Source organism: Bradyrhizobium sp. USDA 336, from assembly GCF_044908355.1.
GTDB lineage: Bacteria > Pseudomonadota > Alphaproteobacteria > Rhizobiales > Xanthobacteraceae > Bradyrhizobium > Bradyrhizobium yuanmingense.
Genome location: NZ_JBIYDC010000002.1, coordinates 4,569,707 through 4,793,059, shown reverse-complemented (window position 1 = coordinate 4,793,059; position 223,353 = coordinate 4,569,707). Strand labels below are relative to the sequence as shown.

The 223,353-nt window shown below is 64.5% G+C and carries 217 protein-coding genes, 2 tRNA genes, 5 pseudogenes and 1 riboswitch (2 of these 225 only partly in view); of the genes and pseudogenes, 115 read left to right on the top strand and 109 right to left on the bottom strand.

Annotated elements, in window-relative coordinates:
- From ABIA45_RS23425 to ABIA45_RS23405, 5 genes are all read left to right on the top strand, one after another.
- Positions 1 to 18: the final stretch of a DUF1488 family protein gene (locus tag ABIA45_RS23425; RefSeq protein ID WP_271539108.1), read on the top strand. It extends 252 nt beyond the left edge of the window; the window shows 18 of its 270 coding nt (coding positions 253–270); the start codon falls outside the window, past its left edge; it ends in the stop codon at positions 16 to 18.
- A 134-nt stretch (positions 19 to 152) separates the two neighbouring features.
- A complete protein-coding gene (locus ABIA45_RS23420; RefSeq protein ID WP_271539107.1) occupies positions 153 to 374 on the top strand; it encodes a hypothetical protein in 222 nt (73 codons plus the stop codon).
- A complete protein-coding gene (locus ABIA45_RS23415) occupies positions 358 to 528 on the top strand; it encodes a hypothetical protein (RefSeq protein ID WP_271539106.1) in 171 nt (56 codons plus the stop codon). Before ABIA45_RS23420 ends, ABIA45_RS23415 begins: the two co-directional genes overlap by 17 nt.
- Before the next feature lie 1,237 nt (positions 529 to 1,765).
- On the top strand, positions 1,766 to 1,912 hold the full coding sequence (locus tag ABIA45_RS23410) for a hypothetical protein (RefSeq protein ID WP_271539103.1): 147 nt from the start codon (positions 1,766 to 1,768) through the stop codon (positions 1,910 to 1,912).
- Between the two features lie 294 nt (positions 1,913 to 2,206).
- Positions 2,207 to 2,395, top strand: coding sequence for a hypothetical protein (locus ABIA45_RS23405; protein WP_128264838.1), 189 nt, complete (start codon positions 2,207 to 2,209; stop codon positions 2,393 to 2,395).
- A gap of 235 nt (positions 2,396 to 2,630) precedes the next feature.
- On the opposite strand, the gene ABIA45_RS23400 is transcribed toward ABIA45_RS23405, so the two are convergent.
- Positions 2,631 to 3,398, bottom strand: coding sequence for an IclR family transcriptional regulator (locus tag ABIA45_RS23400; protein WP_404653835.1), 768 nt, complete (start codon positions 3,396 to 3,398; stop codon positions 2,631 to 2,633).
- Positions 3,399 to 3,601: 203 nt separating this feature from the next.
- Between ABIA45_RS23400 and ABIA45_RS23395 the strand changes: the two genes are divergently transcribed.
- On the top strand, positions 3,602 to 3,901 hold the full coding sequence (locus tag ABIA45_RS23395; protein WP_404653833.1) for a winged helix-turn-helix domain-containing protein: 300 nt from the start codon (positions 3,602 to 3,604) through the stop codon (positions 3,899 to 3,901).
- A 118-nt stretch (positions 3,902 to 4,019) separates the two neighbouring features.
- Here the strand turns inward: ABIA45_RS23395 and ABIA45_RS23390 are convergent, their stop codons facing one another.
- Entirely contained in the window at positions 4,020 to 5,099 is a 1,080-nt protein-coding gene (locus ABIA45_RS23390) for a DUF2806 domain-containing protein (RefSeq protein ID WP_404653831.1), read from the bottom strand.
- A gap of 307 nt (positions 5,100 to 5,406) precedes the next feature.
- Between ABIA45_RS23390 and ABIA45_RS23385 the strand changes: the two genes are divergently transcribed.
- The 6 genes from ABIA45_RS23385 to ABIA45_RS23360 all read left to right on the top strand — a co-directional run bounded on the left by ABIA45_RS23385 (position 5,407) and on the right by ABIA45_RS23360 (position 10,464).
- A complete protein-coding gene (locus tag ABIA45_RS23385; protein WP_404653829.1) occupies positions 5,407 to 5,931 on the top strand; it encodes a DUF3990 domain-containing protein in 525 nt (174 codons plus the stop codon).
- Positions 5,928 to 6,593 carry a hypothetical protein gene (locus ABIA45_RS23380; RefSeq protein WP_404653828.1) on the top strand — a complete coding sequence of 222 codons (666 nt, stop codon included), beginning with the start codon at positions 5,928 to 5,930 and terminating at the stop codon, positions 6,591 to 6,593. Before ABIA45_RS23385 ends, ABIA45_RS23380 begins: the two co-directional genes overlap by 4 nt.
- A gap of 230 nt (positions 6,594 to 6,823) precedes the next feature.
- Positions 6,824 to 7,213 (top strand): hypothetical protein, encoded by a 390-nt coding sequence (locus ABIA45_RS23375; RefSeq protein WP_404653826.1) that lies wholly within the window; start codon positions 6,824 to 6,826, stop codon positions 7,211 to 7,213.
- Positions 7,210 to 7,731, top strand: coding sequence for a hypothetical protein (locus tag ABIA45_RS23370; RefSeq protein ID WP_404653824.1), 522 nt, complete (start codon positions 7,210 to 7,212; stop codon positions 7,729 to 7,731). Before ABIA45_RS23375 ends, ABIA45_RS23370 begins: the two co-directional genes overlap by 4 nt.
- A gap of 340 nt (positions 7,732 to 8,071) precedes the next feature.
- A complete protein-coding gene (gene purD / locus ABIA45_RS23365; protein ID WP_404653822.1) occupies positions 8,072 to 9,355 on the top strand; it encodes a phosphoribosylamine--glycine ligase in 1,284 nt (427 codons plus the stop codon).
- Between the two features lie 206 nt (positions 9,356 to 9,561).
- Positions 9,562 to 10,464 (top strand): alpha/beta fold hydrolase, encoded by a 903-nt coding sequence (locus ABIA45_RS23360; RefSeq protein ID WP_404653821.1) that lies wholly within the window; start codon positions 9,562 to 9,564, stop codon positions 10,462 to 10,464.
- A gap of 101 nt (positions 10,465 to 10,565) precedes the next feature.
- Here the strand turns inward: ABIA45_RS23360 and ABIA45_RS23355 are convergent, their stop codons facing one another.
- Positions 10,566 to 11,024, bottom strand: a complete 459-nt coding sequence (locus ABIA45_RS23355; RefSeq protein ID WP_404653820.1) for a nucleoside deaminase — start codon at positions 11,022 to 11,024, stop codon at positions 10,566 to 10,568.
- A 117-nt stretch (positions 11,025 to 11,141) separates the two neighbouring features.
- Here ABIA45_RS23355 and ABIA45_RS23350 point away from each other — a divergent pair, with 117 nt between their 5' ends.
- On the top strand, positions 11,142 to 13,157 hold the full coding sequence (locus tag ABIA45_RS23350; RefSeq protein ID WP_404653819.1) for a pseudouridine synthase: 2,016 nt from the start codon (positions 11,142 to 11,144) through the stop codon (positions 13,155 to 13,157).
- Positions 13,158 to 13,159: 2 nt separating this feature from the next.
- Complete coding sequence (gene rsmD / locus ABIA45_RS23345) at positions 13,160 to 13,714, top strand: 16S rRNA (guanine(966)-N(2))-methyltransferase RsmD (RefSeq protein WP_404653818.1); 555 nt, start codon at positions 13,160 to 13,162, stop codon at positions 13,712 to 13,714.
- Positions 13,715 to 13,830: 116 nt separating this feature from the next.
- On the opposite strand, the gene mutL is transcribed toward rsmD, so the two are convergent.
- Positions 13,831 to 15,645: a DNA mismatch repair endonuclease MutL gene (mutL, locus tag ABIA45_RS23340; protein WP_404653816.1), complete on the bottom strand. Its 1,815-nt coding sequence runs from the start codon at positions 15,643 to 15,645 to the stop codon at positions 13,831 to 13,833.
- A gap of 317 nt (positions 15,646 to 15,962) precedes the next feature.
- Here mutL and ABIA45_RS23335 point away from each other — a divergent pair, with 317 nt between their 5' ends.
- Positions 15,963 to 16,271 (top strand): hypothetical protein, encoded by a 309-nt coding sequence (locus ABIA45_RS23335; protein ID WP_036027161.1) that lies wholly within the window; start codon positions 15,963 to 15,965, stop codon positions 16,269 to 16,271.
- Positions 16,272 to 16,329: 58 nt separating this feature from the next.
- Here ABIA45_RS23335 and arfB read toward each other — a convergent pair whose 3' ends face one another.
- The 7 genes from arfB to ABIA45_RS23300 form a co-directional block, all read right to left on the bottom strand.
- Entirely contained in the window at positions 16,330 to 16,746 is a 417-nt protein-coding gene (gene arfB / locus ABIA45_RS23330) for an alternative ribosome rescue aminoacyl-tRNA hydrolase ArfB (protein ID WP_036009333.1), read from the bottom strand.
- 119 nt (positions 16,747 to 16,865) lie between these two features.
- Positions 16,866 to 18,230 carry a M16 family metallopeptidase gene (locus ABIA45_RS23325; protein ID WP_404653813.1) on the bottom strand — a complete coding sequence of 455 codons (1,365 nt, stop codon included), beginning with the start codon at positions 18,228 to 18,230 and terminating at the stop codon, positions 16,866 to 16,868.
- Positions 18,227 to 19,621 (bottom strand): M16 family metallopeptidase, encoded by a 1,395-nt coding sequence (locus ABIA45_RS23320; RefSeq protein WP_404653811.1) that lies wholly within the window; start codon positions 19,619 to 19,621, stop codon positions 18,227 to 18,229. Before ABIA45_RS23320 ends, ABIA45_RS23325 begins: the two co-directional genes overlap by 4 nt.
- Before the next feature lie 204 nt (positions 19,622 to 19,825).
- Positions 19,826 to 20,551, bottom strand: coding sequence for a hypothetical protein (locus tag ABIA45_RS23315; RefSeq protein ID WP_404546359.1), 726 nt, complete (start codon positions 20,549 to 20,551; stop codon positions 19,826 to 19,828).
- A 96-nt stretch (positions 20,552 to 20,647) separates the two neighbouring features.
- Entirely contained in the window at positions 20,648 to 21,142 is a 495-nt protein-coding gene (lspA, locus tag ABIA45_RS23310) for a signal peptidase II (protein WP_404544034.1), read from the bottom strand.
- A gap of 10 nt (positions 21,143 to 21,152) precedes the next feature.
- Complete coding sequence (ileS, locus tag ABIA45_RS23305; protein WP_404653810.1) at positions 21,153 to 24,161, bottom strand: isoleucine--tRNA ligase; 3,009 nt, start codon at positions 24,159 to 24,161, stop codon at positions 21,153 to 21,155.
- Positions 24,162 to 24,364: 203 nt separating this feature from the next.
- Entirely contained in the window at positions 24,365 to 25,348 is a 984-nt protein-coding gene (locus ABIA45_RS23300) for a bifunctional riboflavin kinase/FAD synthetase (protein WP_404544029.1), read from the bottom strand.
- 229 nt (positions 25,349 to 25,577) lie between these two features.
- Between ABIA45_RS23300 and ABIA45_RS23295 the strand changes: the two genes are divergently transcribed.
- Positions 25,578 to 25,973 (top strand): response regulator, encoded by a 396-nt coding sequence (locus ABIA45_RS23295; protein ID WP_008567674.1) that lies wholly within the window; start codon positions 25,578 to 25,580, stop codon positions 25,971 to 25,973.
- 211 nt (positions 25,974 to 26,184) lie between these two features.
- Here ABIA45_RS23295 and ABIA45_RS23290 read toward each other — a convergent pair whose 3' ends face one another.
- Together ABIA45_RS23290 and ABIA45_RS23285 are read right to left on the bottom strand one after the other, a co-directional pair.
- A complete protein-coding gene (locus tag ABIA45_RS23290) occupies positions 26,185 to 27,039 on the bottom strand; it encodes a TIGR01459 family HAD-type hydrolase (RefSeq protein ID WP_271539071.1) in 855 nt (284 codons plus the stop codon).
- 15 nt (positions 27,040 to 27,054) lie between these two features.
- On the bottom strand, positions 27,055 to 28,533 hold the full coding sequence (locus ABIA45_RS23285) for an EAL domain-containing protein (RefSeq protein ID WP_404653808.1): 1,479 nt from the start codon (positions 28,531 to 28,533) through the stop codon (positions 27,055 to 27,057).
- 312 nt (positions 28,534 to 28,845) lie between these two features.
- Here ABIA45_RS23285 and ABIA45_RS23280 point away from each other — a divergent pair, with 312 nt between their 5' ends.
- The gene (locus ABIA45_RS23280) at positions 28,846 to 29,685 is read left to right on the top strand and encodes a class I SAM-dependent methyltransferase (RefSeq protein ID WP_404653807.1); all 840 of its coding nucleotides are present in this window, start codon (positions 28,846 to 28,848) and stop codon (positions 29,683 to 29,685) included.
- Between the two features lie 47 nt (positions 29,686 to 29,732).
- On the opposite strand, the gene ABIA45_RS23275 is transcribed toward ABIA45_RS23280, so the two are convergent.
- The 7 genes from ABIA45_RS23275 to uvrC all read right to left on the bottom strand — a co-directional run bounded on the left by ABIA45_RS23275 (position 29,733) and on the right by uvrC (position 35,993).
- A complete protein-coding gene (locus ABIA45_RS23275) occupies positions 29,733 to 30,863 on the bottom strand; it encodes a YihY/virulence factor BrkB family protein (RefSeq protein WP_157286517.1) in 1,131 nt (376 codons plus the stop codon).
- Positions 30,863 to 31,447, bottom strand: coding sequence for a phage holin family protein (locus tag ABIA45_RS23270; RefSeq protein ID WP_057027666.1), 585 nt, complete (start codon positions 31,445 to 31,447; stop codon positions 30,863 to 30,865). Before ABIA45_RS23270 ends, ABIA45_RS23275 begins: the two co-directional genes overlap by 1 nt.
- A gap of 91 nt (positions 31,448 to 31,538) precedes the next feature.
- On the bottom strand, positions 31,539 to 32,498 hold the full coding sequence (prmB, locus tag ABIA45_RS23265; RefSeq protein WP_404653804.1) for a 50S ribosomal protein L3 N(5)-glutamine methyltransferase: 960 nt from the start codon (positions 32,496 to 32,498) through the stop codon (positions 31,539 to 31,541).
- Positions 32,498 to 32,965: a molybdenum cofactor biosynthesis protein MoaE gene (locus ABIA45_RS23260; protein ID WP_404653803.1), complete on the bottom strand. Its 468-nt coding sequence runs from the start codon at positions 32,963 to 32,965 to the stop codon at positions 32,498 to 32,500. Before ABIA45_RS23260 ends, prmB begins: the two co-directional genes overlap by 1 nt.
- Positions 32,966 to 32,969: 4 nt before the next feature.
- Positions 32,970 to 33,221: a molybdopterin converting factor subunit 1 gene (gene moaD / locus ABIA45_RS23255; RefSeq protein WP_271539059.1), complete on the bottom strand. Its 252-nt coding sequence runs from the start codon at positions 33,219 to 33,221 to the stop codon at positions 32,970 to 32,972.
- Entirely contained in the window at positions 33,218 to 33,835 is a 618-nt protein-coding gene (pgsA, locus tag ABIA45_RS23250; RefSeq protein ID WP_128264816.1) for a CDP-diacylglycerol--glycerol-3-phosphate 3-phosphatidyltransferase, read from the bottom strand. The genes moaD and pgsA overlap by 4 nt, the downstream gene beginning before the upstream one ends.
- Before the next feature lie 97 nt (positions 33,836 to 33,932).
- Positions 33,933 to 35,993 (bottom strand): excinuclease ABC subunit UvrC, encoded by a 2,061-nt coding sequence (gene uvrC, locus ABIA45_RS23245; protein WP_404653802.1) that lies wholly within the window; start codon positions 35,991 to 35,993, stop codon positions 33,933 to 33,935.
- 250 nt (positions 35,994 to 36,243) lie between these two features.
- On the opposite strand from uvrC, the gene ABIA45_RS23240 reads away from it, so the two are divergent.
- Complete coding sequence (locus tag ABIA45_RS23240) at positions 36,244 to 36,867, top strand: outer membrane protein (protein WP_225186194.1); 624 nt, start codon at positions 36,244 to 36,246, stop codon at positions 36,865 to 36,867.
- 68 nt (positions 36,868 to 36,935) lie between these two features.
- Here the strand turns inward: ABIA45_RS23240 and ABIA45_RS23235 are convergent, their stop codons facing one another.
- The 4 genes and pseudogenes from ABIA45_RS23235 to ABIA45_RS23220 all read right to left on the bottom strand — a co-directional run bounded on the left by ABIA45_RS23235 (position 36,936) and on the right by ABIA45_RS23220 (position 39,715).
- On the bottom strand, positions 36,936 to 37,151 hold the full coding sequence (locus tag ABIA45_RS23235; RefSeq protein WP_008544396.1) for a cold-shock protein: 216 nt from the start codon (positions 37,149 to 37,151) through the stop codon (positions 36,936 to 36,938).
- Between the two features lie 291 nt (positions 37,152 to 37,442).
- On the bottom strand, positions 37,443 to 38,303 hold the full coding sequence (locus ABIA45_RS23230) for a 23S rRNA (adenine(2030)-N(6))-methyltransferase RlmJ (protein ID WP_036040013.1): 861 nt from the start codon (positions 38,301 to 38,303) through the stop codon (positions 37,443 to 37,445).
- Between the two features lie 186 nt (positions 38,304 to 38,489).
- Positions 38,490 to 39,183 (bottom strand): annotated as a pseudogene (locus tag ABIA45_RS23225) (ribonuclease T).
- A gap of 121 nt (positions 39,184 to 39,304) precedes the next feature.
- Positions 39,305 to 39,715: a hypothetical protein gene (locus tag ABIA45_RS23220; protein WP_246732434.1), complete on the bottom strand. Its 411-nt coding sequence runs from the start codon at positions 39,713 to 39,715 to the stop codon at positions 39,305 to 39,307.
- A gap of 235 nt (positions 39,716 to 39,950) precedes the next feature.
- Between ABIA45_RS23220 and ABIA45_RS23215 the strand changes: the two genes are divergently transcribed.
- Together ABIA45_RS23215 and ABIA45_RS23210 are read left to right on the top strand one after the other, a co-directional pair.
- A complete protein-coding gene (locus ABIA45_RS23215) occupies positions 39,951 to 40,250 on the top strand; it encodes a hypothetical protein (RefSeq protein WP_404653799.1) in 300 nt (99 codons plus the stop codon).
- A gap of 44 nt (positions 40,251 to 40,294) precedes the next feature.
- Positions 40,295 to 40,825, top strand: coding sequence for a DUF3617 family protein (locus tag ABIA45_RS23210; protein WP_271539048.1), 531 nt, complete (start codon positions 40,295 to 40,297; stop codon positions 40,823 to 40,825).
- A gap of 170 nt (positions 40,826 to 40,995) precedes the next feature.
- Here the strand turns inward: ABIA45_RS23210 and ABIA45_RS23205 are convergent, their stop codons facing one another.
- The 3 genes from ABIA45_RS23205 to ABIA45_RS23195 are packed head-to-tail and all read right to left on the bottom strand — an operon-like array spanning position 40,996 to position 43,675.
- Positions 40,996 to 42,384, bottom strand: a complete 1,389-nt coding sequence (locus ABIA45_RS23205; protein WP_025033840.1) for an ATP-binding protein — start codon at positions 42,382 to 42,384, stop codon at positions 40,996 to 40,998.
- A 20-nt stretch (positions 42,385 to 42,404) separates the two neighbouring features.
- Positions 42,405 to 43,136, bottom strand: coding sequence for a response regulator (locus ABIA45_RS23200; RefSeq protein ID WP_271539045.1), 732 nt, complete (start codon positions 43,134 to 43,136; stop codon positions 42,405 to 42,407).
- Positions 43,133 to 43,675, bottom strand: a complete 543-nt coding sequence (locus ABIA45_RS23195) for a MarR family winged helix-turn-helix transcriptional regulator (RefSeq protein WP_057027673.1) — start codon at positions 43,673 to 43,675, stop codon at positions 43,133 to 43,135. The genes ABIA45_RS23200 and ABIA45_RS23195 overlap by 4 nt, the downstream gene beginning before the upstream one ends.
- A 337-nt stretch (positions 43,676 to 44,012) precedes the next feature.
- On the opposite strand from ABIA45_RS23195, the gene ABIA45_RS23190 reads away from it, so the two are divergent.
- The 5 genes from ABIA45_RS23190 to ABIA45_RS23170 all read left to right on the top strand — a co-directional run bounded on the left by ABIA45_RS23190 (position 44,013) and on the right by ABIA45_RS23170 (position 48,218).
- Positions 44,013 to 45,095 carry a branched-chain amino acid aminotransferase gene (locus tag ABIA45_RS23190; protein ID WP_271539042.1) on the top strand — a complete coding sequence of 361 codons (1,083 nt, stop codon included), beginning with the start codon at positions 44,013 to 44,015 and terminating at the stop codon, positions 45,093 to 45,095.
- Positions 45,096 to 45,210: 115 nt separating this feature from the next.
- Positions 45,211 to 45,735: a YegJ family protein gene (locus ABIA45_RS23185; RefSeq protein ID WP_404653797.1), complete on the top strand. Its 525-nt coding sequence runs from the start codon at positions 45,211 to 45,213 to the stop codon at positions 45,733 to 45,735.
- A 40-nt stretch (positions 45,736 to 45,775) separates the two neighbouring features.
- Positions 45,776 to 47,296, top strand: a complete 1,521-nt coding sequence (hisS, locus tag ABIA45_RS23180) for a histidine--tRNA ligase (protein WP_404653796.1) — start codon at positions 45,776 to 45,778, stop codon at positions 47,294 to 47,296.
- 67 nt (positions 47,297 to 47,363) lie between these two features.
- Positions 47,364 to 47,618 (top strand): tautomerase family protein, encoded by a 255-nt coding sequence (locus ABIA45_RS23175; protein WP_275498569.1) that lies wholly within the window; start codon positions 47,364 to 47,366, stop codon positions 47,616 to 47,618.
- Between the two features lie 195 nt (positions 47,619 to 47,813).
- A complete protein-coding gene (locus ABIA45_RS23170) occupies positions 47,814 to 48,218 on the top strand; it encodes a thioesterase family protein (protein WP_404653795.1) in 405 nt (134 codons plus the stop codon).
- A 97-nt stretch (positions 48,219 to 48,315) separates the two neighbouring features.
- On the opposite strand, the gene proC is transcribed toward ABIA45_RS23170, so the two are convergent.
- Together proC and ABIA45_RS23160 are read right to left on the bottom strand one after the other, a co-directional pair.
- The gene (gene proC / locus ABIA45_RS23165; RefSeq protein WP_275498572.1) at positions 48,316 to 49,140 is read right to left on the bottom strand and encodes a pyrroline-5-carboxylate reductase; all 825 of its coding nucleotides are present in this window, start codon (positions 49,138 to 49,140) and stop codon (positions 48,316 to 48,318) included.
- A 203-nt stretch (positions 49,141 to 49,343) separates the two neighbouring features.
- Complete coding sequence (locus ABIA45_RS23160; RefSeq protein ID WP_025033850.1) at positions 49,344 to 49,844, bottom strand: YbjN domain-containing protein; 501 nt, start codon at positions 49,842 to 49,844, stop codon at positions 49,344 to 49,346.
- Positions 49,845 to 50,276: 432 nt separating this feature from the next.
- Positions 50,277 to 50,436: riboswitch (FMN riboswitch) on the top strand.
- A 78-nt stretch (positions 50,437 to 50,514) separates the two neighbouring features.
- Here ABIA45_RS23160 and ABIA45_RS23155 point away from each other — a divergent pair.
- Positions 50,515 to 51,072 (top strand): 6,7-dimethyl-8-ribityllumazine synthase, encoded by a 558-nt coding sequence (locus tag ABIA45_RS23155; RefSeq protein WP_036027167.1) that lies wholly within the window; start codon positions 50,515 to 50,517, stop codon positions 51,070 to 51,072.
- Between the two features lie 124 nt (positions 51,073 to 51,196).
- Here the strand turns inward: ABIA45_RS23155 and ABIA45_RS23150 are convergent, their stop codons facing one another.
- The 5 genes from ABIA45_RS23150 to lgt form a co-directional block, all read right to left on the bottom strand.
- On the bottom strand, positions 51,197 to 52,150 hold the full coding sequence (locus ABIA45_RS23150) for a ribose-phosphate pyrophosphokinase (protein WP_036009398.1): 954 nt from the start codon (positions 52,148 to 52,150) through the stop codon (positions 51,197 to 51,199).
- Between the two features lie 194 nt (positions 52,151 to 52,344).
- Positions 52,345 to 52,956, bottom strand: a complete 612-nt coding sequence (locus ABIA45_RS23145; protein ID WP_404653792.1) for a hypothetical protein — start codon at positions 52,954 to 52,956, stop codon at positions 52,345 to 52,347.
- 322 nt (positions 52,957 to 53,278) lie between these two features.
- On the bottom strand, positions 53,279 to 54,046 hold the full coding sequence (gene pgeF, locus ABIA45_RS23140; RefSeq protein WP_271539025.1) for a peptidoglycan editing factor PgeF: 768 nt from the start codon (positions 54,044 to 54,046) through the stop codon (positions 53,279 to 53,281).
- Positions 54,043 to 55,161, bottom strand: a complete 1,119-nt coding sequence (locus ABIA45_RS23135; RefSeq protein ID WP_172788749.1) for a class I SAM-dependent methyltransferase — start codon at positions 55,159 to 55,161, stop codon at positions 54,043 to 54,045. The genes pgeF and ABIA45_RS23135 overlap by 4 nt, the downstream gene beginning before the upstream one ends.
- A gap of 20 nt (positions 55,162 to 55,181) precedes the next feature.
- Entirely contained in the window at positions 55,182 to 56,027 is an 846-nt protein-coding gene (gene lgt / locus ABIA45_RS23130) for a prolipoprotein diacylglyceryl transferase (protein WP_404653790.1), read from the bottom strand.
- Positions 56,028 to 56,226: 199 nt separating this feature from the next.
- On the opposite strand from lgt, the gene ABIA45_RS23125 reads away from it, so the two are divergent.
- The 4 genes from ABIA45_RS23125 (at position 56,227) to ychF (ending at position 59,283) form a co-directional block, all read left to right on the top strand.
- Positions 56,227 to 56,490: an accessory factor UbiK family protein gene (locus ABIA45_RS23125; RefSeq protein ID WP_157286535.1), complete on the top strand. Its 264-nt coding sequence runs from the start codon at positions 56,227 to 56,229 to the stop codon at positions 56,488 to 56,490.
- A gap of 191 nt (positions 56,491 to 56,681) precedes the next feature.
- Positions 56,682 to 57,398, top strand: coding sequence for a 50S ribosomal protein L25/general stress protein Ctc (locus ABIA45_RS23120; protein WP_057027685.1), 717 nt, complete (start codon positions 56,682 to 56,684; stop codon positions 57,396 to 57,398).
- Positions 57,399 to 57,456: 58 nt separating this feature from the next.
- Positions 57,457 to 58,062 carry an aminoacyl-tRNA hydrolase gene (gene pth / locus ABIA45_RS23115; protein WP_404653787.1) on the top strand — a complete coding sequence of 202 codons (606 nt, stop codon included), beginning with the start codon at positions 57,457 to 57,459 and terminating at the stop codon, positions 58,060 to 58,062.
- A 123-nt stretch (positions 58,063 to 58,185) separates the two neighbouring features.
- Positions 58,186 to 59,283 (top strand): redox-regulated ATPase YchF, encoded by a 1,098-nt coding sequence (gene ychF, locus ABIA45_RS23110; protein WP_404543991.1) that lies wholly within the window; start codon positions 58,186 to 58,188, stop codon positions 59,281 to 59,283.
- 114 nt (positions 59,284 to 59,397) lie between these two features.
- Here the strand turns inward: ychF and ABIA45_RS23105 are convergent, their stop codons facing one another.
- Positions 59,398 to 59,694, bottom strand: a complete 297-nt coding sequence (locus ABIA45_RS23105; protein ID WP_028134403.1) for a DUF4282 domain-containing protein — start codon at positions 59,692 to 59,694, stop codon at positions 59,398 to 59,400.
- A 166-nt stretch (positions 59,695 to 59,860) separates the two neighbouring features.
- Between ABIA45_RS23105 and ABIA45_RS23100 the strand changes: the two genes are divergently transcribed.
- The 3 genes from ABIA45_RS23100 (at position 59,861) to ABIA45_RS23090 (ending at position 61,136) form a co-directional block, all read left to right on the top strand.
- Positions 59,861 to 60,313, top strand: coding sequence for a MaoC family dehydratase (locus ABIA45_RS23100; RefSeq protein WP_036027191.1), 453 nt, complete (start codon positions 59,861 to 59,863; stop codon positions 60,311 to 60,313).
- Entirely contained in the window at positions 60,313 to 60,792 is a 480-nt protein-coding gene (locus tag ABIA45_RS23095; RefSeq protein WP_157286537.1) for a MaoC family dehydratase, read from the top strand. The genes ABIA45_RS23100 and ABIA45_RS23095 overlap by 1 nt, the downstream gene beginning before the upstream one ends.
- 197 nt (positions 60,793 to 60,989) lie before the next feature.
- The gene (locus ABIA45_RS23090) at positions 60,990 to 61,136 is read left to right on the top strand and encodes a hypothetical protein (RefSeq protein WP_198399945.1); all 147 of its coding nucleotides are present in this window, start codon (positions 60,990 to 60,992) and stop codon (positions 61,134 to 61,136) included.
- A gap of 37 nt (positions 61,137 to 61,173) precedes the next feature.
- Here the strand turns inward: ABIA45_RS23090 and ABIA45_RS23085 are convergent, their stop codons facing one another.
- The 5 genes from ABIA45_RS23085 to ABIA45_RS23065 all read right to left on the bottom strand — a co-directional run bounded on the left by ABIA45_RS23085 (position 61,174) and on the right by ABIA45_RS23065 (position 64,746).
- Entirely contained in the window at positions 61,174 to 61,311 is a 138-nt protein-coding gene (locus ABIA45_RS23085; protein ID WP_007614812.1) for a hypothetical protein, read from the bottom strand.
- 296 nt (positions 61,312 to 61,607) lie between these two features.
- Complete coding sequence (locus ABIA45_RS23080) at positions 61,608 to 62,030, bottom strand: hypothetical protein (RefSeq protein ID WP_036009414.1); 423 nt, start codon at positions 62,028 to 62,030, stop codon at positions 61,608 to 61,610.
- 355 nt (positions 62,031 to 62,385) lie between these two features.
- On the bottom strand, positions 62,386 to 63,294 hold the full coding sequence (locus ABIA45_RS23075) for a hypothetical protein (protein ID WP_128264794.1): 909 nt from the start codon (positions 63,292 to 63,294) through the stop codon (positions 62,386 to 62,388).
- Between the two features lie 372 nt (positions 63,295 to 63,666).
- On the bottom strand, positions 63,667 to 64,107 hold the full coding sequence (locus tag ABIA45_RS23070) for a nuclear transport factor 2 family protein (RefSeq protein WP_271539006.1): 441 nt from the start codon (positions 64,105 to 64,107) through the stop codon (positions 63,667 to 63,669).
- Positions 64,108 to 64,305: 198 nt separating this feature from the next.
- Positions 64,306 to 64,746, bottom strand: coding sequence for a nuclear transport factor 2 family protein (locus ABIA45_RS23065; protein ID WP_275498585.1), 441 nt, complete (start codon positions 64,744 to 64,746; stop codon positions 64,306 to 64,308).
- 508 nt (positions 64,747 to 65,254) lie between these two features.
- Between ABIA45_RS23065 and ABIA45_RS23060 the strand changes: the two genes are divergently transcribed.
- On the top strand, positions 65,255 to 65,641 hold the full coding sequence (locus tag ABIA45_RS23060) for a hypothetical protein (protein WP_404653784.1): 387 nt from the start codon (positions 65,255 to 65,257) through the stop codon (positions 65,639 to 65,641).
- Between the two features lie 38 nt (positions 65,642 to 65,679).
- Here the strand turns inward: ABIA45_RS23060 and uvrB are convergent, their stop codons facing one another.
- The 4 genes from uvrB to ABIA45_RS23040 form a co-directional block, all read right to left on the bottom strand.
- On the bottom strand, positions 65,680 to 68,652 hold the full coding sequence (gene uvrB, locus ABIA45_RS23055; RefSeq protein ID WP_404653782.1) for an excinuclease ABC subunit UvrB: 2,973 nt from the start codon (positions 68,650 to 68,652) through the stop codon (positions 65,680 to 65,682).
- Between the two features lie 93 nt (positions 68,653 to 68,745).
- Positions 68,746 to 68,973 carry a hypothetical protein gene (locus tag ABIA45_RS23050; RefSeq protein ID WP_275508034.1) on the bottom strand — a complete coding sequence of 76 codons (228 nt, stop codon included), beginning with the start codon at positions 68,971 to 68,973 and terminating at the stop codon, positions 68,746 to 68,748.
- Between the two features lie 52 nt (positions 68,974 to 69,025).
- The gene (locus ABIA45_RS23045; RefSeq protein ID WP_260372654.1) at positions 69,026 to 69,250 is read right to left on the bottom strand and encodes a hypothetical protein; all 225 of its coding nucleotides are present in this window, start codon (positions 69,248 to 69,250) and stop codon (positions 69,026 to 69,028) included.
- A gap of 100 nt (positions 69,251 to 69,350) precedes the next feature.
- Positions 69,351 to 70,265 (bottom strand): LysR substrate-binding domain-containing protein, encoded by a 915-nt coding sequence (locus tag ABIA45_RS23040; RefSeq protein WP_275498589.1) that lies wholly within the window; start codon positions 70,263 to 70,265, stop codon positions 69,351 to 69,353.
- 152 nt (positions 70,266 to 70,417) lie between these two features.
- Here ABIA45_RS23040 and ABIA45_RS23035 point away from each other — a divergent pair, with 152 nt between their 5' ends.
- The 3 genes from ABIA45_RS23035 (at position 70,418) to ABIA45_RS23025 (ending at position 72,389) form a co-directional block, all read left to right on the top strand.
- Positions 70,418 to 71,197 carry a sulfite exporter TauE/SafE family protein gene (locus tag ABIA45_RS23035; protein ID WP_271538998.1) on the top strand — a complete coding sequence of 260 codons (780 nt, stop codon included), beginning with the start codon at positions 70,418 to 70,420 and terminating at the stop codon, positions 71,195 to 71,197.
- A complete protein-coding gene (locus ABIA45_RS23030; protein ID WP_128264786.1) occupies positions 71,194 to 71,424 on the top strand; it encodes a hypothetical protein in 231 nt (76 codons plus the stop codon). Before ABIA45_RS23035 ends, ABIA45_RS23030 begins: the two co-directional genes overlap by 4 nt.
- Before the next feature lie 266 nt (positions 71,425 to 71,690).
- Positions 71,691 to 72,389: a glutathione S-transferase family protein gene (locus ABIA45_RS23025; protein WP_271538994.1), complete on the top strand. Its 699-nt coding sequence runs from the start codon at positions 71,691 to 71,693 to the stop codon at positions 72,387 to 72,389.
- Positions 72,390 to 72,492: 103 nt separating this feature from the next.
- Here ABIA45_RS23025 and ABIA45_RS23020 read toward each other — a convergent pair whose 3' ends face one another.
- Positions 72,493 to 72,696: a cysteine-rich CWC family protein gene (locus tag ABIA45_RS23020; RefSeq protein WP_271538992.1), complete on the bottom strand. Its 204-nt coding sequence runs from the start codon at positions 72,694 to 72,696 to the stop codon at positions 72,493 to 72,495.
- Between the two features lie 117 nt (positions 72,697 to 72,813).
- Between ABIA45_RS23020 and ABIA45_RS23015 the strand changes: the two genes are divergently transcribed.
- The 4 genes from ABIA45_RS23015 (at position 72,814) to ABIA45_RS23000 (ending at position 76,792) form a co-directional block, all read left to right on the top strand.
- Positions 72,814 to 74,364, top strand: a complete 1,551-nt coding sequence (locus ABIA45_RS23015; protein WP_404653779.1) for a DUF1800 domain-containing protein — start codon at positions 72,814 to 72,816, stop codon at positions 74,362 to 74,364.
- A gap of 2 nt (positions 74,365 to 74,366) precedes the next feature.
- Entirely contained in the window at positions 74,367 to 75,584 is a 1,218-nt protein-coding gene (locus ABIA45_RS23010) for a DUF1501 domain-containing protein (RefSeq protein WP_404653778.1), read from the top strand.
- Between the two features lie 259 nt (positions 75,585 to 75,843).
- Positions 75,844 to 76,203, top strand: a complete 360-nt coding sequence (locus ABIA45_RS23005) for an endonuclease domain-containing protein (protein WP_404653776.1) — start codon at positions 75,844 to 75,846, stop codon at positions 76,201 to 76,203.
- Positions 76,204 to 76,468: 265 nt separating this feature from the next.
- Complete coding sequence (locus tag ABIA45_RS23000) at positions 76,469 to 76,792, top strand: antibiotic biosynthesis monooxygenase family protein (protein WP_404653775.1); 324 nt, start codon at positions 76,469 to 76,471, stop codon at positions 76,790 to 76,792.
- 190 nt (positions 76,793 to 76,982) lie between these two features.
- Here ABIA45_RS23000 and ABIA45_RS22995 read toward each other — a convergent pair whose 3' ends face one another.
- The 5 genes from ABIA45_RS22995 to ABIA45_RS22975 all read right to left on the bottom strand — a co-directional run bounded on the left by ABIA45_RS22995 (position 76,983) and on the right by ABIA45_RS22975 (position 79,877).
- On the bottom strand, positions 76,983 to 77,438 hold the full coding sequence (locus tag ABIA45_RS22995) for a GNAT family N-acetyltransferase (RefSeq protein ID WP_404653773.1): 456 nt from the start codon (positions 77,436 to 77,438) through the stop codon (positions 76,983 to 76,985).
- Between the two features lie 293 nt (positions 77,439 to 77,731).
- On the bottom strand, positions 77,732 to 78,544 hold the full coding sequence (locus ABIA45_RS22990) for a PAS-domain containing protein (protein WP_404653772.1): 813 nt from the start codon (positions 78,542 to 78,544) through the stop codon (positions 77,732 to 77,734).
- A 128-nt stretch (positions 78,545 to 78,672) separates the two neighbouring features.
- Positions 78,673 to 78,810, bottom strand: coding sequence for a hypothetical protein (locus ABIA45_RS22985; protein ID WP_404655855.1), 138 nt, complete (start codon positions 78,808 to 78,810; stop codon positions 78,673 to 78,675).
- A gap of 85 nt (positions 78,811 to 78,895) precedes the next feature.
- A complete protein-coding gene (locus ABIA45_RS22980) occupies positions 78,896 to 79,072 on the bottom strand; it encodes a hypothetical protein (protein WP_162832045.1) in 177 nt (58 codons plus the stop codon).
- Positions 79,073 to 79,226: 154 nt separating this feature from the next.
- On the bottom strand, positions 79,227 to 79,877 hold the full coding sequence (locus ABIA45_RS22975) for a glutathione S-transferase family protein (RefSeq protein WP_157286552.1): 651 nt from the start codon (positions 79,875 to 79,877) through the stop codon (positions 79,227 to 79,229).
- Positions 79,878 to 80,465: 588 nt separating this feature from the next.
- On the opposite strand from ABIA45_RS22975, the gene ABIA45_RS22970 reads away from it, so the two are divergent.
- From ABIA45_RS22970 to ABIA45_RS22940, 7 genes are all read left to right on the top strand, one after another.
- Positions 80,466 to 81,668: a pyridoxal phosphate-dependent aminotransferase gene (locus ABIA45_RS22970; RefSeq protein ID WP_036009490.1), complete on the top strand. Its 1,203-nt coding sequence runs from the start codon at positions 80,466 to 80,468 to the stop codon at positions 81,666 to 81,668.
- 376 nt (positions 81,669 to 82,044) lie between these two features.
- A complete protein-coding gene (locus tag ABIA45_RS22965) occupies positions 82,045 to 82,524 on the top strand; it encodes a DUF992 domain-containing protein (RefSeq protein ID WP_157286553.1) in 480 nt (159 codons plus the stop codon).
- Positions 82,525 to 82,679: 155 nt separating this feature from the next.
- Positions 82,680 to 84,728 carry an elongation factor G gene (locus tag ABIA45_RS22960; protein ID WP_404653771.1) on the top strand — a complete coding sequence of 683 codons (2,049 nt, stop codon included), beginning with the start codon at positions 82,680 to 82,682 and terminating at the stop codon, positions 84,726 to 84,728.
- Positions 84,729 to 85,093: 365 nt separating this feature from the next.
- Entirely contained in the window at positions 85,094 to 85,366 is a 273-nt protein-coding gene (locus tag ABIA45_RS22955; RefSeq protein WP_008566993.1) for a helix-turn-helix domain-containing protein, read from the top strand.
- Positions 85,367 to 85,471: 105 nt separating this feature from the next.
- A complete protein-coding gene (locus tag ABIA45_RS22950; RefSeq protein ID WP_404653770.1) occupies positions 85,472 to 87,214 on the top strand; it encodes a SulP family inorganic anion transporter in 1,743 nt (580 codons plus the stop codon).
- 66 nt (positions 87,215 to 87,280) lie between these two features.
- Positions 87,281 to 88,120, top strand: coding sequence for a shikimate dehydrogenase (locus ABIA45_RS22945; RefSeq protein ID WP_404653769.1), 840 nt, complete (start codon positions 87,281 to 87,283; stop codon positions 88,118 to 88,120).
- A gap of 56 nt (positions 88,121 to 88,176) precedes the next feature.
- Complete coding sequence (locus ABIA45_RS22940) at positions 88,177 to 88,803, top strand: hypothetical protein (RefSeq protein ID WP_271538969.1); 627 nt, start codon at positions 88,177 to 88,179, stop codon at positions 88,801 to 88,803.
- 228 nt (positions 88,804 to 89,031) lie between these two features.
- Here ABIA45_RS22940 and ABIA45_RS22935 read toward each other — a convergent pair whose 3' ends face one another.
- Complete coding sequence (locus ABIA45_RS22935; protein ID WP_157286557.1) at positions 89,032 to 90,168, bottom strand: alpha-hydroxy acid oxidase; 1,137 nt, start codon at positions 90,166 to 90,168, stop codon at positions 89,032 to 89,034.
- A gap of 129 nt (positions 90,169 to 90,297) precedes the next feature.
- Between ABIA45_RS22935 and ABIA45_RS22930 the strand changes: the two genes are divergently transcribed.
- The 11 genes from ABIA45_RS22930 to ABIA45_RS22880 all read left to right on the top strand — a co-directional run bounded on the left by ABIA45_RS22930 (position 90,298) and on the right by ABIA45_RS22880 (position 101,771).
- Positions 90,298 to 90,465, top strand: coding sequence for a hypothetical protein (locus ABIA45_RS22930; RefSeq protein ID WP_167361667.1), 168 nt, complete (start codon positions 90,298 to 90,300; stop codon positions 90,463 to 90,465).
- A 221-nt stretch (positions 90,466 to 90,686) separates the two neighbouring features.
- Positions 90,687 to 92,030, top strand: coding sequence for a phosphoglucosamine mutase (gene glmM, locus ABIA45_RS22925; protein ID WP_157286558.1), 1,344 nt, complete (start codon positions 90,687 to 90,689; stop codon positions 92,028 to 92,030).
- 314 nt (positions 92,031 to 92,344) lie between these two features.
- Positions 92,345 to 93,589, top strand: coding sequence for an MFS transporter (locus ABIA45_RS22920; RefSeq protein WP_404653766.1), 1,245 nt, complete (start codon positions 92,345 to 92,347; stop codon positions 93,587 to 93,589).
- A 237-nt stretch (positions 93,590 to 93,826) separates the two neighbouring features.
- Entirely contained in the window at positions 93,827 to 94,657 is an 831-nt protein-coding gene (locus tag ABIA45_RS22915; protein WP_157286559.1) for an outer membrane protein, read from the top strand.
- Between the two features lie 166 nt (positions 94,658 to 94,823).
- On the top strand, positions 94,824 to 95,711 hold the full coding sequence (locus tag ABIA45_RS22910) for an outer membrane protein (RefSeq protein WP_271538963.1): 888 nt from the start codon (positions 94,824 to 94,826) through the stop codon (positions 95,709 to 95,711).
- A 70-nt stretch (positions 95,712 to 95,781) separates the two neighbouring features.
- Positions 95,782 to 96,372 carry a glutathione S-transferase family protein gene (locus tag ABIA45_RS22905; RefSeq protein WP_404653764.1) on the top strand — a complete coding sequence of 197 codons (591 nt, stop codon included), beginning with the start codon at positions 95,782 to 95,784 and terminating at the stop codon, positions 96,370 to 96,372.
- 18 nt (positions 96,373 to 96,390) lie between these two features.
- Positions 96,391 to 96,855: a GNAT family N-acetyltransferase gene (locus ABIA45_RS22900; RefSeq protein ID WP_271538959.1), complete on the top strand. Its 465-nt coding sequence runs from the start codon at positions 96,391 to 96,393 to the stop codon at positions 96,853 to 96,855.
- 160 nt (positions 96,856 to 97,015) lie between these two features.
- Positions 97,016 to 97,222: a hypothetical protein gene (locus ABIA45_RS22895; RefSeq protein WP_271538957.1), complete on the top strand. Its 207-nt coding sequence runs from the start codon at positions 97,016 to 97,018 to the stop codon at positions 97,220 to 97,222.
- A 79-nt stretch (positions 97,223 to 97,301) separates the two neighbouring features.
- Complete coding sequence (locus ABIA45_RS22890; RefSeq protein WP_157286564.1) at positions 97,302 to 98,474, top strand: phosphoserine transaminase; 1,173 nt, start codon at positions 97,302 to 97,304, stop codon at positions 98,472 to 98,474.
- Positions 98,475 to 98,694: 220 nt separating this feature from the next.
- Complete coding sequence (gene serA, locus ABIA45_RS22885) at positions 98,695 to 100,284, top strand: phosphoglycerate dehydrogenase (RefSeq protein ID WP_404653763.1); 1,590 nt, start codon at positions 98,695 to 98,697, stop codon at positions 100,282 to 100,284.
- Between the two features lie 314 nt (positions 100,285 to 100,598).
- Entirely contained in the window at positions 100,599 to 101,771 is a 1,173-nt protein-coding gene (locus ABIA45_RS22880) for an acetyl-CoA C-acyltransferase (RefSeq protein ID WP_275508050.1), read from the top strand.
- Positions 101,772 to 101,863: 92 nt separating this feature from the next.
- Here the strand turns inward: ABIA45_RS22880 and ABIA45_RS22875 are convergent, their stop codons facing one another.
- The gene (locus ABIA45_RS22875) at positions 101,864 to 102,907 is read right to left on the bottom strand and encodes an AI-2E family transporter (protein WP_246732555.1); all 1,044 of its coding nucleotides are present in this window, start codon (positions 102,905 to 102,907) and stop codon (positions 101,864 to 101,866) included.
- Positions 102,908 to 103,406: 499 nt separating this feature from the next.
- Between ABIA45_RS22875 and ABIA45_RS22870 the strand changes: the two genes are divergently transcribed.
- On the top strand, positions 103,407 to 105,380 hold the full coding sequence (locus tag ABIA45_RS22870) for a methyl-accepting chemotaxis protein (protein WP_271538949.1): 1,974 nt from the start codon (positions 103,407 to 103,409) through the stop codon (positions 105,378 to 105,380).
- Positions 105,381 to 105,554: 174 nt separating this feature from the next.
- Here ABIA45_RS22870 and ABIA45_RS22865 read toward each other — a convergent pair whose 3' ends face one another.
- Complete coding sequence (locus ABIA45_RS22865; RefSeq protein WP_404653760.1) at positions 105,555 to 108,881, bottom strand: PAS domain S-box protein; 3,327 nt, start codon at positions 108,879 to 108,881, stop codon at positions 105,555 to 105,557.
- Between the two features lie 675 nt (positions 108,882 to 109,556).
- Here ABIA45_RS22865 and ABIA45_RS22860 point away from each other — a divergent pair.
- Positions 109,557 to 109,991 carry a phasin gene (locus tag ABIA45_RS22860; RefSeq protein ID WP_157287940.1) on the top strand — a complete coding sequence of 145 codons (435 nt, stop codon included), beginning with the start codon at positions 109,557 to 109,559 and terminating at the stop codon, positions 109,989 to 109,991.
- Between the two features lie 276 nt (positions 109,992 to 110,267).
- A tRNA-His gene (locus ABIA45_RS22855) sits at positions 110,268 to 110,344 on the top strand.
- Positions 110,345 to 110,476: 132 nt separating this feature from the next.
- Here the strand turns inward: ABIA45_RS22855 and ABIA45_RS22850 are convergent.
- Positions 110,477 to 111,268 carry a hypothetical protein gene (locus ABIA45_RS22850; RefSeq protein ID WP_404653757.1) on the bottom strand — a complete coding sequence of 264 codons (792 nt, stop codon included), beginning with the start codon at positions 111,266 to 111,268 and terminating at the stop codon, positions 110,477 to 110,479.
- 238 nt (positions 111,269 to 111,506) lie between these two features.
- Between ABIA45_RS22850 and ABIA45_RS22845 the strand changes: the two genes are divergently transcribed.
- On the top strand, positions 111,507 to 111,965 hold the full coding sequence (locus ABIA45_RS22845; RefSeq protein ID WP_404653755.1) for a hypothetical protein: 459 nt from the start codon (positions 111,507 to 111,509) through the stop codon (positions 111,963 to 111,965).
- 38 nt (positions 111,966 to 112,003) lie between these two features.
- Here the strand turns inward: ABIA45_RS22845 and ABIA45_RS22840 are convergent, their stop codons facing one another.
- The 11 genes from ABIA45_RS22840 to ABIA45_RS22790 all read right to left on the bottom strand — a co-directional run bounded on the left by ABIA45_RS22840 (position 112,004) and on the right by ABIA45_RS22790 (position 122,593).
- Positions 112,004 to 114,127 (bottom strand): hypothetical protein, encoded by a 2,124-nt coding sequence (locus ABIA45_RS22840; RefSeq protein WP_404653753.1) that lies wholly within the window; start codon positions 114,125 to 114,127, stop codon positions 112,004 to 112,006.
- Positions 114,128 to 114,234: 107 nt separating this feature from the next.
- Positions 114,235 to 114,609 carry a hypothetical protein gene (locus ABIA45_RS22835; RefSeq protein WP_404653751.1) on the bottom strand — a complete coding sequence of 125 codons (375 nt, stop codon included), beginning with the start codon at positions 114,607 to 114,609 and terminating at the stop codon, positions 114,235 to 114,237.
- A 95-nt stretch (positions 114,610 to 114,704) separates the two neighbouring features.
- Positions 114,705 to 115,022 (bottom strand): hypothetical protein, encoded by a 318-nt coding sequence (locus ABIA45_RS22830; protein WP_404653749.1) that lies wholly within the window; start codon positions 115,020 to 115,022, stop codon positions 114,705 to 114,707.
- A gap of 275 nt (positions 115,023 to 115,297) precedes the next feature.
- Positions 115,298 to 116,134 (bottom strand): hypothetical protein, encoded by an 837-nt coding sequence (locus ABIA45_RS22825; protein WP_404653748.1) that lies wholly within the window; start codon positions 116,132 to 116,134, stop codon positions 115,298 to 115,300.
- 4 nt (positions 116,135 to 116,138) lie between these two features.
- Positions 116,139 to 116,492: a hypothetical protein gene (locus ABIA45_RS22820; RefSeq protein ID WP_404653746.1), complete on the bottom strand. Its 354-nt coding sequence runs from the start codon at positions 116,490 to 116,492 to the stop codon at positions 116,139 to 116,141.
- Positions 116,489 to 118,042, bottom strand: coding sequence for a hypothetical protein (locus tag ABIA45_RS22815; RefSeq protein WP_404653745.1), 1,554 nt, complete (start codon positions 118,040 to 118,042; stop codon positions 116,489 to 116,491). Before ABIA45_RS22815 ends, ABIA45_RS22820 begins: the two co-directional genes overlap by 4 nt.
- Entirely contained in the window at positions 118,039 to 118,491 is a 453-nt protein-coding gene (locus ABIA45_RS22810; RefSeq protein WP_404653744.1) for a hypothetical protein, read from the bottom strand. Before ABIA45_RS22810 ends, ABIA45_RS22815 begins: the two co-directional genes overlap by 4 nt.
- A 233-nt stretch (positions 118,492 to 118,724) precedes the next feature.
- On the bottom strand, positions 118,725 to 119,588 hold the full coding sequence (locus ABIA45_RS22805; RefSeq protein ID WP_404653742.1) for a hypothetical protein: 864 nt from the start codon (positions 119,586 to 119,588) through the stop codon (positions 118,725 to 118,727).
- A 19-nt stretch (positions 119,589 to 119,607) separates the two neighbouring features.
- Positions 119,608 to 120,669, bottom strand: a complete 1,062-nt coding sequence (locus ABIA45_RS22800; protein WP_404653740.1) for a hypothetical protein — start codon at positions 120,667 to 120,669, stop codon at positions 119,608 to 119,610.
- Between the two features lie 108 nt (positions 120,670 to 120,777).
- Complete coding sequence (locus tag ABIA45_RS22795; protein ID WP_404653739.1) at positions 120,778 to 121,005, bottom strand: helix-turn-helix transcriptional regulator; 228 nt, start codon at positions 121,003 to 121,005, stop codon at positions 120,778 to 120,780.
- Positions 121,006 to 121,321: 316 nt separating this feature from the next.
- Entirely contained in the window at positions 121,322 to 122,593 is a 1,272-nt protein-coding gene (locus tag ABIA45_RS22790; RefSeq protein ID WP_404653737.1) for a tyrosine-type recombinase/integrase, read from the bottom strand.
- 685 nt (positions 122,594 to 123,278) lie between these two features.
- Here ABIA45_RS22790 and ABIA45_RS22785 point away from each other — a divergent pair.
- The 3 genes and pseudogenes from ABIA45_RS22785 to ABIA45_RS22775 all read left to right on the top strand — a co-directional run bounded on the left by ABIA45_RS22785 (position 123,279) and on the right by ABIA45_RS22775 (position 124,806).
- Positions 123,279 to 123,743, top strand: a complete 465-nt coding sequence (locus tag ABIA45_RS22785; protein WP_404653735.1) for an antitoxin Xre/MbcA/ParS toxin-binding domain-containing protein — start codon at positions 123,279 to 123,281, stop codon at positions 123,741 to 123,743.
- Positions 123,744 to 123,752: 9 nt separating this feature from the next.
- The gene (locus tag ABIA45_RS22780) at positions 123,753 to 124,229 is read left to right on the top strand and encodes an RES family NAD+ phosphorylase (RefSeq protein WP_404653733.1); all 477 of its coding nucleotides are present in this window, start codon (positions 123,753 to 123,755) and stop codon (positions 124,227 to 124,229) included.
- 80 nt (positions 124,230 to 124,309) lie between these two features.
- Positions 124,310 to 124,806 (top strand): annotated as a pseudogene (locus tag ABIA45_RS22775) (DinB family protein).
- A gap of 32 nt (positions 124,807 to 124,838) precedes the next feature.
- Here the strand turns inward: ABIA45_RS22775 and ABIA45_RS22770 are convergent.
- Together ABIA45_RS22770 and ABIA45_RS22765 are read right to left on the bottom strand one after the other, a co-directional pair.
- Positions 124,839 to 125,243 carry a nuclear transport factor 2 family protein gene (locus ABIA45_RS22770; protein ID WP_157285056.1) on the bottom strand — a complete coding sequence of 135 codons (405 nt, stop codon included), beginning with the start codon at positions 125,241 to 125,243 and terminating at the stop codon, positions 124,839 to 124,841.
- A gap of 524 nt (positions 125,244 to 125,767) precedes the next feature.
- Positions 125,768 to 126,184, bottom strand: coding sequence for a hypothetical protein (locus ABIA45_RS22765; protein WP_404653731.1), 417 nt, complete (start codon positions 126,182 to 126,184; stop codon positions 125,768 to 125,770).
- A gap of 188 nt (positions 126,185 to 126,372) precedes the next feature.
- Between ABIA45_RS22765 and ABIA45_RS22760 the strand changes: the two genes are divergently transcribed.
- On the top strand, positions 126,373 to 127,623 hold the full coding sequence (locus ABIA45_RS22760) for a vanadium-dependent haloperoxidase (protein ID WP_404653730.1): 1,251 nt from the start codon (positions 126,373 to 126,375) through the stop codon (positions 127,621 to 127,623).
- Positions 127,624 to 127,802: 179 nt separating this feature from the next.
- Here the strand turns inward: ABIA45_RS22760 and ABIA45_RS22755 are convergent, their stop codons facing one another.
- Together ABIA45_RS22755 and ABIA45_RS22750 are read right to left on the bottom strand one after the other, a co-directional pair.
- Complete coding sequence (locus ABIA45_RS22755) at positions 127,803 to 128,207, bottom strand: nuclear transport factor 2 family protein (protein WP_157285054.1); 405 nt, start codon at positions 128,205 to 128,207, stop codon at positions 127,803 to 127,805.
- Positions 128,208 to 128,543: 336 nt separating this feature from the next.
- Positions 128,544 to 128,843 carry an AEC family transporter gene (locus tag ABIA45_RS22750; protein ID WP_275502508.1) on the bottom strand — a complete coding sequence of 100 codons (300 nt, stop codon included), beginning with the start codon at positions 128,841 to 128,843 and terminating at the stop codon, positions 128,544 to 128,546.
- A gap of 145 nt (positions 128,844 to 128,988) precedes the next feature.
- Here ABIA45_RS22750 and tenA point away from each other — a divergent pair, with 145 nt between their 5' ends.
- Complete coding sequence (gene tenA, locus ABIA45_RS22745; RefSeq protein ID WP_404653728.1) at positions 128,989 to 129,663, top strand: thiaminase II; 675 nt, start codon at positions 128,989 to 128,991, stop codon at positions 129,661 to 129,663.
- 13 nt (positions 129,664 to 129,676) lie between these two features.
- On the opposite strand, the gene ABIA45_RS22740 is transcribed toward tenA, so the two are convergent.
- The 3 genes from ABIA45_RS22740 to ABIA45_RS22730 are packed head-to-tail and all read right to left on the bottom strand — an operon-like array spanning position 129,677 to position 132,720.
- Positions 129,677 to 130,621 carry an AEC family transporter gene (locus ABIA45_RS22740; protein WP_271538930.1) on the bottom strand — a complete coding sequence of 315 codons (945 nt, stop codon included), beginning with the start codon at positions 130,619 to 130,621 and terminating at the stop codon, positions 129,677 to 129,679.
- Between the two features lie 6 nt (positions 130,622 to 130,627).
- Positions 130,628 to 131,551 (bottom strand): HpcH/HpaI aldolase/citrate lyase family protein, encoded by a 924-nt coding sequence (locus tag ABIA45_RS22735; RefSeq protein ID WP_404653726.1) that lies wholly within the window; start codon positions 131,549 to 131,551, stop codon positions 130,628 to 130,630.
- Between the two features lie 2 nt (positions 131,552 to 131,553).
- Positions 131,554 to 132,720, bottom strand: coding sequence for a CaiB/BaiF CoA transferase family protein (locus ABIA45_RS22730; RefSeq protein ID WP_404653724.1), 1,167 nt, complete (start codon positions 132,718 to 132,720; stop codon positions 131,554 to 131,556).
- A 449-nt stretch (positions 132,721 to 133,169) separates the two neighbouring features.
- Between ABIA45_RS22730 and ABIA45_RS22725 the strand changes: the two genes are divergently transcribed.
- Positions 133,170 to 133,520, top strand: coding sequence for a hypothetical protein (locus ABIA45_RS22725; protein ID WP_036009533.1), 351 nt, complete (start codon positions 133,170 to 133,172; stop codon positions 133,518 to 133,520).
- A gap of 456 nt (positions 133,521 to 133,976) precedes the next feature.
- Positions 133,977 to 134,654: a ParA family protein gene (locus tag ABIA45_RS22720; RefSeq protein WP_025032179.1), complete on the top strand. Its 678-nt coding sequence runs from the start codon at positions 133,977 to 133,979 to the stop codon at positions 134,652 to 134,654.
- Positions 134,655 to 134,726: 72 nt separating this feature from the next.
- On the opposite strand, the gene ABIA45_RS22715 is transcribed toward ABIA45_RS22720, so the two are convergent.
- From ABIA45_RS22715 to trxB, 5 genes are all read right to left on the bottom strand, one after another.
- Entirely contained in the window at positions 134,727 to 134,855 is a 129-nt protein-coding gene (locus tag ABIA45_RS22715) for a hypothetical protein (protein WP_260345777.1), read from the bottom strand.
- Between the two features lie 145 nt (positions 134,856 to 135,000).
- A complete protein-coding gene (locus tag ABIA45_RS22710; RefSeq protein ID WP_167361666.1) occupies positions 135,001 to 135,150 on the bottom strand; it encodes a hypothetical protein in 150 nt (49 codons plus the stop codon).
- Between the two features lie 281 nt (positions 135,151 to 135,431).
- A complete protein-coding gene (locus ABIA45_RS22705) occupies positions 135,432 to 136,340 on the bottom strand; it encodes a 4-hydroxy-tetrahydrodipicolinate synthase family protein (protein WP_404653721.1) in 909 nt (302 codons plus the stop codon).
- A gap of 461 nt (positions 136,341 to 136,801) precedes the next feature.
- Positions 136,802 to 137,725 carry a LysR family transcriptional regulator gene (locus tag ABIA45_RS22700; protein WP_025032176.1) on the bottom strand — a complete coding sequence of 308 codons (924 nt, stop codon included), beginning with the start codon at positions 137,723 to 137,725 and terminating at the stop codon, positions 136,802 to 136,804.
- A gap of 4 nt (positions 137,726 to 137,729) precedes the next feature.
- Positions 137,730 to 138,695, bottom strand: coding sequence for a thioredoxin-disulfide reductase (trxB, locus tag ABIA45_RS22695; RefSeq protein WP_036009535.1), 966 nt, complete (start codon positions 138,693 to 138,695; stop codon positions 137,730 to 137,732).
- Positions 138,696 to 138,961: 266 nt separating this feature from the next.
- On the opposite strand from trxB, the gene ABIA45_RS22690 reads away from it, so the two are divergent.
- Positions 138,962 to 139,441: an Lrp/AsnC family transcriptional regulator gene (locus tag ABIA45_RS22690; protein ID WP_271538919.1), complete on the top strand. Its 480-nt coding sequence runs from the start codon at positions 138,962 to 138,964 to the stop codon at positions 139,439 to 139,441.
- Between the two features lie 214 nt (positions 139,442 to 139,655).
- Here the strand turns inward: ABIA45_RS22690 and greA are convergent, their stop codons facing one another.
- The 3 genes from greA to ABIA45_RS22675 form a co-directional block, all read right to left on the bottom strand.
- Complete coding sequence (gene greA, locus ABIA45_RS22685) at positions 139,656 to 140,129, bottom strand: transcription elongation factor GreA (RefSeq protein ID WP_036009537.1); 474 nt, start codon at positions 140,127 to 140,129, stop codon at positions 139,656 to 139,658.
- Positions 140,130 to 140,341: 212 nt separating this feature from the next.
- Positions 140,342 to 143,806 (bottom strand): carbamoyl-phosphate synthase large subunit, encoded by a 3,465-nt coding sequence (gene carB, locus ABIA45_RS22680; protein ID WP_157285045.1) that lies wholly within the window; start codon positions 143,804 to 143,806, stop codon positions 140,342 to 140,344.
- 399 nt (positions 143,807 to 144,205) lie between these two features.
- Entirely contained in the window at positions 144,206 to 144,907 is a 702-nt protein-coding gene (locus ABIA45_RS22675) for a class I SAM-dependent methyltransferase (protein ID WP_404653717.1), read from the bottom strand.
- A 105-nt stretch (positions 144,908 to 145,012) separates the two neighbouring features.
- Between ABIA45_RS22675 and ABIA45_RS22670 the strand changes: the two genes are divergently transcribed.
- On the top strand, positions 145,013 to 145,537 hold the full coding sequence (locus tag ABIA45_RS22670; RefSeq protein WP_057027720.1) for a Dps family protein: 525 nt from the start codon (positions 145,013 to 145,015) through the stop codon (positions 145,535 to 145,537).
- A gap of 120 nt (positions 145,538 to 145,657) precedes the next feature.
- Here the strand turns inward: ABIA45_RS22670 and ABIA45_RS22665 are convergent, their stop codons facing one another.
- Both ABIA45_RS22665 and carA read right to left on the bottom strand, forming a co-directional pair.
- A complete protein-coding gene (locus ABIA45_RS22665) occupies positions 145,658 to 146,179 on the bottom strand; it encodes a hypothetical protein (RefSeq protein WP_404653715.1) in 522 nt (173 codons plus the stop codon).
- A gap of 244 nt (positions 146,180 to 146,423) precedes the next feature.
- Positions 146,424 to 147,614 carry a glutamine-hydrolyzing carbamoyl-phosphate synthase small subunit gene (gene carA / locus ABIA45_RS22660; RefSeq protein ID WP_404653713.1) on the bottom strand — a complete coding sequence of 397 codons (1,191 nt, stop codon included), beginning with the start codon at positions 147,612 to 147,614 and terminating at the stop codon, positions 146,424 to 146,426.
- A gap of 146 nt (positions 147,615 to 147,760) precedes the next feature.
- On the opposite strand from carA, the gene ABIA45_RS22655 reads away from it, so the two are divergent.
- The 7 genes from ABIA45_RS22655 (at position 147,761) to ABIA45_RS22625 (ending at position 153,412) form a co-directional block, all read left to right on the top strand.
- A complete protein-coding gene (locus tag ABIA45_RS22655; RefSeq protein ID WP_404543889.1) occupies positions 147,761 to 148,471 on the top strand; it encodes an alpha/beta fold hydrolase in 711 nt (236 codons plus the stop codon).
- A gap of 51 nt (positions 148,472 to 148,522) precedes the next feature.
- A complete protein-coding gene (locus tag ABIA45_RS22650; RefSeq protein ID WP_225174196.1) occupies positions 148,523 to 148,978 on the top strand; it encodes a GatB/YqeY domain-containing protein in 456 nt (151 codons plus the stop codon).
- 126 nt (positions 148,979 to 149,104) lie between these two features.
- The gene (locus ABIA45_RS22645; protein ID WP_271538901.1) at positions 149,105 to 150,241 is read left to right on the top strand and encodes an epoxide hydrolase family protein; all 1,137 of its coding nucleotides are present in this window, start codon (positions 149,105 to 149,107) and stop codon (positions 150,239 to 150,241) included.
- 186 nt (positions 150,242 to 150,427) lie between these two features.
- Positions 150,428 to 152,038 (top strand): AMP-binding protein, encoded by a 1,611-nt coding sequence (locus tag ABIA45_RS22640; protein ID WP_404653709.1) that lies wholly within the window; start codon positions 150,428 to 150,430, stop codon positions 152,036 to 152,038.
- 9 nt (positions 152,039 to 152,047) lie between these two features.
- Complete coding sequence (locus ABIA45_RS22635) at positions 152,048 to 152,515, top strand: MarR family winged helix-turn-helix transcriptional regulator (protein ID WP_404653707.1); 468 nt, start codon at positions 152,048 to 152,050, stop codon at positions 152,513 to 152,515.
- A gap of 97 nt (positions 152,516 to 152,612) precedes the next feature.
- A complete protein-coding gene (locus tag ABIA45_RS22630; RefSeq protein WP_036009556.1) occupies positions 152,613 to 152,966 on the top strand; it encodes a nuclear transport factor 2 family protein in 354 nt (117 codons plus the stop codon).
- 2 nt (positions 152,967 to 152,968) lie between these two features.
- Positions 152,969 to 153,412, top strand: coding sequence for a hypothetical protein (locus ABIA45_RS22625; RefSeq protein WP_404653705.1), 444 nt, complete (start codon positions 152,969 to 152,971; stop codon positions 153,410 to 153,412).
- Positions 153,413 to 153,514: 102 nt separating this feature from the next.
- Here the strand turns inward: ABIA45_RS22625 and ABIA45_RS22620 are convergent, their stop codons facing one another.
- On the bottom strand, positions 153,515 to 155,743 hold the full coding sequence (locus ABIA45_RS22620) for an ATP-binding protein (RefSeq protein ID WP_404653703.1): 2,229 nt from the start codon (positions 155,741 to 155,743) through the stop codon (positions 153,515 to 153,517).
- A gap of 239 nt (positions 155,744 to 155,982) precedes the next feature.
- Between ABIA45_RS22620 and ABIA45_RS22615 the strand changes: the two are divergent.
- A pseudogene (locus tag ABIA45_RS22615) lies at positions 155,983 to 156,752 on the top strand (DUF2189 domain-containing protein).
- A 155-nt stretch (positions 156,753 to 156,907) separates the two neighbouring features.
- Here ABIA45_RS22615 and ABIA45_RS22610 read toward each other — a convergent pair.
- Both ABIA45_RS22610 and ABIA45_RS22605 read right to left on the bottom strand, forming a co-directional pair.
- A complete protein-coding gene (locus ABIA45_RS22610) occupies positions 156,908 to 157,420 on the bottom strand; it encodes an SRPBCC family protein (RefSeq protein WP_271538889.1) in 513 nt (170 codons plus the stop codon).
- A 28-nt stretch (positions 157,421 to 157,448) separates the two neighbouring features.
- A complete protein-coding gene (locus ABIA45_RS22605; RefSeq protein WP_404655732.1) occupies positions 157,449 to 157,763 on the bottom strand; it encodes an ArsR/SmtB family transcription factor in 315 nt (104 codons plus the stop codon).
- A 112-nt stretch (positions 157,764 to 157,875) separates the two neighbouring features.
- On the opposite strand from ABIA45_RS22605, the gene ABIA45_RS22600 reads away from it, so the two are divergent.
- Entirely contained in the window at positions 157,876 to 158,496 is a 621-nt protein-coding gene (locus ABIA45_RS22600) for a LysE family translocator (RefSeq protein ID WP_081494564.1), read from the top strand.
- A gap of 4 nt (positions 158,497 to 158,500) precedes the next feature.
- On the opposite strand, the gene ABIA45_RS22595 is transcribed toward ABIA45_RS22600, so the two are convergent.
- Positions 158,501 to 159,304, bottom strand: a complete 804-nt coding sequence (locus ABIA45_RS22595) for an N-formylglutamate amidohydrolase (RefSeq protein ID WP_404653701.1) — start codon at positions 159,302 to 159,304, stop codon at positions 158,501 to 158,503.
- A gap of 76 nt (positions 159,305 to 159,380) precedes the next feature.
- Here ABIA45_RS22595 and ABIA45_RS22590 point away from each other — a divergent pair, with 76 nt between their 5' ends.
- Positions 159,381 to 159,779, top strand: a complete 399-nt coding sequence (locus ABIA45_RS22590; RefSeq protein ID WP_271538887.1) for a gamma-glutamylcyclotransferase — start codon at positions 159,381 to 159,383, stop codon at positions 159,777 to 159,779.
- Between the two features lie 209 nt (positions 159,780 to 159,988).
- Here the strand turns inward: ABIA45_RS22590 and ABIA45_RS22585 are convergent, their stop codons facing one another.
- Complete coding sequence (locus ABIA45_RS22585) at positions 159,989 to 160,552, bottom strand: chlorite dismutase family protein (protein ID WP_157285031.1); 564 nt, start codon at positions 160,550 to 160,552, stop codon at positions 159,989 to 159,991.
- Between the two features lie 250 nt (positions 160,553 to 160,802).
- Between ABIA45_RS22585 and dnaG the strand changes: the two genes are divergently transcribed.
- The 4 genes and pseudogenes from dnaG to ABIA45_RS22565 form a co-directional block, all read left to right on the top strand.
- Positions 160,803 to 162,800: a DNA primase gene (dnaG, locus tag ABIA45_RS22580; RefSeq protein WP_404653698.1), complete on the top strand. Its 1,998-nt coding sequence runs from the start codon at positions 160,803 to 160,805 to the stop codon at positions 162,798 to 162,800.
- Positions 162,801 to 163,178: 378 nt separating this feature from the next.
- Positions 163,179 to 165,314, top strand: a complete 2,136-nt coding sequence (gene rpoD, locus ABIA45_RS22575; RefSeq protein ID WP_404653696.1) for an RNA polymerase sigma factor RpoD — start codon at positions 163,179 to 163,181, stop codon at positions 165,312 to 165,314.
- A gap of 246 nt (positions 165,315 to 165,560) precedes the next feature.
- Positions 165,561 to 168,353 carry a hypothetical protein gene (locus tag ABIA45_RS22570; RefSeq protein ID WP_404653694.1) on the top strand — a complete coding sequence of 931 codons (2,793 nt, stop codon included), beginning with the start codon at positions 165,561 to 165,563 and terminating at the stop codon, positions 168,351 to 168,353.
- Between the two features lie 40 nt (positions 168,354 to 168,393).
- Positions 168,394 to 168,751: pseudogene (locus ABIA45_RS22565) on the top strand (DUF393 domain-containing protein); the annotation flags it as partial.
- Positions 168,752 to 168,771: 20 nt separating this feature from the next.
- Here the strand turns inward: ABIA45_RS22565 and ABIA45_RS22560 are convergent.
- On the bottom strand, positions 168,772 to 169,008 hold the full coding sequence (locus ABIA45_RS22560) for a hypothetical protein (protein WP_128264061.1): 237 nt from the start codon (positions 169,006 to 169,008) through the stop codon (positions 168,772 to 168,774).
- A gap of 16 nt (positions 169,009 to 169,024) precedes the next feature.
- Complete coding sequence (locus tag ABIA45_RS22555) at positions 169,025 to 169,432, bottom strand: hypothetical protein (RefSeq protein ID WP_404653691.1); 408 nt, start codon at positions 169,430 to 169,432, stop codon at positions 169,025 to 169,027.
- Between the two features lie 160 nt (positions 169,433 to 169,592).
- Here ABIA45_RS22555 and ABIA45_RS22550 point away from each other — a divergent pair, with 160 nt between their 5' ends.
- Positions 169,593 to 170,399, top strand: coding sequence for a lytic murein transglycosylase (locus ABIA45_RS22550; protein ID WP_404653689.1), 807 nt, complete (start codon positions 169,593 to 169,595; stop codon positions 170,397 to 170,399).
- 136 nt (positions 170,400 to 170,535) lie between these two features.
- On the opposite strand, the gene ABIA45_RS22545 is transcribed toward ABIA45_RS22550, so the two are convergent.
- Positions 170,536 to 171,366, bottom strand: a complete 831-nt coding sequence (locus ABIA45_RS22545) for an SDR family NAD(P)-dependent oxidoreductase (protein ID WP_404653687.1) — start codon at positions 171,364 to 171,366, stop codon at positions 170,536 to 170,538.
- Positions 171,367 to 171,487: 121 nt separating this feature from the next.
- On the opposite strand from ABIA45_RS22545, the gene ABIA45_RS22540 reads away from it, so the two are divergent.
- From ABIA45_RS22540 to ABIA45_RS22525, 4 genes are all read left to right on the top strand, one after another.
- Positions 171,488 to 171,862: a response regulator gene (locus ABIA45_RS22540; protein ID WP_404653685.1), complete on the top strand. Its 375-nt coding sequence runs from the start codon at positions 171,488 to 171,490 to the stop codon at positions 171,860 to 171,862.
- A gap of 44 nt (positions 171,863 to 171,906) precedes the next feature.
- Positions 171,907 to 172,518 carry a LysE family translocator gene (locus ABIA45_RS22535; RefSeq protein WP_404543856.1) on the top strand — a complete coding sequence of 204 codons (612 nt, stop codon included), beginning with the start codon at positions 171,907 to 171,909 and terminating at the stop codon, positions 172,516 to 172,518.
- 584 nt (positions 172,519 to 173,102) lie between these two features.
- Complete coding sequence (locus ABIA45_RS22530; RefSeq protein WP_404543853.1) at positions 173,103 to 174,302, top strand: GGDEF domain-containing protein; 1,200 nt, start codon at positions 173,103 to 173,105, stop codon at positions 174,300 to 174,302.
- 34 nt (positions 174,303 to 174,336) lie between these two features.
- On the top strand, positions 174,337 to 174,963 hold the full coding sequence (locus ABIA45_RS22525; RefSeq protein ID WP_157285014.1) for an N-acetylmuramoyl-L-alanine amidase: 627 nt from the start codon (positions 174,337 to 174,339) through the stop codon (positions 174,961 to 174,963).
- A 121-nt stretch (positions 174,964 to 175,084) separates the two neighbouring features.
- Here ABIA45_RS22525 and rpoH read toward each other — a convergent pair whose 3' ends face one another.
- Entirely contained in the window at positions 175,085 to 175,984 is a 900-nt protein-coding gene (gene rpoH / locus ABIA45_RS22520) for an RNA polymerase sigma factor RpoH (RefSeq protein ID WP_157285013.1), read from the bottom strand.
- Between the two features lie 218 nt (positions 175,985 to 176,202).
- Positions 176,203 to 177,210: an RluA family pseudouridine synthase gene (locus ABIA45_RS22515; RefSeq protein ID WP_271538871.1), complete on the bottom strand. Its 1,008-nt coding sequence runs from the start codon at positions 177,208 to 177,210 to the stop codon at positions 176,203 to 176,205.
- On the opposite strand from ABIA45_RS22515, the gene ABIA45_RS22510 reads away from it, so the two are divergent.
- The 3 genes from ABIA45_RS22510 (at position 177,209) to ABIA45_RS22500 (ending at position 179,620) form a co-directional block, all read left to right on the top strand.
- Positions 177,209 to 177,553: a hypothetical protein gene (locus ABIA45_RS22510; RefSeq protein WP_404543849.1), complete on the top strand. Its 345-nt coding sequence runs from the start codon at positions 177,209 to 177,211 to the stop codon at positions 177,551 to 177,553. The two genes, ABIA45_RS22515 and ABIA45_RS22510, sit on opposite strands and share 2 nt — an antisense overlap.
- Before the next feature lie 57 nt (positions 177,554 to 177,610).
- Positions 177,611 to 177,685, top strand: a tRNA-Glu gene (locus ABIA45_RS22505).
- Between the two features lie 117 nt (positions 177,686 to 177,802).
- Positions 177,803 to 179,620 (top strand): DEAD/DEAH box helicase, encoded by a 1,818-nt coding sequence (locus ABIA45_RS22500; RefSeq protein ID WP_404653681.1) that lies wholly within the window; start codon positions 177,803 to 177,805, stop codon positions 179,618 to 179,620.
- 318 nt (positions 179,621 to 179,938) lie between these two features.
- Here ABIA45_RS22500 and ABIA45_RS22495 read toward each other — a convergent pair whose 3' ends face one another.
- From ABIA45_RS22495 to ABIA45_RS22480, 4 genes are all read right to left on the bottom strand, one after another.
- The gene (locus ABIA45_RS22495; RefSeq protein WP_275509187.1) at positions 179,939 to 180,358 is read right to left on the bottom strand and encodes a CBS domain-containing protein; all 420 of its coding nucleotides are present in this window, start codon (positions 180,356 to 180,358) and stop codon (positions 179,939 to 179,941) included.
- 186 nt (positions 180,359 to 180,544) lie between these two features.
- Entirely contained in the window at positions 180,545 to 181,015 is a 471-nt protein-coding gene (locus ABIA45_RS22490; RefSeq protein ID WP_157285009.1) for an aminoacyl-tRNA deacylase, read from the bottom strand.
- 195 nt (positions 181,016 to 181,210) lie between these two features.
- The gene (locus tag ABIA45_RS22485) at positions 181,211 to 182,194 is read right to left on the bottom strand and encodes an alpha/beta hydrolase (protein WP_404653678.1); all 984 of its coding nucleotides are present in this window, start codon (positions 182,192 to 182,194) and stop codon (positions 181,211 to 181,213) included.
- Between the two features lie 152 nt (positions 182,195 to 182,346).
- Complete coding sequence (locus tag ABIA45_RS22480; protein ID WP_404653677.1) at positions 182,347 to 182,781, bottom strand: hypothetical protein; 435 nt, start codon at positions 182,779 to 182,781, stop codon at positions 182,347 to 182,349.
- 338 nt (positions 182,782 to 183,119) lie between these two features.
- Between ABIA45_RS22480 and ABIA45_RS22475 the strand changes: the two genes are divergently transcribed.
- The 3 genes from ABIA45_RS22475 (at position 183,120) to ABIA45_RS22465 (ending at position 186,489) form a co-directional block, all read left to right on the top strand.
- Complete coding sequence (locus ABIA45_RS22475) at positions 183,120 to 184,610, top strand: amidohydrolase family protein (protein WP_404653676.1); 1,491 nt, start codon at positions 183,120 to 183,122, stop codon at positions 184,608 to 184,610.
- A 3-nt stretch (positions 184,611 to 184,613) separates the two neighbouring features.
- Positions 184,614 to 185,543 (top strand): CobW family GTP-binding protein, encoded by a 930-nt coding sequence (locus ABIA45_RS22470; protein ID WP_404653674.1) that lies wholly within the window; start codon positions 184,614 to 184,616, stop codon positions 185,541 to 185,543.
- 76 nt (positions 185,544 to 185,619) lie between these two features.
- A complete protein-coding gene (locus ABIA45_RS22465) occupies positions 185,620 to 186,489 on the top strand; it encodes an urea carboxylase-associated family protein (RefSeq protein ID WP_404653672.1) in 870 nt (289 codons plus the stop codon).
- A gap of 37 nt (positions 186,490 to 186,526) precedes the next feature.
- On the opposite strand, the gene ABIA45_RS22460 is transcribed toward ABIA45_RS22465, so the two are convergent.
- Entirely contained in the window at positions 186,527 to 186,904 is a 378-nt protein-coding gene (locus ABIA45_RS22460) for a tautomerase family protein (protein WP_404653670.1), read from the bottom strand.
- A 159-nt stretch (positions 186,905 to 187,063) separates the two neighbouring features.
- On the opposite strand from ABIA45_RS22460, the gene ABIA45_RS22455 reads away from it, so the two are divergent.
- Positions 187,064 to 187,663, top strand: coding sequence for a TetR/AcrR family transcriptional regulator (locus ABIA45_RS22455; RefSeq protein ID WP_404543814.1), 600 nt, complete (start codon positions 187,064 to 187,066; stop codon positions 187,661 to 187,663).
- Between the two features lie 3 nt (positions 187,664 to 187,666).
- Here the strand turns inward: ABIA45_RS22455 and ABIA45_RS22450 are convergent, their stop codons facing one another.
- Together ABIA45_RS22450 and ABIA45_RS22445 are read right to left on the bottom strand one after the other, a co-directional pair.
- A complete protein-coding gene (locus ABIA45_RS22450) occupies positions 187,667 to 188,134 on the bottom strand; it encodes a hypothetical protein (protein WP_271541371.1) in 468 nt (155 codons plus the stop codon).
- 14 nt (positions 188,135 to 188,148) lie between these two features.
- The gene (locus ABIA45_RS22445; protein WP_157285002.1) at positions 188,149 to 188,649 is read right to left on the bottom strand and encodes a hypothetical protein; all 501 of its coding nucleotides are present in this window, start codon (positions 188,647 to 188,649) and stop codon (positions 188,149 to 188,151) included.
- Positions 188,650 to 188,940: 291 nt separating this feature from the next.
- Between ABIA45_RS22445 and ABIA45_RS22440 the strand changes: the two genes are divergently transcribed.
- The 5 genes from ABIA45_RS22440 (at position 188,941) to ABIA45_RS22420 (ending at position 198,578) form a co-directional block, all read left to right on the top strand.
- Positions 188,941 to 190,623 (top strand): methyl-accepting chemotaxis protein, encoded by a 1,683-nt coding sequence (locus ABIA45_RS22440; protein WP_404653667.1) that lies wholly within the window; start codon positions 188,941 to 188,943, stop codon positions 190,621 to 190,623.
- Between the two features lie 12 nt (positions 190,624 to 190,635).
- A complete protein-coding gene (locus ABIA45_RS22435; RefSeq protein ID WP_404653666.1) occupies positions 190,636 to 191,307 on the top strand; it encodes an aspartate/glutamate racemase family protein in 672 nt (223 codons plus the stop codon).
- Between the two features lie 147 nt (positions 191,308 to 191,454).
- Entirely contained in the window at positions 191,455 to 193,176 is a 1,722-nt protein-coding gene (locus ABIA45_RS22430; RefSeq protein ID WP_404653665.1) for an AMP-binding protein, read from the top strand.
- A gap of 8 nt (positions 193,177 to 193,184) precedes the next feature.
- Entirely contained in the window at positions 193,185 to 196,490 is a 3,306-nt protein-coding gene (locus ABIA45_RS22425) for a carboxyl transferase domain-containing protein (protein WP_404653664.1), read from the top strand.
- Positions 196,491 to 196,724: 234 nt separating this feature from the next.
- On the top strand, positions 196,725 to 198,578 hold the full coding sequence (locus tag ABIA45_RS22420) for a sigma-54-dependent Fis family transcriptional regulator (protein WP_404653663.1): 1,854 nt from the start codon (positions 196,725 to 196,727) through the stop codon (positions 198,576 to 198,578).
- Positions 198,579 to 198,743: 165 nt separating this feature from the next.
- On the opposite strand, the gene ABIA45_RS22415 is transcribed toward ABIA45_RS22420, so the two are convergent.
- Positions 198,744 to 199,298 (bottom strand): flavin reductase family protein, encoded by a 555-nt coding sequence (locus ABIA45_RS22415; RefSeq protein WP_271541382.1) that lies wholly within the window; start codon positions 199,296 to 199,298, stop codon positions 198,744 to 198,746.
- 58 nt (positions 199,299 to 199,356) lie between these two features.
- Entirely contained in the window at positions 199,357 to 200,454 is a 1,098-nt protein-coding gene (locus ABIA45_RS22410) for an LLM class flavin-dependent oxidoreductase (RefSeq protein WP_271541384.1), read from the bottom strand.
- Between the two features lie 235 nt (positions 200,455 to 200,689).
- Here ABIA45_RS22410 and ABIA45_RS22405 point away from each other — a divergent pair, with 235 nt between their 5' ends.
- From ABIA45_RS22405 to poxB, 3 genes are all read left to right on the top strand, one after another.
- Complete coding sequence (locus ABIA45_RS22405; RefSeq protein WP_271541387.1) at positions 200,690 to 201,604, top strand: 2-dehydro-3-deoxygalactonokinase; 915 nt, start codon at positions 200,690 to 200,692, stop codon at positions 201,602 to 201,604.
- Positions 201,605 to 201,618: 14 nt separating this feature from the next.
- Positions 201,619 to 202,251 (top strand): 2-dehydro-3-deoxy-6-phosphogalactonate aldolase, encoded by a 633-nt coding sequence (locus ABIA45_RS22400; protein ID WP_271541388.1) that lies wholly within the window; start codon positions 201,619 to 201,621, stop codon positions 202,249 to 202,251.
- Between the two features lie 109 nt (positions 202,252 to 202,360).
- Positions 202,361 to 204,097 carry a ubiquinone-dependent pyruvate dehydrogenase gene (gene poxB, locus ABIA45_RS22395; RefSeq protein WP_271541390.1) on the top strand — a complete coding sequence of 579 codons (1,737 nt, stop codon included), beginning with the start codon at positions 202,361 to 202,363 and terminating at the stop codon, positions 204,095 to 204,097.
- Positions 204,098 to 204,099: 2 nt separating this feature from the next.
- Here the strand turns inward: poxB and ABIA45_RS22390 are convergent, their stop codons facing one another.
- Positions 204,100 to 204,459, bottom strand: a complete 360-nt coding sequence (locus ABIA45_RS22390) for a hypothetical protein (RefSeq protein ID WP_198399827.1) — start codon at positions 204,457 to 204,459, stop codon at positions 204,100 to 204,102.
- A 68-nt stretch (positions 204,460 to 204,527) separates the two neighbouring features.
- A complete protein-coding gene (locus ABIA45_RS22385; protein ID WP_271541392.1) occupies positions 204,528 to 205,436 on the bottom strand; it encodes a PaaI family thioesterase in 909 nt (302 codons plus the stop codon).
- Between the two features lie 136 nt (positions 205,437 to 205,572).
- Here ABIA45_RS22385 and ABIA45_RS22380 point away from each other — a divergent pair, with 136 nt between their 5' ends.
- A complete protein-coding gene (locus ABIA45_RS22380; protein WP_025032108.1) occupies positions 205,573 to 205,893 on the top strand; it encodes a hypothetical protein in 321 nt (106 codons plus the stop codon).
- 76 nt (positions 205,894 to 205,969) lie between these two features.
- Here ABIA45_RS22380 and ABIA45_RS22375 read toward each other — a convergent pair.
- Positions 205,970 to 207,446, bottom strand: a pseudogene (locus ABIA45_RS22375) (amidase).
- Positions 207,447 to 207,562: 116 nt separating this feature from the next.
- Complete coding sequence (locus ABIA45_RS22370) at positions 207,563 to 208,672, bottom strand: ring-opening amidohydrolase (protein ID WP_271541397.1); 1,110 nt, start codon at positions 208,670 to 208,672, stop codon at positions 207,563 to 207,565.
- Positions 208,673 to 208,914: 242 nt separating this feature from the next.
- Between ABIA45_RS22370 and ABIA45_RS22365 the strand changes: the two genes are divergently transcribed.
- The 4 genes from ABIA45_RS22365 to ABIA45_RS22350 all read left to right on the top strand — a co-directional run bounded on the left by ABIA45_RS22365 (position 208,915) and on the right by ABIA45_RS22350 (position 213,801).
- Complete coding sequence (locus ABIA45_RS22365; RefSeq protein WP_271541399.1) at positions 208,915 to 211,251, top strand: Tex family protein; 2,337 nt, start codon at positions 208,915 to 208,917, stop codon at positions 211,249 to 211,251.
- Positions 211,252 to 211,534: 283 nt separating this feature from the next.
- Entirely contained in the window at positions 211,535 to 211,948 is a 414-nt protein-coding gene (locus ABIA45_RS22360) for a hypothetical protein (protein WP_404653661.1), read from the top strand.
- Positions 211,949 to 212,045: 97 nt separating this feature from the next.
- The gene (locus ABIA45_RS22355; protein WP_404543796.1) at positions 212,046 to 212,738 is read left to right on the top strand and encodes a response regulator transcription factor; all 693 of its coding nucleotides are present in this window, start codon (positions 212,046 to 212,048) and stop codon (positions 212,736 to 212,738) included.
- Positions 212,725 to 213,801: a sensor histidine kinase gene (locus ABIA45_RS22350; protein ID WP_404653658.1), complete on the top strand. Its 1,077-nt coding sequence runs from the start codon at positions 212,725 to 212,727 to the stop codon at positions 213,799 to 213,801. Before ABIA45_RS22355 ends, ABIA45_RS22350 begins: the two co-directional genes overlap by 14 nt.
- A 12-nt stretch (positions 213,802 to 213,813) precedes the next feature.
- Here the strand turns inward: ABIA45_RS22350 and ABIA45_RS22345 are convergent, their stop codons facing one another.
- Both ABIA45_RS22345 and ABIA45_RS22340 read right to left on the bottom strand, forming a co-directional pair.
- Positions 213,814 to 214,185 (bottom strand): response regulator transcription factor, encoded by a 372-nt coding sequence (locus tag ABIA45_RS22345; RefSeq protein ID WP_404653657.1) that lies wholly within the window; start codon positions 214,183 to 214,185, stop codon positions 213,814 to 213,816.
- Positions 214,182 to 215,048 (bottom strand): S1C family serine protease, encoded by an 867-nt coding sequence (locus ABIA45_RS22340; protein WP_404653655.1) that lies wholly within the window; start codon positions 215,046 to 215,048, stop codon positions 214,182 to 214,184. The genes ABIA45_RS22345 and ABIA45_RS22340 overlap by 4 nt, the downstream gene beginning before the upstream one ends.
- A 192-nt stretch (positions 215,049 to 215,240) precedes the next feature.
- Here ABIA45_RS22340 and ABIA45_RS22335 point away from each other — a divergent pair, with 192 nt between their 5' ends.
- The 4 genes from ABIA45_RS22335 (at position 215,241) to ABIA45_RS22320 (ending at position 220,885) form a co-directional block, all read left to right on the top strand.
- A complete protein-coding gene (locus ABIA45_RS22335; RefSeq protein ID WP_404653653.1) occupies positions 215,241 to 216,206 on the top strand; it encodes a VOC family protein in 966 nt (321 codons plus the stop codon).
- Positions 216,207 to 216,269: 63 nt separating this feature from the next.
- Complete coding sequence (locus ABIA45_RS22330; protein ID WP_404653652.1) at positions 216,270 to 217,145, top strand: dihydrodipicolinate synthase family protein; 876 nt, start codon at positions 216,270 to 216,272, stop codon at positions 217,143 to 217,145.
- Positions 217,146 to 217,315: 170 nt separating this feature from the next.
- A complete protein-coding gene (locus ABIA45_RS22325; RefSeq protein ID WP_404653651.1) occupies positions 217,316 to 218,434 on the top strand; it encodes a S1C family serine protease in 1,119 nt (372 codons plus the stop codon).
- 126 nt (positions 218,435 to 218,560) lie between these two features.
- Positions 218,561 to 220,885, top strand: coding sequence for a xanthine dehydrogenase family protein molybdopterin-binding subunit (locus ABIA45_RS22320; protein ID WP_271541415.1), 2,325 nt, complete (start codon positions 218,561 to 218,563; stop codon positions 220,883 to 220,885).
- Positions 220,886 to 221,127: 242 nt separating this feature from the next.
- Here ABIA45_RS22320 and ABIA45_RS22315 read toward each other — a convergent pair whose 3' ends face one another.
- Together ABIA45_RS22315 and ABIA45_RS22310 are read right to left on the bottom strand one after the other, a co-directional pair.
- Positions 221,128 to 222,324, bottom strand: coding sequence for an acyl-CoA dehydrogenase family protein (locus ABIA45_RS22315; protein ID WP_271541417.1), 1,197 nt, complete (start codon positions 222,322 to 222,324; stop codon positions 221,128 to 221,130).
- A gap of 13 nt (positions 222,325 to 222,337) precedes the next feature.
- Positions 222,338 to 223,353, bottom strand: partial view of an acyl-CoA dehydrogenase family protein gene (locus ABIA45_RS22310; protein ID WP_404653650.1) — the 3' portion only. 133 nt of this gene lie beyond the right edge of the window; the window shows 1,016 of its 1,149 coding nt (coding positions 134–1,149); the start codon falls outside the window, past its right edge — the gene reads right to left on this strand; its stop codon occupies positions 222,338 to 222,340.

Genomic DNA, 223,353 nt, shown 5'->3' with positions numbered 1-223,353 from the left:
ACCCCGCCGCAGCCGTGAGGGGAGTGGATCGAGTAGCCGGAGGCGAGCACAACATTGTTCCGTGCAGGAACCGAGTGATAGTGACCCCGGAACTGTTCACTTTGTAACACAAGTGAAAGACCCTAACCGCGGTTGCCAATCATACTGGCCGGATGGATTACCTACCCAACTATTCCTATCGCTCGCTTGAAGTGCTGTGCCGGCGGCAGGCGTCTCAAACCGGCAATCCCGAAGCCAAGCGGGAGCTTGAGACGATGGCACGCGAGTACATGCAACTGGCCGAGCTTGCAGAGCGCACACGGCGCGAGAATGAGCAAAGCCGGCCGATGGCAGACCTTAACCGGATCGGAGACGGCGATGGAAAACGTGGCTGAACCTATTTCGACGGCCGAGCCAAAAATCGTGGAGCGTTATATGCGCGCCGCGCGCGAAGAATTGGATGGCCCCAAGCTCCTCCAGTTGCTCAAAGAAATCGAGGACGAGATAAGAAGACGGACCACTGTGGTCTTTAAGGTCCTGCAATCCTGAAGGACTCAGACCCGGGGTTTAACGGGACACATGGACTTTTGATTTAGATCAAACAGCCTCTCGACCCACGTAGTTGCCTACGTTGAGCTGCACCGGAGGCGCAGGGAATGTTCAGTAATCGTCCTACGTGGATGATGATGCTATTGGCTGGGGCAATAGCCGCCATCGGTCTCCTCACGATCCTTTCGATGGCGCTAGGGCTCTCCTGAGGGGAGTAAACAACCTCGGACGCAACTTTGCCCGCTCGTATGAACTTCTTCGGAAGCCGGTACCGATCGTCTGGCACCCCGAACGACCGGTCGACGATCCACTGCCTTGAAGGGAGCGGACGATAGCAATAGCCCAAGCCCTATGGTGCTGTTGCCGCTCGCAAGCGGCAACATCTGTACAGACAATACCTTAGTGCCGTGCTAGCGTTTCGGCATCACCGCAAGGCCAGTAGCATATATCGGTGACTGAGAGCGGATATACGCTGTATGGCCCACAAAATTCCCGCGAGGCGCATGCTTGAGGTGAGGCTGGACGCTCTTCTGCCGCAGAAGTGGGAGTGGCAGGTTTGGGAAGACGACGCCCTGCTGATGAGCGGCCATGAGACTTCGCGCGAAACGGCCCAGATCGAGGGAAATAGCGCCCTATTTTACCTACTTCGTACAGCGAATTGACAATTCGAAGCGCCCCGACCGAATTTGGTCGACTCCCTGCCGAATAGGGTGTCTAGTCGCTTCATCACCGCTCGGCCCACGGCTTCTATCGGTGACTGAGAGTATTGTGCTCCCGCCCAACCGGACAGGGAGCAGCACTATGCAATCTCGGATTTTGACACTTTCAGAACGGCTTTCCCAATTTGCGCAACGCGGGCGCGATCAGGCCGAAAGACTGCGGCCTGGCAAGGACAGGGACGACTTGCTGCAGAGGGTTCGTCAGGCCGAAGTGGCTATTCACATCAACCAGTGGGTTTCGTCGCCGGGTCTGCGGGCTCCGACATGATGGGACACCTTCAATCCCGTGCACGCAATCGCGTGAAGAGAATAATCGACTTTCGAACGAGAGTGGCGAACAAGAGCGACTGGGCTATCAACGCCGTCCTGAACCACTTCCGGAGCAAGCTAAATCCAAGCACGCCTCCCATCCAGAAGAACAGGGACAGGCCCCGTCACTAGCCCCAGGGACGAAGCAGGAGCATCTCGGCTCTCGGTCACGCGATTGAAGCCACGAACTTACGGAAAGGGAGACGGCGATGGAAAGCGGGGCTGGACCTTCTTCGAAGGCTGAGCTGACGATCGTTGAGCGCTTTAAGCGCGCCGCGCTTGACGACATGGATGGTCCCGAAATCCTCAAGGTGCTCAAAGAAATCGAGGACGAGATCAGAAGACGGGGCGTCTGAAGTCCTGAAGAGAGTGAACGTCTGCTTTTGATGTGTAGCTGACCTTGTCGCTTAATCCGGCGACGCCGGCCTTGACCCAAGGCAGACATTCGAGCGCTGTTGGGCCCGTCGAAGCGTGCTGAGCACATCGATGCCGGCCTGGGCTGTTCGGCTGGCATGTGCCGCGGCTCGACTGACAGCCTCACCGGACAGCAGGAACAATGTCTCGCCGATCTGCTTGGAACGTTGGTACGCCCAATCCGGGATCAACCAGCGAGCTTCCTGGGAGGCGTCTTTATCAGGGAGGAGCCACCAATGGATGACGAACGAAAATCATCAAAGGCGGGGAAACAGGCCGCCGAAGGCTTGCGTGAAGCAACGTCCAAGGAAGAAGCGAAAAACGAGAGCAAGATGGGGCACGATCTGCCTAAGGGGGCGGATCGTTTCGAAGAGCGCTCTAAAAGCTCCGACGGAAAAAGCGCAGAACAGAAACAAAAAGGGTGAAAGCAGCCGACCCGTTTGCTGCGGGCTCGGTGCAACCTCTCCCGCTCTTGTCCGCCGAAGCCCACCTTCTGGCGAAGGCGGATGCGGGAGAGGTCGCGCCGAAGGCGCGGGTGAGGGCTATCTCCTCTAGGGGGCCATCCCATTGCGGAAACACCCTCTCCCCAGCCCTCTCCCGCAAGCGGGAGAGGGAGTGCACCACCATCGTTGCAGCAATGGAGCCTGCTCCCAGCATGCGTCAGGAAACGCCGCCGATCTTCTCGGAGACGATCCTGGCCGCGTTGCGCAGCTCGGCGGCGATGGCGCTGGCTTCCGCAGCGGGAATTTGATCCTGCCGCACCAGCGGGACGGTCATCGCGGCCACCGCGCGGCCGGAGACCTCGATGATCGGGCAGCTATAGGCGAGGATGCGCGTATAGCCGTCGTCATTGGAGAAGTTTCCTCCCTCCGCTGAAATGCGGTCGAGCGCCGCAAGTGCCTTCTTGATGCTGATCCGGTCGTTGGTCGCGATGACCTGCGCCAGCTCCTGGCGCCGGCCCTCGAGCTGAAAGGCCGCCAAAACCTTCGCCGACGCATACTGCTGGGTGAGCGGAAACACCGCGCCGACCTTGACCGACCAGCCCATCAGCCATTCCGGCTCGATCCGGGCGATCACCATGAACTGCTCGCCGTGCAGCACCGTGAGGTGACAGGATAGCTGCACGCGCGAGGCGAGCTGCTCCATCACCGGCAGCGCCGCCTTCAGCAGCCGCTCGGTCGGCGGGAATTGCGAGGCGATCCGGAACAGTTTTAGCGTCAACGTGTATTCGCCGGTTGCTGGGTCGCGCGCGACATAGCCCCGCCGCTCCAGCGCCACCAGCATCCGGAAGATCTCGCTGACCGAGCGCCCGACGCGTTCGGCGAGCTGCTTCTGGCTCATGCCGCGTGCCGCGCCCGCCAGCGCCTCCAGAAGGTCCAGCCCCTTTTCCAGGGCGGGCGCGCCCGGCTGCGGCTTTTCAGGGTTCATTCATCAGGCCTTTAAGGGTTCGCTCCTGCGGGCGTATCTCGGTTTCGTGTATCCGATCGCCAGCGCTGCGAAAAGCGTCCGCGCAGGCCCGGTACGTACGCGGTCGGCTTCTTCACCATCGGCGAAGCCTTCCCGCTCTGGATGGCATTCGTCAACGGCGGCGGCCTGATCCTCGGCGGCCTCTGGATGCGGCGGAGCTAGCAATGGCCGAGCTCGACGACGTCATCCATCAGCCGCTGCGCCTGAAGATCATGGCCGCGCTGAACGCGCTGCCTGCGGAGGTGGGGCTCGAATTCGTCCGCCTGAAAAAGCTCACCGGCGCCACCGACGGCAATCTCGGCGCGCATATCGAGACGCTGGCGAAGGCGGGGTATGTGTCCGTGGAGAAAGCGTTTGTGGGCAAGAAGCCGCAGACGACGGTGACGGCGACATCGGCGGGCCGCGGCGCCTTCGCGCGGCATGTGGCGACATTGCAGGAGATTATTGCGGGGAGGCAGGTGTAGCTCCTCCATCATAGTACCCGGTGCTCCCTCTCTCTTCGCCGTTCCTGGCGTCGCGAAGCGACGAGCTCGGAATCCATTCCGCCACCAACGCCGCCGCTCGATGGATTCCGGATTCGCGCTACGCGCGCCCCGAAATGACGGGGGGTTCAGTGCCCTCCGGTATTGATGTTGAAGGATCATCGGCGCCTATCGTTGCTCCAGCTACCGCATGGAAGCTTCCATCCGATTGCTGCTCATACTCAACGATCTGGATGCCGGGCATCGTTTCCCGTAGTTTTTCAACGTAGCGCCGCGGTGCATCGTTTGGCGGGAAGATCGACGTTAGCGCTTGTCCAACTTCCGTTAGCAGATAGGCTGGGATAGCGGCACCTGATTTATGTGGCTGGATCGGACCCGCAAAATCTGGCGATGGAAAAATACCGAGCTGCGTCTCAGCCGGAACAGAAACCGACCGCCCGTTACCAAAATCAAGTGTCAAGACGTTCTTACCACTGGATGTCACAATAAGATCAAAAGTCATGATGTGGCCAATTGCACCTGGATCGATGATCAAACCCGCCAACACAAGCTGCTTCTGCTGAACGAAAGGCAAGTTGCCGGTTAAACACTTCGGGAGAATACCCCGAAACGCATGCGCGCAAAGGGTCTCGAACAGGCGAGCAGTCTCGGCGTCCAACTCATCTACGATCCGCAACGCTTTCGCAGAAAAGGTGCCCGGCTGCTTGACCTCTGCGGAAAGCACTCGACCCCATTTTTGTCGGACCTGCTCTGATGACGCTCCTTCAGCGTAATGCTCCAGTCGATCGAGAAATTCTTCATCGAGAGGGCCAGAATTGATCGCTCCTTCGCTCCTTTCGTGCCGAAGGTCTTCAAGAGCCTCCCGTAGAACCGCATCCTTGTTCTGCTGTTTCTCGAACACGCGCGTGAAGTGGCGTTCTGCAACGCGCTGAGCGAAATCAGGATCACTTTGCAGCTTTTCAATACCGAACTTTGTGAGGGCGGCTATCATTTCGGCCTCGCTGGATGCGACAGCCCGTTGACGAGCTATCCGGCGCTCCATCGGCGCGTTCACAAGCTCCACAAGATTACCGCCGAAGCGATCGACTGCAGCCACAAATCGGCTTTGCGCCTTCGCCTCAACGCCAGCTTCAGTGAGGTCAGCCGATACAGATATTTCTCGGTCTAAGTGGTCGCTCATGTACCTATCCGCGTGCTTGGGTGCACTTAATTTTAAGGCCGTTTGCTTTGTCTTCAGGAGTGGGGGATCATGGTGACAATGCACTAATCAGTGCCAATTGATGCCTTGGCTTCGGAGTTTAGAGCACTGTCACCGTAATTCCTGGTGCTGCCGCCAGGGTGCTGATCCGTGCATTGGGGAGCCGCACCGGCTGCGCGCGATCAAGCAGCAAAGCCAACCCGGAGCTTGCACTGCTCCAACCCGCAATTCTAGGATGTTCTCGGCAGAATGAAAGGGGGCGGCGGCCTTGGGCTGGATAAATGATGACATGGTGCTGTACCATGGATGCAGTGACCAATCGCTTTTCCCGGTCAATCAGAAAGGAATTGTTGTCGGCGGCGGACCGCACAACATTTCGCACACAGCGGGGGCATTGCGACCCGATTTCGGACCTGGCTTCTATACGACAACTTGGCTCGATCAGGCCAAGAATTGGGCCAACCTCCGCGTTTTAAAAACGCGCGGGCGGTTTCCCGACGTAAAGGCCGTGGTTTTGAGCTTGCGCCTCGCGCGGAACCGCTTCGCAAACCTGCAATCGCTTATTTTCCCGAGCGATCGCGACAACTTCTACTCCTTTGTTGCATACTGTCGCGACGGCGGAGACCCGCATGCCCATCTTGCATATCGCAGTGGCCCTTACGATGTAGTGGCAGGTCCCGTGACGGTGGCGAGGCAGACCCTAGTCATTGGTCAAGCCGACCAAGTATCGTTTCACACCGCCGCTGGCACAGGAGCTATTTCAGACGTAAAAGTTCTTGCGGTCGGCAATCCAACTTTTGACGTGTCACGATGAAGGCGCTCGATCCAAATAGGGCAGAAGAACTCGCAGCCTTTGAAGCGCGTTATTGGCCTGTTCTACAAATAACACTGAGGCGTGTTTTCGATGCCGATCCTAGTATGGCGGAACACTATCGGCTCGGGTTGATGGCGGGGACGCCGTTGCAGCGCGCGCTCGCGCTTCACGACGATCCGCTCGACGTCGCGGCCACGCTCTCGGGTAAATCTCTGACGGCCGATCGTGTTGCTTTGTACGACAATCTGATTTCTTCGTTGGCTGAAGTAAGGCGCGCTCCGGAGCCTCCCGCGCTCAAGGTCACGGGACCCGGAGATATTCTCTCGTCCACTCGCCGCGATGATAGGGCCCCCTTAGTCGCCGTGATCACCCTGAACAAATTTCTAGGAGAACTCGGGTATCATCGGCTCACCGTACGCAGCGGTGTTGCGTATTTTTTGCTTGAAAGGAAGTCTTGGAAGCGGCCCCTACCCAAACGGCTGGACATGGAGACGCTTCCCGGGCTGACCGCGGATAGACAAGAAGTCTATGGCCTCGACCGAGCTCTAAATGTCTTGAATGGATTGCAAGAGTTCGCGCGACGACGGAAGCCAGGCAGTAGCATCATTGAGCGCATCGAGAAAATGAAGGCACGCCTGCTACGGACACTTGGGGCGCCTTGATAAGCGCCGGGCCTGCCGCGATAAGCGTTTGTCCGATCCGAATGGAAATGAAATCGGAATGCACGATTGCAAATACATCTAAGGGGAGCGGTCGCGTGATCCCCGCACATGTGGCGCGACCCAAAGGACGCTGACGACTATTGTGGAGGGCTGCTTGGCCTCGTAAGTCGCTTTCCTTAACAGCTCAAGCGAGACATTATACAACCCATTTGTTGCGGGGTGCTGGAACAATGGCTGGGGCGATTTTGCAGATCTTAGTGGGTGGTGCTACGCTTACGGTGCTCTTGGCACTGCTTGCGTCAGCGGGAGCTAAATACTTCGCGCGCACGTTACCATACTCGGCTGCATTCCTGATCTCGTTGGCGGCGTTCGCAGCCGTCACGATATTGTATCTGCTCTACTTCATCGTCCAGTCGGCGGCGGCTTTGCCAAACTCTATTGACGGACTGTTCGGACTAGTCGCCGTTTCGATAGCAGGCACAATCATTACGAAACTCGCCCGGAATCACGGCGTCGAAAAGACTGGATGGCTAGGCGTCGGCGCTAAGTCCATCCTAGTGGTCATCGGCCTGTCGTGGGTCCTAACCCTGATAGTGTTTCTGGGGATGCAACTGCGATGATCCTCAACAGAAAGGACCTCGGAGAAGCGGTACTCGCCGCCATTGGCGGGGCTTTCATGATCGCAACGGCATTTTGGTTTCGCGATCAGATCGAATTATTCATAGGTCAAACGGCCACAACGTGGTTACTGAACGCTGTTTTGTTTCTCTACCTGCTTTCGCTGATACCTGTTGTAGGCGGTTGGGTGGACATCGCGAGCTGGGAGCGCGGCGAACGTAAACGGAAGCAGGAAGACGAGCGCGAGCTCGCGCAACTGGAGTTCAAGGAAAAGCAGGAGCAGGCCGAGTATGATGCTTTTCGGAAGTGGGCAAAACTGAACCCAAAGACGGTCGAACAGCTACTGTCCATCGTCGAGCATGAGCAGATTGACGATCCGGAGTACTTGAGCTGGTTGAGAGAGCGCCGCGAGACAGAAGGTCCCAATCCTTTAACAGACCTTCCTCGCTTGTTTGATTGGCTCAAGGCCCGCCGCGAACTCACTAAGTTCGGTATCGATCCGCCGTTGCCTCGGCTTTAGACAGCTGAGTTTGGCCAGCCTGTATTCTTCAGGAAGGTGGATTGCGTTCCCTACGAACGTGAGGCCCGATGGAAGGCCACGCGTTGGCCTTCCACCGCGCCCTTGGCGACTTGTCAAAAATGCACATTGGAGACACAAGCTGGAACAGCAGGCGCGGCCATTTTCTTATAGACGTTGAAGAATTTTCGGGCAGCTTCACTGAAATTCTCCACAAGAGGAGATGGACAGCAGTGTTTCGGCGCGCCCCAGAATGACTGGGAGTTCGAGGCCCATCCCCCTTGAGCCCCACCCCGATTCATGCGACCTCCGCCCCAGCAAAACCCCTCATCCTGAGCCCTATATGCACATTCTCCTGCTCGGTTCCGGCGGCCGCGAACATGCTCTGGCGTGGAAGATCGCGGCCTCCCCCCTGGTGACCAAATTCTGGTGCGCGCCCGGCAATGCCGGCATCGCCAGGGAGGCGGAATGCGTGGCGCTCGATGTCGCCGACCACGCCGCGGTGATCGATTTCTGCAAGAAAAACGCGGTCGAGCTCGTGGTGGTCGGGCCGGAGACGCCGCTGGCGGCCGGCATCGTCGATGATCTCACAGCTAGCGGCATCAAGGCGTTCGGGCCGAGCAAGGCGGCGGCCCAGCTCGAAAGCTCCAAGGGCTTCACCAAGGCACTGTGCACCGAGTTCGGCATTCCGACCGGCGCCTACAAGCGCTTCACCAACGCCGATGATGCGCGCGCCTATGTGCAGAGCCAGGGCGCGCCGATCGTGGTCAAGGCCGACGGCCTCGCCGCCGGCAAGGGCGTCGTCGTCGCGAAGACCGTGCGCGAGGCCGAGGACGCCATCGCCATGATGTTCGAGGGCGCCTTCGGCGAGGCCGGCGCTGAGGTCGTGATCGAGGAGTTTCTGCCCGGCCGCGAGATCAGCTTCTTCGCCCTGTGCGACGGCGAGACGGCGATTCCGCTCGCCTCCGCACAGGACCACAAGCGCGTGTTCGACCACGATGTCGGCCCGAACACCGGCGGCATGGGCGCCTATTCGCCGACGCCTCTGGTCACGCCCGCCATCCACGATGCGATCATGGCCAAAATCATCCTGCCGACGGTCGCAGGCATGAAGCAGCGCGGCACGCCGTTCCGCGGCGTGCTCTATGCCGGCATCATGCTGACGACGCAGGGCCCAAAACTGTTCGAGTTCAACGTCCGCTTCGGCGATCCTGAATGCCAGGTCTTGATGCTGCGCATGATGAGCGACATCGTGCCGGCGCTGCTCGCCGCCTGCGACGGGGAGCTGAAGCATTTCGATCTGCGCTGGTATCCGGAATCCGCCATCACCGTGGTCATGGCCGCGAAGGGCTATCCCGGCGACTACCAGAAGGGCACGCGCATTGGCGGGCTCGAGGAGGCTGCCAAGGTCGACAATGTCGAGATCTTCCACGCCGGCACGGTGGCGAAGGACGGTGCGATCCTCGCCAATGGCGGCCGCGTGCTCAATGTCTGCGCGCTGGGGGCGACCGTGACGGAAGCGCAGGCGCGCGCCTATCAGGCCGTCGATCGCATCGACTGGCCGGACGGCTTCTGCCGCCGCGACATCGGCTGGCAGGCGGTGGAGGCTGAAAAGGCCAAAAATTAGCGTCGTCACTGCGGAGGGCGCGCCAACGCGCCGATCCGGAAATCTCGACATTGGCGTCACCGCGCCGCCACATCTGCACTCCAGAATGTGCAATCAGCAGTTGGGGTTAGTTGCCCCGATGATAATACCGGTACTGTGCATGGGGTTGTTTTCGACACTTGTTGTCGAGGCCGGCTCCCGGGACCGACCAACAAGGATGCAACAAGATGTCCGATCTCGCCGACCTCTATCCGGGCTTTGCCGCCGAGTGGATCGATACCTCGTTCGGCCGCATCTTCGCCCGCGTCGGCGGCAAGGGCCCGCCGCTGTTGCTGCTGCACGGCTTCTCCGAGACCCACGTGATGTGGCACCAGGTGGCGCCTGATCTGGCCGAGCACTTCACGCTGATCATCGCCGACTTGCCGGGCTACGGTTGGTCCGACATGCCCGCCAGCGATGCGCTGCACATCCCCTACTCTAAGCGCGCCATGGCCAAGGCCATGGTCGAGGTCATGGAGCGCCTCGGCCACGTGCATTTCGCGCTCGCCGGCCACGACCGCGGCGGGCGGGTGTCTTATCGGTTGGCCCTTGACCATCCGGGCCGGCTATCAAAACTCGCCGTGCTCGATATCCTGCCGACCTATAATTACTGGGAGCGGATGAACCGCGCCTACGCCTTGAAGATCTATCATTGGACCTTCCTGGCGCAGCCCTATCCGCTGCCGGAGACGCTGATCGCAGGCCAAGGCGAGTTCTTCCTGCGCTTCAAGATGGCGAGCCAGACCAGGTCGAAGACGCTGGATGCGATCGACCCGCGCGCGCTTGAGCACTACCTCGCCCCGTTCCGCGATCCCGCCCGCATCCACGCGATGTGCGAGGACTACCGCGCCGGCGCCTATTTCGACTACGACCTCGACAAGGCGGACTTTGGGGCCGGCAAGAAGATCACCATTCCGATGCTGGCGCTGTGGGGCAACGCCGGCATCGCCCAGGCCGCCGCGACGCCGCTCGACACCTGGAAGCAATGGGCCACGAACGTGGACGGCATGCCGGTGGATTCCGGCCATTTCCTCACCGAGGAGAATCCGGATGTCACCGCGAGGGCGCTGCGCGAGTTCTTCTCGGCTTGATCAACCTCGTCATTGCGAGGAGCCCTTGCGACGAAGCAATCCAGACTGCCACCGCGGAAAGAGTCTGGATTGCTTCGCTGCGCTCGCAATGACGGAGGCACCTACCGCCGCTCGCGAAAGAACTCCTTGAGCAGCCGCGCCGCCTCGCTCTCGCCGACGCCGGAATAGACGTCCGGCGCGTGGTGACAGGTCGGCGAGGCAAAGAACCGCACGCCCGAGTCCACCGCGCCGCCCTTCGGGTCGGCCGCGCCGTAATAGAGCCGCCTTACCCTTGCAAACGAGATCGCGCCCGCACACATGGTGCAGGGCTCCAGCGTCACGTAGAGGTCGCAGTCGACCAGCCGCTCGCTGCCGATCTTCGCCGCGGCCGCGCGCAGCGCGATGATCTCGGCATGGCCCGTCGGGTCGTGGTCGGTCAGCGTCCGGTTGGCCGCGGTGGCGATCACCTCGTAGTTGCGGACCACCACGCAGCCAACAGGAACTTCGCCCGCTTTTCCGGCATTTTCGGCCGCCAGAAGCGCCAAATCCATGAAAGAAGGGGCTTTCATGCCTCGTATCATCGCCAGAAACCTGCTACTAGCTCCGCCTTCAGCAAGAGTGGATACCGATTTTGCCTGAGCATGCGGCTCGCAGCGAGCGCGCACAATGCTCGCGCCACCCCTTAAGTGAGATTAGTCATGCCTCGCGACAGCGACAAAGACAACGATTCCCGCGGCCGGCGAGGCCCGGCCAAAGGCCGTAGCGGCAAGCCGCGCGGGCCAGAGAAGAAATTCGCCAAGCGCGGCTTCGAGGGCAAGGGTGGGGGTAAGCGCGAGCGCGACAGAAGCCCGCCCCGTGGCGACCGCGACAGCCGTCCATTCCGCCGCCGCGAGGAAGGCGACGCACCGCGCCGCGATTTCAGTGACCGTCCCCGCTTCAAGCGCGACGACCGCGGCAGTGAAGGCCGCGGTGAGCGCAGCTTCAAGCCGCGCGGCGATCGCCCGTCATTCGGCCGTGACGATCGTCCGCCCCGCAGGGATCGCGACGATGCACGCTCGGCCGGCCGCTCCAGCGACAGGAAGTTCGGCGACAAGAAGCCCTACGCGCCGCGCGGCGACCGCCCGGAGCGCAAGTTCGACGGCGAACGGAAATTTTCGCGGGGCGGGCCGGATCGCGGACGCGACCGTGGGGATCGCCAGCGCGACCGTGGGGATCGCGGACCGCGCGAGGATCGCGGCGAACGCAGCTTCAAGCCGCGCGGAGACCGCCCGAATTTCGATCGCGGTGATCGCGCGCCGCGCGGCGACCGCCCCCGCAAGAGCTTCGACAAGGATTTCGGCGGCCGCGATCGCGGCGACGAGAAGCCCTGGCGTCAGCGCGACGATCGCCGTGAGGGCGGTCGCGGCGAGGAACGTCCGCGTTTCTCTCGTTCGCGCGACGACCGCGCATCGGGTGACCGCCCGTTCCGCGAGCGGCCGAAATTCGATCGGCCCCGTGACCGCGACAGCGAACGCGGTGACCGTCCGAAGTTCGATCGCCCACGCCAGCGCCCCGAAGGCCGCATGGACTGGCAGGAGCATCCGCGCAACGAGGGTCGCTTCCGCGATCGTCCGCGCCGTGAGAATGAGGACGAGAGCAGGATTTTCGAGAAGCGTCCCGCCTTCGGGGGCCGCGGCGCCTATCGCGAGCGCGATCGTGATTTCGAGGGCCGGCCGCGCCGCGACGACGCGCCGAAGCCGAAGAAGGCCGGCGAGCGCATCGCCAAGGTGCTGGCCCGCGCCGGGCTTGCCTCGCGCCGCGACGCCGAGGAGATGGTCACGCAGGGCCGCGTCACCGTCAACGGCCGCGTCATCAATTCGCCGGCGCTCGACGTCACCAAGAACGACGTTGTCATGGTCGACGGCAAGCCGTTGCCGGAGCGCGAGCGCACGCGGCTGTTCCTCTACCACAAGCCGCGCGGGCTGATGACGACGCATGACGACCCCGAGGGCCGTCCGACCGTGTTCGACAATCTGCCCGAAGGCCTGCCGCGGCTGATCAGCGTCGGCCGGCTCGACTTCAACACCGAGGGCTTGCTGCTGCTCACCAACGACGGCGGCCTCGCGCGCACGCTCGAGCTGCCCGACACCGGCTGGCTGCGCCGCTACCGCGTCCGCGCCCATGGCGACGTCACCCAGGCACAGCTCGACGAGCTCAAGAACGGCATCGAGATCGAGGGCGTCAAGTACGGTCCGATCGAGGCCACGCTGGAGCGCGACCAGGGCGCCAATGTCTGGCTGGTGTTCGCGATTCGCGAAGGCAAGAACCGCGAGGTGCGCAATGTCTGCGCCCATCTCGGCCTCGAGGTGAACCGGCTGATCCGCGTCTCCTACGGACCGTTCCAGCTCGGCGAGATTCCGGAAGGCCAGGTCGAGGAGATCCGCGCGCGCGTGCTGCGCGAGCAGCTCGGCGATAAGGTGATCGAGAAGTCGGGCGCGCAGTTCGACGCGCCCTCGAAATCGTCCTCGCGCGGCGACGACGCAGCGAGCGAGAAGAAGCCCGCCAGCAAGCGCGCGGTGATCAACGACCGCAAGGGCCGCCGCGTGCTGGTGCAGCGCACCGGCAGCGAGGAGGCACGTGAGCGCAACGAGATGGAGGCGAGCGGCTACGGCCCGCCGCGCCGTCCCAAGCGCGGCTATCACGGCAAGCGCGACCTGACGCCGCGGGAGGATTGACGTTGCGCGTCGTCGGCGGTCGTTTGAAGGGGCGCAATCTTGCCTCACCGTCCTCGCGCGACATCCGGCCGACGGCGGACCGGTTGCGCGAGTCCGTGTTCAACATCCTCGTGCACGCCTATGACGATCCGATCCAGGACGCGCGCGTCCTCGATCTCTTCGCCGGCACCGGCGCGCTCGGCATCGAGGCGGCCTCGCGCGGCGCCAAGTTCACGCTGTTCGTCGACAATGGCGCGGAGGCGCGTGCGCTGTTGCGCAACAATGTGGAATCGCTCGGCCTCGGCGGGGTGACAAAAGTCTATCGCCGCGATGCGACCGATCTCGGCCCCGCGCATCCCGTCGAGCCGTTCTCGCTGGTGTTCCTCGATCCGCCCTATGGCAAGGGCTTTGCCGAGAAGGCGCTCGCGAGCCTGCGCGACGGCGGCTGGCTCACCCCGGGCGCGCTGCTGGTGGTGGAGGAGGCGAAGGCCGCGCAGTTCGTGACGCCGGAAGGATACGAGGAATTGGAGCGGCGAGCGTATGACGATACGGAGTTCGTGTTTCTGAAAGGGCCGTAGCGCCGCTGCCGTAGGGTGGGCAAAGCGAAGCGTGCCCACCACATTTCTTGCGACATTGGAAGATGGTGGGCACGGCGCGAAGTGCGCGCCTTTGCCCACCCTACGAGAGCATCGGATCACCTCCGCCCGAACAGCTTCTCCACGTCGCTCAGCTTCAGCTCGACATAGGTCGGCCGGCCGTGATTGCACTGGCCGGAGTTCGGGGTGTCCTCCATCTCGCGGAGCAGGGCGTTCATCTCCTCCGGCCGCAGCCGGCGGCCGGCGCGCACCGAGCCGTGGCAGGCCATGGTCGCCGCGACGTGCATCAGGCGGCGTTCGAGCGGCAGCGCCTCATCCCATTCGGCCATGTGCTCGGAAAGATCGCGTAAGAGGCCGCCGGCATTGGTCTTGCCGAGCAGCGACGGCGTCTCGCGCACCGCGACCGCGCCGGGGCCGAAGGATTCAATGGCAAGGCCGAACGACGCCAGCTCCTCGCTGCGCTCCAGCAGGCGCTCCACCGTCGCCTCGTCCATCTCGACGATCTCAGGGATCAGCAGGATCTGCCGCTGCACGCCGTTGGCAGCGAGCGAGGCCTTCAGCCGCTCGTAGACGATGCGCTCATGCGCGGCGTGCTGGTCGACGATGATCAGGCCGTCGCGGGTCTGCGAGACGATGTAGGTCTCGTGGATCTGCGTGCGCGCCGCGCCGAGCGGGCGATCGACGAGATCGCCGGCGGGTTGGCTCTCGATCCGAACGTCCGCGCTGGGCGCGCCGACGTCGAACGCAGCCTGCGCACGCTCGGCGAAGGCGGGCGCGGCGGCGCCTTCGAACGACGGCATCGGCGCCACCGGGGCGGCTGGCGAGGCGCGCCAGTCCCAGCTTGCCGGACGTGGCGGCATGAAGGCGGGCCGGAACGAGGACAGCGCGCTCTCGCCGCTATTGGCGGCGGTGCGGCGGCCCTCGCGCGCCAGCGCTTCCTTCAAGCCATGCACGATCAGCGCGCGGACGAGGCCGGCATTGCGGAAGCGCACCTCGGTCTTGGCCGGATGCACATTGGCATCGACCTCGCGCGGATTGAGCGTGACGAACAGCGCCAGCACGGGATGGCGGTCGCGCGGCAGATAGTCGGAATAGGCCGCGCGCACGGCGCCGAGAATGAGCTTGTCGCGCACCGGCCGGCCGTTGACGAAGAGATATTGGCCGAGCGCGTTGGCCTTTGTGAGCGCCGGCGCGGCGGCATAGCCGGCGACCACGACCCCCTCGCGCTCGGCATGGACCTCGATGGCGTGGCTGCGGAACTCGGCGCCGAGGATGTCGCCGAGCCGGGTCAGCCGTCCGGCCGCGCCGGGCAGCGCCGCGGTCCAGGTCACCGGTGCGCGCTCCTCGCCGGCGAGCGTGAAGGCGATGTCGGGCCGCGCCATCGCGAGGCGCCGTACCACTTCGCGGATCGCCTCCGCTTCGGTGCGGTCAGTTTTCAGAAACTTGAGCCGCGCCGGCGTCGCATAGAAGAGGTCGCCAACCTCGACGCGGGTGCCATGCGCCAACGCCGCCGGCATGATCCCGGACTTCTCGCCGCCCTCGACCGACAGCGCCCAGGCGTGCGGCTCGCTCGCGTGCCGCGTGGTGATGGAGAGGCGCGCCACCGAGCCGATCGAGGGCAGGGCCTCGCCGCGAAACCCGAGGGTGCGGATCTGCAGCAGGTCCTCGTCGTCGAGCTTGGAGGTGGCATGGCGCTCGACGGCGAGCGCAAGGTCTTTTGCGGTCATGCCGCTGCCGTCGTCGGTGATGCCGATCCGCCGCCGCCCGCCGCCGTCGGTGAAGACGTCGATGCGGCTCGCGCCGGCGTCGATCGCGTTCTCGACCAGCTCCTTGACCACGCTTGCCGGACGTTCGACCACCTCGCCGGCGGCGATGCGGTTGACGACCTGTTCTGGCAGCTGGCGGACGGGCATGAGACTCACTCGGCGAATATTCTCAAGTCTAATGCCGCGCAGCGACAAATGCATGGGTCAGGTCGAGCTTCCCACACCCGAAATGGGGGACATTTTCGACTCGCGTCGTCCGTCGGGAATGCGTGGCATGTTCCGCGCCGCCGCATATGAGGAGCACAATTCCGCGAAAGCGCCGCGAAAACCCTAAACGATCACCACACGACGCGGCTTGCATCACACCGCACCGTTCGAACTTTCAGCGCGATGAGCCGATCCGGTGCAGGCGAACGGTGCAGAAGGCAGCCGAACGGTTCATCGCGACATTCCAGGAGAAATGGATGAAGTTGGTGAAGACCTCTGCGATCGCTTGCGCTCTCGCGGCCCTCGTTGCAACGCCCGTTCTCGCCCAAGGCACCTCGTCTGGGACGAGGCCTGGCGGCACCGTACAAAGCAAGCCCATGCAAGGCGGCGCGTCAGGCAGCGAGGATGAGGATCTCGGTGCACAGCAGGGCGCAGCCGGCGAGAAGGTCGGCATGAAGTCGGGCAAAGGCACGAAGGGGTCCGTCGGAACCACCGGCAGCGCGACGCGCAAGGGCACCGCAGACGATGCGGCGACCGGCGGTGCTGCGGCCGGCAAGCGCTACTGACGCCAGCTCGCGAACGGCAAACCTCCGGTCGCTCGCGCGACCGGAGGTTTTTTTCGCATCAATCGTCGAAGCTCCGGCCGCGGCCGGCCTTGATGTCGCTGCGGCGTTTCTTGCCCTCGAGCCGCCGCTGCTTGGAGGCGAAGGTCGGCCGCGTCGCGCGGCGAGGTGTCGGCCGGACCATGGCCTCCTTGAGCATCTCGACGAGGCGATCGATGGCATCCTGGCGGTTGCGCTCCTGGGTGCGGAAGCGCTGGGCGTGGATCACGATCACGCCGTCCTTGGTCATGCGCTGGCCGGCAATGCGGGCAAGGCGCAGCGCCGCGTCCTCGGGCAAGGTCAGCTTGCGCGTGTCGAAGCGCAGCTGCGCGGAGGTCGCGACCTTGTTGACGTTCTGCCCGCCCGGGCCGGAGGCGCGGACAAAGCCGATCTCGATGTCGTCCTCGTCGATGACGAGATCGCGGGATATCCGCAGCATGCTGGCACCATTCGTGATGTCAGGACATACCGCGGACATCCGTCGTCAGCAATGGCGCTGCCGTGAAATGCAAATGGCCGGGATGGCCCCGGCCATTCAGGAAACGTCGAGAAAAGAGATCAGTTCGACTTCGGTGTGGCAGCCGCCGGTTGCGCGGCGGCCTGCGGCGCCCGGCCGACGACAACGGTCAGCAGCCCCTGGCCCCAGAGCCGCTTGGCGGCCGCCTTGGCATCGTCCAGCGTCACGGCGTCGACGATGGCGTTGCGCTTCTCGATATAGTCGATCGGCAGCTTGTCCTGCTGATATTGCAGCAGCGCCTGTGCCAGCTTGGACGAGGTGTCGAGCGCCAGCATCTGCGAGCCCTTGAGGTAGGACTTGGCCTCATCGAGCTCCTTCTGCGTCGGACCCTCCTCGGCGATGCGGCGCACCTCCTGTTCGATGGCCTCGATGGTGTCGCCGGCACGGTCTGCGCGGGTGCCGGTGTTGCCGATGAAGATCGCCGAGTGCTGCATCCAGAGCAGCGACTCGTACACCGAATAGGCGAGCCCGCGCTTTTCGCGCACCTCGCGATAGAGCCGGGATGACAAGCCGCCGCCGCCGAGGATGTGATTGACCACATAGGCCGCCATGAAGCTGGGGTCACTCCGCCTCACGCCGGGTCCGCCGAAGGTGATCACCGTCTGCGGCACGTCGAGGGTCACGAAGGCGCGTTGCGGCGGCTTTGCAGCCTCGACGTCGGGGACTGGCGTCAGATTAGCCTTGGCCGGGAGGCTTCCGAAGGTGTGGTCGAGCAGCTTTCCGAGCGTAGCCGGATCGACGTCGCCGACGACCGCAATCTTGAGGCCATCCCTGGCGAGGACACGGCCAACATAATTCCTCAGGTCGGCAATTGTGATGGTCGGCACGCTGTCGAGGTTGCCGTTGCTCTGCCGGCTGTAGGGGTGATCGCCGAACGCGAGCTCCAGAAACTTGCGGCTCGCCAGCGAGGTCGGATTGGTGGTCTCGCGGCGCAGGCTCGAGATGACCTGCGAGCGGATGCGTTCGACGTCGGCCGCGTCGAAATGCGGCGAGGTCAGCGCCATCCTGAGCAGGTCGAAGGCCTCGTCCTTGTTGTCGCGCAGCATGCGAAGGCTGCCCCGGAGGGTGTCGCGGGTGGCGTTGAAGGACAGCTCGATGGCGCGGCGGTCGAGCCGTTCATGGAACGTCTTGGAATCGAGATCGCCTGAGCCTTCGTCGAGGAGAGAGCCGACCAGATTGGCAACGCCCGGCTTGTCCTTGGGGTCCTCCGCCGAGCCCCCGGCGAAGGAATATTCCATGGCAATCAGCGGCACGGTTGCGTCCTGCACGAACCAGGCTTCGATGCCGCCCGGCGAGATCAGGTGCTGGATCTTTGCGGCGGCCTGCGAAGGCGAGGCCGCAGAGAATGCGAGGACCGCGCCGGCGGCAACGGAGAATGCAACGCGTCGAAGGAAGGAATAGGTCACGAGCGCTTCTCCTCGCGCTTGGCGGTTGCAGTGTCCTTGATCAGGTAGCCCGTCACCGAGCGCTTCTTCTCGAGCCATTTCTGGGCGACGGCGCGGACCTGTTCGGCGGTGACGGCGCGGATGCGATCGGGCCAGCTCCTGATGTCCTCGATCGACAGGCCGGTGGTCAGCGCGCCGCCGTACCAGCGCGCCAGCACAGCCTGGTTGTCCTGGGCGTAGATCGCCTCGGCAATGAGCTGGGTCTTGACCCGTTCCAGGTCCTCGGCGCGGATCGGGTTCTGCGCGACGTTGGCAAGGACCCCGTCGACCGCCTGCTCGAGCTCTGAAAAACTGACGCCGGGCTTCGGTGCAGCCGAGATCGCGAACTGGGTCGGATCGAGCGAGATGCTCGAATAGCTGGCGCTGGCGGAGACCGCGAGCGGCTTGTCGACCACGAGGGCACGGTAGAGATAGGAATTGCTGCCGCTGCCGATCAGCTGCGCCAGCACGTCGAGGGCCGCGCTCTCGCCGGCCGCGGCCGTGGTCGCGGAGGGCACGAGATAATAGCGCCGCATGTTCGGCTGCTCGACGCGCGGGTCGGCCAGCGTGACGGTGCGCGGGGCGGCGGGCTCCGGCTCCTGCGGACGAACGCGCCGCGCCGGGATCGCGGGCTGCGCGGGGATCGACCCGAAATTGCGCTCGACCAGCGGGCGGATTTCGGCGGCGTCGACGTCGCCGGCGATCACCAGGATGGCGTTGTTCGGCGCGTAGAAGCGGCGATAGAAGGCAAGCGCATCCTCGCGATCGAGCTTCTCGATCTCCTGATGCCAGCCGATCACCGGCCGCCCGTAGGGATGGTTGAGATAGAGCGCGGCCATGATCTGCTCGTTCAACCGCGCATCCGGATTGTTGGCGACGCGCATGTTGTACTCTTCGAGCACGACGTCGCGCTCGGGCAGCACGTTCTCGTCCTTGAGAACGAGGCCCGTCATGCGGTCGGCCTCGAACTCCATCATGGTCGGCAGCTGCTCTTTCGGCACGCGCTGATAATAGTTGGTGTAGTCGACCGAGGTCGAAGCGTTCTCGTTGCCGCCGACGCGCAGCACAGTCTGGGAGAATTCGCCAGCCGGATGCTTCGCGGTGCCCTTGAACATCAGGTGCTCGAGGAAATGGGCGAGGCCGGACTTGCCGGGCGTCTCGTCGGCCGAGCCGACCTTGTACCAGATCATCTCGGTGACGACGGGGGTGCGGCGGTCCGGGATCACCACGACCTGCATGCCATTGGAAAGCGTGAAGCTGGCGGGCGGAGCCGATGTCACCGTGGTCTGGGCAAGGGCGGCGCCGGCCGAAAGGACACTCGTCGAAAGCAGCGCGGCAAGGAGGCAGGCAGCCGATCGGTAAGAGGACATCATGATCCCTGGTTGTGAGGTGCCGAGCCCGGATCTCCGGCTCGGAGGGCACGGCATGCTACTCCGTGCGGCTGAGGCTTCGCGTCACGAAGCAGAGAACTCAACGCTTAGGCAAGTTACTGATAAGCAATTTTGAACGAGGTGGGCGGACATGCACCGCCGACCCTCGCTTCGCGTGGGTCAGAATGTCGCGACAGGACAGGAACGCTATTGCTCCTTCTCCTTGCCGGATCGGACGTCGAAATAGGTCCGCTTCGAATTATCCGGGCCCGCGCCGTAGGCGTAGTTCGGCGACGGCGTCTGATATCCCGGCGGCGGCTCCACCAGTGATTGGCGTGGCGGCTCCGACGTAAACTGCTTCGACTCAGGCCCGTTCCCTTTGAACAGTTTCCACAGCCCGCCGGTATATCCGAGTTCGGCAGGGCTCATCGTCGGATTGGCCACGTTGGTGCCTGGCTGGACCGGCTCATTGCTCGTCCTGTCGGCGGCGGCCGTCCGATGGGCGTTCAACTCGGCGGGCGACAGCGGCTGGGCGTTCTTCCAGTACTCCGTTGCCTTGTTGCCGGACTTCTTCCGCTGGGCGATGGCTTCCTTGCGGCGCTTCTCGTCGGGGTCCTTCGGCCAGTTCGGCGCAGCCGCGGCTTCGGCGGCGGCCGGCGGCGGCAGGTCGAGCTTAGGGGGCACGACCAGCGGCGAACGCTCGCGGTATTCGATGCCGGGTTTTTCCATGCTCCTGGCGCCAAGGCCCGTCATCAGGTTGTCGATGAGCTTCTCTTCGAAGGTCATGTCGTCGTCGTCATCATCGGCAGCACGGGCGGCGCCGGTCGACATGACAAGGCCGATGCCGAGCGCGACGGCGGCCAATTTCAGTGCCCGCCAGCCCCCGGATTGGGAGCCCCGAACCATCGAACCGCTGGTCTTCGAGCTGCGCATCACCGTACCTGTTTCATATTGTAGCAGATTGCCGCCCACACGCGGCTTGACCCTTGCAAAAGCCGGGTTCCAGCTGCCGGTCCGTATCGGCCGGGATCAGGGCGCTTTTGCGGCGGGTACCCCCAGGAAGGAATCATACAATAGCGCTGCCACCCCAGCAACGATGGCCACGTCCGCGAGGTTAAACACATACCAATTATAGGTACTTCCGGCGATCTCGATGTGGAACAGGGCGAAATCCACCACCGCGCCATAGGCCAGGCGGTCGATGCCGTTACCGATGGCGCCGCCGATGATCAGGCCGAGCGCGACGGTCGCAAGCATGGTGTGCGAGCGGGCCATCCAGATCGCCAGCGCGATCACCGCGACCGCTTTGACGGCCATCAGCGCGAGCTGCGCGGCCTGGCTGTCGTTCTGAAGCCAGCCGAAGCTGATGCCGATATTCCAGGCCAGCACCAGGTCGAAGAACGGCGTTACCCGCACCACGCCACGACGGGCAAGCTCGAACACGTTCAACAGCCAGAGCTTCGAGGCCTGGTCGGCCACGAGCGTGACCATGGCCGCGAGGATGCCGGCGCGGAGCGGAGTCATGGCCGACCGATCAGACGCTCACCCCGAGCGCCTTCCATTCGCGCAGTGCCTTGGCATCGCGCGGGGTGACGTCGGGGTATTCAGGGTCCTCGCCGACCATCGGCGAGATCTTCCAGGAGCGGGCGCATTTGGTGCCGATCGCCTTCTCCACCACGACCGCGACGCCGGGGACGGCATCGAGGCGGAACGCCGAGGCCGGCGCCTCGCCCTCCCGCACCTCGTAGTTCGAGGTGATGCAGACTTCAGCCAGATCGATGTCGAACAAGGTCGCCAGCATGCCGCGATCGGCGACATAGATCACCGGCGATGCCTCGAGCGAGGAGCCGATGTTCTTGGCGGCGCGTTCCAGCTCGAGCGCGCCGGTAACGACGCGACGCACGTTGCGGATCGTCTCCCATTTCGCGGCGAGCCTGTCGTCGCGCAAGGCTTCGAGATCGGTCGGGAACAGCGTCAGGTGCACGGACGGTTCGGCGTCGGGCCGGTACATGCGCCACGCCTCTTCCGCAGTGAAGCTGAGGATCGGGGCCAGCCATTTCAGGATCGAAGCGCACAACAGGTCGATGGTCGTCAGCGCCGCCTTGCGCGTCAGTGACGAGGGCGGATCGCAATACAGCGTATCCTTGCGGATGTCGAAGTAGAATGCGGAGAGCTCGCTGTTAAGGAAGGCCGACAGGATCGCGACCACGGTCTTGTAGTCGAACTCCCGATAGGCCTTGCCGATCGCGGCGGCGCGACCTGAGAGCTCGTGCAGCATCAAGCGCTCGAGCTCGGGCATCTCGGCCGGCGCGATTGCGTCGGCCGGCTTGTAATGATGCAGCGTGCCCAGCATCCAGCGCACCGTGTTGCGCAGCTTGCGGTAGGTCTCGACGGTGTTCTTCAGGATCTCGGGGCCGATGCGCTGGTCGTCGGTATAGTCGCTCGACGCGACCCAGAGCCTTAAGATGTCGGCGCCGGATTCCTTGATGACGGCCTGCGGCTCGATCGTGTTTCCGAGCGACTTCGACATCTTGCGGCCGTCCTCGGCCTGCGTGAAGCCGTGGGTCAGCACGATATCGTAAGGCGCGCGGCCGCGCGTGCCGCAGCTTTCCAGCAGCGAGGAATGGAACCAGCCGCGATGCTGGTCCGAGCCTTCCAGATACATCACCGTGTCGGCGCCGCCGTCGACCTTGCGCTTGATGCCGGCGAGCCCGGGAAACTGCACGGGATCTTCGAGCACGAAAGCGTGGGTCGAGCCGGAATCGAACCAGACGTCGAGAATGTCGTCGACCTTCTGCCAGTTTTCGTTCGCGCGGGGCCCGAGGAAGCGCTCGCGCGCGCCCGTCGCATACCAGGCGTCGGCGCCTTCCTTCTCGAAGGCTTCACCGATGCGCGCATTGACGGCCTCGTCCTGGAGAATCTCGGCGGAGCCGTCACCCTTCTCGCGCACGAAAACGGCGATCGGCACGCCCCAGGCGCGCTGGCGCGAGATCACCCAGTCCGGGCGCGCCTCGATCATGCCGTTGATGCGGTTTTCGCCCGACGGCGGCACCCATTGCGTCACTGAGATCGCGTGCAGCGCGCGGGCGCGCAGCGTGTCGCCGGCCTTGGTCTTGCCAGCCGTCGCGATATCCTTGTCCATCGCGATGAACCATTGCGGCGTGTTGCGGAAGATCACCGGCTTCTTGGAGCGCCAGGAATGCGGATATTGGTGCTTGAGCCGGCCGCGGGCGAGCAGCATGCCTTTCTCGACGAGCGCCTTGATCACGGCCTCGTTGGCATCGCCCTTCTCGCCCTTGTCGGTGATGACGCGCTTGCCGGCAAAGCCCGGCGCATGATCGGTGTAGGCGCCGTTCTCGTCGACGGTATAGGGGATGGCGGTGTTGATGCCGCGCGCGTCGAGATCGCGCGCCTCTGCCATCCAGACATCGAAGTCCTCGCGGCCGTGGCCGGGCGCCGTGTGCACGAAGCCGGTGCCGGTGTCGTCGGTGACATGGTCGCCAGGCAGCAGCGGCACGATGAAGTCGTAGCCACCGCCGATGCCCTTGAGCGGATGGGCACACTCGATCGCGTCCATGGTGTCGCCGGGGACGTCGCGGACCTTCTCATAAGCCGTCACGCGCGCCTGCTTGAAGACGTCTTGGGCGAGCGCATCGGCGAGGATGAGGAGGTCGCCATTTCTGGCCCAATTGTCGGCGGGGGCGTCCGTCACCTTGTAGAGGCCATAGGCGATCTTCGGCGAGAACGAGATGGCGCGGTTGCCCGGCAGCGTCCAGGGCGTGGTGGTCCAGATCACGACGCTCGCCGAGGCGAGGGCACCGTGCGCGGGCGAGGTCACCGGGAATTTCACCCAGACCGTATCGGACGTGTGGTCCTCGTATTCCACCTCGGCTTCGGCCAGCGCGGTCTTCTCGACCACGCTCCACATCACCGGCTTGGAGCCGCGATAGAGCGTGCCGTTGGCGGCAAACTTCATCAGCTCGCGCGCGATCTGGGCTTCGGCCGGATAGCTCATAGTGGCGTAGGGATGGTCCCAATCGCCGATCACGCCGAGGCGCTTGAACTCCTCGCGCTGCACGCCGAGCCAGTGCGTGGCATAGGCGCGGCACTCCTTGCGGAAATCGATCATTGCGGCGCTGTCGCGGAAGTCGGGCTTCTGCTTGCCCTTCTTGCGATAATGCTCCTCCTCGACCTTCCACTCGATCGGCAGGCCGTGGCAGTCCCAGCCCGGCACGTAGTTGGAATCGAAGCCGAGCATCTGCTGGCTCTTGGTGACGAGATCCTTCAGGATCTTGTTCAGCGCCGTGCCGATATGGATGTTGCCGTTGGCGTAGGGCGGGCCGTCATGCAACACGAACTTGGCGCGGCCGTTCGCACTCTGGCGCAGCTTCTCGTAGAGGCCGATCTCGTACCAGCGCTTGAGGATCTCCGGCTCGCGCTGTGGCAGGCCGGCGCGCATCGGGAATTCGGTCTGCGGCAGGAACAGGGTCTTCGAATAGTCCTTGGCTTCAGACTTTTGGGACTTTTGCGGCTTTTCGGACATGAGGCTGACTGGCTCGGAAGGGCGCGGGAACGGATGGCGATGCGGAATCGCGGGTGAAACGACGAAATCCCGGTCTTGCGCCGAGCCTTCAGGCTCAGGCGGAAGCCGGGCCGCTAATCCCTATGATGCGCCGCGCAAACATGGGCTCTCCATAGCAGGGGGGCGGAGGAAGCGCAAAGGTCCGGGTGGCCCGGTTTCGCCTCTCAATCGATCACGCCTAGCCGCGGAAACGCGTCCGGGGCGGCGGCGAGCAAGGCGCGGGCGCGTGCGGAATCGTCGTCCATCTGGCGGATCAGGGCCTCGATGCCCTCGAACTTCACCTCCTCGCGGATGAAGCCGATGAAGGCGCAGTCGAGCGCCTGCCCGTAGAGGTCGCCCTTGAAGTCGAACAGGAAGATTTCGAGGAGCGGGGCGCCATTGTCGAAGGTCGGGCGGCGGCCGAAGCTGGCCACGCCATCCAGACGCACTTGAGCCTTTCCCTGGCCGCGCCCGACCCGGACCGCGTAGATGCCGTGCTTGAGGCCGCAATTGGCGTCCAGGCGGATGTTGGCGGTGGGATAGCCGAGGTCGCGGCCGCGCTTTTCGCCGTGGATGACCTCGCCGGTGATGAACCAGGGCGCGCCCAGCATGGTCGTGGCCTCGTCGAGCTGGCCCTCGGCGAGGGCGATCCGGATCGCGCTGGAGGAGACCGGCCGCTCGTCGATATCGACATGCGGCTGGACGTCGACCTCGATGCCGAGCCGGGGCGCCTCGTTGACCAGGAGGCCGGGCGAGCCGACCCGTCCCTTGCCGAAATGGAAGTCGTAGCCGACCGCGATGCCGCTGACGCCGAGACGCCCGATCAGGTCATGGTGAATGAAATCTTGCGCGCTGGTTCCGGCACGGGCCTTGTCGAAGGTCATGACCACGGCGCCGGCAAGCCCGGTACCGGCCAGAAGCCGCAGCTTGGCCCGCTCGTCCGTCAGGCGGAATTGCGGGGTGTTGGGGCTGAAGAACCGTCGCGGATGCGGCTCGAAGGTCAAGGCCAGCGCAGGCCGGCCATGCGCCCTGCCCATCTCCAGGGCAGCCGCGATGACGGCGCGATGGCCGAGATGCACGCCGTCGAAATTGCCCATAGCAACGACGGCGCCCCTCGGAATCGCGGAATCCGGCGTTGTATCGCGGATGACGGTAAAAGGCGGAGCCATCAGGGGAATTCTCGAACCGGGCAGAACCGGCCGGACCGTGGCGCGACCGGCCCTACGAAGTCAAGCGGCGGGGCGGGCAGACATTGAACACGATTTCAAGCCTTCGGAGCTGACCGCAGTTAACGCGCTGTTTAAGGCCTTGGTGCTAGTCCTTGAGGCGTGGAACTGCCGGGCGCCGGCCTGGCAGGTCCGATCGTAATATTCCTGGGTTTGCGTTGGGGGAGTCGAGATGGCGGTTGATTTGTCGATGCCGGTTCTGGTGGTGGATGACTACAGCACCATGATCCGTATCATCCGGAATCTGCTGAAGCAGCTTGGCTTCGAGAACATCGATGATGCCAGCGACGGTTCGGCAGCGCTGAACAAGATGCGCGGCAAGAAGTACGGGCTCGTGATCTCCGACTGGAACATGGAGCCGATGACGGGCTACGACCTCCTGCGCGAAGTCCGCGCGGATCCGAACCTCGCCACCACGCCCTTCATCATGATCACCGCGGAATCGAAGACCGAGAACGTGATCGCGGCCAAGAAGGCCGGCGTTAACAATTACATCGTCAAGCCGTTCAATGCGGCGACGCTGAAGACCAAGATCGAGGCGGTCTTCCCGGACATGGCGAGCGCGTAAGGGCGCTCTTCGCCGGACAACAATTTTCCGTTTGGAACGTCATGCCCGGGCTTGTCCCGGGCATCCACGTTCTTGGATGCAAAAAAAGGAAGACGTGGATGGCCGGGTCATAGGCGAGCGCAAGCGACGCCGTCCTTCGGACGGCTATGCCCGGCCATGACGGCGTCTGAGGCTTGCCTCTAAGCCCATTGCAGCTGCGCGCGCTCCGCCGTCACCACTTCAATTCGCGCATCAGCGCCTTCGGCGGGTGGCCGAACAGCTCCATCACCGAATTGGGGTCGAGCTGGTCGAGGCCCTCGAACTCCTCGGCATGGATGCCGCGGGTGACGAACAGGCAGTCGATGCCGAATTCGCGGGCGCCGGTTAAGTCGGTGCGGACGGAATCGCCGATCGCCAGCACCTTTTTCCGGTCGATCTGGTAGCCTTGGCGTTCGCCGGCGAGCGCCATGGCGCGTTCGTAGATCGGCCGGTGCGGCTTGCCGTAGAAGATCACCTCGCCGCCGAGCTCGCGGTAGAGCTCGGCGATGGCGCCGGCGCAGTAGATCAACCGGTCGCCGCGTTCCACCACGATGTCGGGGTTGGCGCAGACCAGCGTCAGCTTGCGCTCGCGCGCCTGCAGCATCATGCCGCGATAGTCTTCCGCCGTCTCGGTCTCGTCGTCGTAGAGGCCGGTGCAGACGATGTAGTCGGCTTGCTCCAGCGGCGCGGTGACCGCATCGAGGCCGCGATAAATCGAGTTGTCGCGCTCGGGGCCGAGCCAGAACATCTTGCGGCCGGGATGCTCGGCGACGTAGAGCCGGGTCAGGTCGCCCGAAGATACGATCGCGTCATAGGTCTCATCGGGGACGCCGAGCTTGCGCAATTGCCGCTGCACGGAGTCGGCCGGGCGCGGTGCGTTGGTGATCAGGATTACCGTACCGCCGCGGCTGCGATAGGTGTGCAGCGCCTCGCACGCCTCGGGGAAGGATTCCAGCCCGTTATGGACCACGCCCCAGATATCGCTGAGCACGACCTCCACACCGCCCACGAGCTCGCGCAGGCCTCCGGCAAAATGCAGCGCGGTCATGACGAGCGCGGCCGATCAGATGCGGCGCGCGAGGGCTGCGTTGCCGGTGATGCGCTGGGGCGGAGGCGCCGAAGAGGTCGCGCCTGAGCTGGGTGTGGCGGAGCCATTGGATCCCTGAATGTCCTGCGTCTGGTTCGGCGAGGCCCCGCCGGTAGCAGATGCCCCCTCCGGCCGCAATGGCCGGGGCGGTGCGAACAGGAACCCTTGGCCGAAACGCACGTCATAGTCGAGCAGGTCGACCACGGCGCGCTCGCCTTCGATCCGTTCGGCGATCAGGTCGATGCCGAAGCGGCCGAGCAGGTCGGAGAGGTCGGACGGGTGGATGTCGGAGGCGGAGGCCTGCTTGGGATCGAGCAGCAGCGCGGCCGGCACCTTGATGAAGCGAACCCCGCGATCGGCCAGCTCGCGCGGCTCGATGCGCAAATCCGTGACATGGTCGATCGAGAAACGGAAACCGCGCTGGGCGAGCGCCGCGAGGTTCTCGGTCTCGACGGGACCGAGATTGCGGAAGGTCGACTGCTTGAACTCCAGCACCAGCGAGGGCGCCAGCGCGCGATTGGCTTCCAGGAAATCGAGGCATTGCGCGAAGGTAGTGGAATTGCCCAGCGTGGACGCCGCGACGTTGCAAAACACGCCGACGTCCTTGTTGCGCACCATCAGACGCCGCAGCACCTGCACGCAGCGCAGCATCACCATGTTGTCGATGCGCCCGATCAGGCCCGAGGCTTCCGCGATGCTGATGAACTCCTCGGCGGCGATGAGCTGGTCGCGCTCGTCGCGCAGGCGCGTCACCGCCTCGTAGAACCGCACCTTGCGCTGCGGCAGCGTCACCATCGGCTGCAGGAAGATATCGATGCGGTTCTCGTCGACTGCATTGCGCAGCGTCGCCAGCAATTGGGTCTGGTTGCGCCCATTGGCGGTCTGAACCGGGGGGATGGCCTGGGCCTGCACCGTCGGCGGCGCCGGCCGTGGCGGGGGCTGCGGAAGGGGAGGAGGAGCGAGCGGCTTCTCCTCGAAGCGGGCAGCCAGATCGATCGGCGTTTCCGGCTCGGGCCTTGTGATCGGGGCGGGTGCCGCCGCTGGCGCGTGGCCGGCGAGCAGATCCTCATGAGCCGCGACGGTGGTGGCGAGCTGCCTGACCAATCCGCCGAGTTCATTGATCTCGCCGATGACCGACTGGATGCGGTCGGAATTGGTCGAATTGGACGCGGCGATGCGGCTCTCGACCGCAGCCAGCCGGCGGCCGAACTCGGCCACCTGGCGGGCGAGGTCGGCAGTGCCGCGCGAGAGGTCGGCGATCTGGCCGCCGACGTCGCTGCGGTCGCGCAGCCGCATCGACACAGCGTTGTAGAGGATCAGGAAGGTCAGCGCGGTCAGCGCCACGATCGCCGATTCCGTTCCGCTGATGCCGGCGACCGAATAGAGCACGAGCCCGAGCGAGGCCGCGACCAGGACCATGCAGATGGCGATGAAGATCGTCGAAATGCGAATCATGCCGCGCGTTATGCCTTTAAGAGCTGACTGCCTCACCCGGGAAAAACACGGGTCGCGCTCGACTCCGTCACGCCTCATGCGCCCCAAGCATCGATGAGCCTAACATCATTGTTGATTCGAGGGGATAGTGACTGTTTCGCAGCCCGGTCCGCCGCCGAAGGCTTTTCCATGCAGCGGCTGCGAAACCTCGCACGGCCTCCGCGGCTCCAATGCGGAAATCAAGACGCTCTCAGCGGAAAATCATGCCGCCCTCAAGGCCAGCGCGCCGCATGCGCTCTATCGTCCCGGCGTTTTCAACCGCAGGAGATTGCCATGTCGACATCCGCCGCGCTCAAGCAAGCCGCCCCCCAGCCCGATCTTGCCGCCGTCAAGCAGCGCCAGCACGGCGCCTGGTCGTCCGGCGATTATGCCGTGGTCGGCACCACCTTGCAGATCGTCGGGGAACAGCTCTGCGAGGCCATTGACTTGCGTGCCGGCAGCAAGGTGCTGGACGTCGCCGCCGGCAATGGCAATGCGACGCTGGCGGCGGCGCGGCGCTGGTGTGACGTCACATCCACCGACTATGTGCCGGCGCTGCTCAAGCGCGGGCGGGAGCGCGCCATGGCCGAACACCTCACTGTTGAGTTCCGCGAGGCGGATGCCGAGGCGCTGCCGTTTGCGGATGCCGCTTTCGACGTCGTGCTCTCCACTTTCGGCGTGATGTTCACGCCGGATCAGGACAGGGCGGCCTCCGAGCTCGCGCGGGTCTGCAGATCCGGCGGTAAGATCGGTCTCGCCAACTGGACGCCGCAAGGCTTTATCGGCCAGCTGTTCAAGACCATCGGCAAGCATTTGCCGCCGCCGGCCGGGGTGAAATCGCCCGCCATGTGGGGGACACCGGCACGGCTCGAGGAGATGTTCGGCGGCGTGGCCGCGGAGATCGCCGCCGAGCCGCGCATGTTCGTGTTCCGCTATCGGTCGCCGGACCACTGGCTCGACATCTTCAAGACCTTCTACGGCCCCACGCTGAAGGCGTTTGCCGCGCTCGACGCGAACGGGCAAGCCGCGCTGGCGCGCGATCTCCTGGCGCTGCTCGAAGAGTTCAACCACGCCGATGACGGCACGATCGTGGTGCACAGCGAATATCTGGAAGCCGTGATCACCAAGCGCTGATCGCGCCCGGGATGCGGTCGGGCCAGCTTCGGCCCGACCGCCACCGATCAAAATGGCGCGGTGGCGCCGACCGTGTCGGCGGAGACGGCGTCCCGGGTGCCGAGCGGCTTCGCCCGCCCGGTGGTGGTATCGCGCAGCGTCTGCCGCTCGATCTCCGAATTCAGCTCGGCGCCAAACATGATGACGATCGCCGACATCCACATCCACGTCATCAGGCCGATCGCCGCGCCCAGCGAGCCGTAGGTCGCGTTGTAATTGGCGAATTCCGAGAGATACCAGGACAGCAGGGCAGAGCCTGCGATCCAGAGAATCGCGGCAATCACGGCGCCGAGGCTCAGCCATTGCCAGCGCGGCGCATCGCGGCTCGGCGCGAAGCGATAGAGGATGGCGAGTGCGACCAGCAGGATGATGAACAGCAGCGGCCATCGTGCCAGCGCCACGATCAGCTTGCTTTCGGGCGCCATGCCGAGATGATTGAGCGCAAGCGGGAAGGCGACGACGGCTCCCACCATCAACAGCAGCGCCACGATGCCGCCAACGGTGAAGGCCAGCGAGACCATGTTCAGCCGGATGAAGCTGCGCTTCTCGCGCTCCTCATAGGCGACGTTGAGGGCGTCGAAGATCGCCTTGACGCCGGCATTGGCGCTCCAGATCGCAAGCAGCAGGCCGACCAGGAAGGTGACGCCGAGCGTCGCATTGCCGTTCGACACCACGCGCGCGACCTGCTCCTCGACGATCTGGAACGAGCCCTCGGGCAGCATGGTCGCAAGCGTGTGCAGATTGGCGCTGATCGTGGCGGGATCGGCGAACAGGGCATAGGAGGAGACGAGCGCGGTGACTGCGGGGAAGAGTGCGAGCAGCCCGAAGAAGACGACGCCGCCCGCGGTCGCGAGCAGGCGATCCTCGTCGATGCGCTGATAGGTCCGCCAGAAAATGTCCTTCCAGCCCGCCCAGGGGATCTCGAACGGGCTTTTCGCCCGGCGGCCGCGGCCCGGCTGCATCGCCGCACCGGCCGGGTGAGTTTCCGGGGAATTCGCTTCGCCCTTGCGGTGGTCTTGCGGAGGCCCCGGCCTCGCCAGGCCGGAATCCTGAAAGTAGCGCTCCGCCGTCAGCACGAACACGGCCGTTGCCGCCACCAGCAACCAGGAGTCGATCTGATCGGAGCGCCGCGCCAGCATCACGCCTCCAGACTGTGCCTGTTGCGTCGCCGCCGGGCGGCAGTCAGCCCGACCAGGCCGACCGCCGCGAGCATCAGGCCCAGCTGCACGGGACGGTTGGCGCGGGCCGGCCAGGTCTTGATGCCGCCGCGCTCGCCCGGTGCGAGCGGCGCGAGGGGAATCGTCGTTGCGACCTCCTTCACCGCCTCCTTGACCGTTCCACGCGGGATCCGGGGCGTGGCAACCGCCACGCGCAGACGGCTCGCGAGCGGGACGACCGGCTTGGCCTTGCGTTTCATCTGGGCCATAGCCACCCCGGCACAGACCGCAGCCAGCACCAGCAGCACTGCGGCGACGGCGCCAAATCCCCAGAACTGCCCGTAGGTGATCCCGACCCAGCGGTACAAGGCGATCAGTCCGACGAAAAATGCCGCGACAACGAACAGGCCGGCGACCGCGAACAGCCCGCCGGCCACGGCGTAGGATGTCACCTTGCCGGTTGCCTGGCTGGTCTGGTCGCGCAGATAGGATTGAGCAGCGCGTTTGACGTGATTGAGCTTGAGCGCCATCCCGGCGCGCAGCAATTCGCCCGATGGCGCGAGCATGCGGACATCCTCCAAAGACTAGAAAATTCGTCGTGGGATGAACGTGGCGATATTTGACTTGTTCCGACGGAGCGTGATCGGCCGCGATGAATCAGCCGAGATCGGCGGCTGCGATCCAGAACACCTCGCCCTCGGAATCTTCGGTGTCCAGCCAGAGCAGCGGCAGTTCCGGGAAAGCCGCGTCGACCAGCTCGCGGCCGCGGCCGATCTCGCAAATCAGCCCGCCATCCGCCGTCAGGTGGTCGGGCGCATCGCGCAGGATCCGGCGCACCACGTCGAGACCGTCGGCGCCGCCATCGAAGGCGAGCTTCGGCTCGGCGCGGCATTCCGGCGGCAATGCCGCCATGCCCTCGGCGTCGACGTAGGGCGGGTTGGTGATGATCAGGTCGTATCTGTTGCCGCCGAGCGGGGCGAACAGATCGCCGCGATGGAGACTGATGCGGTCCTCGAGCCCATATTCGCCGACATTGCGCGCAGCGACCTCGAGCGCGCCCTTGGAGATGTCGACGGCGTCGATGGCGGCGTTCGGGAAATGATGCGCGGCGAGGATGGCGAGGCATCCCGAGCCGGTGCAGAGATCGAGCACGCGCTCGACCGCCGTCGGGTCGTCGATCAGCGATCCGGCCTCGCCGTCGGCGCCGAAATGCGACTCCAGGAGCTCGCCGATGAAGGAGCGCGGAACGATGACGCGCTCGTCGACATAGAACGAGAGGCCGCGCATGTAGATCTTGTTGACGAGATAGGCGGCCGGTTTGCGCGTCGTGACGCGCTGATGGATGAGATCGAGGAGGGTCTTGCCTTCCGCGGCGCTGACGCGCGCGTTGGCGAAGATCTCGAACTGGTCGGGATTGAGATGCAGCGCCTCGCAGACCAGGAACGCGGCTTCAGAGACGGGGTCGGTCGTGCCGTGGGCAAAGGCGAGCTTCGCCTCGACGAAGCGGCTCACGGCGTAGCGGACGAAGTCGAGCAGCGTGAGAAGCTCGCCGGGTCCCACCTTGGCGAGGTCAGGCGCGGCGCGGCCGCGCGCGGTCTTTTTCGTTGGCTTAGCCATCAGGATTTGGTCCAGCGTGCGGCGGCTTCGTCGTCACGGGCATGGGCCTCGACCCAGTCGGTGCCGGTGGCGCTCTCTTCCTTCTTCCAGAACGGCGCGCTGGTCTTGAGATAGTCCATCAGGAACTCGGCCGCCTCGAACGCCGCCTGTCGGTGCTGCGAGGCGGCCACCACCAGCACGATGTTCTGGCCCGGCATCAAGCGGCCGACGCGGTGGATCACCGTGATGCCGTTGAGCGGCCAGCGCGAGACGGCCTCGTCAGCGTGGCGCCTGATCTCTTCCTCCGCCATGCCGGGGTAATGTTCGAGCGTCAGCGCGGCGACCTTGGCGCTGTCATCGTCGGCGCGGCAGATGCCGGAAAATGTCACCACAGCGCCGATATCGGTCCGGCTGCTCGTCAGGACCGAGATCTCGCGCGCAATGTCGAAATCGTCTTCCTGGATACGGATGGTGACGGGGCAGGTCATGAGGCTAGCCGCCGGTCATGGGCGGGAAGAACGCGATCTCGCGGGCGCCTGCGATGGCGGTGTCCTGCTTGACGTGAGCGCGGTCGATCGCGGCGCGGATCACCTTCGGCTTCTCGAACGCGTGCGCATAGGCTTCGCTCTGGCCGGAGAGCCAGGCGATCAGCTCCTCGACGGTGCGCACGCTCGCGGGAGGCTCGATCGTCTCTTCGGCCTTGCCGACGCGCTCGCGTACCCAGGCGAAATACTTCACCTTCATCCCTCGTCCTCCTTAATGAGGTGATGGATGCCGGCGCGGAAATAGTCGTAGCCGGTGTACATGGTGAGGATCGCCGAAGCCCACAGCAGTGCGAGCCCAATCATCGAGACCACCGGCACCACCTGATCGCCGGCTGGGCCGGCGATCAGGAAGCCGATCGCAACCAGCTGGACCGTGGTTTTCCACTTCGCAAGCTTGGTCACGGGCACGCTGACACGGAGCGCAGCCAGATATTCGCGCAGGCCCGAGACCAGGATCTCGCGGCACAGGATCACGATGGCGGCCCATAGCGACCAGCCGTGGATGATGCCGTCCGCGGCCAGCATCAACAGGCAGGAGGCGACCAGCAGCTTGTCGGCGATCGGATCGAGCATGCGGCCGAAAGCCGATTGCTGATTCCAGATCCGCGCGTAATAGCCGTCGAGGTAATCGGTCACCCCTGCGGCAATGAAAATGGCGACCGCGAGCCAGCGCAGCCAGAGCGGCTGATCCAGAATCGACTGCGCATAGATGCACCCGACCACGACCGGGATCGCGGCGATCCGGCCATAGGTCAGGATGTTGGGGAGGGACATCGCGCGGCTGGTGGTCCCTCGTGTGGTGGCGATGTTCATCCGTCCTACCAATACCGCTGCTGCCTGAACGTCAACCGTCCCGCGCCCCAAATGAGGTGCGGACACGACGATCATATGACTGCGGTCCCCCTTTAGTTCATCCCGGTTGGGGATGGAAATATTCGAAAATCCTGCGCGCGCTCTCGGCGCTCACCCCCGGAACCTTGCCGAGATCGGCGATCGAGGCCCGTTCGATCTCCTTCAGGGTTCCGAAATGGTGCAGCAAGGCACGTTTGCGTGACGGGCCGATGCCCGGAATCTCCTGCAAACCAGCCTCGCGGATGTCCTTCTTGCGCAGCTTGCGGTGCGAGCCGATGACGAAGCGGTGGGCTTCGTCACGCAGCCGCTGGATGAAATAGAGCACGGGATCACGTGGCTCCAGCTTGATCGCCTCGCGCTCCGGCATGAACAGGGTCTCGCGGCCGGCATCCCGGTCCGGTCCCTTGGCGACCGACATCAGCGACACCTGGGTCAGGCCGAGATTGGCGAAGATCTCGCGCACGGCATTGAGCTGGCCGCGGCCGCCGTCGATGATCACGAGGTCGGGCCATTGCGGGAAATCGTCGTCCTTGGCCTTGCTGGCGGCGTCCTCGGGCGGATTGATCAGGCGCTTGAAGCGGCGCTCCAGCACTTCGCGCATCATGGCGAAGTCGTCGCCGGGCGTGATCCCTTCCGACTTGATGTTGAACTTGCGGTACTGGTTCTTCACGAAGCCATCTGGGCCCGCGACGATCATGGCGCCGACCGCGTTGGTGCCCTGGATGTGGCTGTTGTCGTAGACCTCGATGCGCTTGGGCACGTGCGGCAGGCTCAGCGTCGCGGCCATGGCCTCGAGCAGCCGGCTTTGCGTTGCGGTGTCCGCGAGCTTGCGGCCGAGCGCCTCGCGCGCATTGGTCAGCGCGTGGGTGACCAGCTCCTTCTTCTCGCCGCGCTTGGGCGCGGTGACCTCGACCTTGTGGCCAGCCTTGATCGATAGCGCGTTGGCGAGCAGCTCGCTCTCCTCGATATCGTGCGAGAGCAGGATGTTCCTCGGCGGCGGCTTGTCGTCGTAGAACTGCGCCAGGAAGGACCCCAGCACCTCCTCCGGCGTAAAGCTCTTCTCCGCGCGCGGAAAATAGGCGCGGTTGCCCCAGTTCTGTCCGGTGCGAAAGAAGAACACCTCGACGCAGGAGAAGCCACCCTCCTGGTGGATGGCGAACACGTCGGCTTCCTCCACCGTGCGCGGATTGATGCCCTGCTGCGACTGGATCGCCGACAGCGCGGCGAGGCGGTCGCGGTACAGTGCGGCGCGCTCGAATTCCAGCTCGTTCGAGGCCTTCTCCATCTCGCCGGCGAGTTCCTGCTTCACCGCATGGCTCTTGCCGGAGAGGAAGTCGCTGGCCTCGCGCACCAGCGTCGAATAGCCGCCGAAATCGATCTCCCGGGTGCAGGGTCCGGCGCAGCGGCGGATCTGGTGGAGCAGGCAGGGCCGGGTGCGGCTCTCAAAGAAGGAATCGGTGCAGGAGCGGATCAAGAACGCGCGCTGCAGCGCCGTGATTGTGCGGTTGACCGCGCCGGCGGAGGCAAACGGGCCGAAATAGCGCCCGGGCCGGGTCTGCGCACCGCGATGTTTCAGGATCTGCGGCGCCCAATGGTCGCCGGTGATCAGGATGTAGGGGAACGACTTGTCGTCGCGAAGCTGCACGTTGAAGCGCGGCCGCAGCTGCTTGATCAGGTTGGCTTCCAGCAGCAGCGCCTCGGTCTCGGTCGTGGTCGAGACGATCTCCACGGTGACGGTGGCCGCGATCATGCGCAGGATGCGGGCCGGCAGCGGCGCACTCTGGCGCGCATAGCTGGACAGGCGCTTTTTGACGTTCTTGGCCTTGCCGACATAGAGCACGTCGGCGTTCGCATTGAGCATACGATAGACGCCAGGCGAGGTCGGTGCGAGGCGGACCGCGCGCTCGATCGCCTCGTGACCGGTCGCGAGCGGGCCTTCGCCGACGGCGCCGCTCTCTTCCAGGATGTCCGGCAGCAGGGCATCGTCCTCGTCGTCGCCCCCTGCCGCCGCGGGATCGACGTCCGGCCCGGCCAGCCGCTCGGGCGGCGTGTCGATCGCTTGAGCCGGCGGCGCCTTGCGCGCGCGGTCGTCCGGATTGTCGGGGGAATCGTGAACCATGGGACGAATTTAGGCGCTGGGGGGACTGATTTGAAGTTCCGGCCATGCGGCACGCACAGCGGATGGCGGCCAGTTTCCGGTAACGCTTCCTTAAGTCTGTTAAGCGGGCGGTAACCCGGCTTAACAGCCCTTTAACTTAAAACTCTCGATAAATCCTACGCGAAAAGTCCTTGGTTCCGTAACCATGGGGTTTTGCTCGTGCGGCGGCGCGGGCATCGCTCGGGTTGCGACAGTGGCGTTGGAGTGAGTGATGAAGAGGCTCGTTGTGGGCGCAGCCGCGTTGGTTGCAGCCGGCTGGACAGCTTCGGCAGAGGCCGCCGATCTCCAATACGGGCAGCGTGCGCCCTATACCGTCAATCAGCCGCTCAATGCCTATAGCTGGGCGGGTCCCTATCTCGGCGGCAATATCGGCTACGAATGGGGCTCGGTCGACAACAACCCCACCAAGCCGTCCGGCTTCGTCGCCGGTGTGCAGGCCGGCTACAATTTCCAGAACGGCCCGTGGGTGTTCGGCGTCGAGGGCGACATCCAGGCCGCCGGCGCCGACGACACGTTCGCGCCGTGGAAGTTCTCCAATCCGTGGTTCGGCACCCTGCGCGGCCGCGCCGGCTATGCGTTCAACAACGTGCTGTTCTACGGCACTGCCGGTCTCGCCTTCGGCGAGCTGCGGGCGCAGACCTTCGGCTGGTCTGAGTCGCACACCACCGCCGGCTGGACCATCGGCGCCGGTGCGGAAGTCGGCCTCGCGCCGAACTGGAGCGCCAAGCTCGAATATCTCTACATCGATCTGTCGACCAGCCAGTTCGCAATCACGGGCGTGTCAAACGGCTATAGCGCCAACGTTGTCCGCGCAGGCGTGAACTATCGCTTCTGACATCCAAAGAAGAAAATACCGGACCAGCCTCCCGGCCGCTCGCGGCCGGGATTTTTTCGCCAGGCTTGCTAGGAGAGGATCACCAGATTGACCGCCTTCGGTCCCTTCCCCTTCTTGTCCGGTTCGACTTCGAAAGTAATACGCTGTCCTTCGGCAAGGTCCTTCAGTCCCGCCCGCTCCACAGCAGTGATGTGAACGAAGACATCGCGACCGCCGTCGTCAGGCTTGATGAAGCCGTAGCCGCGCTCGCCGTTGAAGAACTTGACCGTTCCCGTCATGGCCATCGGGAAACTCCCCCTCATTGCTCCTCCGTCGCGACGCAGACTCACGTCGCGACATGACCGGGCCTTACGGAGCCCGGGAGCTGGCCATCCTTGGACGGACCTGATCGGTCCGGCGGGATCTTTCTTAGGGCCTTCACTCCGCCGCAACCATTCGCGGAAGCGGAACGTAAAGCCAGTCACGGAAATAGCATAATACGGTTCTTTGCAGATTGACTACCGGTCCTGCATATTTTTCCCAAGAATGCCGGAGTGTTACGGCTTGGCGTTACGGCTTGGCGTCAATGCTTGGCGTCAAGGCTTGGGCACCTCCAGCCGGAATCTGGCAGCACCGCCCTGGCCGAGCGGTATTTCCAGCTCCGGCAGAATGGTCTTGAGCTCGCCGTGCAGCGTGTAGGGCGGGTTGACGATCAAGAGACCGGTGGAGGTGAGGGCGGCGCTGTCGGCTTGCGGCGCGACGCTGAATTCGAGGCGCAGGCATTTTCCGGGCGGCTTTGCTGCAGCTGCGAGCCGCGCCACGGTTTGTGCCAGCGTGTCGGTGGCGCGCCGGTTCTTGGCGGGATACCAGATTACGTAGATACCGGTCGGCCATTTCGCGAACGCTGCCGAGAAGGCTTCGCCGAGCCGCTCGAACTCGTCCTTGGCCTCGAAGGGCGGATCGATCAGCACGAGGCCACGCCGCTCCTTCGGCGGCACGAAGGCCGGCAGCGCCACCCAGCCGTCGAGATCGACTACGCGGGCCTGCTCGTCGCGGCGCAGCGCATCGATCAGCGCTTTCCGGGCCTTCGGCTCGAGCTCGCAGGCGACGAGCCGGTCCTGCGGCCTGAGCAGGCCGCGTGCGATCAACGGCGAGCCCGGATAGGCCTTGAGCTCCCCCTTCGGATTGAAGGCGCGGACGATGTCGAGATAGGGCTTCGTCAGCGCTGCGCTCTCGTTCGACAGGCGCGCCTGCAGCAGCCGCGCGATGCCGGTCAGCCATTCGCCGCCGCGGCGCGCCTCGTCGCTGTCGAGATCGTAGAGGCCGGCGCCGGCATGGGTGTCGATGACGCGGAACGCTGCCGGCTTGTCCTGCAGATAAGTGAGGATGCGCGCCAGCACGATGTGCTTGATGACATCGGCGAAGCTGCCGGCGTGGAAAGCGTGGCGGTAGTTCATGGCAAGAGCACTACGCCACGCGATGGCTTGAGCAAAGAGGCACGATCACGTGTCCCGGACGCGGTGCAGCGTGTAACGCTGCGCCGCTGAGCCGGGACCCAGCTCTTCGCGAAAGGCCCCGGATCAGCAGCGCACCACGCCGCTGTTCGCGGCGCATTGCGCTGCATCCGGGGCACGAGAGCGTGCCTACCCGCCCCTGATCGGCGGCATCGTCACCTGGTCGCGGCCGGCAGGCGCGGCGCTCGATCTCGTCGCAGGCGCGGAATTGCAGGTCCTTGCTGAGGCAGATGCGGACCTCTGACAGCCGTGTCCGGTTGCAGGTGACCGAGACGGCGGCACTGCTGAGACCCGGATTGGCCTTGATGAAGGCCTCCTCGACCTCCGCCGGCGCGACGGTCTTGGCCTGCGCCAGATCGAGATATTCGGGCGGGATCTTGATCGCAGCGCGCGCCTTGCGGATCATCTCGAAATAGCCGCGGCCCTCGAGCCCGGAGCAGGTGCCGTGCTTGTCCCATTCGTTGAAGATCAGGCCCGGCGCCGGCATCAGGTCGAGCATCGAGGAAACGATATTGCGGTTCAGCCGCGGCGCCGGCCGCTGGCAATATTCGGGGAAGCCGTTTTCATATTGCGGCCACAGCCCATGCACCACGAAGGCGTAGGGCCGTCCGCCGCATTGCATCTGGGACCGGCCGCCCCGTTCGGCGGCTTCCTCGCAGAACGAGGGCGACCACGACAGCGCCAGCACATAGAAATCGAACTCGCCCGGGGCGTTCTGCCGCTTGTCCTGCGCCTTCGCACCGCCGGCGAGGCTGGCCAACCCCGCAGCAAGAGTGAGCGAGATCATCAAACGGGACAACGAACGCAATCTGAAGTGAAACATGGCGACGCCCCTCAACTAGACTGTGCACACACAGCCTAGCAGGCGATGGGAACATTTCAAGAACAAAATTGGGGCGGCAGTCATCGGCTGGCTGATCAGCCCGAATCCGCCGCTGTTGGGGTCAGGGCTTGGCGGCGCGGCAGGCCGGATTGTAGGCCCAGTTGCGATCCACTCCAACGACGCACCATTCGACACCATTGCCGTAGGAGGCAAAGCCGCCATCCTCGATGATCGAGAAATGCACCTTGCGCGCCTTGCCGTCATTGAGCATGGCCTCACCGGTGCAATAGCGGCGCGGAATGTTGTCGGACTGCCAGGGCCGGAACGCGGTCTCGCGAACGGCGGAGAAACCGGTGATCTGCAACGAAGAATTCCAGAACGTGTATTCCTTTTCGGCGAACTCGTGCACGATCCTCGGCAGAGCCCAGTCGCAAGGGGCGACGGCACCGTCATAGCGCGGCCCACTCAGCCAGAAATTCAGCTCCAGCGGGTTGGCGGCCCTGGCCTCGCCGAGCGACAGCGCTCCGAACATGAGGCCGAGCACGGCAGCAAAGCGGAGCGATTTCTGGGAGGGGGCGGGCATGGTCAATCCGGACAGCTAAGGTCTTGCGAAGGTCCGGACGGTGCCGCGAAGGTTGGGGGAGGTCAAGTGCAGCGCGGCAACACTTCGCAAGGACTTGACCAAGTGTCGCGGCCAACAGGGGTTCGGTTCTTTTCAGGTGCCTCCCGGCACCGTAAACTGGCGCCAGCCAATTGGAGTGACGGGAATGCGAATCATTGCGGCCGCGGGCCTTCTTGCCAGCCTGATTGTCTCGGGCATGATGGCGAGCCAGTCGGCGCGCGCCGATTACGTGCCGCCGTTCAAGGGCAACGACACCGGCGGCATCATCGCCTATTCGATGGCGACCCGGGTCGATGCGCGCCAGGTCGCGGTCGATCACTGCGCCCGCTACGGCAAGGTCGCGAAATTCCTGGCCGTGCAGGGCTATGAGGGCGGCTACATCTCGTTCTCGTGCCGCTGGGTGCCCTATGGCGCCGCCGACCGGCCGATCCGCACGCTGTACTGAGCGCTGTCGCAAGGCCGTACTTCTCTCAGCCGGGAGCTTTCCTCATGACGCGCAAACTCGCTTTGCTCGGCTCGATGCTTTGCCTCGCATTGTCAGCGAGCAGCGCCGGCGCCGACGAACTGCCGCTGCGCAAGGCCGGTCTTTGGGAGATGAAGCTGGTCACATCGGGCTCGCCCGTGCCCGAGATGACCATGCAGCACTGCACCGACGAGACCGTCGACAAGGAGATGAGCAACAACGTCTCCCCGATGGCCAAGCAGATCTGCGCCAAGCAGGAGATCAAGAAGACCGCGACCGGCTATGTCAGCGATTCCGAGTGCAGCGTCGCCGGCGTCAGCACGACCTCGCATGCCGAGATCACCGGCGACTTCAACTCGGCCTACACGGTGAAGACCACTTCGCACGCCAAAGGCGGCGTTGCCGGCACGGCCGGGCGCGACAGCACCACGACGCTGCAAGCCAAGTGGCTCGGGGCCTGCAAGCCGGATCAGAAGCCCGGTGACATCGTCATGCCCGGCGGCTTCAAGATGAACACGCGCGACATGGACAAGCTGAAGGCGCTGCTGCCGAAGTAGGTGTGCTTGCCGCGCGGCCGGTGCGCTCCCTCGCCCCGTTCTTACGGGGAGAGGGTTGGGGTGAGGGGCTCTCTCACACGTGAGATCGATGAGAGACCTGTACCCCCTCACCCGGATCGCAAGAGCGATCCGACCTCTCCCCGCAAGCGGGGAGAGGTGGAGTAAGCCACCTACACCGGTATCCGTACGCTCGCCCTCAATCCTCCCATCGGGCTGTCACCCAGCGTGATGTCGCCGCCGTGCGAGCGGGCGATGTCGCGGGCGATCGCGAGGCCAAGGCCGGTGCCGCCTTCATCCTGGTTGCGGGCGTTGTCCAGCCGCAGGAACGGCTTGAACACCTCTTCGCGCAGGTGCGCGGGAATGCCCGGACCGTCGTCATCGACGGTGACGGTCAAATAACGGTGATCGCGCTGGCCGGTGATGGCGATGTTCTTGCCGTAGCGCGCTGCGTTGGTGACGAGGTTGGCGAGGCAGCGCTTGAACGAGGCCGGCTTCACCGTCACCACGGGCAGGCCGTTGAAGGCGACGGTCGCGGTATGGCCGTGGCGCTCGGCATCGCTGCGCAGCTCTTCGAGTGCCTGCGCCATGTCGGTCGGCTGCGACTGCTCGCCGGAATCGCCGCGCGCGAAGGCGAGGTAATCCTCCAGCATCATCGACATCTCGTCGACGTCCTTGCGCATGCCTTCGAGCTCGGGGCTGTCGCCGATCAGTGCCAGCTCGAGCTTGAAGCGGGTCAGGATGGTGCGCAGATCGTGACTGACGCCGGCGAGCATCGCGGTGCGCTGCTCCATCGTGCGCTCGATGCGCGACTTCATCTCCAGGAAGGCGACCGCCGCGCGCCGCACCTCGCGCGCGCCGCGCGGTCTGAAGTTCGGCGCCTCGCGGCCTTTGCCGAAGCTTTCTGCGGCGTCGGCAAGCCGCAGGATCGGCTTGATCTGGTTGCGCAGGAACAGCACCGCGACGATCAACAGGATCGAGGACGTGCCGACCATCCAGAACAGGAAGATCTCCGAGTTCGATGCATAGGCGGCGCTGCGCTGCGCGAACACGCGCATCACGGCATCGTCGAGCTGGATGCGGATCTCGACCAGGTTGGAGCGGCCGACCGTGTCGATCCAGAACGAGCGGCCAATCTGGCGGCCGAGCTGCACCGACAGCGTCTGGTCGAGCAGCGAGAAGAACGGCTTTGGTCCCGGCGGCGGCATGTCGCCGGCAGGCAGGAAATCGACCACCAGGCCGAGCCGCTGCTGCGCGATGCGGCGGATCTCGTTGCGGTCCTTGTCCTGCGGATAGCCCTTGTAGACGTCGATGAGTGCGGCGATGTCCTGCACCACCGCGGCCGACAGGCGGCGCGTGACCGTGTTCCAGTGCCGCTCCATGAACACGAAGGCGACGACCGATTGCAGGATCACCATCGGCACGATCATGATGAGGAGCGCGCGGGCGTAGAGGCCGGTCGGCATCCAGCCCTTGAACGCGTTGCCCATCCAGCCGTTGGCGGCCGAGACGCGGCCGGCGGCGCTCTTCAGAAGCGTCAGGCCGGTATCGATCGTGCTCATCTGGCGCGCTTCACTGCGGTTCAGGGCGAGGCCACCAGGCGGTAGCCGATGCCGCGCACCGCCTGCAGGAACAGCGGATTGGCGGGATCGGTCTCGATCTTGCGCCGGAGGCGGTTGATCTGCACGTCGACGGCGCGCTCGTTGACGCTGCCATTGCCGGTCAGCGCGCTGCGCGGCACGGTCTCGCCCGGCGTCTCCGCGAGAATCCTCAGCATCTCGCGCTCGCGGTCGGTGAGGTGGATGACCTCCTCGCCCTGGCGCAATTCGCCGCGTTCGAGATGGTAGACATAGGGGCCGAAGGCGATCTTCTCGAGCGTCGTGGCCTGCGGCGGCGGCGCGGCGCGCTTGAGAATGTTGTTGATGCGCAGCGCCAGCTCGCGCGGCTCGAACGGTTTTGCGACGTAATCGTCGGCGCCGATCTGCAGGCCTTCGATGCGGGCTTCCGCCTCGTGGCGCGCCGTCAGCATCACGATCGGCACCGAGGACGAGGTGCGGATGAAGCGGGCGAGGTCGAAGCCGGTCTCGCCGGGCATCATGACGTCGAGGATCAGGAGATCGAAATGCAGGCCCATCAGCTTCGAGCGCGCATCGCCGGCGCTCGCCGCGGTGGTGACGCGGTAGCCTTCACTTGCAAGAAAGCGCGAGAGCAGGTCGCGGATGCGGCGGTCGTCGTCGACCAGCAAGAGATGCGGGGCATCGTCGGCCGGTTGCACCGGCGGGCGCGTGAGCGTGGCTGCGAGCGGCACGGTCACTCCTTGGCGTCTTGTTTGACGGAAGCGAAGATCGTCTCCAGCACCTTGTCCGGATCGTCGCGATCGATCATTGCGCGCAGGAAGCGCTTGACCGTCTCGGCATCCTGCGGACCCATCTCCGCGAGCGCCCTGGTGATCCGCGTGGTCTGCAGCCCGGCGAGCTTCTGCACCAGCGCCTCGCCCTTCGGCGTCGCGTAGAGCAGCCGCTGGCGACGATCATTGTCGCCGGTCTTCTGCACGATATAGCCCTCGTCCAGGAGCTGCTTCAGCACCCGGCCGAGCGACTGTTTGGTGATGCGCAGGACGTCGAGCAGGTCGGCGACCTTGAGCCCGGGATAGCGGTAGACGAAATGCATGACCCGGTGATGGGCCCGGCCGAAGCCGAACGCCTCCAGCTCCTGGTCGGGATCGCCGACGAAATCGCGATAGGCGAAGAACAGCAGCTCGATGATATCCCAGCGCAAATTGCCTCCATCGCCTGCGGCCGGCCGGGGCGCGGCAGCGTCTTGAGAAGGAGTCGCGAAATTTATGTCAGGCATATTGACGTATCTTGGGTTCAATGTTACAAAACGATCGACCCGCACGAAATTTTAGATCGTTTCGCGCCGGGTGGCGTCGGAGCAGGACGGCCGGAGAGAGCCGGACAGGCGGCGACGGCCGAAGCAGATCTACCGTGCAATTGTCGAGCGGCATTTCGGCAAAACATACTGGACTTCCGCCTTCCGCAAAAGCATGTCCTCGATGACATGCTGGCTGCGGAAACCGGCCGTAACATGGCTGGCGGCGGTCCAGCCAGAAACCAATCAAGCCAGCCGGGCCCGAGCGGGCAGGCGGGCGCGAGAAATAGCGCCGCCACCGGCAGCGGGAGGCAAGGACATGAGCATGACATTCGACATCCAGCCCGCATCCAATCCGACGCCCGAGAAGGACCGCGTCGCCAAGCTGGTGGATCCCGGCTTCGGGCGGATCTTCACCGATCACATGGCAATCGTCCGCTACAACCAGGCCAAGGGCGGCTGGTACGAGGCGAAAATCGAGGCGCGCGCCAACTTCCAGCTCGATCCCGCCGGCGCGGTTCTGCACTACGCCCAGGAGATCTTCGAAGGCTTGAAGGCCTACAAGCGCGACGACGGCGGGGTGAACCTGTTCCGTCCCGACGCCAATGCGCGCCGCTTCAAGGACTCGGCCGATCGCATGGCGATGGCGCAGCTGCCCGAAGACGTCTTCATCGAGGCGGTCGAGCAGGTCGTGCGCATCGACCGCGCCTGGATGCCGGGCGGCGAGGGCAGCCTTTACTTGCGCCCGTTCATGATCGCGAGCGAGACCTTCCTCGGCGTCAAGCCATCGTCCGAATACATCTTTGCGGTGATCGCCTCGCCGGTCGGCTCCTACTTCAAGGGCGGGCCCGCGCCGGTCTCGATCTGGGTGTCGGAGAACTACACGCGCGCCGCGATCGGCGGCACCGGCGCGGTCAAATGCGGCGGCAATTATGCCGCGAGCCTGCGCGCCCAGGCCGAAGCGATTCAGCACGGCTGCGACCAGGTCGTCTTCCTTGACGCGGTCGAGCGCCGCTACATCGAGGAGCTCGGCGGCATGAACGTGTTCTTCGTGTTCGACGACGGCTCGCTGTCGACGCCGCCGCTCGGCACCATCCTGCCCGGCATCACCCGCGACTCCATCATCACGCTCGCCCGCGACGCCGGCAAGACGGTGCGCGAAGAACCCTATACGCTCGAGCAGTGGCGCAAGGACGCGGCCTCAGGCAGGCTGAAGGAAGCCTTCGCCTGCGGCACCGCCGCCGTGATCTCGCCGATCGGCAAGGTGCGCTCGGTCAGCGGCGATTTCGACATCTCGGGCGGCGTCGCCGGCCCGGTCGCCATGGGCCTGCGCAAGCAGCTCGTCGACATCCAGTACGGCCGCACCAACGATCCCCACAACTGGATCCGCAAGGTGTTTTGATCACCCTCCAGCGGAGGGTAAAAAGCGCAACGTTTGTGGCTTATTGCGCACTGAACGTGCTGCTGCCGACGTGCGACAAAGCCAGGACACAACGAGCGTTCCGGACATCGCGACCATGGCAACAAAGCTCTCCCAACCCATAAAATGGGTCGTTCTCGCCGCCATCACCGGCGTTTGCGTTTTCGGCATTCTGACCATCGGCCCGACGCACGAGGTCGCAGCGCAGGACCGCTCGCCGATCGTTGACGTACGCACCACCGACCCCGAGATGAACACCGCGATCGCTCGCGCCCGCGGCTCGCTGCCGACCTTCTGGGCCTCCTATGAATCGCCCAAGCCGTCCGAGTCTGGTCACGCTTTGAAGGTGCGCTTTACGACCCGCAAGGGCGGGGAGCACATCTGGATCGGTGAGGTGAAGAAGCTGCCCGACGGGACCTTGACCGGCGTCTTCGCCAACGAGCCGCGCGATCTGCCGGGCAAGCGAGCCGGCGATAAGGTCAAGTTCGCGGAGGCCGACATCTCGGACTGGATGTTCATGCGCAACGGCAAGATCGTCGGCGGCGAGACCATCAAGTCGACGCTGAAATCGCTGCCAAAGGCCGACGCGGACGCGCTCCGGGCGCGAATGGAGCAGCCGTAGGGCAGTTGCCGCCTTGCGCCCCGGCTGGTAAACGCCGCGCATGGCCGAGAAACCCAAAAAACCCCAGAAACTGAAGGCGCGCCTGCCGCGCGGGCTCGAGGATCGCGATCCTGCCGCGATCCGGGCGACGCGCGAGATGGTCGAGAAGATCCGCGCCGTCTACGAGCTCTACGGTTTCGAACCGGTGGAGACGCCGGCGATGGAATATACCGACGCGCTCGGCAAATTCCTGCCGGATCAAGATCGTCCGAACGAGGGCGTGTTCTCGTTCCAGGACGACGACGAGCAATGGATCAGCCTGCGCTACGACCTCACCGCGCCGCTCGCCCGGTACGTCGGTGAGCGCTACGGTACAGATGGTCTGGTGCTGCCCTATCGCAGCTACCGCGTTGGCTACGTCTTCCGCAACGAGAAGCCCGGCCCCGGCCGCTTCCGCCAGTTCATGCAGTTCGATGCCGACACGGTCGGCTCGGCGACGCCGGCGGCGGATGCCGAAATCTGCATGATGGCGGCCGACACGATGGAGGCGCTCGGCATCGCGTGCGGCCAGTACGTGGTGAAGGTGAACAACCGCAAGGTGCTCGATGGCGTGCTGGAAGCCATTGGCCTCGCGGGTGAGGAAAATGCGGCGCGCCGACTGACCGTGCTGCGCGCGATCGACAAGCTCGACAAGTTTTCCGCGGATGAAGTGCGCAAGCTGCTCGGTCCCGGACGCTGGGATGGCGGCGAGGAAGGCAAGGGCGACTTCACCAAAGGCGCCAATTTGAGCGCGGCGGAAGCCGATGTTGTTCTCGCCATCACCAAGCCGCGCGAGGATTGGAAAGAAGCAATTGCCGCGGCAGAAACCTATCTCGCCAAGAGCGAAGTCGGTCAGGCCGGCGTCAGCGAGCTGGAAGAGATTGCAAAACTGGTCACGGCCTCGGGCTATGGTGCGGATCGTATCAAGATCGATCCCTCGGTCGTGCGCGGCCTCGAATACTACACCGGTCCCGTCTACGAGGTCGAACTCCTGCTCGATACCAAGGACGAGAAGGGCCGCCCGGTGCGCTTCGGCTCGGTCGGTGGCGGCGGGCGTTATGACGGCCTCGTCTCGCGCTTCCGCGGCGAGCCGGTGCCGGCGACCGGATTCTCGATCGGCGTGTCGCGGCTGCAGGCGGCGCTGACGCTGCTCGGCAAGCTCGACACGCGGCCCGAATTCGGCCCCGTTGTCGTCACCGTGTTCGACCGCGACCGCGTCGCCGACTACCAGAAGATGGTGGCGAGCTTGCGCAGCGCCGGCATCCGTGCCGAGCTCTATCTGGGCAATCCCAAGAACATGGGCAACCAGCTCAAATATGCCGATCGCCGCAACTCACCTTGCGTCATCATCCAGGGTTCGGATGAAAAGGCGCGCGGCGAGGTGCAGGTCAAGGACCTGATCGAGGGCGCCAAGGCGGCCGCCGCGATCGCCTCCAACCAGGAATGGCGCGAGAGCCGGCCGGCGCAGTTCTCGTGCAGCGAAGCCGATCTCGTCGCCAAGGTGCGCGAAGTCCTGGGCCGCCATGACGTGAAGTGGGGCTAGCTATTCGCAGGCCGCGTCATGCCCGGGCTTGTCCCGGGCATCCACGTCTTGTTTGATAGAAGAGAACGTGGATGGCCGGGACAAGCCCGGCCATGACGACAGCAGCAGGGAGAGAACAATGCCTGAGATCACCATCAGCATGGCCGAAGGCCGTACCGACGAGCAGAAGGCCGGCATGATGCGCGACATCACCCAGGCGCTGGTGAAGAATCTCGGCGTCGATGCCGATGCCGTCGTCATCCAGATCAACGAAGCCCCGCTCCGTCACAAGATGAAGGGCGGCAAGACCTTCGTGGAGCGCGCGGCGGCGGCGAAGAAGTAGCCATCGCCGTTGCGGCAAGCGCCGCTGTCGTCCCGGACAAGCGTCAGCGCAGATCCGGGAGCCATAACCACAGGAAGTGGTTTGTGGAATGAAGCGGTCACTCCGAGTCCCCGCAACCACGACGTCCTGTGATTATGGGTCCCGGATCGGCGCGCGCGGCGCGCTTGTCCGGGACGACACTGAGTGTGAGGGTCCATGGACGCACGCGACTTCATCACAACGGGCATGAGCGCCGAGCGCACGCTGGTGGTGCCGATGGAGCGCACCGTCGGGCATTTCGTATCAGGCATGCCTTTTGTCTACGCGACGCCGATGATGATCCTGGAGATGGAGATGACATCGGGCGATGCGATCCGCTCAGCGCTTCAGCCGGGCTGGGTCACTGTCGGTACCGAGGTCGACATCCGCCATCTTGCCGCCGCGCTCGTCGGCGCGACCGTGCGGACCACCGCAAAGGTGGTCGCCGTCGAGCGCCGCGTCATTCGCTTCGAGGTCGAGGCGTTCGAGGGCCCGCGCAAGCTCGGCGAAGGCCACCACGCCCGCGGGCTCGTCAATGTCGAGATGTTCAACAGGCGGTTGGCCGCGGGCACGACGCCGTAGGGTGGGCAAAGGCGCAAAGCGCCGTGCCCACCATCTCTGCTCAGACTCGTATGAAGGTGGTGGGCACGCTTCGCTTTGCCCACCCTACGGCACTGTCCTACTTCGCCAGCTCCTTCGACCGCTGCGTCGCCGCCGCGATGGCGCGGATCATGAGTTCGCGCAGGCCCGGCTCGCCCATCAGCACACTGAGCGCTGCGGCCGTGGTGCCGCCGGGCGAGGTGACGTTCTGGCGCAGGGTGGCGGAGGGAAGCTCCGATCGATGCAGCAGTTCGCCGGAGCCGGCGACGGTCTCGCGGGCGAGCTTGGTTGCCAGCGCTTCGGGCAGTCCCGCTTCGACGCCGGCGCGGGCGAGCTCCTCAGTGAGCAGGAACACATAGGCCGGGCCCGAGCCGGACACGGCGGTGACCGCGTCCATCAATCCTTCGTCCTCGACCCATTCGACCGAGCCGGTGGCGCGCAGCAGCGCATCCGCTATCGCGCGCTGCGCGGCGCTGACGTCGTTCGCCGCGACAGCGACGGTGATGCCGCGGCCGATCGCGGCCGGCGTGTTCGGCATTGCGCGCACCACGGCGCCGCCGCAGACCTCCTGGAGCGCGGCGATCGTGGTGCCCGCCATGATCGAGACCACCGACGTCTTGTCCGAGACGAACGGCTTCAGCTTGGCGCCGGCCTCGCGGAACATCTGCGGCTTCACCGCCACGACCAGCGTCTCGACGGCGCCGGCGGCGCTCACATCGGGATTGAGCACGACGCCCTTGGCGGCCAGCGCGGAGATCTCGGGCGCAATGTGCGGCTCGATCACCGCGACGCGGCGCGGATCGAGCCCGCCCGAAAGCCATCCGGTCAGCATCGCGCCGCCCATCTTGCCGGCGCCGGCGAGCAGGATGGTGCCGGTGACCTTTTCGAGGGTGCTGTTCGCCATCGGTGTCGCCAATTACTCGGTGTCGTCCCCGCGAAGGCGGGGATCCATAACCACAGGCCGTTCTAATGGACGGAGGGCAGAGCAACAAGCGTTGTGCCACAAGCGACATCACGCGGTATGGATCCCGGATCGGCGCGCGCTTTGGGCGCGCTTGTCCGGGATGACGTGGGGAGGGAGCTGCCGCCCTCGCGCCTTGGTAGGCCCTACGCCTCGCCCACCGTATCGAACATTGCCGCGTCCATCGCCTCCGCGGTGCTCTTGCCGGCCCACACCACGAACTGGAACGCGGGGAAGTAGCGCTCGCAGGCATGAATGGCGCCGGCGAGCATGACCTCGCATTGCGCCGGCGAGGCGGTGAGGCCGCCCGGCAGCACCAGGGCCTGGCGGTGCATCACCATGCCGGTGTTGGTCCACAGGTCGAAATGGCCGACCCACAGCTGCTCGTTCACGGCGGCAACGAGCCGCTGCACCTCGCCGCGGCGCGCGGGCGGAATCTTCATGTCGAAGGCGCAGGCCAGATGCAGCGCCTCGATCTCGCCCATCCAGGTGAAGGAGAGCTGGTAGTCGGTCCATTGTCCCTTGGAGACAATCGTGAGCTCGTCCTCGCCGGAGCGTTCGAACGGCCAGTTGTTGCTGGCGGCGATGTCCTCGACCACCGCGAGCGGATGGTTTCTGGAATCGATAGTGCCTTCGAGCAGGGACATGCCGTCTCGACCTCTTGCCTTCTTGTTGTCTTTGATACGCACGCGGTTGGGCCCGGCGCGCACTCCCTAAACGTCGCTGCGGCGTCCCTCGGATCGGCCTTTGCAATCCCCTCGGAGTCGCTGTTGCGATCCCTCGGATCAGCGCGGGCCTGTCGCGGATCAAGTGATGTGATTTGCGGAATCTGCGCAACGGGGTCGCGAGTCCGTCCACAAGCCAGGACTCGTTCGTCCACAGCTCATCTCCGCCACAATTCTTAACGGACGAGAACAAACCGGAATCGGATTCGGCAAAAAAGCTCGCCGCAAATTCCGTGGGGCGAGGGCCGGGCCGCCGTGCGGACATGGGACCATGCGCTTGGCCCATGCGGAACACGCTTGCCGCGACTGCCCGGCGGCGGCATATTTCCTGATAGGCCGTTCATCCCGGACGGCCGATGTTCTCAGGGCGGGGTGAAAGTCCCCACCGGCGGTAAGGGCCGACAGGCCCAAGCCCGCGAGCGCCTTCCGCAAGGGTTTATCCCGAACGGAAGGGTCAGCAGATTCGGTGCAACTCCGAAGCCGACGGTTAAAGTCCGGATGAAAGAGAACGGTCGCTGGCAGGCGCATCGAGACGATGCGGCTGTTTGTCGTTCCGTGTGCCCTGATTCTGGTCCTTAAACCGAGGAAAGCCATGAATCAGATGCTGCAAGACCCCCAAACCGAAACGTCCCAAACGCCGCCGCCGGTTCCCGTGGATCCGGCCCCTGCGCATCCGCGTTTCGCGAAGCCACAGCGGGTGGCCTTCGTGCAGGCCTGCTGGCACCGCGACGTGGTCGCGGAAGCCCGCATCGCCTTCATGAAGGAGGCGGAAGCCCGCCACCTCACCCATGTCGACGTTTTCGAGGTGCCGGGCTCGTTCGAGATCCCGCTGCACGCGCAGGTCCTCGCCAAGACGCGGCGCTACACCGCAATCGTCGCGGCCGGTCTCGTCGTCGACGGCGGCATCTACCGCCACGAATTCGTCGCCGACACCGTGATCAAGGCGCTGATGGACGTGCAGCTGCGCACGGAGGTGCCGGTGTTCTCGGCCGTGCTGACGCCGCAGCAATTCCACGAGACTGAGGTGCACTACGATTTCTTCCGCAAGCACTTTGCGATCAAGGGCGTCGAGGTCGCGACCGCCTGCGCGGAGACGTTGCACGGCCTGGAGCGCCTGCGCGGCCAGGTCGCAGCGGGGATCGTGGGGTAGGCAATGGTCATTCCGGGGCGCGCGCAGCGCGAACCCGGAATCCGTTGATCGACACGGATTGCTGCAGGATGGATTCCGGGTTCGGCGCTGGCGCGCCGCCCCGGAATGACGGTGCTAGATCAAATCAATCGAACAGGCTCGACACCGATTCTTCCGCCGCCGTGCGCGCGATCGCATCCGAGATCAGGCTGGCGATTGGCAGGGTGCGGATGTTCGGCGCCTTGGTCACCGCGTCGGTCGGCAGGATCGAATCGGTGATCACCAGCTCCTTCAGCCTGGAGCCGGCGATGCGCGCCGCCGCGCCGCCGGAGAGCACGCCGTGGGTGATGTAGGCGTAGACGTCCTTGGCGCCCTTGGCGAGCAGCGCATCGGCCGCGTTCACCAGCGTGCCGCCGGAATCGACGATGTCGTCGACGAGGATGCAGGTGTGGCCGGAGACGTCGCCGATCACGTTCATGACCTCGGACTCGCCCGGCCGCTCGCGGCGCTTGTCGACGATCGCGAGCGGGGTGTTGATGCGCTTGGCGAGGCCGCGCGCGCGGGCGACGCCGCCGACGTCGGGCGAGACCACCATCGTCTTGGTCAGGTCGAACTTGTCCTTGATGTCGCGCACCATCAGCGGCGCGGCGAACAGGTTGTCGGTCGGAATGTCGAAGAAGCCCTGGATCTGGCCGGCATGCAGGTCGAGCGTCATGACGCGGTCGACGCCGGCCTGCGTGATCATGTTGGCGACGAGCTTGGCCGAGATCGGCGTGCGTGAGCCTGACTTACGGTCCTGCCTTGCGTAGCCGAAATAGGGCAGCACCGCGGTGATGCGGCGCGCCGAGGAGCGGCGCAGCGCGTCGGTGATGATCAGCAATTCCATCAGATGGTCGTTGGCGGGGAACGAGGTCGACTGAATGACGAAGGCATCCGAGCCGCGGACGTTCTCCTGGATCTCGACGAAGATCTCCATATCGGCGAAGCGCCGTACCACCGCCTTGGTCAGCGGCAGGTCGAGCCCTTGCGCGATCGCCTGGGCGAGGGCCGGATTGGAGTTGCCGGCGACGAGCTTGATGGAGCCGTTTTTGGCCGACATGGACGCTTCCTCCCGCGCTTTGCTGGATACGACCTTCAACATCTGAGAATACCCGCTGGCAGCACGGTTACGACGGGCGAGGAAATATCAGGCGGAAGGCCGCAATGGCAACCCGGGATGCTACGTTTTCCCTTTGAAAATCCTGAGTCGGGCCAACGGCTTGGCCGCAAGTTGAGGCCGTGGTTTAGCGGGGGTTATTGCTCGGCATAGCCGAGCGCTGATGCCGGCATGTCCGGCGCGGGAGCGTCCTTGACGACGCTGGCCACCGCCGGTCCGCGCAATGCCGGAGCCGCGCCGGGTGCATCCGGCGTTCCGTTGATCATGTTGGAAAGTCCGCTGAATCCGGCCTGGGCGATCTTCCGCAGCACGAGGTCGTCGGCAGCCAACCACGCGTCGCGCCCGCCCTTGGCCGAGGTCGGTTCCTCGCCGGAGAGACGCAGCGCGCGCTGCTGGTTGGCGTCGTAGACGTCCCAGACCCAGGCGATCACGGTCTTGCCGCGCACCACCTGGGCGGAGAGGTAGCTGCGCACGCGATAGGCAGCCGTGCCCTCGCGGGAGACCACGGACAGGCTGCGCAGCTTGGATTCGCTGTCGAGCACGCCGACCATGCGGTCGAACACTTGCGGAGGTGGCCCGTCGATCGATTCGAAGGCGATAGTGGCCCCGCTGCCGGCGCTCGGCGCCATCGCATAGGAATTGACGGCACTGCCGCCGCCGCAGCCGCCCAGCGCGGCCGCCGCTGCCAGCAGCATGACCGCCAGCACGCGCGAACCCGCGCGGCGAAAGATGAATGACGCGTCCCTCATTATGGAGGGCAGCGATATCGTTAAAACGCATTAACGTCTAGGGCGGGCGAGCCGCACCCCCCACCGTCATTCCGGGGCGATGCGCAAGCATCGAACCCGGAATCCATTTCGCAGCGTGAATTGCCGCACGATGGATTCCGGGTTCTCGCTTCGCGAGCCCCGGAATGACGGGGTTGCCCTGTGTCCCGGACGCGCAGCGGCGCGCAGTGCCGCTGCGCTGAGCCGGGACCCAGATTGCCGCCGAGATTGAGATTGCAGAGACATGGGCCCCGGCTCAGCGGCGCATCACTTACGTGCTGCACCGCGTCCGGGGCGCGAGGCCTCATCCCTCCAGCGCAATCGCGTGAACGTGGCGGCCGTAATCCGGCTCCTTGCGGTGCACCGAACGGCGATAGCTGAAGAAGCGCTCGTCGGAATAGGTGTCGAGGCCGAGATCGTCGATCATCAGGATGCCGGCGGCCTCCAGCCGCTTGCGGATGAAGCCGGCGAGATCGAACATCGCGTGGCCCTCGCGCACCGAGGGGATGAAGAACACAACGTTCTCCGCATCCTGTTCGATGAAGCGCGCGACGAACTCGTTGCCGACCTCGTAGCTGTCCTGGCGGATCAACGGGCCGATCGCGGCGATGATGCCGCCGCGCGTGGCGCCGAGCTGCTCCATCGCCGCGATGGTGGATTCCAGCACGCCCGTCAGTGCGCCCTTCCACCCCGCATGCGCGCCACCGATCACGCGCGCCTGGGGATCCACGAACAACACCGGCCCGCAATCGGCGGTGGAGACGCCGAGCGCGATGCCTGGCGTCTTCGTCACCAGCGCGTCGCCTTTTGGTCGCGGCCCGCTCGGCCACGGTGCCTCGGCAACCAGCACGTCGGGCGAATGGATCTGGTGCAGGCTGAGGAAGCGCTCGGGCGCAACGCCGACATGCTCGGCCATGCGGCGGCGGTTCTCGGCGACCAGGGCCTGATCGTCGTTGGAGCCGAGCCCGCCGTTCAGCGCGGAATAAATGCCGCCGGAGACGCCGCCTTCGCGGGTGAAGAAGGCATGGCGCAGGCCGGGCACGGCCGACAGCAGCGACGAAGCTATCGTCATGAGGCCTCTCCTGCCTGTTCCAGATCGCTGAGGCCGGCAAGGCCCGTCAGCCGCGGCTCGGAGATGCCGAGCACCTTGAACATCGAACCCATGCCGCCACGCCCGGTATCGGTCAGGCGCTTGAGCGCCACCGAAATGTCGGTGGCAACATCGGGCGCAGCTTTCTGCATCAGGGCGGCGGCGCGGGTATCAATGCCGATCCGCTTGAGGAAGTCGCCTTGCGTGACCGGCCCATGCACGCGCGCGCCGACATCCTCGGCCGCGCGCGCCAGCGCCTGGAAGTCGACATGGGCGGTGACGTCGGCCTGGCCCGGCGCCTTCAAGGGATCGGCGAAGGTGTGGCGCGCAATCGCCTGGAACGTGTCGCCAGCGTCGCTGCGGAGGTGGCCGTAATCGATGATCAGCGCCGCGCCGTCCTGGTCGCGCACGCGCGTGGCGAGCTTCATGATCTCGCCGTCGGGACGCCACTCGAACACGGCGCCGATGGGCGCGGCACGCACCAATGGCGGCAGCAGCACGTCGAAGCGCGGCGTCGGCTCCGGCGCCGCGCCGAACTGAAGCTTGCCGTTGGGATCGATCTCGATCACGCGCTCGTGCCAGCCGTTCTCGAGCCGAACCATCTGGTGAATCGGCAGCACGTCGAAATATTCGTTGGCGAGGATGATGCTGGGGCCCTCCGGCACCTCGTCGATGCTGTCGTGCCAGGCGATGTTGCGCACGTTGGCGAGCGTCGCGCTCTGCCGGTCCCGCAACACGGGATTGACCTCGACCATGTGGATGTGGAGCGCCTGGTAGAGCGGGGGCAGCACGCGGAGCGCGCGCAGCGCATCCGCCATCATGGTGCCGCGGCCGGGGCCGAGCTCGATCAGCCGCAGGAATTGCGGCGAGCCCATCTGCTTCCAGACCGAGGCGGTCCACAACCCCAACAGCTCGCCGAACATCTGGCTGACTTCGGGCGCCGTGGTGAAGTCGCCCTCGCGCCCGAGCGGATCGCGCGAGACGTAATAGCCGTACCGCGGATGCATCAGGCAAAGTTCCATGTACCGCCAGACCGGCATCGGCCCGGAAGATTTGATCAGCGCCTTGATCTCGTTGAGCAGCGGCTGGTCGGTCACGGCGATCTTCTCGAAATGAATTAACGAATGGCCTCGACGGGCGTCAGCGCACCGCGCCTCACTGCCAATACAATAAGTATGAGGCCGACGATAAGCATCGGGATCGACAGCAGCATGCCCATGGTTAATCCGCCCCAGAGAAAACCGAGCTGCGCGTCCGGCTCGCGGAAATGCTCCCCGGCGATGCGGGCCAGGCCATAGACCAGGATGAAGGCGCCGAGGATCATGCCGGGGCGCTTCAAGGCGCCGAACCGGATCATGATCGCCAGCACGGTGAACAGCAGGATGCCCTCCATGCCGGCTTGGTAGAGCTGGCTTGGATGCCGCGGCAACTGCGTGGGATCGTTGGGGAAGATGATCGCCCAGGGCAGGCTCGGGTCGGTGGCGCGGCCCCACAATTCGCCGTTGATGAAATTGGCGATGCGTCCGAGCAAGAGTCCGACCGGGGCGACCGCGGTGGTGATGTCGCCGAGCGACAGGATCGAGATGCCGTTGCGGTAGGCGAACCACATCACCGCGACGACGCAACCGAGGAAGCCGCCGTGGAACGACATCCCGCCCTCCCACAACTTAAAGATCGCGGCGGGATGATCGATGAAGAAGGGCAGGTTGTAGAACAGCACGTAGCCGGCGCGGCCGCCGAGGATGATGCCGAGCGTGACCCACAGGATGAAGTCATCGATCTGAAGCAGCGAGATCGGCGCGGGTCCGCCCCACAGGCGTTCGCTCTTCAGCAGCGCGCGGGCATAAAGCCAGCCGAACACGATGCCGCAGATATAGGCCAGGGCATACCATTTGATCGCGAACGGACCGATCTCGAGCGCGATCGGGTTGAAGGCGGGGAAGTCGATGAGCAGAAAGGGCATCGCGCCTTCTGAGTCTGGACGAGATTGCGGCGAAGGAGCACCGGCAGGCGCCGTGCGATTCTTCTTATGCAGGGCAGTTGAATACGATTGCAAGGAAACCGGCCCATGACAAGGATACCGCCGCTTCGCCCTTGAACCGGCCTCGTCGGATTGCCATTGTCTTTCCGCGAGGTCGCGCAAAGTTTATCGGAGGCCCACAATGACCCAGACCAACAACCGGTTTTTCGACGAGATCGGCCGCCTGATGAACGACGCCGCCGGTGCTGCCCAGGGCGTCAAGCGTGAGTTCGATTCCGTGATGCGCAGCCAGGCCGAGAAATTCCTGCGCGACATGGACCTCGTCAAGCGCGAGGAGTTCGAGGCGGTCAAGGACATGGCGCGCCTGGCGCGCGAGGAGAACGAAGCCCTGAAGACGCGGATCGCAGCGCTGGAGGCCAAGCTGGGGGGGACCCCGACGTCTTAAAGCGCGGTCTCTCTGACCTTCCCTGGAGGGGGAGGAAACCGCCCGCCAGCCCATTCTCCTTGTCATTTCCGCAGCTTCCGGGTAAAAGCCCGCCACGTCCGCGGCCCCCGCACCCCTGGAGGCTTGCTGTGGACCATGCCATGGGCCGCCTTGCGGCCCATTAACTTTTGCAAAAACAAGGACTTAACGACATGGCGACGACCGTCAAGGAATTGAAGGCGACCGCACGTCCGAAGAGCGGCAAGGGGGCCGCCCGGGCTGAGCGTCGCGCCGGGCGAGTGCCCGGAGTGATCTACGGCAACAACCAGCCCCCGCTGACGATCTCGATCGAAGATCGTGAACTGCGCCAGCGCATCCTTGCCGGCCGGTTCCTGACCACGCTGGTCGACATCGACCTCGAGGGCAAGAAGCACCGCGTCATTCCGCGCGACTACCACCTCGACCCGGTCAAGGACTTCCCGATCCATGTCGACTTCATGCGGCTGGGCGAAGGCGCCACCATCCGCATCAGCGTTCCCCTGCACGTGGTGAAGGCGGAAACCTCTCCGGGCGTGAAGCGCGGCGGCACCGTCAACATCGTCGCGCACGCGATCGAGCTCGAATGCGGCGTCGAGAGCATCCCGCAGTACATCGAGGCCGATGTCGGCTCGCTCGAGATCGGTCACTCCCTGCATCTGGCCGACGTCAAGCTGCCGGCCGGCGTCAAGGCGCTGACCCGCGAGGACGCGACCCTCGTCACCATCGTTCCGCCGTCCGGTTACGCCGAAGAGCAGAAGGCGGCTGCTGCGGCTGCCGCTGCTGGTGCGGCCCCGGGCGCTGCGGCTGCTCCGGCCGCTGGTGCTGCGGCACCGGCTGCTGCTCCTGCCGCTGCTGCCAAGGCTCCCGCCGGCGGCGACAAGAAGAAGTAATCTCTCGAAGCTGGCGCGCGGTCCTTGACCGCGCGCCGAGCGGGGGGCGCGCCGCGTCATGCGACTCTTTGTTGGGCTCGGCAATCCCGGCGCGAAATACGCACGTAACCGGCACAATATCGGCTTCATGGCCGTCGATGAGATCGCGCGGCGTCATGGCTTTGCGCCGTGGCGCCGCCGCTTTCAGGGCGAGACCTCGGAAGGTGCGCTCGGCACCGAGCGCGTGATCCTGCTCAAGCCCACGACCTACATGAACGACTCCGGCCGCAGCGTTCAGGAAGCGGCGAGCTTCTTCAAGATCGCCGCGGGCGACACCACCGTGTTCCACGACGAGCTCGAGCTGCCGCCGGGCAAGGTGCGGGTGAAGATCGGCGGCGGCATCGCCGGCCACAACGGCCTGCGCTCGATCTCGGCGCATGTCGGCAACGATTATCGCCGGGTCCGGCTCGGCATCGGTCATCCCGGCGTCAAGGAGCTGGTGCACGGCCATGTGCTGTCGGACTTCGCCAAGGCCGACAACGAATGGGTGACGACGCTCTGCGATGCGGTGGCCGAGCACGCCGCGCTGCTTGCCAAGGGCACGGACGCGACCTTCGCCAACAGGGTGCATCTGGCCATGCAGGCGAAGGGGTTTTTGACCAAGGACGAGAACGGCAAGGAATAACACCGGTCATCGCCGGACTTGATCCGGCGATCCATCGTTCGAAGAAGATGGATGCGCGGGTCAAGCCCGCGCATGACGAGTTCGGAAGATATTGACGCGCGGAGCGCGGAGGCCAGGACCACCATGGGATTCAAATGCGGGATCGTCGGATTGCCCAATGTCGGCAAGTCGACCTTGTTCAATGCGCTGACCGAGACGGCCGCGGCGCAGGCCGCGAACTATCCGTTCTGCACCATCGAGCCGAATGTCGGCGAGGTCGCCGTGCCCGATCCCAGGCTCGACAAGCTCGCGGCCATCGCCAAGTCGGGCCAGATCATCCCGACCCGGCTGACCTTCGTCGACATCGCCGGCCTCGTGCGCGGCGCCTCCAAGGGCGAAGGCCTCGGCAACCAGTTCCTCGCCAATATCCGCGAGGTCGACGCCATCGCGCATGTGGTGCGCTGCTTTGAAGATTCCGACATCACCCATGTCGAAGGCAAGATCGCCCCGCTCGCGGACATCGAGACCATCGAGACCGAGCTGATGCTCGCCGATCTCGACAGCCTCGAGAAGCGCATCGACAATCTCACCAAGAAGGCCAAGGGCAACGACAAGGACGCCAAGGAGCAGCTCGATCTCGTGGGCCGCACCCTGGTGCTCTTGCGCGAAGGCAAGCCCGCGCGCCTCGTCGAGCGCAAGGCGGAGGAGGAGCGGGCCTTCTCGATGCTCGGCCTGCTGTCGTCCAAGCCCGTGCTCTATGTCTGCAACGTCGAGGAAGGCTCGGCCGCCACCGGCAACGCCTTCTCCAAGGCGGTCGAGGAGCAGGCGGCGAAGGAGGGCGCGGTTGCCGTCGTCATCTCCGCCAAGATCGAATCCGAGATCGCGACCATCTCGCGTGACGAGCGCGCGGACTTCCTGGAGACTTTGGGCCTCGCAGAAGCCGGCCTCGACCGCCTGATCCGCGCCGGCTACACCCTGCTCGACCTCATCACCTATTTCACCGTGGGCCCGAAGGAAGCGCGCGCCTGGACCATCTATCGCGGCACCAAGGCGCCGGCGGCGGCCGGCGTGATCCACACCGATTTCGAGAAGGGTTTTATCCGCGCCGAGACCATCGCATATGACGATTATGTCGCGCTCGGCGGCGAAGCCGGCGCCCGCGATGCCGGCAAGCTCCGCCTCGAAGGCAAGGACTACGTCGTCGCCGACGGCGACGTGATGCATTTCAGGTTCAATACGTAGGAGCTGGTCATTCCGGGGCGCGCGAAGCGCGAGCCCGGAATCCATCTATACGCTTGTTCTGTGGCTCAATGGATTCCGGGCTCGCCTCTTCGAGGCGCCCCGGAATGACGGGAATCACCGCATCCCTGATCCCTGGTCCCTGATCGCGCCGAGATGCTCGTTGATGCGGAAGACGATCAGGATCAGCTCCGCGACGATGCGCGAGAACACGATGCCGACCACGACGCTGGCGATCGACGACAGCAGCACCAGGAAGCCGCCGAACGGGCTGATCGCCATCGCAGCCAACCCTGAGAAGATGCCGGAGAGCCCGAACAGGCAGATCAGCGCGATCACCAGCCAGTAGAAGGTCTTGATGATCGTCGGCGTGATGAAGCGGTCCCATTGGAACAGGTCGCTGAATGAGAACATTGCTCTCCCCAAGGCAAATCGGGACTTCAAATCGGGCTTCGGCCGTCGATCGATCCGACTCAATCAACGCCGATCTCAAGTATGTAGCACGAGCCATGCGGGCCGGCGGGTTGAGATTGCCGCAAAGTGCGGCCACAATCTGTCATTCCCGCAAAGCTTTCCCGAGATGACCCTGACCTTCGAAGATTTCCCGCCTGGCCGGTTCGGAACGTTCGGCCCGCGCCACGTCACCCGCGACGAGATATTGGCCTTCGCCGCCGAGTTCGATCCGCAGCCGATGCATCTCGACGAGGCGGCAGCAGCTGAGAGCATGCTGCGCGGCCTGTCCGGTTCGGGCTGGCACCTGTGCTCGCTGATGATGCGGATGATGGCCGACGGCTTCATCACGCGCGCCGCGTCACTGGGATCTCCCGGCGTCGACGAGGTGCGCTGGCTGTCGCCACTGCGGCCCGGCGACGATCTCACGCTCGACGTCGATGTCCTGGAAGCGCGGGCCTCGAAGAGCCGACCTGAGCTCGGCATCGTCAAGTTCAAATGCACCGCGCGCAATGCGGCGGGGCAGGCGCTCGCCGAGATGACCTCGCCGATCCTGATCAAGCGGCGCGAAGGAGCGGCCTGATGCGGTTCTTCGAAGACATCGCGATCGGTCAGCGTCGCGAGATCGGCGCCTATACGTTCACGGCGGAAAAGATCAAGACCTTCGCCGCGAAGTTCGATCCGCAGCGCTTTCACCTCGATGAGGAGGAGGGCAAGAACTCGCTGTTCGGCGGGCTCGCGGCCTCGGGCTGGCATGTCGGCTCGGCCTGCATGAGCCTGCTTGTCGCCGACGGCCAGCGTCTGGCGCGCGAGGCCGCCTCGCGCGGCGAGGAGGTCGCGGTGTGGGGCCCGTCGCCAGGCTTTCGCGACCTGCGCTGGATCAGGCCGGTGCTCGCCGGCGATACCGTCGCTTACGTCAATGAAGTCATCGACAAGCGCGCCTCCGCCTCCCGTCCCGGCTGGGGCATTTTGACGGCCCGCACCACCGGCACCAACCAGCGCGGCGAGGAGGTCTATTCCATCACCGCCTCCGCCTTCGTGCCGCTGCGCGAGGGCGGTTAGATCTGTTCCAAGATGAACGGGCAAATGAGTGCGCGAGTGTTGCCCGCGCGCTATGGACGCGATTCCGGGTGGCTGCCATAAGCCCGCGCAACATGGTTACGGCGAAGCAGTTTCGCGGAACCAGTCAGTTGCTAACTAATTATGAACCTGTCGCTGTCTATTTGAAACGAATAGGCAGACGACAGGGGACGAGGACCATGGCTGATCGCGGCGCACTCAAATTTGTTGGATTCATCTTCGCGACCGCGACGCTGGCCGTGATGCTGGTCGCGGGCATGGTGGCGAAGGGCTACGCCGATGGCGCCTACACGCTGGAAGCCTCGACCGTGGAAGCGGCCCGGTAAGATTCGTTAACGATCGCGGCCGGCATCCGGCCGCAGCTCAGCGGCTATAGACGAACGCAAGGATGGCGATCGCAACCGCCAGCAGCCCGACAAAGCGCAGCATGATCGTGCCGAATTGATTCGGCGCGGGCCGCAACGGGATCGGGTCCGTGGTGTCGGGCCGAATGCTTTCCATCTGAAATGTCCCCCTGAGCCCGGCCGCGACGGCACGGGCGCTTGGCGTTTGTCGCCCGGGAGCGGCGGTGGGTTCAAACGGCAGTCTCGTGTCCCGGACGCGCTGCAGCGTGCAACGCTGCTGCGCAGAGCTGGGACCCAGAAGGCCGCGCTGGAGAAATGCTGTGACATGGGCCCCGGCTCTGCGACGCGTCACTGCGTGCCGCATCGCGTCCGGGGCACGAGGCCTCCCTCGAAATCAAAACCGCCGCGTCCCTTCCGGAACGCGGCGGCCGATGATGCGTTTCGTGCCGGCGATCAGCTGTTGCGCAGGCCGTCGGCGGCGCGCTTCCACTGCGCGACGTTGTCGGCGATCATGCGGGTCGACTTCATCGCGGCCTGGCTGAGCTGGGCGTAGCCGGAGATCTCGCGCTGGACGCGCTGGCCTTCGGCGTGGAGCAGGTCGCGCAGGCTCTCGAGCTCGGAGATCAAATTCTCGATCTCGGCGAGCGAGGTGCCGGCGACGCGCTGGATCAGCGAGTTGACGTTGTTGACGGTGGCTTCCGCGCTCGGGTCTAGCGGCGGGGCGTCGGTGGTGGTCGCGGCCGGACGGCGCAGATAGGCGATGTCGTTGCGGACGAAATCGCGGATGCCGGCCTCGACCTCGGTCACGGCGGCGAGGTTGGTGTCGACCGTTTCGGTCTCGGTGGCTTCGATCTTTTCGGGACGCATGGCGTTCATCGTTATTCCCCTGTTCGCGTTGAGCGCAGCGCGAGTGTCCCCCGCACGACGACGTCTGTGAGGCAGGCCGCATCAGGGCGTCCGATTTTGACCGCAAATGGGCCGAGATGCGGCAAGGCCGGACCATTCGGGGGTTTTGCCGTGGCGTATGGTTAGGGAAGGGTGAATCGCGTGCGAGGTGAATGCGCGGTCGGCCGGTGTTTCACGCCCTCGCCCCGTTCTTACGGGGAGAGGGTGGGGTGAGGGGCTGCTTCCGCGATCACGGTGAGAGTTGGACTCGCGGAGAGTCCCCCTCACCCGGAATTTGCTGTCGCAAATTCCGGCCTCTCCCCGCAGGCGGGGAGAGGCGAAGACACTACCAGCTCTTCTTGAATCCCGCCGTCACGCTCTTGTTCAGCGTGCCTTGCGAGGTTTCACCGACCGAGCCTGATACGGTGACGTTGTCGAACAGCTTCTGCTCGGCGCCGAGCTTGCGCAGCCATTTATCGTCGGTGGTCGACAGCGTCTGGCCGGCAACGATGCTGGTGCCGGTGTCGGTCACGGTGACCTTGGCGCTCTGGTCGGTCTCGTAATTGCGCGTGACGTGGCCGCCGATGCCGGGGACCGCACTGGTGCCCTGCTGGTTGACGCTGTAGCCGTTCTGCAGCGTCAGCGAGGTGTCGCCTGACAGCGGCACCGATTTGGTCAGTGACGCCCCGATCTTGCTGTGCTCGGCGCCGGGATCGACCCTGGCTTCCACCGCGGTCTTGTCCCAGATCGCGCCCGCGCCCGGCGCGGTTGCCGTCGCCCAGGCGCTGCCCGAGGATTGCGGCAGGTTGCCGCCGTTGGTGGCCTTCTGCGCCAGCAGCTCGGACATCGTCCTGGGCTCGCTCGCCAGCGTCATGTCGGCGCCGACTCGGGTATCCCAGAACGAGGACACCGATTGCTTCACGGTCACCGCCGAGGAGCCGTTGGCATTGGGGTTCGACGACCAGTCGAGGCCTTCCCTGGCGGCGGCCTGCGCGCGCTTCTTGGCGGCCATCGGGTCGATGCCGGTCCCCGCATCGACCGCGATCTGGCTCCAGTCGAGCTTGTCGACGTCGATGCCCTTCATGATGTCGGGATCATTGACGTCGGGGGCTTCGGCCGCCTCGGCCTCGTCGTCGGATGCGGGCGAGGAGAAGGGCGGAATGATCTGTGCCTGTAACGTCAGGACCGAGCCCAAGATGAATGCGGCCGCCAGCAACGGCAGCCTGGTCCAGCCAAACCCTGTCGAGAATTCCATCGTCCTGCCCACGAACCCCAGCGCATGCTGTCCGCCCCACTATAGCGGTCGCAATGACCATGCGCCATTCCGGCGCTGAAAGTGCCGGTTTATCGTTGCGGAATTGTGGCGGTTCGCAAGGGGAGGCGAACCAACGGGCCGCGCGAAAGGCGCGCGCCCGATGACAGGTTCGTGATGCGACGGCATCCGGCGGGGCTGGAGGCCAGGACGTCGCGATCGCCTCGTCATCGGTCCCGAACAGCGGGGCCCGTTGGCGTCCCCCCTGAAGCGCGATGATCATCATCGCGCTTCAGGTTGTTGTTTGCGCATGATCTTCTCGGAAAACCGCTTCGCACTATGCGCTAGCGCGGCCCTTCGGGGCCGGATCATGCGCTAGCCGACGCTGGTCATCTTCGGCAGATGAATGGCGCGGCCGAGTGCCTGCTCGACTAGGTCGAAGGTGTCGATCAGCACCCGCATGCTGATTAGCTTGCCGGCCTTGAACTGGGCGAACTGCGCCACGCGCAGGCTGATCGGCTTGTTGGAATCCAGCGCCGTCAGCGAATAGCGCACCATCGAGGCGGCGGAATCGACGCCCAGCATGATGCTCTCGCGGTCGAAGCGGCGGACCTGGAAATTGTCGGCGAGCTGGCGGATGACGTCGAGCACGGCATCCTTGCCCTGGCGCGCGCCGAGGAACGGAAACATGTCGATCGGGCCGTAGAGCGCCCATTCGACGTCCTCGTCGATCAGGACCTCGATATCAGCGAAATGCCGGTCGTTGATCGCGCGGTGCAACGCGCGCGAGAAACGCCAGAGGCTGTGCTCTGTCATTTGGGGCAGTCCTGAAGCTGGCTTTACGGAAAAAACGGCAAACAACCCCATGCGCACTCGGGCGCCGGGGCCAACTCATTTGTATACGAACAAATTAGCAGATTTCGGCCAAAACGCAATTCACGTTTTCGCAATGCACACTTGATCGCTCTTTGTGAGATTTACAATAGAACCCCGTAATTGTCCGGGTCCCGGCGCTCAGTCCGCCCCGGCGATCAGCGGCCCGATCTCCCGTTCCAGCACCTGCTGCACCAGGTCGTAGGAATCGATGATCTCGCGCATCTCCGCCACCAGTCCGCCGCGGAACGTGTAGAACACCGCCATGTCGAACTGCACGATGCGGTCGTTGCTGCGCTTCTTGAAAAAAGCGTGCATGTAGGTCGCGACGGCCTCGCCCTCGGCGACGATGTGCGGCGTCTTGTAACGAACCTCCGAATAGCGCGACCAGACCGTCTGCCACAGCTCGCGCAGCTCCTGCTTGCCGTGGCGCGGCACCATGTGCGGCAGCACGTCGATCGGCGCGTGGGTGAGGAAATAGACGTCGTCGGTGCAGCAGGCCAGCGCCGTCTCGATATCGCCGCGCGCGAAGGCATCGAGCAGGTGCACGACGCGTTGGCGATTCAGCTGCTCCACCGTCATTCCCGCCGGTCCTCGTTCCATGCCGTTGCGTTCCGCAACGCTAACGCGCGGTGTCGCGCACCGGCAATCCGCGAAATCACAGGGATGTTGCAGACGTTTTGACGCACGAGCGCAATGCTCGGTTCACGATATGCAACTGTAGGTTGAATTGCGGGATAGCTGCACGAATTCGCGCTCTATCCGGTTGCGCGGGGCGCAACGCGCATGGCGCCGTGCGCAACGTCAGCACAGGCGCACGGAAACTTCATTTGAATTAGCCAGAGGCCGTCATGCCCGGGCTTGTCCCGGGCATCCACGTTCTTCGTGCTGCGTGAAAGGCGTGGATGGCCGGGACAAGCCCGGCCATGACGACGTGGAGAGAGTCGGCGCCCATAGGCCGACAGCTCATATGCGATAGGCTTGCCGCAAGTGGAGCGAGGCGAAGCCGGCCCGTCCCGCGTGACCCATCTCACATCACCCTTCCAGCGCCGCGACTACCGTCATCGGCATGTCATCAGGGAGACGTGCCATGGCCGCCATCGCCAATGCCAGAAAGTCCCGCCTGCATAACACGCTCGAAGGCCTCGCGCTGACTGCGGCTCTGCAGAGCTTCCCGACCTTCGCCACTGCGGCCTTCCTGCTCAAGCTCGTCGGCGACCACGACCTCGTCGGCGACCCCGGCGTCGCCATCTTCATCGCATTTGCCTCGCTCGCCCACGCGACGCTGGCCGTGACCCTGGGCCCGAGTTTCCCGCACCTGTTCAAGACCGTCTACGAGCCGAAATTCTTCGAGGCCCATCTGTCGCTCTCCGACAAGATCACGGCATGGCGCACCCAGCCCGTCGCCTCGCTGCAATTGGTGACGATCGTGCTGCTGCTGTCGGTGATGGCGGTGGTGACGGCGAGCGTGGGGTGAGGGGGGTAACCACGAACGTCGCCGATAAACCTACGCGTCTACCTCTTCTTCCACCCCCCGCGCCGTCCCGGCGCGCCACCCGTCGACTTCGGCGCCGGCCCGAACTCCGGACCCGACTGCCGCGAATCCGTCGGCTGGATGATGCGGCTGGTGCTGCCGAACGGCTTTGACGGCAGCGCGCGGCTCTCTCGATAGGGCAGCGATTCCGGGCCGTGCATCTCGTCGAGATGCGGCTTGTGCACGCGGGAGCCTTTGCCGCCGCCGGCCTTCAGCGCGGTAGCGGCGCTCTTGTTCTTTATGGCGCTGACGGGGAGGTTGGCCGCATCGCCGTACTTTTTCGTGCCGGCATAGGCGCCGGCCTTGGTCGCGACGGTGCGCTGCTTGGCGGTGGGGTCGTCGACCACGGCGAGCTCGGTGGCGCGCAGGCGCTTGACTTCGTCGCGCAGGCGCGCGGCTTCCTCGAAGTTCAGATCGGCAGCGGCCTCGCGCATCCTTGTTTCGAGATCGGCGAGCACGGCCTCGAAATTGTGGCCGATCGAGATGACGTCGTCGGTCATGTCGTGGCCGCCGACCTCGACCAGCACGTGGTCGCGCTCGTAGACCGAGTTGAGGATGTCGCCGATCTGCTTCTTCACGCTCTCCGGCGTGATGCCGTTGGCGTTGTTGTACTCGACCTGCTTCTCGCGGCGGCGGTTGGTCTCGGCGATGGCGCGCTCCATCGATCCCGTCATCTGGTCAGCGTAGAGGATCACCTTGCCGTCGACGTTGCGCGCGGCGCGGCCGATGGTCTGGATCAGAGAGGTCTCGCTGCGCAGAAAACCTTCCTTGTCGGCATCGAGGATCGCGACCAGCGCGCATTCGGGGATGTCGAGGCCTTCGCGCAAGAGGTTGATGCCGACCAGTGCGTCGAAGGCACCGAGACGCAAATCGCGGATGATCTCGATGCGCTCGATCGTGTCGATGTCCGAGTGCATGTAGCGGACGCGAATGCCCTGCTCGTGCAGATATTCGGTGAGGTCCTCGGCCATCCGTTTTGTGAGAACCGTGATCAGCGAGCGATAGCCCGCTTGCGCCGTGGCGCGCACTTCGCCGACGAGATCGTCGACCTGCGTGCGGGCCGGGCGAATATCAACGGGAGGATCAATAAGTCCGGTGGGACGAATGACCTGCTCGACGAACACGCCGCCGCTCTCGTTCAGCTCCCAGCTGCCCGGGGTTGCCGACACCGCGACGGTCTGCGGCCGCATCATGTCCCATTCCTCGAAGCGGAGCGGGCGGTTGTCCATGCAGGACGGCAGGCGGAAGCCGTATTCGGCCAGCGTCGCCTTGCGGCGGAAGTCGCCGCGGAACATCGCGCCGATCTGCGGGATGGTGACGTGGCTCTCGTCGGCGAAGATCAGCGCGTTGTCGGGCACGTATTCGAACAGCGTCGGCGGCGGCTCGCCGGGGCGACGCCCGGTGAGGTAGCGCGAATAGTTCTCGATGCCGGCGCAGCTGCCCGTCGCCTCCATCATCTCGAGGTCGAAGGTGGTGCGCTGCTCCAGCCGCTGCGCCTCCAGCAGGCGGCCCTGGTTGTTGAGCTGGTCGAGCCGCTGCTTCAATTCGAACTTGATCGACTTGATCGCCTGCACCAGCGTCGGCCGTGGCGTCACGTAGTGCGAGTTGGCGTACATCTTGATGAATTCGAGCTCGTCCTGCTTGTGGCCGGTGAGCGGATCGAACTCCTCGATATTCTCGATGGTGTCGCCGAACAGGTTCACGCGCCAGGCGCGGTCTTCATAGTGCGCCGGAAAGATGTCGATGACGTCGCCGCGCACGCGAAACGTGCCGCGGGTGAAATCGGCCTGGGTGCGCTTGTACTGCAGCGCGACGAGATCGGCGATGAGCTGGCGCTGGTCGATGCGCTCGCCCTTCTTCAGCGCGAAGGTCATCGCGGTGTAGGTCTCGACCGAGCCGATACCATAGATGCAGGACACCGAGGCGACGATGATGACGTCGTCGCGTTCGAGCAGCGCGCGCGTCGCCGAGTGGCGCATGCGGTCGATCTGCTCGTTGATCGAGGAATCCTTTTCGATGTACGTGTCCGTGCGGGGCACATACGCTTCCGGCTGGTAGTAGTCGTAATAGCTGACGAAATACTCGACTGCGTTGTCGGGGAAGAAGTTCTTGAACTCGCCATAGAGCTGGGCGGCCAGCGTCTTGTTCGGCGCCAGGATCAGGGCCGGGCGCTGCGTCGCCTCGATCACCTTGGCCATGGTGTAGGTCTTGCCGGAGCCGGTGACACCGAGCAGCACCTGCGAACGGTCGTTGCGATTGATTCCTTCGACCAGCTCGGCGATTGCGGTCGGCTGGTCGCCCTTGGGCTCGTAGGACGACTTGATCTCGAAGCGGACGCCGCCTTCGGACTTTTCCGGTCGCGGCGGACGGTGCGGCGTCCACACCTTCATGGAGCCGTCGCCCTTGCGGAACTCCGGCCGGCCCTCGCGGATCAGCGATTCCAGTGCATCCGCGGTGGCCTTGACGCCGAGCGCCTCCATCTTGGACCGCGGCGGACGCGCCAGCGCCTCGGCATCGTCCTCCTCGGTGGGCAGGCCGAGCTGCCGCGCCAGCTCCGGATCGAGCGTCGGAATCGTGGCCGCGGTTCCGTAATTGGCCTGCGGCGCCTCCTCCAGCCCGGCGAGCTCACTGGACTGACGGGCGCCCGGCGGCTGCGGATTGGGCCGCAGCGGCATCGGCCGCGCCGCATCTTGTGGAAACTCCTTCGGCGTCGAAGCCCGCGCGCGATGCGCGGCGGCCTCGCCCCCGGCGCGGCGGTCGCGCGAATTGTCCGGCGGCGGCTGCAGGCCGGTGCCCGATCCCAAGCCCGCATCGCCGCGATTGATCGCGGGATTGAGCAGTTCGGCCAGCGCCGGCCCGATCGGCTGCACGTCGGGGCGATGCGCCTTCGAGTTCGGAGCCTTGGTTTTCGGAGATTTGCCGGATGTTTCGGAGGATGCAGGTTTCTTCGCCATGAGGCGAATATGGGACGAGTCCGCCCCGCAATAAAGGGTGAATGCCCGTGGTCATGCAGGCTGCTGACAGCAGGTTGGCAGCAGCCTTGCGGTTCACGCCGCCGGCAGCGGCCCCTCGTCGTCTCCGGCCGCGACATTCGGCTCGAGGATGTCGAGATGAATGCCGCCGCAATCGGTGCAGCGCATGGTCCAGTACTCGCATCCGGCGCGGCCGCCGATCACACGGAGCACCGTGAGATCGCTGTCGCATTCCGGGCAGTTGGACAGCACTGCGCGGGCGTAGATCCGCGGCTGCACTGCATCGGTTTCGATGATGGACATGACCGGTTCCCCCTTTTTTCGCCGCCCTGTCTCTGGTCGGCCTGCGGATCGCCTATTCGTCGTCGCTGCCGGCCCGCAGCCGGAAACGATCGATGTGGTGCTTGGCATCGGCAATCGCGGCATCGCGATCGGGCCAGGCGAAGCCGACTTCCATGGCCGGAAACAGCACGCCGTCGATGGCCACCGGGCTGAGATCGGCCCGGCGGATCCGCGCGTGCCACAGCCCCTTGCCAGCTTCGAAGGATTCGATGTCAAAGCCGTCGTAGAGGGTCGTCATGAGTGTAGGTCCCACGTTTCTTTTCGGAGGGTCACGAGACCACGTCTGCGGATTTTGGGATGTGAAGCTGTTCACAAGCGGGCGGCTTTTTTGCCCGCCTTCAGTTCCGCGCTGCAGCACGGCCGATCCGGCGCGGCCGGGCGGCGGGTTCCGATGCCGCCCGCATGATCCAGCGGCGGAAGGCGGCAAAGTCGCGCTGCTCGGTCTGGAAGCTGCGATAGAGCAGGTACCAGCGCATGCCCTTGGGCACTGACAGGTCGAACGGCGCCACCAGCCGGCCGGCCGCAAGATCGTCGTCGATATAGGGGCGGATGCCCATCGCGATGCCGAGCCCGTCGGCCGCGGCCTGCAGCGCCTGGCCGTAGAACTGGAACTCGGGCCCGCGCGCGCTGATCCGAGCCGTGCCCGCCGCCTTCAGCCAGATCGGCCAGTCCTCGGGTGAGTGCGCGACGCGGATCAGGCTCGGTCCTTTCAGGTCGCCCGGGCGCTTCAATCCGCCGGCAAGGCGCGGCACGCAGACGGGGGTGAGGTCGCCCGCGAACAGCGGCTCGGCGACGAGGCCGGGCCAGTCGCCGGTGCCGAGCTTGATGCCGCAGTTCCAGTCCTCGCCGAAAGGCACCGCTGCTCCGCCGGTGGTGAAGCGCACCTCGATGTCGGGCTCCTCGCTGCGAAACTCCGACAGGCGCGGGATCAGCCAGCGCATCGCAAAGGTGTGGCCGACGCCGATGGTGAGCACGCGCACGCTCGCAGGCGCCGTCACCTGCGCCGTGAGGCTCGCCAGCGCATCGAAGATCGGGGTCAGCCCGCTTTGATAGGCGCGGCCGGCCTGCGTCAGCACGAGCCTGTTGGCCTTGCGCTCGAACAAGGCGACGCCGAGCCGCTCTTCGAGCAGGTGCACCATGCGGCTGACGGCGGCCGCCGATACGCTCAGCTCCAACCCGGCCGCAGCAAAGCTTCCGGTCCGCGCCGCCGCCTCGAACGCCTTGATGCCGTTGAGAAACAGCAGTCGCCGCAAATGATCACCCTCAGGAAAGCTGATGCCAGGGCAAGATAACTCAGTTTGCGGAAAAGGCGCAAGCGAGGCACGTTCTCCTTTGCCTCTCCCCGCGAGTGGGGCGAGGGAGTGCAACAGTTCGCGTCCCTCACTCGCCCTCGGGAGATCCTTTCGTGACGCCCATCATGATCGCTGCCCTCGGATTGCTGATGGTGGCCACGGCGTTCCTGTCGGGGCTGTTCGGCATGGCGGGCGGGCTGATCCTGATCGGCGTGCTGCTGGCCCTGATGCCGCTGCCGACCGCGATGGTGCTGCATGCGATCACGCAGATGGCCTCGAACGGCTGGCGCGCGTTCCTGTGGCGGGCGCATATCCGCTGGCGGCCGGTCGCGAACTATATGGTCGGCGCGGCCGTCGCGCTCGCGGCGTGGTCGCTGACCCGCTACGTGCCAGACAAGCCGACGGCGCTGCTCTTGCTCGGCGTCACCCCGTTCATGGCGCGGCTTTTGCCGGCGAACGTCAAGCCGGATCCTGATAGCCTCTGGCAGGGCACGGTCTATGGCACGATCTGCATGGGCCTGATGCTGATGACCGGCGTCTCCGGCCCGCTGCTCGACACCTTCTTCCTCGGCGGCGATTTCGGCCGGCGCGAGAAGGTTGCGACCAAGGCGATGTGCCAGGTCGTCAGCCATTTCACCAAGCTGATCTATTTCGGCGGCATCATCGACCAGGCCGCGGGCCTCGATCCCGTGCTCGCTGCCGTCGCCATCGCAGCCTCGATGCTCGGCACCACGCTGGCGCGGCGCATCCTCGAAGCCATGACCGACCAACAGTTCATCGCCTGGTCCAACAAGCTGATCACCACCATCGCCTGCTACTACATCGTCCACGGCGGCTGGCTGTTGCTGCGTGCGCCGGTTCTGGCTGCCTTCGACAAGGGAGGTTTGCAATGAGCGAGACGGCCGATCCGCTGGTGCTGGACTTCGTCGAATGGGTGGCGCGCGAGCCGCGCGCCTATGCCGAGGTGATCGCGACCTGGAAGACCTCGTGCCCGCGCCTCACCATCTGGGAAGACGCCGCCGAGCGCGGCTACGTCGCGCGCGAGACGATTGCAGGTCTCGGGCTGGTGATCGCGGTGACGGAAGGCGGTGAGAGGCTGTTGCGCGCCAACGGGCGGTAGTTTCTTTGCCTCTCCCCGCCTGCGGGGAGAGGCCGACACGCGAAGCGTGGCGGGTGAGGGGGAGGCTCCGCGAGTCCGTCTCTCACTGTGATTGCGGAGGCAGCCCCTCACCCCAACCCTCTCCCCGTAAGAACGGGGAGAGGGAGAAGACATAGCGCAGCTCCCTCCACATCGTCATTGCGAGCGCAAGCGAAGCAATCCAGAATGTCTTTGGCGGCGGCAGCCCGGATTGCTTCGCTGCGCTCGCAATGACGGAGCACTGGTCCATGTCGCTCAAACTCTACGAACTCGTCGGCACCGATCCAGCGCGCCCCTTCAGCCCGTATTGCTGGCGCACGCGGATGGCGCTCGCGCACAAGGGCCTTGCAGCGGAATCGCTGCCCTGGCGCTTCACCGAGAAGAGCGCGATTGCGCCGCACGGCTCGGAGAAGGTCCCGGTGCTGATGCATCACGACAAGCCGATCGTCGATTCCTGGATCATCGCGAACTATCTCGAGGACCATTTTCCGGATCGCCCGTCGCTGTTCGGCGGCGAGGGCGGCCGCGCCATGGCGCGCATGATCAATGCGTGGGGCGACATCGCCATCGTGGGCGGCATCTTTCCGCTCATCATCGCCGACATCCCGAACAATCTGAATGAACTCGATGCCGCCTATTTCCGCAAGTCGCGCGAGGCGCGCTTCGGCGGCAAGACGCTCGAGGAGATCATGGCGAGCCGCGACACCGGCATCGTCGCGTTCCGCAAATCGCTCGAGATCATGCGGCAGACGTTCAAGACGCAACCTTTTCTCGGCGGGCAGGCACCGAACTACGCCGATTACATCGTGTTCGGCGGATTCCAATGGGCGCGCGTGGTCAGCCCGTTCAAGCTGCTGGATGCGGATGATCCCATCTATGCCTGGCGGGAAAAGCTGCTGGATGCGTTCGACGGCTTGGCGCGCAAATCGCCGGGGCACGAGGTATAAGCTTCGTAGTTTCGTAGGGTGGGCAAAGGCGCAAAGCGCCGTGCCCACCATCGCTTACCGATACGAAGGAAGAAGACGTGGGCACGCTTTCGCTTTGCCCACCCTACGACACGGCCTCCGCCGCCGCCTTCCGCAAGCACTCCCGGCACAGGCAGTCGTCGCCCTCGAGCGGCATCGGCAGTTTTGCCGTCTCCTCCGCGCACCAGCAATTGCCTGAGAGATCGCAGCCGAATTCGCTGCCGCAACGGGAACAGGTGAGACTGCGCGCAAGTGCCGGCGCTGACGGCATTTCTTTCGGATTTGTCATGATCTACGTCGAAGCTTCGCCGTCATTTTCATGGCGGGTTCATCTGCCGCTGCAGTATATTACGCGTCGCCCGCGTCGCAGGAAAGCACCTCGCAACACGCGAAGGACAGATCATCGATGGCCCGCGATTCGCAAGCCGCCCTCGTCGCGCTCAACCGCTTCGGCTTCGGCGCCCGCGGCGGTGCATCGGGCGATCTCGTCAACGCAAGCTCCGACCCGCGCGGCTTCGTGAAGGCCGAGCTTTCGCGTGCCAATGGCGTGCTGCTGGAAGCGCCGGGCCTGCAATCGACGCCGCAGCTCGGGCAGGCCGTGTTTGCCTATCAGGACCAGGTCAAGCAGGCGCGTGAGGCGGCGAAGGCCGCCGCGCCCGCCGAGACGCCGGCACTAGCGCCTGCCGATCAGAATCCGCCCTTGCGCCGCAATCTCTCGCTGAATGCAGCGGCAGAGATCACCGGCCAAATGGCCGATGCGAAGCCCACAGGCAGCGCACCGAAGCCGGACACGATGCAGCCGAACGCCGCGCCGCCTGCTGCCAAGCCAGCGCCGCAGCCGCTCAATGTCATCCAGAAAACCTTTCGCACCGAGGCGCTGGCGCGGCTGCAGCGCGCCACGCTCGCCGAGTGCGGCTTCACCGAGCGCCTCGTCGCGTTCTGGTCCAATCATTTCTGCATCTCCGCGAGCAAGGGCGAGCTGGCGCGGATCTGGGCCGGCGCGTTCGAGCGCGAGGCGATCCGGCCGCACGTGCTCGGTCGCTTCGCCGACATGCTGAGGGCGGTCGAGCAGCATCCGGCGATGCTGTTCTTCCTCGACAACCAGCAATCGCTTGGACCTGACTCGCGCGCGGGACAAAACCGCAAGCGCGGGCTGAACGAAAATCTCGCGCGCGAGATCATGGAGCTGCATACGCTCGGCGTCGGCGGCGGCTACACCCAAGGCGACGTCACCTCGCTCGCGCGCATCATCACCGGCTGGACCTTTGCCGGCAGGCAAGGGCAGCTCGGGGTTCCCGGCTCCTTCGTTTTCAACACCAATGCGCATCAGCCCGGGCCGCAGGTGCTGCTCGGCAAGACCTACGATCAGGCCGGCCTCGCACAGGGCGAAGCCGCGCTCGCCGATCTCGCGCGGCATCCCTCGACCGCGAATTTCATCGCCACCAAATTCGTCCGTCACTTCGTCGCGGACGAGCCGCCGCCGGCGCTCGTTGCGCGCCTGCGCGACGTCTTCGTCAAGACCGACGGCGATCTCAAGGCGATGGCGACCACGCTCGTCGATTCCGAGGAAGCATGGAAAGCGCCGCTCACGAAGCTGCGCTCGCCATACGATTTCCTGGTCGCGAGCGGCCGGCTGCTGGCGCGCGTGCCGGAGGATCCCGGCGCCTATCTCAACAACCTCAATCTGCTCGGCCAGCCGCTGTGGTCGCCGCCGGGTCCCAACGGCTTTCCCGACAGCAATGCCGCCTGGGGCGCGCCGGAAGGCATCAAGCTCAGGCTCGACATCGCGGCGCAGATCGGCGCGCGGCTTGGCAACAACATCGATCCGCTCGACCTCCTTGAGTTCGCCGCCGCCGATGCCGCCTCGGCCGAGACGCGGCGGACCATCGAGCGCGCGGAGTCGCGGCAGCAGGCGCTGGCGCTGCTGCTGATGTCGCCGGAAATGCAGAGGAGATGATGATGACCGACTGCGTCGAGAACCGGCTCCTCACCTCCCGCCGCGGTCTCCTGCTCGGCGGCGCGTCCTTTGCGGCCTGGGCCTACCTGCCGAAATTCGCCCGCGCGGCCGACGGGCGCGATCCGCGATTGATCGTGGTGATCCTGCGCGGGGCGCTGGACGGGCTCTCGACCGTCGCGCCGCTGGGCGATCCCGATTATGCCGGCCTGCATGGATCGATCGCGCTCAGCGCCGACGGTGCACATCCCGCGATCATGCTCGATTCCTTCTTTGCGTTGCATCCGGCGATGCCGGAGTTTGCGCGCATGTATCGCGACAAGCACGCGGCGGTGATCCACGCGGTGGCGACGCCCTATCGCGACCGCTCGCATTTCGACGGCCAGGACGTGCTCGAAAGCGGCTATGCCGGCCCCGGCCGCGTGCAGTCCGGCTGGCTCAACCGCGCACTGGAAGCGCTGCCGCGCGGCGAGCGCGTGTCGAGCGGGCTTGCGGTCGGGCCCACCACGCCGCTGGTGCTGCGCGGCAATGCGCCGACCGTCGGCTGGGCGCCGGTCGCGTTGCCGCAGGCCGACGACGACACCGCGATGCGCCTTGTCGAGCTCTATCGGCACCGCGATCCCGCCTTGGCCTCGGCACTGTCGCAAGGCCTTCAGCTCGACAAGGTCGCGAGCGGCGACGACATGAAAGCGACGCGCGGCAATGCGGTCGCACAGATGCGGCAGGTCGCGCGCGGCGCCGCAAAGCTGATGGCGGCCGATGATGGCCCGCGCATCGCCGCGCTCGCCTTCGACGGCTGGGACACGCATGCCAATGAAGGCGGCCCTGTCGGGCGTCTCGCCTTCCTGCTCGGCGGCCTCGACGGCGCGCTCGCCGAATTCGAAAGCGGCTTAAGGGATCGCTGGCGCGACACCGTCGTGGTCGTCGCCACCGAGTTCGGCCGCACCGCGCGCATCAACGGCACCGAGGGGACCGATCACGGCACCGGCACGATTGCCTTGCTCGCCGGCGGCGCGGTGCAAGGCGGCCGGGTGATCGCGGACTGGCCCGGCCTCAAGCTCGCGAACCTGTATGAGGGCCGTGACCTCAAGCCGACCACGGATCTGCGCTCGGTGATCAAAGGCGTGCTGCAGAACCAGTTCGGCCTGTCCGATCGCGTGCTGGCCGAGACGGTGTTCCCCGACAGCGCAAGCGCAAGGCCGATGAAGGGACTGGTGGCATGACTTAACCTCTCCCCGCCCTTCTGCGGGGAGAGGTCGGATTGCTCAGGCGCGCTGCCTGAGCAATCCGGGTGAGGGGCAAGGCACACTGTTGCGGCGAGGGAAGTCCATCCGACTCCCACATTGACCGTGCGTGCGCCGCGCACATCGCCTACAATCGAGACCGAACTCGCGGAGGCAGCCCCTCACCCCACCCTCTCCCCGTAAGAACGGGGCGAGGGAGCGATAGAACGGTGCGTCCATCACGGGTGAGGGCAGGGCAATGCGTAGCCACAACGAAAAGTCCATCAGACTCGCACGAAAGCTCCGCGTCAATCAAACGGACGCGGAGACGGTCCTCTGGAATCGCATTCGCAATCGGAGGGTCGATGGGCACAAATTCGTCAGGCAAGAGCCGATCATCGGCTACATCTGCGATTTCGTATGTCGCGAGAAGCGGATCATCATTGAGGTCGACGGCGGGCAGCACAATGAATCCGCAGCGGATGCAATGCGAGACGAGCGCTTAAGGGAGAAGGGCTACAAGGTGCTGCGCTTCTGGAACAACGATGTCCTCGGGAACACCGAAGGAGTTCTCCTCGTGATTCAGGCTGAACTCGCGATGGCGGGAGGCGGGACTTAACCTCTCCCCGCCCTTCTGCGGGGAGAGGTCGGATTGCTCAGGCGCGTGCGCCTGAGCAATCCGGGTGAGGGGCAAGGCACACTATTCCCGAGAGGTGAGTCCATCCGATTCCCACATTGACCGTGCGCGCATCGCGCACATCGCCTACAATCGAGACCGAACTCGCGGAGGCAGCCCCTCACCCCACCCTCTCCCCGTAAGAACGGGGAGAGGGAGCGAGAGAGCATCGCATCCTGACGATCGCGCCTACAGGAGACACCACCCCATGTACATCGCCATGAACCGCTTCCGCGTCGCCAAGGGCTCCGAGGCTGCCTTCGAGCAGGTCTGGCTCACGCGCGACACCCATCTCGACAAGGTGCCGGGCTTCGTCGAGTTTCACCTGCTGCGCGGGCCGGAAGCCGAGGACCACACGCTGTACGCCTCGCACACCGTGTGGGCGAATTATGCGGCGTTTGAGGCCTGGACCAAGTCGGAAGCGTTTCGCGCGGCACATCATAAAGCGGGCGACAACAAGCCGCTTTATCTCGGCCATCCCCAGTTCGAAGGTTTCGAGGTGATGCAGACCGTGGGGCGCAGCGCCAAGTAACGCTGCCAAGTAACGCTGCCAAGTAGCGCTGCCAGCAAAAAAATGCGGCCCCTGTCAGACGCGGCGACTGACGGGGACCGCTGGGGCGCATGATCGGTGACGGGGGGCCTGACCAGACGCGGGGGCAGCCTAGCCTTGCTGTGTTACGCGCGGGTGACAGGTGGAGTTATCCACAGGCTCCCGGCACGACTCAGAAGATCTTGCGATAGACGATGAAACCGGAGCGTTCCGCGACCTTGTCGTAGAGGCGCTGCGCCGTGACATTGGTCTCGTGCGTCTGCCAGTAGACGCGCGGCGATCCCGCCAGCTTCGCCCGTTCGTAGACGCCATGGATCAGCGCCGAGCCGACGCCCTTGCCGCGCGCGGCCTCTGATGTGAACAGGTCCTGCAAATAGCAGGACGGCTCGATCGCGGTGGTGCTGCGATGGAACAGATAATGCGTCAGCCCGAGCAGGCGGCCGTTGTCCTCGGCGACCAGCGCATGCATCGGCTCATAGGCATCGAAGAAGCGCTGCCACGTCATCCCAATGATCTCGGGCGCAAGCGCGGTCGGACCGGAGCGGCCGTAAAAGGCGTTGTAGCCGTCCCACAGCGGCAGCCATTGATCGTAATCCTGCCTGGTGACGGCGCGAATGATGAGCGACATGTGAATTTCCGCGATCTCGGAGCTGCGCGATGAAGGGATGCCCTTCATACGTGATGATCGTATGGCCGATCAATCGCGTGGAGATGGGGATTGGTTGAATCGGTGCCGGCTCAGAATTCGGTTCACCTCTCCCGAAGGGAGAGGTCGGATCGCATCGCAGATGCGATCCGGGTGAGGGGTTACGGTCTCAGTGAACGCCGTGGCCCCTCACCCGGATTGCTGCGCAATCCGACCTCTCCCCGCTGGGGAGAGGTGAACCTCCAGCGACCAGCAGAGCTTGAATTCAACACGCTCTACTCCGCAACGCGCAAGTACTGGATCAGCTTGCGGCCGGTCGGATCGCGCAGCGAGCGGTAGTAGTCGGCGCGCGCCGGCGCATCGGTGTGGCGCACGAGGTCGGTCACCGGCGTGTAGCTCAGCATTCGCCCGCCGTCCGCGAGTGCGGTGCAGACGAAGCGCAGCACCTCGCCGTTGCGCAGCGCGACGTTGATCGGCGTGGCATCGCCGACCCGGACCATCTCCATGCGCTGCGCGATGAACGTGCCGAGCTCGTCCTCGGGCAGCGCGAACGCGCCGGTGTCGCGGCCGTGATACATCAGCGCGATGAAGGGTGGCTTCGCCTCGGCGACCTCGTCCGGCACCGCAAAATAGTCGCGGAACGCGCGGTTGATGAATTCGGCCCGGGTCTCGGCATCGAGCAGCACGATGCCGATATCGACCTTGTCGAGCGCGGCCGACAGCCGCGCGGCAATGGCGTGGCTGCGGCGCTCGGCCGCGAAACTGCCGAGCAGCCGCTCGCGCATCAGCCCGGTGATGCCGGCGGTTCCGAAAACGGTGACGGCCAGGAGGCCGAGCGGCGCCAGATCGGCGGCGCCATGGCCGGAGACGCCGTGGCGGTTGAGGAAGAACAGCGCCGCGCCGATCACCGCGACAATCGCGGTCGTCACGGCGGAGGCGAGACCTGCGAGCGCGCCGGCGAGAGCCACGATGGCGACGAACAGCGGGGCGGGCGAGGGCGCGGGGACGAAGCGATCGAGCAGAATCGTCAGCAGCAGGGTCGCTGCCGTCAGCGCCGGACCGGAGATCGCACGCCATCCGAACCGCATGGACCTGTCTCGCTCCTTCCGAACGAGGTAAGGCCGCAACACTGGCTGATTGTTGAGTGACCGCGATGCGATTTCGTGCGGCGTGCTTAAGGCGCGCTTGCGCGCAAGCGTAAGGCTTTCGGATGATTTTAGACCAAGTGCGCGCGCTGCTGCAGCGTCGGCGCATGCAGCGTCGACGTGCCCGTGCCCTTGCGCGTGCCGACGATGATCAGCAGCGAGGCCGCGACCAGGATGGCCGCAGTCAGGGTGATTGCAACGACTACCACAGGTGATTTCATCGACGTCCTGTCGCGATGCCGGTCGGCGCGGGCCGCACGGCGCCCTTAAGGCTGGTCCAGGATGAAACGGGAATCAGACCGGCAGGCCCATCGCCATGGTCGCCTTGGTCGACAACACTGTCAGGGTGACGATCAGGCACAGCGAAAGCGCGGCGACGGCGAGCGAAGCCGCGACCGCATGGGTGAGCCGGGAAGACGCGACGGTAGCGGATGGGCTCTGAAACCCCGCTGTGCCGGACGCCCGCATCATGGTCTAAATCCTTCAACACGCGAGCGAATCACCCGCGACTTTCCAGAATTTCCCAGTTTCAACCGGCAAGATTGCGGCGGCCATAGCGCTGAAAATGGCCAGATTGCGGCAAATATTACCTTTATACCCGCTATTCGCCGGAGCGGACGCGTCGTCAGGCGCTCGCGGCGATGCTGGCGGGGTCGTCAATGTCGGCCGGGCGCCAGTCCATGGTCACGAAGCCGGGCGTGGCTTCGACGCGTTTCAGCCAGTCCCGGATCGCCGGGAAGGCCTGGAGGTCGAAGTCGCAGCGGTCGGCGAGGTGGGTGTAGCCGTACAGCGCGATGTCGGCGACCGTGAGTTGGCGCGCAGCGAAGTAGGGGGTGGTCTTGAGGTGGTTCTCCATCACCTGGAGCGCGCCATAGCCGCGCTCCATCCAGTCCTCCAGCGAATGGGTCTGCAGGTCGCGGCCGCCCTTGACCAGCGACAGCCAGAAATAGGCCGCGCCGATGTTCGGCTCGAGCGCGTGCTGCTCGAAGAACATCCATTGCAGCGCCTCGGCGCGGTCGATGCGGTTTTCCGGCGCGAGCGGCGTGCCGACGGCAACGTACCAGAGGATGGCGTTGGACTCGGCGAGATAGCGGTCCTCGCCGACCTCGAGCAGCGGCACCTGCCCCGACGGGTTCTTGGACAGGAAATCCGGCGTGCGGCTCTCGCCGCGCAGAATGTCCACCTCCACCGCTTCGTAAGGCAGGTTGAGCAGCGCCAGCGCAAGGCGGACCTTGTAGCTGTTGCCCGAGCGTTGCATCGAATAGAGCTTGTACATTCTGGCGTTCGAAATCCGAGGACGAGAAGACGCGGCGCCCGTTGCCGGGCGAGGCGGCTAAACAATGATGCCGATGCGAATCCGCCGCAAGTGCCGGCCGATAGAAAAACTCGAAAACCCTGCCGCACTGCAATGGAGGGGAAGATCATTTCCGCGACGATGCAGTTCAGTTCACATGTACGTCAATCTGCGGACACATCGCTCTACGTAGGCTACCGCATAGACGATCGAGATTAGGACGCCAGTGTTTCCGCATCGTCATGGCCGGGCTTGACCCGGCCATCCACGTCTCACTTGCCGCACGAAGAACGTGGATGCCCGGGACAAGCCCGGGCATGACGACGAGCGGTTTCCTGGAGACGTGCACCAGAATTGCTCCGAGGACAGGCCTTGTCGGATATGAGCAATTCCGGAGGCAATGTTACGGAATATTGCGGGAAACCGCGCCTCGCAGCCCTCCAAATCGTAAACTTTTCCGGGATCTGGCCGAAGTTTCTTGCGGCCCAGCGGCACACGTTTTAGGGTGGCTCATTCCCACAATTGGAGTCGTGAGGCGAAGGGCTTCACGACGCTCGCCAGGAGATGATGATGTCCTTCCTTGCCGCTGCGCTCGACCGTGTGAAGCCGTCCGCGACCATCGCGGTCACGGATAAAGCACGCGCGCTGAAAGCGGCGGGCCGCAACGTCATCGGCCTCGGTGCCGGCGAGCCCGACTTCGACACGCCCGCCAACATCAAGCTGGCGGCGATCCGCGCCATCGAGGCCGGCAAGACCAAGTACACCGCGGTCGACGGCATTCCCGAGCTGAAGGAAGCCATCATCGCGAAATTTCAGCGCGAGAACGGCGTCGCCTACAAGCCGAACCAGATCATCGTCGGCACCGGCGGCAAGCAGGTGCTCTACAACGCGTTGATGGCGACCATCAATCCGGGCGACGAGGTGATCATTCCCGCGCCCTATTGGGTCAGCTATCCCGAGATGGTCGCGCTCGCCGGCGGCGAGCCGGTGCCGGTGGTCTGCACCGCCGCGACCGGCTTCAAGCTCCAGGCCGAGGCGCTCGAGCGCGCGATCACGCCGAAGACCAAATGGGTCATCCTGTGCTCGCCGTCGAACCCGACCGGAGCTGCCTACACGCGTTCGGAACTGAAAGCGCTCACCGACGTGCTGGTGAAGCATCCCCACGTCTGGGTGATGACCGACGACATGTACGAGCATCTCGTCTATGACGACTTCCAGTTCACCACGGTCGCGCAGGTCGAGCCGAAACTCTACGACCGCACGCTCACCGTGAACGGCGTCTCGAAGGCCTATTGCATGACCGGCTGGCGCATCGGCTACGCCGGCGGTCCCGCGCAGCTCATCAAGGCGATGTCGACGATCCAGTCGCAGTCGACCTCGAACCCCTCGTCGATCGCACAATGGGCCGCGGTCGAGGCGCTGAACGGTCCGCAGGACTTCATCCCCGCCAACAACAAGGTGTTCAAGGAGCGGCGCGACCTCGTCGTCTCCATGCTCAATCAGGCCAAGGGAATCGAGTGCCCGCGTCCCGAAGGCGCGTTCTACGTCTATCCGTCCTGCGCCGGCACGATCGGCAAGACCGCGCCGTCGGGCAAGGTGATCGCCAATGACGAGGACTTCGTCACCGAGCTTTTGGAGACCGAAGGCGTCGCCGTGGTGCAGGGGTCGGCCTTCGGCCTTGGACCGGCGTTCCGCATATCCTACGCGACCAAGACTTCGGACCTCGAAGACGCCTGCAAGCGCATCCAGCGCTTCTGCGGCAATCTGCGGTAAAGCCGAAGACAGTGCCAATGAAAAGGCCCGCCGCGGCGGGCCTTTTTTGTTGTTTTTATGAGCTGAGTCGGATGGACTTTTGTTTCTGGTCGCGTTGTGCGCGGCCCCTCACCCGGATTGCTGCGCAATCCGACCTCTCCCCGCAGAAGGGCGGGGAGAGGTTAAGCAAGGCCGGCGAGTTTGCACTGTGAGGGACGTGTCGCTCTCTCACTCCCTCGCCCCGTTCTTACGGGGAGAGGGTGGGGTGAGGGGCTCTCTCCGCGAATCCGGTTTTAGTTGCACGCGATCTGGCACGGCCGCGGCTCTTGTGGCATAGACCCGCAACACGGGTGGGGCGCTCTCTCTGCTCGCATCACACTTATCGCCGGAGACATTCATGCGCCGTTCGTTCCTCTTCGCCGCACTCACCGCTGCCGGCCTCATGGCCTCCGTCGTGAACACCGGCGCGCAGCAGCGGATGGCGCGGGTCGGCGTGCTCGAATGCCGCGGCGGCGCCAGCGTCGGCTTCATCGTGGGGTCGGTGACTCATCTCGGCTGCGTGCTGCGCGCCGACGGCTTGCCCGACGACCGCTACGTCGCGACCATCCGGAAAGTGGGCCTCGACATCGGCATCACCCAGGAGACGGCTTTGGCCTGGGGCGTGTTCGCGCCGGTCGACCGGCTCGGCCCCGGCGACCTCTCCGGCAATTACGTCGGCGCGCAGGGCAGCGCCTCGGTCGGTGTCGGCTTGGGGGGCAACGTGCTGGTCGGCGGCTCAAACAATTCGATCGCGCTGCAGCCGCTGAGCGTGCAGGGCCAGGTCGGCCTCAACATCGCCGCCGGCCTCGAGAGCCTGGAACTCCGTCCGGGCCGTTGACACTTCTGCGTGTGATCGCGCCGCGCGAAGCGGCGCGATTTTGCTGACGACGCACCGCAGCGACGTTTGATGCTTGCCAAATCTCGGGGAGGGGCAGAGCATCGGCGTTTGCCGACCCAATCACGGGCCGAGCTCCACACCAAGGAGGCGGCGAAATGGGACAAGACGTCAGAAGTCCCCGAGGTCCACGGTGCATCGCGCTGGTGGGCCCTTTCCAAAGCGGTAAAACCACACTTCTGGAAGCAATATTGGCGCGAACGGGTGCAATCCCGCGCGCCGGCAGCGTCGATGCCGGAACGTCCGTCGGCGACGCCACGCCCGAGGCCCGTCATCACAAGATGACCGTCGGCCTCACTGCTGCCACCACGAGTTTCATGGGCGACAGCTACACCTTCCTCGATTGTCCCGGTTCCGTCGAGTTTGCCCACGACATGCGCGCCGCGTTGCCGGCGGTCGACGCCGCAATCGTGGTCTGCGAGGCCGACGAGAAGAAGCTGCCGCAGCTTCAGATCATCCTGCGCGAGCTGGAGGAGCTGAAGATTCCGCGTTTCCTGTTCCTCAACAAGATCGACCGCGCCAGTCAGCGCATCCGCGAGACGCTGGCGATGCTGCAGCCCGCCTCGCGCGTGCCGCTGGTGTTGCGCCAGATCCCGATCTGGAAGGGCGAGCTGATCGAGGGCTTCGTCGATCTCGCGCTGGAGCGCGCCTTCATCTATCGCGAGCACAAGGCCTCCGAGGTGATCGCGCTCGAGGGCGGCAATCTCGATCGCGAGAAGGAAGCCCGCTTTTCGATGCTGGAGAAGCTCGCCGACCACGACGATGCGCTGATGGAGCAGCTGCTCGAGGACATCCAGCCGCCGCGCGATGCCGTCTTCGACGATCTCGCCCGCGAATTGCGGGAAGGGCTGATTTGCCCGGTGCTGCTGGGCGCCGCCGTGCGCGAAAACGGCGTGTTGCGCCTGATGAAGGCGTTGCGTCACGAGGCGCCCGGCGTTGCGGAGACTGCAAAACGTCTTGGCGTATCCGAGACCAAGGACGCGCTCGGCTATGTCTTCAGGACGCTGCATTCGCAGCACGGCGGAAAGTTGTCGCTGACGCGGCTGCTCGCCGGCCATCTCGACGACGGCGCCACGCTGCAATCCTCATCCGGCGGTGCCGGGCGCATCTCCGGCATCCTCGCCGTCAACGGGGCCTACGACACCAAGCGCGCCTCGGCCGAAGCCGGCGAGACCGTGGCCCTCGCCAAGCTCGATCCGGTCAAGACCGGTGACACGGTTTCGAGCGGCAAGACGGCGCCCGCGGCATTGATCACGATCGAGCCGACGCCGCCGGTGCTCGCGATCTCGGTCGCGGCCACTGACCGCAAGGACGACGTCAAGCTCGGCCAGGCGTTGACGCGTCTGCATGAGGAGGATCCCTCGCTCATGATCGTGCAGAACGCCAAGACTCACGACACTGTGCTGTGGGGCCAGGGCGAGATGCATCTGCGCGTCGCCAGCGAGCGCTTGCGCCACCGCTTCGGCGTCAAGATCACCTCGCATCCGCCCGCGATCGGCTATCAGGAGACCATCCGCAAGCCGATCACCCAGCGCGGCCGCCACAAGAAGCAGTCCGGCGGCCACGGCCAGTTCGGCGATGTCGTGCTCGACATCACGCCGCTGCCACGCGGCGACGGCTTCAAGTTCGCCGAGAAGGTGGTGGGCGGCGCGGTGCCGCGCAATTACATCCCGGCGGTGGAGGAGGGCGTCGTCGATGGATTGGCGCGCGGTCCGCTCGGCTTCCCCGTCACCGACGTGCAGGTGACGCTGACCGACGGCTCCTATCACAGCGTCGATAGCTCCGATCTCGCCTTCCGCACGGCCGCGCGGGTCGGGCTCAACGAAGGCCTGCCGCAATGCCAGCCGGTGCTGCTGGAGCCGATCCACATGGTCGAGATCGTCTGCCCGACCGACGCCACCGCCAAGATCAACGCGATCCTGTCGGCGCGGCGCGGCCAGATTCTCGGCTTCGACACCCGTGAGGGCTGGACCGGCTGGGACTGTGTCCGCGCCATGATGCCGGAAGCGGAGATCGGCGAGCTGATCGTGGAGCTGCGCTCGGCCACCGCTGGCGCCGGCAGCTTCACGCGCCAATTCGACCACATGGCCGAAGTCACCGGCCGCGCCGCCGACCAGATCATCGCCGCACATCAGCACGCGGCGTGATCGGGTAGGCGATCTCGTGCCCCGGACGCAGCGCAGCGCTCCTTCAGCGGTGCGCTGCAGAGCCGGGGCCCATGTATCAGCGTGCTTGGAATTTCTGGGTCCCGGCTCTGCGCAGCAACGCCAAGAGCGTTGCAGCGCGTCCGGGACACGAGATTCTCGTATGCCACTGCACCACACTCCGTCGTTGCGAGCGCAGCGGAGCCATCCAGAAATCCCTCCGCGGAAAGATTCTGGATTGCTTCGCTGCGCTCGCAATGACGGAGGCTATGGACGACGCCTCCCTTGCTTTCGCCACCGTATGATGTATTCTACATCATTGTATATGTTCTAGATATCACTTATAACTGCTCGTAAGTGAGGCCAAGGTGATCACTTCGTTCCAGATGCGGGCAGCCCGCGCGTTGCTCGGCATCGACCAGAAAACCCTGGCCGAGCTCGCCGGCGTGTCGCTGCCGACCATCCAGCGGATGGAGGCCTCCACCGGCAATGTTCGTGGCGTGGTCGAGACCTTGATCAAGGTGGTCGAGGCGTTCGACCGGGCCGGCGTCGAGCTGATCGGCGAGCAGGCCCGCAGCGACAGTGGCGGACGTGGCGTTCGCTTGAAGGAGCCGGGGCCGCCGCGCCGTGTCGGAGCATGATCGCGCGTTGATCGTGCCCGGGATCAAGATGGGCTAGCGCATCGTCGCACCTTAGGACGCACGATGCTTCGGAGCATTGTGGGGCCAGCGGAGCACTTTGCTGACATGAGCATCACGAGCGATCAGGCAGGACGGCTGCACCAGCTGCGTCAGCCGACCTTTGCCGAACTGTATCTGCCGAAGCTCGTCACCGTCTTTCGCGAAGGCTACGGCCTTGCGGATTTCCGCGCCGACGTCTTCGCCGGCCTGACGGTCGCGATCGTCGCGCTGCCGCTGTCGATGGCGATCGCAATCGCCTCGGGCGTGACGCCGGACCGCGGCCTCTACACCGCCGTCGCCGGCGGCTTCATCGCCTCCATGCTCGGCGGCAGCCGGTTCCAGATCGGCGGCCCTGCCGGTGCCTTCATCGTTCTGGTCGCGGCGACCGCGGAGCGGCACGGCGTCGATGGCGTTATTCTCGCCACCATGATGGCCGGCCTGTTCCTGATCGGCGCAGGGCTGCTCAGGGTCGGCACCTACATCAAGTTCATTCCCTATCCGGTCACGGTCGGCTTCACCGCCGGCATCGCCGTCATCATCCTTGCCAGCCAGCTCCGCGATCTCTTCGGCATCACGCTCGCGGGGAAGGAGCCGAGCGAGTTCGTGCCGAAGCTCGTCGCGCTCGCCGGCGGCCTCAACACGATCAATCCATCCGCAGTGCTGGTCGCGATCGTCAGCATCGCCATCATCGCCTCGTTGCGGGTCTGGCGTCCCTCCTGGCCCGGCATCCTGATCGCGGTCGTCTTCGCCGCCTTCGTGTGCGCGATATTCTCGTTGCCGGTGGAAACGATCGGCTCGCGCTTCGGCGGCATCCCGCGCGAATTGCCCTCGCCGGCGCTGCCCGCATTCTCGCTGGAGAAGGCAAGGGCGGTGCTGCCGGATGCGATCGCGTTTGCGCTGCTGGCGGCGATCGAATCGCTGTTGTCGGCGGTGGTCGCCGACGGCATGACCGGCCGCCGTCACCGCTCCAATTGCGAGCTGGTGGCGCAAGGCGCGGCCAATATCGGCTCGGCGCTGTTCGGCGGCATCTGCGTCACCGGGCTGATCGCGCGCACCGCGACCAACATCCGCGCCGGCGCGCGCGGGCCGCTCGCCGGCATGCTGCATTCGGTGTTCCTGCTGCTGTTCATGCTGGTCGCGGCCCCGCTCGCAAGCTACATCCCTCTGGCCGCGCTCGCCGCGGTGCTGGTCGTGGTGGCCTGGACCATGGCGGAGAAGCACGAATTCGCGACGCTCTTGCGCTCGTCATGGGGCGATGCCGTGGTGCTGCTCGCGACCTTCCTGCTCACGATCTTCCGCGATCTCACCGAGGGCATCCTGGTCGGTTTCGCGCTCGGCGCGGTGCTGTTCATCCATCGCATGGCGGAGATGACCGGCATCGAGGAGCGGACGCCACTGGTTGCGGATGATCGCCCCGACGACGGCAACGGCGACCGTGTGCGTTACGATCCCGCGCTTGCGGTCGACTGCGACGTGCTGGTCTATCGCATCACCGGCGCGTTCTTCTTCGGCGCGGCCTCGGCGATCGGCAGCGTGCTCGACGGCATTGCCGACAGGCGTAAGGCCTTCGTGGTCGATTTCGCCGCGGTGCCGTTCCTGGATTCTACCGCGGCCAACGTGATCGGCCGCGTCGCCGCCAAGGCGCACCGCCAAGGCATCCGGCTGTTCATCACGGGGGCCTCGCCCGCGGTCCGCCGCGCGCTGCTCACCCATGGCGTCACGCCGCCGCGCGCGCGCTACCGCACGAGCCTCGAGCGCGCCATCTCCGACATCAAGGGCCGGGCCGCCGACGAGACCGCTGCGAGCTGACCACGCGCGCTTGACAGAGCGGGCGCGACGCGAAATGGATCGCCTCGGAAACGACCCGAGGGAAAGATGACCACGCCCAAGCCCCCTGCAGCCTGTCTGATCGGATGGCCGGCCGCGCATTCGCGCTCGCCGCTGATCCACCATCACTGGCTGCGCACGCTCGATCTCGAGGGCGGCTATGTCATCGAGGCGGTGCCGCCCGAGGATTTGCGCGATTTCGTGCTGCGACTGTCGCTGCGCGGCTTCGTCGGTGCCAACGTCACCATCCCGCATAAGGAAGCCGTGCTGGCGCTGTCGACGCCCGACGCCCGCGCCAGGGCCGTCGGCGCCGCGAACACGCTGTGGTTCGCCGACGGCGAGCTGCGCTCAACCAACACCGATGTCGAAGGCTTCATCAACAATCTCGACGCCAGCGCGCCCGGCTGGGACATGGCCGAGGCGGCGCTGGTGCTGGGCGCCGGCGGCTCCTCGCGCGCGGTCGTGTTCGGCCTGCTGGAACGCGGCATCAGCTGCGTGCATGTCGCCAATCGCTCCATGGCGCGGGCCGAGACGCTGGCACAACAGTTCGGATCGAACGTGCATCCGCTGCCGTGGGACGCGATCGGCGACGTGCTGCCGCGCGCAAAACTTCTCGTGAACACGACCTCGCTCGGCATGCATGGCCAGCCTTCACTCGACGTCGACCTCGCGCGCCTGCCGCAAGATGCCGTCGTCGGCGACCTCGTCTACGTTCCCCTGGTGACGCCGCTGCTCGCCGCGGCGACGGCGCGCGGCCTGAAGACCGCCGACGGGCTCGGCATGCTGCTGCATCAGGCGGTGCGCGGTTTCGAGCTGTGGTTCGGGCGGCGCCCCGAGGTCACCGCCGAGCTGCGCGCATTGGTTGATGCCGATCTCACGAAGTCTTGAGAGAATAGCGCAGGGTCTTTCGGAGTTCTCTATTCCTGGGGGCAACGGAGACCGTCATGACTGTTCAACGTGCAACCTTCACACGTCCACTGATCGCCGTCGCGATGGTGGTCGTCTCGACCTACTGCGCCTTCGCCCAGAGAGCGCCGGTGCCGACGCGCGTGCGCGGCACCATCGAAAGCGTCAATGGCGACACCATGCAGGTCAAGTCGCGCAGCGGTGAAGAGGTCAAGCTTCGCCTCGCCTCGGACGTGAACGTGTCGGGCGTCACGAAGATTTCACTCGCTGACATCAAGCCGGGCTCGTTCATCGGCGCCACCACCGTGCCGGGACCGGACGGCAGCCAGAACGCCGTCGAGGTGCACGTGTTTCCGGAAAGCATGCGCGGCACCGGGGAAGGTTCGCGACCTTGGGACCTCAAGCCCAACTCCAGCATGACCAATGCGACCGTCGCGGAGAGCGTCGTCGGCAATGACGGTCACACGCTGCTGGTCAAGTACAAGGACGGCGAGAAGAAGGTGTTCGTCGCCGACGACACGCCGGTCGTAACCTTCGTGCCCGGCGACAAATCCGAGCTGAAGCCCGGCGCCAAGGTGATCGCCTTCATGAAGCAATTGCCCGACGGCTCGTTCGAGACCAACCGCGTCAGCGTCGGCCGCGACGGCCTGACGCCGCCGATGTGAGGGGCTGCGAGACGCGCACCTGCCGCCTCAAACACCGCCGTCGTCCCGGACAAGCGTCAGCGCAGATCCGGACCCATAACCACAGGGAAAAGTTGTTGCGCGAAGCAGGCCACTCCGAGTCCCCATAGCCACACCTGCCTGTGGCTATGGGTCCCGGATCGGCGCGCGCTTTGGGCGCGCTTGTCCGGGACGACCGTGATTATTGCTGCGGCATCCCGGCAGACGCCCTCACACCGCAATCACGTGATCGTCGATCTCGTCCACCCGGTTGACGCCGCACAGGCCCATCGTAGTGAGCAGCTCCTTCTGGATGATGTCGATCGCCTTGGCGACGCCGGCCTGGCCGCCGGCACCTAAGCCATAGGCATAGGCGCGGCCGATCATGCAGGACTTTGCGCCGAGCGCCAGCGCGCGCATCACGTCCTGGCCGGAGCGGATGCCGCCGTCGAACATGATCTCCATCCTGTCGCCCACCGCGTCCGCGATCTCGGGCAGGACCTCGATCGAGGACGGCGCGCCGTCGAGCTGGCGGCCGCCGTGGTTGGAGACCACGAGCGCCTGCGCGCCGGTCTTGGCGGCTTCCTCGGCGTCCTCGACGTCGAGGATGCCCTTGATGATCAGCTTGCCCGGCCAGATGCTGCGGACCCACTCGACGTCCTTCCAGTTCAAGGAGGTGTCGAACTGCGAGGCGGTCCATTCGGCGAGGCGGTTGAGATCCTCGGTGTTCTTCACGTGGCCGGCGATGTTGCCGAAGGTGCGGCGCTTGCCCTGCAGCACGCCGGAGACCCAGGCCGGCTTGCTGGCGAAGTCGAGCAGCTTCGACAGCGACCATTCGGGCGGCACCGTCATGCCGTTCTTGATGTCGGCGTGGCGCTGGCCGATCACCTGCAGGTCGACCGTGAGCACCAGCGCGCTGCACTTGGCAGCGATCGCGCGCTGGATCAATTCCTTGATGAAGCCGCGGTCCTTCATGACGTAGAGCTGGAACCAGAACGGCTTCTCGACGCTGGCGGCGATGTCCTCGATTGAACAGATCGACATCGTCGATTGCGTGAACGGGATGCCGGCGGCCTGCGCGGCGCGGCAGGCGTGGATCTCGCCGTCGCCGTGCTGCATGCCGAGCAGGCCGACCGGCGCGAGGATCAGCGGCATCGTCGACGGCTCGCCGAGGATCGTGGTCGAGGTGTCGCGCTTGGAGACGTCGACCAGGATGCGCTGGCGGAACTTGATCGCCTGCATGTCCTCGCGGTTGGCGCGCAGCGTCTCCTCCGCGTAGGAGCCGCGGTCGCAATAGTCGAAGAATGCCTTCGGCACGCGGCGCCGATGCAGCGTGCGAAGATCGTCAATACAGGTAATATGCTTCATGTCGTTTCCCCGGCCCGTCACGTACCAAACAGTCTTGCATCGGAAGATTTCGGGGTCATCTAGCATGGTTGGATGCACAGCCAAATCGTTTGCAGAACGTTTTGGAAGGAGAGTGCCAAGGAGAGCGTCATGACGAAGCCGCACGCAGGACCTTCGCCGGAAGAGATCAAGGAGAAGCATGATCTCGAGGAGGCGCTCGAAGAAGGGCTGGAGGAGACCTTCCCGGGCTCCGATCCCGTTAACGTCACCCAGCCGGCGCCGAGCCGCGCGGACGGCCATGTGAAGCGCTCGGATTAAGGCGAGTTCCACCGCTTTTCGCTGGTCACGCCGGAATTGCAATGTTAACAATGTGTTATCGGGGGCGGTCGCGGCGCCGGTTCCGTAATGATTCATCATATTTTTTGAAGCCAAGTTAGCCGCGATAGCTTTATAAGACCTCGGCAAATCAGGGATGCGGGTCCCGTTGGGGCAGCCCGTGGTTGTAGAGGGGAGTCCCTGGTTGCTGCTTGGGGGACGATATGAGCCGCAAATATTTCGGGACGGACGGGATTAGGGGCCGCGCCAACGGACTGATCACGCCGGAGCTCGCGCTCAAGGTCGGCCAGGCCGCGGGCCTTGCGTTTCAGCGCGGCGACCACCGCCACCGCGTCGTGATCGGCAAGGACACCCGTCTGTCCGGCTACATGATCGAATACGCCATGGTAGCAGGCTTCACCTCGGTCGGCATGGACGTGCTGCTGGTCGGCCCGATGCCGACGCCGGCGGTCGCGATGCTGACCAAGTCGATGCGCGCCGATCTCGGCGTGATGATCTCGGCCTCGCACAATCTGTTCGAGGACAACGGCATCAAGCTGTTCGGCCCGCAGGGCTTCAAGCTCTCCGACGATGTCGAGCGGCAGATCGAGCAGCTGCTCGACGAATCCCTCGACAAGCGGCTCGCCCAGAGCGCGAGCCTCGGCCGCGCCCGCCGCATCGACGGCGTGCACGACCGCTACATCGAATTCGCCAAGCGCACGCTGCCGCGCGACCTTTCGCTCGAGGGCCTGCGCGTCGTGATCGATTGCGCCAACGGCGCCGCCTACAAGGTCGTGCCCGAGGCGCTGTGGGAATTGGGCGCCGACGTGGTGCCGATCGGCGTCGAGCCCGACGGCTTCAACATCAACAAGGATTGCGGCTCGACCTCGCCGGAGGCGCTGTCGAAGAAGGTGCGCGAGATGCGCGCCGACATCGGCATTGCGCTGGACGGCGACGCCGATCGCGTCATCCTGGTCGACGAGCGCGGCCATGTCGTCGACGGCGACCAGCTGCTCGCGGTGATCGCGCAGAGCTGGAAGGAGGATGGACGCCTCTCGCGTCCCGGCATCGTCGCCACCGTGATGTCCAATCTCGGGTTGGAGCGCTTCCTGCAAGGGCAGGGGCTCGAGCTGGTGCGCACGCCGGTCGGCGACCGCTACGTGCTCGAGCAGATGCTGAACGGCGGCTACAATCTCGGCGGCGAGCAGTCCGGCCACATCATCCTCTCCGACTACGCCACGACCGGCGACGGTTTTGTCGCCGCATTGCAGGTGCTCGCCGTGGTGCAGAAGCTGCGCCGCCCGGTGTCCGAGGTGTGCCACCGCTTCGATCCGCTACCGCAGATCCTCAAGAACGTCCGCCACAAGGGCGGCAGGCCGCTCGATGATTCCGACGTCAAGTCGGCGATCTCCGACGGCGAGAAGCGCCTCAATGGCCATGGCCGCCTCTTGATCCGCTCCTCCGGCACCGAGCCCGTGATCCGCGTCATGGGCGAAGGCGAGGACCGTCACCTCGTCGAGGACGTCGTCGACACCATCGTTTCGGCATTGGGGCAGGCCGCGGCGTAAGGCGCGATCGTAGCCCGGATGGAGCGCAGCGAAATCCGGGATTCGTGCGACGGGCGATAAAGGTCCTGGATTACGCTGCGCTCCATCCGGGCTACAAGTATCGTAGGGTGGGCAAAGCCAAGCGTGCCCACGCGTCTGTCGCCATATCGGAAAGATGGTGGGCACGGCGCAAGGGCGCCTTTGCCCACCCTACGATATCGGATTCGCGGAGAGGGTAAGATACGCATCCCAGCCATTTGCGATTGACGATGGTCCCGCCGCCGCTTGCGTCGTAATCAGCACCTCGCGGCCATCTGCCGCGCCGGATTGCCGCCTTGAACAAGCCTGTCGTTGTCTCAGAGGAAACGCTGGCCGAGCCCGTCGTCGTCGCCGACGTGGCGCCGGCCGCCGCCGCGGGGCCGGCCTATATCGTGCTCGCCGGCATCAGCGTCTCGCACTTCCTCAACGACACCATGCAGTCGCTGATCGCCTCGGTGTACCCGATCCTGAAGGACGCCTACGCGCTCGACTTCGCGCAGATCGGCATGATCACGCTGGCGTTCCAGTTCACGGCCTCGCTGTTGCAGCCGGTGGTCGGGCACTACACCGACAAGAAGGCGCAGCCCTATTCGCTCGCGGTCGGCATGGCCTCGACCTTCTTCGGCCTGCTGCTGCTCAGCGTCGCGCACCAATATCTCGTCATCCTCGTCGCCGCCGCGCTGGTCGGCCTCGGCTCGGCGGTATTTCACCCGGAGTCGGCGCGCATCGCGCGGCTCGCCTCGGGCGGACGCTACGGCTTCGCGCAATCGGTGTTCCAGCTCGGCGGCAGCTTCGGCACCTCGATGGGGCCGGTGCTCGCCGCGTTGATCGTGGTGCCGTTCGGGCAGGGCAGCATCGCCTGGTTCTCCTCGATCGCGTTCCTCGCCATCCTGATTCTCTGGCGCATTGGGCGCTGGTACGCGCCGCAGATCGCGACGAAGAAAGCGGTGCCCGTCCACAGCCAGCCCGGCGCGCCGAGCTCGCGCCGTGTCGCGGTAGCGCTCGCAGTGCTCGTCGTGCTGTTGTTCTCCAAGCAGCTCTACGTTTCGAGCCTGTCGAGCTATTACATCTTCTACCTGATCGACCGTTTCGGCGTCTCGACGCAGGCGGCCCAGATCTATCTCTTCGTCTTTCTCGCGGCGAACGCCGTGGGTGCGTTTCTCGGCGGTCCGCTGGGCGACCGCTTCGGCCGCAAGATCGTGATCTGGATCTCGATCCTCGGCGCGCTGCCGTTCACGCTGGCGCTGCCCCATGCCGGGCTCGTTGCGAGCGCGGTGCTCAGCGTCGCCATCGGCCTGATCATCTCCTCGACGACGTCGTCGATCATCGTGTTTGCGCAGGAGCTGGTGCCGCACCGCTTCGGCATGATCTCCGGCGTGTTCTTCGGCGTCGCCTTCGGCATCGGGGGCCTGGGCGCGGCCGTGCTCGGCAAGCTCGCCGACCACACCTCGATCGAGTTCGTCTACCAGGTCTGCGCCTATCTGCCGGCGATCGGGCTGCTCGCGGTGTTCCTGCCCAATCTGCCGCGAAACGCGCGTTAACGCATCCTCTCTTGCCGCGTTGCGGCTTCACACATCGTTAGGGAATGCGGCGCCGATGTCGCATTTGGCGCGGCATTTTTGCAACGCTCGCACGGCGCGCGCGTGTAGGGTGAGAAAAAATCAACCTTAAAAATTAGGGTTAAGTGGCGCTTAAACATTTGCTGGCATCGTCCCCCCGTGAGTTTCCAGAACGTGAGGCGCTCGTATTCAGCCTCACCGGCCATAAGGACGAAGCCAATGCGTAGCGTTAAGTCTCTCCTTGCCGCGGGTGCGGCAACCCTGATCTCGTCGATGGCGTTCGCCGCCGATATGCCGATCGCCGCCCCCCCTCCGATGTACGCGCCGCCGGCTCCGCCCGCCGACTTCGGCGGCTGGTATCTGCGCGGCGACATCGGCATGACCAACCAGAGCGCGAAGCGCATCGAGAGCGCCCTGCCGGCCGGGTACTCGAAGACGACGGAAGGCCTCGGCTTCGACTCCTCGCCGCTGTTCGGCCTCGGCGTCGGCTATCGCTTCAACAACTGGTTCCGCGCCGACGTCATCGGCCAGTACCGGGGCAAGGCCAATCTGCACGGTAGCGACAATGTCGTGGGACCCGGCTTCGTCGGCGTCAACAACTACAGCGGCAGCAAGTCCGAGTGGCTCGTGATGGCCAACGCCTATGTCGACCTCGGCACCTGGTGGTGCGTCACGCCGTTCATCGGCGCGGGCGTCGGCGGCTCCTACAACAAGCTCAGCGGCTTCCGCGACGACGGCGTGTCCTACAGCCCGCTGCTCAACAACAGCGTCGCCTACTTCGCCGACAACGGAAAGTGGAACCTCGCCTGGGCCGCTCACGCCGGTCTTGCCTACAAGGTCAATCCCGGCTTCACCGTCGAACTGGCCTACAGCTACATGAACCTCGGCGATGCCGCGCCCGGCAACTACCGCCTGTTCGACAACAGCGCCTCGGGCCCGACCACGATCAAGGTCAGGGACATCACCTCGCACGACGTCAAGCTCGGCGTGCGCTGGGATCTCAACAGCCCGCCGGCCTACGTGCCGCCGCCGCTGGTCACCAAGGGCTGATCGCAAGCTGATCGGTTAGGACTCCTTAACGGCGCGGGATCATCCCGCGCCGTTTTGCTTTGCGTATTTTTCATGGCGAGGTGCGCCGAAGGCGCCCGGCGCAACCATTGGTTAAGGTTAACAGGCGATGATCATCGCAACAGTTCGAGTCCGATGGAGCGTGGTGATGCGTAGGCTGGTGTTGGCAGCGGCGATGTTGGGGACGGTGTCTGCCGCACAAGCGGCCGACATGCCGGACCTGCCCGTGCTGCGCGGCGGCTTCGCCGACGGTTTGTCGAAGACCTCCGTCAATTGGAATGGCTTCTATGTCGGCGGTCATGGCGGTTATACCGCAGATGCCACGGATTTCAGCCAGAGCGTGGTCGGCCTGACCAATTACATCTTCCGCGACAGCGTACTCCAGGGGCCGACCTCGACGTGGTCGCTGCTGAACAAGACCAACACTCAAAGCACCAATTTCGGTGGCTTCGTCGGCCGCAACTGGCAATGGTATGATGCCGTTCTCAGTCTCGAGGGCACCTACAGCTACTTCAATAATATGGCGACATTGACGTCGGGATCCAACTCGCTCGTCATCGTCAACCCGCCTGGTGAGGTGCGGGCCCCCGGCATCACCAACAACTATGCCGTTACGCTGACGGGTGCCGCGGCGGCCCAGGTCAAGGACATGGTGACGCTCCGCGGCCGCGTGGGCTGGGACGGCGGCAGCTTCATGCCCTATGCCTTCATGGGCGCTGCCGTCGGGCGAATGGACGTGTCGCGCACCGTGACCAGCAGCGTGTCGATGCGACAGGACACGACGACGACGGATTTCTTCGGCAACACCACGACGACACTTGGAACGTGGGGCCCGGTTCCTGCGCAGTCGGGCACGCAAGGTCAGCACAGGACCAACACTTACGCCGTGGGTTGGACCGCCGGCCTCGGGCTCGAATACTGCGTTTGGGACGGCTTGTTCGCCCGCATCGAATATGAATATGTGAGATTCTCTCCCGTCATGAACACGCAGGTGACGCTGAACAACGCGCGCCTCGGCCTCGGCTACAAGTTCTGAGCCGTCCGCTTCTTGTTGACAGCTTCGCTTCGTCCTGATGCTCTGTCGTCCCGAAAGTGGGGCGGCAGCGATGAAGATCTACGGCGACAGCAATTCCGGCAATTGTCTCAAGGTGAAGTGGGTCTGCGACAAGTTCGCATTGCCCTACCAGTGGATCGAGGTCGACACCCGCAAGGGCGAGACGCGCACGCCGCAATTCCTGAAGATGAACGGCGCCGGCCAGGTGCCGACCGTCGCATTCGACGACGGCCGCACGCTGGCCCAGTCCAACGCCATCATCCGCTATCTCGCCCGCGACAGCGCGCTGGTTCCGCGCGACGCCTTCACGGCGGCCAAGATGGACGAATGGCTGTTCTGGGAGCAGTATAGCCACGAGCCCTATATCGCCGTGTGCCGCTTCCTCATGGTCTATCTCGGCAAGGATTCCTCCGAGCTCGATCCTGAAAAGGTCAAGCGCGGCTATGCGGCGCTCGACCGCATGGAGCAGCATCTCGCCGCCAGCCGCTTCTTCGCCGGCGACGAGGTGTCGCTAGCCGACGTGTCGCTGCTCGCCTATACGCGCCTCGCGCATGAAGGCGGCTTCGACCTCGGCCGCTATGCCTCCGTCCGCCGCTGGATCGGCGACGTCGAAGCGTTTCTCGGCCTTCCGCCGGCGCGCTGAGGTGCGGAGTCGCCTGACATGAATGCCGAAGCCGTCTCTATCCGTCCCGCGCGCCGCGAGGACGTCGCCGCGATCGTGGCGATGCTCGCGGACGATCATCTCGGCCGCGCGCGCGAGCGCGTGGAGGATCCGTTGCCGGCCGCCTATTACGACGCATTCGCGCGGATCGCGCGCGATCCGAATCTGACGCTGGTGGTTGCCGAGAGTGAGGGCAGGGTGGTCGGCTGCCTGCAGCTCGCGATCCTCCCGGGCCTGAGCTCGCAAGGCGGATCGCGCGGCCTGCTCGAGGATGTTCGCGTTGCCACCGAGTGTCGCAGCCGCGGCATCGGCGAGCAATTGGTGCAATGGGCCGTGACGGAAGCAAAGGCGCGCGGCTGCAATCTGGTCGAGTTGCTCACGCATCAGACGCGCGTCGATGCGCAGCGCTTCTACAAGCGGCTCGGCTTTGCGGCGAGTCACGTCGGCATGACTGTCCGCTTTTGAGGCAGTGCGACGCGAGCGCTGCGCAGCCGGCGAAAAGCGGGCTTTTCATTCAGTCGTGTTAAGAGCCGGTAAACTACCGCTCCGTCGTTCACATTGATGAAGGAACGAAGGGTGCTACGGGGGCATCTGACACCGGGCTCGCTCGGTTCGGGATATTTCGATGACAAGCTATTCGATGATCAAGGTCGGCAACGACTACGTCGTGCAGGCCAATGAAAAATGCATTTTGAAGGTCGGAAGCCGCCGCAAGGCGGCGCAATTGATCAGCGATGCCACGGACTTGCTGAATGCGCTCGCTGTTGTCGAATCCCCCGATATTGCACCGGAAACGCCATCACTGGCGCGTGAGGCCCCGGAACTTCCTTGACGGACCTTCCCGATTCCCGTATCAGCCGCGGCGGGACACCTCCCCCCAACGGGAGGCTTACTATCTGGAAGGGTAGATCATGACTGTAGCGAAGCCCGCTTCGCGGCCGACCGTGCCGCATTTCTCCTCCGGCCCCTGCGCCAAGCGCCCCGGCTGGAACGCCCAAAATCTCAAGGACGCAGCTCTCGGCCGCTCGCATCGCGCGAAGATCGGCAAGACCAAGCTCAAGCTCGCGATCGACCTGACGCGCGAAGTGCTTGAGGTCCCCGCCGATTACCGCATCGGCATCGTGCCGGCCTCCGATACCGGCGCGGTCGAGATGGCGCTGTGGTCGCTGCTCGGCGCACGGCCCGTCACCACGCTCGCCTGGGAATCCTTCGGCGAAGGCTGGGTCAGCGACATCGTCAAGGAATTGAAGCTCAAGGACGTCACCAAGCTCAATGCGGCCTACGGTGAGATCCCCGATCTGTCGAAGGTCGATCCCAAGAGCGACGTCGTCTTCACCTGGAACGGCACCACGTCGGGCGTGCGCGTTCCGAACGCGGACTGGATCAGCGCGAGCCGCGAAGGCCTGACCATCTGCGACGCCACCTCCGCCGCGTTTGCACAGCCGCTCGACTGGGCCAAGCTCGACGTCGTCACCTTCTCCTGGCAGAAGGCGCTCGGCGGCGAGGCCGCGCATGGCATGCTGATCCTCTCGCCCCGCGCGGTGGAGCGGCTCGAGACCTACAAGCCGGCCTGGCCGCTGCCGAAGATCTTCCGCATGACCAAGGGCGGCAAGCTCAACGAAGGCATCTTCGTCGGCGAGACCATCAACACGCCGTCGATGCTCTGCGTCGAGGATTATCTCGATGCGCTGAACTGGGCCAAGTCGATCGGCGGCCTCAAGGCGCTGATCGCGCGCGCCGACGCCAACACCAAGGTGCTGGCGGACTGGAAGGCGAAGACGCCCTGGATCGACTTCCTCGCCAAGGACGCTTCGATCCGCTCCAACACCTCCGTGTGCCTGAAGTTCACCGATCCCGCGATCACCTCGCTGTCCGAGGACGCGCAGGCGGAGTTCAGCAAGAAGCTGGTTTCCCTCGTCGAGAAGGAAGGCGCGGGCTACGACTTCGCCTATTACCGCGACGCGCCGGCGGGCCTGCGCATCTGGTGCGGCGCCACGGTGGAAGCAAAGGACGTCGAGCTGCTGACGCAGTGGATCGACTGGGCCTTCGCCGAGACCAAGGCCGCTCTGCCCAAGGCAGCGTAAGTTTCTTCTTCGCCTCTCCCCGTCCTTACGGGGAGAGGCCGGGTCGCGCAGCGATCCGGGTGAGGGGCTCTCTCCACGAGCACTTCGCCTGTGGCTGCCCCTCACCCCAACCCTCTCCCCGTAAGAACGGGGAGAGGGAGACCAACAAGCTTCCAAGTCACTCACGCATTTCCGGCCCTCGGGCCGATCCTCCCTCAGGGACGGTGAAGGACACATCCCCATGACCAAACCCAAAGTTCTCATTTCCGACGCGCTCTCGCCCGCTGCCGTGCAGATCTTTAGGGATCGCGGTGTCGAGGTCGACTTCCAGCCCAATCTCGGCAAGGACAAGGACAAGCTGGCCGAGATCATCGGAAATTACGATGGCCTTGCGATCCGCTCCGCGACCAAGGCGACCGCCAAGATCCTCGAGAAGGCGACCAGGCTGAAGGTGATCGGCCGCGCCGGCATCGGCGTCGACAATGTCGAGATCCCGGCCGCGACGGCCAAGGGCATCATCGTGATGAACACGCCGTTCGGCAATTCGATCACGACCGCCGAGCACGCCATCACCCTGATGCTCGCGCTCGCCCGCGAGATTCCGCAGGCCGACGCCTCGACGCAGGCCGGCAAGTGGGAGAAGAACCGCTTCATGGGCGTGGAGATCACCGGCAAGGTGCTTGGCGTCGTCGGCTGCGGCAATATCGGCTCGATCGTCGCCGACCGCGCGCTCGGCCTGCGCATGAAGGTGATCGCGTTCGACCCGTTCCTGTCGCCGGAGCGCGCCAAGGACATCGGCGTCGAGAAGGTCGATCTCGACGATCTGCTCAGGCGCGCCGACTTCATCACGCTGCACACGCCGCTGACCGAGAAGACCAAGAACATCATCGACGCGGCCGCGATCGCCAAGATGAAGAAGGGCGTGCGCCTGATCAATTGCGCCCGCGGCGGCCTCGTCGACGAGCAGGCGGTGGTCGATGCGCTCAACGCCAAGCACATCGCCGGCGCCGCCTTCGACGTCTTCGTCGAGGAGCCCGCGACCAAGAGCGTGCTGTTCGGCCATCCCAACGTGATCTGCACGCCGCATCTCGGCGCCTCCACCACCGAAGCGCAGGAGAACGTCGCGCTGCAGGTCGCCGAGCAGATGTCGGATTACCTGCTCACCGGCGCGATCTCGAATGCGGTCAACTTCCCCTCGATCACGGCGGAAGAAGCGCCGAAGCTGAAGCCGTTCATCGCGCTCGCCGAGAAGCTCGGCTCGTTCGCGGGACAGCTCACCGAGAGCGGCATCCTCAAGGTCGAGATCACCTATGAGGGCCACGTCGCCGAGATGAAGATCAAGGCGATCACCTCCGCGGTGCTGTCGGGCTTGCTGCGGCCGATGCTGGGCGAGGTCAACGTGGTGTCCGCGCCGGTCGTCGCAAAGGAGCGCGGCATGGTGGTGGACGAGATCGTCCGCGCCGCCCAGAGCGACTATGAGAGCCTGATCACCGTCACGGTCACCACCGAGCGGCAGGAGCGGTCGGTCTCGGGCACCGTCTACGCCGACGGCAAGCCGCGCCTCGTCGACATCAAGGGCATCCGCGTCGACGCCGAGTTCGGCAAGTCGATGATCTACGTCACCAACGAGGACAAGCCGGGCTTCATCGGCAAGTTCGCGGGGCTTCTGGGCGACGCCAAGATCAACATCGCCACGTTCCATCTCGGCCGCGTCGCGCCCGGCAGCGATGCCATTGCGCTGGTCGAGGTCGACGGTGTGGTGCCGGCCGACGTGCTCGCCAAGGTGCAGGCCCTGCCTCAGGTCAAGCAGGCAAAGGCGCTGACGTTCTGAGCTTCACCTCTCCCGAAGGGAGAGGTCGGGTCGCATCGTAAGATGCGATCCGGGTGAGGGGTTAGGCTCTCACCGATTGCTGCGGCCCCTCACCCGGATTGCTGGCGCAATCCGACCTCTCCCCGCCGGGGAGAGGTGACACAGCGAGCCGACAGAGTCGAATTCCATCGCCTTCTACAGACATATTCCGACCCGCGGAACAACGCCGCTTCCTTCACCGGAGGCGGCGTTTTATTTTCCCCGCGACCTCCTGACTTTGTGTACCAATGGCGCTAGGACGCTCCGTTCCAAATCGTTCGACAAGGGAGAAAACAATGCGTGAAGCCGTCATCGTTTCCTATGCGCGCACGGGCCTGGCGAAATCCGGCCGCGGCGGGTTCAACATCACGCCGCCGATGTCGCTCGCGGCCCACGCCATTCACCACGCGGTGGACCGCGCCGGCGTCGAGAAGGACTATGTCGAGGACTGCTATCTCGGCAATTGCGCCCATGGCGCGCCGAACATCGGCCGCCAGGCCGCGCTGCTCGCGGGGCTGCCGAAGACCACCGCCGGCGTGTCGGTGAACCGCTTCTGCTCGTCGGGCCTGCAGACCATCGCGATGGCCGCAAACTCGATCCGCTCCGACGGCGCCGATTGCATCGTCGCCGGCGGCGTCGAGAGCATCTCGATTCCCGGCGGCGGCACGCCGAAGGAATCGGTCGATCCGGAACTGCTCAAAGTCGCTCCCGACATCTTCATGGCGATGATCGACACCGCCGACATCGTCGCCGAGCGCTACAAGCTCAGCCGCGAATATCAGGACGAGTTCTCGCTGGAATCGCAGCGCCGCATGGCCGCGGCCCAGCAGGCGAACAAGTTCAAGGACGAGATCGTTCCGATGAAGACCAAGATGAAGGTCGTCGACAAGCAGACCAAGGCGGAGTCGATCGTGGACTACACCGTCGATCGCGACGAATGCAATCGCCCCGACACCACGATGGAAGGATTGGCAAAACTCGAGCCGGTGAAGGGCCCCGGCAAGTTCGTCACCGCCGGCAATGCCAGCCAGCTCTCCGACGGCGCCGCCGCCGTGGTGCTGATGGAAGCCAAGGACGCCGAGAAGCGCGGCCTCAAGCCGCTCGGCCGCTTCGTCGCCTGGGCCACCGCCGGCTGCGAGCCGGACGAGATGGGCATCGGCCCGGTGTTCGCGATTCCGAAGCTGCTCAAGCGCACCGGCCTCAAGATCGACGACATCGATCTGTGGGAGCTCAACGAGGCCTTCGCCAGCCAGTGCCTGTATTGCCGCGACCAGCTCGGCATCGATCCCGCCAAGTACAACGTCAACGGCGGCTCGATCGCGATCGGCCATCCCTTCGGCATGACCGGCGCCCGTCTCACCGGCCATCTGCTGCAGGAAGGCGCCCGCCGCAAGGCCAAGTGGGGCGTGGTGACGATGTGCATCGGCGGCGGCCAGGGCGGCGCCGGCCTGTTCGAGATCTATCACTGATCCAACGCGACTCGCATGCGAAGGCACGGCGCGATTGAAGCGCCGTGCCTTTTCAGTTCCGCGGCGTGCGAGGGTTGGCGAAGCCGGACGGCTCAGCCCGACTGCTCCCGAACATTGGGACGGAATATCCACTCGCGCCAGACCGTCAGCAAGGCGGCCATGATCACGGGACCCAGGAACAGGCCGAGGAGGCCGAAGGCGGCGAGGCCTCCGAAGATGCCGACGAAAGCGAGGAGAAACGGCAGCCGGGCCGAATCGCCGACCAGTGTGGGCCAGACGAAATGATCCCCGGCAAGCATCACGATCGAGCCCCAGCAGAACACACCTGCGGCCGCCAGCCCGCTGCCGCCACCGGACACCAGCACCAGCGCCGCGGCCGAGAAGGCCAGCCAGGCGCCGAACGGGATCATCGCAAATGCCGCAGTGAGGATCGTGAAAACGACGGCGTTCGGCACGCCCGCGACCAGATAGCCGACGCCGATCAGCAATCCCTCGCCTACGGCGACCAGCACCGTGCCGTTCACGGTGCCGCGGGTGGTCGCGACCATCTTCGCGACGAGACCTTCGCCGGCTTCGCCAAACAGCCGGTCACACGTTTCCAGAAAGCGGCTCGCGATCAGCCGGCCATGACGGAGCAGCACGAACAGAGCCAGCAGCGAAAAGAACATCATGAACAGCCGGTGGAGTAGCTGCCCGCCGAACGTTCGAAACAGATCCGATGCATTGTCGGCGCTGACCGTCTTCAGCCACTCGCTTGCCGCCTTGGGGTCGGAGAGGTTGGTGCGCCACCATTGCTCGATGCTTTCAGCGGCGACGGGCAAGCGGGCCAGCCAATCCGGGACTTCGATCCCGCTCTCGCCGGCCTTCTTCAGCGAGCTGACCAACGCCTCTCCCTGCTGCGCGATCTGGTAGATCGCGAGCGACATGGGCGCGATCAGAACGAGTGCGACCATGAGCGTAAAGGCCAGGGCGGTCAGCGTGGTCGGCCCTGCGCCGAAGCGTTGGGCGAACCTGACGTAGAGCGGCCAAAGCGCGATTGCGAGAATCGCGGCCCAGATCAGCGCGGTCAGAAATCCAGCCGCGGTCCAGAGCGCGAGCGCGACCAGCACGAGCGCGAGAACCACACGGGCATTCATGCGGGCCGAAGCGCCTGAAGGCAGCGGCTTTCGGTCGGAAACAGCATCGCTCCCCTGGGGAGGGGTCTTCTTGGATGCCCCCGATTTCAGTCGCTCGGACATTGCGGTGACGTGGCGAGTGCAAATTCGCGTTGTTGAAAATGGACGAACAGGAACGCCACGAATTCAAGCCGCGACGCGGCCTTCGGTTCCGCTCAGGAACAAGTCGCATAGCGATGCGCGGCGGCTCGCGACGCGGGACGCCGCAGCGCCGAAAACTCGCCTGGTTGACGCTACGCCCTGTCGGCGCTGGCGCGCGCACCACCCCGATCAGCGTGCCGTCTTGACCTGTGCACCGGCGGCGGCCAGGGGGCGGCCGGCCCCGGCCTGTGCATTTCACCGTGCATAGCAGCGAGCATTCTTGGAGAGTGCACGTATTAATACGTGTCCGCAAATTAACGGAAGCTTTCACCGAATATCGCTTTATGAACCGCATCGCTCACCACCAGCTTGGTTCACGATGCGGCTCCCTTCCCTGCGGCTCACTCACAAGATCACCGCGATCGGCGTCATTGGCGTCATCGGCGTCGTCCTGATCGGCGGCATTCACCTCTACGGCGAGCGGACGATGGGCGTCTATCGCGACGCGGCCGAGGATGCGCGCACCGTGTTCGAGCTGAACAACAGGATCGCGGTCGAGCTGCTCGAGGCGCGCCGCGCCGAGAAGGATTTTCTGCTGCGCAGCGATCCGGCCAGGGCGCAGCGCCAGGTCGAGATCAGCCGGCAGGTGGCGCTCGACATCGAGACGCTCCGCGGCAAGATCGCAGCGCTCGGCCAGCCTGAGCTCGCGCACAAGATCGACGCGATGAATGCGTCCTTGAAGACCTATCAGGCCCGCTTCGCCGCGGTGGTCGAGGAACGACAGCGGCTCGGCCTCGACGAGAAGTCCGGGCTCGAAGGTCGCCTGCGCACTTCCGTCCACGGTATCGAGAGCCAGGTCGACCAGTTCCAGAATTCCGAGCTCAAGGTGATCATGCTGATGATGCGCCGGCATGAGAAGGATTTCATGCTGCGTCGGAACGCCAGATATGGCGAGGAGATGAAGAAGCGCGCGTCCGAATTTGCCGCAGGCCTCGACGCGGCAGCCATCGCCGATGGCGCCAAGGCCGAGCTGCGCCAGAAGCTCGCCGACTATCAGCGCGACTTCTCCGCCTGGATGGAGACCGCGCTGAAGCTGGCGGCCGAATCGAAGGCGATGTCCGAGGCCTTCGCGTCGGTCGAGCCGGTGATCGAGCAGGTCTCGACATCGGTCGACCGCATCCGCGCCGACGCCGACCGTCTCAACGAGGCCGAGCGCACCAGCATCCAGTTCTGGATTGCGGTCGCGATCGCGCTGATTGCGACGAGCGTGCTCGGCCTCGGCATCTTCATCGGACGTTCGGTCTCGAGGCCTCTGACCGCGATGCGCGCGGCGATGATCGAGCTCGCCAACGGCAATTTCGCCGTCGTTCTTCCCGGCCTCGGCCGGCCCGATGAGATCGGCGAGATCGCGCAAGCCGTCGAGACGTTCAAGGTCAACGCCGAGCGGAAGGCGCAGGAGGAGGCCGAAGAGAAGATCAGGCAGGATAAGCTCGCCGCCGAGCGCCGCCGCGCCGACATGATCAGGATGGCGGACGATTTCGAAGGCGCGATCGGCGAGATCGTCGAGACCGTATCGTCGGCGGCCAACGAGCTCGAGGCGTCGGCGACGTCGCTGACCACGACCGCCAGCCGCTCGACCGAGCTCGCCACGCTGGTCGAGGCGGCGTCCGAGGAAGCGGCGACCAACGTGCAGTCGGTGGCGTCCGCCGCCGAGGAGCTGACCGCCTCCGTCAACGAGATCAGCCGTCAGGTGCAGGCCTCCGCGCGCATGGCGGGCGAGGCCGTCACCCAGGCCGGGCAGACCAACGATCGCGTCAGCGAATTGTCCAAGGCGGCCGCGCGCATCGGCGACGTGGTCGAGCTCATCAACGCCATCGCCGGCCAGACCAATCTGCTCGCGCTGAACGCCACCATCGAGGCCGCGCGCGCGGGCGAGGCCGGACGCGGCTTTGCCGTGGTGGCCTCGGAAGTGAAGGCGCTGGCCGAGCAGACCGCGAAGGCGACCGGCGACATCGGTCAGCAAATCTCGAGCATCCAGGTCGCGACGCAAGATTCCGTCGGTGCGATCAAGACCATCGGCGGCACCATCGAGCGTCTGTCCGAAATCTCCTCCACCATCGCGGCCGCGGTGGAAGAGCAGGGCGCCGCGACCAGCGAGATCTCGCGCAACGTCCAAAGCGCCGCCGCCGGCACCACGCAGGTCAGCGCCAACATCTCCAGCGTGCGCCAGGGCGCGACCGAGACGGGATCTGCCTCCTCGCAGGTGCTGTCCGCGGCGCAATCGCTGTCGAACGACAGCAGCCGGCTGAAGCTCGAGGTGAGCAGGTTTTTGGAGACGGTGCGGGCGGCTTAAGCGCGTCTGCAAACCGGCAGTAGGTAGGTTGATCGTGCGGCGGGCCAACCTCTCCCGCTTGCGGGAGAGGTCGACGCGAAGCGTCGGGTGAGGGCTCTTTCCTCTCGGGGATTGTCCCGTCGTGGAGACACCCTCTCCCCGACCCTCTCCCGCAAGCGGGAGAGGGAGAACACCTCACGCCCCCGCCAGCGCTGGCGCGAGCACCACCTCGATCAGCGTGCCGTGGCCGGCGCTCTTGATGTTGAACCGGGCGCGGTTGGCTTCGACCAGCGCTTTCGTCAGCGACAGGCTCAGCGCCGAGCTGTCGGCGGCATCGCCCGGCGGCGGGGTGCGGAACGGCTCCATCGCGGCGGCGACTTCGCGCTCGGAAAGGCCATGGCCGGTGTCGCGGATGCGCAGTGCGATCTCGCCGCGATCGGTCAGCGCGGTCGAGACGATGACCTGGCCGCCGGCGCTGGCGAGCCGGATCGAGTTCGAGATCAGGTTCATGGTGATCTGCCGCATCGCGCGCGCATCGACGCTCACCTGCGGCAGCGCATGGGCGAGCGAGGTGCGGATGATGATGCGCTCGCGGTTGGCCTGCGGCTGCATCACCGTCACGCAGGCCTCGACCAGGTCGTTCAGGTTCAAGTTCGCGAAATTCAGCTCGAGCTTGCCGGTCTCGATCCGCGACAGCTCCAGGAGGTCGTCGATGATGGCGATGACGCGCTCGCCGGAGGCGCGGATGTCCTTCATGTATTCGCCGTAACGCTCGTTGCCGAGCGCGCCGAAGCGCTCGGAGATCATCACCTCGGCAAAGCCGATGATGGCGTTGAGCGGCGTGCGGATCTCGTGGCTGATCCGCGCCAGCATGTCGGCCTTGGCGTTGGCCGCGCCGTCGACGAGGCGGCGGGCCTTCGTCAATTCGCTCTCGCCCTTCTTCGCGTGCGAGAGATCGCGGAACACGGCGAAGAAGTTCGGCCCGTCGGGCCGGGTGCGGCCCATGATCATCGCGAGCGGAATGACGCCGCCCTTCTTCTCGCGGCCCAGCACCTCGCGGCCGTGATCGAGCAGGCTGGAGATGTCCTGGCTCTTCAGGCTTTCCAGATAATCGGCGACGATCTGCTGGCTCTCGGGGGCGAACAGCGTCAGCAAATTCTGCTGCAGCAGCGCCTCGCCGTCATAGCCGAACAGCGCCTCCGCGCTGCGGTTGCAGGCGTGGATGTTGCCTTCGGCATCGAACATCACGATGCCCTCGGCCGTGGTGTCGAGGATGGCGGCGAGATCCTCGGCATCGGCATCGCCGGCCGCGGACTCTATGTCCGCGGCGTCAGGCTCTGCTGCGGCGACGGTCTCTGCGGCGGCAGGCGCGGCGATCGGCGCCGCCTGCGGCAGCGCGCAGATCAGCGCATGCGCGGTGTCGCCGTCCCAGTCGATGGTGTGGAGGTGCGCTTCCGTCGTCGCCAGCGGCGCTTCGCCGTTCGCGACCGTCGCGCTGATCGTCACAGGCGTGCCGCCTTGCGTGGTGCTGCTGGCCGCCGACACGCCCGGCTCGACATAGAGCGCATCCAGCCCGCCGGCATGCTCCAGCGCGTTCAGGCTGTCATAGCCGATGCGCGCGAGGAAGGCGGGATTGGCGTAGAGCAGGCGGTCGAGCCGGTAAATCAGGATGCCCGTCGGCAACAGGTCGAGCAGTGTGCGGTCGCGCGAGCTCATCCCGCGCGGCGGCGGTGCGGGCTCGGTCAGCCATTCGGCTGCGGCCTGCGGCGGCTCCGGCTCCGATGCTTCGGCGCTGATCTCCGCCACTGGTCCGGCCGCGTCGGTCGTGATGGTCTCGCGCTCGCGTTCGAGCCGCTCGGACAATTGCCGCGCGAGCTCGTTGAACGCGCTGTTCTCGACCGGCGTCAGCGTCGGCGGCCGCGTATCGCCGACGACGCGGAACGGCACGACATTGGGAGGCGTTTCCACGGGCGTGTCCAGTTCGGTTGGGTGTGAAGTCACGTCGCTTGTGGGCTCTGGCAGGTCGGGTTCGGATTGCGGTTCGGGCTCGGCTTGCGGCTCAGGCTCGGATGGCGCGATCGGCGGTGCCTCTGCTTCGCCCTCGGCCACTGTTTCCGCCGCCGCTTCAGGCTCGGCCTCCGCATCGGACGCGACGGCCTCAATGGAGCGGCCCTGGGGCGGCGCGTCGACCAGCAGCTCGAAGCGCCTGAGCGCCTCGAGCCGGTTGAGCGCGTCGAGATCGCGGCAGACGCCGAAGCCGCGGAAGCCGGCGAACTGACGGTTGCGGTCGTAGACCGGCAGGCCCGCGAGCTCGACCGGAATGTGCTCGCCGCCGTCGGCCGGCCAGTTCACTGTGATGCCGGCCCAGGTATCCTTGCTTTCCAGCGCCTTGGCCACGCGGCCCTCGGGATCGAGCGAGAATTCCGCGGCGATCTCGCGCCAGGGGCGGCCGAAGCCGGCGGCCGTGTGCATGCCCATCAGGCGGATGAATTCATCGGAGCCGAGCACAAAGCGGCCCTCTTCATCCATCTGCCAGAGGAAGCGGAGCGGATGCTGACGCGGTGCGGGCGGCTCTTGCTGGCCCGACTGCTGGTCTGAAGTCGGCTCGACCATGCCTGCATTGATCGGCGCGGGCTGCGGCGACACAATGGCTTGCGGCTGGTTTTCAACCGGAGTTTTGGCCGCCGCGGGGACGACCGGCTCGGGCGTCGGCGCAATCGTCTCGGCGGGTGGTTCGGCAGGCTCGGCGAATGCGTCGAACAGCGCGATCGCAGACGGCGCCTCGTTCGGTGCAGGCTGTGCGTCCTCCAGCACCGCGGCCGGAGGCTGCGCGGGCGTCACGTCGGGCGCGGCCTCGCGCGCCGCCGTGGCGGCGGCCGGCTCGATCAGCGCGACCAGGCCGATATCGGCGCCGCTGCCGACCCGCTGCAGCACCATCTGGCCGATGCCAACAGGCGTCGCGGCGCGGCCTTTTGCCAGCGCATCGCTGCGGGCGCGGTCGAGGCCGGCCTCGAATAGATCGCGAAAGCCGAGCAGGGAGCGCGCGGCCTCGCTCGCGCCGACGAACAGCCCGTCGGGCGCGAACGCCGCCATCGGCACCTTGGCGCCGGCGACCAGCCGATGCAGCCGCTCGACCAGCGGCATGGTGCGCAGCGTCGGGTCCATCGCGATGACCAGCACCGCATGGCCGCCATCGGCAAAGTCGAGCCGCGCGCAGCCGCAGGTCATCAGCGCCCCTAACCGGGCGCCGAAGCCGCGCAGCCGCTGCAGCCGTATTGCGCCGTTCGCCGGCAGCTGGGGGGCGAGCCTGACGATTTGGCGGCGGTGGCTGTCGGCGGGGCCGAACACCTTGTCCGCGAGGCCGGCGCTGTTGGCCGCGCCAAATAGTTTGGCGCCGACCGGATTGGCCCACAGCACGCGCGCGCCGTCGGTCGACCACAGCCAGACCGGCAGGGCAGAGGTCGCATGCACGGCCAGCCGCGGATCGCCCACCCCTCGCAACTGGAAATCCGAACGCGTCATCAGGCCAGCTGCATCTCACGCTTCACGAGTGGCGGCTGCCGGGAATGACAGCCTTAAGAAAGGGTTAGTATCGCCCGGAAGCCGCGACCAGGTCCACGGCCCAAAGCCCGCAAGCTCTTCCCAAGCGGCGATAACCTTAATCCTGCCAACCCCGCAAGCCGAGCCGACGTTGCATCCAAGGGATTCGAAGCGGAGGGCATAGGCGCGCGCAGCACTCGCGGTGCCCATCCTCCCCTGGAGGGGGAGGATCGGCTCACATGAGCGTAGCGAATGTGAGACGAGGTGGGGTGACAGCCTCTCGCCACGGGCGGTCCCCGCGGGGAGAGATCACCCCACCCCGGCTCATATTTCGCTACGCTCAATATGAGCCGACCCTCTCCCTCCAGGGGAGGGTAAAAGCTCGTTGCCCGGCGCATCCCACTACCTCAACCCCCGGTTCCCGACCTCCGGAACCTCACCCATCCCGAGATTAAATTTCGCATCGCACCGCTCTGCCGCGTTGCGATGCACAATGTTGACATGATAGGCAGCCATAGTGCTGGCGCTGGGCGAGCCATCACCTTTGTTTCGCGTTTCCAGTCTTCGTACCCGCTCAATGCGCAGGGCCCATGGTCGGGGCCGGCGGGCGCGCCAGAAAGGCTCACTCCATTTTTTCAATTAGCGTGAGGGACCAACATGACAGGTGCGACTGATCCGTTTTCTGCCTCGATCATCCCGTTCGAGGTTCCCGAGCAGGTGCGTGCGTTCGCAGAGAAGGGCGCGGCGCAGGCCCGCGAGAACTACGCCAAGTTCAAGGACGCCGCTGAGACCCACAACGGCACCGTCGAGGCCGTGTTCACTTCGGCCTCCAAGGGCGCGAGCGAGTACACCGCCAAGCTGGTCGAGTTCATGAAGGCCAATTCGAGCGCTCAGCTCGACTTCGCCCAGCAGCTGTTCGGCGCCAAGTCGCCGACCGAAGCGATGGAGCTGTGGACCGGCCACGCCCGCAAGCAGCTCGAGACCTTCCAGGCCCAGGCCAAGGAGCTGGTCGAGCTCACCCAGCGCGTCGCCAACGAGACCGCCGAGCCGATCAAGGCCAGCGCCTCCAAGTACTACCCTTCCGCCGCCTGAGCGGTCGGATCGATGTAAGCCAGCGAAACCCGGGCCCGAAAGGCCCGGGTTTTTCTTTTGGAAATGGGTCGACCGGGTCGCGCCCAGCACTCCGTCCACCTCTCCCAAAGGGAGAGGTGATCCCGCCCGGCCAATCGACCTTTCTTCGCGCTGAAGAGGGGAAATATCGGGTTCTGCGGCCTTGCCAAATCCGGCCGTTGCACCTAGTTTCCGCCCCGTCCAGCCCCCTCAGGCATCAAGCCTTTTCAGGCAGCCCAAGGCGCGGCGCGCAAGGATGCAGTTGTAGCTCAGTTGGTTAGAGCGCCTGTCTGTGGAACAGGAGGTCGGTGGTTCGAGCCCACCCAACTGTACCAACAACTTCAAGTGCTTAGCATTAGATTGTGTTTCGTCAGAATTCGCTTAGCGGAGGCTATAGCGGAGGATCGAGCCAGATATGAAAGAGCCGCGCCCACGGGGCGCGGCTCTTGGTAGGGCAAGGCTAAGCCTTACTTCAGCATGAGTTCTTTGCCGTGGACGTCCTCATCGATAAGAGTCGATGCAGGCATGAAACGGCTAAAATGTACGAGCGGATTTAGCCGTGCGTTGTATTTGGCAGGGGGATATATCTGCACAGCCGCGATCCTGCAGCGGTGGAGTACATCAAAGTCTATTTCGACGGCCAAGGAGTCCTTCTTTCCGCCGAACCGAATGAAGAAGTCACCTCGCTTGATGTCACCCTCCCTGAAGTATTCTTCGGGATCTTCGATGACAAAGACGCGTCGGTTTCTGGGGTGCAGATCTGGGCGGACATAGGTCCCGCGTAAGATCAAGGTCCAACGTATCTCCTTCGTTGCTTGGGCCCGCGCTTTATGCAGCCTGCTTTTTGCAAGGGCCAGCCGGTCAGCAAACGTCTCCCCAAAGTCTACGCAATCGACCAGTTCGAAGGCTTTGTTTGCATACCCGACGAAAGTGAATGCTGCTTCGCCCCCGAGAGTAATTTCTTCCGTCTCGCCCCGGGCTGCCCGATCGAGCAGTCGTTCTCTCTCATGAATTTGGTCGAGGAGATGATCGTAGTGCCTGTAGAACAGTGCTGCGACGATCGACGACAATACAAAGTTGCGATCCGCGCGGCTTTCCAGCTTATCCCGAAATGCCGTCCATTGTGCTGTCAGGTCTTCTTCTTCCTCAAGCGACTGCTTCAGTAGCTCTAGAACGAGGCAGCTATCTCCTGCGTGGTTAAACCGTAGTAGGTCGATCTCGCCGAGAAGCACGGCCGGCGGGTTAGCAATTCTCTCCATTTCAGAGTCCTTTCGGATGCGGAAGGCGACATGCCTCCCAAAAGAGTCATACGAGCGCTCTCTGCGGTATTTCCGAATCAACGGTATAATAGTAAAGAGGAGAATTATTTTTAGGTTTGAGAAGCAAGTGACTGATAATGCTAGGTTTTTGTTTTTAAAATTCCTCCTTCTCTTTCCTCTACTCCTTGACGGAGTAATTGGCTGGCGGTAGAGAGAAACAGATTATTAGGAGGTGGCGATGGCTCAACTGACTTCGATCCAGATTGACTTCGATATTCATAAGGCCATTGAGGCTGAGCGCCGCGGTTTCGAGGAGCCGCCCTATATTGCTCTGCGCCGTCTTCTTGGGCTGCCGGCCCCCAGAGAGAAGATTGAGCGTATCCGAGCGGAGGATGGGACTCCTTGGTCAGAAGATGGAATAGTCATCCCGCACGGCTCCCTCGCGCGCATGGAGTATCAGCGAGGCGCTCAGGTGTTCGAAGGAGCGTTTCTGAACGGCCGCCTAGTGGTCAACGGAAGGTCCTATGACACCCTATCTGCCGCCGCGACCGATCTTGCGAGAACAAAGAGCGGCAAAAGGACCTCTCTCAATGGGTGGTCCTATTGGAAGGTCAAGGTCCGGGGCGAAGGACCATGGAAGCTCATGCTGGATCTAAGGCGCGCTCAACACCGGGATGACATCGCTAAGCTTGCATGATTTTCGCGGCGCGGCGCCGCGCTCCGGCTGAGTTAGATCTATCTGCGAAGGTTTAGATTGAGTTTTTTCTGATACACGCCAATTCGCTTTTTTGCGCGTTCAACAACATCGCTGAAGTACAATATCTCAGAGTACGTTTCTCCGAGCTGCTGCCTAGAGTTAGGGTCGCGTAGTTCACTTGATTGAAACCACCCTTTCCCGACGGGAAAGGGCGTCCACCCGCCTCCCATCCGCAGCGGATTGACCGTGTCACCTATCAGGTAGCAGTAGAACTTTTTTAGCTTTCCACGGGATTTCGCGGCCAGCAGGTGAGCATATTCTGTCAGATCGCCGATATGGTCATCCATTGGGACACCAGGAGCCTTAAACTCGACGATAATCGCCGACCCCTCTTTGGTGAATAAGGCGATGTCTGGCCGCTTGCTGCCGTTTTCGTCAGCGCGGCGCGCAAGCAGCTCTTGAAATTCTTGATCGATGTCGCTCTCGAAAAGCTTTTCATTCTCGCTCCAGGCGATGTTTGCCAAAGGCAAATCTGAGGCGATGTAATCGTAGTAGTGATATTCCTCGCTCAATAGCCAAATATCATGGTCAGCGAAATCAGCACTGTCCTTCCGCATCGGAAAGAAGATGCTGTGAATAATCTTCTCATCCTTGCGCCGGCCTGTTTTTGCGGCTTGCATCTCAAGATTTTTTCCGCAAGCAAGATCCAGGATTTCGACTATCGCAGCTCGTCGAACGATTAGCTGCGATAAGTTGGCCATATCAAAGTTCTTCAGCGACGACGTGTACTTCCAAGATAGTTCGTTGATCTTGACTCGGAACTCTTCCGAGTCCGGTTCGGCCCTGATGATCTCTTCCTTCAGGCTGAAAATTTCTGCCGTCTCGTCAATGATCCTCTCTTGATATTTTTTCAGAACCCGCTCGACCACCGTGCGCGCCGGTTCACCGTACACGATGCGGGTGGACGTGTCGGCGAGCATGGCTGCGCTGACACCGAATTGATCAATAACTTCCTTGAGGACCTCATCTTTGTTCCAGTCCGCGGGCACGACCATCTGTTGGATTACCGGGTCGATTGCGTCATGGATTGCGCCATAAGAAAGTTTTTCAGAAGAGAACATGTCACCGGTAGGGATCTCCAGCGGAATATTCTCGAAGTCGTCCCGCTGCTCGTTGACCCTTTGATCGAGAAAATCACTTTCGATAAGAACGATGTGGTGATGCCCACTCACAGGATTATTCTGTTCTGTCCGAGTCTTGAGGTAATAAGAGGTGATGTCCTTCACAGGCGAGGATTTGGCGCAAAAGGCTATGGCATTCTTGGGCAGGTCGTATTGGGCTGCATCGAGCTTATAGTGGGAGAGCTTAAAACTCTGATGTGTCCCAAGAGGCTCCCCGGATTTCGGATCGCGCTCCTCTGCCTTAACAGTGCGTTCGAGGGTCACGGAAGGAAGATCGGACCGCTTTAGCAACTCTGTCTCTTTGCCGTTTTTCCAATGGCGCGTAACGAATTTGATTTCGAAGTCGCCAAGGCGAGCATCGAGACCAACTAGCCTTTGGAGAAAGGCCACCAACATTTCCTTTTTTAAGACGGGTGCAGAGAATAGACTGCTAAGCGCTTCACCACGAAAGCTGTGCTCGCGCGCATTCTCCTTAAGCTGAGCCAGCCTTACAGTCGTTCCGATATCATCTTCGTTTCCGACGCTGGGAATAAAATTGTCAGAGTCAATTTGCTTTTGCGGTTCCGCATATTTCATTTCCCGCTTGATGACGCTCGATCCCTGTCGATAGGTGCTCTCAATCGACAGCTGCGAGAAATGATGAAAAAATTGTATGCGGCCTGCGCCCTTGCACTTGCCAATACCGTCGATTGGAAGGTCGTCCTTGTAGGAAGTATCCTTCGTCAGAAACGCTTTGAGCTGATCGTCCCCTAGCCCGCATCCGTTGTCCGTGCAGGAAATGGCCATAGCTTCTTGATCTTCAAGCAAGTTGGCGGCAGAGAATTCGACCTCTACTCCAATCCGGAGGCTGGGAGCGGAAGCATCGTCGTGTTTGCGAATGAGGTAAGAGTCGATAGCGTTCGAAATGAGTTCTTCGAACACGACATAGCGGTTCGAACTCAGTTTCGTGTTTTTTAAGCTGCCCCTGATGTCCAGCGTCATTTTCGGTTCTATTCGATGCCCAAGGACCAACCGTCTTGATCCTTTGTGGTCGGCAATCAGATCGCAAGTCAATACCACTGACCCAGGCATCGTCATTCTCTAAAAAATCACGATGGCCAATTCGGCCAACACCCATCATCCTCATGGCTCCCGGTGCGATTAGTGCACGTCTGATCTAGCAGGCGCTGGCCAACTTTTTTCCAGATCGCGTCGGCTCCGAAAAAGCGAATCGCTTCGGCCTTCTGCATCTCGACGATGCGAGAGCAGCGCGAGCATTCGACACGCAGCATATGGCGCTGGATGTCCGCGAGGCGACATTGCTGGATTGGCTGCTTGGGCTTGCCGGCTGCGCGCGGGTCGTCCAGCAGCGATTGCCAAAGGGCATCGGGGATCGGCTCGGAGGGGGCCGGATCGGGCGCCGACGGCTGCCGCTGCCGCTCCATGATGCCGGCCAGCTTATCGACCTGCTTTCGCGAGAGCATGCGCCATTCTGCCATTCGTCTGTTGCCCATGGCAGAAATTAGAACATAACGGGAACATCAAGTCGAGTCTCTTTCAGAGGGCTGACGCCGACCCTTTAGTCGTCGTTGTCTTCAACCGGCTTCCCTAAGAAGGCCCGCATAATGCCCGCCTTGTCCGGGTTCTTCCTTTCGACCTGCCTCAGCACCGCACCATGCAAAGCGCGATCAAGCATCGTCCAAGTCGGCAGCCCGCGACTTTGCGGATTGCCCAGGGGGTTCTCTTTGGACCCATTCCAGCGGAAGCCGACGCGTCGCTGCTTATCCCACATTCCAATCGCATAGGCACAATCACCGGCCCCCTTATCCAAAACCACGTCCACGAGAGTCCAGCTTGCTTTGGGTGAAACCACTTGGTCAGGCTTAATGTATGACACGACATATCTCCGACGTTACAGCTTGGAATGGCCGTACGTATGAGGCGACGTCGATCATTTGTCAAGAGCCTCTGAAGCGCTGCGAGCCGCCGCTGGGACGCGGGACAGGGGAGCGGCGGCTCGCTGTGCCTGCCACGCCCGGAAAGGAAGAAGGGGCTGCCGGCTGTGTGCTGTTATTGGATGGCACGACCTGCACACTGCGCGCCCCGGCTGGAATGAAAGACCAAGGACCAGCCGGCATGCCCTCCCGAGACCGACAATCGGGAGGGTATTCGCTAAGCAGCCCTGACGCGCTGGGGCTTGCTGCTCTTCGTGCCGGCGAGCTGGACGCCTAGCACTGCCCGAGCATCGGCATTGATGCGGCGCATGATCGGCGCTTCCGCCGCCTCGCTGAGCGCGATCAGAGCCTCCTCTTCCATCTCGCCTTGCAGCAGCTCGGCCTCGATGCCGGCCAGCATCTCTTGCCTCTCCGCTGCTGAGAGCGCGAAGGCGTCCGGCGCCGCATCGACGGCCGCGATGAGCCTCGCCTCCAGAGTCGCAGGATCGAACCAGGCAAGGACGGCCGGCAGCTTTTTTGTGATGCCCTGATCCGACCACGTGTCATTCGCGGAAAAGATCACCTCCAAGCTCTTGCCATGCTCTGCGCTGATGCGAGGTGCGCCGCGCTGCGACAGCGACTTGACGTATTGCGATACCGCGTTCTTCAGATCCTCCTTGGGTATCGAAGCGCGCATCACCTTGATGCGCTCCTGCGTAAGCACTGCATGGCGCTGGCGCAGCCGCAGAACGGCATCGCTGATCGTCTCTCCCGTTCGAGGCGCAGCCTTCACAGGGCGAGCATCTTCTAGGGGGCTGCGGGTCTGGTTCAGCCAAAGTCGCAAAGCACTGTTCAGATCGGCGCGCGCCCGATGGCGAGCACCAAGCTCATCGCGTCGAGCCGAAAGCCGAGCAATCTCGGCTTCGATTTCAGGCGTCACATCACTCGGCGCCGTCCCGAGCGCACGGTTCAGGTCGGATAACCGGCGCTGGGTGGCATTAAGCAGGTCGAATGCCTCATTCTCGGCGTCGACGAGACGGTCCAGCTTTGATTTGGCGCGGGTTGGCAGCTCCATTGGCTCACCTCCGGTACGCCTGTTCGAGAGCCGCGCACCTCTCAGCGTACCGAGCCTCGGCGTCAGACACGCCCGCCACGGGTGCTGGCGGCGTCGTCTGGGGCGGTTTGGCGCCGGCCGGGAGCTGAGCAGGCGCCAGCTGCCTCCACCGGTCTGACAAGCTCCGCTTGCGGTTGTCATAGGCGGTCTGCCGAGCGTCCAGCTCCGCGTCGGCCAGCGGCAGCGATCCGGGTCGGTGTAGTCCGGCCGGCGCGGCGTCCATGATCATCTGCGGCACGCGAATGGTAGCGCCATCCGGGATCACATTGCCGGCAAGCGTGATGCGCTTGCCGTTCTTGTCGAACACTTCGCTCTTCATCTGATCAGTCCTCCTGAGAAGAGATACCGGGAAATCCGCCCGGCTCGGAAATCCATGTTGTCGTCGAGATGGCCGGTCCCGACCCATGCCATTGACGAGTCATAGGCGTACTTGCGCACGCCGACGCTTGTCAGAGCGCCGGCTACCGCATTGGCGATGTCGTCGTGAGCGCCGGGGCCGTGATCGATGCTGTCCTTGCCGGAGCGCGCGACGCGGCGCTCTAGGCCGACAAGCTGCTGCAAGAGCTTGGGGTGGTCGAGCAGATCGACCTTGCGTGAATTTACGAGCGGCAAGAAATCGCGATAAAGATCGGACTTTGGCTTCGCTGCATTCTCATAAGTGATGCCGTGCTCCTTGAAGCGCTCAACAGGCCACTGGCCCGCATAACGGTCGCCCCTCACTCTCGTGATGCCATAGGACTTGAGCAGCTTCGCGAATTCTCCGACAACTTGCTCCGGCGAGAAGGGCGGCTTGCGCTCCCGCAGAGCGTCGAGCGTCGCAATGCCATTCTGCTTGGAAGCGATGGCAAGGGTCATGGAGTCGGCCGAGCCCCCAGACGGGTCGCAGAAGGCCGAGTATCTGACCTTCTCAATCCGGCCGCGCTCATAGACATTCTTCGAGATGCAGGCCTCGACGGCTTCGCGGGTGATGAACGCTTCGATGTCCGCGCGGAACTGGGCGAGATACTCGGCCCGAGCGGAAGCGGCGTCTCGTTCCATCTCGGCATCGATGAAGCTCTGCGGCACGCTTGGGTTCATCCGGCGGGTCGCAGCTTGCCAGACGAGGACCGGATCATGCTCGCGGCCGAAATGCGCCCGATGCGCCTCATAGAGCACACCGCGCCGCGCATAGGGGGAGCTGGCGCATAGCAGCATGGAATTGGGGATCGTGCTCATGCCCGGCCGCAGTGCATTCAGCACTTCATAGTCGGGTTCGGTGCTGTCTTCAGCTCGCCAAAAGGCGACTTCGTCCAATAGGGCGGCAACTAAGGTATAGCCGCGCACTGAGCGGAAGGAGCAAGTCGCGACTTCGATTGATACCGAGTTGGCGAGATCGAAGCCCTCCGCCGTCTCTCGGGTAATGAGCTGAGCCAGCATCGGCACCCCTTTGAGCAGGGCCGCGATGTAACGAAGAATGACGCGGCTCTGCTTCCGGTCGGCAGCAATGACGAGGATTGTCCCGCGCTCGCCGGGAGCCAGATAAGGCCGGTAGTCGAAGAAGGAGGCTAGAAAGACGGCGACGAGGGCGAGAATGAAGCTCTTGCCGGCGCGCCGACCGCAGACAAGCCACGCCTCTCTGGCGATCTCACGCGGCGCATCATTGCGGGACGTGCAATCGCGGTAGATGTCGAGCTGGTCGACATCCATCGGCAGAGCGAAGAGGGCGCAGAGGAAAGCGAGCCATGGTTGCCAGCTCTGCCAATCGTCCTCGAACCACGACGCGAAGAGCTGCGGGTCATGGATGCAGTCGATTATCGAGCCGTCCTGCTTTGATCGGAGACGAGGTATGGGCTTCCTTTGTTCATTGGAAGCCCGATACCTCTGGATCATGCAGCCCTCACTCGATGGCTACCGTTCAGTCGATGCGGATCGTCATCGTCGATGATGCGGCTGCGCAGATAGTCGCGAGGGCTGGCCGGCGTCACGTCTCGCGGCTTCCGCTTGATGCCGAGTTCTTTGAGCAGCCGGCGCAATGAATTCGAGAGCGTCTGGTAAAGCATCAAGTCTTCATTCGACGCCTTGCCCTCGGCTAGGGCGAACTTCATCTCTAGCTGCTCCAGCGCCGTCATGTGGGTAGACGCAGTCCGCACGAGCGCCATCTCGCTCGTGCTGAGACGATCGACGCCGCCAAGATCAGCCGAAAGCAAATCGATGAGATCGCGAAATCTTCGGTAGTATAGAGTGCGCTGGTCCACTTCTTTCGGAAATAGACTTTTGCCGTTCGTGACGCGCGATCGTGCTTTAGTCTTTCGCTGAGTGATTTGCTTGCTTGCAGCCATCTGCATTCCAGATGCTTTGAGATTTTGCGCAAGCTGGGTCTATATCTCCGCTAATTGCAACCCCGTGCTGGAATGCCGCCTTTCTAAGGAGGTCTGCCGCTGTCGACCTTCTGGTCGCAAATCAGAAAATGCGCGGCACTCGCTCGTCTGGGTAAAAATATCCGGTCGGGATGTTTGTCTCTCCGGGGGGGGCAAATGCGTTGCGAATACACCGCTTTATTTGAGCATTGCGCTCAAACTGCGCGTGCACGCACCGCCGCCTCGAGCTTATTGATGAAGTCCATAATCAGGTCTGCGGTTGCCTGAACATAATCCTTTGTGAATACATTCAGCTCGTTTCCATCCTTGTCGAAACCATTTCTGTGTACGCAATCGTGCCGCAGTCTGATGTCTTTCAATAGTCTGGCTTTGTCAGAGACGAGAGTTAGGATCTTGATCTGGAGCGCGCAGCTATAGAGAAAATCCACTTTTAAGACATTGTGGTAGAGAATAGAGCGAAGGTAGCGTTCGATCGTTCGAGCGACGATGTCTGGTTCTGCCGCAATCTGGCTAATCGTAAATTTTTGCTCATTCAGGTCCTTGTCGTCCGACATGAGCCGCGACTTCGCATCATCGTCATTGAGTACGGCATTCAGCAGCGTGTCGGCAAGATAGGCTTCCATGGCCGTGATTTGGTGTGAAAAAATCATCCTATTGAGCAGTGCGTGACCTTCGTCGCTTCCTTTCTCAGCCAGCAAGGCTGATGTCTCATTGTAGGAAGCCATGAACTCGCTGTACGGATCGTCAGGAACAGCGTAGTCGCTCCAATCGTCCAAATCAGGTTCGTGTTCGAGCCCATACTCGAAGTCTTTTATGACTTTGTGTCCTTGAGCGTCCGTCTCGCGGTCATTCTCCATCCCGACTGGGTATTCCCATAGCGACCATCGAAGCATCCCCAATGCCGGGTGATCTATGACGGCTTGGTATTCCGTTTCGGGGCCCATCTGCCTTTCATCGCTGCTCACAGCGTCCCAGTCTAGCTCGTCACTTTCGATCTCGTAGATTTCACCAGTGCTCTTGTGCTGGATCCGGGCGGTGCCTTTGCATTCGACGATCATTTCCCAACCTGCGTTCGCGTTATCGGTGTCGTTTTCGGGTTGCACTACTATAGGAGTACATGATGCCGTAGTCTATCTTGTGGTCCACGCTTTCGGGGAGCTGCATGATAAGAGCCGAAGATGGATGCTCAGACTGAGCTAGATGCTGAGATTGCTGATCCCGTGTTAGCCATGTGAAGGCGTCTTTAGGGCCAGACGCAGCTCCCCATGTCAGGTGATCCTTGATCGCGAAGCGGCTATTCAGTGGCTCCAAGAGTCTAATGAGGTGTGGCTGCCGATCTTTGAAGAGCTGCACCCGCCGCTGATAGTTGCGCTCATAGAAGCCGCGTGTGCGGTCCGGGTTCGCGCTGCTATTGATGTCATCGGCAATGTGCCGCTGTAAGTCGATGATCCGGATGTGCTTGTCGAATAGCGCTCTGGGGTTCAGCCCTATCAGTTGCGATGGTAGGTGGAGGTTTTGGGCCTTAGTCGCGTCGGAGGTCTGGAAGCGCAGCTCCAGATGCGCTGTTGGCCGGCCATCGATCTTGCTCGGGAAGTCATGATACTCAGCGAGGTTGCGGTCGGGCCTGACTTCTCCAGCGTGCCACTCGGTCCAATAGAGAGTGCCTTCGATCTCGAACATAGCTTGCGGGCGGCGCCAGCGTAGGATGGCGCACTCGCGAATGACCTTGGCCATCAGCTCGATTGACATGTCGCGCGGGAAGATGTCGAAGGCGATATCGAAGCGGCTTAGGCTGCCCCCATATTTGTCGAGCGCAACGAGCAATGCCGGCGTCGGCTGATGGAGAGGGAGGCGGACGCCCCATCGATTGCCTTTGGCGTCGACGATGTCCTCGAACCATACTTTGCGGCCGAGGATGGCTCTCGCCTCAGCAAGCAAGCCTTTCGGTCGGCGAGGGTAGGTGAGTTCGATAGTGTCGATGTAAGCTTCGATGTCCGCGATAAGCGGCTCGTCCAGCGCTTCGGCAGCCGGAGCTGCTAGATCGGCAGGGCGAATGAGCTTTAGCGATGCGGACGAGCGTCTAATCGGGCCGAGCAGCGGGGTGGCGCTTGGGGGGCGCTGGGATTTATTCTTGGGCATGGGCATCGCTTTCATGGAGCGGTGTTCGAGTGCCAGCGCTCGCAAAGGCAGCCGGCGCGACGGTGGGGCGCATCCTGGTGGTCGGGGTGCGCCCCTTCTGCTTTCGGATCAGGTCTCGACCAGCGCCATAACATCGGCGCGCCGATAGAAAGCCTTGCAGGTCTTGCCGGGCTTCAGCTTCACCGGCGGTAGCTTGCCAGCCTTCTCGAGGCGGATGACAGTCGGGTATGAGATGCCGCCAAGCATCCGCATGACCTGCTTTCGCGTGAAGAGCAGACGGTCATCGGGGATGGCTACCGCGCGCTGGCGGACAATCTTTGCGGAGGACGTGGTCACGGACTCGATCCTTCATCCGACGCAGCTCTGCTGCGCAGGGATTTAGAGAAGGATCAGCCGGGTAGTGTTTTTCACGTCCGGATACTGATCGACCCATCCGCCATCCGCCGCTGACACATTTCCAGTCAACGAGGCACGGTCAAATATGCCGTGTGGGCAGGTGCAAGTCACCGTTCAGGTATCCGCATTATAGCGATCAAGCTGAAAAGATCAAAAATAAGCGATGGCCCGATTTGCGCTTTAGAAGCTCCGTCGCTCGCTGAAATTTCTGCGCTGCTCACCTAGCGGAAATCTGGAGACGCGATGACGGAGCCGCTTATTGAGCGGAAGCGGCTTCCGTGACGCGCGCCTTGCGAGCGGCAAGCGCGACCACATTTGCAGGCGCCGGCTCGACAAGCTGCTGGATGTATCCCGCAACACGCGCAAGAGCCTCAGCCTTCTGCTCGAAATAGAGAGATAAATTGTAAACGCCCTCGACGCCTTCAATCGCATGGCCAAGCACTTGCTCGGCAATGCGATCGTCGATCCGAAGGTCAGTCATGAGTGTGCGCGCGGTGCGTCGGAGATCGTGCAGAGTCCACCGAGGCATCGTCGTCGGAAGCAGCTTCCGGATTTCTTCCGCACCCTGGCTGAAGGAATTGAGCGGCTTATCGCCATATCGACCAGCGAAGACATAGGAGCACTCCGCAATCTTGGGAATGCCCTCAAGTACCGCCATGGCTAGCGGCGGCAGCCGGAGCTTGCCGGCGTTGCCCTTCTCTCGCTCTTCGCTAGGGATCGTCCACACATCCTCCTCGATATCGGCCCAGCGCATGGTGACGACCTTGTCGCGGCGCTGCGCCGTCAGAAGGAGGAGCTTGACGAGGCTGCCGTAGGGGCCGAGCTGGCCGGCCGCCTTCCAGACGAGCTTGATCTCATCCGGGGTGAGGATCCGCTTGCGGCGGCTCTTCGGGGCTGCCTTCTGCTTCCGGGCTTTGATCGGGCAAACGTAGTCGTCGTCATCGCCCTCGGCCTCGAACCAGCGCATGACTCCCCTGACAATCCCAAAGACGGTGTCCGCCATCCGGGCGCCATGGTTCTCAGCGATATCCGAGCGGAGGGTAATGACTTCGGATCGCTTGATGCCTTTGAAGGGCTTCTCTCCGAGTTCCGGGTACACGTACTTCTTGAGGCAGCGTTCCAGCTCCGACTTGGACCGGAAGCCGGCCGCATGGCGCTCAAGGTAGGCCTCGGCCACGACTTTGAAGGAGGCCTTGGCCAGGCTGTGACTCTTTGGGCTTAGGAAGGCGGAGGGCTTGGCGAAGAATTTCCGCGCTGCGTCGCGAGCCCCGGCGAGGGTCAGGTCGCGGGGCCATTCCTCTCCCCTCTCGGGATCTGGAAACTCGTCGGCGCCATCTGGATGGTAGCGGCCGAGCTTGAAGGTCTTGGTCCGATGGTTGACGTAGTAGACGGCAACGAAGGTCTTGGCGCCGCCGTAACTCACGCGAAGCATTAGGCCTGGCAGCACAGCATCGAGGTATTCGATCTGCTTACCGGCAGTCGGCTTCAGGCGATTGCAAGCCTCTTCTGTGAGGCGTTTCTTCGGCATTTCCATCCTCGATCTAGCGGAGGCTTAGCGGAGGCAAATCGGGTGATTAGCCGCGATCAGCCGCGATCAAAGATGGATAGCATGTGGAGGCTAAGTCATTGAACCGTAAACTATAATTAATGCCGAGATGAGTAAGGATGAGTAGCCCTGATCAAAGATCGGATGTGGCTGTGGAACAGGAGGTCGGTGGTTCGAGCCCACCCAACTGTACCAATGATCGCAATGATTGGCGCGCGATGCAGCATTTCTCCGATCGCTGAGTTTCGACGCATTGTTAGACTGTCCACAGTGTGGGCGGGGAGCATTGCTGACCGCGCGACTTGGCGATCGCCGGCGGGATTGTGGGGCTGAGCCCAACTGCGAGGAGGCTTGCATCCATCGCTGCCTGTGCTTAGATGCCAATTGGCCGAGTTCTTAAGGCATTTGGCACGGGCTTGCCGAGGCAGAAACCATGGGTAAGAACGAGCGCAGTGGCAAAGGCGTTGCTCGAGTTTCTTCGCGGGGCGTTCGCGCCCCCGGCTCCCTGACTAGCAAGCAGATCAAGGCGATTGCAGTGTCGGCCCTTACTCAGCGGCCTGACCATACGAGTAAATCTCCTTACAAGTCTCGCAAGTCGGCACAGCCTGAACGCCTCTCCGCGGCCGAGCCGGACCCGACCTATCAACCGCAACCCGGCGCCGTTGTCGTGCGAGGGCATTTCGATGCGGTCACGGGGCTCTCGACAATCACCGATGCGCCGTCGCTCGGGCTCGCCAGAAGCGCGGATGAAGCGCACTCCTCGGCCGAGCTGTTCGACGTCGTCATCGATGCCAACAGCCTCTTCCGCATCGAGCCCGCTGCGCTCAAACGCCTTGCCAATTACAGCGATGACGAAATCCACGCGCTCGTCGTGCCCAAGCGCACGCTCGCGCGGCGGCTGTCGGACGGCGAGCCGTTGACGGTCGAGGAGACCGACAAGGCCGTTCGGCTCGCGCGGGTCGACCGGCTCGCCGCAAACGTGTTTGGCGAGGTCGCAAAGGCGCACCGCTGGCTGCGCAAGCCGAAGAAGGCACTCGGCGGGGAGACGCCACTCGCCTATCTCGCGACGGAGGCGGGCGCGCGCGTGGTCGAGGAGATGTTGCATCGGATCGACCACGGCATCCTCGCTTGAGGATTCGGCGTGCGGATCTGGCGGATCTCTAATTTCGATGATCTTTCCGGTATTGGCGGCCTGAAGGCCGACGGCCGCTGGCACGATCGCGGCCGGCACGTTGTCTACGCCGCGGATCATCCGGCTTCGGCGCTACTCGAAGTGATGGTGCATCTGGAAATCGATGTGGAGGACTTGCCGACCAGCTACCAACTGCTTCGTATTGACGTGCCTGATAACCTGGCTGTCGAAAAGGTGAGCTTGAGCGATATTGAGAGAGTATCGCCGAATTGGGCCGGGGATCCCAGGGTGACACGTGATGTGTTGAGGCCGTGGTTCGACGAGATGCGCACGGCCGTGGTGTCGGTGCCGTCGGTCATCGTACCGTTTGCGCAGAACTATCTCCTCAATCCGAGACACGTGGATGCGGCGCGCATCCGCGTGTCTCATGTCGGGCGCTATCCTCACGACGAGCGGCTGTTTGGGCTGCGAACGGGCAAAGTCTGAGGTTGATGGTTTCCTGCTTTGCGCACGTCTGGGCAACATCCCGAGATCAGTCAACATCGCCAATCTTGGAGCTCGAGAAAATGATCTCAGCCGACTATTGCCGCCTTATGGCCCGCTACAACACTTGGCAGAACGCCTCTTTGGTAACGACCGCCGACGGGCTGACCCACGAGGATCGCTGGAAGGATCGAGGGGCGTTCTTCCGGTCGATCGCAGCGACGTTGAACCATCTCTATTGGCTGATGCCCTGATTCTGGAGCGGCTGAAGGGAAACGCGCGTCCAGAGGAAACCATCAAGCATTCCCTCACAAGTCCTTCGGATTGGGATGCCTTCAAGGCGCTCCGCTTGCAACGGAACGAGGAAATCGAAGCGTGGTCAGCGCGATTGCGCGACGCGGACCTGAACGGGATGCTTGTTTGGTATCCCGGGGACGGTTCAACGCGAATCGAGAAGCCAAAGACGCTCGTTGCTATTCAACTCTTCAATCACCAGACCCACCATCGAGGTCAGGTCCACGCGATGTTGACGGCAGCGGGTGCAGACCCGGAGCCGACTGACATTCATCTTTTGGCGTAGCGCGAGGACGCTTCAATCCATCTCATCGCGTGTCAGGAGATCATCGCCTTTACCTGCGCCGTATCCGCAAACTCGATCAGCTCAACGATCTTGCCGTCTTGAAGCCTGAATAGGTCCAGAATCTCGGTGCTGGAAACCTGGCCGGTTGGACGGTATCGAACGTCGACGCGGGAATGGATGGCGACACGGTCGCCGTCGACCAGCTCAGCCAGGATCTCGCGGCCTTCGAAGCCGAAGTCTTCGATCAATTTGCTGAAGGCACCACGCAGGTTCGGGTGTCCCTCCACGCTTCCCGTCAATTCGAGCGCATTCTTGTCGCCCATCAAGGTGAACAGACCCTTGGGATCAAACGCTGATACCAAACCCTCAGCGTCATCGTTGTCGCGTGCAGCGTAAGCGCGCCTGACGGTTGCAAGCATCTCTTCGCGTTGTGCCATGTTACCCTCCCTGACGTATCAGCGGAGCCTAGCGACCTTTGCGTGCAAAGGCAAAATGATTGGAACTGTGCTGCACGACCTTCCACCCGCCACCATCCGCACCGCCACCGGCAGCGTCATCGCCGCCCCTAGGACCACCGCGCCAGAGACGGGGTCACCAGCCGGTATTTCGGTGAAAGTGCACGAAGCTCCACAACGGGCGACGCTCTCCCGAACGCTTATATCCAAGCCGTGCGAGCGAATTGGGACTTGGCTCGGCTGGACAAATTGGCCATTTGGAGTAGCCTTTCTCAGACACGGCAACATGTTAGCGGAGGTTCTCCGTGGAACATCGCGGCGTAAGCTTCTCGATTGTTCAAATGAGCTACCCGGCTGGTTGGAAGTGGACTGTCGGAAAGGGCCGAACAGTGTCGGTCGGTGTCTGTGCGACGAGGCTCGACGCGATCCGCCAGGCTCGGACCTTCATCGACGCGATCTTGGACTGGGCTGCCTAGCCTCAAGTCAAATTGCTCGCCTTCGATTGGTCATGCCGAGCAGCGTAAACCCGGCAGCTGAATTTCTGTCGGTGCGCAGCTCTCTCCCTCCCGCCAGCACCCACACCACCACCGGCAGCGTACGCCGCAGCGTCCCCAGCGCCACTGCGCCCGAGACAGGTTCACCAGCCGCTGATACTGCACAGCATGAATGTACACATTCGCCCCTGTCGGCATCGCCGCGAACAGCACGATGACGCCGGCGGCAGGTCGAGCAATCTTGCCAGCACGAACGTAGCCGGCATTGCCGCAAGCCGGAGCGGCACGCATCACCAAAATGCTCGGCCGCTCGCTCTTCATCTCGCGCGAAACGAATAGATGCCGAGCTTGATCAGCGCCGTCGGCGAGCCCGATGCGCAAAGGATGTAATGATTGTTCGGAAGACTGCCGAGATTGCAGGTCGTGCATCAGGTAAGCCAGTCGATCTTACTCTTTGGGCGCGCCTCAAAGTCTTTTCGAGGAAAGCGACGACGGGTGTAAACTGTTTCACAGCAGCCGGGTTGCTGCACTCTTAAGATCGTTCTGCACTTCCACGTTCTTGCGCGGCTCGTCCGTACAAGATGTCGCTCTCTGTTGAAACAACGAGGAGCATGAAGATGAAGACGTTTCTTGCAACGAAATCTCCATTTCTGATCGTCGCCACTCTTGCAGTCTGCATCGGCACTGCGCGTGCCGATGTCATCATGGACTGGAATGCGAAAGCAGATGCGATTGCCGCTGAAAAGAAGGTCCTGCCTGTGCCACAGGCCCGGACGATGTCGATGCTGCACGTTGCCATGTTCGAGGCCGTCAACGCGATCGACAGGCGATACACTCCATACAAGCTGGATCTCGTGTCAGACCGCTCCACGTCCAAGGAAGCGGCGGCGGCTGCTGCGGCCTACAACATTCTTCTGACGATCTATCCGGACCAGAAATCTGCCCTTGATACCGCCCTCCATGCATCGCTTTCCGGCATTCCGGACCCGGAGGGAAAGGCGAATGGAATCGAGCTTGGAACGATGGCCGCTTCCGGCGTGATAGCGTTGCGCAGGAATGACGGCAGTGACGTTCAGGAGACTTATCGTCCCTATACAGCCCCGGGGGCCTATGTGCCGACCGTGGTGCCGATCGGCACGACGGCTGGAAGAATGACCCCTTGGGTCATGACATCGGTCTCACAATTCCGTCCAGCGCCACCACCGGCGCTCGATTCCGAGACCTGGACCAGAGACGTCAACGAAATTCGGGAGCTCGGCGCTCGCAACAGCACCACCCGAACGGCAGAGCAGACCGCGATCGGGCGAGCCTGGTTTCTGGTCGGGCCTCCCAGCTTCAATCCAATCGTCCGGCAAGTCGCATTGGCCAAGAATATGGACGTCGTGGACTGCGCTCGTCTCTTCGCCCTCGCCGAGATCGCGGGGAACGACGCAATCGTTGCCGTCCTTGATGCGAAGTATCACTACAATTTTTGGCGGCCGCTGACGGCCATACGCAACGCGGACATCACGCACAATCCGAAGACGCCACGCGAACCGTCCTGGTTGCCGCTGGGCGAAACGCCGATGCATCCCGAATACCCCTGTGCCCACTGTATCGTATCGGCGGCGGTTTCCACGGTTCTCCGGTCCATCGCCGGCGATGAAGTCGGAGAGCTAACGATGACTAGCCCCACTGCGCCAGGGGTGACTCGCAAATGGACCAAGCTCCAGGATTATAGCGATGAGGTCTCAAATTCCCGCATCTATGCCGGTTTCCATTACCGTTTCTCGACGGAGGTCGGAAAGGACATGGGCCGTAAGATCGGTGACTTGGTTGTCGGGACACAGCTTCGCGGGCTGGAAGCGCGAGCTGAACCGAAGCAGTAAGCCGGCGTGCAGGTAAACTGCGAACACACAGAGGTCGAGAAGCGCTCGACATCGAGGCATCCAGGCTTGAGATAGCAGAACAAGTCGACGTTCGAACATGGTGGGCAGGCAGCCAGTGCTCTGCCCACTTATATGGTGGCTTGCTGCCCGCTCTGAAGCAAATCGAACCTCATCGTCCGTCAGGAGATCATCGCCTTGATCTGCGCCGTATCCGCAAACTCGATCAGCTCCGCGATCTTGCCGTCCTGAAATGTGAACAGGTCCACGATCTCGGTGCTGACCGCTTTCCCGGTCGGGTGGTATCGCACGGTGACGCGGGAGTGGACGGCGACGCGATCGCCGTCGACCAGCTCGGCGAGGATCTCGCGGCCTTCGAAGCCGAAGCCCTTGGTGAATTGGCCGAAAGCTTCGCGCAGGGTCGGGTGGCCCTGCATGCGTCCTGTCAATTCGAGCGCACTCTTGTCGCCCATCAGGGTGAACGCGCCCTCGGGATGAAAGGCCGTCACCAGGCTATCGGTGTCGCCGCCGTCGCGCGCGGCGTAGCCGGCCCTGATCAATGCGAGCATGTCTTCGCGGTTCGCCATGTGCCCCCTCCCTGCAATATGTATCGGGGCAGCCTAGCGACCTTTGCGTGCAAAGGCAAAAAGATCGCGCGGCTCCAGCGCGACGAAGCAGGACGGTTCGTCTTCGTTCCCCGATTGTGGAAGAAAACGATGGCCAGCACCGGCGAACCTTTTCATAGCCCCAGGTGTTTGTAGCTGCGGCAGGACAGACAACGCTGAGGGAGCTTAGCTATGAACGGTATCATCTATATCATCGGGCTGATCGTCGTGATTGCTGCGGTGCTCTCGTTCTTCGGCCTGCGCTGATTGGCAATTCGGCGCGAAGCCGTGCGGCGTCGCCCGCCAAGCTTCCGACCCCTAGCTCGCCACCACCCACACCACCACCGGCAACGTCGCCGCCGCCAGCAGCGTCCCCAGTGCCACTGCGCCCGAGACCGGGTTCACCAGCCGCTGATACTGCACGGCAAAAATGTACGCATTCGCCCTGGTCGGCATCACTGCGAGCAGCACGATGACCCCGGCAGCCACCGGCGGCAGGTCGAGCAGCTTGGCCAGCCCGAACGCGGCTGCCGGCATCGCCGCCAGCTTCAGCGCGCACATCACCAGGATGCTCAGCTTCTCGCCCTTCACCTCGAAAGCGGGGCCGGTTGATGCCAAGCGATCAGTGCGGCTCGAAGGGGGGCATCCGCAACGTTGCTCAAAGCCGGCTTTGTCCGCGGCCACCGTAGCTCCTCCATTCGCAATGCGCTATCGGTAGCGAGCCAATGACGTTTGATGGACAAGCAAGCAGGCGGAAAAGATCGTGAGTTTTTTCGAACGTCTCAAGACGGCCGCGTCCACTGAGTGGCGGGCCTATACGGAGCATCCCTTCACGAACGGATTGGCGGACGGCTCGCTCCCCGAAGCGGCGTTTCGTCACTACCTCATTCAGGACTATTTGTTCCTCATCGAGTTTGCTCGCGCCTACGCGCTCGCGGTCTACAAGTCGCCCAGGCTTGCCGACATGCGTGAAGCCACGGCCGGCCTGTCGGCCATCCTCGATGTCGAGATGAACCTGCATGTGAAGCTCTGTGCCGAATGGGGCCTGTCCCCGAGCGACCTTGAACAAGCCCCTCCGGCGGCCGAGATGCTGGCCTATACGCGCTATGTGTTAGATGCGGGAATGCGCGGCGATCTGCTGGCGCTCAAGGTCGCGCTTGCTCCTTGCGTGATCGGGTACGCGGAGATCGCAACGAGGCTCGTCTCGCGCCCCGATGCCGACGCCGCGACGAATGCCTACCGCGTCTGGATAGACGAATACGCCGGCGGGCCGTACCAGGAGGTCGCGGCCAAAGCGCGGACGCATATGGAGCATCTCGCCGATCTCTACGCCACGCCGGCCCGCGAGGCCGAGCTGATTGCGATCTTCAAGGAAGCCACCCGCCTGGAGGCAGACTTCTGGGAGATGGCCTGGCGCGCCGGCAAGGCTGTCGCATAGCGGTGTCGGCCGCCTACTTCCCTCCTGCCACCACCCACACCACCACCGGCAACGTCAACGCCGCCAGCAGCGTCCCGAGCGCCACCGCGCCCGACACCGGGTTTACCAGGCGCTGATACTGCACCGCGAAGATGTAGGCGTTCGCGCCGGTCGGCATCGCCGCGAACAGCACGACGACGCCGGCGGCGATGGGTGGCAGGTCGAGCAGTCTGGCCAGCACGAACGCCGCGGCCGGCATGGCGAGCAGCTTGAGCGCGCACATCACCAGGATGCTCAGCTTCTCGCCCTTCACCTCGAAGCGGAACAGGTTGATGCCGAGCGCGATCAGCGCCGCCGGCGAGCCCGCCTGCGCCAGCAGCTCGATCGTCTTGTCGACGACGGGGGTGAGGCCGAGTCCGGCAAGGCGCCAGACCACGCCGAAGCCGATCGCCAGCATCAACGGGTTGCGTGCTAGGTCGGCGATCACGGGCCAGATGATCGCGAGCGGTGAGCCCGTCTGCTTGCGGCTGACCAGCTCCATCTGCAGGATGCCGCAGAGCCAGAGCAGCGGCGTGTTCACCGACAGAATCAGCGCCATGGGTCCCGCCGCCTCGTTGCCGAGCGCGGAGAGCACGAGGGGAATGCCGAGCATCACGATGTTGCCGTAGACCGAGCCGATCGCGAACACGACGCCGTCCTCGCTGCTGCCGCGCCGCCCGCGCAGGAGTGCGGAGATCATGAGCGCCGCGATCCAGGTCAGCGCCAGCGCGCCGTAATAGGCGCCCCACATTCGCCAGGGGCTGACGTCGGGGAATTCCGAGACGACGATGGTGCGGAAGAGGAGGGCAGGGATCGCGATGCTGAAGGCGAACTCGCTGATGCCCTTGTGAGCGCCCTCCGAGACGAAGCGAAACAGCACAGCGGCATAGCCGGCCGCGATCAGCGCAAACACCGGCGCGACGATCAGCAAGGTGGCCATGCGCCTCTACGACCCCAGCCCAATGATCCTCCGCGCCATCCGCACATTGGCATAGTCGATCATCTTGCCGTCCAGCGTCACCGCGCCCTGGCCTTGCGCTTCGGCTTGCTCCATCGCCTCGACCACCCGCCGCGCCTGGGCCAGCTCCCCGTCCGAGGGCGTAAACGCGCGCAGCGTCGGCTCGATCTGGTCGGGGTGGATCACCTGCTTGCCGTCAAAGCCCATCGCGGCGGCCTTTTGCGCGCTGGCCTCGGTCAGCCCAGCATCGCGGAACGCGCCGCAGGGGCCATCGATCGCCCGCAGGCCGTGCGCGCGGGCGGCGACCAGCAGGCGCATCATGGGATAGGCGAACAGGTCGAGCGGCGCTGTGGCGTAGCCGCTTTGCGCTGAGCCGACGTGGCGATAGCCATCCGGCGAGATGCCGATGTCGGAGGTGCGGGCGCCGAGCGAGGCCGCGAGGTCGCCGACACCGAGATGCAGCGCGGCCACGCTGTCGTGGCACGCGGCGAGGGCGTCGACATTGACGAGGCCAAGCGCCGTCTCGATCAGCAGCTCGAGCGTAACAGGCGCGGCGCGATCGGACGCGGCTGCGCGCAGCTGATCGGCCATGGCGACGATGTCGCTCACCCGCTCCGCCTTCGGCACGATCACAGCATCCAGCCGGGGCAGGGCCGCCAGAGCGCGGATCTCCTCTGCGATGAACGGGCTGTCGACGGCATTGAGCCTGACCGCGACATGCTTGCTGCCCCAGTCGAGCGAGGATAGCGCGCGGGCGGCCTCCGCCAGCGCAACGCCCTTCTCGGCGGGCGGCACGGCGTCCTCGAGGTCCATGAACACCGCGTCCGCCAATGATGCCGCAGCCTTGGCGACGAGACGGGCGCGATGCGCGGGAACGGCGAGATAGGCCCGCGTCGGCCGGAGCGAGACCATTGTCACGCCTCCTTGCTGAGGCCGAGTTCGCCGAGGATCGACGCGTTGTGCTCGCCGACATCAGGCACCGGGTCCATGCGCGGCGTCACGCCGGGAATGGTGAGCGCGGGCAGGAAGCTCATCACCGGACCGCACGGCGATCCCACGCTTCTCACCCGCGCGCGGGCATGCAGCTGCTCATGCTGGAGGAAGGCCTCGACCGAGTTCAGGTGCGCGTTGGCAATCGCGGCTTCGTCCAGCAGGCGCAACACCTCCGCGCTGGTCATGGCTGCAAAGCGCCGCTCGATATGCGCTTGCAGCTCGTCGCGGTTCTGCATGCGCAGCGGATTGGTGCGGAAGCGCGGGTCGTCGGCAAAGTCGGCATCATCAAGCACGATCCGGCACAGCGAGCGCCATTCCCGATCGTTCTGGATGCCGAAGAAGATCGTGTTGCCGTCGCCGACGCGGAACGGGCCGTAAGGCGCGATCGTCGCATGCTTGGCGCCGGTGCGCGGCAGCGGCCGGCCCGTGCTCTCAGTGTAGAACGCCGGATAGCTCATCCAGTCCGTGATGGAATCGAACAGCGAGGCCTGGAACGCCGTGCCCTTGCCCGTCCGCTCGCGGGCGTACAGCGCCATCAGCACGCCGTTCAGGATGTACATGCCGGTGGCGATATCGACGACTGATAGCCCGACCTTGGCCGGCTCGGCCTCGGTGCCGTTGATGGCGAGCACGCCGGCCTCGCACTGCACCAGGAGATCATAGGCCTTCTTGTCGCTGTAGGGGCCGCCGGTCCCATAGCCCGAGACGTCGCAGGCGATCAGGCGCGGGTACTTGCGCAGCAGCGAAGCGGCATCGAGGCCGAGCCGCTCCGCCGCGCCGGGCGCGAGGTTCTGGATGAACACGTCGGCTCGCGGCAGCAGCGCGTCGAGCACCTTGCGCCCCTCGGGGCTCTTGATGTCGATCGCAAGGCTTTCCTTGGAACGGTTGGTCCAGACGAACTGGCTCGACATGCCGTTCATCACATGATCGTAGTCGCGGCAGAAATCGCCGCTGCCCGGCCGCTCGATCTTGATCACCCGCGCGCCCCAATCCGCCAGGTGCCGGCTCGCCAGCGGCGCCGCGATCGCCTGCTCCAGCGAAACCACCGTTACACCCGACAGCGGCAGCTCCGCTTCATTCCCATCCATGTCGCCTCCACTCCCGCTCGCTTCTGATCAGCGCAGGAGAACGAGCACCATCCACGCGCATTTTTGACGGTGACATCATGCCCCTGTTTTGCCCGACGAGTCAAATTTGACTTCGAAAAATCCTAAAATCTGGTGGCGTGAGTGTTTACAATGACTTGGCTACTGTGCATGGGGTTGTTTTCGCGATTTGTGTTTGGAGGGCCAGACTCTCCCTCGCACAGCTGTCATCCCCCGCGCAGGCGGGGGATCCAGTACGCCGCGGCCTCTCAGGGAACGTTGAGCGGCTCTGGAATACTGGATCCCCGCCTTCGCGGGGATGACACGGTGGAGATAGGGCCCCCCACCCTGTTGCCGAGAGCGCACACGTGCCGGCTTTCGCACTTGCCCTCGGTTGCCAACGAACCGCCATTCACCCACTATTCGCGCTGACTCGTGATGTGGGGGGATCGATGCCGGCGTTTCGCTTCAAGTCCTTTGCAAAGCCCTTGGCCGTTGCAAGCCTCGCGCTTGCCCTGGCCATCCTGGCGCTGCCGCGCGCCGGCTTCGCCTACACCCAGGAGGAGCAGCAGGCCTGCACGCCGGATGCGATGCGGCTGTGCGGCGAGTTCGTCCCGAACGTCGACGCCATCACCGCCTGCATGATCAAGAAGAAGGCGCAGCTCTCGCCGCAATGCGCGGTGTTCTTCCGCCGCGGACCGGCGCCGCGCGAGCAGCGCGCCGGCAAGCCGACCCAGATCGCGCCCAAGGCTGCGAAGAAGACCGCCAAGCCGGCGCCGAAGAAGAAATCCAGCCAAGGCTGAGCGCCCAGCGACCAAAAGGCTGAGCGCCCAGTGACCAGAGGCTGAGCGCCCGGCGGTGCGCGTTCCCGGTTTGAAACTCCGCCGAAGGGGCGCAACCGCGCGCCTTCCTCGTTCCGGCCCTGACATCGGCTCTGCGGGCAGCCAGCGGACTCGTTTTGTTCGCACGACGCGCGGGCTTGCGTCGATCGACGGGGCCGCCTGAAAAGATGCGCGGGCAGATTTGCGCGGCAAGGTTGCATTCCACTTTGTCCCGCGCGTTGCTCAAAAAACGCACAGACGCGCGCACGAGCGGCATTTCGATGCGGCCCGTGTCTCCGTCCTGCGAAGCAGTGTGACTCAAAAGCCAACACGTCTTGTTATTTCGTGGCTGTCGCGCAGCTCCCGACAAATTTTTCTTTCACGAATCAGCGCACTGATTCATTTTCGCGGCCTGGGGTCAATCTGGAGGCGGAAGGTATGAACGTCATTGTTTTTGCATCACGTAAAGGCGGTTCGGGCAAGAGTACCCTCGCCGCGCATCTCGCCGCGCAGATCAAGGCGAGCAAGCAGGTCATGCTGGTTGACGCCGATCCGCAGGGCTCCCTGACGCTGTGGCACAAGCTCCGGGGCACCAACGAGCCCCCGATCAAGGCTGCCGTCAACTCCGTCAGCGGCATCGTCTCCGCAGCCAAGCGCGACGGTTATGAATGGGTGTTGATCGACACGCCGCCGAACCTGTCGGCCGTCGTCGACGACGCGATCAAGAATGCCACCATGGTGGTCATCCCGGCGCGTCCCGGCGTGTTCGACGTCAACGCCGTGCAGGAAACCATCCAGATGTGTCGCGCCGCGCGCAAGCCCTACGCGGTCGTGCTCAACGGCGCCCCGGCCAAGCGCGACGAAGCCGAAAGCCCGATCGTCACCATCGCCCGCGAAGCCCTAGCGAAATTCCGCGCTCCGGTGTGGGGCGGCCAGATCACCAATCGTTCGGATCTGCTGATGGCGCTCAGCCACGGCGAAGGCGCGCGCGAGTATCAGGCCGAGAGCCGTGCGGCTCAGGAAATCGCCAGGCTGTGGGCGGCGATCGAGCGTTCGGTGAAGGCTATCCGTGGCACCGCGTCGGCCTCCGGCGCAATGCACAAGCAGGCAGCTTAATTTTCATTGGTCATTCCGAACGGCGAAAAACGCGCGGGAATGTCCGCGCGTTTTGCGTTTCTGGGCTTGTCCTCACGCCACCATCAGCATGTAGAACACGATGACCGGCGACAGGGTCAGGATCACCGACCAGATGCCGACGGCCCAGAGAATGTCCTCGGTGCTGAAGCCCTGCTGTTCGGCGTCGAAATGCGACGCCATTTCATTCTGACTATTCACAAACGCCCCCGCGATTTCTTCGCTATGGGCGTCGGTGATAGCAGCGATGTTTTAAGATCCGGATCGCATCTGCCCGTGCATTTTGAACACAGGTGCTACCACGGATTAACCATCCGGTACGCCGGCCTCAGCCGACCAGCCAGACGCGAAACAGCAACACCGGCATCAGGCCGAGCATCACGGCCCAGAACCCGAACGACGAGACGACGAGAATTCCCTTCAAGAGATCGGCGGGCGCGAACTGGCTCGCGGCCGTTGGCCGGGTGCGATACCCCATGGTCATTTCCCCTTCGGTAACTTTGGACAGAACGATAGGCGCAGTCACGTAAACGAGACGTGGATACGGATTGCGGCAGCTGCGAAGGCCGTTGGGGCGCGGTTAACCACGCGCCGCGCTCTCTCGCACCCTCTCCCCGTTCTTACGGGGAGAGGGTGGGGTGAGGGGCTGTCTCCGCAAATGCTTTGGCGGCTGGACTCGCAGAGGCTCCCCCTCACCCGGAATTTGCGCAGGCGCAAATTCCGGCCTCTCCCCGCAAGCGGGGAGAGGCGAAAGAAGCACTACGCCGCGATCGTCATCCGTCGCTCGATCTCGCGATCGATCGTTGCCGCGAGCTCGCTGCTCACTTCCACCATCGGCAGGCGCACCTCCGGGCTGTCGATCAGGCCGGACCGCCACAGCCAATACTTCGCCGGCGCGGGGCTCGGCTCGGCGAACAACAGCCGCGTCAGCTCGGCGACCTCGTCCCAGCGCGCCTGCGCCGCATCGTGGTTGCCGCGCTTGTGCTCGCTATAAATTGCCGCGAAGGTCGCGGTCTCGACATGGGCTGAGAGCACGATGCCGCCGTCAGCGCCGTCACCGAGCGCCTCGAAATAATTGGCGTCCTCGCCGGTGAGCACGCGAAAGCCCTTCGGCCGGTCGCGCAAGAGCGCGATCGATTGCTCCCGGCTCGCGCCGCAATCCTTCAGGCCGACGATGTTCTTGTGCTCGGCAAGGCGCAGCATGGTCTGGTTGGTGATGTGGACGGCGCAGCGATAGGGAATGTTGTAGAGCGCGATCGGCCATGCGGCGTGGTCGGCGAGCGCCTCGAAATGCGCCAGCAGGCCACGCTGCGACGGCCGCACATAATAGGGGCTGGCGATCAGGTAACCGTCGATCGGCCAGTCCGCGGTCTCGTCGAGGCGCTCCTGCAGACGCGAGGTGTCCGCGCCCGACAGTCCGAGGCAGATCGGCAGGTTGCGGCCGGCGGCCGCCATCTCCTCCCGCACCACGGCGACGAGACGTTCGAGCTCGGCTGCGCGCAGCGTCATGCCTTCACCGGAGGTCGCGCCCAGGATGAGGCCGTCGATGCCGTGCGCGCAATAGTGCCGGGTCAGCCGCCGCAGCGACCTCTCGTCCAGCGCGCCGTCCTGGAACGGCGTCACCAGCGGCAACCACAGCCCGTGCAAGTGATCTCGTAGTCCGGTCATGTTTCCATCTCCTTCTCGGGAAAAATGCCTGAGACGGAGGGCACATGAAAAAACCCCGTCCAGGCGGCGGGGTTTTCGAAGATTTGCAGCGATGACGAAGTCGGCTAGCGCGCGCAAAAATCCGAGGCCCCGGGATGGGGCCCTTTTTTCGAGACGATGGCCTCGAACGAGATTGCGCACGACTTCGTGATCATAGGCCAATGATGCGGGGTAGGCGTGGAACTGTCAATACACGCGCAGGGCGAAGCAATATTTTGACGAAAAAAAGCCGGACCCGAGGGCCCGGCTTAGGTATTGGCCACGTGAGGCCGACACAATCACCTTCCAAGAGGGATTACTGAACTCCCGCGCCACTGGAGGAGGGGGACAAATGCGCAACGCGAAGGCTCAGCGTGCAAACATTATGAGCTTGCCGAGTGCCTTGCAGCAACAGCCGAGGCCGCATGTCAGTCATGCGGAAATCAGGACGGCCAGCGTTGCGCCTTGCTCACCACGAAGTCACGGAACACCTGTACGCGCGCGACCGTCTTCAACTCCTCGGGATAGACGAAGTAGGTGTCGAGCTGGATCGAATCCGACTCGCCGAACAGCTGCACGAGCTTGCTCTGCTCCTCGACGAGGTAATCGGGCAGGGCGGCAATGCCGAGGCCCTGCGCGCAGGCGCGCACGAGACCGAGGATGTTGTTGACCTTGAAATAGGCCTCGCGCGGACCCGAGCCGTTGCGCCCGGCTTCGATCAGCCAGTTGCGGTTCTGCAGGTGCGGCGCGAAGTTGCCGTCCGAGAGCGTGATGATGCGGTGGGAGTCGAGCTCCTCCAGCGTGCGCGGCGTGCCGAAGCGCTTGATGTATTCCGGCGAGCAATAGGCGTGGAAGCCCATCGCGAACAGCTTGCGCTGGATGAGATCCGGCTGCGTCGGCTTGCGGGTGCGGATCGCGACGTCAGCCTCGCGCATCGACAGATCGAGCTCCTCGTCGGTGACGATCAGCGAGATGCGGATCTCCGGATAGAGCGCGGTGAACTCGCCGAGCCGCGGGATCAGCCAGTTGATGCCGACGCCGGGCGTGGTGGTGATCTTGAGATCGCCGCTCGGCCGCTCGCGGCTGTCGGTCAGCTTGGCGCGCGCCGCCTGCAGCTGCATGAACACGTCATGCGCGGTGCGGAACAACAGGTCGCCCTGCTCGGTGAGGATCAGCCCGCGGGCGTGGCGGTGGAACAGCGAGACCGAGAGCTCCTGCTCCAGCGCCGAGACCTGGCGCGACACCGCCGATTGCGACAGGCCGAGCTGCTCGCCCGCATGCGTGAAGCTGCCCGCTTCCGCCGCGGCGTGAAACACCTTCAGCTTGTCCCAGTCCATATCCGTAAATCCGTCGCGTGTTCGGGGCATGATTCTATTCCGCTGCCGCGCGCTCGCTGGCGCGAAGGGCCAAGAAACGTTCGGCTTCGAGTGCGGCCATGCAGCCGAGGCCGGCGGCCGTCACGGCCTGGCGATAGGTTTCGTCGGCGACGTCGCCGGCGGCGAACAGGCCGGGCACCGAGGTCGCGGTCGAGTTCGGAGCGACCTCGATATAGCCGGAGGGTTTCAGCTTGACCTGATCCTTGACAAGCTCGGTCGCCGGCGCATGCCCGATGGCGATGAAGATGCCGTCGGCCTTGACGTCCGTCAGCGCGCCGGTCTTGACGTTCTTGAGCCGGACATGGGTGACCTTATTGGGGTTCTCGGTGCCGCAGATCTCGTCGACCGCGGCGTCCCAGATCACCTTGATCTTCGGATGCTTGAACAGGCGCTCCTGCAGGATACGCTCGGCCCGGAAATGATCGCGACGATGCACGATCGTGACCTGCGAGGCATGGTTGGTGAGGTACAGTGCTTCCTCGACCGCGGTGTTACCGCCGCCGACCACGATCACCTCCTTGCCACGGTAGAAGAAGCCGTCGCAGGTGGCGCAGGCCGACACGCCGCCGCCCTGGAACTTGGCTTCCGACGGCAGCCCGAGCCAGCGCGCCTGCGCGCCGGTGGCCAGGATCACGGTCTCGGCGAGATAGACGTCGCCGCTGTCGCAGGTGAGGCGGAACGGCCGCTGGGCCGTCTCCAGCTTGGTCACCAGGTCGGAGACGATCTTGGTGCCGACATGGACCGCCTGCTTCTCCATCTGCTCCATCAGCCAGGGGCCCTGGATCACGTCGGCGAAGCCTGGATAGTTCTCGACGTCGGTTGTGATGGTGAGCTGGCCGCCGGGCTGGATGCCCTGGATCAGGATCGGCTCAAGCATCGCGCGCGCGGCGTAGATCGCGGCGGTGTAGCCAGCCGGGCCGGAGCCGATGATGACGACCTTTGCATGAACAGGAGCGGACATTTCGATGGACGCCTTTCACGGGGGATTTGCAGCGCGGGCGCGGAATGTGCCGGGAGGCCTAGCGGAGGCGCTGAAATATCAGAGCTAATCTAAGCAATCTGGCGAGCCATGCAAGAATTGCATTCCCTATCGGCGGATTTTTCCAACAGGGAACAAAAGTCGATTGCGCTGCACGCGCAATAAAATTGCGCCGGCGGTGAGGATTGCGCTATGAGGATTTCGACAAATCACCCAATACCGCCGCAAAGGCCAGGAGTTCCAATCACGTGTCGCGGAACCTAGACGAGATCGACCTGAAAATTCTCACAGAGATTCAGGCCGACGGTCGAATCACCAATGTCGAGCTGGCCAAGCGCGTCGGCATCTCGCCGCCGCCCTGTCTGCGCCGCGTCCGGGCGCTGGAGGAGGAGGGTTACATCCACGGCTATCGCGGCCTCCTTGACGCACGCAAGCTGGGCTTCGACGTCACCGTTTTCGCCGCCGTGCACCTGTCCAGCCAGGCCGAAGGAGATTTGCGCGCGTTCGAGGAGTTCGTCCGCGCCGAGCCCCTGGTGCGGGAATGCTGGATGCTGTCCGGCGAGGTCGATTTCATCCTGAAATGCGTCGCCCCCGACATGGCGACCTTCCAGGATTTCGTCACGCACCTCACCGCGGCGCCGCATGTCCGCAACGTGCGCACGTCATTGGTGCTGCACAATTCGAAGTACGAGGCGGCCGTGCCGCTCGAGGTGAAGGGACGGCGGTAGGTCGCGCTAACTCGTGCCCCGGACGCAGCGCTTCTTCAGCGGTGCGCTGCAGAACCGGGGCCCATCTCACCGCGTGCCGTGCTGCCTTCTGGGTCCCGGCTCTGCGCAGCAACGCTAAGGGCGTTGCAGCGCGTCCGGGACACCAGACGCAGAAACAAAAAGGCCGCGCACTGCGCGGCCTTTTCGAAACGTCAGCAGGCGCAGCGGCAAGTCCTTACCGCCACTCCACCTTGGTGATCTCGTACGCCTTGGCGCCGCCCGGCGTGTTGACCTCGACCGTGGCGCCCTTCTTCTTGCCGATCAATGCGCGTGCGAGCGGAGAGGTGATCGAGATCCGGCCCTTCTTGGCGTCCGCCTCGACCTCGCCGACGATCTGCCACACCGTCTTCTTCTCGGTGTCCTCATCGACCAGCGTCACGGTGGCGCCGAACTTGATAGTATCGCCGGAGAGCTTGGAGATGTCGATGATGTCGGCGCGCGCGAGCTTGTCCTCGAGCTCGGCGATGCGGCCCTCATTGTGCGACTGCTCTTCCTTCGCGGCATGATATTCCGCGTTCTCCGACAGGTCTCCGTGCGAGCGCGCCTCGGCGATATGCTCGATGATCCGCGGACGGTCCACGGACTGGCGCTGCTTCAATTCTTCCCCGAGCGCGACAAAGCCGGCCTGGGTCATCGGAACCTTTTCCATCGTCTCTCTCGTCCTTCGATCGTGCGCCCCAGAATGCGGATGGGCGCCGCAACCTTGATTCGTCAGTCCTCCAGAGCCCAAAGAGGGGCTGCCGGACCTTGACAGATATGGGCTTTAGCGCCGGAACAGAACTGCCACCTGGCCGGACAGTTCCTCCGGCCATTGTGGCTTCATTGCCAATCACTTAGCGGAAGCTTCGCTGCCGCTAGCGATCAGGTTTCCGAAAAGTAGCTCTGCAGGGTACGAACCTCAAGGTCCCCGCCCAAATAGGCGCGGATGCCCTGCGCGGCCGCCACGGCCCCGGAAAGAGTGGTGTAATATGGCACTTTATGCAAGAGGGCCGCGCGCCGCAGCGAGCGGCTGTCGGCCAGCGCCTGCGGGCCTTCGGTGGTGTTGAAGACGAGCTGGACGTCGCCATTGGTGATGGCATCGACGATGTGCGGCCGCCCTTCCAGCACCTTGTTCACCTTCTCGGTCGGGATGCCCTGGTCGGTCAGGAAGCGCGCCGTGCCCGAGGTCGCCAGCACCTTGAAGCCGAGCGAATGCAATTCGCGCACGGCATCCGCGATGCGCGTCTTGTCGCTTTCGCGCACCGAGACGAACACAGTGCCCTTGCGCGGCACCCGCGTGCCGCCGCCGAGCTGACTCTTGGCGAAGGCGACCGCAAACGAGCGGTCGATCCCCATGACCTCGCCGGTCGAGCGCATCTCGGGGCCGAGCACGGTGTCGACGCCGGGGAAGCGCGCGAACGGGAAGACCGATTCCTTGACGCCGACGTGCTTGAGCGCCGCCTTCTTCAGCTTGAAATCGGCAAGTTTCTCGCCGGCCATGATGCGCGCGGCGATCTTGGCGACCGGCGTGCCGATCACCTTGGCGACGAACGGCACGGTGCGCGAGGCGCGCGGATTGACCTCGAGCACGTAGATCTCGCCGTCCTTGATGGCGTATTGCACGTTCATCAGGCCGATGACGTCGAGGCCGAGCGCGAGCTCGCGGGTCTGCCGCTCCAGCTCCCCGATCATTTCCGCATCGAGCGAGTGCGGCGGCAGCGAGCAGGCGCTGTCGCCGGAATGGATGCCGGCTTCCTCGATGTGCTCCATGATGCCGACGATGAAGGTGTCCTTGCCGTCGCACAGGCAGTCGACGTCGATTTCCGTGGCGTCGGACAAATAGCGGTCGAACAGCAGCGGGTTCTTGCCGAGCACGGTGTTGATCTGCCCGGTCTTGTCGTTCGGATAGCGTGCCTTGACGTCGGCCGGCACCAGCTCCGGCAGCGTGCCGAGCAGATAATCGTTGAGCTGGTTCTCCTCGCGGATGATCTGCATCGCGCGGCCGCCGAGCACGTAGGACGGGCGCACCACCAGCGGCAGGCCGAGATCGGCGGAGACGAGGCGGGCCTGCTCGACCGAATAGGCGATGCCGTTCTTCGGTTGCTTGAGGCGCAGCTTGTCGAGCACGCGCTTGAAGCGGTCGCGGTCCTCGGCGAGGTCGATGGCGTCGGGCGAGGTGCCGAGGATCGGCACTTCGGCGGCTTCCAGCGCACGCGCCAGCTTCAGCGGCGTCTGGCCGCCGAACTGCACGATCACGCCGTGCAGCGTGCCCTTGCTGCGCTCCTTGGCGATGATCTCCAGCACGTCCTCGGCGGTCAGCGGCTCGAAATAGAGCCGGTCGGCTGTGTCGTAGTCGGTCGACACCGTCTCCGGATTGCAGTTGACCATGATGGATTCGTAGCCGGCGTCATGCAGCGCGAAGCAGGCGTGACAGCAGCAATAGTCGAACTCGATGCCCTGGCCGATGCGGTTGGGACCGCCACCGAGAATGATGACCTTCTTCTTGTCGGACGGCGCGCTCTCGTCCGCGGGCAGGCCGGCGAACGGCGCCTCATAGGTCGAGTACATGTAGGCGGTCGGCGAGGCGAACTCGGCCGCGCAGGTATCGATGCGCTTGTACACCGGGTGAACGCCGAGCGCGTGGCGTTTCGCCTTGACTTCGGCCTCCGTCGTCTCGGCCAGCACGGCGAGCCGCGCGTCGGAGAAGCCCATGGCCTTCAGCGTGCGCATGCCGAAGGCGTTGCCAGGCAGGCCGTTCTTCCTGACCTTCTCCTCCATCTCGACGATGCCGCGCATCTCGGCGAGGAACCACGGATCGATCTTGCAGGAGTTGAAGATGTCCTCGTTCGACCAGCCGAGCCGCATGGCCTGGGCGACCTGGAGGATGCGGTTCGGCGTCGGAGTGCCGAGCGCGGCGCGGATCGCGTTCTTGTCGTCGTCGCGGCCGAGGCCCTCGATCTCGATCTCGTCGAGGCCGGTCAATCCCGTCTCGAGCCCGCGCAGCGCCTTTTGCAGGCTTTCCTGGAAGGTGCGGCCGATCGCCATGACCTCGCCGACCGATTTCATCGAGGTGGTCAGCGTGGTCGAGGCGCCCGGGAATTTCTCGAAGGCAAAACGCGGCACCTTGGTGACGACGTAGTCGATGGTCGGCTCGAACGAGGCCGGCGTCGCGCCGCCGGTAATGTCGTTGGCGATTTCGTCGAGCGTGTAGCCGACCGCGAGCTTGGCGGCGACCTTGGCGATCGGAAAACCGGTGGCTTTCGAGGCCAGCGCAGAGGAGCGCGACACGCGCGGATTCATCTCGATGACGACCATGCGGCCGTCTTCGGGATTGACGCCGAACTGAACGTTGGAGCCGCCGGTCTCGACCCCGATCTCGCGCAGCACCGCCAGCGAGGCGTCGCGCATGATCTGGTATTCCTTGTCGGTCAGCGTCAGCGCCGGCGCGACAGTGATGGAATCGCCGGTGTGCACGCCCATCGGATCGAGGTTCTCGATCGAGCAGACGATGATGCAATTGTCTTTCTTGTCGCGCACCACCTCCATCTCGTACTCTTTCCAGCCGAGCACGGACTCCTCGATCAGCACTTCGTTGGTGGGAGACGCGTCAAGGCCGCGCTCGATGATGTCGAGGAACTCTTCCTTGTTGTAGGCGATGCCGCCGCCGGTGCCACCCATCGTGAAGGAGGGGCGGATGATCGCGGGCAGGCCGATCTCGGACAGCGCCATCATGGCCTGGCCGAAGGCGTATTCCTGGTAGCGCTTGCGACGCTCGCTCTCGCCGAGCGTCCACTGCCGGTCGAGCTCTTCGAGCTCGGCGCCCGAAGCTTTTGCGCGCGCCGCCTGATACTTCTCGCGGAACGACTTCTTCAGCTCGGAGGCGTTGGCGAGCCGCGACTTCGGCGTCTCGAGCCCGATCTTGGTCATGGCCTCGCGGAACAGCTGGCGGTCTTCCGCCTTGTCGATGGCATCGGCGGTGGCGCCGATCATCTCGACGTCGAACTTCTCCAGCGTGCCCTGCCGGCGCAGCGACAGCGCGCAGTTCAGCGCGGTCTGGCCACCCATGGTCGGCAGCAGCGCGAAGCCGCCGGGGACGACGTGACGTTCCTTCTCGATGATCTTGGCGACGATCTCGGGCGTGATCGGCTCGATATAGGTCGCATCGGCCAATTCCGGGTCGGTCATGATGGTGGCCGGGTTGGAATTGACGAGGACGATGCGATAGCCCTCCTCCTTCAGCGTCTTCACCGCCTGGGTGCCCGAATAGTCGAACTCGCAGGCCTGGCCGATCACGATGGGACCGGCGCCGATGATCAGGATGGTCGAGATGTCGGTTCGTTTGGGCATCACCGCTCACGGGCTGGGATCTGGGCACAAAAAAAGGGCGCGCTTGCCGCGCGTCCCCATTTGGCGAGAGCGCGGGGGTCTCCCTCGCGCGCGGGTGGGTCTTAAACCAGTTTTTGGAGCGGCGAAACCCCGAAAAACGCCCATCAACCGCCAATTTTCAGGGGTTTGGGACTCTGCCGAGCGCGCCCGGCTTCGCCCGTTGGGCTTCGCCGCGGCAGCCTTCGCTACGAAGGGCTTGCCGAGCCGAAGCTGGCGAAGCCAGCGAAGCGTGGAGACCCGGCCTGGATTTGAACCAGGATGAAGAGCGATGCACCGCCCCCGCGTAGACATTTCCGCCACCGGGCCATCAGGATTATTCCCGATCGGCGTGCGCCAGGCCACCTCAGCTGATCGTTATGCTTAACGGATCAGAGGCGGCCTCGCGATGAAGGTCATGCGCCAGCGGTTGTGCCCGATATTGCTGTGGGCGCGCTGGACCGCGAAGCCCGCCGCCTTCAGCTTGGCCGTGATCTCGTCCTCGCTGTAGCGCTGCAGTCCGATCTTCGAGCGCAGCTGGCGATAATCCGACAGCGCGGTGCTGATCAGCCCGATCAGCGCGTCCTTCAGAAATCCGTGACGCAGGCCGAACCCGAGCAGCGCCATCACATCCCTGACCATGCCGACATTGGGCTGTAGAACGTCCCCCAGCACCAGCTTGCCGGAGGGTTTCAGGATGCGGCGGATGTTCAATAGCGCCGCATCGAGCTCGTCCGGCGTCATGTATTGTGCGACCGAGTTCATCACGACGAGATCGATCGACTGATCCTGCATCTTGCGGACGTCCTCGAGCGAGCGGACGCGGATCTTGGTGTTTGGGGCAAACCGCGCGATCAGCCGGCCGCGCACGCCCGGCGCGGGCTCGGCCAGGATCAGCATGCCGCAGGCGGCCGCCACCTGGCTCGCCGACAGCGCTTCGCCGCAGGCATAGTCCAGCACCGTCGCATCGGGCGAGGGGATGTAACCGATGATGTCCCGCGCAATGATCTGGAAGTGCAAGTCGCGATGCAGCTTGCTGACATAGATCGTATGCGTCGAGTCGTAATAATCGATCCAATGGTCCATTGGTATCCCGCCCAGGGGTTCCTATCTAGGAACCGCGCTGCCCACCTTGCGTTAGGGGTGCGGCGGCGCGCCGTCAATGTCCGCGTCCTAACAGGAAGGTCTCCCGTGAGCAAAACCAACAACAAGGTCTCGCCCGAACTCGATACCCCCACGGATTTGTCGCCCGACGGGGTCAAGAAAGTCTCTGAGGCGCTCAACGTGCTTCTGGCCGACGCGTTCGCGCTTTATCTGAAGACCAAGAATTTCCACTGGCACATCAGCGGGCGCCACTTCCGCGATTACCATCTGCTGCTCGACGAGCAGTCCGACCAGATCTTCGCCACCACCGACCAGCTCGCCGAGCGCGTCCGCAAGATCGGCGGCACCACGCTGAGGTCGATCGGCCAGGTCGCAAAGCTCCAGACCATCAAGGACAACAACGAGGACTACGTCCCGCCGCGCGAGATGCTGCGCGAACTGATGCAGGACAACAAGCACGTCGCAGCCGCGATGCGCAAGGCGCACGACGTCTGCGACGAGGCCGGCGACGTTGCCAGCGCCAGCATTTTGGAGAATTTCATCGACGAGACCGAGCGCCGCACCTGGTTCCTGTTTGAAGCGACGAGGCAGGAAGGCGGCAACGAGGCGTAGGCCGAGCTTTCGTAGGGTGGGCAAAGCGAAACGTGCCCACCAACTGGATTGTACGGATAGAGTGGTGGGCACGGCGCGCAGGGGCGCGCCTTTGCCCACACTATCGCACCGCGCTCGTAGTTACCGCCACAGCCGCATCAGCGCGCCGTCCTTCCCGGTCACGGGATCAGCCGGCGGCAGCGCCACTTGCGGAATCGTCTTCAGCGCTTTCGCATGGTTCTCCGGCGTTGCGCGCGTGATCTCCATTTTTGCGCCTGGCGGATAGGCGCCGATCACGCAGAAATCATTGCTCGGCTTGATGCATTGATGGCCGGTGCCGGCGGGCAGGATCGCGACGTCGCCGGCCTTGATGTCCAGCTCCTGGCCATGATCGCCGCCGAAACGCACGCGCGCGCTGCCGCGCGCGACGCCGAGCACCTCATGCACCGTCGCATGATAATGCAGATAATCGTAGACGCCGTTGCGCCACGTCCCGCCCCAGCCGTTCGCTTCGAACAGATTCTCGATAGTCTCTTCCGGGCGCTTTGGGTCGAGCTTCACCGCGCCCTGGTAGACCAGGAACGGAAGGATGTTGTTCGGCACGAGCCCGTCATCCTCGAAAACAATGGCGAGCGGCTCGGCCTTGTCGCGGACGACGGACATGGCTGTGCTCCTGTGTCAGGGTAGCAGGAATCAACGAGGGGAGTGAGGCGGCGTTCCTGGTTTTGTCATTCCGGGGCGACGCGCAGCGTCGAGCTATGATGCGCAATTGCGCATCAGAGAATCCATCGCGCTGCAGAGTCTGTTGCCAGATGGATTCCGGGCTCGCGCCGCGCGCGCCCCGGAATGACGAAAAGCCCGGGGCGAGCCCGGGCTTTTGTCGTGAAGTATTCGTGATGAACGCGCCTTACGCCCTCTTCTTCTGCCGCATCAGATCGGCGAAGCGCTGGAACAGATAATGCGAGTCGCGCGGGCCGGGTGAGGCCTCGGGGTGGTATTGCACGGAGAATACCGGCTTGCCGTCGAGCTGGATGCCGCAATTGGACCCATCAAACAAGGAAATGTGGGTCTGCGTCGCGCCTTTCGGCAGTGTCGTCTCGTCCACGGCAAAACCGTGGTTCATCGAGGTGATCTCGACCTTGCCGGTGGTCTCGTCCTTGACGGGATGATTGGCCCCGTGATGGCCCTGATGCATCTTCTTGGTCTTGGCGCCGACGGCAAGGCCCAGCATCTGGTGGCCGAGGCAGATGCCGAAGGTCGGCGTGCCCGATTTGATCACGTCGCGGATCACGGGCACGGCATATTTGCCGGTCGCGGCCGGATCGCCCGGACCGTTGGACAGGAACACGCCATCCGGCTTCATCGCCAGGATGTCTTCGGCCGGGGTCGTCGCCGGCACCACCGTCACCTTGCAGCCGACGCCGGCGAGCAGGCGCAGGATGTTGCGCTTGATGCCGTAGTCGATGGCGACGACGTTGAACTCGGGCTTGTCCTGCCTGCCAAACCCATTGTCCCAGGCCCAGGGCGTCTCGTCCCAGGTGAAGCGCTGGCCGCTCGTCACCATCGGCACGAGGTCCATGCCTTCGAGCCCCGGCCACTCGCGCGCTTCTTCCTTGAGGCCGTGCAGGTCGAACTCGCCGGTTCTGGAATGCGCGATCACGGCATTTGGCATGCCCTTGGAGCGGATCAGCGCGGTCAGCGCGCGGGTGTCGATGCCGGAGAGGCCGATGATGCCGCGGGCCTTGAGCCAGGCATCGAGATGCTTGGTGGCGCGGTAGTTCGAGGGATTGGTGATCGCGGTGCGCAGGATCACGCCGCGCGCGCCGGGCGTCGCGGCCATGTTCACCGTCTCGATGTCGTCCTCATTGGTGCCGACATTGCCGATATGCGGGAAGGTGAAGGTGATGAGCTGGCCGGCATAGGAGGGATCGGTCAGGATCTCCTCATAGCCGGTCATTGCGGTGTTGAAGCAGACCTCGCCGACGGCGTGGCCCTCGGCGCCGAGACCAAAGCCCTCCAGCACCGTGCCGTCGGCAAGTACGAGGAGCGCGGTCGGTTTGTGGTCCGGCCAGGCGGGATCGTTGTCATGTTGTGTCATGAGCCCGCTTCATAAGCCCCCCGCGTGTGCACGTCAAAGCGAGAGAAGGCCGATTCACATGCGTTTTTGCATATTTGACAGGCCTCCTCCCACCCTTAAGCTCGGCCGCACAATTTCCGGCAATTTCCTGGGCTCGCGAGGCAATAATGGACCAGACCACCCCCATTGTGCTGGTTCCGGGGCTGGCGTCCTCGGCCCGGATCTATGCGTCCGTGATCCCTGCGCTCTGGCGTTTCGGGCCGGTGACGGTCGCCAACCACATCCGCGACGACAGCATGGCGGCGATCGCCCGCCGCATCCTCGCCGAGGCGCCGCCGCGCTTCGCCCTCGCCGGCCATTCCATGGGTGGCTACATCGCCTTCGAGATCATGCGCCAGGCCAGCGAGCGCGTGACAAAGCTCGCGCTGATCAACACGCAGGCGCGGCCCGACACGCCGGAAGCCACCGCACGCCGCCGTGCCCAGATGGAGCGCGCCAGACGCGGCGAGCTGCGCGCCGTGCGCGAGGAGAGTTTTCCGGAGCTCGTGCATCCGTCGCGGCGTGACGATGCCGGGATTCTCGCGCTCGTGCATGCGCAGGACGAGGACGTCGGCGTCGAAGGCTATCTGCGGCAGCAGACCGCGATCATCGCACGGGTGGATTCGCGCTCCTTGCTGGCGACGATCACATGCCCGACGCTGGTGCTGACGGGCGATGCCGACAACACCATCCCCAACGCCTTCTCCAAGGAGATGGCCGAGGGGATCACCGGCGCCAGGCTCGTGATCCTCGATCGCTGTGGGCACCTGCCGCAAGCCGAACAGCCGGAGGCGACCGTTCAAGCGCTGACCGAATGGCTCCGAACCGAGGTTGTCTGAAGGCCACGAACGGCCTAGATCAAGCGTTGGATATTCGAAGGGATCACGATCATGCTGCGCGACGACATCAACAATGCGGTCAAGGAGGCCATGAAGGCCAAGGACGAGCGCAAGCTGTCCACGCTGCGCATGGTCAACTCGACCATCAAGAACGCCGACATCGACGCGCGCGGCAGCGGCAAGCCGCCGCTGTCGGATGCCGACATCCTGGCGGTGCTGCAGAAGATGATCAAGCAGCGTCAGGAGGCGGTCGAGCTCTACGACAAGGGGGGGCGCGCCGAGCTTGCCGCGCAGGAGCGCGAGGAGATCGCGGTGATCTCGGCGTATCTGCCGAAGCAGATGTCCGACGACGACGTGAAGAAGGCGATCGCGGATGCGATCGCCGAGACCGGCGCGGGCGGCATGAAGGACATGGGCAAGGTGATCGCCGCGCTGCGCGCGAAATACGCGGGACAGATGGATTTCGGCAAGGCGTCCGGTCTCGTGAAGGCAGCGCTGTCGGGCTAAGTCGTCATTCCGGGGCGTGCGGAGCACGAACCCGGAATCCATCGGGCTTCCGACTCCGTTGCGAAATGGATTCCGGGCTCGCGCTACGCGCGCCCCGGAATGACAACAAGAACAAGGGGAGGCACGATGACCACCGTCAAGCCATTTCGCATCGCCATCGGCGACGACATCCTCGCCGACCTGAAGTCACGCCTCGCCCGCACGCGCTGGCCGGATGCGGAGCTGGTCGACGACTGGAGCCAGGGCGCGCCGCTGAAATGGATCCAGGAGATCTGCACCTGTTGGGCCAACGAGTATGACTGGCGCTCGCGCGAGGCAAAGCTCAATCGCTTCGCGCAGTTCACCACCGAGATCGACGGGCTGGACATCCACTTCATTCATGCGCGCTCGAAGGAGCCTTCGGCGCTTCCGTTGATCATCACCCACGGTTGGCCCGGCTCCATCGTCGAGTTCCAGAAGGTGATCGCGCCGCTCACCGATCCTGCCGCGCATGGCGGCAATCCCGCCGACGCCTTTCACGTGATCTGTCCCTCGCTGCCGGGCTTCGGCTTCTCGGGTAAGCCAAGGACCACGGGCTGGGGCGTCGATCGCATTGCCGCGACCTGGGCCAAGCTGATGGATCGCCTAGGCTACGCGCGTTATGGCGCCCAAGGCGGCGACTGGGGCTCGGCGGTGACGACCTCGCTCGGCGCGCAGGACCCCATTCATTGCGCCGGCATCCACATCACGCTCGCATTCAACGCGGCGCCGAAGGTCGAGGGCGAGCCGACGCCAGAAGAGAAACGGGCGCTGGTGGGCCTCAAGCATTATGTCGATCTCGATTCCGGCTACTCCAAGCAGCAATCGACGCGGCCGCAGACGCTCGGTTATGGCCTGACGGATTCGCCGAGCGGACAGGCGGCCTGGATCCTGGAAAAGTTCTGGGCCTGGACCGATTGCAATGGCCACCCCGAAAACATCTTCAGCAAGGACGAGCTGCTCGACAACGTCACGCTCTATTGGGCGACGCAGACGGCGACCTCGTCGGCGCGGCTCTATTGGGAGAGCTTTGGCAAGCGCCGCACCACGCCGGTGGTGAAGGTCCCGACGGGCGTCGCGGTGTTTCCAAAGGAGATCATCACGCCGGTGCGGCGCTGGATGGAGCCGAACTTCCATGCCATCACGCATTGGAGCGAGATGGAGAAGGGCGGTCACTTCGCGGCATTCGAGCAGCCGGAGCTGTTCGTGCGCGATGTCCGGAAGTTCTTCGCAACGGTGCGGTAGCTTCCGCTGTCATTCCGGGGCGACGCGCTAGCGTCGAACCCGGAATCCATCAAGCGGCGTTTCCTGTGGCCCGATGGATTCCGGGCTCGCCCTTCGGGCGCCCCGGAATGACGGCGAGGGACTTGTCCCGTGCGCCCGCGGCCCTAGACTGAACGATAATAACAAGACACCGGAAACGACCATACCATGCTGACCGAAGCCGCAACCTACGACGAACTCGTCCGCAACTTCCGTTGGGATATCCCCGCGCGCTTCAACATCGCGGAAGCGTGCTGCGATCGCCATGCCGACGGCACCGGCCGGCTTGCGCTGATCTATGTCGACGACACCGGCGCCACCACCAGCACCACCTTCGACGAGATCGCGGAGATGTCGCGCCGCTTCGCCAATGTGCTGAAGGCGGACGGGCTTGTCCGCGGCGACCGCGTCGCGGTGTTCCTGTCGCAGTCGGTGGAATTGCCGATCGTGCATATGGCGGCGTTTCGCTCGGCCCTGATCTCGATCCCGCTGTTCGCCCTGTTCGGCGAGGACGCGCTGGAATTCCGTCTGTCGAATTCGCAGGCCAAGGCGATCGTCACCGACGAAGCCGGCTGGGAAAAGCTGTCCAAGATCCGCGACCGCCTGCCGGAGCTGAGCAACGTTTACATCGTCGGCGCACGCGTGCCCGCCCGCACGACATCGTTCTGGGATGCGGTGAAGGCCGCTTCGCCCGACTTCACGCGCGCGGACACCTCGGCCGACGATCCCGCCCTGATCATCTACACGTCGGGCACGACGGGTAACCCGAAGGGCGCGCTGCATGCGCATCGTGTCGTGCTCGGCCATCTGCCGAACGTGGAGATGTGCCACAACTTCTTGCCCAGGCCCGGCGATCTCATGTGGACGCCGGCGGATTGGGCCTGGATCGGCGGGCTCATCAACGGTCTGCTCGCGTTCTGGTACCACGGCATTCCCCTGGTCGGCCATCGCGCGCGGAAATTCGAGCCGCAGGCGGCGATGCAGATGATGGCCGATCTTGCCGTCCGCAACGTCTTCCTGCCGCCGACGGCGCTGAAGCTGATGCGGCAGGCCGGCGTCAAGCATTCCGGCGTCAAGCTACGCAGCATCTTCACCGGGGGTGAATCGCTCGGGGGTGAATTGCTCGGCTGGGTGCGCGAGACGTTTGGTGTCGACGCGCATGAGGTGTTCGGCCAGACCGAGTGCAACCTCGTGATCGGCAGCAATGCGAACCTGTTTCCGATCCGCCCGGGTTCGATGGGCAAGGCGACGCCGGGCTTCGATGTCCGCATCGTCAACGACAAGGGCGAGGAATTGCCGCGGGGTCAGCGCGGCATCATCGGCGTGCGCCAGCCGTGCCCCGTCACCATGCTCGAATATTGGCGCAATCCGGAGGCGACCGCGAAGAAATATGCCGGCGACTTCCTGCTCACCGGCGATCTCGGAGTGCAGGACGAGGACGGCTATTTCTGGTACGTCAGCCGCGAGGACGACGTCATCACCACCGCCGGCTACCGCGTCGGCCCTTCCGAGATCGAGCACACGCTGATGAAACATCCGTCGGTGGCCATGGCTGCGGTGGTCGGCATTCCCGATCCGATCCGTACCGAATCGATCAAGGCCTGGATCGTGCTGCGTCCGGGCTTTGCCGGCAGCGACGCGCTCGCGCGCGAGATTCAGGACTTCGTCAAGGTGCAGCTTGCCGCGCACGAATATCCGCGCTTCGTCGAATTCACGGCGACGCTGCCGATGACGGCGACCGGCAAGGTGCTGCGCCGCGAGCTGCGGGCGAGAGGCTAGCTTCCAATCATGGCAAAGACGGTTCAAGCCGCGGGGCTTCACCGCGCCTCGCTTGCAAAGCTGCACGAGCTCGATACGGCGCTGGAGCTCATGTATTACGGCTGGCGCGGCATGACGCTTGAGGCCGACGCATATCTGGCCAAGCAGGGCCTGTCGCGTCCGCACCATCGCATCCTCTACGTGGTGGCGCGCCGGCCCGATATCGCCATCGGCGCGCTGATCGAGATCCTCGGCATTTCCAAGCAGGCCCTCAACCGGCCGCTCAATCTGCTCCTCGAGCGCAAGCTCTTGACGTCGAAGCGTGCGCCGGAACAGCACCGCTCGAAATTGCTGCGCCTGACGGAAGCGGGGCGGCGCATCGAGCAACGCGCCTCGGACCGCGAGCGCCAGGTCATGCGCGAGGCGTTCGCGCGCGTCGGGGCGAGCGGTGCGGCGGGATGGATCGGCGTGATGGAGGCGATCGCCGACAACAACTGACCGAAATCTCAAGTCAACATAGTTGACATGAGGCGCGCGTTTTGCCACCTTCCTGGCCACAAGGGAAGGGAGGATCCGTGTCGTGAGCGGACAGGCAATGGACCGCGCGGCCGCCGCAAGCTTCGTCGCGGCATGGTGCGCGAACTGGTGCAAAGTGGACATCGACGCTGTCGTCGCCCATTTTGCCGACGATGCGCAGATGCGCAGCCCTCTCGCGCTCACCCTGACGGGGTCTCCGACCGTCACCGGCGCCGAGAACATTCGCGCCTACTGGCGGAAAGCCTACGGCCACATCGAAAGCGCCGACCTGAAGATCCTGGACTGGAGCTGGGACGAGGCGATCGCGCGACTGACGGTGTGGTGGCAATTGGGCGATACGCGCGCCAGCGAATTCATGGACTTCGACGATGCGGGCCGTGTGGTGCGCAGCGAAGCCTTCTACGGGAAATGACCATGCGATTTTCGGATATCGTCCTGCTTCTCAACGCGCTCTGGTTCGTGGGCGCGTTCATCCAGTTCAGCATCGCGCAAACCAACACGTTGAAGATCCTGCTGCCGCGGGAGGAGCGCAGCAATCCGATCGCGCCGACCCTTGCGGCAAGTGTCGCGTTCCTCGGCGGCATGAATCTGCCGATTGGGCTCTTGTCGCTCTATCTCCTGGCCGCCCGTCCGTCCTTCTTCCAGCCGGTCGAAGCGCAACTCGCGCTGTTCCTGTTCTTTGCCGCCTGCCATTTCAGCCAATTCGCCTATAACGTCCCGGTGCTGATGCGCGGTGGCCGCGTCGGGGTGGCCTATTGGCCGGTGTTGAAGGGTCCGATGCTCCGGATCTTCGTCATCGACGCGGCTCTGTTCGCGGCCAATATCGCAGTGGCGCTGCAGCTCACGATCGCGTCCTGATCTAGAGCATGATCCGGAAAAGTGTGAAGCGGTTTTCCGAACAGATCATGCTCAAACAACAATCTAAAGCGCGATGACGATTCATCCTAACCGCATCGCGCTTTAGCGCGGCGGCTCCGCAAGGGCCGCGCGCAGCATCGCGGCGAGCTCCTTGCGCCGGAACGGCTTGGTCAGAATGCGCGCGTCGATCCCCTCGGGCGTCTTGACCGGATCCTGACTGTAGCCGGACGTGAAGAGCACCTTGAGACCGGGCCGCAGTTGAACAGCCTGCCTCGCCAGCTCCGGCCCGAACATGCCGCCGGGCATCACGACGTCGGTGAACAGCAGCTGGATGTCCGCGGACTGGCGCAGCACGTCGAGCGCCGCGGGTCCGTTTGCCGTCGTGATGACGCGGTAGCCGAGCGCTTTCAGCTCGTTCTCGACATAGGCGCGCACCATGTCGTCGTCCTCGACGACGAGAATCGTCTCGTATCCCTCGGGTGCGGCGACACGCGCTGGCGGCGACGGCTCCTCGCTCGACGACGTCGGCAGGCGAGGAAAGAACAGCCGGACCACGCTGCCTTGACCCGGTTCGGACTGCATCTGCACGAGTCCGCCGGATTGCTGCGCAAACCCGTAGACCATGCTGAGGCCAAGGCCGGTCCCCTTGCCGACCTCCTTGGTGGTGAAGAACGGCTCGAACGCGCGCTGCAACACCTCGCTGCTCATGCCGGACCCGGTATCCTTCACGGCCAGCATGACGTAGTCGCCGGGCCGCGGCTCGCCGTTGACGTCGAGGTCGGATTCACGGAGCGATGCATTCCGCACCTCGACCATCAGCTTGCCGCCGTCAGGCATCGCGTCGCGCGCGTTGAGCACGAGGTTGAGCACGGCCGTCGCCAATTGGCCGGGATCGACGCTGGCGAGCCAGAGATCCGGTGCGAACGTGAAGCTGGATTCGATATGCTCGCCCAGGGTCCGCTGCAGAAGCTGCTTCATGCCGGTCACCTGCTCGGCGATGTCGATCTCGCGCGGCCGCAGCGGCTGCTTGCGCGCGAAGGCGAGCAGGCTCCGCGTCAGGTCGGAACCCCGTTCGGCGGCGGTCGCAATGTCGTCGGCGATCCGGCGCAATTCCTCGTTGCCCGCAAGCCTGTCGGCGAGGTGCTCGGAATTGCCGAGAATGACGGTCAGGAGATTGTTGAAATCGTGCGCCACGCCGCCCGTGAGCTGGCCCATGGCTTCCATCTTCTGCGACTGGCTGAGCTTGTGGCTGAGATCGGCAATGGCGGCGCGCTGCTGCTCGAGCGATTCGGCCGTGCTGTTGAGCAGCGTCATCAACCCGCCGAGCTCGCCCCCCGGGTGGGGCTCCGGAATGCGCGCGCTGAGATCGCCGTGCCCCAGGCTCTTCGCCATGGCGGCGAGCCGCCCGACTTGCCGTCCGATGCTCACCGTCGTGAGGATCCAGAGGCCGGCGAGGAGCAGCAGCGAGGCGACCGCCAGGATCGCCATGTCCTCGTAAAGCCGGCGGTTCGCTGCCGCGATCAGTCCGTCCTTGGACCGCCCCACCAAGATATAGAGTCCGGCCTTGCGGATCGCGGGCGAGCGGGCAACGCCCCAGATCTGCGTGCGGCCGTCGTGATCGGCGATCTCCCGGAATGGTTCGCCGTCGGGATCTGCCGCGAAGCGGAACAGGTCGGAGCCCGCAATGGAGCCGCCGATGGGTACGCTCCAGCCGCCGCGCTTGGGGGCGGCCAGGACCGTGCCCTTGGCGTCGACGAGCAGGATGTCCTTCTCGGCGAGCAGCCGCTTGTCGTGAAACTCCGCGAATTTGTTCAGGTTGAAGGACGCCAACAGCACGAATTTCAGCGCGCCTGTATCCGATCGCACCGGATAGGCGATCTGCAGCACCGACAGTCCGGTGAGGCGGCCGAACACCGGTTCCACCGCGACGAGGCCGTGAAGAGTCTTGACCTCTTTGAAATAGCCGCGGTCGTTCAGGTCGAGCGTGCGGTTGGTCCGCAGCGAGTCGCAGAACAGCCTGCCGTCGGGATCGATGGTCAGGATACCCGTGAACTGCGGATATTCCTCGCGGACGTCCGACAGAAACGCCGAGCATGCCGCCTTGTCGCGCGTGTCGAGGTCGCGGGCACGGGCGAGCCCGTAATGAAGCTGGGCAGTCCCCTGGATCTTCTCGCCGAGATCGCTGGCGATGTCGTCGGCGGATGCGGCGAGATTTGCCAGCGCCGCGTCGATCTCGCTCGTCCGGTTCTGCACGAAGCGCAGCCCGACCAGAATCGCCGGCACGAGCATGGCCGCGATGACGAGGATAAGTAACCGGGTACGCAGGCTCATCGGTGGGCGATCGGCTCTCGGGCGACGGTATTCTGAGGTGCAATTTGCGGCACGATCATCTGCCCCGTCCATAGCGGTCGGTGCAAAATCGCGCGAAAGGCTAACGATTTCGCCGTGCGAGCATCGTCTTTTCGCTGCCACCCTTCGCGCCGGCCGGCATCAAGTTGCGCCGCCGCGCGGCGGCGCTAATATCGCGGTATGCGCGCGACGAAGATCGCGCCGATCTGCGGAGGAAGCTGATGTCCATCTCGGGCAAGGTCGATCCGGTGGTGCGTCCCGTGGCGGCGGTCGACATCGCCGAGGCGCTGGCCCTGGGCCTGCGCGATTTCCAGGCGCTGCCGCTCTACGGTCTCTGCTTCGGCGCGCTCTATGCCGCCGGCGGCATCGTCATCATGCTCTGTCTCACGCCCTCGGCATGGTCTACCTGGTCTATCCCCTCGCTGCCGGTTTTGCGCTGATCGGACCGTTCGTTGCGATCGGCCTCTACGAAGTCAGCCGGCGCCGCGAGCGCGGCAAGCCGGTCTCGTTCGCTGCGATCTGGTCCGCGATCCGCTCGCGCAGCGAGATCGGCTGGATGGCCTTCGTGACGTTGTTCGTGTTCGTGGTCTGGATGTACCAGGTGCGGCTCCTGATCGCGCTGCTGCTCGGCCTCAACGCCTCGTTCTCGAGCTTGCAGGAGTTCATGACGGTGGTGCTGACGACCAGCGAGGGCCTCTTGTTCCTGGCCATCGGCAACGCGGTCGGGGCCGTGCTGTCGCTGATCCTGTTCTCGCTGACCGTGGTGTCGTTCCCGCTGCTGCTCGATCGCGAGGTCGATTTCGTCACGGCCATGGTGACGAGCGTGCGCGCGGTGGTGACGAGCCCGCTGCCGATGATCTCGTGGGCCGCATTGATCGTGATGCTGTTGATCGTCTCGGCGCTGCCCTATTTTCTCGGGCTGGTGGTCACGCTGCCGGTGCTCGGGCATGCGACATGGCACCTGTACCGCCGGTTGGTGGCGCCGGTGTAGGCCGTCGCCCCCGCGAAGGCGGGGGGGCCCATAACCCCAGGGAGAAGTTGGGGCGCGAAGTCGTAACCACGAGTCTTCGCCAAACTTCATCCTGTGGTTATGGGTCCCGGGCTCGCGCTTCGCGCGCCCCGGGACGACAGCGGAGATTGCCTCGCTCAAGGCACCTTGATCCCCATCGCCTTCAGCGCCTCCAGCAGCCGCACCGGCGGGGACATCTCGATATGCGGCGCCTTGCCGGTCTCCAGCAGGCTCTTCAATCCGGAGAGGATCGCGGGCCAGCCGGTGCGGCCGCCGGAAAGGATGTCGTCGCTGAGCTCGCGGTCGTGGCGTTGGCTCAGGGTGAGACGGACGGCTTCGCCGGCCTGCTCGATCTCGTAGGTAACAATGGTGGTGCCGAGCTTTTCCACGAGGTCCGGCCAATTGACGTTCCAGCTCACCGTCAGCCTCCTCGGCGGATCGTATTCGAACACTTCACCGCGGATGTGCTCGGAGCCGTCGGGCGCATGCACGACGAAACTGCCGCCGAGCTTCGGCTCCATCTCCACCGCAAAGCCGGAAAAATATTTGCGGCTGAACTCGGCGGACGTCAGCGCCTCCCACACCTTCTCCGGCGTCGAGGCGATGTAGATGGTGTAGACGATCAGCGGCTTGAATTGATCGAGGTTCATCGTTCATCAAATCCTTCGTTGAGCGGACTCACTCGTTGCCGTTCTCCAACTGACGTTTCAGCTCGTTGAGCGCGGCGAGCCTGCTGCGTTCGAACTTCCTGATCCAACGTTCGCCGATCTGATGGATCGGCACCAGGTTGAGGTAGTGCAGCTTCTCGCGTCCATGCCTGATGGTGGTGATGAGGTTCGCTTCCTCCAGGATGGCAAGGTGCTTGGTGACGGCCTGTCGCGTCATCGCAAGCCCCTCGCAGAGCTCGTTCAGTGTCTGGCCGTTCCTGGCGTGAAGCCTGTCGAGCAGCGAACGTCGCGAGCTATCCGCGAGCGCCTTGAAGACCTCATCCATGGCGGTGAGAATAGGCAACCAAATGGTTGCGTGTCAAGATGGAACGGCTCACACGACTTCCGTTCCAGCTTGGGCCATGCATTAATGCGCCCGAACCGCAGCGAGTCCTCCCATGATGTCCATGCAAGCCTACCTCGCCTTCGTCGCCGCCTGCATTGCGCTGGCGCTGCTGCCGGGGCCGATCGTCACCCTCGTCATCGCCAATGGCCTGCGCCACGGCACGCGTGCGGCGCTCATCAACGTGGCCGGCGCGCAGGCCGGGCTTGCCATCGTCATCGGCATCGTTGCGATCGGCCTGACCTCGCTGATGGCGACCATGGGCTACTGGTTCGACTGGGTGCGCTTTGCCGGCGCCGCATATCTGATCTGGCTCGGCATCAAGCTGATCTGGGAGCCGGTCGAAGGCGTCGATGTCGACGCGCCGCCTCCGCCGCCGCGCGGCGGCTTCTTCCTGCAGGGATTCCTGGTGCTGCTGTCGAACCCCAAGGTGCTGGTGTTCTTCGGCGCTTTCATCCCGCAATTCATGGACATGAGCCAGCCGCATTTCCCGCAGGTCGCGCTGCTGGGTGCCACCTTCATGGTGACGGCGGTGATGACCGACGCGCTCTACGCGATTGCCGCCGGGCGCGCCCGAAAATTCTTCTCGGCGCGGCGCACGCGAATGGTGTCGCGCATCTCAGGCGGCTTCATGATCGGCGGCGGCATCTGGCTGGCACTGACGCGGGCGAAGTGACCGCTTAACTCATTCCCTGCTCGCGTAGCGCGGCCTCGATCTCGCGCAGGATCCGCGCCAGCCGCTCGGCCCATTGCTGCTGGCCGCTCTCCTCGGCGATCAGGTCCTGGCGGATCTCGATGCCGGTGTTGACGAGGCCGCGCGCCTCGCCGTGGATTGGAATCGTGTAGTCGGTGATGTCGCTCACCGCATAAGGCTGGTTGTCGCCGACGACGAGCGCGCTCTCGCCCCGCAAATGCTGCAGCATCAGCCGCGGCAGCACGGTGTCGCGGTGATAGAGCGTGCCGATGTGCCAGGGCCGCGGCTCGCCGTAAAAGACCGGCGTGAAGCTGTGCAGCGCCACCAGCACTGTCGGCCTGCCCGCCCTGATGCGCGCATCGATCGCCGCGCCAATCCGGCCGTGATAGGGATCGAAGATCTCGCGCCGGCGCATCTCCTTGGCCACGGCCGACAGATCCTCATTGCCGGGAATGGCGGTCGCCTCGGAGATCACGGGAATCGAGCTTGCAACGCCCGGCGGTCGGTTGCAGTCGATCACCAGGCGCGAATAGCGCTGCGCGATCAGCTGCGCATCGAGCATCTCGGTGAGCCGCTCGGCGACGCCGGCGATGCCGATGTCCCACGCGATGTGCCTGTCGAGATCGCGGTCCGCGACGCCGAGATCGCCGAGCGCGCGCGGCAGCACCCGTCCGTAATGGTCCGCGGTGAGCAGGAACGGCGATGTGCCTGCCGTATTCACCTCATGCACGGGCGGAATGTCGCCCTCGCCGAGCAGCTGGTCGGTTGCGTCGGCTATGTCCAAAGCCATCCTGATTTGCCTATGGAATGACAAACTGTGTAAACGGAGTAGCGGTATCGCACCGATGCCGCAACGTTGGAACGGCATGAGCTCGGATAGACTTTTCGTTTACGGCACCCTGATGCGCGGCTTCGACCACCCCATGGCGCGGCTGCTCGCCGGCCATGCGGAATTCATCAGTGAAGCCACCTGCCGCGGCCGGCTCGTTCTGGTGAAGCACTATCCGGGATTGCTGCTCTCCGAGGCGCCGACCGACATCGTCCATGGCGAGTTGTTTCAGCTGCGCGTGCCGGACGAGCTCCTGCGCGAACTCGACATGTACGAGGCCTGCGGCGAGGGCTTTCCCGAGCCGACGGAATATCTGCGACAGATGATCGAGGTGACGCTGCCCGACGGCGCCACCGGGAAGGCCTGGACCTACGTCTACAATTGGCCCGTCACCGATCTGCCGCGCATCGCATCCGGGCGCTTCCTGGAGCATTAAAGGCTTGATGAAATTAGGTTCGATTGTTGCAACGACGGAGGTGGGCTCCCTCTCACGCTTGCGGGAGAGGGCTGGGGAGAGGGTGCTTCCGCAATGGGACAATCCCCAAGAGGAGAAAGCCCTCACCCGGCGCTTCGCGCCGACCTCTCCCGCAAGCGGGAGAGGTGAGCGAGCCGCGGCAATCGATCCAGACTAAAGCCATCCCGCTTTCAAGCCGACAGCACTTCCTTCACCACGCGCACGTCGACCTCGCGCTCGACATAGGTCCATTCCTCGGTCCGCCGCAGCATCGCCACCAGCTCCTCGAACAGCGAGGCGTTCGCGGGCGCGAATTCGAACCAAGTCAGGAAATCGAAGGGGCCGCCGAGATCACGGCAATGATAGAGCTGGCGCGCGATCGCGGGCAGAAAACGAAGACTGCTGGCAATGTGGTGCGACTTGTCCTCGAAAATCTTGCGGCGCTCTTCCTGGGTCAGCTCCCACCAGGCCTGCGATTTGCGGATCGGAATCAGCGCCGCGCTGGTGGCCTCCAGCCGGCCGAGGCCGGCCTGCACGGCGACGAGCTGCTGCTTCTCAGGCCTTTCGGTGTAGCGCAGGCTGCTGGCGACGCCGACCAGCCGCCAGGCATTGCGCGAGGGCACCAGCGGCAACGAGACGGCCTCGCTGTCGGTCACCGACAGCGCCGGCACGAAGGGCAGGGACTCGCCCGTCACAGGCGAGAGCGAGGTCACCCGCCAACCCCCGGTCTGGCCGCCCCGAAAGGTCCTGAACATGGCGGTATGGAAGCGTGGAACCGGGCGCGGTTCAAGTGCTCTATGCGGTCATTCCGGGGCGCGCGAAGCGCGAGCCCGGAATCCATTTCTCCCCGCATTCCGGCGGCGCAATGGATTCCGGGCTCGCGCCCCGGAATGACGGAGAGGGCTGTGAACAGCGCGCATAAGCCCGACAAACCTGACTTTTAGGCCCGCCGTCCCTATATCCCTGATCCTTCGCCCGACTCAAACGCTCGGCTAAACTCGCCCCATGCGCTTCACACCCCAGTTCCTCGACGAGCTTCGTGCCCGGCTTTCGGTCTCCGAGGTCGTGGGCAAGCGCGTCAAGCTGAAGAAGGCGGGGCGCGAGTGGAAGGGGCTGTCGCCGTTCCAGCAGGAGAAGACGCCGTCCTTCTACGTCAACGACCAGAAGGGCTTTTATCACGACTTCTCCTCGGGCAAGCACGGCGACATCATCACCTTCGTAATGGAGACCGACGGCCTGCCGTTCGCGGAAGCCGTGGAGCGGCTCGCCAACATGGCGGGCCTGCCGCTGCCGGCGGTGACGCCCAACGCCGCGCGCGAGGAGCAGCGGCGGCGCTCGCTGCATGACGTGATGGATCTCGCGGCGAAATTCTTCGCCGAGACGCTGGCCTCGCGCGTGGGCGCGAAGGCGCGCGGCTATCTCGCCGACCGCGCCATCTCGCCGGCGACGCAATTGCAGTTCCGCCTCGGCTATGCCCCGCCCGATCGCTTCGCGCTGAAGGAGCATCTCGGCAAGCTCGGCGTCTCCGTCGAGGACATGATCGAGACCGGCCTGTTGATCGGCGGCGACGACATCCCCGTTCCCTACGATCGCTTCCGCGATCGCGTGATGTTTCCGATCACCGATCTGCGCGGCCGTGTCATCGCCTTCGGCGGGCGTGCGCTGGAGAAGGACGTTCCGGCCAAGTACCTGAACTCGCCGGAGACGCCGCTCTTCCATAAGGGCGACAATCTCTACAATCACCAGACTGCGCGCAAAGCCACCCATGACGGCAGCCCGCTGATCGTGGTCGAAGGCTATGTCGACGTCATCGCCATGGTCACCGCCGGCTTTGCCGGCAGCGTCGCGCCGCTCGGCACCGCACTCACCGAGAGCCAGCTCGCGCTGCTCTGGAAGATGGCGGACGAGCCGATCCTCTGCTTCGACGGCGACCGCGCCGGACAGAAGGCGGCGTATCGTGCTGCGGACCTTGCCTTGCCGTTCCTCGCGCCCGGCAAGAGTCTTCGCTTTGCGCTGCTGCCGGAAGGGCAGGACCCCGACGATCTCGTGCGCTCCGGCGGGCGCGGTGCGATCGAGGAGGTGATCGGCGCTGCCCGTCCGCTCGCCGACATGATCTGGTCGCGCGAGCTCGAGGGCGGCAATTTCGCAACGCCCGAGCGGCGCGCCGCGCTTGAAGCCCGCATCAGGGAGCTCACGGGCGGCATCCGCGACGAGGTGGTGCGGCGCTATTATCGCGACGAATTCGTCGAGCGGCTGCAGCGCACCTTCGCGCCCGAAGGCGGGCGCGGCTTTGGCGGCCGGGGCAATTTCCGCCCCGGTGGCGGCCGCCCGTTCCAGCCGCGGGGCGGGGCGAATCGATTCGGCGGACAAGGGTTCGGCGGCCGTCGCGGCGCCCCGGGTCCGACCCCGCTGCCCTCCGGCCCCTACCAGGCAGCGAGCCCGCAGCTGGCGGCAAGCCCGATCCTGCGGGGCCAGCGCAGCGCCATCTCCCGCCGGGAGGCGCTGATCCTGCAATCCCTGATCAACCACCCCTGGCTGCTGCACGAGCATTTGGAGGAGGTCGCCGCCCTGGAGCTGGCCCATCCGGAGGCCCACAAGCTCCGGGCCGCCATCATCGCCGCCTTCGCCAACGACCATCACCATTCGCCGGACCCCGGCGAGCAGGCCGAAAAGATGCGCGGCGACCTCGCAAAGGGCGGATTTTCTCAAACTCTTCAAAGGGTTGAGAATGTCATCACGACCCAGGCGGTGTGGGCCGCCCGCGAGGGCGCGGCGCGGGACGACGTTCTTGCCACTTGGCACCAGCTGGTTGCCTTGCATCGGCAATGGCATTCACTACTTAGAGAGCTGAAAGACGCCGAGCTGGCCTTGGGGGAGGATCCCAGCGAGGCCAATTTGGCGTGGCTGCGTGACGTCAAGGCTCGGATAGGGGAAGTCGACGGTACCGAGGCCCTGATCGAGGGTTTTGGCGAGCTGTCGGGCCGGCTCCAGAAGAGCATGTGATGAAAGAATCATGCGGACGGCCACGGCTGGAACCGCTAAAAGACTCGCCAAATCCTAGGTTTGGCGGCAAAAACAGGGTTAATCGAGGCTTAACGGTCTTGTAGCACTTTGGCCCAGAGGCGGCCGCAGGCATAACAGACGCGTCAGGAATGAATCCGCGCAATCGCTGTTGGCACTACACCTGCATCCGCCGCGACAAAGAGGCTGACGAAGCGTTAGGCAATTCCGGCGAGAGAGAGTTGGGGGTGGCGAGAGGTTTGTGCGCCGCCCTTTCCGTGTCGAGAGCTGCCGAAGCGAGAGCGTCGAGCAACAGGTTCATGTGAATTCACGCGAAGGCGCGGGCATGCGTCTCGCATGAAGCGCGTTTAGGAGCAATGGATGGCCACCAAGGCAAAGACGCTGCAGGCGAAGGACAAGGAAAAAGACGACAAGGCAGCGGATGCGCCGGAGAAGGATTCCCAGGACGCGCCCTCGCCCTTGCTCGACCTGTCCGATGCGGCCGTGAAGAAGATGATCAAGCAGGCCAAGAAGCGCGGCTTCGTGACCTTCGATCAGCTCAACGAAGTCTTGCCGTCCGACCAGACCTCGCCCGAACAGATCGAGGACATCATGTCGATGCTCTCGGACATGGGCATCAACGTCACCGAAGCCGACGACACCGAAGGCGAGGAAGAGAAGGACGAGGGCGACGACGAGACCGATAACGAGCTCGTCGAGGTCACCCAGAAGGCCGTCACCGAGGTCAAGAAGAGCGAGCCGGGCGAGCGCACCGACGATCCCGTGCGCATGTATCTGCGCGAGATGGGCACGGTCGAGCTGCTGTCCCGCGAAGGCGAAATCGCGATTGCGAAGCGAATCGAGGCCGGCCGCGAGGCGATGATCGCGGGCCTCTGCGAAAGCCCGCTGACGTTCCAGGCCATCATCATCTGGCGCGACGAGCTCAACGAAGGCAAGATCTTCCTCCGCGACATCATCGATCTCGAAGCCACCTATGCCGGCCCGGACGCCAAGGGCGGCATGAACGCTGCGATGATCGCAGGTCCCAATGGCGAGGGCAGCGAAGCGCCCGCCGAGAGCGGCGAAGCCACGGCGTCTGCAGCCGCGCCCGCCCATGTCGCCCCGCCCGCGGCGCCCCCGTCGCCGACCCCGTTCCGCGCCGCGCCTGCAGCCGCCCCCGAGGGCGAGGAGAAGGATCCGGGCGAGGCCGCGGCCGAATCCGACATGGACGACGACGAGTTCGAGAACCAGATGTCGCTCGCGGCGATCGAGGCCGAGCTCAAGCCGAAGGTGGTCGAGATCTTCGACCGCATCGCCGACAGCTACAAGAAGCTGCGTAAGCTTCAGGAGCAGGACATCCAGAACCAGCTCCAGAACGAGTCGCTCTCGCCGCACCAGGAGCGCAAGTACAAGAAGCTGAAAGACGAGATCATCGTCGAGGTGAAGTCGCTGCGCCTCAACCAGGCGCGTATCGACAGCCTCGTCGAGCAGCTCTACGACATCAACAAGCGCCTCGTCTCGCATGAGGGCCGCCTGATGCGCCTTGCCGACAGCCACGGCGTCGCGCGCGAGGATTTTCTGCGCAACTACACCGGCTCGGAGCTCGACCCGCGCTGGCTCAACCGCGTCTCGAAATTATCGGCGAAAGGCTGGAAGAACTTCGTCCATCACGAGAAGGACCGCATCAAGGACCTCCGTCACGAGGTGCATCAGCTCGCCGCGCTGACCGGCCTCGAGATCGTCGAGTTCCGCAAGATCGTGCACTCCGTGCAGAAGGGCGAGCGCGAGGCCCGCCAGGCCAAGAAGGAGATGGTGGAAGCCAACCTCCGTCTCGTGATCTCGATCGCCAAGAAGTACACCAACCGCGGCCTGCAGTTCCTCGACCTGATCCAGGAAGGCAACATCGGCCTGATGAAGGCGGTCGACAAGTTCGAGTACCGCCGCGGCTACAAGTTCTCGACCTACGCCACTTGGTGGATCCGGCAGGCGATCACGCGTTCGATCGCCGACCAAGCCCGCACCATCCGCATCCCCGTGCACATGATCGAGACCATCAACAAGATCGTGCGCACGTCCCGCCAGATGCTCAACGAGATCGGCCGCGAGCCGACCCCGGAAGAGCTCGCCGAGAAGCTCGGCATGCCCTTGGAGAAGGTCCGCAAGGTTCTCAAGATCGCCAAGGAGCCGCTGTCGCTGGAGACGCCGGTCGGTGACGAAGAGGATTCGCATCTCGGCGATTTCATCGAGGACAAGAACGCGATCCTCCCGATCGACGCCGCGATCCAGTCCAATTTGCGCGAAACCACCACGCGCGTCCTCGCATCGCTCACCCCGCGCGAAGAACGCGTCCTGCGCATGCGCTTCGGCATCGGCATGAACACCGACCACACGCTGGAGGAAGTCGGCCAGCAATTCAGCGTCACGCGCGAGCGTATTCGTCAGATCGAAGCGAAGGCGCTGCGGAAGCTGAAGCATCCGTCGAGGTCGCGGAAGCTGCGGAGCTTCTTGGATAATTGAGAGTTTGAAGAGCCCCGCTTACGCGGGGTTTTTCTTGCCCTGTTGGCCCGCCGCTACTACCGGACCCTCAAAATACGATGCTAGACTAGCCGTATGCCGTCTCGAAATCGCTTAGAGCTTAAGGCTTACATTAGATTTCAGCTATCGCAGCTCTCCGCCCGCAATGCGCATCATGAGTTTGAAAATCTAGCATTCGAGATTGCTAGAATCCGAGTAGTTTCAAACCTTCTCCCTGCGACTGGGCCCGTGCAGGCGGGCGGCGATCAAGGTCGCGACTTCGAGAGTTATAGAACGTTTCTTGCTGGCTCGACGATAGGTACGTCGACCTTCGCGACGCGTGCGAGTCAGGGCGTTCTTGTTGGCGCTTGCTCTCTCCAAAAAAGCATAATTGAAAAGATTAAGGGCGATCTTGCAACAATCTTTGGTGCTGGTACGCGACCCAATCATGTCGTCTATTTTTGCGAAGCCGACATCCCAGTCGCGAAACGACACGAGATACTCGCGCTTTGCCAGCAGCAATATGGCGCAACGCTGGAAATATTCGACGGGCAGGCAATCGCGGACATGCTCGCAGACCGCGACACCTTTTGGATCGCGGAGCAGTTCTTGTCAGTGCCCGCGGATAAGTGGCCCGAAGAGACGACTGACGAGCGCTATAGATCGCTACGCGATCGATGGATTGTGCAAGGCGACCGACCTCAGAATTTCTCCGACTTTCTTGATATTAAGGAAGGTTTGCGGGCTGCCACATTTGAAGATGGCGCAAAACCTGATCTCACTTCGTGGCTAAGGCAGATGGGGGAGTTCTTGGCTGACGGTCTATCGGATCGTTTAGTCCAAAAAGCTCGTTACGAAATTTCAGTCGCTGAGCTGCGTGGTAGGGGTTCGTTGGATCCTGCTCGAGATATTATGACAAATTACTTTGCGAATCTTTCCGTCGAGTCTGCAGCGTCTGAGTTGCGCGATGCAGCAGTTCTCAGCGTTTATGCGTGGGGGGCGCTGGGCCATCAGCAGACCTCGATACCAACGAAAACTATAGAGTCGTGGAGTGACAGGATTCGAACTATCCTCGAGACTGCATTAGAAAATGCCAAGCGCATTGTTGATCGCTGCGTTCTACTTGAAGCCAAGGCAGTGCTCAGCCCGGTATCTTTCGTGCAGCAGCTGGATGCTCCAGAGTTTGCCAATCGCTTTTTTGCCGCTTGGGGTGCTTTGGTGCAGCAAATCAAGCAGACGCCGTACTACCCTGTGGAGCAAGTCGCGAGAGTGCTGGAGCAGGCGACTCCGATAATTGGCGCTGATCCAAGATTTCGTGCCCTTGCGGACGATGTAGACTTGCTCGTCGCTGAGCGGACAGGCGCTGGAGCCGCTGCTGATTTGGCTCGTCGAAGAGCGGTCGCTCACCTCAAAGCGGAAAGATACATTGCTGCAATCAACGAACTGCAGCGAGCAAAGATTGGATGGTTTTCGGGAGAGAGCATGGAGGGCTCAATCCTGTCCATGCTTGTGATTAGTGAATCGCTGTCAGAGCTTAATCTGCAATTTGCAGCGCGATATTATGCTGCCGGTGCGTTGTTTTTGATATTGAATCATGAAGGCGAGGACTTAAAGCGCAAGCTTGGCCCTGCGTACTTTCGTTTGGCCGAGACATACCATGCTACGGGGGAAGGGATTTCCTACCTTTATTCACTTTCGGAGGCTCTCGATGCTCATCACGCCGTTGCAAGAGATCCGCATGATTGGACAAAGCACCCGCATGTTCAAGCGTCGTTTGCGCAGGCTACGATCCTGCGAAGCATCGCGCGACATCTTGATCCAGCTTTAGTTCCGCTTATTGATCAAGCGATATCGAATTGGCCGCTGCCAGAGAGCGAGAAGAAGGCATTTATTAGCCTTTCTGAACGGCCCCCTTGGTCGGAGATGTCCCGAGAGGAAGTCGAATCGAAGGTCGCTGAGGAGTTGGGCGTACACCCATTTAGTGACGTGGGCCCCAGAGCAGCAACCTGGTCCGCACTTGGTATTGTTTGGACGGTAACGGCTACCCCGTCGCCCGAACATTGGTTGGCTGTTTGTGAGATTGCCGCGATCTTGCAACTCGCTCAAGTCGAGTTTGCTGATACTGATCTAGTTGTTATTCCCTCAAATGCGACAATTGAGGTCGAAATCTCAGCGGTACAGCGCCCTAAGGTTCAGCAGCTACCAGACAACGGGAGGCTGGCCTGGCGAGTAATCATGCCAGCGGAATACGCTCATGATCAAGTCGACGATCAATCGTTTGAACTTGCTGCGATAGCGATTACCATATTGGGACAAGCCACGGCGCTACCATTCTCTCGCTTTAAAGAGTTGACTGAAGAGCGCTTTGCCCGTGGCATGTCAGCTCGTTTTTTCTCTGTCCGCCCAATTCGTGAGTTGTTAGCGTTTGCGCAACCGGCAGGCATTCCGTGGACCGCGCTAAGCAATACCGCCCGTCAACCGATACAGGCTTATCTGGCGCCGATTGAGGCCCGGGAGCTGAGTTGGCCCGTCTTGCCAGGACCTGGGTACTCGCGCGAGCGTGCGGAAGAGTTTTTGCGAAATCGATACGAGGTAAGCCAACGCTCGATCGAGGTCACCCTTCCTAGCCTTCTTGCCGACCCGCGCTGTAGAGAATTGATTCAAGAGCTGCGGGTAGAGGGATTTCTAGATTGGCAGATCTTGGGGATTATCAGCAGCATAGTTACTCAGTTTCAAGTTGAAGCCGCGTCGCGGGGGATGGATGTGCGCCTTCTCGAAGCGGCGATGAAAGATCGCATTTACCGTGCTGAACAGGCGAGCGATCCAAAGTTTGAATTAGGAGAGTTTACCCGCGATCGTGTTTTCTTTCAAAAGAAGATCGTTGCGGTGGCGGCACTAAGGGCTTGGGGACTTGAGGTCCACCGACAGACTCCCGACTTCGATGGCGTCAAAAAGCTTTTAGATTTGCGCTACGGTCATTCAACGGACGATCTGCCGCACGACGATCCATTTGGATTGAGCAAGACGAATGATGGGCATTGATGTTCGATTTCACGGATGACGCGAGACTCCATACTTTGCCGTCTACTACAACACCCGCTGCCCCGTCTGCGACGCCAGGCATCGATTGGCAGCGCAACAAGCTGGTGGCGCTGGTGCGTGCGGGCACGGTCGAGTTCAGGGACATCAACGAGCAGCCTGATGCACTGGCGCATTTCGGCGCTTCGCTCGACGACATCAGGCGGCGCCTGCATGCTACCGATGAGGACGGGCGGCTCGTCGTCGGCGCGGATGTCGCGATTGCGCTCTGGCGGCTGACGCCGGGGGTGGGGTGGCTTGCGGCGCTGTTCGGCAATCGCGTGGCGCTGCCGGTCACGCAGTTTGCCTATGACCGGTTTGCCGATCTGCTGTTTGCCTGGAATAGATGGATCGGGCGCTGATGAGCACCTGCCTCTGCCGCCTACTTCTTCTTCGCCCCCACCCGTTCGATCCGCTTGATCTCCAGCACCGGCTTGCCGCTCTTCTCCGCGATCTCGCGGTCCTGCTCCATGATGAAGGCGCGGGCGGGTTCGTCGCCGTCGAGGCCGCCGAGCAGCTCGGCCGGCACGCGGCGGTTGGAGCGTTGGGAATCGTCTTCGTAGACGACGTTGAAGAAGGCGAATTCGCCTTTAGGGTTGGTTCCGGGTTTTTTGGCCATAGCGGCTTGTCCCCGATCAGGACGCCGCAGTCAAATGACTTTCGGGATTATGACTTTCGGAATTGTGTCTTTCGGGATCGTCGCCACGCCCTTGCCAATAAACGGCGGGCCGAAGCCCGCCGTTTATCTCTTCAGCGTCGCCCGGGGCTGGCAGGGCGACAACCTGAGATAGAAGGCTATAGAAGGCGCGCTGGGATGGCAAGGCAAATCGTGGTGGCGTCGATGTCGCAGCGAGCGCACCAGATATGCGCTGGGTGATACAGCCCCGCATCGAAACAATTGTTTGGATTGCCAAATCAGTTTGTTCATCTCGCAACGGCGGCGAGAGGCCGTGGGCGTCAACGTCTGGAGCTTGCGATATTGGCACAATAGCACTGTTTTGCCCGACGGTCAACGCTGATTCGGAAAAATAGCAAAAGGCCATCGCTTGACGTCTACTGTGCATGGGGTTGTTTTGCGGTTTTTGTTTCGGCGCCGTCGGTCGCAGGCAGCGCTATGATCGATCCGGTCGCTTTGACGCGAATCCCGTTCCCGGGCATGATCCTCAGCGCTGCTTCGCTGGGATTCCTGGGGGATTGCTCCACATGCTGAGACTGCTTCTCGCCGCCGCCGTCGTCGTGCTTCTCTCCGGCGGGTCGGCGCAGGCCGCCCGCTGCGGCGGCGACTTCAACGGCTTCATCGCCAGCATGGCGCAGGAGGCGCAGGCCGCCGGCGTCTCGGGGAGTGTGACCAATGCGGCGCTCGGTGGCGTGACACCCGACCCTGCGGTTCTCGCCTTTGACCGGCGCCAGCGCTACACCTTCAACAAGACCTTCGAGCAGTACGTCGCGACCCGCGTCGGCCCGGGCCGCATCAATGGCGGGCGCGCGATGCTGCAGCGGCATGCCGCGCTGCTGTCGCGCGTCGAGCAGAAGTTCGGCGTGCCCCGTTATATCCTCGTCGCGATCTGGGGGCTCGAGAGCGATTTCGGCAAGGGCGACACCGGCAAGCTGCCGGTGGTCCGCACGCTGGCGACGCTCGCGCATGATTGCCGCCGCACCGATCTGTTCCAGGGCGAGCTGCTGGCCGCACTCAAGATCGTACAACGCGGCGACCTGCAGCTGCGCGACATGATCGGCGCCTATGCAGGCGAGATCGGCCAGACCCAGTTCCTGCCGTCGTCCTACATCAAGTACGGCGTCGATTTCGACGGCGACGGCCATGTCGACCTCCGCCACAGCATCCCCGACGTGCTCGCCTCGACCGCGAACCTCCTGCACACGAGCGGCTTCAAGATGGGCCAGCCGTATGGCGAGGGCACCCCGAACTTCGAGGCGATGCGCGAGTGGAACAGGGCCGTGGTCTACCGCAAGACGATCGGCTATTTCGCGGACCGGCTGATGGGGCAGTGACGGCGGCACTCCGCCGGCCACATCCGTCATTGCGAGCGCAGCGAAGCAATCCAGAGTCTTTCCGCAGAGACAGTCTGGATTGCTTCGTCGCAAGGGCTCCTCGCGATGACGGCGGAGAGACAACGTCTCTCCCAGCCTACGTCCCCTTCGCCATCTTCTCCAGCTTCCGCTGCAAGGGCGCCCAATAGGTTCCCGGGCGGAAACGCTGCAGCAGGTCCATGAAACGGGCGTCGTTGCCGATCAGGATGCGCGGCTCGTTCCGCTCGATGCCCCTGATGATGCGCAGGGCCGCGTCCTTCGGCGAGGTCTTCGCCGCGTTCTCGAACCGCTCGATCGATTGGGCGCGGCGGGCATTGTCGGTGACACCGATTCCGGTGCGGGCGTTGCGCGCGATCGCGGTGGCGATGCCGCCGGGATGCACGACCGACAGCTTCACCGGGCTGCCCGCGACGCTGAGCTCGTGCCGCACGCTCTCCGAGAAGCCGCGCACCGCGAACTTCGCCGCGGCATAGGCCGATTGGCCCGGCGGGGCGATGATGCCGAAGATCGAGGAGAGGTTGACGATGTGGGCCTCGCTCATCGTCTTCAGGTGCGGCAGGAAGGCGCGTGTGCCGTGCACCACGCCCCAGAAATTGATGTCGAACAACCAGTCCATCTGGGCCTGGTCGATCTCCTCGAACGTGCCCATCAGCGCAACGCCGGCATTGTTGATGACGATGCCGAGGGAAGGATGCGCGGCGATGGCTTCGCTCGCGAACAGCGCGATGTCGCCGGCCTCGCCGACGTCGACGCGATGCAAGCTGACCTTGCGCGTTGTTCCGATCTCCGCCGCGAGCGCCTTCAATCCGCCCTCGTCGCGATCGGCCAGCGCGAGGTCGCAGCCGCGCTGCGCGAGCTCAATGGCCAGCGCCCGGCCGATGCCGCTCGCCGCTCCCGTGATGGCGGCGGCGCCTCGAATCTTCGTCATGATGTTCCCCGTCAAGCCCCTGATGCGGGAACTATGCTTTACATTTTTTCAGAATGGAACCGAACCGTATCCGGCCTCCGTTTTTAACATTCGTTATGGAGGCATGCATGAGGAGCCGCCGATGGGACAAGCGACGCCATTACGCGCGACAGCGCTGATCGTTGAAGATGACGTTATGCAGCGGGAGATGCTTTGCGTCCTGCTGGAGGAGAGCGGCTACCAGGTCATCCAGTGCGAAAGCGCCGAGGCCGCCGAGCGCGTGCTCGACAAGAACGCCGGCGCGCTCTGCCTGATGCTGACCGACGTCCAGCTTGCCGGCCGCATGAACGGCGTCGAGCTCGCACATGTCGCCAAGCACCGCAATCCCAAGCTCGACGTCGTCGTCACGTCGGGACGCCCGTTGAAGCAGCCCTTGCCCGACGGCGCCAAGTTCTGGGCCAAGCCCTGGGCGCCGCTCGACGTGCTGCGCGAGGCCGAGATCGCTCAGCTGTCCTGACGCGCCCGCTTTCTCGCAGCGCCCTGCGGTGATAAGGTCGGACCATGACCTGGTCCTTCCTGCTCACCTCGCTCATCGTCATCGCTTCCCCCGGCACCGGCGTGCTCTACACGCTCGCCGCAGCGCTGACCCGCGGTTCGCGCGCCAGCGTGGCGGCCGCCTTCGGCTGCACGCTCGGCATCGTGCCGCACATGGCGGCGGCGATGCTCGGTCTTGCCGCCGTGCTCCACACCAGCGCGCTCGCCTTCGCCGCGCTGAAATGGTGCGGCGTCGCCTATCTGCTCTATATGTCCTGGCAGGCGCTGCGCGAGACCGGGGCGCTGGCGGTTGGCGGCGACATCCGCGAGCGGTCGAGCAGCCGCGTCATCGTCACCGGCTTCCTGATCAACATCCTCAATCCAAAACTGTCGATCTTCTTTCTCGCCTTCCTGCCGCAATTCATTGCGGCAGACGAGGCCCATGTGCTGGCGCGCATGCTGGAATTGAGCGGCGCCTTCATGGCGATGACCTTTGCGGTGTTCGTCCTCTACGGCTTCTGCGCCGCCGCGGTGCGCGAGCGCGTCATCTCCCGCCCGGCCGTCATGGCCTGGCTGCGCCGCTCCTTTGCCGCCGGCTTCGCCGCGCTCGGCGCCAAGCTGGCCTTGTCGGAGCGGTAGGTCTTCGTCACCTCTCTCGCAATAAAAAAGCGGGCCTTGCGCCCGCCGCCTGCGATCGATCCGACGCCCGGGCGGAGCTCGCTCCACCCGGGCAAAGAAACAGAAGCCTCGTTACTTCTTCTTCGCCTTCTTGGCCTTTTTCGCCTTCTTCTTCGTCGCCTTCTTCGCTTTCTTAGCCATAGTATCCTCTCAAGGGTTAAATGGTGGAACGCGACACGAGGGTGCTCGGCGGAGGGCCAGCCTCGCAACATCCTCGACGACAAACTCAGCAGATTCGGAGCCGGCTGCCCCGCGTCGTCACATCCGTGTCATCCTGTTATCCACAGCTCAGATGCATTTTCGGGTGATTTTTGGCGCGAATCCGCTCCACGCGTCAGCTCGGCCATCGGCCGCGACAGCCTTAACGATCCGGCAATAGCCGCGTGCCGTTCATGAATCCAAAACCAAGGGCGCGTTTTCGCGAGCCGCAGTGAGACTCCATTAAGCGCAACCATCGCATTGTCTTCCGCAAGAAAACGGGGATGGGTCATGGACGGACGGCTGCCGGGATCGGGGGGCGGGACGCTGCGCGTGCTGTACGCGTCATGCTGAACGTACCGACATTGTGGACGGTCTTCGTCGTCAACTTCCTGGCGCTCGGCGTGATCTGGGCCTACGTGACGCGTTCCTATCCGAATTTCGTGGCTGCGCGGTTCTGGATGGCATCGGCCTTCGTCGGTGCCGCCGGCGCGATGACGGCCTTGATCCGTCTGTTCGTCGCCTCTCCCCTGCCGCTGCTGCTCGGCGCCGGCGGCGTCATCGCTGCGAGCTGCCTTGCCGCCATGGGCATTCAGCGCTTCTACGACCGTCCGGTCTCGTGGCGCCTGATGACCGCGACGGGGTGCTTGAGCCTTGTCGGCGTCGTGCTCTTCATGGTCGGCTTCGAGCACATGCAGCTGCGCATGCTGAGCTACACGTTCGGTCAGGCCCTGCCGCTGATGCTGGCGCTGCGTCTATTGTTGTCGCCGGAAGGCCGCGTCAGCCCGGGCGCCAAGCTGTCCGGCATCGTCATCCTCAGCATCATCGCGATTCTGCTCGCGCGCACCGTGGGCAATATGCTTGGCTATGATCTCTCGGCGCGCGCCGGCGGCCAGGCCCATGCGATCATGGTGCTCGGGCTGCTGTTCCTGTCGATGACCCTTAATTTCGGCTTCCTGTTGATGGCGATGGACAGCTTGCGAGGCGAGGTCGCCGACCTCGCGCTGCTCGACGATCTCACCGGCGTGGCCAACCGGCGGCATCTGCTGAAGCGTCTGTCGGAGGAATGCGCACGGTCGGAGCGCAGCGGTGAGCCGTTCTCGCTGCTGCTGATCGACCTCGACGGCTTCAAGACCATCAACGACACCCACGGCCATGCCGCCGGCGATGCCTGCCTCAGGCACTTCACCCTGACGGCGCAGACGCGACTGCGGCCCGGCGACATGCTCGCCCGCACCGGTGGCGACGAGTTCTGCATCGTGCTGCCGTCCTCGTCGCTGCGCGAGGCTGCCGCGATCGCCCGCCGCGTGCTCGAAGTCTGCCGTCAGGACGCCGCCAGCTGCAGCGGCCGCGACATTCAGATTGCGATCTCGATCGGTGTTGCGGAGTGGGACCGCGGCATCGGGCAATTCCCGGACCGCCTGATGGCCAATGCCGACCACGCCCTCTATGCCGCCAAGAAGAACGGCAAGAACGATTTTGCGGTCTATGACCCCGCCCCGCGGCTGTCGCCCGAGTCTGTCGGGACGGTGAGGACATTCGCGTAAAGCCTGTTAGGCTCGAGGTCGCATGGGACCTTGCATGATGACGTTTCGCCTGCTCGTGGCCGTCCTGGTCGCTCTCCTTCCGATCGTCCCCGCCGCTGCTGCGGATGCCGAACTCGCCAGGCTCGCGCGCGCCTCCGGCACGCCCGACATCCCCGGCTTGAAGATCGTCTGGCTGGCGCCGTGGGGCGACGTCGCTAGCGCAAGATCCTGGCGCAACATCATCGTGCACCAGACCGAGGGACCTGCGGGCTCGGCCCGCGGCGGCGCGCAGGCGCAGGCGAAGAACCCGACGCGGCGCGGCGTCACGGTCTGGGTCGAGACCGACGGCACGGTCTATTGGGCGGTCGCCGAGAACCTCGTGCCGACCCACGGCGATGGCGCCAACCGCAACGACAACAAGTACATCGACAATCGTCCGACCTATCGCCAGGTCCTGCGCGACAATTCGATCGGCGTCGAGTTCGCCGGCAATTATCCCGACGTGACGACGGGGCCGACGGCGGCACAGGTCGCGGCGTGGAAGATCCTCGTCAAGGTGCTGCGCGCGCGCTACGACATCCCGCTCGAGCGGGTCTACGCGCACAACTGGATCGACTACAAGGACGCCCGCTATTGCGAAGGCTGCACGCTCGCGACGATGGCAAGGCAATGGGGGGAATAGGCGGTGTGCCCACACGCACCGCTATCGGGCGCAGTTCGCATCACACCAACAAAAAAGCCGGCGTTGCCGCCGGCTTTTCGTCTCTCTCGATCCGCCAATCTGGGGCGCTGAACCGCCGCGCTTAGTGCGCGGCTTCCAGCGCGGCCTGTTCGGCCTTTGCGATCGTGCCCTTGACCGCGGACTGCACCTTCTCGAAGGCGCGGACCTCGATCTGGCGGACGCGCTCGCGCGACACGCCGAACTCGGCAGCAAGGTCTTCCAGCGTCATCGGCTCATCGGCGAGGCGGCGGGCCTCGAAGATGCGGCGTTCGCGCGGGTTGAGCACGCCCATGGCGCCGTTCAGCGCGTCACGGCGGTGATCATACTCCTCGTGCTCCGCCATCATGGCTTCCTGGTTGGGCGTGTTGTCGACCAGCCAGTCCTGCCATTCGCCGGCTTCGCCGTCGTCGCGGATCGGTGCGTTGAGCGACGCATCGCCACCGAGTCGGCGGTTCATGTCGATCACGTCCTGATCGGTGACGCCGAGGCGCTTGGCGATCATCTTGACCTGGTCGGGGCGGAGATCGCCTTCGTCCAGCGCGTTGATCTTGCTCTTCGCCTTGCGAAGGTTGAAGAACAGCTTCTTCTGGTTCGCGGTGGTGCCCATCTTCACGAGCGACCACGAACGCAGGATGTACTCTTGAATCGACGCCTTGATCCACCACATGGCGTAGGTGGCGAGACGGAATCCCTTCTCGGGTTCGAATCGCTTCACCGCCTGCATCAGCCCGACATTGCCTTCCGAGACGACCTCGGAGATCGGCAGGCCGTAGCCGCGATAACCCATGGCGATCTTGGCCACGAGGCGCAGATGGCTGGTGACGAGTTGGTGTGCCGCGTCGCGATCGTCATGCTCGCGCCAACGCTTGGCGAGCATGTACTCCTCCTGCGGTTCCAGCATCGGGAATTTGCGGATCTCGGCGAGGTAGCGAGAAAGGCCGGATTCTCCATTGAGGACCGGCAAAGCAGCGGTACGGGCCATAGTGCGCCCTCCAAAAGGTTCAGGCCCCCGATAGCGGCGGGCCAGGCAGACGACCGCTGTGTTAAAGCCGGCCGTAGCTGCGATGTTCCGCGTTGGTCATTTCAACGCAGACGCAATATACCCCATCGGGAGTCAAAAAGGGAAGGATTGCTGACGTCACGTCCCCGTGTGGCAGCTATAACTTTTTGTAATGTAAAGGCTTTCTGAAGCGGCCTGCGTCATAGCGCCGCCTGGAGCGCCCGTTCCAGGAGAAGCAAATCCTCCGGCAAAGGCGCCTCCCAGTGCAGTAATTCTCCCGTCCTCGGGTGCTCCAACACCAGCAGGTAAGCGTGCAAGGCCTGACGCCCCAGCGCCGCCAAAGCCGCCTGCGAGTCGGGGCCGAGCTGGTTGGCCTTGGTCTTGAAATGCGGGCCATAGACGGCATCGCCCATCAGGGGGTGGCCGATATGGGCGAGATGGACGCGGATCTGATGGGTGCGGCCGGTCTCGAGCTCGCAGGCGAGCAGGGCGGCGACGCCCTTGCCGTCGCGTCCATGAAAGCTCTCCAGGATTTCCCAATGCGTCACCGCCTCGCGGCCACCCTGGCGCACGGCCATCTTCTCGCGTGCATGCGGATGCCGGTCGATCGGCGCATCGACGGTGCCGCGGTGCCGGTTCGGCACGCCCCAGGCGAATGCCATGTAGCCGCGCCGCATCGCGCCGGTGCGGCCGTGATCGGCGAATTGCGCCGTCAATGAAGCGTGGGCGAGATCGTTCTTGGCAACCACCATCAGCCCGGTCGTGTCCTTGTCGAGCCGGTGCACGATCCCGGGCCGGCGCACGCCGCCGATGCCGGAGAGCGAGGCGCCGCAATGGGCGATCAGCGCATTCACCAGGGTGCCGGTCTCGTGACCGGCCGCGGGGTGCACGACGAGGCCCTTGGGCTTGTTGAGGACGACGATGTCGTCGTCCTCGAACACGATATCGAGGGCGATGTCCTCCCCCTTGGGCTCGGCGGGCGCCGCTTCCGGCACGTCGATTATGATCGTATCGCCGGATGCGACGTGATAAGCGGGGTCGCGGACCGCGGAGGCCTTCAGGTGCACTGCGCCCGCCAGGATCAGGGCTTTCAGCCTCGATCGCGACAGCTCCGGCAGGCGCGCCGCCAGCACGCGGTCGAGCCGGGCCGAGCCCTCGGAGCCTTCGACCACAACCTCCAACCTTTGCGCTGACCCAGGGCTTTCCATGACGACGTCTGATACCGCTGTTCCCGAACCGACCCCCGAGCAGGCCGCGCTGTTCGCGCGGGTGCGGCGGATGATGCTGATCGCGGGGTTGACCACGGCGCTGGCGTTCTGCGCCGTGCTGATCGCGGTGGGCTACCGCCTTTTCAAGTCGGAGGGAAGGGCGGTCGAAGCGGCAAGCGATGTCACTGCCACCCTGCCCAAGGGCGCGAAAATCGTCTCGACCGGGGTCGCCGGCGACCGCCTCGTAGTGACGCTGGATCTCGGCGGGGTCATCGAGATCCGCACCTTCGATGCCCTTACCCTGAAGTCGGCCGGACGGCTGAAATTCGCCAATGAGCCGTAAAAGGCCCCTCGGGGTCCTTGCGGCGGACAAATTTCGAGGCTATTGGCTAGCCCTCACGCTCCCTTCGTCTAGCGGTTAGGACGCGGCCCTCTCAAGGCTGAAACAGGGGTTCGATTCCCCTAGGGAGCGCCAGCCAAATCCTAAGCCATTGAAAACCTGCACATTCTAGGCAACCATGTGAGCCTGGAGCGGCCGCTCTGTTGCACGTAGCTCACGAGGCGGTCCGCAAATGGTGCTCGCGGCCGTGACATGGCTATCTTGATCCCGAGTCTCGGCTTCGCACGCTTCGACAGCCGTGGGGAGCTACGACTGGCGGAACGATTGAAGGACTTCCTCGAGGAGAACGCCGTCGTTTGGCACAACCTGCCCGTCGGCCCTCGCAACCGGCATCCGGATTTCATCATCATTCATCCCGCGAACGGCCTGCTCGTGCTCGAGGTGAAAGACTGGCGCCTGGAGACGATCGTTTCGGCGGACAAGACGAAGGTCGAGCTGCTGAAGAGCCGTGGTGCGGTGCGGGAAAGCAATCCGCTCGAGCAGGCTCGCAAATATACGTTCGAGGTCGTGCGAACGCTGGAGCGCGACGGGCAATTGTTGTTTCCGCCGGGGCATCGCCTCGCGGGCCGGTCCATTGTTCCGTTCGGCTTCGGGGCCGTGTTCACGAACATCACCCGCAAGCAGTTCGATCAGACCGATCTCAAGGAGGTCTTCTCCGAGCATCTCTGTCTGTTCAAGGACGAGATGACCGAGGGCGCGGACCCCGAGGAATTCCGTTCGAAATTGTGGCGCATGGTTCATCCGCGTGTCGAAGAGCCGCTGTCCATGCCGCAATTCGACCGCCTGCGCGCGCTGCTGTTTCCGGAGGTTCGGATACGACAGATTGCCCTGCCTTTGGACGATGCGCCTCGCGCCGATTCTTCGGATCGGACGCTCGCGGTCATGGACCTTCATCAGGAGCAGTTCGCGCGCAGCCTGGGCGAGGGGCATCGCATCATTCGCGGCGTCGCCGGATCGGGCAAGACCCTGATCCTCGCTTTTCGCGCCGAGTATCTGGCACGTGCGGCGGCAAAGCCGGTGCTGATCCTGTGTTACGCCAACGGCATCGCCGGCCGGCTCGAAGATGCCATGCAGAGCAGAGGCGTCGAGGACCGCGTTCAGGTTCTCACCTTCCACTCGTGGTGCTACCGGATGCTGCGGACGTACGGGATTGTCGCCCCATCCGAGCGAGACTATCCGGACTACGCGGAGCGCCTGGCTGCGAGCGTTTCAGAGGTCGTGAAGGCGGTCGATCACGGCCATATCCCGGCGGAGCAGTACGACGCGGTCCTGATCGACGAGGCGCACGACTTCGAACCGCAATGGCTCGCGCTTGCGGCCAAGATGGTGAACCCGCGCACCAAGGCGCTGATGGTCGTCTACGACGATATCCAGGCTATCTATAAGGGGCGTGAACGGCCGGTCTGGAGCCAGCTCGGCATTGAAGCAAAGGGCAGAACGACCGTACTGAAGGTGAACTATCGCAACACCGCCCAAATCGTTGCCTTCGCGAGACGCTTCGCCGCGGACGTTATCGGCGCTCCCGGCATCACGGCCGACGACGAACACGCCATCCTGCTGCCCGAAGATGCGGGTCGGCAGGGACTGGAGCCGGATGTGCGGCGGTGCGTGAGCATCGACGCAGAAGCTCACTGCGTTGCCGAGTGGTTTCTCGACCGTAAGAAAGCCGGCTACGAGTGGTCGCAGATGGCGTGTCTCTACCCGGAGCACTGGATCGGCGGACGGGTCGCGCAGATTCTCTCTGGGCATGGTGCGCCGATCGACATCGCCAAGGACAATCGCAACCGCGTTTCGGTCAAGCGGGTCGCCGTGCGATTCCTGAGCATGCACAGCGCGAAAGGGCTGGAGTTTCCCTGCGTCGCCATCACCGGCTTGGGCCTGCTCGGCCGCCACGGCGAGACCGTCGAGGAATGTGTCCGGCTGACCTATGTCGGGGTGACCCGTGCAACTCACGAGGCGCTCCTGACGTATTCGAGCGAGTCGGCATTGGTGCAGCGCTTGATCGCGTAGCCCGACGCTGTGCAGGCGCTCTTTCACGCGGCAGTGCAGTCAATCGAGCGGCGGATCGCCCGCTGCAGGCCCGCATTTGAAAGAACACATCGTGGTAGGTTGCGCGTCGCAGCGTCATCGATGATGACGTGATCGAGTGAACGGGCCCTGCATCCATTCCGGCGCAACTTGCATTCACTCCGGCGCAAAATGAGCCGCATCGCGTCGTCGCTTCTGCGCCGCGCGACGGTTGCACCACGAGCGCATGCCTCGGGCTCCCCCCAACCCTATTCGGGGGGATCGCGAGAGGAGCCGTGGCCATACGTTTTGGCGGTAACTTCAGTGATGCGCCGAAACGCTTCTGACGGTCTCGGTGAGCATGTCACCCGATGAGGAATGGCTGATGTCACCCAGGCTGATGATGCCAACCATCCGCTTGCTCTTGTTGATCACCGGCAGCCTGCGGACCTGCAGCTTCTCCATATGATGCATCGCCTTGGCGAGGTCATCGTCCTCGCGGCAGCAATGGATGCCCTCGGTCATCACGTCACGTGCCGTCGCGCGGCCGGCATCGAAGCTGTGGCTCGCGAGTCCTTTGCAGACGATGTCGCGGTCGGTCACCATTCCGACCAGCTTGTCATCCTCGCCAATCGGAATGCAGCCGATGTCATGCGCCCGCATCAGTTTGGCAATCTCGGTGATTGGCGTGTCGGGGCTGACCCAGTCGACACCCTTGTGCATCACGTCTTTGACTTTCATGGTGAGCCTCCGTTCGTGGGTTTCAAGTGCGTTGATGCAATGCAGCGGCACCCCCATCCTCCGAACTCCGACCAGAAGACAAAGCGCAGACACTCTCGCCGCCACCCTGCGGAACGGTATGACGGCGATCTTGCGGCTAGAGTTCCCGCCCAGGGCCGCAAGGACAATGGGCGGCGCACAGGATCCTCAGTCATGCGCGCTGAAGCGGCCGTGCGGTGCGTTGGCCGTCAGGCGCGCAAACTGCGCGTGACCCATGTGAAGCAGCGTCTCATGATCGCCGGCTTCCATATAGATGTCCGGCTGTGCCTCGAGGCTGTCGTCGACGATGATATCCAATCCGTAGCATTTGCCGACGGCAGGAACTGCACCGTGAGCACAGTCGCTGAACAGCCGATTGATCTCGGTTTCATCGGCCATGTGGACATTGTCGCCGAGGCTTGTCCTCAGGTCCGACAGGCGCAGGTGATGCGATGCAGGCAAGACGGCCAGCATGTATCCGCCGTCGCGCCGCAACACGATACCCTTGGCGAGGCGGTCGCCGGAGATATGGCATGCCTGCGCCGTTCGGGCGGACGTCATGCTGAGTTCGTGCGGGATCACCTCGTACTGGATGTTCTCGGCGGCGAGGTATTTCTGGAGGGTGGGAGCAATGGCCATGGCATCACCTCCGATGCTGAATGGAAACCATCCACCGTGAGGCCGATCCTGCAGTCTCTCGCCATACGATGGGCGGCTGCCTGACTAGAAACTCAGCATAGGTCTTCCATCCGCAAGCTGCAATGCAATTCCCCTGGGAGCCGCAACGGATGTGGGCAGGAGCAGGCTTTTCGCGTGGCCGGCGCAGGCGCTCTCCTACGCCGTCGTGCCGTCGATCGAGCGCCGAATCACCCGCTGCACTTCCGTATTCGACAGGAACAGATCGTGGTTGACGATGCCCCAGCCTTCCGCCGACGCATCGACCACGCGCACGCCGAGCGCGGCGATGGCGGCCTTCTCGGCCGCACCGACCCGGGTCATGCCGCCGGCGAGCTGTCCCGACAGCGCCAGTGCACGATCGTTGGTCGAGGCGATCACCGTGATCTTGCCGGCGAGTGGGCCGATGCGCTGGATCGTCGACGAGAACACGTCCATGTCGATGTCGGGGGCGGCAAACACCACCGCGCCGATCTTGCTCGTCACCGTGTCGCCGTATCGCCCATGGAGCTGGCGCAGGCTTTCGAGTGTCAGCATGGTTCCCATGCTGTGAGCGACGATGTGCACGCGCCCCGCCCCCGGTGCCGACACCAGCGCCGAGAGCACGCGCTCGAAATTATCGCGCGACCACATCGCGCTGTCGCGGTCATAGGCGTAGTCGAACAGTCCTGCCTTGGAAGGCCAGGAGAACGCCATGGTCCGGCCGCGGAACTTGATCCCATTGGAGAGGTGGGCTGCATCCAGCACCGCCGTCTCGAATGTCTGCTTGAAGCCGTGCACATAGATCAGCACGTCCCCGCCGCCGGCCTGCGCAGCGAGATCGCCCGCCTCGGCGGGCACCGGCTCGATCCGGTCGAGACGCCAATCCTCGAGGCCAACCGAGGCGAGGGAAAGTCGGCTCTCATCCGGCGCTGTCAGCTTCGCCCGTGCGATTGTCATGCTCGCGGCGCGCTCCGGCCCGAACCAGGGTTTCGCGCGGGCGCCGTTGACGGGCTTGCGCGTGGTGACGACAAGCAACGTGGGGTCAACGGAGAGCGACGAGGCGTCGTAGCGCGCGCCGGTCGCACCGAGGCCCGCGCATCCGCCGAGCGCGAGCGCACTTCCTGTCGAGACGAGCCCCCCGAGCAGAGCGCGGCGTGACATGGAATGATTGGTGTGCAGAAGACGTCGGCCTATCACTGGGAACCCATGGGAACTTTGCCCCCGACAGCCGCCCCATCTGCTCCCTGAATGACAATGGGGGCGAGAAGACGGCAGAGCCGCTCGCGCACCTCTTGGCTCAAGCGAATGCCAGGTCAGTCAATGATCCCGATGGAATGAATCTCGCACCAGTCGCGCAATGCACGCTCTTTCGCCTTGTTCCGGTAGTCATGCCAGGCATCGATCGCTGCCCGTCGGGAGAGCAGGGCCTTGAACTTCTGATAGGCGCCGCGCTTGCTGAAAATGGTGCGAACGTCGTCCAGATCGTTTGGCAAGAACTCGCGGGCGAAGGCAATCACAAGAGGCTTGCCGAGGTCGAGATCTCGTGTGTTCGGGATCTGCAAGTATTTGGTTTCGTCTTCGATATCGTCAGGCAGTTCGTCGTCCTCGATCTCCTGGAGGTCGTCCTGATCGAACTGGTAGTAGATCTTTCCTGTCTGCCTGCAGATAAAGGTGTGGCATTGCCCCATGCCGCTGTCGATGTCGGCAAACTCAAAAGCCTGGAGGATGTCTCCGAATTTCACGGGCATTGGACACCTTGCCAACGGACCGACAACGCAATGTTCGCGATGGATCCAAGAGTATAAGGGGCGCGTCCTTCGAGGCAATGAATCCTCGCCATGTCCAGAAGGCAACAGCCCCGACGCCGACGGGCAAAGTACTCCGATCCGCGGTCAACCCCCTCCCGCCAAAATATCCCACTTTACCGAAATTCTCCCAGCAAGTGACCTGCCTCGCAGCAAGCATGCCGCATCGGCGTCCGTGGCGGTGGCCGTTCTCCCCAGAATCTGCACTATGCGTCCAGCGCCTCCGAAGCTGCTGCCGGGCCTTTGGAGAATTGGGTAGTTTTGTTTTTCGGAGTGACGAGATGAGCGGTTTGGTGATCTCTGGCGGCCGGGTGGTGGATCCCGCGAGCGGGATGGACGCCGTTGGGGATGTGGCGGTGGTGGACGGCAAGATCGCCGCCGTCGGCACGGGCCTCGGCGGCGCCGAACGGGTGATCGACGCCACCGGCCTCGTGGTGGCGCCCGGCTTCATCGATCTGCATGCCCACGGCCAGTCGATCCCGGCCGATCGCATGCAGGCGTTCGACGGCGTCACGACCACCCTCGATCTCGAGGCCGGCGTGCTGCCGGTCGGGTCCTGGTATGAGCGCCAGGCGCGGAAGGGGCGCGTGCTGAATTATGGCGCGGCCACCAACTGGGCCTTCGCCCGCATCGGCGCGATGACGGGCTCAAACGCGGAGAGCTCGCTGGAGGCGTTCGGCAATGCCATGCGCGATCGCCGCTGGATGGACAACGTCGCAACCGACGCGGAGGTCGCGGGCATTCTCGAACGTCTCGGGCGCGGCCTCAACGAAGGCGGCATCGGCATCGGCATCCTCAACGCCTATGCGCCCGGCGCCGGCGTGCAGGAGCTGACCGCAGTGTGCCAGCTGGCCGCGAAGCAGGACGTCCCCACCTTTACCCATGTCGCTTTCATGTCGCGCATCGACCCCGAGAGCGCGGTGGAAGCCTATATCCGCCTGATCGGCTATGCCGGCGCCACCGGCGCGCACATGCACATCTGCCATTTCAACTCGTCGAGCAAGACCGACGTCGAGCGTTGCCGCGTGCTGATCGAGAAGGCGCAAGGACAGGGCCTGCCGATCACGGTCGAGGCCTATCCTTACGGCACCGGCTCGACCGTGCTGGCCGCGGCCTTCTTCAGCGATCCGGAGTTCGTCGAGCGCAACGGCACCGGTTACGATTCCGTGCAGCGCGTGACCGACGGCTACCGCTTCCACGACCGCGAGGAGCTCTTGAAGGCGCAGGCCGAGGAGCCGTCCTCGCTGGTGCTCTGGCACATCCTCGACACCGAGAACAATGCGCACCACCGCGACCTGCTCGACATGTCGGTGCTGTATCCCGGCGGCGCGATCGCCTCCGACGCGATGCCGTGGACGCTGTCGGACGGCTCAACCTACACCGGCGATGCCTGGCCGCTGCCGGATGATGCGACCTCGCATCCGCGCTCGGCCGGCTGCTTCACGAAGTTCATCCGTGAATGGGTGCGCGAGCGCAAAGCCGTGTCGTTGCTGGAAGGCGTGCGCAAATGCGCGCTGATCCCGGCCGAGATCCTGTCGCAGAGCACGCCGGCGATGCGGGCCAAGGGCCGGCTCGCCAAGGACGCCGATGCCGATATCGTCGTGTTCGACTACGAGAAGCTTTCGGACCGAGCGACTTTCACGGCGATGAACCGGCCCTCTGAGGGTGTACGGCATCTGGTCGTCAGCGGTCAGGTGCTGATCAGCGACGGCATTCTCGATGTGACGGCACGGCCGGGAAAACCCGTGCGGCGCCCAATCGTCGAGGGCTGATCCATGCCGGTCCCCATTCTCCTGGTGACGGGCTTTCTGGGGGCGGGCAAGACCACGGTCGTCAACCATCTGCTGGCGCATGCGGCGGGACGGCGGATCGCCGCCGTCGTCAACGATTTCGGTGCGATCAACATCGATGCGGAGCTGATCGCGGGCGCGAGCGACGGCGTGGTCAGCCTTGCCAATGGCTGCATCTGCTGCTCGCTCGAGGGCGACCTGCTCCGCACGCTTTCGACGCTGCTGCGGCGTGATCCCAAGCCCGATTGTATCGTCATCGAGACCAGTGGCGTCGCCGATCCCGCCGACATCGTGCGCAACCTGATGGACCCGGTGATCCTGCGCGAGGCACAGCTGGAGACGGTGCTTTGCGTGTTGGACGCAGGGACACCGCCTTCGGCTCTGGACGACGCGCTGATGCGGTCGCAGCTGCGCGTCGCCGATATCGTGGCATTGAGCAAGCTGGATCTGGCGGGCGCGGGCGCGGGGGTGCGGATGCGTGATGCCATCCGCGCCCAGCGCGTGCCCGCGGTGGTGGTCGATGCAGACCACGGCGAGATTCCGCCCGCGCTGCTGTTTCCCGCCGGCGCCGACCGCGCTCCGGCGTCGCGCGAGGTGGGACCGAAACGGCCGGCGGAGGAGCGCTTCGAGGCACTGAGCTGGACCTCGGATAAGCCGGTCTCGCTGCCGCGCCTGCAGCAGGCCATCAACCGCCTTGCGCCGAAGCTGGCGCGCGCCAAGGGCCTGTTCGAAACCATCGAGCAGCCCGGCCGCACGATGGTGTTTCAGTTCGCCGCCGGCCGCGCGACGCTCGCGCCAGGCGATGCGCCGGCACCGGGCGCGGCGCGGTCGCGGATCGTCTTCATTGCCGAGCTTGGCGTTCTCTCGAAGGCGGAGCTCGATGAAGTCATGGAGGCGTGCGTTGCCGGCGGCTGAGGTGAGGGGGTAGGGTCAACCGCTTCCGCCATTAGCCACCACCTCTCCTCTTGCCGAGTCGATCCGAGGCCGAACTATGCCGCCAAATATCCCACTCGCCCCCGCTGATGCTGCCTCGCGCCGCGCTGCCAAGCCGGCCATCGTCTATCCGGTCGGGACGATGCCCGGGCCGGACATGGCCGCGCTCGAAATAGTCCGCCGTGCTGCGGTCAAGACGCACGAGCTTATCGTGCCCCCACGCGATGCCCGTGCCTTTCGCGTGGCGCGCGGCCAGTTCTTCCGCATCGTCAGCATCGAAGGCCCGCAGGTCGGCGACCTCAATCTCTGGAATGCAGACGATCTCTCCGAGCGCTTCTTCAGCGGCAAGACGCGGGCGCTCCATGGCACGCATGTCGGCATCGGTGACCGGCTCTGGAGCAATATGCCCTATCTTCGGCCGATGGCGACCATCAGCCACGATACGCTTGGCTGGTACGGCTTCGACGCGGACGGTGCCGGCATTCACGATGTGATCGGCACGCGCTGCGATCCCTACACAAATCTCCTGCTGAACGGCACGGCTTACGATTTTTGCTGCCACTCCAACCTGTCCCGCGCCCTCGCCACCGAATTGAAGGCGGATCCGGCCGCAGTGGAGCATCATGTCCACGACGTGCTCAACGTCTTCATGTGCACCGGCTTCACTGGGGACACGCACCAGTATTTCATGAAGGCAAGTCCGGTCCGCCCCGGCGACTTCATCGAGTTCTTCGCGGAGATCGACCTGCTCGGCGCGCTGTCGGCCTGTCCGGGTGGAGACTGCAGCGCAACCCATTCCAGCGATGCCGCGGCATGCCATCCGCTCAAGATCGAAATCTTCGAGCCGGATCGAACCGCCTTGAAGGGCTGGACCTGGCCCTCGCCGAGCGCTTATCACCGTCACCACGGTGCGCATGCAGGACGCTGAATCTCAGTCCTCGACTGGCCATCCGTCGCCGTGCACCTCACGCGAACTGCGCGATGCCGTGACCGACGGACCAGTTCTCCTTGGGCGCGTCGAGCACGTTGACGAACACGTCCTCGGGCCTGATCCCCGGGTTCTCGCCGAGCAGGTCGGCGATCCGGCGATACAGCGCTTTCTTCTGCTCGGCCGTGCGCGAGGCGAACACGATGATCTGGATCAGCAGGGCGTCTTCGCTGCGCTCGACGCCGTAAGCATTGCCGCAGCGGAAGTTGGCCGGCTCATGCTCGGTGATGGCCATGAACGCATCGCCTTCGGGCACGTTCAGGGCCTCGCGCATCGCGCGGTAAAGTCCGTCCAGAATCGCCTGCCGGTAGCTTTGCGGCTTACCAGCGCGCATCGAAATGTGGAGGAGAGGCATCACGCGGCCCTTTGCATGCGGCTCCGGCCGACACGGCAATGTGAACGCCGCCGGCTCGGCCAATTGAGAAAAAACGGACTATCAATCTCGATCGGTTTTTGACACGATGTCGAGAAAGCATGTTCTTGACGGCATGTCAAATATTTTGCGGAGCCAAGCTTGAGACCGCGCGAGTTCGATCATGACGAGGTTCTGCGCATCGCGTTCGACCAGTTCTGGCGCAAGGGCGTGCGCGGCACCTCGCTGTCCGACATTGCGCGCGATGCGGCGGTCCAGCGCGGGAGTCTCTACAATGCCTTCGGCAGCAAGGAGGCGCTATTCCTGCAGGCCTATGAACGCTACGCGGGGGATTATCTCGCCAAGGTGCAAAAGGCGCTCGGGGCAGGTTCCTTGCGCAAGCGCCTCACCGCGTTCTTCGATCTGACCATCACCAATTTCCGCTCGGGCACGCCGCCGCGCGGCTGTCCGACGACGCGCGGGCTGATGGAACTCGGCGGCGCCGAAGGCGAGGGGCTCGACGACAACGCGCGCCAGGCTTTTGCGAACCTGATCTCGCGCATCACCGCACTGCTTCAGGACACGTTGGCCGCTGGCGCGGCGCGGGGCGAGTTCGACGGCAATCCCGCGGCTGCGGCGCTGCACATCGTCACCGTGACGCGCGGCCTCGCCGTGCTCGAGCGTGCCTTCGGGGACGAGCCCCAATTGCGCAAGATCGCCGCGCACACGATCGATCTCGTGCTCGGCAGGAATGGCGGATAGGTGTCAGCACAGCGCGAGCGCGTTGACCGCGCGTGTCGCAGCATCCTCGCCGAAGTCAACGACCTGGCCAACGGTGGATTCGAGCTCGCCCGGCTGCTTGCGGCGCGCGACCGCCAGCAGTCGCATCAATTCCGCCTCGTCCTTGGAAAGGCGCCTGCAGGACGGCGGCATGAAGCACAGCTCGCAGGGCCGCTCCTTGCGCAGGATCCTGACGAGCGCGGCCGCGCGCGCGACCAGCAGCGGACTGTCGGCAATGCCGGGCGCTTCCTCGGCAAAGCGATAGGCCGCTTCCCAGCAATCCGATGCGCCGGTCGCATAGGCCGCTCCGATGAAGCGGAGCAGCGCCAGCGCGAGGCGGGAAAAATCATCGTAGCTGTCGATGTCCGGACGGGTCGCAAGCGCGGCTTGGAGTGGACAGAGCAGCCGCTCACCCGCGTCCGACGTCGCCGCAGAATCGCAACTGGCCCGCATCTTGAACGATCGCGTCAATGCAACGTGGCGCTGCCGACGAACCAGCTCTTCATCGCCGAAATTCCGTCATGCGCGACAGGCGGCTCGTGCCGGTCGGGCAGGACGAGGCCGGCCATGCGGAAGATCGTCGCAAGCCCCAGGACCGGCGCGAGCGCCCAATCGGCGCCGATCGGCGGCAGCCAGCGCTCGAACTGCTCGCGCGCGACATCGACGCGGTCCTGCTGGGCCGCGGCAATCGCGCGCAAGATTCCGCGCTCGCTGTCGGACATGCGCGGACAGGTGGGGCAGTGCACTTCGATCGCGGTATGCGCGGTGCAGGCAAAGATCTCGATGATGGAATCCAGCGACAGCACGGCATCGCCGACGCGAAAATGGTCGTACACCTGCTGGATATCGGCCGCCGTCGGGACGGCGCTTCCGCTACGCGCCTTCGCCCGAAATCCCCAGATGAAGAGCCGCTCCGCCGCACTCAGCGCAGGAAGGTCGACGGGCCTCGTGTATGTCGATCGATGCATTGTGCCTCTGGCCTCCGGCTGCGCTCACGCCAGCGCTGGCGCGGATGATCTGCACCGATCGTTCTGCCAGAGAGCTCTCCAAGTCAACGCGCGGAGAGGCGATGTCGAGGTGTTCTAGATTGGAAGAGTTCGTAGCTCGGATGGGCGTCCATCGGCCGCCTCGCAGCCATGAGCAGCAGGGCCGCGCCGCTCACCGGACAATTGCGGGGACGCCGGCCCGAATGCTTAAAGCTTTGCTAAGGGACGGGGGATAAACTGGCATATCAGCCTTTCCAATTCCTGTGAGCACCGATGATTTTCTCCCGCATCAGTTTCAAGCTGGTCCTGATTGTCGGCATCAGCCTCCTCGGCATGATCGCGCTGGCGCCGGTGGCCCTGTCGACCCTGCGCGCGCAGATGGTCGCCGACCGGCAGGCCAAGACGCAGCAGATGGTCGATGTCGGCTACGGCATCCTGGCGCATTACCAGAAGCTCGAGAGCGAAGGAAAGCTCTCGCGCGAACAGGCGCAGGCCAGCGCGATGGCCGAGATCAAGAGCCTGCGCTACGACAAGGTCGAGTATTTCTGGATCAACGACATGACCCCCAAGATGGTCATGCATCCAATCAAGCCCGAGCTTGACGGCAAGGATCTCTCCGGGATGAAGGATCCCGCCGGCAATGCGCTGTTCATGGGTTTCGTGGACGTCGTCACCAAGCAGGGTGCGGGCTTCTACGGCTACCTCTGGCCGAAGCCCGGCTTCGACCAACCGGTCGGGAAAATCTCCTATGTGAAGGGCTTTGCGCCCTGGGGCTGGATCATCGGCACCGGCATCTATCTCGACGACGTCGACGCGGCCTTCCGCCAGAACGCGATGACATTCACCTATATTTGTCTCGCTGTGCTGGTCGTGGTGCTCGGCGCTTCCTTCCTGATCGGCCGCAGCGTCACTCGGCCGCTGGCCCGGATCACCGCGCTGACCGAGCGCCTTGCCGCCGGCGACAGCGCCTTCGATGTGCCCTACACCGACCGTCGCGACGAGGTCGGCGGCCTCGCCAAGGCACTCGCCGTGTTCAAGGACAATGCGTCGGCGGTGAGCCGGATGCATGCCGAGCAGCAGGAGCTGAAGCAGAAGGCCGACGACGAGAAGCGCAAGACCATGGCCGATCTCGCCGGCAAGTTCGAAGCGAGCGTCCAGGCCGTCGTCCGCGACGTCTTCGATGAGGCCCGCGCGATGCAGCAGGCCGCGCAGGGCATGTCGGAAACCGCGAACAAGGCGAGCGACCGTGCGAGCTTCGTCGCCACCGCCTGCCAGCAGGCCTCGAGCAACGTGCAGACGGTGGCCTCCGCCGCCGGCGAACTGTCGGCTTCGATCGCCGAGATCAGCCAGCGCGTGGCGCAGGCCGCGACGGTCGCCGACAAGGCCGCCGCCGACGGCCAGCGCACCAACGACACCGTGCAGGGCCTTGCCGCTGCCGCACACAAGATCGGCGAGGTCATCGACCTCATCAACCAGATCGCCTCGCAAACCAATCTGCTCGCGCTCAACGCCACCATCGAGGCGGCGCGCGCGGGCGAGGCCGGCAAGGGCTTTGCGGTGGTCGCGAGCGAAGTGAAGTCGCTGGCGAGCCAGACCGCGAAGGCGACCGACGAGATCGGCGCGCAGATCACCGCGATCCAGGCCGAGACCAATCAGGTCGTCGGCAACATCGAGAGCATCCGCGCCACCATCATGGAGGTCAACGAGATCTCCTCGTCGATCGCCGCCGCGGTCGAGGAGCAGGGCGCCGCGACGAAGGCGATCGCGCACAGCGTGCAGGAGGCGGCCTCCGGCACCGACCAGGTCTCGCACAACATCTCCGGCGTCACCGATGCGACGGCCGAGACCGGACAGGCCGCCGGCCTCGTACTGCAATCGAGCGGCCGGCTGACGCACAAGCTGCAATCGCTGCAGGACGAGGTCAGCGCCTTCGTTGCGGGCGTGCGGGCGGCTTAGTATAACGGGAGGATGGGCCAAAACTCCGATCGACGCGCGCGCATCCTCCTGATCAATCCGAACAGCAACGAGGCGACCACCACGATGATGGTGGCGATCGCAAGGTCCGCTGCCGCCGATGGTTTCGACATCGTCGGCGCCACGGCAACGCGTGCGCCCACGATGATCGTCTCGGCGGACGCGCTGGAGGTGGCTGCGCTGGAGGTCGAGGAGATCGCGCGTCTCTGTGGCGGCGAGTGCGACGGCGTCATCGTGTCGGCATTCGGTGATCCCGGTCTCACCGGGATCAAGGCGGCGATGAAGCTGCGCGCCGTCGGCATCGGCGAATCCGCGATGCTGGAAGCCGCCGGGAACGGTCGCCGGTTCGGCGTGGCGACCACGACGCCGTTGCTGAAAGCGAAGATCGATGCATTGCCTGATACGCTGGGCTTACGCGCGAGCTACACCGGCACGCGCTTCGCCGATGGCGATCCGCAAGAGCTGATGCGCGATCCGGCGCAGCTGCGCGCAGCGCTCGCCGGCGCGGTTGAGGCCTGCATTGTGCGAGACAGAGCGGAAGCGGTCATCATCGGCGGCGGGCCGCTGGGTGAAGCGGCGCGCGAGCTTCAGCCGATGTTCGCGGCGCCAATCATCGCCCCGATCTCATCTGCCGTGCGACGGATCATTCGTCTCGTCGCGACGTAACCTCCGGTTTTTCCGCGCCGCGGCATCGGCCGTGCTGCGGAAAACTGTTTTCCTTGACATCAACTCTGCGGTGCTCGACGTGTAACGAGGTCGAGCGATGCTGCCTTGCGTCCCTCGCGAAAAGAAAAGCACCACCGGAAGGACGTCATGAACACGGGCCTCGACGAGAATGACTACCTCGCCACCTTGCGCGGCCTGTGGGACAAAGCCTGGCCGAAGGGCCTGCCGCGTTCGCCGAACTATCTGCACGGCGAAGTTCCCCTGACGGAATATCTGCGCACCTGGGCAAAGCGGAGTCCGGAGCGGCCCGCGGTGATCTTCTACGGGCATGTGACCACTTATGCCGATCTCGATCGGCAGAGCGATCGCTTTGCGGCGCTGTTGCAGGCAAGGGGCGTGCGCAAGGGCGATCGCGTCGCCGTCTTCCTGCCGAACTGCCCGCAATTCCACGTCGTGTTCTTCGGTATCCTGAAGCTCGGCGCGGTCCACGCCCCCGTCAGCCCGCTGTCGCGCGCATTCGAATTGTCCTACCAGCTCAACGACACCCAGGCCGAGGTGATCGTCGCGCTCGACCAGCTCATGCCTATCGTTGATCAGGTCCGCGGCGAGGTGCAACTGCGCGAGATCATCGTCACCAGCTTCGCCGATGTCGTGCCAGCGGCGCCTGCCTTTCCCGCGCCGGACTCGATCCGCACGCCGCGCGTTGCGGTCTCCGGCGCAACTGATCTCCTGCCGGCGCTCGCGGCACTGCCCGCACCGACCCCGCTGCCGCCGCCTCACCTCGATGATGTCGCTGCGCTCAACTACACCGGCGGCACCACCGGCATGCCCAAGGGGTGCGTGCATACCCATCGCGACATGGTCTACACGGCTGCCGCCAATTACGGCATCTCGATTCCTTCGGACGAGAGCAGCGTGTTCCTGTCGTTCTTTCCGGAGTTCTGGATTGCGGGCGAGAATTCCGGTCTGATCTTCCCGCTGTTCTCGGGCGGCACGCTGGTTCTGCTCGCGCGCTGGGACGCTGTCGGCGCGATGGCGGCGATCGACAAGTACAAGGTCACGATGACGGCGATGCCGGTCGACAGCGCGGTCGAGATGATGGACCATCCGCGCTGGAGCGAGTTCGACCTGTCGTCGCTGCAACAAGTGCGCGTGGTCTCCTTCGTCAAGAAGCTCAACGCCGGCTATCGCAGGCGCTGGAAGGACCTCACCGGCACGATCCTGATGGAGGCGGCCTGGGGCATGACCGAGACCCACACTTCCAATACTTTCACCGCTGGCTTTCAGGACGGGGATTTCGACCTCACCAGCCAGCCGATCTTCGTCGGCCTGCCGGTCCCCGGCGCCGAGTTCAAGATCACCGATTTCGAGACCGGTGCGCTGCTGCCGCTGGGAGCCGAAGGCGAGATCCGCGTGCGTACGCCGTCGCTGCTCAAAAGCTACTGGAACAAACCGGAGGCGACGGCGGAATCGCTCGTCGATGGCTGGTTGCGCACCGGTGATATCGGCACCATCGACAAGGACGGCTTTCTGCACTTCCTCGGCCGGCGCAAGGAGATGCTGAAGGTCAAGGGCATGAGCGTGTTTCCGCCGGAGATCGAGGCGTTGCTGGGGCAGCATCCGAAGGTGCTGGGCTCGGGCGTGGTCGGCCGTGATGATCCGGACAAGGGCCAGGTGCCGGTCGCTTACATCCAGCTCAAGCCGGAAGCGATCGGCACGGTCTCAGAACAGGAACTGCGCGCCTGGTGCGCCGAGCGCATGGCCGTCTACAAGGTTCCGGAAGTCTGCATTATCGATGCGCTGCCGTTGACGGCAACGGGCAAGGTCAGGAAGCAGGACCTCAATCCAAATCCTCCTGCCGTCCAGTGAGAGAGACGATGTCGTTCAAGAAGCTCCTGATCGCCAATCGCGGCGAGATCGCCATCCGCATCGCACGCGCGGCGGCCGATGCCGGCATTGCGACGGTCGCGATTTATCCCGCCGACGATGCGTTGTCGCTGCACGTGCGCGTTGCGGACGAGGCGATCGAGATTGCCGGTCGCGGCGCACGGGCCTATCTCGACATCGAGGCCGTGGTGATGGCGGCCAAGAGCGCGGCGTGCGATGCCGTGCATCCCGGCTACGGTTTCCTCAGCGAGAACGTGGCCTTCGCGAAAGCCTGCGCCGACGCCGGAATCACCTTCGTCGGGCCGAAACCCGCTGCGCTCGAGCTGTTCGGCGACAAGGTTGCGGCACGTCAGCTGGCGAAACGCTGCGGCGTGCCGATCATTGCCGGCACCAACGGGCCGTCGAGCCTCGAGGAGATCACGGCATTCTTTACCTCGCTCGGCAGCAGCGCTGCGATCGTGATCAAGGCGATGGCGGGCGGTGGCGGCCGTGGCATGCGCGTGGTGGAGAATGCGTCCGATCTTTCGGAAGCCTATGCGCGCTGCCAATCCGAGGCCAAGGCGGCGTTCGGCTTCGAGGGCGTCTATGCCGAGCGGCTGATCCGGCAGGCGCGCCACATCGAGGTCCAGATCATCGGCGACCGCCATGGTGCGATCTCCCATCTCTGGGAACGCGAATGCACCATCCAGCGCCGGCACCAGAAGCTGATCGAGGTGGCGCCGAGCCCGTCATTGAGCGATGCCCTGCGCGGCCGCATCATTGAGGCGGCAAAGCAGCTGGCGGGTGCTGCGTCTTACGACAATCTCGGCACGTTCGAGTTTCTGGTCGACGGAACCGCCGAGGACAGCTTCGCCTTCATCGAGGCCAACCCGCGGCTCCAGGTCGAGCACACCGTCACGGAAGAGGTGCTCGGCGTCGACCTCGTCCGCGCCCAGTTCGCAGTCGCTGCGGGCAGCACGCTGGCCTCGCTTGGTCTCGCGCAGGCATCGATCCCGAAGCCGCGCGGCCATGCCATGCAGCTTCGCGTCAACATGGAGACGCTGGACGTGTCAGGCGCCACGCATCCGACCGGTGGCGTCCTAGCCGTGTTCGAGCCGCCGTCGGGACCCGGCGTCCGCGTCGATAGCTTCGGCTATGCCGGCTACAAGACCAGCGCCTCCTTCGACTCGCTGCTGGCCAAGGTGATCGTGCACACGCCGGGCGAAGCCTGGCATGACGTCGTCGCGAAAGCCTCGCGCAGCTTGCGCGAGTTCCGGATCGATGGCGTCGTCACCAACATTGCCTTCCTCCAGTCGGTGCTCGCGCATCCCGATTTCAGGACCAACCGTATCGCGACTGATTTCATCGACCGCAACATCGCCAGGCTCGTGGAAGCATCGGATGGCGCCGCCAAGCCGCTTTACTTCGCCGCGGCAGAGCGCGGCGCCGGTCACAGCGCGGAGGTGCACGTCGCGCCAGCCGTACCCGAAGGCACGGTGATGGTCGCGGCGCCCTTGCAGGGAACCATCGTCACCATCCAGGTGAAGGAAGGCGAGATCGTCCGCCCCGGCCAGCAACTCGCCGTGATCGAGTCCATGAAGATGGAGCACCTCGTCATGGCCGAGCAGGGCGGGCGGGTGACAAAACTCGTCGCCGGTGATGGCGTCACGCTGATGCATGGCGAGCCGATCCTCTATCTCGAGCCGCTCGACGTCGCCGCCGACAGCACGACGGCGGAAGCCGATGTCGATCTCGACCATATCCGCCCCGATCTCGCCGAGCTGATTGTGCGCCAGGCGAACACGCTCGACGAGAACCGCCCCGCTGCAGTCGAGCGGCGGCGCAACACCAACCAGCGCACCGCGCGCGAGAACGTCGCCCAGCTCGTCGACGACGGCTCGTTCATGGAGTACGGCAGTCTCGCGATCGCGGCGCAGCGCCGCCGTCGCAAGCTCGACGATCTCATCAAGAACACGCCGGCCGACGGCCTCGTCATGGGCGTCGCCACGGTCAATGCCGAGAAGTTCGGGCCTGAAGGCGCGCGTTGCATCGTCGTCGCCTATGACTACACCGTGCTCGCGGGCACGCAGGGCCATATGAACCACAAGAAGATCGACCGCATGCTGACGCTGGCGGAAGACTGGCGCGTGCCGCTGGTGTTCTATGCCGAGGGCGGTGGCGGCCGGCCCGGCGACACCGACCGGCTCGGCATGACCGGCCTCGACGGCCCGTCCTTCGTGCAATTCGCACGGCTCTCGGGCCTCGTGCCTGTCGTCGGCGTTGTTTCCGGCTATTGCTTCGCCGGCAACGCCGCGATGCTCGGTTGCTGCGATGTCATCATCGCCACCAAGAACGCTTCGATCGGCATGGGCGGTCCTGCCATGATCGAGGGCGGCGGCCTCGGTGTCTATCATCCGGCCGAGGTCGGCCCCGTATCATTCCAGTCGCCGAACGGCGTCATCGACATCCTGGTCGAGGACGAGGAAGAAGCGACATCTGTCGCGCAAAAATACCTGTCCTATTTCCAGGGCGCGGTGACGGAGTGGGAGGCCGCCGACCAGCGCCTGCTCCGCCGCGCCATCCCCGAGAACCGCCTGCGAGTCTACGACATCCGAAGCGTGATCGACCTCGTCGCCGACAAGGATTCCGTGCTGGAGCTGCGCCGCGACTACGGCGTCGGCATGATCACGGCGCTGATCCGCATCGAAGGCAAGCCGTTCGGCCTGATCGCCAACAACCCGCGCCATCTCGGCGGCGCCATCGATGCCGACGCCGGCGACAAGGCCGCGCGTTTCCTCCAGCTCTGCGACGCCTTCGATCTGCCTGTTGTCTCGCTGTGCGACACACCTGGCTTCATGGTCGGCCCGGAGGCGGAGAAGACCGCGATCGTGCGCCACGTCTCGCGCATGTTCGTGACCGGCGCCAGCCTCACCGTGCCGCTGTTCGGCATCGTGCTGCGCAAGGGCTACGGTCTCGGCGCGCAATCGATGATCGGCGGCGGCTTCCATGCCTCCTTCTTCACCGCGGCCTGGCCGACCGGCGAGTTCGGCGGCATGGGCCTGGAAGGCTACGTCCGCCTCGGCTTCCGCAAGGAGATGGAGGCGATCGCCGACCCCGAGCAACGCGAGACCTATTACCGCAACAAGGTCGCCGAGCTCTATGCCAACGGCAAAGCGGTCTCGATCGCCTCCGTGTTCGAGATCGACAACGTCATCGACCCGGCCGAGACGCGGCGCTGGATCATGGCGGGCTTGCGCACGGTGCCGAAGCCCGAGCCGAGGACGAAGAAGAAGCGGCCGTGCATCGACACGTGGTGAGGGCGGTGCAGCAACCCGATGCTTGAGGCAAATCCATATCAACGCCGTCATGCCCGGGCTCGTCCCGGGCATCCACGTTCTTTCGCGCGCGCTGCACTACGTGGATGGCCGGGACGAAGCCCGGCCATGACGGCGCCGAGATATCGCGACCTACAACTGCGTCCCGGTTCCCGATTGACATCCCCGCCTGTGGTGCCAGACTTTGCACAATAATACAGGGTGGAGACGTCCGCGATGGCCAGCCTCTCGGCCTCGAACCATGTCGCCCGTGTCTTGTCCGTCGCCAATCATGTGGCCGACGTCGATGCCTCTTCGCGGATTGCCGATTCCTGGCGGCGCTCCCTGATCAGCCACAAACTCGATCCGGCCCGTCGGGGCCCGCCGCAGACGCTGACCGCAGCCGAGATCCGCCGCGTCGCCCAGCCCATGGAGGCGACGATCCGGCTGGCCACGTCCGAGCTCGAGGATCTCGCCCGTGTGCTGCGCGAGGCCGGCTATTGCGTCAATCTCGCTGATGCCAACGCCACCATGCTGTTCAGCCGCTTGCCGGGCGAGGCCGACACCGAGATCTTCCTGCGCTGGAAGGTCTATACCGGCTCAAATTTTTCGGAGGCCCATGAGGGCACCAACGGGCTCGGCACCTGCCTTGCGGAACAGAAGCCGATCCTGGTTCATCGCGACGAGCATTTTCGCGAGCAATGGGGCATCTTCTCCTGTGCGGTCGCGCCGCTATTCGATCCCGTCGGCCGCCTCGCAGGCGCCGTCAACATCACGTCTTGCCGGGATGATCTCAGCCGCGCCGCGCACCAGCTCGCGCTCGCGGTCGCGATGCAGGCGACGCGTCGCATCGAGGGTGCGATCTTCCGCGACCATTTCCGCAACGCATGGATCGCCACCGTGCCTGGCGAGGGCGGCAACGGCCTGCTCGCCTATGACGACGATCACCGCGTCGTCGGCGCGTGCCGGTCCGTGCGAGCATTGCTGGGCATCACCGACGGCCTGATCGCCTCCGGCATAGACCTGTCGCGCTACGTCAAGTTCGATCACCACGCTGCGCGCGATGCAGATGAGATCGTCCAGTTGCGCCGCGCGGATGGTCGTTCGTTGGGGCCGGGGCGGATCGCGCCGCCGCAGCGCGCGCGGCCGCTGACCAAGCGCCGCAACCCCTCCGTCGACCGTTTCGACGCGCTGCATCGGCTCGCCGGCCGCGATCCCGACCTGATCAGGAGCGTGAAGCGGCTGCGGGCTGTCATCGATCATGATCTGCCGGTGGTGCTGCATGGCGAGACCGGCGTCGGCAAGGACGTGTTCGCGCGGGCTATTCACGGTGCGAGCAACCGCGCGCGCAGCAATTATGTCGCGCTGAACTGCGCGGCGATGCCCGAGAGTCTGATCGATGCCGAGCTGTTCGGCTACGAGGCCGGCGCCTTCACCGGCGCGCGGCGCGAGGGTTCGAAGGGCCTGATCGTGCAGGCCGACGGCGGCACGCTGTTCCTCGACGAGATCGGCGACATGCCGATCGGCTTGCAGACGCGCCTGTTGCGCGTTCTGGAAAACCGCGAGGTCTGGCCGCTCGGCGCGCTCAAGCCTGTCACTGTCGACATTCGCCTGATCAGCGCCACGCATCGCGACCTCGCCCGCATGGCGGAAGCGGGGGCCTTCCGCGCCGACCTCTATTTTCGCCTGCGCGGCATCGAGGTGCGTCTGCCCGCCTTGCGCGAGCGCGCCGACCGCGACGACATCATCCGCCAGATCGCGCGCGAGGAGGCGCCGAGCTGCCGGCTCTCGGAGGAAGCATGGTCGCAGCTCGCGGTCTACCCGTTTCCCGGCAACATGCGCCAGCTCCGCCACGTGCTGCGGCTCGCCGGCTGCACAGCGGAAGATGGCGTCATCACCGATGCAGATCTCGATCTGCCGCCGTTTGGCGGACGGACGGAGCCTGATCTCGAAGCGGCCGAGCGTGCGACGATTGTCGCGGCGCTACGTGAGCATGGTGGACGCGTGACGGAAGCCGCACGCGCATTGAAGCTCAGCCGCGCCACGCTGTATCGCAAGATCAAGCAGCTGAAGATCGAAACGGCACAGTAGCGCTCGATCCGCGTGCGGCAAGAAAGTTGAGAGGTCTCTGCCGCGAACGCAGATGTCGTAGGGTGGGCAAAGCGAAGCGTGCCCACCGCTCTTGTCGTGATGTTTGATCGGAGGTGGGCACGGCGCAAGTGCGCCTTTGCCCACCCTACAATGTCGGCGCAAGGCCTACGAAAAATCCGTCCAGCTCAGATGGCGTGAATCGAGGTCGCCGACTGTCACGATCTCGCGCATCTCTTGTGGCGTGTGAAAACTGCTGCGCAGGTACACCAGCGGCCGCGCCGTATCCGCATGCGACACGCTGCGGACCTCGCCGACGAAGATCGAATGCGTCGTCGTCTCGAACTCCTGCGCCAGCACGCAGTCGAACGCGGCCACCGCATCCGTCAGCACCGGCGCGCCGGTCACGCCACGCGTCCATTGCCCGAAGGCGAAGCGATCGTCGCCGTTGACGCCCTTCTGGCCGCTGAAGGTGAGGGCGAGCATCGCGTGATCCTCGTGCAGGAAGTTGATGGCGAAAGCACCTTCCTCGCGGATGCGCGCATGTGCGCTGGCGTTGCGGTTGACGCAGACGATCAGCGAGGGCGGCTTGTCAGACAACGAGCAGGCCGAGGTCACTGTCAACCCGGTGCGCTTGCCGTGTTCGGCACCGACCGTTACCAGCGCCACGGCGCCGGCGCATTGACGCATCGCCTGCTTGAAGTCCTTCGCGTCCACCGTCACGCGGAAATCTCCCAGAATTGAAGCGGGTGCGACACGATCGCGCCGCACCCGCTGAGCGTCAAGCCGCCTTCTTCGCGGAGCCGAGATGCGCAAGGCGCGGCATCACCTCGTTCTTCAGCAGCGAGAGCGAGTGGTGCCAGGCCTCGGCCTTGTGCTTGTAGTCGAAGCCGAACACGAGCAGCACGCCGAAGCCGCCGACCTCGTCGTAGATCTTCTCGATCTTCTCGGCGACCGTCGCGGGCGAGCCGACGATCCAGTTCCGCTTGGCGCAATATTCGACCGTGACGTCGCTGTCTGGCACATCGGGCGCGTGCTTCAGATAATCCTTGAAGCCGAAATGCCCGAGCAGCGGCAGGAAGTACTCGCTCATCATCCGGCCCATCATGTCGCCGGTCGAGAGCTTCCAGGCCTCCTCGTCGGTGTCGGCGACGAATACCTCGCGCACCAGGCGCCAGTCCTGGCGGTTCGGCTTGCGACCGGTCTTGGCCGCCCCGATCTCGACCGAGTCCCAGTGGCTGGAAACATAGGCCGGGTTGAGGTTGAGGCTCATCGGGATGAAGCCGCGCTCGCCAGCGAGCTTGAGCGTGTCCGAGTTCTTGGAAAGGCCCGCAACGCCGATCGGCGGATGCGGCGCCTGCAGCGGCTTGATATGAGGCTTGAGGAAGTCGAACATCGTGTCCGGCTTGGTCACCGTCCAGTACTTCCCCTTGTGGGTGAAGGGCGCCGGCTCGGTCCACAGCTTCAGGATGATCTCCAGCGCCTCGCGCGTCATGTCGCGGTTCTGCCCGCTCATGCCGTCGACGTTGAACATCGCCCAGTCGCTCGGCAGCCCGCTCGCCGCCACGCCGAAATTGAGCCGGCCCTCGGAGAGATGATCGAGCATGGCGACGCGGTTGGCGAGCTCGGCCGGGTGATGATAGGGCAGCAGGAAGCCGCCCGGACCGATGCGCAAGCGCTTGGTCTGAATCAAGGCCTGCGCGATCAGGAGGTCCGGCGTGGGATTGGGTTCCCAGGGCGCGGTGTGGTGCTCGCCGACCCAGGCCTCCTGATAGCCGAGCTCGTCGAGCCAGCGCATGACCTGCAGGTCCCAGTCGTTCCCTTCCTTGAGGCCGCACTCCGGCGGATGCGAAGGCATCGTGAAATAGCCGATCTCCATGGATTTCCTCATCTGATGTTGACGCGTCTTGTCGCGCGTTGACGGAGTTGGGTGATGAACCTTGTCGAGTGATGAACCTTGAGCAAGCGGTGTGCCAGCGCGGCGGAGCCTCAAAATGAAGAGAAAGGGCTGGTTTGCTCGCGCAATAGCCGGTATCTCGACGGAAGCCTGCTGGACATCGTCTCATGTGTAGCGAGACGGCGTCTTGACCATGAGACGAGGACGAGACCCGAAAATGACCGAACCCGCCTATGTCGCGGTGGACTGGGGCACCAGCAGCTTCCGGCTCTGGCTGGTCGACCGCGCCGGTCAGGTGCTGGCCGAGCGCCGCAGCGGTGAGGGCATGCTGGCGGCGGCGAAGACCGGCTTTCCCGCCGTGCTGCAAGCGCATCTGGCCGCGGTCGAAGCGCCCACGCATCTACCGGTTCTGGTCTGCGGCATGGCCGGCGCCAAGACCGGCTGGGTCGAGGCCGGCTACGTCGACACGCCGGCAAAGCTCTCAACCGTCCTGAAACAGGCAGTGCGCGTGCCGGGCGAGGCGCGCGACATTCGCATCCTGCCGGGCATCGCCCAGCGCGATGCCAAGGTGCCGGACGTCATGCGCGGCGAGGAGACGCAATTGCTCGGCGCGCTCGGTCTCGATGCCGCGGGCGAGGCGCTGGTCTGCATGCCCGGCACGCATTCGAAATGGGTGCGGATGAAAGACGGCACGGTCGAGCGCTTCTCCACCTTCATGACCGGCGAGCTGTTCAGCGCCGTCTCGCGCGAGACGATCCTGTCGCTCGCGGTCGCCGGCGCTGATGACGCCGAAGATATCGCGAGCTTCAAGGCAGCCGTGAAGGCCGCATTCGACGCTCCGGCCTTCGCCGCCAACTTGCTGTTCACTGCACGGTCGCGACAGCTTCTGTTCGGCGGCACGCCGGCCGCGGCGCGCGAGACGCTGTCGGGCACGTTGATCGGTGTGGAGCTCGCGGCAGGGCTCTCCGGCACCGTGCCGCAAGCGGGCGTCCAGCTGATTGCCGCGGGGCGGCTTGCGGTGCTGTATCGGCTGGCATTCGAGGCGCTCTCGGTAACCGCAAAGCCGGTCGATGCGGATGAAGCCGTCCGCCGCGGCCTGTCGATGGCGGCAGCCGCGATCTGGACGAAGTAGAAGGACTGCGAGAGATGAGCGTTCCCTTTCCGCCGATGCAGCGGCCGCTGGTCGCGATCCTGCGCGGCATCAAGCCTGAGGAGACCGAAGCGATCGTCGGCGTCTTGGTCGAGGCCGGCATGACCGCGATCGAGATCCCCCTGAATTCACCCGATCCGTTCCGCTCGATCGCGCTTGCCGTGAAGCTCGCGCCATCAGACGTGTTGATCGGCGCCGGCACGGTGCTGACGACGGCAGATGTCGATCGTCTCAACGATGTCGGCGGCAGGCTGATGGTCTCGCCCAATGTCGACACCGAAGTGCTGGCGCGCGCGCATCAGCATCGCATGGTGACCATGCCCGGCGTGTTCTCGCCGACCGAGGCGCTGCTGGCGGCGCGCTCGAGAGCCTCGAGCCTCAAATTCTTTCCGGCGAGCGTGCTCGGCGCTGCCGGTATCGCCGCGATCCGCGCCGTGTTGCCGGCAGGCGTGATGATCGCCGCCGTCGGCGGCGTCTCCGATCAGAATTTTGCCGAGTACATCAAGGGCGGGGTGACCGCATTCGGGCTCGGCTCCAGCCTCTACAAGCCAGGCATGACAGCAGCAGATGTCGCAGCCCGCGCAGAGGTGACAATTGCTGCATACGATCGGGCAATTGAGAAAGATTGAGCCGGCAATAAACTAGCCGTAATCCTGACATGGTCTATTCTGCCATATGGTGGCGCGATGCCGACATGCGCGCATCGTGGTACGCGATTGGCTGAATCAGGAGACCGACATGGCGATCAACAACGTGGCCGATCTGTTCGTGGCAACGCTCGAACAGGCCGGGGTCAAGCGCATCTACGGCATCGTCGGCGACAGCCTGAACGCGCTCACCGAGGCGCTGCGCCGCCGCGGCACGATCGAATGGATTCATGTCCGGCACGAGGAGGTCGCGGCCTTCGCGGCGGCCGGCGAAGCCGAGATGACCGGGAGCCTCGCGGTCTGCGCGGGCTCCTGCGGCCCCGGCAATCTGCATCTGATCAACGGCCTGTTCGACGCGCATCGAAGCCGCGTTCCCGTGCTGGCGATCGCGGCGCAGATCCCGACCGCCGAGATCGGCGGCGGCTATTTCCAGGAGACGCATCCGCAAAATCTGTTTCGCGAATGCAGCCATTATTGCGAGCTGGTGTCGGACCCGAGCCAGCTGCCTTACGTGCTGGAGAACGCGATTCGCGCGGCGGTGGGCTTGCGCGGCGTCGCCGTCGTCGCCATGCCCGGCGATGTTGCGTTCCGGAGTCCTCCGAAGCGCGCGTTGTCGACGACGCGCGGCCTTGCACTGGCTCCGCCGAAGGTCGTGCCGCAGCCGGACGAGCTGAAGGCGCTCGCCGATCTTCTCAACGGCGCCGAACGCATCACGCTGTTCTGCGGCCGCGGCTGCGCCGGCGCGCATGCGCCTTTGATGCAACTCGCTGAAGCGCTGAAGAGCCCGATGGTGCACGCGCTCGGCGGCAAGGAGCATGTCGAATACGACAACCCCTATGACGTCGGCATGACCGGCTTCATCGGCTTCTCCTCGGGCTACGCCGCGATGCACGGCTGCGACGCGCTGGTGATGCTCGGCACCGACTTCCCCTACAAGCAGTTCTTCCCTGATGATGCCAAGATCGCGCAGATCGACATCCGCCCGGAAAATCTGGGGCGGCGCTGCAGGATCGATCTCGGCCTCGTCGGCGACGTCAAGCTCACCATCGAGGCGCTGCTGCCGCTGCTCAAGACGAAGACGCAGCGCAAGCATCTCGACGACTCCGTCGCGCATTACAAGAGAGCCCGCGAAGGCCTCGATTCGCTAGCCAAGGGCACGCCCGGAGCCAAGCCGATCCATCCGCAATATCTCGCCAAGGTCATCAGCGACCACGCCTCCGACGATGCCGTCTTCACTGCCGATGTCGGCACCCCGACGGTGTGGGCGGCGCGCTATCTCGACATGAACGGCCGCCGCCGGCTGATCGGCTCCTTCGTGCACGGCTCGATGGCCAATGCCATGCCGCAGGCGATCGGGGCGCAGGCTACGCAGCCCGGGCGCCAGGTGATCTCGCTCTCCGGCGACGGCGGCTTCACCATGCTGATGGGCGACCTGATCACGCTAACGCAAGAGAAGCTGCCGGTGAAGGTGGTCGTCTTCAACAACGGCGTGCTCGGCTTCGTCGCGCTGGAGATGAAGGCGGCTGGCTTCGTCGACACCAATGTCGACCTGGAGAACCCGGATTTCGCCGCGATGGCGCGCGCGATGGGCATCTTTGCCAAGCGCGTCGAGGATCCCGGCGAGCTTCCGGGCGCGATTAAAGAGATGCTGGCGCACAATGGGCCGGCGCTGCTCGACGTCGTCACCGCCAAGCAGGAGCTGTCGATGCCGCCGACCATCACGGCCGAGCAGATCAAGGGCTTCAGCCTCTGGGTGCTCCGCGCGGTGATGAACGGCCGCGGCGACGAGGTGCTGGACCTCGCGAAGACGAATCTTTTGCCGCGGTGATATCAGCCGGCGCGGTGGTTCACCTCTCCTCGTCGAGGAGAGGTGAAAGTCTGCCAGTGCAGCACGATGCCGATCAGCAGCGCCGGCAGAAAGCCGAGCGCGATCAGGAAATGCGGCAGCTGCTTTGGCGAGATGAGGGCGATGGCGATATCGGAGATCAGCCACAGCGCTGCGAACATCACCGCAAAATCCGTTCGCGGGCAGCGCAGGTAATAGAACACGGCGGTGATGACGATGGCCGGGCCAATCGCGATGCCGATCATGACCGCGGTCAGCTCCTTCGGCGTCAGCGTGTCGAGCACCATCGATGCCAGCAGCCAGAGTGCGGCGAACATGGCAACGATGTCGAGCGGATGCCGCAATCCAATTCCTCTGGCGAAAGGCGCGCTATCGTTGGGGCCGGAGCTGCGGCCGTCAAGTCAAAATGGGCTTATTCCTCGTCACTTCCAGGCGTCGGGCGCAGCATGAAGTGACCGAAAGCGGTGGCGATCGGCTTCGCAGCATCGTCCTGCCAGGCCCGCGCCTCGAAGGCGACGATACGTCGGCCCTGCTTCACGATCGAGACGTCGGCAAACGTGTCGAGCGCGCGTCCGGAGCGCAAGTAGTTGACGGTGAGGCCGATCGGCTTGGGCGGTGCGGCAGCGCCGAGCTCCCGCGCCACCCCGATGATGGCGGTGGTTTCGAGGAACGCGCCCGTCATGCCGCCGTGAATCGCGGGCAGGATCGGATTGCCGATGATCTGCGGCGAGAACGGCATCGTCAGCGTGCCGTCATCGTTGACGCGGATGCCGAGCGCGCGCGCGAACGGGCTGCGCGCAAAGGGACCGTCCGGATCCGCCGGCGCCTCCAGCGTCGGGATGCTGCGTGCATCCATCCGGCGGTCGGCGAGCATGTTGGTGCGGTTGGCGCCGATCATGAAACAGGCGGTTGCAGTCGCGACCGGATCTTCTTCGGACTCCTGGTAGGCGGTGGAGCGCACGAAGGCGATCGAGCGCGTGGTGCGGTAGCACACCGAATGCGCCTTGATGTCGAGGCCGGGCGTCGCCGGCTTCTGATAGTCGATGCGCAGATCGAGAGTCGCGATCGCGCGGGTGCCGTCGAGCGCAAGTTGCACCGCCATGCCGCAGCTCTCGTCCAGCATCGCGGTGACGACGCCGCCATGCAGCACGCCGGTCTCGGTGTCGCCGACGAAGACCGGTCGATAGGGCAGGCTGGACCACGCCTCGCCAGGTGCGAAGCGGTCGAGCTGGAGCCCGCTGATATGGCCGTAATCGGAGCGGCGGCCCTTGATGGCCTCGGCGAGTTCCTCGAAGGCAAGCGTGGTCGGCGTGGTGCTCATGGGGACCTTCTAGACCAGTGTCGGCCCTCGCGCAAAACCCCGAATGAGCCCCGCACCGGGCGGTTAGGTCTCGACAGGGCGCGCCGAAGCGCCGATGGTGGGCGCTTCGTTCGTCGATGAACTGCAAGGAGCGCCCATGGCCGACCCCGAAACGCCCTCGACCGCCCAGGGGCCCGTCACCATTTCCACCTCCAGCGCCGAGCGGGCGCCGATCATCTATTTCGACGGCGCATCCTGCTTCGGCCACCACAACGGCGCGATCCAGATCGAGCTTGCCGCAAACCTGTTGATGCCGGTCGGCGCCGCCGTCAGGGTCGACGTGGTCCAGACCGCGCACTTACGTTGCAGTGTCGCCGCGGCGCTGGCGTTGCGCGAAGCCCTCGACAAGGCGCTCGCAATGTATCAGCAAGGTCAGAAGCAGCCGGTGGCGGAGGAGATACCGGCGGTGAAGAACTGAGATCGCACGCCCGATGATTTTGATTGACTCGGTCTGACGGCGAAACGCGATCACCTTCCCGCATTGACCTGTTATCTCACGCCTTCGTCACATGCACCTTCGCGGTCTTGCCGCCGTTCCACTTGCCGTCGAGCGCGCGCTCGATCTGGGCGGCGAGCTGCAGCAACAGACCGTCATTGGCCTGCTTGGCGATCGCCTGGATGCCGAGTGGCAGGCCGTGGTCTTGCGCTGCCATCGGCAGCGAGATCGCCGGCATGCCGCAGAGATTGGCGAGCGGCGTGAAGGCGAAGAAGCGCCACAGATTGTCGAACCAGTCGCGCACATCAGGGTTGTCGGAGATGGTGAGATATTCCCTGGTGCCGACCTTCGGCGTCGGCAGCGCCGTGATCGGCGTCAGGATCACGTCCCATTGCTCGAAGAAGCTGCCGAAGCCGCGCGAGGTCGTGTTGAACACGGCCTGCATCTTCGCCCGCTCGGCAAAGCTGGTGTGGCGCCCGGCTTCCCAGATGCGGATGTTCATGGGCTCGATCAGATCCTCCGGCGGCTTTTCCAGTCCGCGCGCAGCGAGCATGTTGGAGATCGCCACCGCGAAGTTCGAGATGTAGCAGGTGGTCTGCGCCTCGAAGGCGGCGGGGAAGGTCGATCTCCGGCAGTGCATAGTCGACGTGATGGCCGAGGCCTTCGAGGAAGCGTCCGGCCTTCTCCAGCTCGGCAGCGAGCTCGGGCGTCGCGGTGTAATTGCCCCATGTGTGCGACAGCGCGATGCGAAGCTTGCCGGGATCGCGCTTGATCATCTCGGTGTAAGGCTGCGCCGTGGTCCAGAACGGCATGAACTCGCCGGGCGCAGGCCCGCGCGCATGATCGACGAAGGCGGCAGTGTCGCGCACCGAGCGCGACTGGCAGCCCTGTATCGAGACGAGGCCGGTGAGGTCCGACATGTGCGGGGCCAGTGAGAACACGCCACGCGAGACCTTCAGGCCGATATTGCCGTTGACGCCGGCGGGAATGCGGATCGAGCCGCCGCCGTCGGTCGCATGCGCGATCGGCACCACGCCCGCGGCGACCATCGCGGCGCTGCCCGCCGACGAGCCGCAGGTGGTATAGTCGGTATTCCAGGGATTGCGCGTGACGTAGACCGCCGGATTATCGGCCGACGAGCACACGCCGAACTCCGGCGTCGTGGTGCGTCCGATCAGGTTGAGCCCCGCCTGGCGGAATTTGCCGGTGAGGAACGTATCGGCGCTCGCGCGATTGCCGCGCATCAGCAGCGAGCCCATCTCCTGCAGCCGGCCCTTCATGGTCGGCCCGAGGTCCTTCATCAGGAAAGGCAGGCCGGCGAACGGGCCTGCGAGATTTGCGCCGTCCTTGGCGGGATCGGCGATCACGTCCTCGAACAGCTCGACCACGCCGGACAGCGCCGGATTGACCTTGGCGACGCCCGCGGCGGCCTGGCGTGCCAACTCCTTCGCCGTCAGCTCGCCCTTGCGGACGCGCCCTGCCAGCGCAACGCCGTCGTGCTGCGCCCATTCATTCCAGCTCATCGGCAAAGTCATGAAGTCAAATCCCCTCAAGATCGCGGCGTCACCTTTTTCGCAACGGCCCGCGTGAATCAACCGAGGCGCCACGAGGGGCAGGGTTGCGCCCGGCGGAGAGGTCGGGCTGCCGGCTATCAATCCGACAGTCGTGCGATCGCTGCAACCGGGCCGCCGCCGGCCGGCCCCTGATGCTCGGCGCCGCCGGACACGTAGACCGCGCCGGTGCCGGCAAGGCCCGCGATCAGGCCGCCGACCGCTGCGCGGGCGTGGCGTGTCGAGCTGATGTCGGTGTCTTCAAGCATGGTGTGGCGGAAGCCGCGCACGGCGCCATCAGGCGAGGCCTCCGCCTTGGCGAAGATGTTGACGAGCGTGCGGCACGCTGTGGTTTGCGGCGCAGCGCCGAGCCCGACACTATTCAATGCCGATAGCACCGCCGAGGCGTCGATCGCATCCTCCATCACGGCATGCCCGATCACACACGCGCTTACCGATGACGCCGAATTGCCGAGCACGATGACGACGTTGTGCATCAGCTCGATCCCCGACGAGGTCGAGGCCACCTTGGAGAAGAGATCATAGCGCCGCAGCACGTCCTCATCGCCGACGTCGGCGCCGATCTCGTCGAGCGCGACCGCAACGCCCAGCGCGGACGCACCGCGCGAATAGGCCATCGAGCTGTAAGCGTTTGTCGTCGCCGTTGTGTTGCCGCGGGCGTTTGCCGCCGCAACGCGCTCGCTGGTCAGCAGCGGGCACTTGATCTGAACGAAATGAACGTCCGCGGGATCGTTGATGCCGGCATCGGCCATGGCGGCTTGCACGGCCTTGGCCGTCTCCGCGATTTGCGCGGAGCGGCCGAGCTCCTCGGGCAGAAAATCCCGCGTCTGCGCCATGCCGATGCCGAGGCGCTTGCCGGACAGGCCTGCCGGGCGCTCGGCCTCGCTCCGTGTGAACACCGTAAGATGCGGACTGAGCACGCCCTCGGTGCCGCCGGACATCACGAATGCGATACGCTGCTCGACCGCCTCCGCCGACAGGCCGAGCTTGGGCGCCAGCGCCGTGCAGAGCGCGGCCACCGCGTACTCCCGGGTAAAATCGTTGACGCCGCCATTGCCCTCGGTCTTGCCGAGAATAGCCAGGATCGAGTTGGGATCGATCGCGCCTGAAACGATCAAGTCCATCAGGCCGGAGACGTCGCCGGGTCCCGTGGTGGCGATCCTGAAGACGCCGACCGATGTGGTACGCATGATTGGTCCTCGTGCGGAGAGTTCATTGGCCCGGCGGGAGCAAGCAGGCGCGGAACGCGGGGCCGATGTCAAGTCGCCGCGCCCCCACGAATGTGGCGAGATCGCATCGGTCGGGCAAAAAATCCTCTGTCGACGGTTGCGTACCGCACCTTGATGAATCAACCTTGGTTGGTCCATAAGCGGCGTCCCGCGGCCGGTGGTTCGCCCCTGCGCCCGCGTGCTTGGATTAGAGGGAATCTCGCGTGGCCAACATCAACCAGAAAATTGCGCAGGAGCTTGGGGTTCGCGCCGAGCAGGTCGAGGCGGCGGTAACGCTGCTCGACGGCGGCGCCACGGTTCCCTTCATCGCCCGCTACCGCAAGGAAGCGACCGGTGCGCTCGACGACGCGCAATTGCGCACTCTGGAGGAGCGCCTGGTTTACCTGCGCGAGCTCGAGGATCGCCGCAAGGCGATTCTCGAATCGGTCCGCGAGCAGGGCAAGCTCGATGCGGCGCTCGAGGCCTCGATCATGGCCGCTGACAGCAAGGCCCGCCTGGAGGACATCTATCTGCCGTTCAAGCCGAAGCGCCGCACCAAGGCGGAGATCGCCAAGGAAGCCGGCCTCGAGCCGCTCGCCAATCAGCTTATGGCTGAACCCGGCAATGATCCGAAGGTCGTGGCGGAAGGCTTCATCAACGCCGAGAAGGGCGTCGCTGACGCCGCTGCCGCTCTCGACGGCGCCCGCGCCATCCTGGTCGAGCGGTTCGACGAGGACGCCGATCTGATCGGCGCCCTGCGCGAAGAGATGTGGACCAATGCGCGCATGGCCTCCAAGGTGCGCGACGGCAAGAAGACCGAGGGCGAGAAGTTCGCCGACTATTTCGATTTCTCCGAGCCGCTGACAAAACTGCCCTCGCACCGCATCCTCGCGATGTTCCGCGGCGAGAAAGAAGAAATTCTCGACCTGCAAATTCAGCCCGAGGCCGAGGCGCCGCCGCCGGGCGTGCCGAGCGCCTATGAATTGAAGATCATGAAGCGGTTCGGCATTGCCGATCTCAAGCGTCCCGGCGACCGCTGGCTGATCGATACCGTGCGCTGGGCCTGGCGCACCAAGATCCAGGTGCATCTCAATATCGATCTGCGCATGCGGCTGTGGAATTCGGCCGAGACCGAGGCCGTGCGCGTGTTCGCCTCGAACCTGCGCGACCTCCTGCTCGCCGCGCCCGCCGGCACCCGCGTTACCATGGGGCTCGATCCCGGCTACCGCACCGGCGTGAAGGTTGCCGTCGTCGATGCCACCGGCAAGGTGGTCGACACCACCGCGATCTATCCGCACGAGCCGCAGCGGCAATGGAACGAGTCGCTGGCGACCCTCGGCCGGCTCGCGATCAAGCACCGCGTCGAGCTGATCGCGATCGGCAACGGCACCGCCTCGCGCGAGACCGACAAGCTCGCCACGGAGCTGGTCAAGGGTCTGCCCGAGCTGAAGATGAACAAGATCGTGGTGTCGGAAGCCGGTGCGTCGGTCTATTCGGCCTCGGCCTTCGCCTCGGAGGAGCTGCCCGGCCTCGACGTCACCCTGCGCGGCGCGGTCTCGATCGCGCGGCGCCTGCAGGACCCGCTTGCCGAGCTTGTCAAGATCGAGCCGAAGGCGATCGGCGTCGGCCAGTATCAGCACGACCTCGGTCAGGCCAAGCTCGCCAAATCGCTCGACGCCGTGGTCGAGGATTGCGTGAACGCGGTCGGCGTCGACGTCAACACCGCCTCTGCGCCGCTGCTGGCGCGCGTCTCGGGCGTCGGCTCCGGCCTCGCCCAGAGCATCGTGGCGCATCGCGATGCCAACGGCCCGTTCAAGTCGCGCAAGGCGCTCAAGGACGTGCCGCGGCTCGGGCCGAAGGCGTTCGAGCAGTGCGCGGGCTTCTTGCGCATCCTCGGCGGCGAGGATCCGCTCGATGCCTCCGGCGTCCATCCCGAAGCCTATCCCGTGGTGCGCCGGATTCTCGAAGCGACCAAGAGCGACATCAAGGCGCTGATCGGCAACAGCGACGTCGTGCGCACGCTGAAGCCGAAGGATTTCGTCGACGAGACCTTCGGTCTGCCGACCGTCACCGACATCCTGCGCGAGCTCGAAAAGCCGGGCCGCGACCCGCGTCCGGCGTTCAAGGCGGCAGTGTTCAAGGAGGGCGTCGAGGAGATCAAGGATCTCAAGAAGGGCATGATCCTCGAGGGGACCGTGACCAACGTCGCCGCCTTCGGCGCCTTCGTCGACATCGGCGTGCACCAGGATGGTCTCGTGCACATCTCGGCGATGTCCAAGACCTACATCAAGGACCCGCGCGAGGTGGTGAAGCCCGGCGACATCGTCAAGGTGAAGGTGCTGGACTTCGAGGTCGCCCGCAAGCGCATCTCGCTCACGCTGCGCCTCGACGACGAGGTCGGGCCTAAGAAGGACGCGCCGGGCATGCAGCGCGACAACAATCAGCGCAACGCAAGCCGCATGACGTCGGCGGCGCCGCGCAAGCAGGAATCTTCGGGCGGCGGCGCACTCGCCGAGGCGCTGCGCCGCGCGGCGGAGAAGAACGGCGGCAAGCGGGCGTGACCTCTTAACCTCTCCCCGCTCTTTGCGGGGAGAGGTCGGAATTCGCTCCATCCACGTCGTCATTGCGAGCGCAGCGAAGCAATCCAGAGTGCTTCCGCGGAGGGATTCTGGATTGCTTCGTCGCAAGGGCTCCTCGCAATGACGGGGAGAGAGCTGGGACTACCCTCCCTAACTCCCGCGTCAGAATCTGGCGCATTTGTAAGTTGAAGCAACGCTCCCGTTCTCCTCATCTGATCCTCCTCGTGCGGCGCCGAGACCGCCGCACTGCAAGGAGGACGCTTCGATGAACAACAGGTTTCTTAAGGGCCTCACGGCGAGCGTGATCGCGGCCATGATGGCGGTCGCGTCACCGGCGCTCGCGCGCGGCGGCTTTGGCGGTGGCGGCCATTTCGGCGGCGGCATGCACGCCGGCAGCTTTGGCGGCATGCGGGCCGACGGCATGGGCGGTGCACGCTTCGCTCATGTCGGCGGACCCGGCTTCGGCGGGGCGCGGTTCGCGCACGCAGCGGTCGGGCCGCGTTTCGCCGGCGCGGGCTGGCATGGCCGTCACGGCTTCCACCATCACCATCATTTCCGTCGCTTCGCTGTCTTCGGCGCGCCCTATTTCTACACCGGCTACAACGACGGCTGCTGGCGCAGGAGCTGGACGCCCTATGGGTGGCAATGGGTCAATGTGTGCGGGGGCGGTTGGTACTAGCATCGCCGTACCGCACCATTGTCGCGATCGCCACCGGGCGGTTCCGTCCAGCCCCGGAACGGGATAGTCTGGTGGCGATTGTCGCGCGGAGTGTTTCATGACCGGAGGTCACCGTCGCATCCTGGTCGTCGAAGACGATCCGGAAACCGCAGGCCAGCTCGTCGAGGAGCTGACGGTTTCGGGCTACGACGTCGACCTCGCCGCCAATGGCCGCGAAGCCCTCAATCAGGGCGCCGCGCGCGACTATGCGGTGATCACCATCGACCGCATGCTGCCCGATATCGACGGCATCAGCGTGATGCGCCAGCTGCGCGACGACGGCATTGCCGCCCCCTTCCTGATCATCTCCGCGCTCGGCGAAGTCGACGACCGCGTGCGCGGCCTGCGCGCCGGCGGCGACGACTACCTCGTCAAGCCGTTCTCCTTCACGGAATTGCTGGCGCGGCTCGAGGCGCTTGGCCGCCGCAGTGAGACCATCGCCAAGGAAACGCTGCTGCGCGTCGGCGATCTCGCCGTCGACCTGATCGCGCGCAGCGCCTCGCGCCGTGGCCGCAAGATCCCGCTGCTGCCGCGGGAATTTCAGCTGCTCGAATATCTCGTCCGCAACGAGGGCCGCGTCGTCTCCCGCGCGATGCTGCTGCAGCACGTCTGGGACCTGCATTTCGATCCCTCGACCAACATCATCGATGTCTATGTCGGCCGGGTCCGCCGCAAGGTCGACGATGCCCAGGCCTATCCGCTGATCCACACCATTCGCGGCATCGGATATTGCCTCCGTGCTCCTGGTTAAGACGCTCCGGTCCTCGACCTTCCGCCTGGCGCTGATCGCGATCGCAGCGTTCGGGCTGATCGTCGCAGCGATCATGGCTTACGTCTATTTCGGTACCTTGGCCTATGTGGAGAGCCGGCTCGGTACGGTCGGCGATCATGACGGCTTCACCGGCATGATCGAGCTCGCGATGGCCGCCGTCGCCGCGCTGCTGCTGGTGCTCGCCGGGCTCGCGGCTGTGCTGGTGACGCGTCGCACTGTGGGGCGGATCGAGCAGATCAACGCCACCAGCCGCGCCATCATGCTCGCAGGCCTCGACCAGCGGATTCCCTTGCGCGGCAGCAATGACGAGTGGGATCGCGTCGCCGAAAACCTCAACCAGATGCTCGACCGCATCGAGACGCTGATGGGCGAGGTCAAGCAGGTCAGCGACAATGTCGCGCACGATTTGCGCACGCCGCTGACGCGCATGCGCGGCCGGCTGGAGAAGGCCTATCACGCGCCGCGCAACAGCGAGACGGATGCCGCGCTGATCGGCGACACCATCGCCGATCTCGATGCCGTGCTCGGCATGTTCGCCTCCATCACCCGGATCTCGGAGATCGAGACCCGCGCCCGCACTGGCGCCTTCCGCGTGCTTGATCTTTCCGAGATCGCCGCCGAGGTGGTCGAGCTCTACGATGCCGCCGCCGAGCAAGTCGCCACGCGCCTCAGCCTCGATGGTGACCACGAGGTCGCGATCACCGGCGACCGCGACCTCTTGTTCGACGCCATCGCCAATCTCGTCGACAACGCGATCAAGCATGGCCGCAAGGGCGGGCAGGTGATCGTGAGCTGCCGCAGGGCCGACGGCGGTGCGGTGATCTCGATTACCGACGACGGTCCTGGCATTCCCGCCGAGCGGCGCGAGCATGTCTTCAAGCGCTTCTACCGGCTCGAGCAGAGCCGCTACACGCCGGGCAATGGTCTCGGCCTCAGCCTCGTCGCCGCGGTGGCGCGGCTTCATGGCGCCGAGATCGCGTTGCGCGACAATTCCCCGGGCCTGAAGGTCGAGCTCAGCTTCCTGCCGACCTCGGCCAAGTGAGGCGCGGTGCCGTCAAAGTTCGATCACCCCGCGGCGTGCCGCATGCGCGACTGCATCGGTTCGCCCGGTGGCGTCGAGCTTGTCGAGCAGCGAGCCGACGTGGAATTTCACGGTGTGCACGGAAATGCCGAGCTGCCGCGCGATCATCTTGTTGGAGGCGCCTTCGGCCATCAGCGCCAGCACGTCGAGCTCACGCTGCGTCAGCGCGATGTCCGCAGGGCTGACACGTGGATCGCGGGCGATGATTGTCGCGGCGGCCTGCTCGCCGGGCTCGGCGAGGCGAAGCCCGGCGACATTGCCGAGCAGGGCCGCCAGGCGATCGGCGAGGGTGGGATCGTCGATCTCGAGCGACAGTACGATCTCGGCCGTCCTGTCCTCGCTCACGCCTCCGGCCTTTCGCCGACCGTGACCTTGAAGCTGACCGGCTCGCCGCCACGGTGCACGGCGACGTCGACCACCGCGCCGACGCTCGCCGGTCCCAGCGTTCGCGACAGTGCGCGCACGCCCGAGAGCTTCTGGCCGTTGACCGCCACGATCACGTCGCCCTGGCGAATGCCGGCCGCGGCCGAAGGCCCGGCCTTGTCGACATTCATGACCATGGCGCCGATGCCGTCGTCGAGCTGCACCGGCTGCAGCCCGAGGCCGAGATAGCCACGCGCGATGCGGCCGCGCGCCTCCAGCTGGGGCGCGACACGCTCGATCGTCGCGGTCGGGATCACCAGCACGCGCCGCGGTCCTAGCACGGCCATGCCGAACGCTTGCCCCGAGGCATCGAGCGCGAGCCCGCCCTGCTGGCTGCCGCGCAGGCGGACGTCGAGCTCGATCCGCGCATCGATGTCGCCGCCGCGCAAGGAACGCCAGCTCTTTCCGGACGCCGACACCATCCCGAGCGCCGCGCTTGGTGTCTCCCGATTGGTCGCGACCACGACCGACAATGCGCCCAGCGGCGGGACGGTTGCGGCGAGCTTGACCGGCGCGACCGCGGCCTCAGTGCGTAGCAGCGCGATGTCGGTGGCGTGGTCGCGGCCGGCGATCGTGGCAGCGACCCGACGACCGTCGGCGAGGCCGATCTCGACCTCGCCCTCGTCGGCGAGGGCCTCGTCAGCGGTGATGATCAGGCCGCTCTTCCAGACGAAGCCGGTCGCGCGAGCGCGATGCGAATGCACGGAGACGATGGACGGCGCGGTGCGCGCCACAATGTCCGCGAGCGCGGACGACAGTGAGGACAGGGGACTAAGATCAGTCATGGCGGGCTCCCGTAAGTTGTCCTCAATCTGGGATGCCGCGGGCGATTGCGAAACTGGCCGGGTGGCCAGGACCAGTACGGCCTCCGCAAGACCAGGGCCGACGAACATGTGATTGGGAGCGCCTCACGGGAACGTGTAGCAATCCCAAAATTGGGCCATATGGCCTCAAGGATTTCCAGCGAGCCCTGACTGATGACCATCGACTTGACCCGCCGTACCCTGCTGCAGCTCGCCGGCGCCACCTCGCTCGCCATGGCCGCCGCAGCCGCGGCCCGTGCCGAGGGCACAGCGCTGGGCGGCGGCCCGACCTTTGCCAGCCGTACGCCGATGCGGGTCGGCATGGTGACGCTGCGGGTGAAGAATCTCGACAAGATCGCAGACTATTACCGCGACGTGATCGGGCTCACCGTGATGGAGCGCTCGGCGGTAACCGCAAAGCTCGGCACAGGTGGCATCACGCTGCTGGTGCTGGAGGCCCGGCCCGATGCCGCAATCGAGCCGCGCAACGCCGCCGGCCTCTACCACACCGCCTTCCTGATGCCGACGCGCAAGGATCTGGCGCGCTGGCTGGTTCATGCCGCCTCGCACCGCGTGCCGTTGTCGGGCTTCGCCGATCATCTCGTGAGCGAATCCGTCTATCTCGACGACCCCGAAGGCAACGGCATCGAGGTCTATGCCGACCGCGACCCCTCGCAATGGCAATGGAGCGAGGGCAGCGTGAAGATGGCGACCGACGAGCTCAACATCCCCGACCTGCTGTCGCTCACCAATACGCGCGTTCCCGATTATGCCAAGGCGCCGGACGGAATGCGCATCGGCCACATGCATCTGCGCGTCGGCGATCTCGCCCAGGCCGAGAGCTTCTATCACGGCACGGTCGGCCTCGACCCGACCCGCCGCCGCAGCGGCGCCGCGTTCCTGGCGTCGGGCCGCTATCACCATCACCTCGGCATGAACGTCTGGCAGAGCCGGGGCGCCGGCCAGCGCGACGATTCCACGACCGGTCTTGCCTGGTTCTCGCTGGTGATGGCGAAGCCGGAGCTGCTCGCCGCGCAGGAAGAACGGCTGCGCAAAGGCGGGGTGAAGATCACTGCACTTGCCGACGGCGTGGAGGCGATCGATCCCTGGGGCACGCGGGTGCGTCTGCTCAGGGTTTGATCGCCGGCGCTGGCATTGGTAATAGCGGTCAGCCGCAAACCAATCGACCGGGATCAGCGCCGCATGTCCGAGTTCCACGGTGCCTTTCCGTATCTCGTCTCGCCCATCGATGCCGACGGCACGGTGCGAACCAACGTGCTGGCAAAACTCTGCGACGACCTGATCGGCGCCGGCGTGCACGGGCTGACGCCGCTGGGCTCGACCGGCGAATTCGCTTACCTCAACGCCGCGCAACGCACAGCGGTCGTGCAGACCACGATTGAGGCCGCGCAGGGGCGCGTGCCTGTTATCGCCGGCGTCGCTTCGACCGCGACGGCGGATGCGGTGGCGCAGGCGAAAGCTTATCAGAAGTGCGGGGTCGACGGCATCCTTGCGATCCTGGAAGCGTATTTCCCGCTGGCCGATGCGCAGGTCGCATCCTACTTCCGCGCCATCGCCGATGCCGTGGACATTCCCGTCGTCATCTACACCAATCCGCAATTCCAGCGCTCCGATCTCACCCTCGACGTCATCGCGCGCCTCGCCGAGCATCCGCGCATCGGCTACATCAAGGATGCCTCCACGAACACCGGACGGCTGCTCTCGATCATGAACCGCTGCGGCGACGCCTTGCGCGTGTTCTCCGCCTCCGCCCACATTCCGGCCGCGGTGATGCTGATCGGCGGCCGCGGCTGGATGGCGGGACCCGCCTGCATCATCCCGCGCCAGAGCGTGATGCTCTACGACCTCTGCACCGCCGGCCGCTGGGACGAGGCCATGGCGCTGCAGCGGCGGCTGTGGCGGATCAACGAAGCCTTCGCCCGTTTCAATCTCGCGGCGTGCATCAAGGCCGGCCTTGCGATCCAGGGCTATGACGTCGGCGGCCCCATCCCGCCGCAGGCGCCACTGACGGCCGATGCGCGCAAAATCGTGGAAACGGCGCTCCGCGAGCTGACATAGCTGCTTGCCACGCGGCAATATGCCCCGGCACCCGTACCGGGCGCAAAATGGTCCTTACCTGACCGAGAAACTTCCGCCCGTTTGCGACGTTGCTGCGTAAGCGAGATCCTGCCACTCCATGCATATGCATCTCAGAGCCCGCATTCAGCACAAGACACGGTGATCACCCAATGAATCGTCGCTATGCGATTGCCGCTGCAGCCTTCGCCGCTCTGCTGCTCGCCGTCACGGCCGCGAAGATCCTGCATGGCCCCAGCTCGTATGTCCCATGGGCGGCGCCCTCCGCACGTGCCGTCGAGCAGCGCGGCCCTCTGTCGGACGGCGAGAAGGCGACCATCGACATCTTCGAGCGCGTATCGCCGTCGGTCGTTCAGGTTGCGGCCAGGTCGGCGGCAAGTCCCCTCGCAAGTCCCCTCATGGGCGAGGAGAGCCAGGGCAGTGGCGGCGCTTCCGGCACGGGATTCGTCTGGGACCGCGACGGTCATCTGGTGACGAACAATCATGTCGTCGCCAATGGCGGCGAGATCGCGGTGCGGTTTGCGTCGGGAGAAGTGGCCCAGGTCGACCTGGTCGGCACGGCTCCGAATTATGATCTCGCCGTGCTGCGCATCCGCAGCGTGCGCCAGCTTCCGGCTCCGATCGCACTGGGCAGTTCGAGTGACCTGAAGGTCGGGCAATTCGCCTTCGCGATCGGCAATCCCTTCGGGCTGGATCAGTCGATGACCTCTGGCATCATCAGCGCGCTCAAGCGCCGGCTCCCCACCCATGGCGGCCGGGAGATCGCCAACGTCATCCAGACCGATGCCGCGATCAATCCCGGCAATTCGGGCGGGCCGCTGCTGGATTCCGCCGGCCGGCTGATCGGCGTCACCACGGCGATCATCTCGCCGTCCGGCTCGAATGCCGGCATCGGCTTCGCGGTCCCGGTCGACGTCGTGAACCGGATCGTGCCCGAGCTGATCCGCAATGGCCGGGTGCCGACACCAGGCATCGGCATCGTGGCCGCCGGCGAGGATGTGTCGACCCGGCTTGCTGTCGAAGGGGTGATCGTGGTGCGGACGGCCCCCGGCAGTCCTGCCGAGCGGGCGGGGATTCGCGGTGTCAACTTTTCCACGGGAGCGGTCGGAGACATCATCACCGCGGTGGAAGGCAAGCCGGTGCGGCGCCTTGCCGACCTGACCGATGCGCTGGAGCAGGCCGGGGCCGGAAAGACCGTTCGGCTCACGGTCAAGCGCGGATCGGACACCCGTGACGTGAATGTAGGCATCGTCGATATCGACCGGTCCTAGCCGCTCGATCCGCGCGTGCAAGGGGCTCCGACGCGCATTGCAGATGCGCCGGGGCTCGGTTGTCTGGCGCGCAAAATCGGTTAAAACCGCCGCCGTCGTTTTTCCCGATCTCGAGGATACAGCGGAATGAACATTCTTCCCGGCAATTTGCGTTTCGGAGCGGGGCAGCCCGTCAAGCGTTTGGAAGACCAGAGGCTGCTCACCGGGAAGGGACAGTTCATCGATGACAAGCCGGCGGACGGCGCGCTGTGGTTGCACATGCTGCGCTCGCCGCACGCCCACGCCAAGATCGTCTCGATCGACACCAGCGCCGCGGCTTCGATGCCGGGCGTTGCCGCGATCTACACCGGCGCGGACCTCGTCAAGGACGACATCGGCACCATCCCGACGCTCAACATCTTCAAGCGCCCGGACGGCAAGCCGATGACGGTGCCGCCGCGCCGGCTGCTCGCCCACGAGGTCGTCCGCTACGCCGGCGAGGCCGTGGCCGCAGTGGTGGCCTCCTCGCGCGTGGAGGCGCAGAGCGCGGCGGAGGCGATCGCGGTCGAATACGATGTGCAGCCCGCGGTGGTCGATCCCGTCGAGGCGGTGAAATCAGGTGCGCCCGTGGTGTGGCCGGAGGCGCCCGACAACATCGTCGGCGCGATGTCTTACGGCGACGCCGCGAAGGTGGACGAGGCCTTTGCCAAGGCCGCGCATACGGTCGAACTCGATATCGTCAGCCAGCGTCTCGTTCCGTCCGCGATGGAGCCGCGCTCGACCATTGCCGAGATCGACAAGAAGTCCGGCCGTCTCCTGCTGCACGTGCAATCGCAGACGCCGGCCTCGACCCGCGACGTGCTGGCGGAAGCCGTGCTCAAGCGCCCGAAGGACAGCGTCCGCGTGCTGGTCGGCGATATCGGCGGCGGCTTCGGCCAGAAGACCAACCTCTATCCCGAGGACGGGATCGTCGCCTATGCCGCGACCAAGCTGAACAAGAAGATCCGCTGGCGCGGCGACCGCACCGACGAGTTCGTCGGCGGCACCCACGGCCGCGATCTCACGTCCACGGCGTCCTTCGCGCTGGACGAGAAGGGCAAGGTGTTGGCCTATCGCGTCAAGTCGATCGGCTGCACAGGGGCCTATTCCTCGGGCGCGGCCAACATCATCCCGCTGGTGCTCGGGCCGTTCGTACAGACCGGTGTCTACGACCTGCCGCTGGTGCATTTCGAGGTGAAGTCGGTGATGACCCACACCGCGCCGGTCGGAGCCTATCGTGGCGCCGGCCGCCCCGAAGCCGTGTTCATCGTCGAGCGCCTGTTCGACGCCGCTGCGCGAAAAATCGGCATGGACCCGCGCGCGATCCGCAAGGCCAATTACATCAAGCCGGCGCAGCTGCCCTACACCAATGCGGCCGGGCAGGTCTACGATTCCGGTGCCTTCGCGCACATGCTCGACCGGGCCGTGAAGCTTGCCGACTGGGACGGCTTCGCCGCGCGCAAGAAGGCGGCGAAGAAGAAGGGCCTGCTCTACGGCCGTGGCCTCACCTCCTACATTGAGTGGACCGGCGGCCGCGCCCACACCGAAAAGGTCACGCTTCAAGCGACCTCGCAAGGGCGCGTCGTGCTGCATTCCGGCACCATGGCGATGGGGCAGGGCTTGCAGACTACCTACACCCAGATGATCTCCGACACGCTCGGCATTCCCATGGACAAGATCGACGTGGTGCAGGGCGACACTGATCTCGCCATGGGCTTCGGCAGCGTTGGTTCGCGCTCGCTGTTCGTCGGTGGCACGGCGGTCGCGGTCTCCTCCAACGATCTGATCCAGAAGGCGCGCGAGAAGGCGGCGAACGTGCTGGAGACCTCGGTCGAGGACATCGAATATCAGGGCGGCATGCTCACCGTGGTCGGCACCGACCGCCGCATCAGCCTGTTCGATCTCGCCGAGAAGGAGAGCGGCGCCAAGCTCAGCGTCGATTCCGAAGGCGAGGTCGATGGTCCCAGCTGGCCGAACGGCACGCATATCTGCGAGGTCGAGATCGACCCGGAGACCGGCGTCTCCAAGGTCGTGCGCTACACCACGGTCGACGACGTCGGCGTCGCCGTGAACCCGATGCTGGTCACGGGGCAGATCCATGGCGGCGTCGCTCAAGGCATCGGCCAGGCGCTGTATGAAGGCGTGTCGTATGATGCCGACGGCCAGCTGCTGACCGCGAGCTATCAGGATTACTGCATCCCGCGCGCCGACGACGTGCCGCCGATCGTGGTGACGCTGGACGATTCCGCACCCTGCCGCACCAATCCGCTCGGCGCCAAGGGCTGCGGCGAATCCGGCGCCATCGGCGGCCCGCCCTGCGTCACCAACGGCGTGATGGACGCGCTCGCCGAGCTCGGCATCACCCAGCTCAACACGCCCCTGACGCCGCAGAAGATCTGGCAGGCGATCCGGGACGCGAAGGCGGCGGGGTAAGTGCGCTAGCTGTTGCGCAGGCTATTGCACCAAACTCAGCTCGTCGTCCCGGGGCGCGCAAAGCGCGAGCCCGGGACCCATAACCACAGGGCGGAGTTTGGCGAAGACTCGTAGTGACCAGCTCACCCCATAACTCTCCCTGGGGTTATGGGTCCCCGCCTTCGCGGGGACGACAGCGCAGATCGGAGCACGGGCGCTCGCCATATCCCGGATTGCGCTGCGCTCCATCCGGGCTACGAGTCCTAAATCCCCAGCATCATCTTCGCGATAATATCGCGCTGGATCTCCGAGGTGCCGCCGAAAATGGTGTAGGCGCGGCCGTTGAGATATTCCGGCATCACCGTCAGCATCTCCTCAGGCGTCGCCGGCTCGTGGTTGAGCCTGTAGAGCGGGCGCATCGGCTCGACGGCGAGCGCATCGTGGCCGATCACGTCGGCCCCTAGCCGCGTCACGGCCTGGCGGATCTCGCTGTTGCGCAGCTTCAGGATCGACGACACCGCGCCGGGGTTTTGCCCTGTCTGCAGCGCCGAGAGCACGCGCAGCTCCGTCATCTCCAGCGCGTCGATGTCGACCTCGACTTCGGCAATCCGCGTCGCGATATCGGGACTGTCGATCGCGCGGCCCGTCAAATCGGACTCCGCGAGGTCCGCAATCGCCTTCAGCCCTTCGCGCAGCTTGGCCGAGGCGATGCCCGCGCCGCGCTCGAACTCGAGCAAATATTTGCCGTAGGTCCAGCCCTTGCCTTCCTCGCCGACGCGATTGGCGACGGGCACGCGGACGTCGTCGAAGAACACCTGGTTGACCTCGTGGTCGCCGCCGATGGTGAGGATCGGACGGATGGTGATTCCAGGCGTCTTCATGTCGATCAGGATGAAGCTGATGCCGTCCTGCTGCCGCGGCCCGTCGCTGGTGCGCACCAGCGCGAACATGCGGTTGGCGTGATGGGCGTGCGTGGTCCAGATCTTGGTGCCGTTGATGACGTAGTCGTCGCCGTCACGCACCGCGCGCGTCTTGAGGGACGACAGATCGGAGCCGGACCCGGGCTCGGAATAGCCCTGGCACCAATAATCCTCACCCGAGAGAATTCGCGGCAAGTAGAAGTTCTTTTGCTCGGGGCTGCCGAAGCCGATGATAACAGGCCCGACCATCTTCACGCCCATCACGTTGACGTTGGGCACGCCGGCGCGGGCGCATTCAGTCTCGAAGATCCAGCGCTGCGCCGGCGTCCAGTCGGGGCCGCCATATTCGACCGGCCAGCCCGGCGCACCCCAGCCTTGGCGGTGCAGCGCGCGCTGCCACGCCATCCCGATATCAGGATCGGAGAACACCGATGGCGTCAGCGCGGTCGCGCGCTTCATCTCCTCGGTGAGATTCTTGGCGATGAAGCCGCGCACCTCGCTCTGGAAGGCGCGCTCCTCGGCATTGAACGACAGGTCCATGAGGCGCTCCTTGTTAAGCAGAGATGGCCCTGCGGCCCAGCTCGGCGTGGCGGGCATAGTGATGCGCGCTGCCGCCGAACAGCGTGTCGAACGCGACGAGCCGCTTGAAATAGGCGCCGACCTCGAGCTCCTCGGTGACACCCATGCCGCCATGGAGCTGGATCGACTGCTCGCCGACGAAGCGCGCGCATTTGCCGATCTTCGCCTTCGCGCCCGAGGCTGCCCGGGCACGCTCGATCGGCGCGCTATCGGCCTTCAACGCCGCGCGCAGCGCCATCGAGCGCGCCTCATCCACCTGCATTGCCATGTCGGCGAGGCGGTGGCGGATCACCTGGTTGGCGGAGAGCGGCCGGCCGAATTGTTTTCGGATCTTGGTATAGTCGAGCGTGGTGTCGAGCAGCGTCTGCATGATGCCGACAGCTTCCGCCCCTAGCGCGGCCATGGCGCGATCAATCGCCCATTCAATCGCGGGCAGGGCATCGCTGCCGTCGCCGAGCAGGGCGTCTTCCGGCAGATGCGCGTCGAACAGCTCGATATTGCAGGCTCGTCCGCCGCCGAGGCGCGGATAATCGCTGATGACGAGTCCTGACGTCGTCGCCTGCACGAGGAACAGGCCGATCCGGCCCGAGGGTCCCCGATGGTCGTGGATATGGGCGGAGACGATGATCTCGTCGGCGGCATGTCCGTCGAGCACGGCGATCTTGCTGCCGGACAGGCGCCAGCCTTGTCCTATCTTGTTGGCGCTGGTCGTGACCTTGGCAAGATCGAACCGGGCCGCGCGCTCGGCATGCGCAAAGGCAAGCTTCAGCGATCCGTCCGCGACCTTGGGCAGGCTCGCCTGCTTCTGCTCGCTGGTGCCGCATCTGGCGATCAGCGCGGCCCCGAGCACGACGGTTGCAACATAAGGCTCAGAAACCAGGCCCCGGCCGAAGGCCTCCATCAAGATGCCGATATCGACCGCGCCGCCGCCGAGCCCGCCGAACTCTTCCGGAAGCGGCAGCGCCAGCCAGCCGAGCTCGGCGAATTGCT

Coding starts and splice junctions, on each gene's coding strand:
- ABIA45_RS22755 (WP_157285054.1), bottom strand. CDS start 128,207: ATGGCGAACCGCGAAGACATGCTCGCATTGATCAGGGCCGGCTACGCC.
- ABIA45_RS23075 (WP_128264794.1), bottom strand. CDS start 63,294: ATGGAATTCTCGACAGGGTTTGGCTGGACCAGGCTGCCGTTGCTGGCG.
- ABIA45_RS22475 (WP_404653676.1), top strand. CDS start 183,120: ATGAGCGGTTTGGTGATCTCTGGCGGCCGGGTGGTGGATCCCGCGAGC.
- ABIA45_RS23220 (WP_246732434.1), bottom strand. CDS start 39,715: ATGTTCGGAGCGCTGTCGCTCGGCGAGGCCAGGGCCGCCAACCCGCTG.
- hisS (WP_404653796.1), top strand. CDS start 45,776: ATGGCCGAGAAACCCAAAAAACCCCAGAAACTGAAGGCGCGCCTGCCG.
- ABIA45_RS22485 (WP_404653678.1), bottom strand. CDS start 182,194: ATGTCACGCCGCGCTCTGCTCGGGGGGCTCGTCTCGACAGGAAGTGCG.
- uvrC (WP_404653802.1), bottom strand. CDS start 35,993: ATGGTTCACGATTCCCCCGACAATCCGGACGACCGCGCGCGCAAGGCG.
- ABIA45_RS22315 (WP_271541417.1), bottom strand. CDS start 222,324: ATGGACCTGTCGTTCAATGCCGAGGAGCGCGCCTTCCAGAGCGAGGTG.
- ABIA45_RS22700 (WP_025032176.1), bottom strand. CDS start 137,725: ATGCCCCGAACACGCGACGGATTTACGGATATGGACTGGGACAAGCTG.
- ABIA45_RS23280 (WP_404653807.1), top strand. CDS start 28,846: ATGTCGACATCCGCCGCGCTCAAGCAAGCCGCCCCCCAGCCCGATCTT.
- ABIA45_RS23010 (WP_404653778.1), top strand. CDS start 74,367: ATGACCGACTGCGTCGAGAACCGGCTCCTCACCTCCCGCCGCGGTCTC.
- ABIA45_RS22960 (WP_404653771.1), top strand. CDS start 82,680: ATGGGACAAGACGTCAGAAGTCCCCGAGGTCCACGGTGCATCGCGCTG.
- ABIA45_RS22590 (WP_271538887.1), top strand. CDS start 159,381: ATGAGCTCGGATAGACTTTTCGTTTACGGCACCCTGATGCGCGGCTTC.
- ABIA45_RS22335 (WP_404653653.1), top strand. CDS start 215,241: ATGACCATCGACTTGACCCGCCGTACCCTGCTGCAGCTCGCCGGCGCC.
- ABIA45_RS22900 (WP_271538959.1), top strand. CDS start 96,391: ATGAATGCCGAAGCCGTCTCTATCCGTCCCGCGCGCCGCGAGGACGTC.
- ABIA45_RS22525 (WP_157285014.1), top strand. CDS start 174,337: ATGATGACGTTTCGCCTGCTCGTGGCCGTCCTGGTCGCTCTCCTTCCG.
- ABIA45_RS23235 (WP_008544396.1), bottom strand. CDS start 37,151: ATGGCCATGACGGGAACGGTCAAGTTCTTCAACGGCGAGCGCGGCTAC.
- ABIA45_RS22340 (WP_404653655.1), bottom strand. CDS start 215,048: ATGACTGATCTTAGTCCCCTGTCCTCACTGTCGTCCGCGCTCGCGGAC.
- ABIA45_RS22720 (WP_025032179.1), top strand. CDS start 133,977: ATGAACGTCATTGTTTTTGCATCACGTAAAGGCGGTTCGGGCAAGAGT.
- ABIA45_RS23000 (WP_404653775.1), top strand. CDS start 76,469: ATGTACATCGCCATGAACCGCTTCCGCGTCGCCAAGGGCTCCGAGGCT.
- ABIA45_RS23050 (WP_275508034.1), bottom strand. CDS start 68,973: ATGTCCATCATCGAAACCGATGCAGTGCAGCCGCGGATCTACGCCCGC.
- ABIA45_RS23095 (WP_157286537.1), top strand. CDS start 60,313: ATGCGGTTCTTCGAAGACATCGCGATCGGTCAGCGTCGCGAGATCGGC.
- ABIA45_RS22500 (WP_404653681.1), top strand. CDS start 177,803: ATGGCTATCTTGATCCCGAGTCTCGGCTTCGCACGCTTCGACAGCCGT.
- ABIA45_RS22510 (WP_404543849.1), top strand. CDS start 177,209: ATGACGACGTCTGATACCGCTGTTCCCGAACCGACCCCCGAGCAGGCC.
- ABIA45_RS23290 (WP_271539071.1), bottom strand. CDS start 27,039: ATGACCGCGCTGCATTTTGCCGGAGGCCTGCGCGAGCTCGTGGGCGGT.
- ABIA45_RS23215 (WP_404653799.1), top strand. CDS start 39,951: ATGCGAATCATTGCGGCCGCGGGCCTTCTTGCCAGCCTGATTGTCTCG.
- glmM (WP_157286558.1), top strand. CDS start 90,687: ATGAGCCGCAAATATTTCGGGACGGACGGGATTAGGGGCCGCGCCAAC.
- ABIA45_RS22790 (WP_404653737.1), bottom strand. CDS start 122,593: ATGCCGAAGAAACGCCTCACAGAAGAGGCTTGCAATCGCCTGAAGCCG.
- ABIA45_RS23195 (WP_057027673.1), bottom strand. CDS start 43,675: ATGCCTGACATAAATTTCGCGACTCCTTCTCAAGACGCTGCCGCGCCC.
- ABIA45_RS22825 (WP_404653748.1), bottom strand. CDS start 116,134: ATGGAGCTGCCAACCCGCGCCAAATCAAAGCTGGACCGTCTCGTCGAC.
- ABIA45_RS22480 (WP_404653677.1), bottom strand. CDS start 182,781: ATGCCCGTGAAATTCGGAGACATCCTCCAGGCTTTTGAGTTTGCCGAC.
- ABIA45_RS23210 (WP_271539048.1), top strand. CDS start 40,295: ATGACGCGCAAACTCGCTTTGCTCGGCTCGATGCTTTGCCTCGCATTG.
- ABIA45_RS23025 (WP_271538994.1), top strand. CDS start 71,691: ATGTCGCTCAAACTCTACGAACTCGTCGGCACCGATCCAGCGCGCCCC.
- ABIA45_RS22445 (WP_157285002.1), bottom strand. CDS start 188,649: ATGCATCGATCGACATACACGAGGCCCGTCGACCTTCCTGCGCTGAGT.
- ABIA45_RS22865 (WP_404653760.1), bottom strand. CDS start 108,881: ATGACGCGTTCGGATTTCCAGTTGCGAGGGGTGGGCGATCCGCGGCTG.
- ABIA45_RS23240 (WP_225186194.1), top strand. CDS start 36,244: ATGAAGAGGCTCGTTGTGGGCGCAGCCGCGTTGGTTGCAGCCGGCTGG.
- ABIA45_RS22540 (WP_404653685.1), top strand. CDS start 171,488: ATGGGACAAGCGACGCCATTACGCGCGACAGCGCTGATCGTTGAAGAT.
- moaD (WP_271539059.1), bottom strand. CDS start 33,221: ATGAAGGTGAAGTATTTCGCCTGGGTACGCGAGCGCGTCGGCAAGGCC.
- ABIA45_RS22735 (WP_404653726.1), bottom strand. CDS start 131,551: ATGGTCTCGCTCCGGCCGACGCGGGCCTATCTCGCCGTTCCCGCGCAT.
- ABIA45_RS22635 (WP_404653707.1), top strand. CDS start 152,048: ATGGCAAAGACGGTTCAAGCCGCGGGGCTTCACCGCGCCTCGCTTGCA.
- lspA (WP_404544034.1), bottom strand. CDS start 21,142: ATGACTCCGCTCCGCGCCGGCATCCTCGCGGCCATGGTCACGCTCGTG.
- ABIA45_RS22360 (WP_404653661.1), top strand. CDS start 211,535: ATGAACAACAGGTTTCTTAAGGGCCTCACGGCGAGCGTGATCGCGGCC.
- ABIA45_RS22675 (WP_404653717.1), bottom strand. CDS start 144,907: ATGGACCATTGGATCGATTATTACGACTCGACGCATACGATCTATGTC.
- ABIA45_RS22620 (WP_404653703.1), bottom strand. CDS start 155,743: ATGAGCCTGCGTACCCGGTTACTTATCCTCGTCATCGCGGCCATGCTC.
- ABIA45_RS22640 (WP_404653709.1), top strand. CDS start 150,428: ATGCTGACCGAAGCCGCAACCTACGACGAACTCGTCCGCAACTTCCGT.
- ABIA45_RS22910 (WP_271538963.1), top strand. CDS start 94,824: ATGCGTAGGCTGGTGTTGGCAGCGGCGATGTTGGGGACGGTGTCTGCC.
- ABIA45_RS22405 (WP_271541387.1), top strand. CDS start 200,690: ATGACCGAACCCGCCTATGTCGCGGTGGACTGGGGCACCAGCAGCTTC.
- pth (WP_404653787.1), top strand. CDS start 57,457: ATGCGACTCTTTGTTGGGCTCGGCAATCCCGGCGCGAAATACGCACGT.
- ABIA45_RS23160 (WP_025033850.1), bottom strand. CDS start 49,844: ATGTCCCTGCTCGAAGGCACTATCGATTCCAGAAACCATCCGCTCGCG.
- carA (WP_404653713.1), bottom strand. CDS start 147,614: ATGACACAACATGACAACGATCCCGCCTGGCCGGACCACAAACCGACC.
- rpoH (WP_157285013.1), bottom strand. CDS start 175,984: ATGGCCCGTACCGCTGCTTTGCCGGTCCTCAATGGAGAATCCGGCCTT.
- ABIA45_RS23105 (WP_028134403.1), bottom strand. CDS start 59,694: ATGTTCTCATTCAGCGACCTGTTCCAATGGGACCGCTTCATCACGCCG.
- ABIA45_RS22560 (WP_128264061.1), bottom strand. CDS start 169,008: ATGGCCAAAAAACCCGGAACCAACCCTAAAGGCGAATTCGCCTTCTTC.
- trxB (WP_036009535.1), bottom strand. CDS start 138,695: ATGTCCGCTCCTGTTCATGCAAAGGTCGTCATCATCGGCTCCGGCCCG.
- ABIA45_RS23415 (WP_271539106.1), top strand. CDS start 358: ATGGAAAACGTGGCTGAACCTATTTCGACGGCCGAGCCAAAAATCGTG.
- ABIA45_RS22965 (WP_157286553.1), top strand. CDS start 82,045: ATGCGCCGTTCGTTCCTCTTCGCCGCACTCACCGCTGCCGGCCTCATG.
- ABIA45_RS22430 (WP_404653665.1), top strand. CDS start 191,455: ATGAACACGGGCCTCGACGAGAATGACTACCTCGCCACCTTGCGCGGC.
- ABIA45_RS22355 (WP_404543796.1), top strand. CDS start 212,046: ATGACCGGAGGTCACCGTCGCATCCTGGTCGTCGAAGACGATCCGGAA.
- ABIA45_RS23410 (WP_271539103.1), top strand. CDS start 1,766: ATGGAAAGCGGGGCTGGACCTTCTTCGAAGGCTGAGCTGACGATCGTT.
- ABIA45_RS22470 (WP_404653674.1), top strand. CDS start 184,614: ATGCCGGTCCCCATTCTCCTGGTGACGGGCTTTCTGGGGGCGGGCAAG.
- ABIA45_RS22950 (WP_404653770.1), top strand. CDS start 85,472: ATGAGCATCACGAGCGATCAGGCAGGACGGCTGCACCAGCTGCGTCAG.
- ABIA45_RS22410 (WP_271541384.1), bottom strand. CDS start 200,454: ATGGAGATCGGCTATTTCACGATGCCTTCGCATCCGCCGGAGTGCGGC.
- ABIA45_RS23045 (WP_260372654.1), bottom strand. CDS start 69,250: ATGACGACCCTCTACGACGGCTTTGACATCGAATCCTTCGAAGCTGGC.
- ABIA45_RS23395 (WP_404653833.1), top strand. CDS start 3,602: ATGGCCGAGCTCGACGACGTCATCCATCAGCCGCTGCGCCTGAAGATC.
- poxB (WP_271541390.1), top strand. CDS start 202,361: ATGGCGATCAACAACGTGGCCGATCTGTTCGTGGCAACGCTCGAACAG.
- ABIA45_RS22370 (WP_271541397.1), bottom strand. CDS start 208,672: ATGCGTACCACATCGGTCGGCGTCTTCAGGATCGCCACCACGGGACCC.
- ABIA45_RS22850 (WP_404653757.1), bottom strand. CDS start 111,268: ATGGAGAGAATTGCTAACCCGCCGGCCGTGCTTCTCGGCGAGATCGAC.
- ABIA45_RS22655 (WP_404543889.1), top strand. CDS start 147,761: ATGGACCAGACCACCCCCATTGTGCTGGTTCCGGGGCTGGCGTCCTCG.
- ABIA45_RS23205 (WP_025033840.1), bottom strand. CDS start 42,384: ATGAGCACGATCGATACCGGCCTGACGCTTCTGAAGAGCGCCGCCGGC.
- ABIA45_RS23080 (WP_036009414.1), bottom strand. CDS start 62,030: ATGAACGCCATGCGTCCCGAAAAGATCGAAGCCACCGAGACCGAAACG.
- ABIA45_RS22800 (WP_404653740.1), bottom strand. CDS start 120,669: ATGCCCAAGAATAAATCCCAGCGCCCCCCAAGCGCCACCCCGCTGCTC.
- ABIA45_RS23190 (WP_271539042.1), top strand. CDS start 44,013: ATGAGCATGACATTCGACATCCAGCCCGCATCCAATCCGACGCCCGAG.
- ABIA45_RS23295 (WP_008567674.1), top strand. CDS start 25,578: ATGGCGGTTGATTTGTCGATGCCGGTTCTGGTGGTGGATGACTACAGC.
- ABIA45_RS22890 (WP_157286564.1), top strand. CDS start 97,302: ATGACTGTAGCGAAGCCCGCTTCGCGGCCGACCGTGCCGCATTTCTCC.
- ileS (WP_404653810.1), bottom strand. CDS start 24,161: ATGTCCGAAAAGCCGCAAAAGTCCCAAAAGTCTGAAGCCAAGGACTAT.
- ABIA45_RS22705 (WP_404653721.1), bottom strand. CDS start 136,340: ATGACCGGACTACGAGATCACTTGCACGGGCTGTGGTTGCCGCTGGTG.
- ABIA45_RS23185 (WP_404653797.1), top strand. CDS start 45,211: ATGGCAACAAAGCTCTCCCAACCCATAAAATGGGTCGTTCTCGCCGCC.
- ABIA45_RS22710 (WP_167361666.1), bottom strand. CDS start 135,150: ATGGGGTATCGCACCCGGCCAACGGCCGCGAGCCAGTTCGCGCCCGCC.
- ABIA45_RS22545 (WP_404653687.1), bottom strand. CDS start 171,366: ATGACGAAGATTCGAGGCGCCGCCGCCATCACGGGAGCGGCGAGCGGC.
- ABIA45_RS22860 (WP_157287940.1), top strand. CDS start 109,557: ATGACAGGTGCGACTGATCCGTTTTCTGCCTCGATCATCCCGTTCGAG.
- ABIA45_RS22715 (WP_260345777.1), bottom strand. CDS start 134,855: ATGGCGTCGCATTTCGACGCCGAACAGCAGGGCTTCAGCACCGAGGAC.
- ABIA45_RS23370 (WP_404653824.1), top strand. CDS start 7,210: ATGATCCTCAACAGAAAGGACCTCGGAGAAGCGGTACTCGCCGCCATT.
- ABIA45_RS23400 (WP_404653835.1), bottom strand. CDS start 3,398: ATGAACCCTGAAAAGCCGCAGCCGGGCGCGCCCGCCCTGGAAAAGGGG.
- ABIA45_RS22970 (WP_036009490.1), top strand. CDS start 80,466: ATGTCCTTCCTTGCCGCTGCGCTCGACCGTGTGAAGCCGTCCGCGACC.
- ABIA45_RS22915 (WP_157286559.1), top strand. CDS start 93,827: ATGCGTAGCGTTAAGTCTCTCCTTGCCGCGGGTGCGGCAACCCTGATC.
- ABIA45_RS22810 (WP_404653744.1), bottom strand. CDS start 118,491: ATGGCTGCAAGCAAGCAAATCACTCAGCGAAAGACTAAAGCACGATCG.
- ABIA45_RS22320 (WP_271541415.1), top strand. CDS start 218,561: ATGAACATTCTTCCCGGCAATTTGCGTTTCGGAGCGGGGCAGCCCGTC.
- ABIA45_RS22530 (WP_404543853.1), top strand. CDS start 173,103: ATGCTGAACGTACCGACATTGTGGACGGTCTTCGTCGTCAACTTCCTG.
- ABIA45_RS22805 (WP_404653742.1), bottom strand. CDS start 119,588: ATGATCGTCGAATGCAAAGGCACCGCCCGGATCCAGCACAAGAGCACT.
- ABIA45_RS22940 (WP_271538969.1), top strand. CDS start 88,177: ATGACTGTTCAACGTGCAACCTTCACACGTCCACTGATCGCCGTCGCG.
- ABIA45_RS22420 (WP_404653663.1), top strand. CDS start 196,725: ATGGCCAGCCTCTCGGCCTCGAACCATGTCGCCCGTGTCTTGTCCGTC.
- ABIA45_RS23300 (WP_404544029.1), bottom strand. CDS start 25,348: ATGGCTCCGCCTTTTACCGTCATCCGCGATACAACGCCGGATTCCGCG.
- ABIA45_RS22435 (WP_404653666.1), top strand. CDS start 190,636: ATGGGCCAAAACTCCGATCGACGCGCGCGCATCCTCCTGATCAATCCG.
- ABIA45_RS23170 (WP_404653795.1), top strand. CDS start 47,814: ATGGACGCACGCGACTTCATCACAACGGGCATGAGCGCCGAGCGCACG.
- ABIA45_RS22585 (WP_157285031.1), bottom strand. CDS start 160,552: ATGTTCAGGACCTTTCGGGGCGGCCAGACCGGGGGTTGGCGGGTGACC.
- ABIA45_RS23150 (WP_036009398.1), bottom strand. CDS start 52,150: ATGTCGGCCAAAAACGGCTCCATCAAGCTCGTCGCCGGCAACTCCAAT.
- ABIA45_RS23380 (WP_404653828.1), top strand. CDS start 5,928: ATGAAGGCGCTCGATCCAAATAGGGCAGAAGAACTCGCAGCCTTTGAA.
- mutL (WP_404653816.1), bottom strand. CDS start 15,645: ATGCCCGTCCGCCAGCTGCCAGAACAGGTCGTCAACCGCATCGCCGCC.
- ABIA45_RS22645 (WP_271538901.1), top strand. CDS start 149,105: ATGACCACCGTCAAGCCATTTCGCATCGCCATCGGCGACGACATCCTC.
- ABIA45_RS22845 (WP_404653755.1), top strand. CDS start 111,507: ATGGCTCAACTGACTTCGATCCAGATTGACTTCGATATTCATAAGGCC.
- ABIA45_RS23145 (WP_404653792.1), bottom strand. CDS start 52,956: ATGAGGGACGCGTCATTCATCTTTCGCCGCGCGGGTTCGCGCGTGCTG.
- ABIA45_RS23405 (WP_128264838.1), top strand. CDS start 2,207: ATGGATGACGAACGAAAATCATCAAAGGCGGGGAAACAGGCCGCCGAA.
- ABIA45_RS22535 (WP_404543856.1), top strand. CDS start 171,907: ATGACCTGGTCCTTCCTGCTCACCTCGCTCATCGTCATCGCTTCCCCC.
- ABIA45_RS23360 (WP_404653821.1), top strand. CDS start 9,562: ATGTCCGATCTCGCCGACCTCTATCCGGGCTTTGCCGCCGAGTGGATC.
- serA (WP_404653763.1), top strand. CDS start 98,695: ATGACCAAACCCAAAGTTCTCATTTCCGACGCGCTCTCGCCCGCTGCC.
- ABIA45_RS22840 (WP_404653753.1), bottom strand. CDS start 114,127: ATGACGCTGGACATCAGGGGCAGCTTAAAAAACACGAAACTGAGTTCG.
- ABIA45_RS22440 (WP_404653667.1), top strand. CDS start 188,941: ATGATTTTCTCCCGCATCAGTTTCAAGCTGGTCCTGATTGTCGGCATC.
- ABIA45_RS22460 (WP_404653670.1), bottom strand. CDS start 186,904: ATGCCTCTCCTCCACATTTCGATGCGCGCTGGTAAGCCGCAAAGCTAC.
- ABIA45_RS23355 (WP_404653820.1), bottom strand. CDS start 11,024: ATGATACGAGGCATGAAAGCCCCTTCTTTCATGGATTTGGCGCTTCTG.
- uvrB (WP_404653782.1), bottom strand. CDS start 68,652: ATGGCGAAGAAACCTGCATCCTCCGAAACATCCGGCAAATCTCCGAAA.
- ABIA45_RS23285 (WP_404653808.1), bottom strand. CDS start 28,533: ATGATTCGCATTTCGACGATCTTCATCGCCATCTGCATGGTCCTGGTC.
- ABIA45_RS22605 (WP_404655732.1), bottom strand. CDS start 157,763: ATGGATGAGGTCTTCAAGGCGCTCGCGGATAGCTCGCGACGTTCGCTG.
- ABIA45_RS23125 (WP_157286535.1), top strand. CDS start 56,227: ATGACCCAGACCAACAACCGGTTTTTCGACGAGATCGGCCGCCTGATG.
- arfB (WP_036009333.1), bottom strand. CDS start 16,746: ATGCTGCGGATATCCCGCGATCTCGTCATCGACGAGGACGACATCGAG.
- ABIA45_RS23005 (WP_404653776.1), top strand. CDS start 75,844: ATGCGTAGCCACAACGAAAAGTCCATCAGACTCGCACGAAAGCTCCGC.
- ABIA45_RS22555 (WP_404653691.1), bottom strand. CDS start 169,432: ATGGCCTTTTGCTATTTTTCCGAATCAGCGTTGACCGTCGGGCAAAAC.
- greA (WP_036009537.1), bottom strand. CDS start 140,129: ATGGAAAAGGTTCCGATGACCCAGGCCGGCTTTGTCGCGCTCGGGGAA.
- ABIA45_RS22980 (WP_162832045.1), bottom strand. CDS start 79,072: ATGATGCGGGCGTCCGGCACAGCGGGGTTTCAGAGCCCATCCGCTACC.
- ABIA45_RS23015 (WP_404653779.1), top strand. CDS start 72,814: ATGGCCCGCGATTCGCAAGCCGCCCTCGTCGCGCTCAACCGCTTCGGC.
- ABIA45_RS22835 (WP_404653751.1), bottom strand. CDS start 114,609: ATGCTCTCGCGAAAGCAGGTCGATAAGCTGGCCGGCATCATGGAGCGG.
- ychF (WP_404543991.1), top strand. CDS start 58,186: ATGGGATTCAAATGCGGGATCGTCGGATTGCCCAATGTCGGCAAGTCG.
- ABIA45_RS22880 (WP_275508050.1), top strand. CDS start 100,599: ATGCGTGAAGCCGTCATCGTTTCCTATGCGCGCACGGGCCTGGCGAAA.
- ABIA45_RS22625 (WP_404653705.1), top strand. CDS start 152,969: ATGCGATTTTCGGATATCGTCCTGCTTCTCAACGCGCTCTGGTTCGTG.
- ABIA45_RS22990 (WP_404653772.1), bottom strand. CDS start 78,544: ATGCGGTTCGGATGGCGTGCGATCTCCGGTCCGGCGCTGACGGCAGCG.
- ABIA45_RS22770 (WP_157285056.1), bottom strand. CDS start 125,243: ATGGCACAACGCGAAGAGATGCTTGCAACCGTCAGGCGCGCTTACGCT.
- ABIA45_RS22515 (WP_271538871.1), bottom strand. CDS start 177,210: ATGGAAAGCCCTGGGTCAGCGCAAAGGTTGGAGGTTGTGGTCGAAGGC.
- ABIA45_RS23335 (WP_036027161.1), top strand. CDS start 15,963: ATGAAGTTGGTGAAGACCTCTGCGATCGCTTGCGCTCTCGCGGCCCTC.
- ABIA45_RS22650 (WP_225174196.1), top strand. CDS start 148,523: ATGCTGCGCGACGACATCAACAATGCGGTCAAGGAGGCCATGAAGGCC.
- ABIA45_RS22325 (WP_404653651.1), top strand. CDS start 217,316: ATGAATCGTCGCTATGCGATTGCCGCTGCAGCCTTCGCCGCTCTGCTG.
- pgsA (WP_128264816.1), bottom strand. CDS start 33,835: ATGAACATCGCCACCACACGAGGGACCACCAGCCGCGCGATGTCCCTC.
- ABIA45_RS23230 (WP_036040013.1), bottom strand. CDS start 38,303: ATGAACTACCGCCACGCTTTCCACGCCGGCAGCTTCGCCGATGTCATC.
- ABIA45_RS22330 (WP_404653652.1), top strand. CDS start 216,270: ATGTCCGAGTTCCACGGTGCCTTTCCGTATCTCGTCTCGCCCATCGAT.
- ABIA45_RS22995 (WP_404653773.1), bottom strand. CDS start 77,438: ATGTCGCTCATCATTCGCGCCGTCACCAGGCAGGATTACGATCAATGG.
- ABIA45_RS23385 (WP_404653829.1), top strand. CDS start 5,407: ATGGTGCTGTACCATGGATGCAGTGACCAATCGCTTTTCCCGGTCAAT.
- ABIA45_RS22765 (WP_404653731.1), bottom strand. CDS start 126,184: ATGCACGACCTGCAATCTCGGCAGTCTTCCGAACAATCATTACATCCT.
- ABIA45_RS22975 (WP_157286552.1), bottom strand. CDS start 79,877: ATGTACAAGCTCTATTCGATGCAACGCTCGGGCAACAGCTACAAGGTC.
- carB (WP_157285045.1), bottom strand. CDS start 143,806: ATGCCCAAACGAACCGACATCTCGACCATCCTGATCATCGGCGCCGGT.
- ABIA45_RS23270 (WP_057027666.1), bottom strand. CDS start 31,447: ATGCTCGCGCCATCGGGCGAATTGCTGCGCGCCGGGATGGCGCTCAAG.
- ABIA45_RS23120 (WP_057027685.1), top strand. CDS start 56,682: ATGGCGACGACCGTCAAGGAATTGAAGGCGACCGCACGTCCGAAGAGC.
- ABIA45_RS22665 (WP_404653715.1), bottom strand. CDS start 146,179: ATGTCCGTCGTCCGCGACAAGGCCGAGCCGCTCGCCATTGTTTTCGAG.
- lgt (WP_404653790.1), bottom strand. CDS start 56,027: ATGCCCTTTCTGCTCATCGACTTCCCCGCCTTCAACCCGATCGCGCTC.
- ABIA45_RS22595 (WP_404653701.1), bottom strand. CDS start 159,304: ATGGCTTTGGACATAGCCGACGCAACCGACCAGCTGCTCGGCGAGGGC.
- rpoD (WP_404653696.1), top strand. CDS start 163,179: ATGGCCACCAAGGCAAAGACGCTGCAGGCGAAGGACAAGGAAAAAGAC.
- ABIA45_RS22450 (WP_271541371.1), bottom strand. CDS start 188,134: ATGCGGGCCAGTTGCGATTCTGCGGCGACGTCGGACGCGGGTGAGCGG.
- ABIA45_RS22385 (WP_271541392.1), bottom strand. CDS start 205,436: ATGAGCACCACGCCGACCACGCTTGCCTTCGAGGAACTCGCCGAGGCC.
- ABIA45_RS23420 (WP_271539107.1), top strand. CDS start 153: ATGGATTACCTACCCAACTATTCCTATCGCTCGCTTGAAGTGCTGTGC.
- purD (WP_404653822.1), top strand. CDS start 8,072: ATGCACATTCTCCTGCTCGGTTCCGGCGGCCGCGAACATGCTCTGGCG.
- ABIA45_RS22945 (WP_404653769.1), top strand. CDS start 87,281: ATGACCACGCCCAAGCCCCCTGCAGCCTGTCTGATCGGATGGCCGGCC.
- ABIA45_RS23100 (WP_036027191.1), top strand. CDS start 59,861: ATGACCCTGACCTTCGAAGATTTCCCGCCTGGCCGGTTCGGAACGTTC.
- ABIA45_RS22935 (WP_157286557.1), bottom strand. CDS start 90,168: ATGAAGCATATTACCTGTATTGACGATCTTCGCACGCTGCATCGGCGC.
- ABIA45_RS23275 (WP_157286517.1), bottom strand. CDS start 30,863: ATGCTGGCGCGGCGCTCCGATCAGATCGACTCCTGGTTGCTGGTGGCG.
- ABIA45_RS23070 (WP_271539006.1), bottom strand. CDS start 64,107: ATGACAGAGCACAGCCTCTGGCGTTTCTCGCGCGCGTTGCACCGCGCG.
- ABIA45_RS23320 (WP_404653811.1), bottom strand. CDS start 19,621: ATGATGTCCTCTTACCGATCGGCTGCCTGCCTCCTTGCCGCGCTGCTT.
- ABIA45_RS22895 (WP_271538957.1), top strand. CDS start 97,016: ATGACAAGCTATTCGATGATCAAGGTCGGCAACGACTACGTCGTGCAG.
- ABIA45_RS23060 (WP_404653784.1), top strand. CDS start 65,255: ATGGCCGCCATCGCCAATGCCAGAAAGTCCCGCCTGCATAACACGCTC.
- ABIA45_RS22600 (WP_081494564.1), top strand. CDS start 157,876: ATGATGTCCATGCAAGCCTACCTCGCCTTCGTCGCCGCCTGCATTGCG.
- ABIA45_RS23155 (WP_036027167.1), top strand. CDS start 50,515: ATGAATCAGATGCTGCAAGACCCCCAAACCGAAACGTCCCAAACGCCG.
- ABIA45_RS22495 (WP_275509187.1), bottom strand. CDS start 180,358: ATGAAAGTCAAAGACGTGATGCACAAGGGTGTCGACTGGGTCAGCCCC.
- ABIA45_RS23020 (WP_271538992.1), bottom strand. CDS start 72,696: ATGACAAATCCGAAAGAAATGCCGTCAGCGCCGGCACTTGCGCGCAGT.
- ABIA45_RS22425 (WP_404653664.1), top strand. CDS start 193,185: ATGTCGTTCAAGAAGCTCCTGATCGCCAATCGCGGCGAGATCGCCATC.
- ABIA45_RS22875 (WP_246732555.1), bottom strand. CDS start 102,907: ATGAATGCCCGTGTGGTTCTCGCGCTCGTGCTGGTCGCGCTCGCGCTC.
- dnaG (WP_404653698.1), top strand. CDS start 160,803: ATGCGCTTCACACCCCAGTTCCTCGACGAGCTTCGTGCCCGGCTTTCG.
- ABIA45_RS22550 (WP_404653689.1), top strand. CDS start 169,593: ATGCTGAGACTGCTTCTCGCCGCCGCCGTCGTCGTGCTTCTCTCCGGC.
- ABIA45_RS22870 (WP_271538949.1), top strand. CDS start 103,407: ATGCGGCTCCCTTCCCTGCGGCTCACTCACAAGATCACCGCGATCGGC.
- ABIA45_RS22740 (WP_271538930.1), bottom strand. CDS start 130,621: ATGGCCACCTTGCTGATCGTCGCGCCGGTGTTTGCGCTGATCGCGGCC.
- ABIA45_RS22380 (WP_025032108.1), top strand. CDS start 205,573: ATGGCCGACCCCGAAACGCCCTCGACCGCCCAGGGGCCCGTCACCATT.
- pgeF (WP_271539025.1), bottom strand. CDS start 54,046: ATGACGATAGCTTCGTCGCTGCTGTCGGCCGTGCCCGGCCTGCGCCAT.
- ABIA45_RS23390 (WP_404653831.1), bottom strand. CDS start 5,099: ATGAGCGACCACTTAGACCGAGAAATATCTGTATCGGCTGACCTCACT.
- ABIA45_RS23375 (WP_404653826.1), top strand. CDS start 6,824: ATGGCTGGGGCGATTTTGCAGATCTTAGTGGGTGGTGCTACGCTTACG.
- ABIA45_RS23090 (WP_198399945.1), top strand. CDS start 60,990: ATGGCTGATCGCGGCGCACTCAAATTTGTTGGATTCATCTTCGCGACC.
- ABIA45_RS22630 (WP_036009556.1), top strand. CDS start 152,613: ATGGACCGCGCGGCCGCCGCAAGCTTCGTCGCGGCATGGTGCGCGAAC.
- ABIA45_RS22930 (WP_167361667.1), top strand. CDS start 90,298: ATGACGAAGCCGCACGCAGGACCTTCGCCGGAAGAGATCAAGGAGAAG.
- ABIA45_RS22400 (WP_271541388.1), top strand. CDS start 201,619: ATGAGCGTTCCCTTTCCGCCGATGCAGCGGCCGCTGGTCGCGATCCTG.
- ABIA45_RS23085 (WP_007614812.1), bottom strand. CDS start 61,311: ATGGAAAGCATTCGGCCCGACACCACGGACCCGATCCCGTTGCGGCCC.
- ABIA45_RS22730 (WP_404653724.1), bottom strand. CDS start 132,720: ATGGATGGGAATGAAGCGGAGCTGCCGCTGTCGGGTGTAACGGTGGTT.
- ABIA45_RS22760 (WP_404653730.1), top strand. CDS start 126,373: ATGAAGACGTTTCTTGCAACGAAATCTCCATTTCTGATCGTCGCCACT.
- ABIA45_RS23030 (WP_128264786.1), top strand. CDS start 71,194: ATGAGCGAGACGGCCGATCCGCTGGTGCTGGACTTCGTCGAATGGGTG.
- ABIA45_RS23260 (WP_404653803.1), bottom strand. CDS start 32,965: ATGACCTGCCCCGTCACCATCCGTATCCAGGAAGACGATTTCGACATT.
- ABIA45_RS22465 (WP_404653672.1), top strand. CDS start 185,620: ATGCCGCCAAATATCCCACTCGCCCCCGCTGATGCTGCCTCGCGCCGC.
- prmB (WP_404653804.1), bottom strand. CDS start 32,498: ATGGCTAAGCCAACGAAAAAGACCGCGCGCGGCCGCGCCGCGCCTGAC.
- ABIA45_RS23315 (WP_404546359.1), bottom strand. CDS start 20,551: ATGCGCAGCTCGAAGACCAGCGGTTCGATGGTTCGGGGCTCCCAATCC.
- ABIA45_RS22725 (WP_036009533.1), top strand. CDS start 133,170: ATGCCGGCGTTTCGCTTCAAGTCCTTTGCAAAGCCCTTGGCCGTTGCA.
- ABIA45_RS22610 (WP_271538889.1), bottom strand. CDS start 157,420: ATGAACCTCGATCAATTCAAGCCGCTGATCGTCTACACCATCTACATC.
- ABIA45_RS23350 (WP_404653819.1), top strand. CDS start 11,142: ATGCCTCGCGACAGCGACAAAGACAACGATTCCCGCGGCCGGCGAGGC.
- ABIA45_RS22815 (WP_404653745.1), bottom strand. CDS start 118,042: ATGATCCAGAGGTATCGGGCTTCCAATGAACAAAGGAAGCCCATACCT.
- ABIA45_RS23065 (WP_275498585.1), bottom strand. CDS start 64,746: ATGACGGTGGAGCAGCTGAATCGCCAACGCGTCGTGCACCTGCTCGAT.
- proC (WP_275498572.1), bottom strand. CDS start 49,140: ATGGCGAACAGCACCCTCGAAAAGGTCACCGGCACCATCCTGCTCGCC.
- ABIA45_RS22905 (WP_404653764.1), top strand. CDS start 95,782: ATGAAGATCTACGGCGACAGCAATTCCGGCAATTGTCTCAAGGTGAAG.
- ABIA45_RS22490 (WP_157285009.1), bottom strand. CDS start 181,015: ATGGCCATTGCTCCCACCCTCCAGAAATACCTCGCCGCCGAGAACATC.
- ABIA45_RS22820 (WP_404653746.1), bottom strand. CDS start 116,492: ATGAAGAGCGAAGTGTTCGACAAGAACGGCAAGCGCATCACGCTTGCC.